Genomic DNA, 228,145 nt, shown 5'->3' with positions numbered 1-228,145 from the left:
AAGGCACTTTATCTGCAGCGGGCCAACGCCTGGGCGCGGTTCGTGTCGATGCAGGACAGCTACAGCCTCATCGGCCGCGAGGAAGAGCGCGAGATGCTGCCGCTGTGCGTCGACGAAGGCATCCAGACAGTGGTCTACAGTCCTCTTGCGCGTGGTCGTCTGGCTCGGCCGTGGGGCGAGAGCACCGCGCGTTCCGAGGCCGACGCGGCCGCTACCGCCATCCTCTACTCGGCCACTGCGGACAACGATCGGGAGATCGTCGACGCGGTAAGTTCCATTGCGGCAGAGCGTGGTGTCAGCCGCGCCCAGATCGCCCTGGCCTGGTTGCGGCGCAATCCTGTCGTCGCCGCGCCGATCGTGGGAGCGCTCGACACCCGTCACATCGACGACGCGATAGCGGCGCTGTCGATCACATTGACCGACGACGAAGCAGCCCGGTTGGAATCGCCCTACACCCCACGCCGCGACATCCAAGGCATATCCGATCCGATCGAGCTGGCTCGGATGGCGGCGGCCGTCGGAGCCGCAACGGCCCCCGCCTGAGTCACCACGGCGATACGGGTAACGGTGACCCCGCGTGCACTCGAACACCCACCACCGAGTGGGCCGACGGCGGCAACACCGACGCCGATCAACTGCCGACATCATCGCCGCGCTCTGGCCCGAGCGGGTCACGGCGTTGGTGTCGGTGACCGGCACCGAACAGCACCGATTCGGTTGACCATGCCGCTGCGGCACACTCCAAACTGTCGTCCGAGCATCGGATCTCGGGATCGCTCGACACGACCGGAGTGCTGGTCACACGCAAAGGAGACAGGGCATGTCGATGAATACCGGTGATATGAGCTGGGGCATCGAGTACGAAGCCGTCATTGTCGGAGCAGGGTTCGCCGGACTCTATGCGCTGCATCGTCTTCGGGATACGCTCGGTCTCACGGTCAAAGTCTTCGATATCGCCGGCGACGTCGGTGGTACCTGGTATTGGAATCGGTACCCCGGCGCCCGCTGTGATATCGAAAGCTGGCACTACTCTTACTCTTTCTCCGAGGAACTGCAGCAGGAGTGGACCTGGAGCGAGCGATTCGCGGGGCAATCGGAGATCCTGCGGTACCTACAGCACGTGGCCGACCGGTTCGATCTGCGCCGAGATATCCAGTTCGACACCGCGGTCACCGCCGCAACCTATGACGAGGCGACCGATCGGTGGGATATCGAGACCAATGACGGCGAGAGGACACGGGCGCGCTACCTCATCTCGGCCGTGGGTAACCTGTCAGCGATCAAGGAACCGGATTTCGCAGGCGTGGAACAGTTTTCGGGCCCGATATACTCCACCGCCCGATGGCCCCACGAGCAGATCGACTTCACCGGACTGCGAGTCGGCGTGATCGGGACGGGATCCAGTGGTATTCAGATCATTCCGGAGATGGCCGAACAGGCAGCACATCTCACGGTCTTCCAACGGACGGCGAACTACGCCACGCCGCTGCGCAATATTCCGTTGGCGCGGGCCAGAAGCGACCGCATCAAGGCCTCCTACCGGGAACTCAGAGCGCCTTCGCGGGACTCATTCGGCGGCCTCCCGTACGCCCGCGCACACGGCGCCGCGCTCGCGACCACCGCTGAACAGCGCCAACGCATCTACGAAGAATGTTGGAACGAAGGCGGATTCGCCTTTTTCATCGGCTCCTTCTCCGACATCCTGAGCGACCGCGAAGCGAACGAGACCGCCGCCGAGTTCATCCGAGCCAAGATTCGCGAGCGGGTCACCGACCCGAACACCGCCGAACTCCTCGTTCCGCGCGGATACGCCTATGGCACCAAACGCCCGCCCTTGGAGACGAACTACTACGAGACATTCAACCTCGACCACGTCGACCTCATCGACGTCGGTAAGGAGCCCATCGCCGAAATCACGGCGCGGGGCATCCAGATCGGGAACACCGAATACTCGCTGGACACAATGATTTTCGCGCTCGGTTTCGACGCGATGACCGGTCCGCTGCTCCGAATGGGCATCACCGGCCGCGCCGGACTCACCCTCAACGAGGCATGGTCGGCGGGCCCCCAGACCTACCTCGGTCTCATGACCCACGACTTCCCCAATCTGTTCATGATCACTGGGCCGCAGAGTCCGGCCGCGTTCTCGGTCACGCCGATCGCGATCGAGAACCATGTCGACTGGATCAGCGACTGCATCGCGTATCTGCGCGACCACGATGCCGTATCGATCGAGCCGACACGCCACGCGCAGGACCGATGGGTCGCCCACACAAACAAGCTGGCCGAACGCACACTCCTACCGAGCACCAACTCGTGGTACACCGGCGCCAATATTCCTGGTAAACCCCGGGTTTGCATGGTCTACACCGGATCGGGTTCCGGCTACCAGACGGCCTGTCGTGAGGCCGCCGACGAGGGATATACGGGGTTCCATCTCCGGCTACCTTCATCGGCGCCCGAATCGAGGCAGCAGCCGACGCCAGCTGCTGACACGGCTTGACCATGCCGTGGCGGCGTGGTTTGAACTTGTTCCCCGAGACGGTGAACGTGACCGACGCTCGGGTTATAGAAACGTGAAAAGACCAGGTGCGCTCAGACGCACCCGCATATGTGGAGGTACCGTGATTCGCATCGATATGCTTCCGAGCGCAGCGGCTTCGGACGACCAGCTGGTTGCCGAACTGACCGCGCTGATCAATCAGGTGTACGAGGTCGCCGAGGCGGGGATATGGGTGGACGGCGCCGCCCGCACCACGCACACGGAGGTGACGGATCTCGTCGCGGCGGGTGAGATCGCGGTGGCCCGCGATCCGGATGGGCAGCTCGTGGGCTCGGTGCGGATTCAGCGGCTCGGCGACGGGCTCGGTGAGTTCGGCATGCTGGTCGCCGCACCCGGTCGGCGTGGTACCGGTATCGGGCGCGAGCTGGTCCGGTTCGCGGAACGCCGCAGCGCCGAAAACGGTGCTCACACCATGCAATTGGAACTTCTCGTCCCGCGAGATTGGACCCATCCGGCGAAGAAGTTCCTTGCCGAGTGGTACACCCGCATCGGCTATCGCGTCGTCCGCCGCGGTGCTCTCGAAGACGACTATCCGCACCTTGCCCCGCTGTTGGCCACACCCTGCGACTTCATGATCTACAACAAACCGCTGCCATGAAATATGGGGCTCGTGCATGAAATGCCCGGCCTGGGAGAGGGTTTCGACGCGGGAGCCCGCGGCCAAGCCGACCGCCGATACGAATCCATCTCGTCACGGGCCTACTTCCCGCAGGCGGGTCATGCAGCGTGAAGGTGCTCCTCGGCGAAGGCGACGGCGGCGGCGATCGCCTTGTCCGCAGCCGGGAGATGGCCGGCGAGCAGATGCCACACGTGCCCCATCTGCGGTTCGATGTCCAAACGGGTGGGGACGGCGTCGGTCGCCAACCTAGTAGCCAGCCTGATGGCGTCGCTGAGCATGACCTCATGACCGCCGATCTGGATCAGGACCGGAGGCAATCCACGGGTGTCGGCGAATACCGGCGAGGCCAGCGGATTGTTCCGCGGAGTGCCGCCCAGAACGAGGTCTGCGGCGCTGTGCAGCCCCGCACGACTGACGGAAGGGTCGATGCCGTCCAGTGTGCGCATCGTGGCCCCGGTGTGTTCGAGGTTCGCCCAAGGAGAGATGGCAATCGACGCGGACGGCATCGCAAGCCCACGGTCACGGGCCGCGACCAGAACGCTGATCGCCATCGCGCCACCGGCGGAGTCACCGGCGAACACGACGTTCCCCGGCGCGACGCCCTGGTCCAGCAGCCAGCGGTAGGCCGCGACCGCGTCATCGACGGCGGCGGGGAACACGGCCTCGGGCGCGAGCCGGTAATCCGGCACCAGAACACGGGCATGCAGACGCTCGGCGAGAGTGCCGACCAAACCGCGGTAGCCCTGCGGGTCCCCCACCAGGTAGGCGCCACCATGCAGATAGACCATGTGACGGCTGGTGGCCGCATTCGCGGGGGTCGCATACTCGGCGGGCACCCCATCAGCGTCCACCGGGACGAAGCTGACCCCGTTCGGTGCAGGAAAGCTGTCCTGGAAGAACTTCCGGTACGCGAGCCGGATGTCGTCCAGAGTGTCGGGCCCCTGCCCGGCGGCTGCAGCGAAGACACCACCGCTGCGTGCCGCCCATTCCTGATAAAAGGTCGGGACATCGATCGAAACCATGGCAGGTTCTCCTTGATTCGCAGGTGCACGCGGCTGGGTTCGAGCCGCTTGGCGAAGTCTGCGACCTTCACATCAATGTGAAGGTCAAGTCGAACGGGCCGGACACGTCGTCGTAGGCTCGACCCCATGAGAATCGGAGAGCTGGCAGAACGCACCGGCATCTCCCGGCGGTTGCTTCGCTACTACGAGGAGCAGCAGCTGATCGCGCCCGGGCGTTCCTTCAACGGTTACCGCGAGTACGAGGAAGGCCACGTGGGCCGCGTGCTGCAGATCAAAGGACTGCTCGACGCCGGACTGCCGACCCGGATCATCCGCCAGATCCTGCCCTGTCTGGACAAGCCCCACAGCATCTACTTCGACGATCCGACACCGGAGATGCTCTCCATTCTGGACCGCGAGCACGACCACCTGACCCAGCGCATCGACTGCCTCACCCGCAATCGAGACGCGATCGCCGACTACCTGCGAACGGTCCGCAGCAGAGGGACCGCCACCGCTTCCCCCGAGCAGGTGGCTTGACCGCACACGCGAACCGGATGGCGGGACGGCCAGCTACATGCCGCGCGCGGTTACCACCACCAGGCCTGTCGCTCGACGGCTAGTGGGTCGGGCAGGTCGCGGAACAGCCGTGGCTACACCACGTACACAGCGACGCCTATGTCCACGAAGCGGCGGAGCAGATCTGCAGGTGCGCCACGGTCGGTGATGAGATCGTGGACTGCACTCGCCGGGCAGATCAACGATGCAGCTTCGGCGACAAGTTTGGGGCTTTCGGCGACGATGACGACTCGGCGAGCCCGAGTCGTCATCAGCCTGCCGATGCTGGATTCGGCTGCACAGCGCGTTCGCGCCCCGATATCGACGCCGAACGCATCGACTCCGAGTATCGCCAGGTCGAGGTCGACCTGGCGCAGGGTGTCGCCGGTGACCGATCCGGTCAACTCCATCGAGTCCGGCAGTGCCATCCCACCGGTCACCACAAGTTTCACTCCCCCGCAGACCGTCGGCTCTGCGGCCACGGCGATGGCGTTGGTGACGATGGTGACGCGACGACGGTCCTCGGGCATCCGCGACGCCCTGCTCGCGATCGCGCGGGCAACTTCGAGGGTCGTGGTACCGCCGTTGAGACCCACGGTGGCACCGGCCGCGACCATGTCCGCGGCGGCCTGAGCAATGCGCTGCTTACTCGAACTCTGGCCGCTGCCTGCATCCCGGAGTGCGCCCGAACGGTCGACCGCCCCACCGTGCGTGCGCCACACGAGTCCGCGTTCGTGCAGGCAATTGAGGTCCCGGCGGATCGTGACACTGGAGACACCCAGCCGTTTGGCGGTGTCGTCGACATCGGCATGCCCTTGCGAGGTGATGAGCTCGAGCAGTGTGATCAGGCGTGCGTGCCGGTTCATTTGTGGGACCGCCTTTCCGAAGCCCGCGGAATAGTCCGAGTTCAGGGCACCAATGTGCCGCGCAACGAGGGTTGCAGCAGACCGGAGTGAGCCTGGACCATGTCATCGCACAGGGCCCAGATCTGCTCCACCGTCAACGTCGCCGCGGTGGCTGGATCCATCATCGCCGCGTGCCGGATGTGGCGAGGTTCGTTGTCAACCGCGGCGGAAACGACCAGTCCCGTCACGCTCAGGTAGGCCCGGTTCAAGGCAGCCAATTGCGGCGGAAGTGCGCCTATCGGTTGGGGGTGAACGCCTGACCCGTCGACGACGCAGGGAACTTCGACGATGCCGTCGGGCAGGTTGGTGATCAAGCCGCAGTTCGGGACATTGCCGTACACGGTTCGAGGTGTGTCGCTGACGATACTGTGGATGATCTGGGGTGCGTACTCCATCGTGTTCTGCACCTCCAGCGGTTTTCCTTCGGCCAGCAAACGCCGGGTGAGTTCGTATACCGCGACGTTCTCGGCCACGATGCCGAGGTACTCACCGACAGGTATCCGCAGCCGCTGCACTTCACTGCCATGGCGCAGGTACCAGGGCACATATTCAGCCGAGTGCTCGCTGGTCTCGGTCGGGTAGTAACCCAGCCGCCGATACATGTCGACGCGCACGCGGCGACGCAGTTCTGGATCATTCTCGATCAATGCGTCGAGGCGGTCGTACAGGTCCTCCCCGGCACGGGTGAATTCCAGCACCCAAGCCTGATGGTTCACCCCGGCCGCGCGGTAGGACACCTCCTCGAACGGCACATCGACCAGCTCCGCGAGTCCGCGCATGGTCCAGTACACCGAATGGCACACCCCGACCACGCGGGTCAGGCCGGTGACCTCGCGCAGGTACTGCACGTTCATCACCATCGGATTGGTGTAGTTCAGCAACCACGCTTCCGGGCACACCTGCGCGATGTCCGCGCCGAGCGCCTTCAGGAAAGGAAACGTACGCAGGCCACGGAAGATGCCGCCGATCCCGAGGGTGTCGCCGATCGTCTGGCGCAAGTCGTAGCAGGCCGGGATGTCGAAGTCGATCTCGGTGGCCGCGCCCATGCCGATCTGGACGGTGTTGATGACGAAATCGGCGCCTTCCAGCGCGGCACGCCGGTTGATATGTGCGGTGATGTTCGGGGCGGCGCCGCGGGCCTCGGCGATGAATTTCGCGGCCGCCTCGGCAGTTTCGAGGCGTTCCTGGTCGATATCGTGCAACGCGATATGCGCTTGCTGTAGCTCGGGAAATGCCAGCAGATCCGTGAGCAATCCCTGAGTGAACTCGACGCTGCCCGCGCCGACGAATGCAATCTTAGTCATGGGTTCTTTCCATTCCGTGGCACGTCGCCATCGCTTCGTCCCAGGTCGGTTGGGCGGTCGTGCCGCCGATGCCGCGCGTGGACAGTGCCCCGCAGATCGCCGCGATCTCGAGCGCCCGCTGTGCCGTGCTGCCTGCGAGGGTTGCGGCGACGAAGCCCGCGTCGAAACTGTCGCCGGCGCCGACACTGTCCACTGCTATTACAGGTAATCCTTTGGTTCGCAACAGATTCCGGCCGTCGTAGGACAGCGCTCCGGCGGCACCGTCCTTCACCACCACTGTCGGGCCGTGCCCGGCAAGCGCGACAGCCGCGGCCTCGACGGTGTCCGCGCCGGCCAACCGCATAGCTTCCGCGGCATTGGGCAAAAGAAAATCGACCTCGGCGTACATTCCCGGCACCTGCCACCGCCCGGCCGGATCGTCGTTGGTGTCGAGGGACGTGGTGTGTCCCAGCGACCGGACTTCGGCGAACAGAGCCGGAAGCTGGGCAGCCAGTGCGGGCATCAGGAAGTACGACGCGGCATGGACGTGCCGGCAGCTCCGCAGCAGCGCGCGCGGCACATCGGCCGTGGTGGTCGCCGACAGCGTCCCGGGCGCGGTGACGATCGACCGGTCGTCGTCCCGGGTGACCACCACCGTGAGCGGGGTGGCCAGCTCCCGGTCGGTGATCAGGGCCGAGGTGTCCACTCCGTGCGCCTCGAGAGAATCTCGCACGAATCGCCCGCTCTCGTCGGCCCCTACGCGTCCGGCGAACGCGACGGTCAGGCCGAGGCGGGCGGCGCCGCAGGCCATGATCGCCCCGGAGCCGCCCAGTGTGAGCACCCCGGAGGACGCAAGCTGTTCTCGCTGACCGAATTCCAGCGGTCCGGCCAGCGGTCCGATGATCACGTCGGGGTTGGCATCCCCGATGACCAGCAGGTCGATCATGGTCATCCTTTCAGCCCACTACCGGCCACGGACTCGATGAACGCCTTCTGTGCACCGAGGAACGCCAGCAGCACGGGTGCCACGGTGATCACGTTGCCCGCCATCACCGCAGACCAGTGCGTCTGGTGCTGTCCGTGGAAGGTCGTCATGCCCAGCTGCAGGGTGTAGGTGCTGTCGTGGTTGAGGGCGATCAATGGCCAGGTCAGGTCGTTCCACGTGGTCAGGAAGGTCAGCACTGCGACGGTGCTCAGCGCCGGGCGCGACAGTGGCAGCACGATTTGCCACAACACGCGCCACGTCGAACAGCCATCGATCCACGCTGCCTCTTCCAGCTCGCGGGGCAGCGACAGGAAGAACTGTCGCATCAAGAACACCGCGAACGGCGTGACCAGGGCCGGCACGATCAGCGCGCCGAGGGTGTCGATGAGGCCGAGCCATTTCATCACGATGAAGGTCGGAATCATCGTGAGCTGGAACGGTACGACCAGCGTCGCCAGCATCAGCACCAGCATCGTTCGTGACCCGAGGAACCGCATCCGAGCGAACGCGTATCCGCCCAGCGTTCCGAAGGCGAGATTCGACACGACCGCGGTACCTGAGACGATCAGCGAGTTGAGGAACCAGGTCGGGAACTTGGCGTTCGACAACACGAACCGGTAGCCGTCGAGATGAACGCCCGAGGGCCACAGCGTGGGCGGGAACTTGTTGATCTCCGCGTCGGTCATCACCGAGCTGAGCGTCAACCAGATCAGCGGCACCGCGAAGAGCAAAGCCAACGGAGCCAACAGCAAGTGCCACGCACTGAACGGCAGCCGGAGCCGACGAGCGGCACCGTTGGACGAAAGTCGAACACGACTGTGCGCGAGGGCGATCACCGCACATTCCCTTCCGGAGAGCGGCGACGCGCCATGAGCCGTCGTGCCAGGCCTAGTCCCAACAGGACAACCGCAAGGACATAGGCCGCCGCGGCACCGTAGCCCGCGGTGAAGTTACGGAAAGCCTGCTGCCAGATAAAGAAGACGATCAAGGTCGTCGAGCCGAGCGGGCCTCCTTTGGTCGATACGTACACCAGGTCGAACACCTGCAGCGCGGTGATCGTCTGCCACACCAGCAGGAACATCGTCACCGGCATCACGGTGGGAAAAACAATGTGCCGCAGCAGGTTCCAGCGACCGGCGCCATCGAGGCGCGCGGCCTCGAGCAAGGTCTGCGGCACATCCTGCAGCGCGGCCAGATACACCACGACGCAAAACCCCGACCCGCTCCACAAGGTGATCGCGATCAGGACGAACAGTGCCTGTGCGGGGTCGGTGAGGAATCCCTGCGGAGACAGCCCCACGCGGTGCAGCAACGAATTCACCATACCGACCTGCGGGTCGAGCATGAAGGAGAACAACACGCCCTGAGCGGTCGCCGACACCACGAACGGCACGAAGAACAGCGTCCGATACAGGCTTACGAACCGCAGGCGTCGATTGAGCGCCAGCGCCAGCGCCAGCCCGAAGGCGATGCTCAGCGGCACGAACAACACCGTATATATCAGCGTATTCCGCACAGCCTGACCAAAATTCGGATCCTGGAACAAAGCGCTGTAGTTGTCCATCCCAACCCAGCGGCTTGGGGTGACCAAGTCGTTGGCTTGGAACGACAACAACAGCGACCAGATCACCGGAATCAAGCTCAAGCCGAGGATGATCAGAACAGACGGCGAGATGAACAGCCACGCGGTCCTCGACTCGCGCCGACGTCGGCGCATATCCCGCGGCCGCGGTGTCAAAGTAATAGGAACGGGAGACACGGGACTCCTCAACGGGGAATATGCAAAGCGGCATCGGCCTCGCGACGACAACGCCGCAACGCCTCCGCGGGACTACGTCGGCCGTACAGAACAGACACAATCGCCTGGCCCAAGGCCTGAGAGATCTGTGGATAAGCCGGATGCACCGGACGGGCTCGCGCATACGCCAAGGCGCGGGTGAACACATCGAGGCCCTTGATGTCTTCGACCTGGTGCTGCCATTCGGGCAGCGCCTGCGCCGGCCGACTGAGCGGCAGGCTGCCTGCCCCGATATCCCAGCGCACATCCTGCTGAGGATCGTTGAGCCAATTGACGAATGTCCGTGCCGCGTCGACCCGGGCCTTGCCGTTGTCGAACAGTGTCCAAGTGTCGGGACCCGAAATCGTTATCGGTTTCCCGCTGAAGCTGGGCATCGGCACAACGGTGTAGTCCACCTTCGCGTCGATGATCTCGGCCAGCTGCCACTGTCCGGTGATCACCATGCCCATCAGCCCGGACTTGAACACCTGATACATCTGGTCGGTACCCGGTTTGGCGTCGATGTAGGCGCTCTTGTCCCGGGCGAGATCGGCAACCACCCGTAGCGCCCGCTCGCCGACGTCGGCGAACCCGACGGTCTTACCGTCGGCAGCGACCACGTCGCCGCCCAGATCCCACACCATCGGCCAGAGCCGCCACGTAGTGTCCTCGTCGCCGACGCCGGGCCAGCCGGTCCCGAAGGTGCCGCGGTCGGCATCGGTCAGCTTGCGGGCGGTGTCGGTGAAATCTTTCCACGACCACCCCGCAACCGGCAGCGCGACACCAGCGTTGGCGAAAACCGCGTTGTTGCAGACCACCGCGAGGGAGTCCGTCAAAGCGGGCGCGGCACGCACCCGGCCATTGAGGGTCAGCGCGGTCTGCACCGGCCGCCAGAGGTCGTTCCATCCGGGCAATGCGTCGGTGAGGTCGACGACGTTCGGGCTGCGGGCGATGCTGGCCAGGTCCGAACCGAAGATGTAGGCGATGTCCGGGAAGGATCCGGAAGCCAAGGCCGCCAGCACCTTTTGCAGCATTTCGTCGGCGACCACGCCGCCGCCGCCCAGGTCGATCCGGATATTCGGATATGCCCGCTCGAAATCAGCGACCAGTTCTTCGACCACCACACGGTTTCGTTCGTTCTGCCCGTGCCAGAGCTGGATCGTCACCCGACCGTCCGGCCCGACACCGCCTTTGGATCCGCCACTACACGCCACCGAAACCATCCCCAGCGCAATCGCGGCGCCGCCGCGAAGTGCAGTGCGACGAGTCAGCGTGGTCACCGAATTCACTTACGGCAGGTTTCGCGGACATATTCGCCACTATTGGGCGCGGTCACCTTCTTGTCGCGCCGCACAATACTCAGCCGGTCCTTGAAATCCGCACACGCATCCGTCAGACCTTTGGCGGAGTATTCGATGACGACCACATGATCATTGAAAGCCGCCGCATATTTGTCGCATTCACCGAACTGCCCACATTCTTCGGCGACCGCGAAGTCGAGGCCGTTCTTTCGGGCGGCGCCGAGGAGATCGGAGGTGTTCTTCTGTGCGATCGCCAGACCCTTATCGTGTGCGTGCGCCGACAGCAGCTGAATGAACAGCTGCGCCTCGTTCGTGGAGAACAGGCCTTGCGACCGTTCATAGCTGTCGTAATTATCGGGTTCGACACCCTGGAAACCCTTCGCGGCGCAGATGTCGATCCAGCCGTTGACCTTCGCGGCGATGCGCTTACGCTTGCCGTCCTCGCGCAAATCCAGGATCGCCTCGCCCGGCCATCCCTCATCCTCGATGACCTCACCGTTCTCGTTGCGCAGCAGGAGATCTGGATCCCACTGCCCCTGGGCGCCCTGTTGGGTTTGGAATGCGTTCACATAGCAGATGTTGTAAACGCCGGGCACCGGCTCCTTGGTGTAGTCACGCGAAATCACGCTGACTCCGGCAGGCGGGGTGTACGGCGCGCCGATTTGGTAATCGAATTCCGCATGCGGCGTCGGAAGAACCACGGGCGGCGCAGCGGATGCCGGCCCGGCCGAAGCGAGGAGGACGATCGATACGCAAGCGATAGCCAAGGCAGTTGTGGCAGCCACCCGAACACGATTGATGCTCATCTTGATTCCCATTGACTACTGCGGGTGGCGACCCCGCCTCGGACGGAATCAGAATCCGTCCTGGCGACTGGGGCCGGGCTCAGGTTGTTCACCGATTACCGGCTGGGCGCACCTCGGGCGTCGAATACGGCTCGACGCCCATGGAGTCAAACAAAGATTTCCGCGTACGTCAAGAAGCTGCAGAATCGGATTCGAAGATCGATCGAAACCGATCATCCAACCACCCTGCACTATCAGAACTTAACGCCGTCCTCGTTGTCGATCAGGCCTGCTGCGCGGCGCACTCAGCAGTCGCAGGTGGTCGGCATCGGCTCGAGCGGGGAACAGGAAGCGGCGGCGCGGGAAGGCGTAGGACAGCTCGTGGCGTAGGTCGACCAACGCCTGTTGTCCCCCGGCGCCGCTGTGACCGAACGCGCCGGCGCCGAGAACCGGGTAGGTCTCCGACGACGACCGCCGCAGCGTGTGGTGATCAACTGCCCCAACGACACTGGCAGCTCGCCGTGGACCGGGAATGCTCGCTCATAGCCTCGGTGTCGACTCCGAGACATTGCCCCGTAGTAGTCGGACTTGGTGTCGATCCCCAGATCCCGAAGATATGGCGTTGTCGAACATGAGCGCTCATGCAGCGCACATGCCCTCAGCTGATCGCTGCTGTGACGTCGATTTGCGCAATTCTGTGCATCGTCCGCGTCGGAGTTTCGTCCTAGTGTCGCGGTCGTGACCGAGATCAAACCCTTTCCGATAAGCGTTCCCGAACGTGACCTGGAGGACCTGCGAGAGCGTCTCGACCGTGTTCGGCTTCCCGAAGTAGAGACGGTTCCCGACGGTACCCAGGGCATCGGCTTGGAACGTCTGCAGAGCCTGCTGGCCGCCTGGCGGCAGCACGAGTGGCGAGCTCTGGAGAAGCGATGGAATGCGTTGCCGCACTACCGAACTCGTCTGGATGGCCTGAACATCGCGTTCTGGCATGTGCGCTCGCGCGAGCCCGACGCGTTTCCTCTGGTGTTGACACACGGCTGGCCCGGCTCGGTGCTGGAGTTCGAAAGCGTCATCGGACCGCTGACCGACCCGGTCGCGCACGGCGGCTCCGCCGGCGACGCCTTCGACGTGGTCATACCCGCCCTGCCCGGTTTCGGGTTCAGCGAGCGGCCTCAGGAACCCGGCTGGAACCCTAGCCGTACCGCACGGGCCTGGGCAGATCTTATGACCAGGCTCGGGTACGAACGCTTCGGGGCGCACGGCGGCGACTGGGGCGCGCACGTAAGCACCGAGCTGGCTCGCCTGGCACCCGAACGTGTTGCCGCCCTGCATCTGACCATGCCGATCGCCGCTCCCCTGCCCGAGGATGTGGCGACAGCCGACGACGCGGAACAAGCCATGCTCGCCAAACGTGACAGATTCATGCGGACCGGCCCCACCCATGTGATTGTCCAAGGCATGCTCCCGCAGACGCTCGGCTACTCCCTGCTCGACTCGCCGGCCGGGCTCGCCGCGTGGCTGAGCGAGGCGCTGGTCGCGTTTTCGGATACCCGCCCCGAAGCGGGTGGTGGTGTCAGCGTGGCGCAACAGGTGGACGACATTGCCCTGTATTGGTTCACCGGCACTGGCGCCTCCACCGCTCGCTGGTACTGGGAGGCGGTGCGATGGACGCCGCGCAGCGCGGAGGCGCAGAACGCACAGACGGTGACGGTTCCTACGGCCTGCACATTGTTTCCGGCCGAACCGTTCCCAGTCGCCCGGAGCTGGGCGCAACGGCGCTATCGCAATCTCATCAGCTGGAACGAGATGGAGTTCGGCGGCCACTATCCAGGCTGGGAAAGTCCCGGTGTGCTGGTCGGTGAGCTCAGAAACGCCTTCCGCCAGGTCCGCGGTCGCTAGAGCCGTGCTGGCTTACCTGACGGTTGCCAGCGTGACGGGCGGACACCGGTCTCGCGGACGAAAACCGCGGAAAGGTGTGCAGCGCTGTAGAATCCGCACAGTTGCGCTGCCCGGACGACCGTGACGCCCCGTTCCAGCAGTCGTTTGACCTCAGCGATGCGGAGCAGGGTGAGATAGCGGTGCGGTGTGTGGCCAGTGGCTCGCTTGAACATTCGCAAGAAGTGGTAGGGACTGAAACGAGCCACACCGGCCAGGTCCGCGAGAGTCACGGTCCGCTCCATCTGATCCTGCATGTACACCACCGCCCGCAGCACAGGGCTTCCGGCTTCTCCGGGGACGAGTTCGCGGTCACGGGTAAGCAGCTCGACGAGTGCGCTGCCGTCTGATCCACCGCTCAGCGCGTGCTGCCTTGAATTACCTGACCTGCACATCCGATTCCTTCCTGCTTCTTCCTGTCTTGCGGCCGCCACTCCGTTTCCGCCGCTCCGACCGGTGACGATTACGGCGTGACCAGCACAATCCCTGTCCGGAAATACGTCGTCGATCCACCGAGCCCACGCATGCGGATGCGTCCGGGTGCGCCTGTCCATTTCACGTACCGACAACCGGGCATCAGCCACGCTCACCGACTCGCGTGACAGTCAAAACCATGCCGCCGCGACATGGTCAAATCGCGTCAGCAGCTGACAGCCACCAGAGATCCAAGATCAGAGCGCGCGTATGGCGGGTGAGCAAGTGCACGGTCAACAAGGCCGCAGCCGCCTCGGCATACAGGTCGTCACCCCCGCCCGTGCCGCCGAGCGCCAGGACGGTCTCCTCGATCATCGGGTCCCCTGCGGACAACGACGCGGCCATGGCGTCGAAATCCACCGCGCAGCCATCCAGTTGCGCCGCAACCGAATCCACGATGCCCCGCGGAATATGGACCACCACACTGCGCATCGCCCCTTCCCCCCGATAACGACCCGTCCATCTGCATCGGGGGTAACGGAGAACAGCGCACCCTCCGCACGGCGGCCCCCTTCGCTCAGCATTGCTTGACCATGCCGCTACGTCACGGCCGACACTGTTGGTCGAGTCGACGGAGACCGTGCTGAGTGCGGCAGCACAAGGCACCGATCTCGCCCCAGCTCGACCAGGCACTGGCTGCCGTCGCAAAATTCCTCTCCCGGTAACGGTCCTCAGGAGCACATCATGACCACCTCCCCAGCGTCACCCACTGCCGCCGGGTCCGGCGCGAACGCCACCGCTGCCTTCCGTGCCAGCGTCACCCGGAGCGGTCCTGCCGACGCCGACCGGCAGCGTGTCAGCACCGTCGTGCAAGCCCTCGTCGACGCCGTCCGCGGTGTGATCCGCGACCACGAGATCACCTACCCGGAGTTCCGGAGGGCCGAGCAATGGATGATGGACCTCGGCGAGGGCGGAGAATGGCCGCTGTTCCTGGATGTGTTCGTCGAGCACGAGGTCGAGAGTGTTGCCGAACGCACGCAGCACGGCACCAAGGGCACCATCGAGGGTCCCTACTACCTGCCCGGCCAGAAACGCCTGCCCGCGACGGCTACCCTCCCGCAGCGCGACGACGAGAAGGGCGACACCCTCGTCCTCACCGGCCAGGTCCGCGCCCTCGACGGAACCCCGCTCGGCGGCGCCGAAGTGGACATCTGGCAGGCCGACGCCGACGGGTACTACTCCGGCTTCGCCCCGCACATCCCCGACGGAAACCTCCGTGGCGTGATCACCACCGACGAGCAGGGCCGGTTCGAGATCACCACCGTCCGGCCCGCGCCGTACCAGATCCCCACGGACGGCCCCACCGGCGCACTCCTCACCGCCGCAGGCTGGCATCCCTGGCGCCCGGCCCACCTGCACCTGATCGTCTGCGCTACCGGATACCGGCAGATCACCACCCAGCTGTACTTCCAGGGTGGCGACTGGCTCGACTCCGATGTCGCGAGCGCCACCAAAGACGAGCTCATCCTCGCCACTGTTCGTCTAGGCGACGGCCTGTTGTGCGCCAGTTACGACTTCGACCTCGAACCCGTCTGACCAGTCAATGCGGCGTGCGGCCGGGCGCGACCTGGCCGTACCCGGGCCTTCTATGACCTGATCCGTGCCCGACAACCCTGTGGCGCATCTTCCAACTTGACTGTGCCGTGGCGGCATGAACTGGACTGTCGACTGTCCGGCGCGCAGATGTCGTGATCGTTTCCCACCCGGAGCACGAAAGGATTCCCATGATGCTGTATCTGACCGACACGCCGGAATCGGCGGCGGTGCACACCTCCACCACCTGGCCAGCAGGCACGCCATTCTTTCGTGAGACGTCCCGCGTCGGAAAACTCCAGGAATCACCCAACCGACGACCGCTCAGAGTCGACGGCCCCGCCGCATTGTCCATCCGCACCACTGATTAGGAACCGCTCATGGCCGCACAGTCGCCGAACCAGACAGATCTACCCCCTGACGCCCTGTCGAACGTACTCCCTGACTCCACACTGTCCACCTTCACCGCCGACGATCTCGCCGAACTCGTTGTCCTGCAACGATGCTGCTGGGTCCCAGAGGCAGCGCTCAACAACATGCTCGACCTCCCCCCACTGCACGAAACCCACGACGAGGTACTGGCGTGGGCGACCACATCGACGACTCTGGTCGTGCGACAACACGGACGTCTGGTCGCCGCGGTACGCGGCCAGGTCGAAGACAGCGACTGGCACGTCGGCCGACTCATGGTCGCCCCCGACCTCACCGGCCGGGGAATCGGTCGCCATCTGCTGCGCCTGATCGAAACTCTCGCACCCCCGCACATCGAACAATTCATCCTGTTCACCGGCGCCCGCAGCGAACGCAACATCCGCATGTACCAGAACGCGAGCTACCGACTCCTCCCCACACCGGACCCCCTCCCGCCCAACCACATCAGCGGCGCGGTCCACATGGTGAAACCCCGGCTATGAGACGCCGGGCCGGGCTTACGCGGCGGCGATCGACAACAAGCACGTGGCGACGGTGGCGGCGTTCCCGCGGAACATCCACGCCCCATCGGCCCACGGGCTGACCAACCACAGCCGAACCACTCTCGACGACCCTAGCTATACAGAGGCATACGGGATCGGCTGGCAGCTGGACCCGCCCGGCAGCCCTCCAGCTGGCGAGAGTGCTGGGGTCAGGACGCGCGCCGATGGGCCGCCGAGGAGGGCATACGAGACGGTCGCGTACCGCTCATGGCGGCGGTCAGGATGACTCCGAGCAGGGTTGTCGGCCTGCCGCGGCCAGCGGCACCGGGGGCGGACTGCGCGTCCGGCGGATCGGAAGGGTGGTTGTCGGTCACTGTTGTTCATTCCTTGTCACTGAGCCGATCAGGCTTCGGTAATAGCTGATTACTTAAGTTATAGACTATAACCAAACTTGGTTTGAGGCAATCATCGAAGTGATAGCCTCTAACCTCGGTGGTGGACAGCCAGGCAAAGGGGGCAGTCGTGACGGACACGCCGGTGAAGAGTCCACGCGAGCGCTATCGCGTGCAGATGCAGGCAGAGATCAAGCAGTGCGCCTGGGAACAGATGGCTACCGACGGTCCGTCCGCGCTGTCGCTCAAGGCGATCGCCAAGCGCATGGGCATGAGCGGACCCGCCCTGTACCGGTACTACGCCAGCCGCGACGAGTTGATCACCGCGCTCATTCGCGATTCCTATCGGAGCCTGGCCGACACCCTCCGCACGGCCCGAGACTCCGGCGCTGACGCGGTCGGGCTCGCCGACGCCGCGCGGGAATGGGCGCTGGCCGACCCTCAGCGATACTTTCTCATGTACGGCACGCCGATCCCCGGCTATCGCGCCCCCGACGACACCATTTCGATTGCCCAGGAGATCATGGCGGTGTTGATCGAGGCATTCGCCGCGCAGCCCATCGACGAGCAGGCGACACCGTTCGACGCCAACCTCGAACACCATCGCCATTGGGCCCCGGACGATTCCGTACCGACCACCACCGTGCACCGCGCCCTGTCGTTCTGGACTCGAACCCACGGCGTCCTGTCCCTCGAACTCGCCGGCCACTTCACCGGAATGGAGTTCGACCCCGCTCTCCTATACGCCGACGAATTGAACAGCCTTGCGCCACGCTGAATTCAGCACCCTTTGAAGCGGTTGTCGCCGGACCACCCCGTGTTGGCCCAGATCTTCGGTGACGCGGGGGTAGATCCCGGCGAGTTCGTGAAGCGGTGTGCGTGGCTTACCGGTTTATGAGCTGATCCGTTGAGCTGGCACTGTCATGTCGTCGACCCGTCCCATCCGGCGAACTCGGCCACATGCCGAGCCGACGACATCGCGGCAATGATTGCCTCGGTCCGAGCCGTGAGAGCTGGCACGACGGAATCGTCGGTGGGGATGTAGAGGCGCTCCTCGCGGATCGCGTCGAGGGCCAGCTGCCCGGCATCGTCGTTGGTTACATTGCTGTTGTTCAGGACCGCGTGGGCTTTTTCGAGTTTCTCGGCGTGCTGCTGTGACTGGGCGGGCGCGTGCTCCGGTCGCAGCCGATGGGCGTTGCGGAGAATGTCGGTGGCGACCGCGCCGGGGCACAGGAGGCTGACGCCGATGCCGAATCTGGCCAGTTCCGCGCGCATCGACTCGGTCAGGCCGACGATTCCGAATTTCGATGTTTCATACAGGAACCCGGTTCCGGCGGGTACCAATCCCGCTGCCGACGCGGAATTGACGATGTAGGAATCACCGCCCCGATTGATCATGCGTGGCACGAAGGTCTGCATGCCGTTGTAGACGCCGCCGAGGTTGACGCCGATCACCCAGTCCCAGAGGGTGTAGTTCATCTGGGTGGGCGAGATGAATTCGTGCACACCGGCGTTGTTGAACAGCAGCGACACGGGGCCGAGATCGGATTCGACTTGGTCGGCAACGCGTTCGTAGGCCTCGCGGTCGCGGACGTCGAGGAGATATGTCTCGGTTCTGGTCAGGTCCGACAGTTCGGTCCTTGCCTGAGCGAGTGCGTTCTCGTCGACGTCGACGAGGGCCAGGGTGATACCGGCCTTGGCGCAGGCACGTGCTATGCCGAGCCCGATGCCCCGCGCACCGCCGGTGATGAAGGCCGTCCGGCCTTTGAAGTTGTCCACTTTGTTCCTGCTTTCCGGTGTTGGTGCATCTGGTGAGTGAATGCTGACGATCAGAGAGAACGCGGGTCTCTTTCGTTGGTCACGTCGAATTTGCGCACCTCATTGCGCATATGGGGGATCCATTTGGTGAAGAGCGCCTTGACCTCTGGTGTGGCGAGGTGTCGGTCGAGGGCTTCCTGCGATGACCATTGCTCGAGCACCGTGACAGTCCCGGACGCCGCGTCGTGCAGGGTGAAAGAGATCAGTAAGTTTCCGGGATTCGCCGCGGCGATCGGGTAGGTCGACTGGGCTTCGGCGACGAACGTTTCGACGTCGCGCGTGGGCACGAAGACCCGGCCGGAGACAATGATGGTCGTCCGGGCGTGGTGCTCGTCTGCCTCGTCGTGGTGCGGATTCACTGTTGCGACTCATCCTTCGTATTCGGGCGCGGCGCGGTCCGTCTCCGCGCGAGCAGTGAACCGCCGGAGTTACACCCGCACTTCGCTGCGTCGTGCAGGAAGCTGACCGCAGCCCATCGAGGTGCCGGTACCGCGATCGGACCGAAGCGTAGCCAGGCCGGCAGGCGGCCAGACACCCGCTGAACGGCTGGAACAGTCAGCCTTTCGGTGGAGGCCAGCGTACGTTTGCAGGTTGTCGGCGCTCGTTGAATCCGGATGATCTGCCGCTCCGGTATTCGCGCGATGGCGAATGTGCCAGCCGTTCTCCAGGTGTACTGGTCCGCAGTTGTGTACCGAGAGAAGCCCGATGGTGCACTGACCCATGGGTTTTCGACGGACTCGTCAGAAACCCGGATAGTGCCGAGCATGTCAGGCAGCGTTCCCGACTTTCTCTACCGCAGCCCGGGTGCGAAAGCGTCGGTTGCGGAGGGGAGGACCGGCGGTGGTGCGAATCGACGCCCACACCCTCTGGTACCGCACCTCGAGTGTCGACGAACTGCTCCGCGCGATCATGGCCTGGTACTACCTCGCCGCCCTGGCCGCGCAGCAAACCGCCACGCTCGCGTTGCGGCCCTGATCGGTGTACTCGGTCCGGTCGGCCGAGAGACTCCGGTCCCCTCCGACGCTCGAACGACAGTTTCGGGTGCCCCACAGCGGAGCGGTCAGTTGACGCAAATGCGCACTAACACATGCGAAGTCGAGGTTGAGTGTGCCGCTGCGGCTGGGTGTGTTCTGAACTGTGACCGGGTTCGGTGAGCATCCGGTGTCGGCGGATATTTCCCGTGGAGAGGACGTGGCAGTGCACGAAAACGTTGGACAGACAGAAGATATGGACAGGATCCAGGCCGGACTGGCGGCAAAAGCCGCTATGAAGAGCTGGGCCGAGGGTATGGAACTGCTCGAGCTCGTTCGATCCGCCCACGAGGCGGGTTGGCTCGACCAGCTGCGCACAGCGACCACCTCTGCGGAACTAGCCGCCGCACAGGGCGTTGCGGTCGAGCAGGCTTTGAATGTCCTGACAGTGTTCACTGTCGCCGGAATAGTGGAAGCCGACGACGCCTCGTTTCGGCTGACCCCCACCTTCGATGCTCTTGTTACGGGCGTGTCCGGCATCGAGATGTCGGCCGTACTCGATGCGCTGGACCTGGCACGGCACCAGGTCGGGCGGGCGGTGCGGCCGAACGCCGACCCGCCCGGCCTCGCCGGGGAGCACGCGCTGGTCCTCGCCCGCGACTGGGGCGTGCGGCCCGACGGCGGGGCACAGCAGCTGTACCAGCTCCTGTTCCAGTCGCTACCGGAATTTCGGGACCGACTCGACCAGGGCGGTCCCGTGCTCGACGTCGGCAGTGGAGTAGGAGGTGGGCTCCTGACGACGCTGTCACTGTTCGACACACTGCGCGCCGTCGGAGTCGAAGTCGTCCCGGAGGTCGCTGCCGAGCTTCGCCGCCGCGCCGAAGACGCCGATGTCGCCGACCGCGTAGAGATCCGAACCGTCGACGCCCGTGTCCTGACCTACGAAGCCGCCTTCCCCGTGTGCTATTGGGCGCAAGCCTTTTTCACCACCGACGCCCGCACCGCCACCCTCGCGGTCATCCTGCGCGCACTGCGCCCGGGCGGTCTGCTGCTGATGCAGGAGGACTTCCCGCCGCTGCCGCCGGGCGAACCGACTCTCCGCTCTGTGCTCGATCAGCTCTTCTTCCGACAGCAGGACGCCGCCTTCGGGCTGTCCGCGCAAGCCCTCGCCGCCGAGGCAACTACAGCCGGGTTCGAACGCCCCGAGATCATCGACAATCCACTGGGACAACTCGTCCTCGTCCGCAAACCCGATCTCTGACTCTTCGAATGATCACGGGTGAAGCTGGAGTTTCACCGTCGGAGCCCCTTGACCTCTCTTGCGTACCGTCGAAATCTGTTGGAGGTAAAGAGAATTGAAGTGGCCCCTCGCCGTGGCGGCAGTCCTTGTGCTGGCCGTACCCGCCGCGATCGGTGCGTGCGCCGACGGCAGCATACCGAAATCCCCCACACGTCTGCAGGCACTGCTGGATCAGCTCGTGCGCGACGCCGGTGTTCCCGGAGCGCAGTTGGTGCTCACCCGCGACGGCCATGATGTCCAACTCACCAGCGGTGTGGCCGACACGACCACCGGAGCCGTCTTCCCCGACGCCGCCCGGGCGCGGATCGCGAGCAATACCAAGACATTCGTCGCCTCGGTCGTGCTGCAACTGGTCGCGGAGAACCGCGTGGAACTCGACGCTCCCGTGGAGCGCTATCTCCCCGGCATCGTCACCGGACCCGACGGCGCCGGCAATCGGGTGACCGTCCGAAATCTGTTGCAGCACACCAGCGGAATCCCAGATTATCTCTCCCGATTGGATCTCGACTCCGTCGAAGCACTCACGCAATCCCACTCGATCAGCGACCTGATCCGGCTCGGTCTGGATCAGCGCGCCCCGTTCTCCCCCTGCACCAGTTTCGAGTACTCCAACACCAACTACCTGCTGGCCGGACAACTGATCGAACGGGTGACCGGCGTGGCGGTCGATGTCGAAGTGGCCCAACGGATCATCGGCCCGTTGGGACTGCACGACACGTATTGGCCTCGGTACCCGATCGACAGTGTCATCCGCGGCCCTCACCCGCGGGCCTACCTCGAGTCCGACGTCGGGCGCGTCGACATCACCGATATCGACCCCAACGGCGGTCTGCCCGACGGCGCCATGCTTTCCACCGGCCACGACCTGAACCAGTTCTTCATCGCCCTGTTGTCGGGCACGGTGGTGCCACCGACACAACTCGCCGAGATGCAGCGCACCGTCCCCGACCCGTATTCATCGGATCGGATCGGATTAGGGCTGTTCGGCGGGACCACCGCGTCCGGTGTCGAAACCTGGGGCCATGGTGGGAGCATCCCCGGCTTCTACACCGCCGGCGGCGCTACCCGCGACCGTGCGGTGACGATCATCCTGAATCAGGTTCCCACCGAGTCAGGTCGGGGCATCGACGATGTCATCGGCGCCCTCGTCGACGAGGCCATCCGTCCGTAACTCGAAGAAGATCCAGTAGTCGTGAAGCAGCTGTGGTATTTCCGTCTGCGGGTAGGGCGACCGTTCGACGAATCCGCGTGAGCGATACAACCGTTGGGCATCGACCATGAACCGGGCGGTGTCGAGCCGCACGGTCGACACCGCTCGTTGTGCGGCCTCGCCGAGCAGGCAGTCGAGCAGACGCGAACCGACATGCAGGCCACGGACGTCGGGAACGACGTACATCCGCTTCACCTCGGCAACGCCGGGGCCGAGGGTCCGCAGCCCCGCCACCCCCACCAATCCACGACTCGAATCCTCCGCTACCAAGAGGACATTCGGCGAGTGGTCGTACTCCCGCAGCGACGCGCGCACGCCGGACACATCGGTCAGTGCATCCCGGATGCCGAACGTCGCCAGGAGCTGTCGCTGCGCCGTCGTCATGTAATCCACCAGCAGTGCGGTGATCTCGTCGGTCTCGACAGCAAGGTCGGCATGTCGAATAACGATGGACCCGTTGGTTGCCGTGCGGTCCACGGGTCAGCTCACAGTGCTGGTGGATGCGACCCGAGCATGGCGATCCGAGGCGTGAGGTTGGTGGGAAAGCCTGCCCCGTCGAGCACCTGGACGCGTTCGGGATCCAGTCGCAGCGACGAGAATTGCGGACTGTCCGGGCCCGGTGCGAACAGCCGCAGATCGTATCCGAGCGGCGGCGGCGTGGTCGTGAACAGATCCCAGACGCGGTGTTTCACCGCCGCGTCCTCCTCCCAGCTCGCGACGGATTCGCCCTGCACGACATGCTGGGTGGGGCTCCAATACGAGAACGCCACAACAGGATTCGCGGCCAAGTGGCGCAGCTTCACCGGCGTCTTACCGGTTGCGATGAACCCCACCGGTCGGTCGTCGTCCATCTCCCACAACGGATCGGTCCGGTCAGTGCTCCCCGCTGGAGCCCGCGGCCAGCAGCTCGGCGAGGCGGCGAAGCACATCGAGCTGAACGGGGGTGTATAGCTCGTTCAGAGCCAGGCCGATCGTTTCCGTGGCGACCCGTGCCCCACGTGGCGCCCCGACGGTGAGGTCCTTCAAGTCCGGATGACTACCGAACAGCTGACGCGCGAGCCGGGCCAGTCGCTCCGCGCATTCATGCCGGACGCACTCGTCGGCATCGGCGGGCAACCGGCCGAATTCGGTGACCGCAGGGTGTGTGAAGTACGACTGCAGCATGTCGGCGTAACCATCCAGCGTCGCGGGGCTCAGCACGCGGGTCAGCACAACAGCCAGTGCGCGATCGGCGTCGGACAGGTCCACTTCGACGGCGGCCGTAGCCAATGGGGTCGGCAGATCGGTCGGTGTGGCCTGGCTCAGGCTCAGGGCCAGTTCGGTGCGGATCCGTTGCAGTCGTTCGACAGTCGCCGCGAGCTCGGCATCCAAGGTGCGCAGCGCCTGTTCGGGATGGTGGGTCATATCGCCCATCTCCGCGATCCGGGCCAGCGAGAAACCCAGATCGACAAGGCGTTTTATCCGCAGCAGGCGCACCAGGTGCGGCACACCGTAGAGCTTGTAACCGTTGGACCGCCGCTCGGGCTCGGCCAGCAAGCCGATCTCGTGATAGTGCCGCACCGCCCGCACGCTGGTGCCGGCAAGATCGGCGATCTCACGCGTACTCCAAGCCATCACAATCCCTCCTTCGGAACCCGATCCGCCCGCCGCGAACACAGCACACCAGCAGACACTGTGTCGCAACGGCGCAGTCAAACCAGCAGCTCATAGCATGCGTCCTCCAACCAGCGGAACATCCCGACTGTGCTGACCGAGCCGCCCCGGCCGAGATCAGCCTGCCGCACCCGGATATCGGACCGTACCGGAAACACGGAACCACCGATCAAACTCATGAAACAGTCTCTAACTTCAGAAGATGGCGAGCGGATTGACCGGCACGCCGCTCGCGGCACCGAGCCTCGGAGGCGCGGCAACGAACAGGAAGGTCGACCGGCCCTCCTCGACACAAGCGACCACCAGCTCGGTGGGGTCGGCGACGTCGATCAAAGGCATCCCCAAGCGAGCCAGAGCCACTCGGTGCAACGGACCGGGAACGCGGGGATCGACCGGCGGACGCCCGTCGCCGATGTCACCGGCATAGACAGCCACGTCGTGCTGGTGCATCCAGGCGACCGCGTCGAGAGTCAGACCCGGAATACGTCGGTGCCGACTGGCCGCATAGTCCCAGCCGCCATGCACCACCAACGCGTCCCCACTACGCACCTGCACCCCGGCTCGCGCACATGCCTGCTCGAGCTCCGCGCCGGTCACCCCGTGGCCGTCGGGCAATGGGCCATCGGCGGCCAGATCGACCAGGACGCCGCGGGTTACCACACCGTGGGCGAATATCGCGGTGGACCCGTGCCGGTAGCCCTCCGCACCACCGGCCTGCTCCAACGCGACCCCCGGGTACACCTTGCCGTCCACGACCTGATGCACCAGGGAGTCGAAGTGTGTCACTTCGGGATGGTGCGTCATCATAATGACCAGTTCGGCCGTAGCCAGCGGGGCGGTACCGGTGAACAGCCCCGCCTGCATCACCCCGATCGAGTCCGCGCCCAGCGGCGCGCCGGGCCCGGCCACCAAGGGTGACGTCGGCATGGGCCGCGAGATCGACACGGTCCGCCCGCTGCGCGCCTCGGCGACTGCGGCGGCCCGCACCTCGGCGGTGATCAGGTTCAGGGTGCCCCGCTCGTCGTGCTCGCCCCATCTCCCCCAATTCGTCGGCAGGTCTTCACTCTCGGTCACCGGAGTCTCCATATCAATTCATTGCTCCCAGAAATGTTTCAGCGCGGTCCCGCTGTCGCACGAGAACGCTCGCTGGTGGGGAGTGCACACCCTGCCGCAACGGCAGAGTCAAGTCGACCTGACCGGACGAACTCGGTCACGGCGGTGAGCGCCCACCCGAATTGCCGATCGACTATGCCGTCGGATCACGGTGTCCCCTCGGATCCGAGGGGACACCGGCACGTTTGCGCCGATTTCTGACTTGACCGTGCCGCCGCAGCGCGGTCGAGACTGTCGAGCGCCCCGTGTCCATGTCGGCCGCCAACGCGGTAGCCAGCCCATTGCGTCGCTGAGCATGATTTCATGACGGCCTGGAACTGACACCGACGGTGCGCGGACCCATTATTGACGCGCCGTCGAATCCAGCTCGGCCGGGGTCATTCCGGGCGGGCCGAGTATGACGTCGCCGAATTCGTCGGTCACCGCTTGGAACAATGCCATATCCCATTCGGTCTCCGACGTCGCCAAGTGCGCAGGTGTTCCAGTCCGGCTGATGAGTTCAGCGAACTTACCAGGATTGGTCAGATTGAGCGCACGTGCACCATCAGGGCCGGCATTGATGGTGTGCGGAGTATTCTTCGCAATCGCGTAGAAGTCGCCCGCCCCCAGGGTGAACGTGTCCGGTCCCGACCACACGGTCAAAGCACCGGAGACCACCCAGAGCCGCTCCTCATAGCGAGTATGCAGATGCAACGGAGTCCACGCCCCGCCAGGCAACGTGACATCGCTCAGGTCGAATTGGCCACCGGTTTCATGGGCCGAGATGAGGATGGACAAACGAAGATGCTGACCGAGAACGAATTGCCGGTCCTGCGATACCGAGGGCGGAGCGGGATACTCATTCATGATGACTCCTGGTCGTCGTGGAAATGGTCGTCGTGAAACCTATTGCGGGAGTGCACAACTTGCTGCTACGGCGTGGTCAAGCAGCCAGAAGCGCCCGAGTGACCCCGGCCGGATGAGTAAGCATCGACTCATGACCGCCCGGGACGATCACTGACGTCAACCCCCCTCGGGCAGCGAACTCAGCCCAGGACGGGCCAGCACGCGGTCCTCCTCGCTGAGGATGTAAGCGGCCGGAATACCCACCGTGGTGACCGCCGGGACGTCGAGCGCTTCGAGGAAGTACGCTCCGGTAACGACATACCCGCCCCAACTGTGTGCCACCAGGGTGACCTGCTCCAAGCCCGCGCTTCTCGATCTCGCTCACCACATGGGCCACCGCGTCGGACAGGTGCAATCTGGTCGGTGGGTCTCCGTCGGCCGGGCAGGGCAGGGTCAATGTCAGCGCCTGCTGCCCGGCCGCACGCAGGCGTCGAGCCACCGGCTGCCACGCCCAGCCGCCCTGCCGAGCTCCGGGGATTAACACGAAAACCGACGAATTCCGAGTCATACAGTTTTGGGCCTTTCGTGATCGATGCGCCCCGGCCATGTCGAAGAAGCCCTCGAACTGTCCGGCGCTCGGACGACAGTTTCGACCGTGCCGCAACGGCAAGGTCAACAGGTCCGGCATTCAATCGGCGTGAAATATGCTCTGGCGCATGCGGAGTCAGAGTTTGAGCATGCCGCTACGGCACGGTGTTTCCTGGTCTGCGGCAGGGCCTCGGCAGGTGACTCCGGTGTTATCGGTGGATAGTTCGCTGCCAAGGAGCGGACAAGCCGGTGAAGCGGAACAACTGGAGCAAAGAATGAACGGCGCTGAAGCAATCATCGAAACGATGCTCGACAGCGATGTCCGAGTATGTTTCGGTAACCCGGGCACATCGGAGATGCACTTCGTCGCGGCGCTGGACCGATACCCGCAGATGCGCGGCATCCTCTGCCTGTTCGAGGGGGTCGCGACCGGCGCGGCAGACGGATACGGCCGCATGACGCGACGGCCCGCGGCGACGTTGCTGCACCTCGGCCCCGGCCTCGGAAACGGACTGGCCAATCTCCATAACGCCCGCCGCGCCGGCACTCCCGTGCTCAATATTGTCGGGGACCACTCGCGCGACCACAAACCCCTCGATTCCCCGCTCGACTCCGACATCGACGCGGTCGCCGGATCGGTCTCCGCCTGGCTGTACCGTCCGGCCGACAGCGCTGGACTCGGCCGCGACATCGCCGCCGCGATCGCCGCCACGAGCGGATTCGAGGATTCGGTCGCGCAGCGCACCGGTACCTCCGGATCGATAGCGACGGTGGTGGTACCCGCCGACCTGTCGTGGTCGACGGGTGGCGTGGCAGCGCCCGCACTGCCGAACCGGCCTGCCCGGGATGCCGTCGTCGCCTCCGACGCCGCGGAGAAGATCCTGCGTTCCGGCGAAAAGACCGTCCTGCTGCTCGACGGCGACGCACTCACCGAGGACGGGCTCAACGCGGCTGACCGCATCGCCCAGGCCACCGGAACACTCCTGTTCTGTCCGACCTGGCCCGCAGCGCTGCGTCGAGGAGCGGGAATACCGACGGTGACTCCGCTCGCCTACCGCAGTGAAGACGTGCGCGCCCAGATGGCGGGAGTGCGTCATCTGATACTGGCCGGAGCCCGTTCGCCCGTAGCGTCTTTCGGTTATCCCGACCAGGACGGAAACCTCGTTCCCGCGGGAATCGATCTGCACGTCCTCGCTGACGAGTTCACCCCGGTTCTCTCCGGCCTGACCAGTATCGCCGACCGGATCGCGCCGGAGCTGAAACCCCGCCCCGCACCCGCAACTCTCACCGCCCTACCCAAAGGTGTACTCACCCAAGCCAACTGGGCGTGGGTCATCGGCGGACTGCTGCCACAGGACGCGATCGTCTGCGACGAATCGATCACCGCGGGCATGCAGACGTTGACGGCGGCCACCGCGGGCGCACCTGCCCACGACGCACTCGGGCTGGCCGGATTGGCTGTCGGCCAAGGCCTTCCACTCTCGGTCGGTGCCGCGGTGGCCTGTCCCGATCGACCGGTCGTGTGCCTGGAGGCCGACGGCAGCGCCATGTACACCATTTCCGCCCTATGGACCCAAGCCCGGGAAAACCTGGACATCACCACCGTCGTGCTCAACAACAAGTCCTACGCTATCCTGCGCTCGGAACTCGATCGCGTCGGCGCACAAGGCAATGGCAGCGCTTCCACCCGAATGCTCGACCTCTCCCATCCGGATCTCGACTTCGTCGCCCTCAGCCACGGCATGGGAGTGCCCGCGACCCGCGCCACCACAGCCGAACAACTCGCCGACCAGTTCGCCGCCGCGACCCGGGAACCAGGACCGCACCTGATCGAAGCCGTGCTGTCCTGACCCGAAATTGCCGTTCCGCGTGAGGGTTTCGCCTGCCCACTGCTGCGTCGTGGCCACAGAGGCGTGCCCGAGGATCCATTGGGACGTCGGTGATGTTCATCTGTGGGTCGTCACAACGCGGCAGCCCACCGCAAGGTCAACTCCTGCGCTACCGCAACGGCAAACCCATCACCCGCCGACGCTACGACCACCTCTGGGACCGCCTCGGCCGCCATCTGCCCTGGGTCGCGGCCCAACACATCACCACCCACCGGCTCCGACACACCACCCTCACCTGGGTCGAACGCGCCTTCGGCTACGCCACCGCCCGCGCCGGCCACCACACCCGAACCCACGGCACCACCGCCACCTACGTCAAAGCCGACCTCTACGAAATCACCGCCGCACTAGCAACACTCACCCAACAACGCCATCCACTCCTCACCCACCAGCCCACCTGACAATCACACAACCACCGCACACACCTGGCCCGGTCGCCGCGGTTGAGCGACCGGGCCAGGCAACACCGCGCCACCCGCTCCAGCACTCGTCATCCCGAACCCCTACTCTGGCAATCCAATTCGCAGAAGTACCCCGCAACCAGACAGATCACACCCGGCCGGCAACCCAGATCCACCGACCCTGCACTGAGATCCACTGAAGCCACATCGATTACACATCCTCGCGCAGTGGCCGCGACCGACATACCCATCACGGCAACGACTCCCCTCGAACCACCACAAGCAGCCATACCAACCATCAACCCCCACAGAAGATTTCGGCCTATCCTGGGCACTGCCTGAACCACCCCGCAAACCAGCGGCCGCCGAAACACTTGAACACACCACAAGCCAGCTATTCAGAAGGGAGAGACGAAACCCACTACGACGCAACATGATAGCGATCGTGACAACAGCCAACAGAATACTGTGCTACATTCTAGCGACGTAACTGAACCCCGCTTGAACACACATTGCGCCCCGAGGCGTCGCGACCACGGGCTAAAGTCCCCTCTCGCGCACAACTTGTGTCATCAGTGTCGCCTTCAGGGGTTCAAGAGCCCCCGAACGCGACACATATGCCCCCACCTGGACTCTTTCCACACCTCACCGCTATCGAAGCCAGCTACCGTGTTCAAGACACCTAGAACACGCACGCGCGGCACACGCGAGAAGTTTGCCCGGCCCAGCCAGGAACCCGCCGAAAACCCGACCGTCTGGCCTCTTCGAGATAACAGGATGGTCGCTGGTCCAACACCGACGAAGACCGGACGTGTCGGCGTGTCTCATCGAGCACGTTTTCCCGAACGCATGCGAAGCCAGCAACCAAGGTGTAGTGACCCGACAACCGCTTCTACCGCGAAGCAAAAGCCGGTCGAACACCCCTGAAACGGACACCGCAACGCGACAGCTAGCCCTCGCGTAGCGTGCGGAGCGAAAGCCCGTCCGGAGACTCCGGATCCCGTAACGGAGCAAATGCGGCAACAGGGCTGCCTCAGCATCCACGGACCCCGAACCGCGACAAGCCCCTCCTCGGGCATCGCGACCAACAGCACGGGATCTCCCGGCTCGATCCCCACCCAACGCCGCTCTTCAGCGGCAGCAGCCTAAGGGGTACCCGAGGCGGTCGTCGCGATGCCGCCGTCGACCGGGACGATGGTGCCCGTGAGGTAGGACCCAGCCCGGCTGGCGAGAAACACGGCGATACCCGCCATGTCGTCGTCGCGGCCGAGTCGGCGCAGCGGAGCCGCCGCCGCGATCGTATCGCCGATGGCATCGAGCGTGGACGCCATCATCTGCGACGGGAACACTCCCGGTGCTACCGCGTTCACCGTGATGTGCTGTGGGCCAAGCTCTCTGGCAAGCACTCTGGTGAGTTGATGGAGTGCCGCCTTACTGCTGGCGTACGAGTAGTTGGGTGACTGGGCGACGTGGATGGCGGCGATGCTGCCGATGTTGATGATCCGCGCGGGATCATCGGCGGTGCCCGCCTTGCGAAGTGCGGGCAGCAGCGCCTGCACCAGCCAGAACGGCGACTTGAGGTTGAGGTCGAGCACTGCGTCCCAGGCCTCGTCCGGGAACGTCGCCAGCGGCTCGCGCCACATCGCTCCCGCGTTGTTGACAAGGATGTCCAGGCGTTCGGAGTCGACCTTGACAAGATCAGCGAGGCGCTGACAGTCGTCGTGCCTGGACAGGTCGGCGGGGATTGCTTGAACGTCGCCGAATTCGGACAGTAGCTGCTGTGCCTCCGCGCACCTGTCCGCCTTGCGTGAGCTGATGACGACGCGCGCACCCGCCTGGAGAAGGCCGCGCGCGATCATCATCCCAATCCCACCGGTGCCGCCAGTGACAAGGGCGTACTTCCCACTCAGATCGAAAAGTTCTGTGTGAGTGTTGAATTGGTTGCCCGCCATTGGTTTCCGTCCCTTCTGTCGTGGAAGAATGCGCCGACACGGTCGCGTATTCGGGGCAGCTGAATTGAACTGATGGCTGCAGTGCGTGTCGATGGAGTGTTGTCGGCGCTTTCGCGTTCAACCACGTTGACAGGCGTTTTGGACGTCCGGGAGACCCTGGTGATACAGGTACTGTGCGAGCCCCTTGCCCTGGTGCGCCGACTCAGCCTGGATCCACCGGCTTGATTCCCGGTTGATCGTTTCAGGGTCGCGCAGGCAGTGTTGGGGCTGAGTTGCGGATTCGGGCCTGGGGTGGCCGCTGGTCTGCCCAGCTCTTCCACTTTGTCCACAGGTCTTGCAGCAGATCCGCTTCGGTCGGAAATTGCCGGCTAACCAACCTCAGGCTCGCATGGTCCGAGTAGATCCCACCGGTTGCCTGAGATGTCGAGGAAGACGGCGACCTGCCCGTAAGGCTCGGTGCGCGGCTCGGTCACGAACGACACCCCAGCATCGACCATCCGCCGATATGCCTCTGAGAAGTCGGCCACCCGCAGAAAGAACCCGACCCGACCGGCGGTCTGCTCTCCTATAGTGCGATGTTGCCTGTCCCCGTCCGCCTGGGCGAGCAGGATTCCGGTGGTGGCGGCGGGCGGGCGAACGACTACCCATCGTTTGACGCGACCATCGTCTGTCAGTGATGGAGAGTCTTCGACGAGATCGAAACCTAGTGTCTCGACGAAGAACTCGATGGCCGAGTCGTAAGCCTCGACGATGATCGTAATGAGCTCCAGATGCACTCAGCGAGCCTAGGCGTGGCTGCCCCATGCCGCCGAGCGCGCGGTGTCAGCACGTCGAGGTCTGCTCCGGTCGGACGCTTCCGGCCGCCAGGAACGGCAGGAACCGTGAAAGAAAGTCGTCGACGCCGGGCAGCGCGAGGATGCGGGTCACCGCCGCGCACACGGTGACCAACTGCGCGACGGCGGGCACGGTATCGACACCGCCCGCGACCGCGACCACGGGAATGAGCGAGGCAAGTGCGACCAGCACGGCGAAGACCGTGCGAGCGGTTGCCTGCCAAGGGTGGGCGACCTGGGTCGGGATGGCGATCTCGGACATGGTGAATCTCCTTGTGTTCGTCGACCTTCCGATGTTGCGGATGGGCTTTGGCGGCGTTATGACTGCCTTCATCGCAGCCGCGGCCTGCCTGCGGCGTCCCCGTCGATCCAGGATGGCGGCTCCGGGCCCGGCCGGATACCGACTGTTCCGGGTCGTAGAACGGCCAGCCGCAGCCGTTTCTACCGGCTGGGGCACTGACGAATTGCGTCAACGGGGGTCTGCCGCCAGCCGCTTGCACAGGTCCGCATCGACAGCGACACCAGCGACGTCGCACCCCCGGCGGCGCTGTGCCCCGCCCCCTCGACCAATGCCCGCTCAGCAGGATCCAACAGGCCGACTCCGTCCTCCGCTGTCAGCTCAGAAGAATCAGCGGGACCCTGATTGCACACTCCGGTATGCAACCATTCATCCCTGCCGTCGGCCGTGGGTGAAGCCCCGAATTCCTGCGAATATCGACCACCACTCGACCGACACCGGCATCGGCCGAAGAAGCGGCCGACCCGATACCCTCCTCTTCTTTTTCGGTAGGAGTGCCTGACCGGCACCTATGCCGTCGACTGCCCGATAAGTTGGCAGCAATTATGGCAGTCCTGCTGGACCTACTGCGACATTATCGCTCTCTTGTTTTTCTATAATTCCTAGTCGCGCCAGCTGACCTTGTCGGATCACGACGAGACTGCTACCCTCCGATTAGCAGGTATATACTGTGAAAAGCATTGGGGGGAGGTGAATACTGTGCATACCACTACGATTGTCCAGGATCTGGGCGATGCGACCGAGCTGACCCTGGGTTGGAATGACGGCCTGATTCCTGATCCGGCACACGGCGACAGATTCCTCGGTTAATCAATCAGCACACGAGTACTCCGCTTCTGCAGAAAGCCGGCCGATGAGCGACGATGATGCCGTGCACAGAGCCTGGTCCAACGGGCATTGGCTCGAGCTCGACCTCCGAACCAATCGTTACGGCTTAGCCGAGGCGGAGCATCTCGAATTGGCGCAGCAGCGCAGGCTGCGCAGGCACAATTTACTGCTCGAAGACGTACGAACCGCACCACGGAATCTCATTCCCGCGCCATCGATGGTCGGCCGTTTCGTGCGAGCGCAATTCATTGCACACCGATCGCGTCATCTGAAGATAGCCGACCAGGTACGCGTACTACAGAGTCGGTCCCAGCCGCGACCGACAACCACACTCGACGTGGCCGAGACCGCTGCGGCCTATCAGTACTTACGAACATTCCGGCCGGACCGAGTCGCTTGCTTGGCGGACTCGGTGGCCGCCTACCTGTTCGCTTCGGCTTATCTGCAGGACATCGAATTCGTCGTGGCAGTACGTTACCCACCGTTTCATGCCCATGCATGGGTCGAATCTCAGGGATACATCTTGAACGACACAAAGAAGAACGCCGAGGGATTCAGCGACATGCTGAGGTTCGGGCGATGAATCTCGACACCGACCGGATCGAAATGGCCGCACGGTCGCTGTGTCGGCTGGAGCTGGCCGGATCGATCACGGTCGATGTCGTCGACACGCCGGTCGACGCGGTCTCCGGCAGCCCAGCCCAGGTCGAACCCGCGAAGCTGAACGGTCGTAGCGCTCGCGAAGTCGCTTCGATCCTGCTGCGGTGTTATGCCGGGGACACCGTCTTCATTGTTCGATCCCCTGATGAATCCTATCTCGTCCGTCCGCCGTTCTCGGAGGTGCTGGTCTTCTATCGGCAACGCCCATCCGGGGTTGTCGCATGGAGCGGAATCTATCTCCCCGACGAGATTGCCGCGGATACCGGAGAATGGGATCGGGAGTACCTCGGCGGGTCTTTGCTGAATCCCGGCTGGATCACCAACCGCACCGGGTTCCGGCAGATCAAAGAGCTACTCAGTGGCGGCATACTGAGTGTCACCGATACCACGGTGCATAATTATGATGCCATGCCAGAATTGGTTCGCGACGTGCGGCCCAATCGTTCGCTCTCATTCGACGAGGCCACCCGGCTCGTGCGCGATCAGATTTCGAACAGCGTCGCTCACAAGACCGTTTATGGCGAACTCGGATTCAGTATCGCATCGTCCGGCGGACTGGATTCATCGGTAGTCGCAGTCGCCGCGGCGAAAATATATCCGGAATCTCCGATACACCTGATGAATACCTGGCGAAACGACGACCCGCGGAGCGATGAGCGGATCTATTTCGCCGCGCTGGCCGACTCGATCGTGTCGATTTCCGATTATATCGAGACGGCACACGGCGCTTCCCGAACAGATCTGTCACCTGATCTATTTCTGCCGTCACCCAGACCGTCCAAAATGGTGGTGGCCGGCCCGCTGAACGCGAAGATCCACCGGACGGCCGAGGCGCATGGATCTCAGGTGATCCTCAGCGGCGACGGCGGTGACCAGTTGTTCCTCCGGGTTACTCGATCAATTCTGACCGAGCAGTTGATTCGTGAGGCGCGCAACCCGATAGACAAGGCGAAAGCGGTCATCGGCGTGGCGATTCAGCAACACGAATCGCTGTGGACTACCCTGCTGGATGCCTGGTCCGGCGCAGGCCGGAAACACTTTACCGAGAATGTACTCGGCGCCCACGCATTCAAACCCGTTCCGATTACCGGCAGGAGCCTCGGAAGTGTGCCGAGGCAGCCCGCGCCCGGCCTGCGGGAAATCGTGCGAGAAGACATATCCCGAGGCTTTCAGTACGCCGGCCTGCGGATCGCGGAATTCAACAGGATCCCACTCGCGGGTACCAGCGTGTACGAGCGGAAGCCATACGTGTTCTGGCCACTGATACGGCTGTCGCTGCAGATACCGCGATCGGTGCACTGCCATGCGGGCCGCGATCGGGCTGTGGAACGGGCCGTGTTCGCGGACACGCTGCCGCCGGAAATCGCTCGCCGGATGGGCAAGGGCGGCGGCGGTATCGCGACTCGGTTCGACTACCGGCAATTCGCGAGAAACCTGATCGGATCCGAGTTGTGCACCTTCGGACTGCTCGAGCAGGACAGCCTACTCGAGCTGTCGCAGTCCGATGCGATCGACGACGAAACGGTTTTCACACTGATCCGCGCACAAGCCACCAAGGAGTGGATGGACCGCTGCGCAGCTGGGCAGTAGGTTCGGACTGCGCGACCGGCGTCGGTAATCTGGTTCGAGGGCTGGCAGGCCGAATCGTGTGGGGGTAGCAATGAACGAGGAATCGGTCCGGCGGCCGAAGGGGCTCGGCAAGCGCGCATGGGTGACCACGAAACTGGTACGCCGCCTGCTGCGCGCACTCGCCTGGTCGAATGTCGTGCGGGTCACCGTGATCGGCCGCGAAGCCGTGCCGATCACCGGACCGGTGATCGTGGCCAGCAATCACATCTCCATGCTGGACGCGGTCTTCCTCTGGGGCGCGCTGCGACGCCGAGCCGTCGCCATCGCCATGGCGGAACTGTGGTCGTGGCCGGTGGTGGGCTGGCTGGTGCGCCGGCTCGGCCAGATCCCGGTGCTGCGCCGGGACAGCGAATCCGGCCAGACCGCGCTATCACAGGCCGAGCAGATTCTCCGGCACGACGGCGTCCTGCTCATCTATCCGGAGGGGCGGCTCGTCGCCCCCGACGAGTACGAACCCTACAGGCCCGGCGTCGCGAAACTCGCGCTGGCAACCGGGGTTCCGATCATCCCCGTGGGGACCACCGGAACCGACCGGGTCCTGCCCATGCGCCGCACCCGCGGCACCGGCCCCGTCTTCGACCGCAGCCAGCAGGTGACGATCCACTTCGGCGACCCCATCGACCCCGCCGACTTCGACGACCCCGAGAAGCTGCTCGATCACCTACGCCGGCAGATCGAAAACCTGCGCGTCGTGGATTGACCTATTCGTTGGCGCTGCCGATCGGGGTCGGCAGGAATCCCGACTTCATGAAGACGCCGATATAGGTGTCGAGCACGCTCGCATCGATCGGCAGGCAGGTGATCGCGCTCCCGGCGAGGGCTCGTCTGGTGTTCGCGCAATCCACCACGAGGTCGGCCGCGCCCGCCGCGTAGTTGCCGCCCAGGAGGGCGGCACGAACCAGGGAGTCGTCGCCGGCCAGGTAGCGGGCGTTGGCCTCGTCGGCGAGGCGGAGCCGGATGGTTTCGAGTGTTTCGGTCTCGATGGGTAGGCCGTGTTTGCGCAGGCCCTCGAAGATGTCGCGGATCGCTAGCGGGGTTCCGTTGACCAGGTGATATGCGGTGTCGGGAGTGGCGGCGAGGGATATCTCCACGATGGCCCGGGCCACGTAGGTCACCGGCGCCAGCGAGATCGTCGCGTCTGCGACGTCAGGGGCCATGCCGAGGACGGCTGCCGCGCGGATCATGTTCCAGAACGAGTCGTCGGCGCTGTTGACGCCGACCTGCAGGTCGCCGGAAACCAGCCCGGGGCGGTAGATCCGGGCGGGCACACCGCGCTCGGCCGCCTGCAGGACCAGTTGCTCCGCGGCCCACTTGCTCGCGATGTATCCCTGCGCAGGCAGTTCGTCGGCGCTGATCCGGGTGGTCTCGTCGACCGGTGCGCCGGGATGGACGGTGGAGACCACGGTGTTGATGGTGGAGACGAAATGGACCGGCTTGACTCGGTGAGTTGTCGCCAGGCGCAACACCTCTCGGGTTCCCTCGACGTTGGCGGCGCGCAGGCGGGAGTACGGCTCGAGGTGGTTGACGTGGGCGCCGTTGTGGTAGATGACGTCGATCCGTTCGGCGAGCCAGGCGTGGCCGGTCTCGGACAGCCCGAGCGACGGTTCGGCGAGATCACCTGGCACGGGGATGATCCGGGCCTCCGGTGCGTCGCCCCACAGCTGGTACCGCCGCAATGCGTCGTAGATCCGGTCGCGGGCCGCGTCGACGCTGTCGGCCCGGACCAGACACCAGACGACGGCGTCGGTGCGGTCGAGTAGTTCACGCAGCAGGTAGGCCCCCACGAAGCCGGTCGCGCCGGTCAGCAGCACGTCGCGTGCGGGCCCCTGGCGGCTCGGTTCGAGGCCAGCGCTCGAAACCTCCGGTCCGAGTACGGCATCGGCGGTGATCATGGCCGGGCTGTGCACCGAGACGTCCTGACCATCGATGCGTGCGGCAAGGCTGCGCACGGTGGACGCGCTGAAGAGCGTAGCGACGGGCAGCTCGAGGCCGAGTCGAGCCGACAGCGCGTGCTGCAGCGTGAGGGTGAGCAACGAGGTGCCGCCCCGTGCGAAGAAGTCGTCGTCGGCACCGACCTGCTCGACGCCGAGCACCTCCGCGAACGCCGCCGCGACTGTCTGCTCGGTCCGGGTGGCCGGCGCGCGGAAGGTCGCGGCGGCAAAGATAGGTTCCGGCAGCGCCTTTCGATCCAGCTTGCCGACCGGCGTCAGCGGAATCTCGTCGAGCGCCACGATCGCGGCGGGCACCATATGCCGTGGCAGACTGCGTTCGGCATATTCGATGAGCCGGTCCGGGTCGAGCTCACGGCCGGGCACCGCACGCACATACGACACCAGAATTGTTTCCCCGGTGCAGGTTTCGTGTCCGGTCGTGACCGCGAAGTCGGCGTCCTCGTGCCCGCTCAGCACCGCGTCGATCTCGCCGAGTTCGATGCGGAAGCCACGGATCTTCACCTGGAAGTCCGAACGCCCGACATACTTCAGATCCCAGGGAATTCGCGCGAAACCGGCGGCGTCGGCTCGCTGTGCCGGCGGCGCGTTCCAGCGCACCAGGTCGCCCGTGCGGAACATCCGCGTCCCCGGCTCGCCCCATGGATTCGCGACGAACCTCTCCGCCGTGAGCCCGGCGCGCGCGTGATAGCCGCGGGCCAAGTTCGCTCCGGCCAAATACAATTCGCCGGTGACGCCGGGCGGCACCGGATGCAACCGCGCGTCCAGCACCACAGCGGATACGCCGTGCACCGGCCCGCCGATGGTGATCTCGCGGCCCGCGGTCTGTGCGCCGAGGGTCACGGCGATGGTGGCTTCGGTCGGACCATAGGCGTTGATATAACGGCGGCCCGGCTGCCACTTGGCCAGCAACTCCGGTGTCGTGACATCGCCGCCGACCAGCAAGGTCTCGGTCGGCACGCCGGTCGGATCGACGGTGCTCAGCACCGCCGGGGTGGCGCTGCAGTGCGTCACTCGCTCGTCGCGTAGGACCGCCGCGAACTCGGGCCCGCCGATCACGGTGGGCGGCAGGACGACCAAGGTCGCACCGGCCGACAACGTACACAACCATTCGAACGCCGCCGGATCGAAACTCGGCGAAATCGAGTGCAGCAGACGGTGCGTCGGCTCGAGTGCCAAGACACCCACGGTATGTTCGATCAGCCCGGCGAGCCCGGCGTGGGTGACCATGACCCCCTTGGGCACACCGGTCGAACCAGAGGTGTAGATGAGGTACGCCGGATTGTGCAGGCGCAGTGGGGCAATCCGGTCGGCATCGGTGATCGGCGCGGCCGATCGGCGCGCGCACACCGCCTCGATGGCCGGATGATCGAGTATCAGCCAGGTCACGTCGTCGGGCAGGCGATCGACATGCTCGGTGTCGGTCAGGCCGATCACCGCCGCGGAATCGGTCACCATATGCCGTACCCGATCCACCGGATACGACGGATCTACCGGCACGTACGCGCCACCGGCCTTGGTGACCGCCAAGACCGCCGCAAGCATCTGGTAGGAGCGCGGGAAGGCCAGCGCGACAAGACGTTCCGGCCCCACTCCGAGACTGATGAGGAATCGCGCGAGTTTCGACGAATACTCGTCGAGTTCACCGTAGGTGATCGATCGCCCCTGGTCACGCACCGCGATACGGTCGCGTCCCCACCGCATACCGCGCAGCAGCAGGTCCGGCATCGCCGCGCCCGCCGTCGCGTCGGGGTGGACCCGGGTGAGCGCGGCGTACTCGTCGTCGGCCAGCAACGCGAGATCACCCACCGGCAGTTGCGGCCGGCCGACGATCGCCGCGAGCAACCGCGCGAACCGGTCCGCCATCACCCGAATCGTCGCTTCGTCGAACAGATCTCGCGCGAACGAGAACTGCGCGGCCATACCCGCGGCCGTCTCCCGGACCGCCAGCGACAGATCGAACTTCTCGATTCCGGGCTCGAAATCAACTGCGGCGACGCGTAATCCGGGCAACTCGAAGGTGGCATCCGGCAGATTCTGGAAGACGAACCCGACCTGGAACAACGGATTACGCGCCGTCGACCGATCCGGGTTCAGCGATTCCACCAGCCGCTCGAACGGGATATCGGCGTGTTCGAACGCCCGCAGGTCGACCTCGCGCACCTGCTCGAGCAGCGCACCGAAGTCATCCTGTCCGGCGACCCGAGTGCGCAGCACCAGCGTGTTGACGAACATGCCGATCACCGCGTCGAGTTCGGACTCGCCGCGGCCCGCCACCGCCGTGCCGACGGCGATGTCGTCGGTGCCCGACCACCGGGCCAGGAAGATCGCCAATGCGGTGTGCAGCACCATGAACACCGTCGCATTGTGCGCACGAGCGAGCTCGGCCAGTCCGTGCCGCACTCCGCTGTCGATCGAGAACCGCACGTGCCCACCGGCAAACGACCGCGTGGGCGGGCGCGGGCGGTCGAAGGGCAGTTCGAGCTCGTCGGGCAGGTCGGCCAGCGTAGTGCGCCAGTAGTCGACCTGACGCGAGATCAGACTGTCCGGATCCGCCTCGGTACCAAGCGATTCGCGTTGCCAGATGCTGAAATCGGCGTACTGCACCGGCAGCGGCGCCCAATCCGGTTCCGCACCAGCCGATCTGGCCGCGTACGCCATCATCACGTCGCGGGTCAGCGGCGCCATCGACCAACCGTCACTGCAGATGTGGTGCGCGACGAACACCAGCACGTGCTCGGTCTCGGCGGCCGTGTCGACCCGGAACAGACTGGCCCGCAACGGAATCTCCACCGCCACGTCGAACCCGGCGGAAGCTACTTCGATGATCCGTGGCAGCACGTCGGCCACCTCGACCAGTTCCGGTTCGAGGTCGATCACCGCTTGTTCGGCGGGCAGGATCGCTTGGTAGGCAACATCGTTGTGCTGCGGGTACACCGTGCGCAGGATCTCGTGCCGCGCGATCACGTCGCCGATGGCCCGGCGCAGCGCCGCGACATCCAGGTCGCCGGTCAACCGCACCGCGAGGGGGATGTTGTAGACCGCCGAGTCCCGATCGAACTGGTTGAGGAACCACATGCGCTGCTGTGCCATCGACAGCGGGATCCGCTCTGGCCGCGGCCCGGCCACCAAAGCCCGGCGCCCCCCGGCGCCCAGGTACCGCCCGACCTCGGCGGCCAAGGCGGCCACCGTCGGCGCGGTGAACAGCAGTCGCGCGGGCACCCGCGCGTCCAATGCCGCGCCGAGCCGGGCCGCGACCTGCGTGGCCAGCAGTGAGTTGCCGCCGAGTGCGAAGAAGTTGTCGTCCAAGCCGATTCGGCCGGCGCCGAGCACCGACGCGAACACGTCGGCCACCGCTGCTTCGGTGGCGTTCTCCGGCGCGCGGAACACCGCGGTCTCGACTACCGGCGCCGGTAGCGCCTTGCGATCCAACTTGCCGTGCGCGGTCAGCGGTATCGCGTCGACGACAACGAACGCCGACGGCACCATGTATTCGGGCAACACCCGCGCCGCCTCGGCGCGTAGCGTCGCAACCTCCGGTTGCCCGACCAGATACGCCACGATCCGCCGGTCACCAGGTACGTCCTCACGAACCACGACGGCGACCTGGCGAACCGACGCCGAAGCCATGATGGCGGCCTCGATCTCGCCGAGCTCGATGCGGAATCCGCGCACCTTCACCTGATCGTCGGCACGTCCCAGGTATACGAGATCACCGTCGGAGTTCCACGAGGCCAGATCGCCGGAGCGGTAGAGCGGCGATCCGTCCGCGACAAAGGGATTCGCAACGAACCGCCCCGCCGTCAATCCCGGATTGCCGAGATAGCCACGCGCCAACTGCACGCCGGAGACGTAGATCTCGCCCGACACTCCCGTCGGTACCGGATTCAACCGGTCGTCCAACACCCAGATGCGCAAACCCGTTATGGCAGTGCCGATTACGCTACGGTTGCTCGCCGAGACCTGGTGCATGGTCGTGTGGACGGTCGTTTCGGTGATGCCGTACATGTTCACCAGCTGCGTCTCGCTGTGGCGGGCGCGCCAGTCATCTAGCCGGCCGAACTCCAGCGCCTCGCCGCCGAACACGATGTACCGCAACGACAGTGCGGCGAGACCAGTGTCCGCCGACACTGCGCGGTCCGCGTCGGCCAGTTGGTAGAACGCCGAGGGGGTTTGGTTGAGCACGGTCACTCGCTCGTCGCGCAGCAACTCCAGGAATTGGTCGGCTGCTCGCGACGTTTCGTAGTCCACGACGACCAACGTGCCGCCGTGCAGGAGTGGTCCCCACAGCTCCCACACGGAGAAGTCGAACGCGTACGAATGGAACATCGTCCACACGTCACGATGGTCGAAGTTGAACTGCGAGCGCGTGTTTGCGAAGAGCGCCACGACATTGCGGTGCGGGATCTGCACGCCTTTGGGACGGCCGGTCGACCCGGATGTGTAGATCACATACGCGAGGTTGTCCGGGTGCAGCGTGCCTATCCGGTCCGCGTCGGTCACCGGCGAGTCATCCGGAAAGTCGCTGTCGTGCACCGTGATCGAGGGTGCCGTAGTGGGCAGCGTGCCGCCCGGCGCTGTCACCGCACACGCCGGAGCCGCGTCGGCGAGCAGGTACGTGATCCGGTCCGCCGGATACGCCGGATCGACCGGTAGATAGCCGCCGCCGGCCTTGACCGTCGCGAGCAGCGCGACCACCAGGTCCAGCGATCGGGGCAACGCCACCGCCACCAGACTTTCCGGACCGATACCGAGCGCGATCAGCTTGCGCGCCAGCCTGTTTGCCCGGACATCCAATTCGCGATAGGTCAGGGTCTCGGTGCCGAATTTGACCGCGGTCGCGTTCGGATACGCCGCCACCACGTTGTCGAACAGCCCGGCGAGCGTCATCTCCGGCCTGGGCGACGCGGAGCGCGGGAACAGGGTGGCGAAGAACTCGCGGAGTGGTTCCGGCCGGTGACGATCCGGCTGCGCGCCGATCGTGGCGACCTCCGCCTGGGTCACCGGCACGGCGTCGAAGATGCCCGTCGAGCCTGCGGTCACATAGGCGATGTCGTCCGCTTGGATGGGACGCAAGCGATCCTGGTACGTCACCGGATCGCCCGACAGCTGAGCGAGCTCGGCGAGCACACCGGCCTCATCGACCATCAGCCACTCGATCGAACCGGAATCGCGGCCCGAGCCGGACCACGGCGTACCCGCCGTCAGACCGAGCGCCGGTCGCGCGTCGGACAGCAGGTACTCGGCCTGCTCCGCCGGTGCGTTCGGGTCGACCACGACGAAACCCGCGCCGGTTTTCGCCACCGCCCACATGGCGGAAACCGCCCCGATCGAGGACGCGATGGCCACCGCGACGAGGTCCCCCGACCCGACGCCGCGCTCGATCAACAGCCGGGCCAACCGCGACGACACCTCGTCGAGCTCGCGATAACGCAGCACCGCTCCCGGCAGCAGCACGGCGACACCGTCGGGATCGGCCTCCGCCGCCACCGCCAACAGCCGCGGCAGGATCGCTGCCTTGAGCCGTCGCGTATGCACCGGCCGTGTGCGCACTGGTTCTCGCACCGGCCCGGACGCGTTATCGGTCACACCTATCTCCCCTACACATTTGCTTTACCCCAGCAGATTGCTCATAGCTCATCGCCGGTTATTGGTCAGTTGACCAGTTCGCGACACGGAGACTTTTTCGGGTCGGTGACGTCGCCGTCGCCCCCAACCGTCGGATTCCTATCACGAACCCGACCTACTACCGCACCCTGGGTCTTCCAATTGAAAGTAGCCACTCAATAGCTCTTTCCCCGGAATAGTATCCGGAATGGTTTGGATTCTGCACCGAAAGGCGCTCGAGCGCCACCCGGCTTCAGCGCGTCATGGCTCATCGCGGACAGGCGGGTCGGCCGCCGCCAGTTAACCAAACCCCGGCCCTGACCGCCAAACACCTTGATCATGCCGGACCGACTCCCCGCGGGCACCGAACAGGCTGACGTGCGCGATCACGTCGGGATCAGGTTAACGGCCTGCGTCCTATTTACTAACACTTCTACGCAAGCCACATTGCTTGCCATTTGCCACACCTAACATTACAGGCCAACTCGGTGACTCAACCCACATATACCATTTGGATATAATTAGGATTCTGTGATGATTTGATTACGTCGATCAATCCACTTGATTGCACACTGCTGCAAAACACAGTCAGGGCCTTTCAGCTCGAGTCGTGCGCACGCCGGGATACTGCGGGCACTCCGCGCGCGAGCGAGTCCGCCGCCGACTGTCCCGGTTCCGGCGCCGCGACCCGACGAGTCCACCGACGTGGGTACAGTCACTCAGCGGCGCTGTTGTGTAACAGTTTTGCCGCTGCGGAAGACGCACTGTGTGGGGATTGGGGCGGCCCGCGCCGGTCGAAGCACAGCCGATAGGGAGTACTAGATAGATGCAGGTTCGATGAAGCTCACCGCACTACGCAGCACCGCCACGCTGCGCACCACCGTTGTCGCGCTCGCCGCCATGTTGTCCGTGAGCCTGCACGGCGGGACCGCGTCGGCTGAGCCGCAGAAGCCGTCGGCCGTCTCGTCGATCACCAAGGACGGACGCACCTGGCACCTCAAGGTCTATTCCGCCGCGATGGGCACCGATGTCGCGATCGACGTGCAGCGTCCGGCCGACGAGTCGAAGCCCGCACCGAACCTCTACATGCTCAACGGCCTCGACGGCGGCGAGGGCACCGCCAGCTGGCAGGCCCAGACCAACGCGCTGCAGTGGCTGTCCGACAAGTCGGTCAATGTCATCCAGCCGATCGGCGGTCGCGGCAGCTATTACACCGACTGGCTCGAGCCCGATCCGGCGCTCGGCGTGAACAAGTGGAAGACCTTCTTCACCGAGGAGCTGCCGCCGCTGCTGGACAAGACGCTGCAGTCCACCGGCCGCAACGCGTTGACCGGCCTGTCGACGTCGGGCACCTCGGTGCTGCAGCTGGCCGAGGCCAAGCCCGGCCTGTTCAAGTCCGTCGCCGCGTACAGCGGCTGCGCGCAGATCGCCGACCCGGCGGGTAAGCAGTTCGTGAAGCTCGCCACCGAGACGTGGGCTGGTGGCAACACCGAGAACATGTACGGTCCCGACAACAGCCCGCTGTGGGCCGAGAACGACCCGGTGATCAACGCGGAGAAGCTGCGCGGCACCCTGCTCTACGTCTCCAGCGGCAGCGGCATCCCGATGCTGGACGACGTCAAGTACTACCTCGGTAGCTCGCCCGGCCCCTCCGGCGCGGTCAACCTCAGCCTCGGCGTGATCATCGAGGCCGCCGTCAACGGCTGCACGAACAACCTGAAGAACCGCCTCGACTCGCTGAACATCCCGGCGACCTACCAGTTCAACCCCGTCGGCACCCACTACTGGCCGTACTGGGAAGAGGCACTGCACAATTCGTGGCCGATGCTCGCCCAGGGCATGGAACTGCCACACTGATCACCGAAACGGGAGGAGCCCCTCGGACTCCTCCCGTTTCCATGTCACTCATCGATGATTATCGATCGACTTGAATCTCATTGCCCGTCAACGCCATCGGTAGACCCCTGGCCGCCGAACAGCGCGGCAGCCGCTCTGCCGTTGCTTTGGTTCTCGGCGACATACGGGCGCAGTTCCCGCTCGTAGGTCGCGAACGCGGTCGTGTAGTCGCCGTCCGCGTCGGCTAGCGCCCGAGCCAACGTACGGGCCCCGATCAATGCCTGCGAGGTGCCTGCGCCGCTGGTCGGCGCTGCGCAATAGCCGGCGTCGCCGATGAGCGCGACCCGGCCGCGCGACCACCGGTCGAGGCTGACCTGACAGGACGAGCTGAAGTAGAAGTCGTCGGCGGCGGTCATGGCATCCAGCAGATGTGTTGTCTGCCAACCATTCCCGGCGAACGCCGCACGCACTGCCCGCTCCTGCTCATCCCGGTCCCGCCGATCCAATTCGGGCGAGTCGGTGGCGAAGGAGAGGCTGACGGTCAGCCGGTCTCGGTCGGCCGCGCTGAAGAGGTAGATCGCCGTGTTCCCCGCAGACTGCAGTAGTCCGGAATGGTCGAGGCCCAGGTAGTTGTCGGAGGTGAATCCCGCACCGGAAAGCCCTAGGTGACAGACCATCTCGTCGTGCGGGCCGAAAACCAGCTGCCGAACCTTCGAGTACACGCCGTCAGCGCCGAACACCAGATCGAACTCGCGGGCAAGGCCGCGCTCGAACTCGACCGTGACACCCGACTCGTGCTCGGTCAGCGCCGAAATCGAGTCGCCGAACACGTATTCGACATCCGCACTGGTGATTTCGTGCAAGATCCGGGTCAGCACCTGCTTCGGCACTTCGAGCTCACCGGCGAACGCCTCGGCCGGGAGTTGCCCGATCTCGGAACCGGTCTCGTCGAGCAGAACGGTGCCATGCATCGCCGTCTCGTGCTCGCGAATCGCCGCGAGGATGCCCATCTCCGCCAGCACATCCAGCGCCGCACCGCGGAAGTCCACGGCGTATCCACTGGCTCGGGGAACCGCCGCACGCTCGACCACAGTCACGTCGTACCTGTCGCGCTGCAAGTAGTAGGCGAGCGCGGGCCCGGCCACGCTCGCCCCAGAGATCAGAACCTTCGACTTCGTCATGAGATCGACGGTAACCAACTTTTGCCCATTTGGTCAATCCATATGGATAAACCGCTTGGTCAACACTTCGGTATGCTGTGCCACATGGGTAACCGAGAGGACCTCTTGGCCGGGGCAAAGTCATGCTTGATCGAACGCGGCTGGGCGCGCACCACCGTCCGCGACATCGCCGCCGCCGCCGGCGTCAGCCACGCCGCGATCGGCTACCACTTCGGCTCGCGGGACGCCCTACTCACCCAGGCCCTGGTCCAGGCCGTAGACGAACTCAGCGACGAACTCGCCGAAGTCCCCACCGACGAGCCGGAACAACGCTGGCAAGCACTGATCGACAGTTTCACCACCCATCGATCCCTGTGGGTAGCCCAACTCGAGGCAATGGTCCAGGCCGAACGATCCCCCGAGGTACGCGAACACCTCGCCAAGGGCCAACGCGAGGGCCGCGAAGGAATGGGCGGCTCAGTCCCCCTAGCACTTCTGACCGGCCTGATGATGCAATGGCTACTCGACCCGGAACACGCCCCCTCCGGCACAGACGTCACCACCGAACTCCGCGCATTGATCTGACGACGCCCGAGATACGTTGCTGGACAAGCGCTCACGAGGAACTGGTGCTGTTGCCGTCTCGGCCGATACCAGCATCAGTTCCCTGTGATCAGTCGACCAACTGCTGCGGCATCGAAGGGCGTGCCGCGTCATGCCGAATTGACCACGGCCCACCATGCGACCAGGCGGTCGGCCAGCGGATCCACTCCATAATGTTCGCGATGATGATACGGGCTCATACCGAAGTGATCTTCCAGTTCGTGCCAAAGGAACTCACTGATCTCGGCCCTACCCGCCCCCGCGCCCAGCCTCGTCAGCAACGGCGCGATCAGACCGTCGTACTCGTCATCCACCAGCTCGGCCACTCCGATCGGATCCCACTGGTTGAGTAGGTATCTCAGATTCCCCGCAATGTCGACCGTTCCCACGGCTGCCTCATCACTCATGTTTCAGGCCTTCGACTCTTTCGCGATCGCTCGGAGTAGGTCGGCGAGCCAGACGAGGCCGTGGGACACGGTGGTGTCGGTGGCGAGCATGGATTCGATGTTGTCCCATGATTCGGAGTTGTCCGATGGTCAGGCGGGGTGGGGCTGCGTGGACGTCGTTCATGTCTGCTAAGGGGACCGACCAGAAGTAGTCGGCGTCTATCGAGATATCGTCGCTGCCGGATGTGTTGCGGACGTGAGCGATCAATGCGTTGAATGCGTCGGTCAGTTGCGTGTATGTCAGGGCCGCGGCGGGCTCGTCGTTCATTCGCATTGTCCATCGTGGAGGCTTCGCACGTCGCGAATTCTAGGTGGGCGCGCTGTGTCCCATCGAAGCCGGCGCCGCGGGCTCACGTTGTGCAACCTGCGCAAAGAGGGGCCGGGCAGGGCCTATCGTCACTGCGATGAGCGCACACTTCGAGGAACTCGGTTGGCAGCTGACCGATATGGGGGAGATCAGTTTGCGGCGGCGGTTCGATCCGACTGCGCGTATTGAGGTTTTCGAGGTGAAACTTGGGGATGAGTACCTCATGTCGAGTTTGTTCACGGTGGCGGAGCGTGAGCTTGCACGGTTGGGGTTGGCGCGCACTCGGGGTGGGGATTTGGAGGTGATTGTCGGCGGGTTGGGGTTGGGGTATACCGCGCAGGAAGCGTTGCGGGACAGCAGGATCAGGAGCCTTACTGTTGTCGAGTATTCGGATGCGGTCATCGATTGGCACAGCCGTGACTTGCTGCCTGACACAGTTGGATTGGCGGCGGACAGTCGAGTTGCCCTTGTTCGCGCCGACTTTTTCGCCGCTGCGGCGGGCACGGTGGGGTTCGATCCGGAGCGTCCGGGGCGAACCTACGATGCGATCCTGCTCGACATCGATCACTCACCGCGCCACGTGCTGCATCACCCACATACCGCCTTCTACACCCGGGACGGACTGCGGGCGCTGGCCAATTTTCTTGCCCCGCAAGGCACTTTCGCCCTGTGGTCCGACGACGCGCCAGACGAAGAATTCCTGTCGGTCCTCGAAACCGTCTTCACCGACGTCGCCGCCGAACAGGTGCCGTTCGACAACCCGCTCACCCGGGGCCGCTCGACCAACACGATCTACCTCGCCACCCGGTCCTGACCGTCATCGCTGAATCCGGAGGATATTGATCGGCCACCAGAACCACCGGCCGGCCAGCGCGGCGAGGGCGGGCACGACGAACGAGCGAACTATAAGGGTGTCGAGGAACAGTCCGATGCCGACGGTGGTGCCGATTTGGGCGATATTGTGCGCGTAGCTGACCAGCATGGCGAACATCGTCACGCCGAAGACGAGCCCCGCGGTGGTGACCACCCCGCCGGTATTGACCATCGAACGGATGATGCCGGTATTTACCCCGGCCGCGAGTTCCTCTTTGAATCGACTCACCAACAGCATGTTGTAGTCCGCGCCCACGGCGACCAGGAAGATGAACGACACCGGCGCCACCGACCAGTGCAACGGATTGCCGATGATGTGTTGCCAGATAAGGACAGTCAGCCCCAAGGCGGACAGGTAGGACAGCGCGACGGTGCTGATCACCGCGACCGCCGCGACCAGGCTGCGCAACAAAATCAAGACCACGCAGAACACGAACGCGAACGCGGCGACCACACTGGTGATGAAGTCCTCGCGGGCAAAGGCCTCGATATTGAGCAACGTGCCGCCCGGACCGCCGACGCTGACCGTGCTTCCGGCCAGCGACGTGCCCTTCATCGCCTGCAACGACGCCGGGATGATCTTGGCACTGAGATCCATCGCCTCCCGACTGAACCCCTCCATCTGGGGCGTCACCACCATCCGCGTCACCTTGCCGTCCGGCGAAAAGAAGAACGGCAGCGCACTTTTGAACAGCGGACTGTCGAACGCTTGACTCGGCAAGAAGAAGAAACCGTTGGGATCGCCCGCGGTGAAGCCCTTACCGACTTCGTCCAGGAACTGCGTCATCTCCGATATCTGCGGCAGCAGGATATTCAGCGTGCCCTGCAGCGGCGCGAGCACGCTGTTCACCTGACCGATGAAATCCTGCAGGCTCGCGATTTGCGCGCCGAGTTGCGGAAGTGCTTGCGAGGCGGCATGAACGCCGTTCACCAGCCCGTCGACAGTACTGTCGAGCTGCCCCACATCATCGAACAGCGAGAACCCGGTGACCGCCGCCTGACAGGGCCGCACATCTTGGCAGTTCGGGATGGAACTCACGAATTGCTTTGCAGGCTCGGCGGTATCGCGTAAGGAATTCAGTTTCTCGACCACCCCGCCGACCGCCGACCGCAACGCGACGGCGCTACTGTTCACCTGCGCGAACCCCTGCTCGCCGGTGTCGAGCGCGGTCTGCACCCCTTTGATCGTCAGATTCAACTGATCGATACGCCCGGCCAGACCGGTCAGATCATCGAGCCGCGGCATGAGCATGCTCTTCAGCTGAGTGAAGCGATTGCCGATGTAGCCCGCCTGGTTGGTCAGCGTGCCCTCCTCCAGCGGAGTGGTCAACGGACGCGTAATGCCTTGCACCGCACTGACTCCGGGCACCTGCAAGACCGCGTTGGTCAGTTTCGCGAGCGCGATCAGATCAGCCGGATTGCGCAGATCGTGATCGGATTCGACGAGAAACATGCTCGGCGCCATGACGTTCGGCGGCAAATGCCGGTCCGCCGCCGCAATCCCCTGGTTCGCAAGGGAATCGCTGGGTTGGGCGATGCGCTCGTTGAAGCTCGGCCGGAAGGTCGGCAGCACGAGTATCGCCAGCACCAGCACCGCGAGGCTGGCGGCGAGCACCGGACCAGGCCAGCGGACCACGGCCGTCGCGATCCGCCGCCACCGACGCTGCGACGACTGCGGGCGCGGCTCGAGGAAACCGAGGCGGCTGCCGAGCGCCAACAACGCGGGCCCCAACGTCAGTGCGGCGGCAAGGGTCACGCTCACCGCGATCGTGCACGGCAGTCCGGAGGTGCTGAAGATCGCGAGCCTGGTGATGGACATGCAGGCCGTGGCGCCCGCGACCGTCAAACCCGAGGCCACGATGATGTGCAGAACCCCGTGCAGCGCTGTGTAATACGCGGTTTCCGGATCCTCGCCCGCGCGCCGGGCCTCTTGATATCGACCGAGCAGAAAGATCCCGTAGTTCGTGCCCGCACCGAGCACGATCACCGCGAGCAACGCCGACGCGAAGATCGAGACACCGATCACCTGATGTTCGCCGAGGTAGGCGACCACCGGCCGGGCCACCGCCAAACCCATTCCGACCGTCAGCAGCGGCATGGCCACCGTGATCGGCGAGCGATAGACGCACAGCAGAACCGCACCGACCAACCCCGCGCATATCACGATGAGCAGCAGCATCGAATCGCTGATCGCGACGAGTTCGTCGTTGACGACCGCGGAGGGGCCCGTCAGGTGCACCGTGATCCCCGGCGGTGGCGGCGTATCGGCGATGATGTCCCTGGCCGCCTGGGTGGATTCCATGGCCAACGCGGTGCCCATATTCCCGGCCAGATTGAGCAGCACATAGGACGCTTTCCCATCCGAACTCTCACTGGCCGGCGAGAAATTCGGGTTCGACCACAGGTCCATCGCGGAGTTGACGTGCTTTTTGTCCTGAGTCAGCCGGTCCAGCAGCGTCGTGTAATAGCGGTGGGCGTCGTTGCCGAGCGGCATGTCCCCTTCCAGCAGCACGTAGACGAAATTGTTCGTCCCCGCCCCACCGAAAGAATTACCCATCTTGACGATGGCCTGCACCGACGAAGCCTGGTCCGGCAGAAAGGACTGAGCGTGTCCCTTGACCACCGTTTCCAGTTGCGGGACAAAAAGATTGAGCCCACCGGCGGCCAACAACCATACCGCGATGATCGGCAACGAAAACATGTACAGCAGGCGCGCCGGCAACGGCCTACCGGGCGCGCGCCGCGCAAGCGTCCTGTCGAACGGCACCGATATCTCCGCGCGCATCCTGACCAGCACGTCACGCACGCGCATCGAAGCCCGCGTCACCCACAGCGGCGTACTCATGACACCGGCACCGCGCAGTTGACGGCGGCGAACCGCCCGCTCGACACCTGCGAATCGCGAGCTTGTCCATCGACGACAATCCGGCACGAGACCCGGTCGGCCTCCGATTGCGCGACAACTCCCGTCGACAACGTCAGCCGGTGGGTACGCAACGAAGTCCGCCACGGCAGATCGGCCGAGACATCCTTGACGTTGCCTTGTTCGTCCAGATACGACAGCCGTACCGGCATTCCGCTCGGACCGTCGATCTCATAGTCGACGACCTTCTCACCCGGCCGCCCCAGCACCGGGGGCGCGCTCGAATGCCCGATCGCCAAGTCCGGAATCTCGCTCAGTCGCAACCGGCCGATGAATATCGCGGTCACACCCAGAACCAGGAATACCACGCCGTATACCCAGGCACTCTTCATGACGGTCTCCGCTATCTGTTCGACCCTTTGTCCTTTTGTTCCGCACAGTTCGCGGTACTCGGGTGCGGGCCCAGTCTCGCCAGCACATCGGCAGCCGATTCGACAGTCACGGATATCTGCCGAGGGCGGCATATTGCCGTGACGCACGGTAACAGACACTGCTGCGGGTAGGCAATATGGCATACGGCATATTGCTGTCGGCGTCGAGCCCTTGACCACGCTATTTGGTCAAACACCAGGTCAGGGACCGGCTAGCGGTGCACAATCATCCCGCCGGGCACCCGTCCGTCCGCAGCGGGAGCCAGCGCCGCGACAGACGGCCCGTCCCCCTCGGGCGTCCGCCGATCCTTTTCTCCCGCAATGATTTCCGCGGGCAGATGCAACCTCGCGACGATCCCGCTGACCGGCGACACGTTCAGTTCGACCTCGATACCGAGCCGCCGCGCCAATCGTCCGACCACATAGTGCCCGAGATACCGCGTCGGCGCGACGACGAAGTCCTGTTCGCCACGCAATCGGGCGTTGGCCTCGGCCAGCCGGTCCGAAGGCATGCCGATGCCGTGGTCGACCACGGCGAGCAGATAACCGGTCGGCAGCATCCGCCCGTAGATCTCCACCTCGAGATCCGGCGGCGAGAAGGCCAGTCCGTTCTCGATCAACTCGGCGAGCATGTGCGCGAGCGCGGTGACCGCCCCGCCGACGATCCCGACGTCGTCCACCCGGTGCACCACCACCGGGTGGTAGTCGTCCACCTCGGACAGTCCGGCCCGGATCACGTCGGTGAGCGCGATCGGTTCGGCCCAGCGCCGCGGGCTCGCCTCGCCGACGAGTACCAGCAGGTTCTCGGCGTTACGGCGCATGCGGGTGGCGAGATGGTCGAGCTCGAACAGGTTGGACAGGCCCTTCGGATCTAGTTCCTGCCGCTCGAATTCACTGATCAGGCCGAGCTGGCGGCGGACCAGATTCTGATTGCGACGCGCGAGATTGGCCAGCGACTCGACGGTATTGCGCCGGACCAGTGCCTGCTCCGAGGCCAAGGTGAACGCGGTGCTCTGCACACCGTCCAATGCCGCTGCCAGCGCGGCGATCTCGGTGCTCGCACCGGGTGCGGCGCGCACCGGCTCGGGCGGCGGCGGCTGGGATCGGTCGGAGGTGCGCCAGGCCGCGATGACGCCGGGCAGCCTGCGATCGGCCACGTCGTCGGCGTCGAACGCCAGCATGGCCAGCGGGCGCACGATCGCCCGTACGCCGACGAAAACCATTGTCACCTCGGCGATTACCGCGATCAGCGCGGCGAGCAGCACGCCGCCGAGGATCAACGCGGCCTCCTTGCGCAACACCACCGCGCGCTGACGCACGTCGTCACCGATCGCCTGCTGCACCCTGCGCTGCTCGTCGATGACCGCCGTCATCTGCGCCCACCAGGTCACCGGATCCACCGGGCGCAGCAGCGGCCCCGCGAAGGACGCGATCGCGACCTGCTCCGATTCCGCTGCCTTGGTGGCGTTTTCGCTGTGCAGCGCGGCATCGAGCAGTTGCTGCTGCCGACCGGTCGCGTCGCGGGCGAACGCGGCGAGACCGGCCGTCTCGGCGGCGCGGATCTCCTGGAATTGCCCGTACTCATCGGCCCGGAACTCGTCGGCGGCGAAGACACCGTTGAGGAAGCCGCGCTCCTTGGCCGTCTGTTCCTTCGTGTCGCCCAGCGCGTATAGCGCCCATAGTCCGTGCCTGACCTGCGAGTCGCGCGCCGAATCCAGCCCGAGCGTCAGGCGATTCAACACGGTGATGCCGTCGGTATAGAACTGGAAGGCCACCTGCCTGCTGATCTGGTGACCATCGATCTGCCGGCGAGTGTTGGCCAGTGCAGCGAATCTGTCCAGTGCCGAACGCAATTCGGCCGCACCCGGCGTATCACCGATGCCGCCTTCGAGCGCACTCAACGCCCGATCGGTGTTCACCCGCTGGTCGGCGACAGACCGCTCCAGCCGAGCGTCGCCGCCGAGTAGTCCATTGCTCAGCCCCCGCTCCCGCTGCACCTCCTGCACCAGGTCCTGCACGGCCAGCGCCAGCGAAACCCCCGCCACGGTGTCACCGCTCTGCCGATACGACTCGACTTCCCGGACCACGATCACGCCGAGCAGCACCGACACCAACACCAACGAAACAATCAGAATCCGACTCAATTGACCTCGGATAGTGCGGGGTCGCACGATTCTGCTGCCCGCAGGCGCACCGGCGACTCCGGCCACGACTTCCGTTCTGTCACCAAGAATTCCCGAACGCTGAGGCAAACGCACAACCTGCTCCTCTGATCGACACCGCGATCGCCCCACACAGAGCACACGGAAAGTCAGCAGCAGCCTCCGCCCACCCTCACCCCCTGTCAACGCCCGAAACGGACAAACATTCCACTCGTTACATTTCTAAACACGCTGGTAATCAACCCTTTTCGAGATGTCGACGACCTCACAGACCCGAACCACCCGCTGTGAGGTGATCGAAGGAGACGATGCTGTCCATGGGGACCGTTCACCGTCTAGCAGCAGTGCGGCCGACGAGCCCACAGCCGCTGAATTCACTCCGCTAGGGCATCCCCGCACACATATGTCGCCAACGACATATAGACTGTTGGAGTGAAGCCGCTGTACTCGATCGAGATCGAGCCAGAAGTGCGGGACTGGTTGGAGTTGCTGCCTGCTAAGCACTTCCTCAAAGTTGACGAATATGTCGGCCTGCTCGCTGAGCGCGCAACGACGCTGGGCGAGCCATTAGGGAGAGCTGTGATGACGCACAGTCGATGGACGAGGCGAAATGATTGCGAGGCTGCTGAAGCCGAGGCCGTCACCGAGACTCGACAGGGGATTCGACTGGCAATGGCGTTGGCCGAAGCTGTTTACCTTCGTCGCACCGAACTCGGGTTGACCCAGACCGAACTTGCCGCCCGCGCTGGACTCACCCAGGCGAAGATCTCCCGGATCGAGGGGTCTGACGCGGTCCCCACCCTTCCGTTGCTCGCCAAACTCGCACGGGCTCTGGATGCTTCGCTCAACATCGCGATCGACGAGGATGACGCGCAGGTCAGTTTTACTCCGCACACCAACGCGGCGTAGCCGGCGCTTCGCACGCCACTGCCGGATGAGGCGGTAGGCGCGAAACGCGTTGGAACCATGGGCATCCGAGCAACCACGGCGGCCTCGCGGCGCAATGCACGCATCCACCGGCGACCGGGCGGCGATCCGGCATAGGGTTTCAGTTATGACGAGCAACCCGTTCTTCGAGCGCAGCGCGCTGCCCTACCAGTTGCCCCCGTTCGCCGAGATCGGCGAGGAGCACTATGTGCCCGGGTTCGAGCGCGGCATGGCGGAGCAGCTGGCCGAGGTCGCGGCGATCACCACCGTGGACGACGCGCCGACCTTCGTGAACACCGTCGAGGCGCTCGAACGTTCGGGGGCCTTGCTCACCAGGGTGTCCAATGTCTTCTTCAATATCTCGTCGTCGGACTCCAGCGCGGGCACCGATGCGATCGAGGCGGAGATGTCCCCGAAGCTGGCCGCGCACCGGGACGCCATCTACCTCGATGCCGCGCTCTTCGCCAGGGTCGAATCGCTCTATCGACGCCGCGCCGAGCTGGGCCTGGGTGCCGAGGAACTGCGGCTGGTCGAGCAGTACCACCTCCGGTTCGTCCGTGCCGGCGCCGGACTGGACGACGCGGGTCAGGCCAGGTTACGCGAGCTCAACACCGAAATCGCCGCGGCGACAACCGAGTTCGGACAGAACAATGTGGCCGCCCGGAACGCCGCGACGGTGGTCCTGGACACCGCGGACGAACTGGCCGGACTCAGCCCGGCGGCGGTGACCGCAGCGGCCGAGAATGCCCGATCCATCGGCCGCGCGGACGCCTGGGCGCTGAGCCTGCAGAATGTCTCCAACCAGCCCGTCCTCGCCCAGCTTTCCGACCGGGACGTGCGCCGCCGCGTGATGACGGCCTCGCTGGAACGCGGGTTGACCCCCGACCTCGACAACGGCGCCCTCGCCGTCCGCATCGCCACCCTGCGCGCCGAACGCGCCGCATTGCTCGGCTACCCCGACCACGCGTCCTACGCCGTGGCCGACCAGACCGCAAAGACCCCCGAGGCAGTCGAAGAGATGCTCGGACGCCTGGTCCCGCCCGCGGTGGCCAACGCGGAACGAGAAGCCGCCGAACTGACGTCGGCGATGCAGGCCGACGACGAACTCCGCTCGTGGGACTGGCAATTCTGGTCCCAGCGGGTGCGCGCCGAACGGTTCTCGGTGGACGCCGAGGCCTTGCGTCCCTACTTCGAACTCGAGCGGGTCTTGCGCGACGGCGTGTTCTTCGCCGCCGAACAGGTCTACGGCATCACGCTGCGCGAGCGCGACGACCTGGTCGGCTACCACCCCGAGGTCCGCGTCTTCGAGGTCTTCGACGCCGACGGCAGCGCACTCGGCCTGTTCCTCGGGGACTTCTTCGCCCGGCCGTCGAAGCACGGCGGCGCCTGGATGAACGAACTGGTCAGCCAATCCCGGCTGCTGGACGAGCTGCCGGTGGTGGTGAACAACCTCAATATCGTGAAGCCGCCGGCCGGCGAACCGGCCCTGCTCACCTGGGACAACGTCCGGACGCTGTTCCACGAGTTCGGACACGCGCTGCACGGCCTGTTCTCGGATGTCCGGTACCCGTTCTTCTCCGGAACCGAGGTGCCCCGCGACTTCGTCGAGTTCCCCTCGCAGGTGAACGAGATGTGGATGGCCTGGCCGGAGGTGCTGGCGAACTATGCCAAGCACATCGACACCGGCGAGCAGATGCCCGCCGAACTGGTCGAGCGCATGTCGGCGGCCGAACGGTTCGGCGAAGGCTTCCGGACCGTCGAGTATCTCGGTGCGGCACTGTTGGATTGGGCGTGGCACCGCGTACCCGGGGCCGAGGCGCTGGCCGGGACGGACGCCGAGACGTTCGAGGAGGAAGCCCTGCGGAAGGCGGGCCTCGCGATCGAGGCGATCCCGCCGCGCTACCGGACCGGCTACTTCGCGCACATCTTCGCGGGCGGATACGCCGCGGGGTACTACTCCTACATCTGGAGCGAGGTGCTGGACGCGGACACGGTGGACTGGTTCGACGACGGTGCCGCGTCGATTCGCGAGAAGGGCACGGCATTCCGGCGCGAACTGCTCGCGCGCGGCGGATCGGTCGACCCGCTCGTCGCGTTCGAAGCCTTCCGTGGACGCGCGCCGCAGATCGAGCCGCTGCTGACCCGCCGGGGACTGATCAGCTGATGCGAGTGCAGCAATGGCGCGACGGCGGGCGTCAGTTGCGCACGCGGGCCGGCTCGGTGTTCGTCCGATCCGCGCCAGGTGACGGCCCGACCGTCGTGCTGCTGCACGGTTATCCGTCCAGCTCCTACGACTTCCGCGAGGTCGTCGAACGGCTCGGCGGCCGGGCGTGGCTGGCCATCGATTTCCTCGGCTTCGGTCTGTCGGAGAAGCCACGCCCGCACCACTACAGCCTGTTCGAGCAGGCCGACATCGTCGAGGAGGTGCTCACCGCCAGCACGACGGACCCGATTGTCCTGCTGGCGCACGACATGGGCACCTCCGTCGCCACCGAGCTGCTCGCCAGGGATCTCGACGGCGCGCTGACCTGCACTCTCGAACGCGCGGTGCTGAGCAACGGCAGCGTGATCCTGGAAAAGGCGTCGCTGCGCCCGATTCAGAAGATCCTGCGCGGCCCGCTCGGGCCGGTGGCGGCGCGGCTGGCGAACCGCCCGGTCTTCACTCGCGAGTTCGCACAACTGTTTTCGGCAGCACATCCGCTGGCCGCGAGCGAGGCTCGGGCGCAGTGGGAACTGCTCTCGCACGCCGGTGGTCATCGGATCGCGCACCTGCTCACGGCCTATCTAGACGAGCGGGTGACCTACGCCGACCGCTGGCACGGCGCGGTCCGCGACTGGACCAAACCGCTCGGCTTTCTGTGGGGCACTGCGGATCCGGTGGCCACCGTGGCGGTCCTCGACGGACTACGCGCGCTGCGCCCAACGGCCACCGTGCTCGAACTCACCGGCCTGGGGCACTATCCGCAGCTCGAAGACCCTGAGGCCTTTGCCGCAGGCGCACGAAAGCTGTTGGCTATCGATAACCCCTAGGCGAATTCGATTGTGGCGTAGCCTGTTTGGAAACGCGCAACGCGGGAATGACGCGAAGACCCGGCCAGCCGGTACCGGGGAGATCGACCAGAGGAGTCATGCTCGTGACACGAACCGCACTCGTCTTCGCCGCCGCCACCGCCGCCGTGGCGCTCGGGACCGCCTCCGCCGCAGCGCAAACCGACAACGTCCCGCCGAACGTCGGCGGTGGTTCCGGCATCCTGGTCGACTCCCACGTCGGATGCACGCTGACGACCATCGGCAGGGACAGCGCGCAACGGCTGGTCGGCCTGACGGCCGGACACTGTGGGCAGCCGGGCGCGACCGTGGTCGTCGAGGGCGATCCCGACGGTGCGGCAGTGGGCCGGTTCGTCTACTCCGATCGCACCTTGGACTACGCGGTCATCGAATTCGATTCGGCGCGAGTAACTCCGGTCAACCAGGTCGGCGGCACCACCATCACCGATCTCGGCGGACCCGCCTACTTCCCGAATGTCGTGTGCAAGCGAGGCGGCACCAGCGGGACGAGTTGCGGTGTCGTCTGGGGCGATGTACGCGCGACCGCCACCGAGACCTGGACCCAAATGTGTGTGATGAAGGGCGATTCCGGAGCGCCCGTAGTGATCGGCAGCACATTGGTCGGCATGGTGAACGCCTACCTCGGCGTCGGCTGCTTCGGGCCGGAGGTCGGCACCAACATCAGCGCCATCATGAACGATCTGAACGCGCGCGGCGGTATCGGCGCTGGGTACCAGCCACTCTGATGTTTTCGGACTACGGCAGGAATCGCGCCATCTGCGGGACGGCCTCGGCCACGTGATGGGCGTAGATGCCTTCACCGATCCCGACGAAGTACCAACACTGCGGTGTCCGAACGAGTTTGCCCATTGCCAGGCCGGTATGCGGGCCACCGCTCAGCACGTATCGGGTGATCTCGGCGCCGGCGGTGGTGTCGAGGAGACGGAAGTACGCATTCTCGATCTGCGCGAAACTCTGTTCGGAGTAGGAGGTTACGAGGAAGATCACCGACGTCACCTCCGGCGCCAGTCGGGTCAGGTCGACGGTGATCACCTCGTTGTCGCCCGCACCGTCGCCCGTCGGGCTGTCGCCGCTGTGCGCGACCGAGCCGTCTCGGGACACCAGTTGCTCGTGGTAGACGGCGTCGAACAGGACCTCGCCCGCGAAAAGCAAAGCCGCCGAATTCAAGTCGATCCTGCTGCCGGTGGTGACCGTACCGTCGACGTCCACCCACAGACTTTCGTCGGACGGATCCCAGCCCAACGAGACCGCGACATGCTCGGGCAACGTGCCATCGGGATGCTGCAACGGAAAGGACAACCGTGTCCCCTTTCTCAGGGGCGACCACGGTATCCAGCTACCGCAACGCCTGACTATCTCGAAACTTGCCCGGGCTCAGCCGCGCTCGGTCGACGATAGCTCCCGTCGCGCCTGCTCGCCGTCGAGTAGCTCGTCACCATTGACGTTGCCGGGGGCATCTTTTCGACCGCCGCCGCCGCGGACTCGGCCCGCATCCCTGCCGACCGAGTCCGAAACAGCCCGTTACCCGCCGCATACCCCGCAAGCATCGAATCCAATCGCCGACTTTCGGTTACATCCGGCGAATCACAACCGGCGCGCGCCCGCGTACGGCATCGACGAGATCGGCGCGAGTTCGACCCCGGTGCTCTCGGTGCCGGCATGGATCACCGTGCCGTTGCCCGCGTAGAGACCGGAGTGGCCGCCGCCGTAGAACGAGACGAGGTCGCCGACGCGCAGTTCGCGCTGCGAGACCGGGGTGCCTGCGGCGAGTTGCGCGCCGCTGGTGCGCGGCACCTCACGGCCCGCTCGGCGATAGGCCCATTGCACGAGGCCCGAGCAATCGAAGGCATCGGGGCCCGCAGCGCCGCTCCCGTACGGGGCGCCGAGTTTAGAGCGTGCGGCGTCGAAGGCGCGTTCGGCAACCGAGTTCAGCGGCTCCTGAATATCGGGAATTGTGACCTCGTTCGGCAATTCGAGGTTTCCGATATCGGGCAATCCGATCGGCCGGGCATGCGCCGGGGTCTGGGCCAGCAGCAGGGAACTCGTCGCGGCGGTCGCGACGACCGATATCGTCAGGGCGCGGTACCATTTACCCTGCTCAGAGCCTTCATCGATGGATGCCATGGTGCGCTACTCCGATCTCCGTCGACGCTCGGTGCGAAAAGATCACCGAGCCTTGAATGGATTTCGAGAACACCGGGTGTTTGTGATTCCATCGGATCCGGATGCCACTCTCCGGCACATTCGAGCCAACAGCAAGCGCGACACGCGGACTATAACGAACTAATCACCGAACTAATTTCTATGCAATCACGCGCAGATATCTGGGCAATCTCCAGCCACCTGACGCGAATACTGTCGTAGCCATGGCAACTCCCGACTTCATCCGAACCATCCGAGCCGACGCCGGTCGGCAGCTGCTGTGGCTGCCCGGCGTCAGCGCCGTGGTCTTCGACGACGACGGCCGATTGCTGCTCGGCCGCCGTGCCGACACCGGCAACTGGGCGATCCTCGCCGGGATGCCGGAGCCCGGGGAGCAGCCGGCAGCCTGCGCGGTTCGAGAGGTGTACGAGGAGACCGCCGTTCACAGTGTCGCCGAACGCATCGTCCTCGTCCGGGCCATGCCGGCGCACACCTATCCGAACGGTGATATCTGCCAGTTCATGGACGTCACCTTCCGGTGCCGGGCGGTCGGCGGCACGGCGCGGGTCAATGACGACGAATCGTTGGAGGTCGCCTGGTTCGACATCGCCGCGCTGCCGCACCTGCCGGAGCACGACCTGCTGCGCATCGAGCACGCGCTGTCCGAGGAGCCGACCTGGTTCGAACCCGCGCCCTGACGGACTCGGTTCGCCCTGTTCTCGCTGGCACAGACCCCGTGCCGGCGTTAGTTCTGTTCGCAGGCGGTGACGGAACCCCTCGATCCCTGACCTTTGATGGTGCAGGTGTTCTTGCCCGCATTGCCGTCGACGAGGTTGTTGTTGACGTCGATGGTGACGGTGTCGTCGTCGTTGCCGCCGAAGATGCTGCCGTTGTTGGCGATTGCGGTGATGGTGTCCTTGCCGGTGCCGCTGTTGGGGTCGGCGCCGCTGGCGAAGTCGCTGCCGTCGCCGAGGACGACGGAGTCGGTGGTGCCAACGGTGCCGACGTCGATCTTGTCGTCGCCGTTGCCGCCGATCACGGTGGCGGCGCGGGAGTTTCCGTCCTTGTTGAGCGAGGTCGCCGACAGTATGTCGTTCCCGTCACCACCGAAAACGCTGGCGCCGAGGTACATGTCGCCGGCCTTGATGGTGTCGTTGCCGTCGTCGCCCCACAGCGCGGAGCCCGAGCCGCCGAGCGTGCCGCCGGTGATGGTGTCGTCGCCGGGGCCGCCGTGGATCCAGCCGCCGGTCATCTCGTCCACCGTGATGGTGTCGTTGCCCGCGTCCGGGATGGGTGCGAAGGCATCGCCGTAGACGTCGGCCGCGCCGACGGTCCGGTGGATCGTGATGGTGTCCTTGCCCGCGCCGCCGAACACCGCGTCCGGCGCGTCCGGCGCGGTGGCGCTCGGCGGACGCTCGCCGAGACTGACGGTGTCGATGATGATGGTGTCGTCGCCCTGGTCGCCGGACACCCGGCCGCCGTGGGCGCCCGCGCTGGTCTCCGGCTTGGCGGGGTCGGGCTGGAAGACATACCCGAGGCTGCCGACCTTGATCACGTCGTTGCCCGGGCCACCCACCACGGCACCGTGGCGCCCGACATTGCCACCCGCACCCTTCTGCATGGCCGCGTCGCAGGCGGCGGGACGGTCTTGCCCGCCGACCGTGATCTCGTCATCGCCCGGACCGCCGTCGAGGACACCGCCGTTCACGTCGTTGGCGCCGAGACCGTCTGCCGGACAAAGGAACCGACCGACATTGCGCGCCGAGATCTTGTCCTTGCCCGCGCCACCCAACACGACCGCTCCCTCGAGCACGTCGCCCTCGATCACGATCGTGTCGTCGCCCTCCCCGGCGTCGAGCACCGCCCCGGCCGGCAGATTATCGGTACAGGTAATGGTGTCGTTGCCCGGCGTCACGGCCCCCGTGCACCCGGCGGGCAAACCTTCAGCCTGCGCCGGACCGGCCAACACCATCCCCGCAAGCAACGCGGAAACTCCCACGATCGACCGCGCCCGCATGACCACAGTTCATCCCTCCGTCTCACCGAAAACCTGCCCGGCCAAGATCACCGCCATTCCGTATTCGAACCTGTGGGGCATTCGGATCGGCGGCACTTGTCACGGCGTTCGGTAAGGGAGGATGGAAAATGGGCAATCCTGCGGCAACCACACTGGTCGAAAGCACCGCCGACGCGGAAACGTCGAGTCAGAGAGTCAGTTCGTGCGGTTTCTCCGCGATGGAAACCGGGTGCAGTGGGTCGGTGTCCATCGCAACGCTCAGAGCGGGATGCGGCAGTGTCGCAACGGATTCCAGCACGGAGACATCGGCACGACTATCGGGTCGAGCGCTAATCCACCGGATCGGTCTCGTAGACCGGGATCCCCCTGGCGTCCAGCATCTGGATGATGCCGACGAACTGATCGCGATCTCCGACGGCCTCCGGAACGTATTCGTTGATCTCGGCGTGGGTGATGTACTTCTGCTCGTGACCGAGGGTGATCAGTTCCTTGATTCCAGCATGGGGCATACGGTGATCTCCAGGTCTCGGGTAGCCGTACTGCTGTCGGCCCAGGGAAGCCAACGCTATCAGCGCCGCGCAGGTGATCGCTGAAATATCGGCGGAATCCAAGGTTTCCACGGCTGCGCGACGGCGGCTCGGCCGTTGGCCCGGTGAGATAGCCCGCTACGTGCGTCAGCCTGCCCCGCTGGGCGGGCGTCAGATATTTATAGCCGGGAATCGTGCGGCGGCAAGTCGCTGTACCGCAACGACATTCAGGCACGGCGATGCTGCGGTATTCGGAAGTCGCAACAGATTACGCGTGCCTCGAATCGCCGAATACGCCGAACACCTTGCGCGCGTTGGCATCAGCTTCGATGCGACACGCGGCTCCGGCATCGACGATCCGGTCACCGAATACGAAACCCGACCGAAGGCCCCCTCCAGCCCGACTGAGGCACCGAAGTGCCCCTTCGGTCAGTTGACCTTCAGCGTCTACCTCGACCGAGGGTGCCCTTTGGTTGGCTGGACGTGCTGAAGGGCGCCTTCGGTCGATATCGGGGCGACCATTTTGGACACGGCGCACGAGTTCGGGTCAGCTGGGGCTGGCCTGCGATTCGGTAAGGTTTTGACTGATCTCCGCTCGCCCGCATCAAGAACGTCGAGTTTCCAGCGTGAATTTCGCCAGGGCCATCGTTGTTTTGAAGTCGAGGGAGTGTCAGTGCGACGAGTCGGTGTGCTGCTGATCGTTATCGGTGTCGGCCTGGGCTGGTCATCGGCCGGGGCTGAGCCGGCGAAACCGGCCGACGCGTCGGCCCGCCAAGCGCTGTATCCCGAGAGCAGCTTCTATCCGCGGTTGATTCGCCTCGAACACAGTGGCACGGCCAACGGCACCATTGTGGCGAGCGTCAATACGTTGCAACAAACCGGCGCGATCATGGCAAGTATCGACGGCGGCAAGACCTTTCGGCAGCGCGGCGCCATTATCGATTCCGTTTCCAGGAAGGGCAGCCAGCTGTGCTGTTCCGCGCTGTTCGAACTGCCGACAGCGGTGGGCGATATGCCGGCGGGCACGCTGCTGTGGGCCGACACGGTGTTCTCCGACGTGCTCGATGTCGTGCTGCGCCACGTCGAACAACGACTATGGGCCAGCCGGGATCATGGCGCACAGTGGGAATTCGTGTCCAGCATCGCGACGTCGAACAGCCTGTTCAGCTTCACCGACTGGGGGCCGCTGCTACCGAGCGCGTGGGAGCCGAGCCTGTCGATGTCGGCGGACGGGCAACTCGTCGCCTTCTACTCCGACGAGACCGACAGCCGCGACCACAGCCAGAAATTGGTGCAGGTCCGCTCCCCCGACGGCGTGCACTGGGTGAACCAAACGGACACCGTGGTCAGCGACGTCAAATATGTGCGGCCCGGCATGGCCAACGCCATCCGATTGCCGGACGGCTCCTACTTCCTGAGCTACGAAATCTGCAACACCGACAAGGTGCACCAGTGCCTGGCCTATTTCCGGAGATCAACGGACGGCTGGAATTACGGCGATCCGCGGTTCCTCGGCACGATGGTGCGCACCGGCATCGACGGCAGCTATACCCAGCACGCGCCCTACCCGGCCTGGAGCCCAGGGCCAGGCCCCAATGGCACCATCCTGCTGTCCGGTCAGATGGTGTCGAGCGTGGACGGCACGGTGACGCCGAAAACCGGGCGGACCATCGTGGCCAACGACGCCATGGGCGAAGGCAATTGGTACGAGATGGCCGCACCGATCGTCATCGACGGCGTCACCGACGCGCCCTGCAAGAACTACAGTTCGGCGCTGTTGCCCGCGCCGGACGGAAAATCGGTCATCGAAGCCGCGACCGATCTGGACAGCAACGGAGTTTGCCGCGCCTATTACGCCTCGGGCCCACTGACCGGCCCGCCTCCGCCGCCCGCCGCCGCGGGCAAGTAGCGGTCTATTTGGCGATGGTGAAGCTGGTGCCGTCCTTGGTGATCGGCCCGGGGTGCAACTCACCGTTCGTGGCGCCGATCGAGTAACTCACCGGTTTGAAGGACGACAACGGCTTTCCGTCGACCTTCACATTGGTGAACACCACCGGGCTGAATCCCGGCAGCGCACTGTTGAGCTGACCTTCGACGATGACCTCCGCGGTCTGCGCGGGCGCGTCGGAATGCGCGACCGTGGTCCGCGTCCAATTCTGGGTCACGTTCGCGACCGTCATCGTGTATGTCCGGCCGTCGAAGTCGACCGAGGCCTGCATCTTGTCGCCGGGCGCCGACGTCACATCCGGGTAGATCACCGGGTTCGCCGGATACGCCTCCCACAACGCCATCCGATACGTCTGCTGCGCGCACATCGCCGCGCCGGGCGCCGAGCCGGTGCCGGTGCTGGCACACGCTCCGGCCGCGGCCTGACCCATTTGCGTGTTCACGCCCTCGGCGGCCCTGATCGCGTTACGGAACCACGCGGGATTATTGGCCACCGTCGCGCTCGCCAGGTTCACGATCGCCAGCCCGGGCAGCGACGCCAATGCGCCCGCGGCGCTCACGCAAATGGCCTCGGAGCCGGTCTGCATCAACGGCAAGGCCTGCTTTCCGTTGACCAGCGTCCCGTTCAAACCGACCCACGGCACCACGCGCTGAATCACGCCGGTGTCGGAGCATTGCACTTCCGGTTCGATCCATTCCGCGGAAATACTCTTGAAGTTCCCGGTGGCCACATACCCGGACCAGTTCGTGCCGCGAATGCGCGGCGGCGTCTGCTCCGTCTTCGCGCTCGGCGGCGCCGCATTCGGTGTCGCGCTCGACTCCGGCGCGCCATCCGCGTTCGCCAACGACGGCGAAGCCAGCACTGCCACGATCGCCCCCACCACCGACGCGGCGAGACGGTTTCGAATTCGCGTCCGACCCGGGGTAGTCATCATGAACAGGGACAATAGCTGAAAAGCATCACTGCCGCGCGCCGCCGCGCGGCAGTGTTTTCGCAGGTAGTCAACGGTTTCCGCGAACGCTGGAACTAGCTGACCTGCACCACTTGAAGATCGACAACTCCGGCGTGTCGTCCCCACCCCACCCGCATTTCGCGCCGCGACACGCCGTAAGCGCCGACCCGGCCGGATCCGCCCTCGGCGCGGCAAGCGCAGGAGAAGTCAGGGCTTGCTCGGCAATCACAATTCCACTTCGCGCAAGTCGATTGCACGCGGGTGGATTTCATACCCGAGCCGAACCAACGACTATACCCGCATGCGGGAATTCTATTCATTTGGCGGACACTCCGGAGCGGCTGCGCGGCAACGACCGTTACTAGTGATTTGCTGAATTAGCACTACCGGCTTCGAGATTCACCCGTGGATACGAAAGGACCGAATCGACGATGCGGTACTTCATTCCTACCCTCGCAGCAGCCGTCTGTGCCCTTTTCTTCTGTGCCGCTCCGGCCAACGCGGTCGCTACCGACTGCGCGGCGCCCGATGCGCCGCCGATTTGCGCGACGCCGTCGAGTACCTGGAAAACCCAGCCGGCCGGCTCGGTCCTCTCGATGCCGCGGGCCGCCGTCAGGGCGTTGGCGATGACACTTGTGCCGCCGCATCATTTCTGGGCGTTCGACAACATCATCACTCGGGAAAGCGGTTGGAATGTCTTCGCCGTCAATCCGGAAAGCGGCGCCTACGGCCTCGGCCAGGCGCTACCGCCGGAAAAAATGGGCACGCACGGGGCCGACTGGCCGTTCAACCCGGTGACGCAGATCCGCTGGACCTACGACTACATGAACAAGCGCTACGGCAGCCCCATCGGCGCCTGGGAATTCTGGCAAATACATCACTGGTACTGACGGTCAATCGCGTAAAGCCTTTTCGCGCAGCGCGTCCAGGGTCTTGGACAGGATGCGGGAGACATGCATCTGGGAGATGCCGAGGTGCTCGGCGATCTGGGTTTGTCGCTTGGCCTCGAAGAACCGCATGAACAGCACTTCCCGCTCACGCTCGGGCAGCGCGGCGATCAAGGGTTTCACCGCCAGGATGTCCTCGATGGTCCGGTAGTCCGGCATCTCGACACCTAGCGCGTCCAGCAATGACGCACCGACCCCCTCCCCCTCTGACGGTGCGTCGATCGACGAGGTCTGATAACCGTTGTGCGCGATCATCGCCTGTGTGACGTCCACGATGTCGACCCCGAGTTCCGCCGCGATCTCGCCCGCTTTCGGCATCCGGCCGAGTCGCTGGAACAGCACGTCGATCGCGGGACCGATGCTCAGCTGAATGTCCTTGAGCCGCCGCGGCACCCGCACCGCCCAGGTGTAGTCGCGGAAATGGCGGCGCACCTCGCCCATGATGGTCGGCACCGCGAAGGCGACGAAGGACGCGCCGTAGTCGGGGTCGTACCGGTCCACCGCGGCCACCATGCCCACCCGCGCCGTCTGCAGTAGGTCGTCGAAGTTCTCGCCACGTCCCGCGTACTTGCGGGCGATGTGCTCAGCCAGCGGCAGGCATTGGGTGATCAGGTCGGCCCGCAAGGTTATTCGGTGCGGGTCGTTCGGTGCCAGCGTGGCGAGCTGGGCGAACAGCGGCTCCAGCTGAATGTAGTCGTCGGAACTGCGATAGGTGCGGGGCGCTCGCGCGCGGGCCAGTGTCGACGTTTCGGTCACGGTGCTGCCTCGGATCCAGCTGAAGTCGACGATGGCCGGATCCGGACGGCAGCGGTGCCGAACGGATATGGCCGTGGTGGCCGGAACCAGCGCTCGAATCGGCCGTTCCTCGAGTACACGCCGTCCGGAGCGTTGTGTCAACAGTGTAGGTCTACACTATCTATCTACACGGTTAGCCGGGTGATCGCCGGCCGAGGTCAACTCACACGCGCGCGACCAAATCCACGATCGGACCGGGTAGCACCCGCATCACCTGATAGGCGAGCCGCACCTCGAAGCCCGAGGACACGAGCCCGCGATTGTGCGCGACGGCGGCGACCACCGACTTGGCGACTACGTCGGCATCGTGGCTGTATCCGAACGCCTTGGCGATCCAGTCCTGTTCGGCAATCGCACTACCGCGCAACCGACTTCGGGTATGAATGCCGGTGTTGATCACGCCGGGACAGATCACGCTCACGCCGACACCGCGCGCCGCCCAATCGGCCCGCAGGCACCGCGACAGCATGATCACCGCGGACTTCGAGGCACAGTAGGTCGCCATCCGCCGGTTCGGCAGATAGCCCGCGCCGGAGGCGATATTGACCACGTGTCCATGCCTGCGCGCCACCATCCCCGCGCCGAAGAGGTGACAGCAGTTGACGACACCGTCGAGATTGATCGAACGCAGCCAGGCCCAGTCGTCGAGCGTGGTCTCCAGGAACGGACCGCCGACGCCGACTCCCGCGTTGTTGACCAGGATGTCGACCGGGCCGATCTGTTCGGCAAGGTCGGCCACCGCGGCGGCATCGGCGACATCGCAGCTGTAGGCCGAGCCGTGGCAGACCGCCGCGGTCTCCTTCGCGGCGGACTCGTCGTTATCGACGGCGACGACGCTGGCGCCGAGGGAGGCATATCGGCGCGCGGTAGCCGCGCCGATCCCCCGGCCCGCGCCGGTGATCACGACCACCGCCCCACGCGGGTCGACGCGCGTCATGACTGCGCCGCGGCAGCGGTTTGTTCGGCCACCGGGCGTATTGCCCTGCGCCGAGCGATCATTCGCAGTCCGTCACGCGGCCGCAGCGTCAGCGTCGCCTCCGGTGCGACGGGATGACCTGGCACGAGGTCGAAGACGAACTTCTGACTCAGCATCGCCGTGATCAACACCGACTCCATCACCGCGAAACTCGAACCGATGCAGATCCGCTTGCCGCCGCCGAACGGCAGATACGCCGAGCGCGCGCGGTCGCGGCCCGCGCCGGGGAGGAACCGCGCGGGATCGAATTCCTCAGGGTTGGGCCACCATCGCGCGTCGTGGTGGATGTGGTGCGTCGGGATGACCACGGTGGTGCCCTTGCGAATGTGGTGTCCGTCGATCACATCGTCTTCGATCGCCACCCGCGGAATCGCCCACGCCGGTGAGAAATAGCGCATCGACTCCTGGAAACATGCTGCGGTCCAAGGCAATCGGGGCAGATCCGCCGCCGTCGGACGGCGACCCTGCAGCACGGTGTCGACCTCCGTCAGCAATCGCGTTCTGGCCTCAGGGTTCAGCGCGAGCAGATACCACATCCACGACAGGGCGTTCGCCGTGGTCTCATGTCCGGCCAGCATGAAGGTCAGCGCCTCGTTGCGGACGCGGCGCACCGGCAGCCCGCCTGCTTCGTCGGACGCGTTCAGCAGATGGTTGAGCAGATCAGGGCTGTCGGTCGGGTGCGCGCGCCGCTCGTTGACGACGTCCCACACCTCCTTGTCGAGGATCTGCGCGACCCGTTGAATGCGGCGAAACGGCGGCGGCAGCGGGATCGGCGTCAGCGCCACCGCGGCGGCCGCGCGCCAGACCCGCTTCGGCGGCGCGGCCACGATGAACAGCCGCTCCAGTCGCTCGGCGAACCGCAGTCCGTCGGTGACCAGGTGCGACATGCCCACCGCGATGCGCCCGAACTGCTGCCCGAACAGGGCATTGCCGACGACATTCAGGGTGAGCTCGACCATCTCGCCGACCATGTCGACCTCGACCCGCCCCTGCTGCGCGTCGATCCTGGCGACGCTGGCCTCGATCGGCTCGATCATCAGATCGATCAGCCCGTGCAGGTGCCGCTTCGCGAACATCGGCGTGATCATCGCCCGGTGGCGTTGCCAGGACTCGTCCTCGTCGGTGAACAGGCTGACCCCGAGTAGTGCGCGCAGCAGCTCGTACTCGAACGACTTGTGATACTTCAGCCGACCGGCGTGCAGCACGTGATCCACGTAGTCGGGGTTGGTGAAGGCGACGAAACGTCTTGTCCCGGCGCGGAATCGAAGGATGTCGTGGCCCTTCGTCCGGCCGATCATCCCGCCCTCGTAGTCCAGGCCGATGGTCAGGGCTTCGATGGTCGCGACGAGCGTGCTGGTGTGCCCGGCGGGTTTCGGCTGCGGCGCGGCGGCGCGGTCGGACGTGGTGGTAGCCATCGAGTCTCCTGTTCAGGCAGACGGCGGATCCGCGATGACCCGCGTCTCCGAGTCGAGCGGACCGAGGCCCCCCACCAGTTTGGTGTCACATGACACCACTGTCCGCGCGTGCCACCAGTTTGTAGTCGGCCGCCACGCTTGTCAATATGGAAACGTGGCACGAGCAGGCACCTGGGGCGGGCGCACCGCCGAGCAACGCCGCGCCGAGCGGCGCGAGCGCATGGTCGGCGCGGCCATCGACCTCTGGCGCGAACAGGGCTGGACCGCGGTGACGATGCGGGCCGTCTGCGCGGGCGCCTCGCTCAACGACCGCTACTTCTACGAGGAGTTCGCCGACCGCGACGGCTTGCTGGTCGCGGCCTGGGAGCAGGTGCGCGACGACATGCTGTCCCGGCTCACGGTCGCCTTCGCCGAGAACATCGATCGAACACCGCAGGAGATCGCGCGGATCGCGGCCGAGGTGGTGGTCAATCGAATGACCGAAGACCCCGACTACGCACGCATCCTGCTGATGCACCACGGCGGCAGCACCGCGCTCGAGCAGTGCCGAAGTTCGGCGCTGCAGCTGACCGCAGGACTGGTTGTCGCTGCGGCACAACCGTTTCTGCGGCCCGACGCCGACCAGATGGGCCTGCGCATGGACGCCATCGTCGGCGTCGGCGGCTTCGTCGAACTGATCAGCGCGTGGCAGGCGGGCGCCATCGACTGCGACGGGCAGGAGATCGTCGACCAAACCGTCCGGATTGCAACCACTTTCGGTGCACGGTATCTCACCGCAAGCTGAAAGTACCTGCGCTGGAGTCGACTCCGCTCAGCGTGCGGCGCTTGCCGTCCATTCAAGGATGGTGTTAGCGACCAGCGCCGGATCGTCGTACATGGGTACGTGCCCCACATCAGGCAGGGTCCGCCAGGTTGCCGACGGCGCCCACCGGCGCCACCCCTCGGCGTAGCGGTCGGCGGGGATCATCCGATCCCGGCCGCTCCAGGCGATGAGCACCGGGGTGTCGAGCGTGCCGTACGGCTCGTACTCGGTGGCGATGACCTGCGGCAGATAGTCCCTGATCGCCGTGCAGCGCAACGCGTTCCGGCTCGCGCGGACGGCCTGCCGCGCGCTGACCCGGTCGCCGTGCTCGCAGATGGTCCGCATCGCGGCGCGGCGCAGCGCGGGCGACCGCATGACCAGTGGCACGAGCGGATAGGCCAGGCGCATCTGCTTGCGCATCGACTGGAACAGCGCCGGAACTCGCGTCTCGTCGGTCCGCCAGGCGCCGGCCGGCGAGAGCGCGACCACGCTGCGGGCCCGGCCGCGGCGCGCCAGCTCCATCGCCAGCCAGCCACCCAGCGAGTTGCCCGCGATGTGCGCGGTGTCGAATCCCGCGTTGTCCATGGACTTTTCGACCGCGTCGGTGACGGCGCTGATCGTGTAGGGGCCCGCGAGGTCGGGCCTGCCGCCGTGGCCGGGCAGGTTCGGCGCGAAGACGTCGTGCTGCCCGCTGAGCAACGGAATGACCGATTCCCAGCAGTGCCACGAGCTGGTGCCGCCGTGCAGCAGCACCAGCGGCTCGCCGGTACCCACCCGATAGAACGGGTGCGCGGCGCGATCGGTTTTCGTCCTCATCGACGAGTCCTTTCTACGTCGGATCAGCGAGCGCGAGCCGCGCGAGTTGTCCGAGCGATCGAGCCGTCAGTTCCGGCGGCTCGACGGGTTGGATCATGTGACTGAACAGCAGCCGGACCAGGCTGTTGGTGAAGAACCGCAGGTCGATGTCGGTCCGGAGCAGGTGCGACCAGTGCTGATCGGCGTACGCGAGGCCGAGCAGCGTCGCCGCCTCGACGAACGGGCCGGACTGGGTGGTCACCATCAACAACATCTCGTCCGGGGTATCCGGGGCCGCGTTGAGAATGACCGTGGCCAGCGGGTCCTCGGCAATGGTGCGCAACACGAAGTCGGCGACGGCGGTGACCGCCGCGACCGGGTCGTCGTTGTGCTGCTCCAGCAGCGCCGTGGTGCCGGACAGGTACCGCTCGGTGTTGTGCCATGACATCGCCTCGAGCACACCGGCTTTCGAGCCGAACTCGTTGAAGACGGTCCGACGGCTCACGCCGGCCCGGTTCGCGATGTCGATCATCCGGACTGCGTTCCAGCCGGTGCTGCCCGCCAGTTCCAGCGCGGCGTCCAGCACGCGCTGCCGGGCGAGGGCGCGACTGGCCGCGCGCAGGGAGGTGGTCTCGGCGCTGTTCACGGTTGACATCCTCCCTTCCCGGCTTGGTTGACACCCAACCAGCCAACCTGGATAGTTGCACTCTGATGCTATCAGAGTGCACTTTGCGCACTATGGAGTCTTGAAGATGCAAATCGTGGAGGAACAGTGCCGTTACCCGCGGATTTGGCCGCTCGGCTGTCGCTACCGCTGATCGCCGCCCCGATGACCGGCGTGTCCGGCCCCGAGCTGGCCGCGGTGGCCTGCCGCAATGGCGTGATCGGCTCGTTTCCGACGCACAATGCGGCGACCGTCGAGGTGCTCGACGAGTGGCTGGCTCAGCTCGGCGCCGCCCTGTCCGGACACCCCGATGCCGCACCCCTCGCACCCAACCTTGTGGTGCACCGCACCAACCACCGCCTTGCGGGCGACGTGGACCGGCTCATCGCGCATGGTGTCGAGCTCGTGATCACCAGCGTCGGCTCGCCCGAGCCGGTCGTCGAACGGCTACACGCGGCAGGCTGCCTGGTGTTCGCCGATGTCGCGAGCCTCCGGCATGCCGAGCGTGCCCTGGCGGCGGGTGCCGACGGGCTGGTGCTGCTCACAGCAGGCGCGGGCGGACAGACCGGATCGGCGAATCCGTTCGCCTTCGTGCGCGCGGTCCGCGAACACTTCACCGGCCCGCTGGTGCTGGCAGGCGGGATCAGCGACGGGCACGCCCTGCTCGCCGCCGAAGCGCTCGGCGCGGACCTGGCCTACATGGGCACCGGCTTCATCGCCACCACCGAAAGCCTTGCGCCCGAGGACTATCAGGCCGCCGTGGTGGCCGCGTCCCTCGACGATGTCCGCCAGACCGAGCAGGTCGGCGGACTACCCGCCAACCTGCTCGCCGAATGGCTGGAAGCGCAACTCGCGCCGACGGTTTCGGCGGGCGACTTCCAGGCGGACCGGCTGATGAACGGCCGCACGGTGTGGAGCGCCGGACACAGCGTCTCGGGCGTGCACTACGTGTGCTCCGCCGCCGAAGTGATCGACCGGGTGCGCCTGCAATACCGCGCCGCCCGCAACCAAATGCTCGAAATCTCGTGCCGATGAAGGGAATACCAGCGATGACAGGACAGGACTCGATGTGGGGTCCGGTCACCCGGGTGCTCGATCGCGCGTGCACCTATTACGCCGACCGTGTCGCCGTGATAGCGGGCGACCGGTGGTTGACCTACGCGCAGCTGCGGTCGCTGTCGAACCGGGTCGGCAACGGGCTGCTCCGGCTCGGCGTCACCAAGGGTGAGCGGGTCGGGCTGTTGATGCCGAACACGTTGGAATACATCCCGACTCAGCACGGGATCTGGAAGTCGGGCGCGGTGCCCGTGCAGATGGCGGCGCGTGCCTCGACCGAGGACCACTGCTACTTCCTCACCGAGTCCGCGGCGACCACGCTGATCTACCACGAAGCGTTCGATGGCACCGTCGCCGAGCTCAGGGATCGGGTGCCCACGCTGCGCAGGCTGATCCGGCTGGGCGAGCAGCCGAATGCCGCTGCGGCGGACTATTACGAAACATTCTACACCGCAACAGATTCCGATCCGGAGATCGAGGTCTCCGAAGACGACGCCGCGCACGTGATGTTCACGTCGGGCTCGACCGGCACCCCGAAGGGCGTGCTGTTCACCCATGGCCAGATGAGCCACTACCTGATCACCGCGGGCCTGGAAATCGGCGATGCCCGGCCGGGCGAGGTGTTCGCGCACGGTGCGCCGCTGACCCACTTCACCCAGGTCTTCGTGCTGCCGACCTTCATGCGCGGCGGCACCAACGTGATCCTGCCCGGCTTGGACGTCGACACCTTGCTCGATGCCGTTGTGCGCCACCGGGTCACCGCGACGGCGGTCGTGCCCACCGTGATCTACCTGCTGCTCAATCACCCGAAACTCGCTGCGGCAGATCTGTCTTCGCTGCAGACGGTCGTCTACGCCGGTTCGCCGATGGCGCCGGACAAACTGCGGGCCGCGATCGAGGCACTCGGCGAGGTCTTCATTCAGACCTACGCGGGCACCGAACCGGGCTTCCTCACCTGCCTACGCAAGGAGGACCACCGGCTCGACACCCCAGCGGCACTGGCGCGGCTCAGCTCCGCGGGCCGACCGCTGTTCCACGTCGACATCTCCATCCAGGACGACGACGACAAGCACCTGCCCGTCGGTGAGGTCGGTGAAATCTGTGCCCGCCAGCCCGGCCGGATGTCCGGCTACCTCGATTCCGGCAAGGACACCGAGGCGCTGCGCGATCATTGGGTCCACTCCGGCGACGTCGGTTACGTCGACGCGGAGGGCTACGTGTTCCTCATCGACCGCAAGAAGGACCTCGTGGTGACCGGCGGGTTCAATGTCTTCCCACGCCAGATCGAAGACGTACTGGCCACCCACGCCGCCGTCGCGCATTCCGCCGTCATCGGCGTACCGCATGACAAATGGGGCGAAGCCGTACACGCCGTCGTGGTGCCCAAGCCTGGCCAGTCGGTCACCGCCGAGGAATTGATCGCGCTGGTCAAGGAACACAAGGGCAGCGTCTGGGCCCCGAAAACCCTCGACTTCGTCGAAGCCCTCCCGCTCAATCCGTCCGGCAAGGTCGACAAGAAGGCGCTGCGCGCGCCGTACTGGGCGGGTCAGGCTCGACAAGTCAACTGACACTGACGAATTGGATGTCCCTGATATGCCGTACAGCAGGGACATTCCACTTCTACTCTTGATCTCGTGCGCCGGCTTCTCCCGCTCTTGCTGTTATCCCTCGCCGCCTGCGGCGCCGAACCGGCCACGACCGCACCACCGCCGACGACCACCACGGCCGCCCCGTACGTCCGCACACCGCTGGACTGCAGCAAGCTGACGGTCACCGCGCTGACCGTCGAACCCGGCATCGGCTACATCTTCGGCACCCACGCCGAATGGCTGCCCAAGGGCCAGTACATCCGCATCCGGGTGGCAATCACCAACACCGACAACACCTTCCACACCACCCGGCCCACCGACTACCAACTCGACGACGCCGCCGACCACCCGCATCAAACCAGCGTCGACGCGATGGAGATCAAGCGCCAGCCGAACGAGATCACTATCGGCGCGGGCAACCGACTGGAAATGGACCTCTGGTACGACATCCCGCTCGACACCACCGCAAAGCTGCTGCGCGACAACACCTGCACCACCACCATCCCGCTCCCCGGCTGACGAGCGGGACCTCAGACCGTCAGGGGGTGGGGATGCCGGACCAGAGTTCGCAGTGGTGGTTCCGGGCGGCGTCGGTGGTGGTGATCTTCTCCGGATTGAGGACCAGGTCCTGGTCACCGGTGTGCCGTGGCCAGTCGGGCAGGCCGCGGGAGTTCGGGTCGCCGGTGCGGACGAAGGCGGACCAGTAGCGGATCATCTTGTCGGACAGGATCTTCTGGGCCGGTGTTGCCGGGGATGGGGTATTCGGGAGGTCGAACAGGTAGGGCAGTTCGAATGCGTGCGACGCACCGAGCGGGAACGGTGACGGCGAAGGTAAGCCGGGCAGCGGTGCCGCATTCTGGTCGGCGAATTCGTAGGCATAAACGGGCCCGGTGCGGACGAGGGATTTGCTCGCGTCGGCAATGGGGCACGCGAAGACGTGGTCCGTCATCACCGCCGACCAGGCGAGCACCGGTTCCGGGTAGGCGTTCAGCGGATACCGCGTGGCCACGGCGTCGGCATGCGGGCCGAACATCTGCAGCAGCGTCGGATACTCCTCGGCGGTGATCGTCCGGCCTGCCGCGAAGCTGGTGTACTCGTCGTGGTTCGCACCGATCAACACCGGCACTTTCGCGGCTTTACCCGACCGGAACGCGGTCAGCGGGTCTTCGGGCAGTAAGGGTTGGCCGAAGACCGGGCCGGGCAGACCGGTCCCGTCCGCTCCGGTGTACTGCAACGGCGTCGCGGCGAGTTTGTCGCCGGGGACGGCACGCAGGCACTGAGCGGTGGCGGCATCGGTGCCGGGGCAGCCGAGCGTCGTCGCGTACTGCTCGCTCTTGTCGACCGCGGTCTGCCGGTCTATCTGCAATTCGCAGGGCCCACTTTCCAGAATCGCGCCCTGGAACAGCCGTTCCGACCGGGGCGATGCCAGATGATCGCAGACCGATATCGCGCCTGCCGACTCACCGGCAATGGTCACCTTGGCCGGATCTCCGCCGAACGCGGCGATATTGTCATGCACCCACTGCAGCGCCGCCTGCTGATCCATCAGCCCGAAATTGCCGACCTGACCGTCCTTGTGCGCCAGCCCCGGATGTCCGAGGAAACCCAGCGCGCCCAGCCGGTAGTTGATCGTGACGACCACCATGTCACCGGTGCGCACCAGCCGCGACGGGTCGTACTCGGCGCCGTTGCCGAAGACAAAGGCGCCGCCGTGGATCCACACCAGTACCGGCCGCTGCCGCGCGGGTGTGTCACGTGGCGTCGACACATTCAGGAACAAGCAGTCCTCGCTGCCCGCGAGCACGCCGGTCAGTTGGGTCTGCAGGCATGGGGAGCCCGGCTTGGTCGCATCCCGTTCCTGGGACCAGATGGCCGGTGCCGCAGGCGGTTCCCACCGCAACTCCCCGGTCGGTGGTGCCGCGTACGGAATTCCGGAAAACGACCGCATGTCCCCCGTGAGCTGCCCGCGCACCGGACCGGACCGGGTCTGCACCACCAACGGATCGGTCGACGGCTGCTGATCATCGCCGCACGCGGTGACGACGCTGAACACCGCCGCCATCGCGGCGACCAGCACCGCGACCCGCAATCCGCGCCGTCGCACACGCCACCGAAGCTTGTCGGAGCGGTAAGCGTTCATCGCGGAACCTCTCTGTCGGGGCACGGTCAGCGCTCACCGGGCGGGATCGGCAACCGGTTTCGCACCGATGAGCTCAGTGAAAGTCTGCACGACTTGGTCGTGGTATTCGCGAACCAACGTATCGATCATGCCGATTTCGGAGAGATCCATGTCAACGTTCGACTCCCAGACCTCCAGGAGTTTGCGGCAGAGCACGACGTGGCCCGCGGGCTCCACCGGATCATAAAAGGCCTGTCCCGCTTCGGGAATGGAGATCAGCATCTCGCCGACGGTGTTGAACAGGCTCAGGAATCCCGGCTTGCCGAGCGCGGCGAACATGCAGCGCAGCATGTGCAGCTCGGCGGCCATGATGTCGGTCAGCTCGGTTTTGTCGTCACCGACCAGCAATTCGAGGCGGTCGAGCGCCTGCACCGCCCGCGACATGTCGTAGCGGCGCGGCTCGGCGGCGACCGCCCGGATGGCGTGCATGACCAGCATGTGGTCGACGTCGATGACGTCGGCGAAGATCGTGGCGGCCCGGTCGGGCACCCGATGGGCGAACCGGAACAGAAACCGCCACGTATCGATGCCGCCGTAGAGCTGGATGTCGCGCACGAGATAGCCGAGACCGCGGCGCGCCTCGACGAAGCCGAGCGCGGCGAGCCTGCCGAGGGCGCTGTTCGCGGTCGGCGTGCTGACGCTGAACTCGGCGGCGACCTGGCGCACCGACGGCAGCAGTTCACCGGGCTGGTAGCTGCCTGCCGCGATGCGATAGGCGAGCTGCTCGGTGATGTCGTCGACGACCGTTGGTGTTGCCACGCCGGGATTCTTCCAGGCTTCCGGTCGAGGCTGCGCCACCTCGGCGGCCGCGGCAGAGCGGCCGGGCAGCGGCGCGCCGCCCGCCCAGCTCGTCGTGGTCACCGGCGCAACTCCTATGCCCCCGAAGCGAGTTCGCCGGCAACCCGGTCGGTGGCGACCTGCGGCGTCTCGAAGCGATAGTCGTCGAGCGGGAACTTGCGATTGCCCCGACTGGCCTCGAAGAAGCCAGACGGACGCAGATAGGTGCTGTCCCCCTGGGAGTTCCGGTAGTAGGTCGGCACGTGCCCGTTGAGTTCGTTGAAGTAGAACCGCACCGCCTCGGCGCGCTGCAGGGTCCTGCGGTGGTAGGCGTCGTGCGCGTCTTGGCGCACCTCCACCGTGGTCGCGCCGCGGCGGATACCTTCCTTGATGGCGCGCACGGCGTGGTCGGCGGTCATCTCGACGAAGGCATGCCAGCCACTGCCCGTCCACGAGTACGGCCCGACCAACGTCCACCGGTTGGGCAGGCTCGGCACCGAAACACTCTGGTAGGCCTGCATGCCGTGCTCGGTGTAGAACTTGCCGAGATCGAATCCGTTGCGCCCCACGATGGTTCCCGGCCGGTAGGTCTCCGGATCGGAGAACACCTCGTAACCCGTTGCGAGCACGATCATGTCGAACTCGTGCTCGACGCCGTCGCGGGTCTTGATGCCGCGCGGGGTGATCTTCTCGATCGGGTCGGTGGTCAGCGTGACGTTGTCGCGGTTGAACGCCTGGAGGTAACCGTTGGACATGGTCGGGCGCTTGGCGACGACACCGAAGTTCGGCGCGAGCTGCGCCTGGGTGGCCGGGTCGTCGATGATCATCTTCAGGTATCGGCGGTAGGCGGCGATGGTCCACCGGTCGAAGGCGGTGACAGTCGGGCGCACCACCCGCATCGGCGCCGCGACGGCGGCCCGCAGCACGAGGTCGGCTAGGACGAGAACACCGCCGTGCACCGCTGCCTGCAACCCTGGCACGCCCAGAATGCGCTTGCCCACGGTGGGCATCGCGAAGTCCGGCTTGGGCAGCGACCACACCGGAGTGCGCTGGAAGACACCGAGTTCGGCGACCTCGGGCGCGATGGACGGAATGATCTGCACGGCACTCGCGCCGGTGCCGATGATGCCGACCTTCTTACCGGCGTGGTCGTAGTCGTGGTCCCAGTTGGACGGGCGTTGGATCTTGCCCTTGAACGACTTCCAGCCCGCGATGCCCGGATCTTCCTTGGGCCGAACGAAGGCGCCGACCGCACTGATCAAAAACCGCGCGGTAATGGTCTTTCCGTCGTCGGTGTGCAGTGTCCAGTAGTGGTTCGTGTCGTCCCACTCTTCGCGCAGGACGTTCGTGTTGAAACGCACATGTGGATACAGCCCGAACTTGCGGGCCACGTCCATGTGGTACCGCTTGACCTCGGCACCGTACGGAAACACCCGGCTCCACCCGGAGTTGCGGGCAAACGAGTACTGATAGGCGATGGCCGGAATGTCCACGCCGAGACCGGGATAGGTGTTTTCCTGCCAGCTGCCGCCGACCTCATCGGCTCGCTCGATGATGACGAAGTCGCCGACCCCGGCCTGCTTCAGTTTCACGCCGGCTGCGAGTCCGCCCGGCCCGGCGCCGATTACCGCGACCTGATGATCGGGCGTGCTCGTCTCGTTGGACAGAGGAGTCGAAAAGCTCACGGTCGTTGTCTTTCTCGTGACGGGTTGCTGGAAGAAATCGCGCCCGGGATATTCATCATCCCCGGTCCGCCGGATTGTCGACACCGTGGTCAGCGCGGAACGGCACCCGATCGGCGAGGCGGTCGAGCCGATCGAGCAGGCCGTTGTCCTCGACGGCGGCGTGGATGTCGGGTTTGGCCGCCGCGGTCATCAGTGCCCGGACCGGTCCGGGGAACCAGCGCGCGAGCGGGTAGGAGATCCGGGCCTCCAGGCGGATGGGCTCGACGGCGACATTGCGCCGGATGGCCCGCACGATGATGCGGCCCGCCTTGTCCGGGTGCATGCCGAGCAGTGCTTGCCCTTTGAGCATCGTCTTGCGGGTGGTCGAGGAGCGCGCCTCGTCCAGCACCGACGACATGCGGGCCGTCGCCGAGAGATTGGTGGCGATCAGGCCGGGACAGACTGCGGTGACACCGATCTGATGGGTCGCCAGTTCGGCCCGCAGGCATTCGCTGAAGTGCTTCACCGCGTACTTGCTGATGCTGTACGGCGCGGTGTACGGGGCGGCGGCGAAGGCCGCCATGGAGGCGATGTTCACCAGGTGTCCGCCGCGGCCGCGTTCGACCATCTGCGCGCCGAAGATGCGGCAGCCGTGGATCATTGCCATCAGGTTGATGTCGATGATGCGCCGCAGGTCCGCCATCGGGACATCCAGGAACGGCCCGCCGACGAGGATGCCCGCGTTGTTGACCACCACGTCGGGCACCCCGTAGGTGCTGCGGATCTCCTTGCCGAAATCCTCGAGTGCGGCGGTGTCGGCGACGTCGAGCCGATACGCCACGGCAAGACCACCGAGTCGGCGGATCTCCGCGACGGCTTCCTGCGCGGAGTCCAGATTGATATCGGCGACAACGACTTCCGCGCCGACGTCGGCCAGTGCCTTGGCGGTGCCGCGGCCGATACCGCTGCCCGCGCCGGTGACCACCGCGATGCTCGGATAGAAGGGTTTCATGTTCGTCCTCGATTCGACGTGGTGTCGTGTGACGCGGGTGCGGCGGGTCGGCAAGCACGTCTCCTGCTGCCCGGCCGCTTTGCCGTTGTCCGCACTGTGTAACACAGTGTAGATTGTCTGGGACACTAGCACGAGGGCGTGCTGATCGGAACCGAGGTATGAGATGACCGAGTTCGACGACAAGCTGGTGATCGTGACCGGCGCGGGCAGCGGCATCGGCCGGGCCACCGCCATTCGATTCGCGAAATACGGTGCCCGAGTGGTGGTCAGCGATCTGAACAAAGACACCGCACAGGACACGGTCGCCACCATCGAAGCGGCAGGCGGGCACGCCCACCCCTACCCGGTCGACGTCTCAGACGATTCGGCGATGACCGACTTCGCCGCCGCGGTCTACGACGAACACGGTGCGCCGAACGTGGTAGTCAACAACGCGGGCTACACCACGGCCGGACCGTTTCTCGGGCACAGCGTCGCGGACTGGGACCGGATCATGGGCGTGAACTTCTGGGGAGTTGTGCACGGCAGCAAGCTGTTCGGGCGTCAGATGATCGACGCGGGGCGCGGCGGGCGGATCCTGAACGTGACCTCACCCGCGGCGGTACTGCCGATTCCACTCAGCACCGCCTATTGCACCAGCAAGGCCGCCGCGCAGATGCTCACCGAGTGCCTGCGGCTCGAGTTCGCCGGCACCGGTGTCGGCGTCACCGCGGTGCTGCCCGCGTTCATCAACACCGGGTTCTATCCCAACGCGCAACTCGTCGGCCTCGACGAGAAGCAGGGCATTCGCGGCAGGAACATCTCGGTGCTCGCCGCCGGACTGGTGGCGCGCAGCCCGGAAACGGTGGCGCGCAATATTGTTCGGATCGCCGAGCGCAATCCCGCGATCGCACCGACCCCGTTCGAGGCGCGACTCGCATGCACGGCGGGCCGGGTGTCACCCGGCGGCGCGCGCCTGGCCGCCCGGTTCATGGACATCGAGGGACTGCTCGGCACCGCCGAACGTTTTGTCCCCGATGCGATTCTGCGACGACTCGATGCCGCGGCCGCCCGCGCGGTAGCCGCGCACGACTGAATTCGACTGACCCTGATCCTCAGGAGCCACTGCCGGTGGACGGGCGCGAGCGACGCCACTCGCAGGCGGCGTGGTCGGCGTCGGGGCGGTCCGCGCCGTTTCGGGCACAGCCCTGCGCCGTGTAGCCGTTCCGATCGTAGCCGAACCTGTCATAGCCGGATCGGTTGTAACCGAAGCGGTTGTAGCCGAACCTGTCGTAACCGAACACGTCGAAGCCATCCGGTCCGTATTGCGAGTCGTTGAGACCGCCCGGTTGGTGGCCAGAGTGCGGGCCGGTGTTGAGGGTGCCATCCGGGTTGGTGCAGCCGATGTCGGTGGGCAGGCGACACGGCACCGCGGATGCCGTCGGGATGAGCACCGCGGCGGGCGCCAGTGCCAGGGTCGCGGCGACCACGGTCCGCACCATCACCCGCCGGGCCCTGCCGGTACTCACGCTGTTCAATGACACCATCGACCTCTTGTTCACCGGGAACGCGCACACCGCGTTCGGATTCGAGACAAACCCTTCCCGCCGGAAGCTTTTCCGGTCGCGGCAAGGTGTCTAATGCATTGGCTTGCAGCGGTTTTCAGCCAGCAACCGCCATAAACCCAATTTATCCGAAACGAATCTGTTTCCGCCTCAGGGGAATCCCCCATTTCGCCGTCCATCGTGGGACGTACCCTTCCGGTGGATCGCACGGCCGGGCAACCCGTCGGCCACGTTCCACAACTCGACTCGCACGCCGTTTCGCCTCCACCTCGGTTATTACGTCCGATCGGTCGGACTTATTGCGATAGGATGTCGATATGACGAACAGGCACCCCGCCGACGGGCGCCGAGCACGCGGCGACCGATCCAGAACCGCCGTACTGGACGCGGTGGTCTCGATGGCCTCCGTCGCCGGGCTCGGCGCGCTGAGCATGGGACAGGTCGCCGCCGAGGCAGGTGTGAGCAAGTCCGGCCTGTTCTCGCTGTGGCGCGACAAGGAAGAGCTGCAATTAGCGGCCATCGAACGCGCCCGAGCACAGTGGGCGGAACTGGTCGTCGCGCCCGCCCTCAAAGCCCCGGCGGGCGTGCGCCAACTCTGGGCGCTGCACGAATCACGCCTGACGTTCTACACCGATCTGGTGCTGCCCGGCGGCTGCTTCTTCGTGGCCATCCAGCACGAATTCGATGACCGGCCAGGGCCGGTGCACGACCTCCTCGTCACGCAGGCCCAGGAATGGGATGCGTTCGTGCACTCCATCATTCGCACCGCACTCGACAGCGGGGAGCTGCGGCCGGACACCGACCCCGGCGTCCTCTCCTTCGAACTCGACGCACTGGGCTACGCCGCGGTCACCCGCGCCCGGCTGCTGGATCGCGACGCCGCGTTCGCCCAGGCCCGCGCCGCCATGCTGGGGCGACTGCGGGCGTACTGCACCGATCCGTCGATCCTGCCCGAGTCATAAACTTTACGACCGATCGTTCTTATTGTAGGCTGACGTTCGTGCACAGCGGATATCGGTCGGCGGCAGCGTCGGCGGGGGCAACTCAAGGGAGACCCACTGTCATCGCGTAGCCGGCGAGCGGCGCGGTGACCATCGAAAGGAACCGCACATGCCCACCATGCAGCCCGCATATCACATCGGAATCGTCGTGGCCGACCTCGACAAGGCCATGGCCGAGCTGGGCAAGATCGGCCTGGAGTGGCACGCACCCACCAGGAACGACAGCGACGTGTTCAGTAACGGCGAAACCACCCACGTCCAGCCCTGGATGACCTACTCCAAGCAGGGACCGCCCTACCTGGAACTGCTCGAACAAATGCCGGGCACCATCTGGTCCGAGCCAGGCTTGCACCACCTCGGCATCTGGGCCGACGACGTACCCGCGGAGTCGAAGCGGCTCACCGCCGAGGGCCTGCCGCTGCTGATCTCGTCCCACGACAACACCACCGACTCCCCCTCCTGCTACCACCAGACCTCCGACGGCGTCCGGCTGGAACTGATGGACATCGGTCGCGTCGGCCCCGGCCTGGCGCTCTATCTGAGCGGCGCCGCCGACGACTATCTCAACAGTCTGCGGACACCCGGATAGCCGCCTGATCGATCCGGCTCGGTGAGAGCGTATCTTGCATAGGTAGTTTCCCTGCCGCGACGGGCAGAAGGGGTGGTGCGAGGGTGCAGGCCGAGCCAGCGAGACCCGCCGATCGGGTTCCCGCTATTTCGCCGGATTCGACCAGGCTGCGGACGTTTTCGACCAGCAGACCGCCTGGCCTACGCTGCGTCGGTCAGATCGATCTCTCGACGCATGACGCGTGGGAGACCGCCCTGGCCGAGCTACCCGGCACCCCCGACATCCACTTGGAATTGTCCGAGCTGACCTTCATCGACACGCACGGCACGCTGATACTGGTGGAAGCCACACATCAAGCGGCGCAGGGCCGCCGAGTCGTGCTGCACAACCCGCCCGAGACGCTGGTCCGCATACTGGAGCTGTTCTGGCCGTCGCTCCCGACAATCGAGGTAGACCGCCCATGACCGCCACCGCCGCCGGACCACTCGAAGCCGATCCCTTCGTGCATCCGGCACTGTTCTACCGCGACACCGAGGAGTACCTGGCGGGCACCGTCGGGTTCATCCGGGAAGGATTGGCCAACAACGAACCTGTGGCGGTGTCGGTCCCCGGACCGAACCTGGAATTGATTCGCGCCGAACTCGGCCCCGACGCCGACGCGGTCAAGCTGATGGACATGACCGTCGAAGGGCGCAACCCCGGCCGGATCATTCCCGGTGTGCTGCGTGCGTTCGCCGACACCTATCCGACCGGTCGGGTGCGGATCATCGGCGAACCCATCTGGGCCGGGCGCTCCGCGACGGAATATCCGGCGTGCGTCCAGCACGAGGCGCTGATCAATGCCGCGTTCACCGGTCGCGAAGTCACCATCCTGTGCCCCTACGACACCGAACGCCTGGACCCGACCGTGCTGGTCGACGCGCACGCGACGCACCCGACCCTGATCGACCGCAGCGGCGAACGCCCCAGTGGCGCATACGATCCCGACCGCATCGTCGCCTCGTACAACAAACCGCTGTCCCCGCCGCCCGCGATCGCTTCCGTCTTCGCCTTCGATGCCACCTCGCTCACCGAAACCCGGCACCGGGCGGGCGAATACGCCCGCCAGGCGGGCATGGTCGAGGACCGCATCATCGATCTGGAACTGGTCATCGCCGAAACCATCACCAACTCGGTGGTACACGGCGGCGGCAGCGGCACCCTGGCCCTCTGGATCGACGGTAGGCAACTGCGCGCCCAGGTCCGCGACGCAGGCCACATCACCAACCCACTGGCCGGCCGGGTACCACCACAACCATTCCAATTCGGTGGCCGCGGCCTGCTTCTCGTCAACCACCTCACCGACCTGGTCCGCATCCACACCGGCGTACACGGCACCACCATCCAGATGGATATGCGCCTGTCCTGAGCGGCAGAATTCCGTGTGGCAGCCGAAAAGCCTTACGGTGCGTCACTTTCCGGTGAAGTTCGCCTTCCGGCGCTCAATGAACGACTGGATGCCCTCCGCGCCGTCGGCCGTTGCGAACAGCTTGGTGACGTCGTCGACCAGGTGTTCGGCGGCGGCGGCGTTGCCTTCGTCGCGGGCCCGGTGGGCGGAGGCGAGGATGGTGCGGACGCCCAATGGGGCTGAGTCCTCGGCGATTTCGGTGGCGAGGGTGCGTGCGGCGGCGAGGGCCGATGCGGCGTCGGGGGCGATCTGCTGGATCAGGCCGATGCGGTGGGCCTCGGCGGCGTCGAATTCGGCGCCGGTGAGGACCCAGCGCATGGCGTTGCCCCAGCCCGCTTCACGCCAAAACCGCAGTGTCGCACCGCCGAACGGGTAGATGCCGCGCCGAACCTCCAGCTGACTGAACCGGGTGCCCTCGGCGGCGATCCGGATGTCGGCGGCCAGCAGCAGTTCGATGCCGAGCGTCATGCACCAACCCTGCGCCACCGCGATCACCGGCTTGGTCCAGTTGTAGTTCAGCCGCCACGGATCCAGACCGTCCTCGGGCAGGCTGATCGCGCCCGTCGCCAGCGCTGGCGCGACGTCGACCAGATCGAGGCCCGCGGTGAAATGGTCGCCGTGCCCGTACAGGACACCGGCACGAAGCTCGTCGTCGTGCTCGAGCAGGGCGTACGCGCGGGACAGGTCGGCGAGCATGTCGAGGGTGAAGGCGTTGCGCTTGTCCGGGCGGTTGAGTCCGATGAGCAGGACATGTCCGTCGCGTTCGACGGTAACGGTGTCGGCCATGAGCTCAGTCAACAACAGGAGTATTGATTATGCAATAGTCCATAATCAATGTCCGGTCGGCCGCTCAGGTGCCCGATTCGACGCGGATCTCCCCCGCCAACCGCTGAAAAGTGCTCGCCACGTACTCGATTCGCGCGTCCTCCAGCTCGGGCCGCGGATAGGTGGAGCGGAAGATGGCCTCGCCGTCGAACATGTGCACAATCGAGGTGGCCAGCAGGCGGGCGACGTCGGGCGGGACAGCGGGCGACAGCGCCGCGATCGCGACCCGCTCGACATCGTCGAGCAGCGCCTCGGCGACCGGGGCGAGCCTGGCCCGCAGCTCCGGCTCGGTGCGCGCGGCGACGAGCAGCTCGAACCAGACCGTGTTGGTTTCCTGGCGGATCTGATTGCGGGCGCGGTGCAGGATGTCCGTCAAATCCAGTGACTGGTCGGTGCTTTCGCGCGGGTGGATGTTGTCGAACGCGCGCATGTGCCTGCGGCCGACCTCTTCGGCGGCGGCCACCACCAGGTCGGTGCGCGAGTCGAAGTGCCGGAAGATGCCGCCCTTGGACACGCCCGCCCGGCGGGCGATCTCGCCGAGCGAGGCATTGTGGTAGCCGACCTCGGCGATCGCCTCGATGGTGGCCTCGACGAGTTTGCCGATCGTGGCGGCGCGGCGCTGGGCTTGGGTGCGGCGCGGCTCGGTCACCGCACCTGGGACCTGAGGAAGCGTCCGGTACGGTCGCTGCCGAGGATCGGTGCGGGCGTGCCGTCGCCGAAGACGTACTTGCCGCCGATGAAGACGGCCGAGACCGCCCCGTCATTGCGATTCACCATGCGAGACAGATTGTCATACTGCGCGACCGTGCTTTCGGCATAGGCGTCCAGCGCGGCGTCCAAATGCGCGGGATCGATGATCACCAGGTCCGCCCGATCGCCCTCGCGCAGGTGGCCCGCGTCGATGCCGTACCAATCGGCGAGCTCACCGGTCAGCCGGTGCACCGCGCGCTCCAGCGAGATGAACGGCGCGCCGGACTGCTCGGCGTCGCGCACACGGCGCAGGAAACGGAGCCCGAAGTTGTAGAACGCCATGTTCCGCAGGTGCGCGCCCGCATCGGAAAAGCCCAGCTGCACACCGGGATCCGCGCCGAGCTTGGTCAGGAACTTCGGCCGATGGTTGGAAATCGTGGTGCGCCAACGCAGTTTGGTGCCATGCGCGACCACCAGGTCGAGGAACGCGTCCACCGGGTGCACTCCGCCACGATCGAGACCGACCTGCCCGAATGTCTGGCCGACCACGGAATCGTCTGGGCAGGCGACGATCTCGGCGTCGAAGAAGTCGCGGTGCCAGACCCGCAGCCCGAACTTCGAGTCGTAGTCCTTGCGGAACCGTCGCCGATACGACTCGTCCTGCATCAGCGCGTTGCGCTCGACCTGGTCGGCCAGATGCAGCGCCGCGGCGCCCGAGCCGAACTCCTCGAAGATCACCAGGTCGATGCCGTCGGCGTACACCTCGAACGGCACCGGTAGGTGCTGCCAGCGGAAGTCGCCGCCCAGCGCGTTCAGTGCGCGCGCGATCGGTCCCATGATGTAGACCAGGGTCGGATTCGCCTTGATGTCCGCGGCCGACAGCAGCGTGGTCTTCAGGCGTTTACGGAAGATGCCCAAGCTGCTCAGCGTCATCGCGGCGATGCTGCGCACCGAGGCGATGTCGGGGCCGGCCTGCAGTACCCGCCGACGACGACGCAGAATCGCGTTGAGGCGACGCCGTTCTCGCGCCTTGGCGTAGGTGGACGGCAGCGTGCGTGAGCGGCAGGTGTCACCGTCGAGCTTGTCGAAAAGCAGCTGCTGGGCCGACATTCCGACGAATCCGGCGTCGAGCGCCTCGTTCAGCGCCGATTCCATGGCCGCCTGTTCGGCCGCCGTGGGACGGACCTCCTTGCGGGTAGCGCGATCGAGTCCCATCTGCGCCGTCCGGATATCCGAATGACCCAGCATGGCAGCGATATTCGGGCCGAGCGGCAGCTCCTCCAGCGCCGCGATGTACTCCCGCGCCGAGTGCCAGGTCTTGGTCTCCTCGATGGCCTCGATGACGTGCCGCCGCGGGATCGCCTCCACCCGGCCGAACAGATCACCCGCCTCGACCGCCCCGACGTGCACGGTCGACAGCGAACACGACCCGAGCAGCACCGTCGTCATGCCGTGCCGCACCGACTCGGCGAGCTCGGGCGTCTTCAGCACCTCGATGTCGTAGTGCGTGTGGATGTCGATCATCCCGGGGACCACCCACTTGTCCGCGGCGTCGATGACATTCGGACAGCCCGTCTCGTCGAGCGGCTCCACCGACACCGTGACGACACGATCGCCGCGAAGTCCGAGGTGGCGCGTGCCGGAGGGCGAACCGGCGCCGTCGAACCAGCGCCCGGCCTTGATGATCGTGTCGTAGCTCACTCCTACATTGCAACCGATCGGTTGCTAACCGTCAAGGATCAGTTCTCACACCTCACCGGGACGACCGGCGAGAAATGATTTGCTGCTCCGTAACTTCTGACTCGCTACGCCGCAACTAATGCCCGCCATTCTCAACCATCAAATGTAGGAACAGGGATGTAGCATTTTCGACCCAATTGTCCGAATAGTTGCTGGATATGATGAGCGGACGCAACTTCTCGGCGAACAACCCCCGTGTTTCCCACATTCACCGCATTGAGATGGAGGGGCCATGCCCGCGCTCACACCGGGACGTGCCGATCATCCGCTCGCCCTGCCCACCGAGGCGGAGATCGCCGCGGTGCGCGCCGTCGTCGCGAACGCCGGGCTGATCGGGCCGACAACACGTTTCGTCTACGTCGGACTGGACGAGCCGGACAAATACGAGGTCTACCACTGGTCCGGCGCATTGGATCGCCGCTTCCGGGTGCTGCTGCACGACATCGACCGCCCCAACGCCATCGATCTGCTCGTGTCGCTCGGCAGCGGGGCGGTGCTCGCGCAGCGCACCCTGGACGCGGTCGTCGACGGCCAGCTGCCCGTGCTCGACGAGGAGTTCGAGCTGGTCGAGGCGGTACTGGCGGACGATCCCGAGTGGTTGGCCGCACTGGCCGCCCGCGGGCTCGACGTCACACAGGTGCGGGTCGCCCCGCTGTCGGCGGGAGTGTTCGACTACGCGGGTGAGCAGGGCCGCCGCATTCTGCGCGGCTTGGCGTTCCACCAACAGCACGAGCAGGACCATCCCTGGGCGCATCCGATCGACGGGCTGGTGGCCTTCGTCGACGTAATGGCCCGCACAGTATTGCGGGTGCTCGACACCGGGCCGGTCGACATTCCACAGGAATCCGGGAACTTCGACGACCCCGCCGTCACCGGTCCGCTGCGCACCACGCAAAAGCCGATCGAGATCACCCAGCCGCACGGACCGAGTTTCACCGTGCACGGCAATCTCGTCGAATGGGAAAAGTGGTCGGTGCGAGTGGGTTTCGACGCCCGCGAGGGACTTGTCCTGCACCAGCTCGGTTTTCACGATAACGGCCGGGTCCGGCCGATCATCCACCGCGCGTCCATCGCGGAAATGGTGGTGCCCTATGCCGATCCGTCGCCGATCCGCTCCTGGCAGAACTACTTCGACACCGGCGAGTACCTCGTCGGACGCTACGCCAACGCGCTCGAGCTCGGCTGCGACTGCCTCGGCGACATCACCTATTTCGACGCGGTCATCGCCGACGAGACCGGCAATCCCCGCGTGCTGCACAACGCGATCTGCATGCACGAGGAGGACTTCGGCGTGCTGTGGAAGCACACGGACTTGTGGACCGGGTCGCGCGAGGTGCGCAGGCAGCGCAGGCTGGTGATCTCGTTCTTCACCACGGTGGGCAACTACGACTACGGCTTCTTCTGGTACCTGTACCTCGACGGCACCATCGGGTTCGAGGTGAAGGCGACCGGAATCGTCTTCACCGCAGCCTATCCCGGCCCCGATCACCCGTTCTCCACTCAAGTGGCCCCCGGCCTCGGCGCGCCACATCACCAACATCTGTTCAGCGCCCGACTCGACATGATGGTCGACGGGCATCGCAATCGCGTCGAAGAGGTGGACAGCGTCCGCGTCCCGATCGGCCCGGACAACCCGCACGGCAACGCTTTCACGCTGCAGCGCAGCACGCTCGCGCGCGAATCCGCGGCGCAGCGGCTCGCGGACAACCGCGTCGGCCGCACCTGGCGGATCAGCAATCCCGACATACTCAACCGCCTCGGCCTTCCCGTCTCTTATGTGCTGTACCCGGAGGGCAAGGAAACGCTGCTCGCCGACGACGCAGCACCGATCGCCAAGCGGGCCGCCTTCGCGACGAAGAGCCTCTGGGTCACCCGCTACGATCCCGCACAGCGTTATGCCGCAGGCGATTTCGTGAATCAGCACCCGGGCGGCGCCGGTCTTCCGGAGTACGTCGCCGCCGATCGACCGCTCGACAACGAAGACCTGGTCGTGTGGCACACGTTCGGCCTCACGCATTTTCCGCGACCGGAGGACTGGCCGATCATGCCGGTCGACTACACCGGATTCGTGCTCAAGCCGGTCGGCTTCTTCGACCGCAATCCCACCCTCGATGTGCCGCGCACCAGCCACGGTGCGGCGTCGACCAGTTGCTGCCATGGAGCTCCCGATGACTGAATCACCCACTGCCGGTACACGATTACGCGGTTCGATCGGGGTGACGGGGATCGTGTTCCTGGTCATCGCGGCCGCCGCGCCGCTGACCGCCGTCGGCGGCGCGCTGCCGCTGATGATCGGACTCGGCAACGGGGCGGGCGCGCCGACCGCCTATCTTGTCGCGGCGGCCGTCCTACTCGTGTTCAGCGTCGGATACGCGGCGATGAGTGGTCATCTGGACGAGGCGGGCGCGTTCTACGCCTACGTCCGCAGCGGTCTCGGCAGCAGCGCCGGAATCGGCGCGGCCGGGCTGGCATTGCTCACCTACACCGCCATCCAGGCCGGGATCTACGGTCTGGCGGCATCGACGGTCGAGGAGCTCGTCGCGCACTACGGTGGTCCCGATTTACCTTGGTACCTCTACGCTTTCGCGCTGATGGCGGTCGTCGCGGTGCTCGGCTATCGCAACATCGAGCTCGGCGCAAAGGTTCTCGGCGTGCTGCTCGTGGTCGAGATCGGCATCATCGTCGCGTTGTCCGCCGCCGTGCTGGTTCGAGGTGGCGCGCACGGCCTCGACACCGTCTCCTTCACTCCGTCAGCGTTCTTCGACGGATCCCCCGGCGTGGCATTGATGTTCGCCATCGCGTCGTTCATCGGCTTCGAGGCCACCGCGATCTACGGCGAGGAGACCCGCACTCCGCGCCGCACCATCCCGCGGGCCACCTACCTCGCGGTGCTCACGATCGGCGCGCTGTACGCGGTGGCCAGCTGGGCGGTGGTGCTCGCGTTCGGCAGCGACGACGTCGCGGCGGCCGCGGGCGAGGACCCCGAAGGATTGACCTTCACCGCCGCGCGGCTGTTCCTCGGCGAATCCGCCGCCGACCTCATGTCGATCCTGCTGGTGACCAGCCTGTTCGCCGCCCTGCTCGCATTCCACAACGCGATCTCCCGCTACGGCTACGCACTCGCCCGCGACAGCGTCGGCCACCCGGCCCTCGGCCACATCCATCCGCGCCACGGCTCCCCGCACAAGGCTTCGCTCGCCCAAACCCTGTCGGCGGCAATGGTCGTCGGCACGTTCGCCCTCGCGGGCGCGGACCCGGTGCGACACCTGTTCACCTGGATGTCCGGCCTGGCCACGGTTGCCATCCTGCTGCTGATGCTGCTCACCAGCGTCGCCGTCATCGCCTTCTTCCGCCGCACCGGACTGGACCGCCGTCGCTGGCACACCGTGTTCGCACCGACCCTCGGCACCGCCGGGTTGCTGGTGGTGACAGCCCTGGTCATCGACAATTTCACCACCTTGGTCGGCGGCTCGACGATCGTCGCGACCACCCTGCTGGCCATCGTCGCGGCGACCTTCGCGGTCGGCGTCGCCATCGCCCGGAAACGACCGGCGACAACCTCCGTCAGCTAACGATTCGGCGTGGCGTGCGGCCGACTCGGTAGCGCGCGGCCCCGACTCGGGACACACTTGACGGCGTGAATCGCATGCCATTCGGGCCGATCGCCGACGACCGGGCCGGTCCGCGGTGACCGCCCTCGCCCGCGGCGAGAACCGGCCCGCGCCCGCCGACCGGATGACGGTGACCGTCACCTGCTCGGCCGGCGTCGACGTCTCCGCGCTGCTGCTCAACGCGGACGGACGGGTCCGCACCGATGCCGACTTCGTGTTCTTCAATCAGCCGGTCGGTCCCGGCGTCACCTATCGACACGGCAGCGGTCGTGGCGACATGGTCGACGTGCAGACCAGCGCGCTGCCACCGGATGTCGACAAGGTGGTGGTCACCGCCAGCCTCGACGGCAGCGGACCGCCCACCTTCGCCGCCGCGGGCACGCTGCTCGCCACGATCGGATCCGATTCGGGGGCACTGACTTTCCCGATGGACGGGCTCACCACCGAAACCGCCGTGGTGTGCGTGGAGATCTATCGCCGCGGTGGCGCTTGGAAGGTGCGCGCGGTCGGCCAGGGGTACGACAACGGGCTGGCCGGCATCGCGACAGCGTTCGGCGTGCACATCGACGACGAGCCCGAAGCCCCCGCCGCACCGAATCCACCTGCCGCCGCATCGGTTTCGGCGCCGAACTACCCACCGCAGGCCGCGCCGAACTACCCGCCGCCCGCGCCCCCGACGTCGTACCCGTCGGCCCCCGCCTACGCACCACCCGCGCCGTCATCACCTCAGCAAGGAGCACTGCCGATGCAGAGCGATCTGTTCAACCCGAACCACGCCGAAGTCACCGGCGTCGGCATCCAGAAGCAGGGCGGCAAGATGATCAAGGTCGCCGTCAACGGTGAGGTGCTGGCTCGGGCCGGTTCCATGGTCGCCTACCAGGGCGACATGCAGTTCAAGGCGCTCGGCTCCGGCGGCATCGGCCGCGCCATCACCCAGCGGCTCACCGGTGAGGGTGTGCCGCTGATGAACGTCTCCGGCCGCGGCGACCTGTTCCTCGCCGACAGCGCCGCCGACGTGCACATCATCGACCTCGACGGCAGCGACGGCCTCACCATCAACGGCTCCAACGTGCTCGCCTTCGACACCAGCCTGTCCTACCGGATCGCCCGGGTGCAGGGCGCGGCCGGCATCGCCAGCAACGCCGGGCTTTTCAACTGCGTGTTCACCGGGCGCGGCCGGATCGCCATCACCACGCACGGCTCGCCGGTGGTGCTCCAGGTCGATCAGCCGACCTACGCCGATCCGCAGGCCGCGGTGGCCTGGTCGTCGAGCCTGCAGACCGGAATCAAGCGCAACGATTCGTTCGGCCTCGGCCGGTTGATCGGCCGCAGCACCGGGGAGGGGCTCACGCTGGCCTTCTCCGGACGCGGCTTCGTCATCGTGCAGCCCTCGGAGCTGCCGCCCGGCGGTCTCATCGGCGGCACCGGCGGCGGCCAGCAGGCCGGACAGAGCGGCGGCGCGCTCGGCGGATTGTTCGGATAGTGAAACGTCTGCGCGCCGCGATTGACCCGGCGCGCAACGTCCGCCATGATCCCTATCACCTCGCATTCACCAGTTTCTTGCGACGAGGTACTCCTATCACCCTGGCATTCGGCACGAGCGTGGCGGCAAGGCGAAGAGAGGCCTGAATTTGATGAGCAGCAAGCGTTTCAGAGATTGGTCGGCAAGATTCGCGGTACTCACCGGAGTCGCGATTGCCGGATTCGCAATGACAGCAACCGCGCAGGCCGAACCGCTATGGCCGGGCGGACCGGATATTCCCGGCGTTCCTGCCATCATTCAGCCGCCACCACCCGCACCGGTCTACGCGCCGTGCACCGCGGCGAAGACGCGCGCGTGCATGCGCCTGTCGACCAAGGAAATGTGGCTGATGGAGGACGGCAAGACCATCTATGGTCCGCAGCCGATCGAGATCGGCAGGCCGGGATACGAATCGCACGTCGGCGTCTTCAACGTCTCTTTCAAGCGCGAGCATTTCTGGAGCACAATGCACAACGCGCCGATGGAGTGGGCCGTCTTCTTCGACGGTGATATCGCCACCCACATCGGACCGCTCGATTCCAACTCGCACGGATGTATCCGGATGAACCCGGATGCCGCGGAGGCCACCTACCGCCACCTCGAGCCCGGTGATGTCGTGCAGGTCGTGGAGTGAGCTGGTAATTCCATTCATCGCATAAACGGGATGTCCATGCCGGGCATCCCGTTTTTGTTTGCTGACCGCGCTCGCGCACCGTCCCGGATCAGTGTCCGCACTACGGGCGAATGGTGCTGGCGCCCAACGGGATCCACGCTTGGTACCCGCATCGGGGTGGTGTCTCCATCTACAATGCGGTGTCCGAGGTGCCATATCCGCGTTGATCGGCCGGCACCGCGCGCCTGCCTCGGTATCGGCCGCCGGGCGGTCATCCTGAAGTCGGCCATCCGGGCAGGTCCCGGCCTGTACACGAGGAAGCGAGTCGATCGTGCGAGTAGTAGCCGAGGTACTGGTCGGATTGGTGGCGGCGCTGCACGTCTACGTCGTGGTGATGGAGATGTTCCTGTGGACGACGCCGCGGGTGCGCGCGGCGTTCGGCAGCACGGTCGAGTTCGCCGAGCAGACAAAGGTGCTCGCCGCGAATCAGGGCCTGTACAACGGGTTCCTCGCGGCCGGGTTGATCTGGGGCATCATCGCGTCGGACCCGGTCGGACACGCCGCGATGATCTTCTTCACCGCCTGCGTCGTGGTCGCGGGCTGCTACGGGGCCGCCACCGCCAGCCGCCGCATCCTGGTGGTGCAGGCGCTGCCCGGCGCGATCGCGCTGATCGCGGTGCTGGTGGCGGGCAGCCGGTAACCCGACGTCAGGGTGCGGTCGTCGCACCACGAGGAAGTCGGTGAGCGCGGGTAGGGCCGCGCTCAGGGCACCGCGAGGTCGACGCAGCCGGGGGTCGGGTCGACGACGGCGCAACCGGACGGCGGCCGGGTGGGCCGATAGTCGGCCGGGACGCCGCCCGCCGCGATGGTCTCGGTGTAGGTGGCGACCGCCTTGGTCGGATGGCGCTCCAGCTTGGGATCGTCGCGCACATTCACCGTGTAGAGGCCGAATCGTGGGCTGTAGCTGCCCCATTCGTAGTTGTCGGTGATGCTCCAGTAGTTGTAACCGATGAGATTCACGCCATCGGCCTTGGCGCGTTGCAGCCAGTAGACGGTGTCGCGCAAATGGTCGCTGCGGTTGTAGTTTCCGGTGCCGGGGAGGTTGCCGTCGTCGGAATTGGCGTTCTCCGTCGGCATCCCGTTCTCGACCACGTAGATCGGCATGCGCGGCTTGCCCGGCTCCTGCGGGAACATGTCCGAATAGCGTTTCACCGCATAGTAAATGCCCTCGGTCCGGATCGGCAGGTTCCACATGCCGGGCGCCCCGACGGCCGCGATGGACCGGACGGTGGCGGGCGGGCTCGACATCGGCGGTTCGAAGGCGAAGTAGTAGTCGACGCCGATGTAGTCGAGCCGGTCCCGGATCTTCGCGAACAACGGGCCGTTGACCTGATCATCGATGCCTGCGACGTAGCCGATATTGCTGGTCACCTGGGCATCGGGTCGCTGCCGGTGGATGTAGTCGTAGATCTGGTTGTGCGCGTCCGCGACCTTGTCCTCCATCCGCTGCTGGTTGGTCGCGTTGTTGCGGACCTCGTGCATGATGTAGGCGACCGGCTCGTTGATGGTGACCCACAGCGGATTTCGCGGGGCGTATCGGTCTACCACCTTGCGCATGTTGGTCAGCCAGGCGTCCAGCATCTCCGGGTTGTCCCAACCGGTGTCGGGGGTATCGGAATGCAGCCCATGGAACGCTCCGTCGTAGGCCCAGCCCGGGTACACCCAATGATCGAGGGTGAGCATCGGGCGCATACCCGAATTGATGATCTTGGCGATCACCTTGTCGTAGAAGCGGAATCCGTCGGCGTCCCACTCCAGCCGACTCGTCGGCTGCAGCCGCGCCCACTCGATCCCGATCCGGAATACCTTCACGCCCAGCGCTTTCGCCAGATCGATATCGGCGGCGTACCGGTTGTAGAAGTCGATCGAGCTCTGGTATCTGTCGTACTCCGGGTGATTCTCGATGTAGCGCACCCAATTGCTGTCGGGCGCATCGTTGCCGGGTGAATCTCGATGTGGCACAACGGGATCGAGTGAACCCGAGTTGAGTGAGCCCGAACCGGGCACAGCGCCGCCGGGCGCGTGCCCCTCCGACTGGAAGCCGGACTCCGCGACACCCCACAGGAACCCGGGTCCCAGCGCGGAATCCCCCGCTACAGGTCCCGGCGGAGCAGCAACACCCACGCCGGGCACCAGCAGCGCGGCCATCGAGGCCGCGAGCGCTACCGCGGCACGTCGAGTCCATGTGCGCATAAACCGAGAACTTAACCGAAAAATTGCTGAACCCCCGTCAACTTCGGTCCCTGCGGCGAGTATCGACCGAGGAACGCACCTTCGGCGGCTAGTTCACGGACAGGCGGTGGCCGATCCGCGCGATCGTCGCGACAAGCGGGGCGCCGTATGCCCCGTTGCTGGCACCCGCGGCGATCTCCTCGGCCGCCGCGGCGGCATCGGCGACCGTGACGTCGTCGGGGGCGAAGGCGGCGGCCTTCGCGGCATCGAGCGCGGCGGCGGCCGCGTCCTGGACGGTGACCGCCGCATCGGCGGTGACGACCGCGTAGAAGGTCGCCTTGATCGCGTGGTTGGCGGCGACATAGGCGTGCCACGCGGCATCGCGGGTGGTATCCGCGGCGGCGACGGCCCGCGCGGCACTGTGCGCACGCGCGACGTGGTCGACGGCCTTCTCCCGGTTCACCGCTCGCTTGACCGCGGCGCTGGCGCGGCCCGCCGCGCTGCTTGCCCTGGCATGGGCTTGAGCGAGCAGTTCACGGGTGGCGTCGGCCTCCAGCACCGCGATCCCACGGGCGCCGCCGGGTAGCAGCGGAATAACCTTGCCTACCAACGGAACCCGCCGATGTGCTCGAGCTGCTCCGCGTCGTCTTCGGCGTCGAACCAGTCCGAACCGGCGGTCTTCGGTCCGCCGTCGGACTTCCAGAAGGCCAGGGAATCCGTTCCGGCGCAGTAGATGACGACTGCCAGCACCGCCAACGCCGCCAGCTCCTTCGACAGACGCGCCACAGCGAACCTCCTCGATCGACGATTGTGTGCCGGCGAACCCCGGCGGGTGTGGTAGCGCGGAATGCGGAGTGCGCGCATCGCCGGATTGTCCGAATTCACTCCGGAGCCAACGGAAATGCGCGCGTGCCGCCTAGCCCAAAATGCCGAAGGTAAGAATCCCCACCAGGTTCTCCGTTACCGCGAGCACGCTGTTCACTAGACCGAAGAGACCACTCAACATGACTTGCTCCTGTGATACGCCATTGACGGATCGGTGTCATTTGTCGAACGAGAGCACGAGCTGGATCGCCGAGGAAGGCTAACGCACCAGTCCCCAAAAGGACAAAACACCTGCGTCGGCGCGTTCCTCGCCGACACGAACCGCGACCGCAGGTATTCCCCCTGCTCACAGCCTGTCCGAAACTGGTTCGAAATTTCTTCCATCCGAACGCACTTGGGCAACGAAGACACTATCGACGCCTGCCACTGACGGTTCCCGACATGGTCAGCGTTGGACACCCACCCGGGTTGTTCCTGCCGTCTGGAGTTTTCGCAGCGGAGCACCACCGGCATTTCAGACTTGGTGCCGGATTCAACCGCACGAAGACTGACCGGGCGGCTCGTAACCACATGAAAACGAAAGGGAGAACATGCTTGCACCGCTCCTCACCGCCGTCGTCACCGCCCTCACCTCGGGACTCACCAGCGTCGTAACCGCGCTGCTCGGCGGCTGATTCGACACGGTCCGGGGTGGCGGCGAAGCCCACCCCGGACCGGCGGACGCCGGAGACTCTCCTGACCAGAACCAGCCTCAGGCCGAGCGGATCAATGTGAAGGTGGGGACGTTGCGTCGAATGCTGTTCTCCAGAACAGGTATTCGGAGACTTGGAACACTCGTCGCTGGTACGGCCTTCGCCATGAACGCGGGAGTCGGCATCGTCGCGGCAGAGCCGGCGGCCGGCCAATCGTTGCGTTGTCCAGCCCTTTACGCCATCGGGGTACCCGGTACGGGCGAATCCTCCCCCGATGCGAACCCCTCCGACGACCACGGCATGCTGTCATCGATCTTCCTGCCGATGCTGGCCGCCGAGCCCGACCGTACCGATCGGGCCTATGTTCCCTATGAAGCCGGTTTCGGCGGTGCCGTGCCCGGTGGCCCGGTCCCGTACTCGCAATCGGTGACGGGCGGGTTGACGGAGCTGCGGTCGATGGCGCAATCGGTCGCCGACCGATGCCAGAACACCCGCCTCGCCTTTGTCGGCTACTCCCAGGGCGCACACGTCGCCTCCTTGTTCGCCCAGGAGATCGGCCGCGGGCAATCCACCATTCCGGCCGACCGAATCGCCGGCGTCGCCCTGCTCGCCGACCCCACCCGCTACCCCGGCGCCTCGCTGTTCCCCGGTGCCGCAGGCAAACTCGCCCCCGATCCCGCACCGGGCACGGTGGCCGCGGATCTGTCCGCGCTGCAGGCCCAGCCCGCGCCCGCCCCCGGTGGCGGGATCGGACCGCTGCGCGACCTCGCCCCGGACTTCGGCGCGCTCACCGGTCGCGTCGCGTCGTTCTGCATCGACGGCGACCTGGCCTGCGACTCCCCCTCGAACGCGCCGATCCTGCACATGATCACCAACATCGCGGGCCAGGCCCTGCTGCCACTGGACGACCCGCTCACCGCGCTGTCCTCGATCTCCGACGCACTGGCCGCCACCGTCGCCAAGACCACGACCGATGTGGTCGACAAGGACCTGCACGGCCTGGCCCCCGGCAGTCTCGTGCTGTCGCGCGACAAGTCGCTCAGCGAGCGGCTCGCCGAAGCCTCCGACCCGCGCTCGGTGATCGACGACCCGACCGCACAGTCGGCCGCATTGCGCCTGGCGACCATCACGCTGAACACCCTGACCAGCATCGTCGGTGTCGTCCTCAGCCCCGAGGACGTCTGCCAGATCGGCACCATCGGCGCGCGGGATCCGTTGGCCGGGTTGGCCGCGTTGGCCGCCAAGATGTTCGCCGCGATGCCCAAACGCTCCGCCGCGCCGCGCTTCACCCAGGTCGTCACCCAGGCGTTCAATGCCATCGGGCGGCTGGTCAGCGACAACCTCGAACTCGTCGACACCCAGGTCTGGTCCAAATACCAGGACGCGGTGGCCCGGCACGGCGCCTACGCGTTGACCACGGTCGCCGCGGGCCGCCCTTCGGTGCAATTCGTCGCCGACTGGTTCATCGCGCTCTCCCGCGCGCTACCCGCGCCGACCCAACCCAAACCGGTTGTCGCCCAACCGGACAGCGTGCTCGCCTCGATTCCGGACCAGAACACCCAAGCCCCGAACGCCGACAATGTCGTCGAACCGCCGCCCCCGCACCGCAATTCGCCGAAGCCGAAGGGCCCCACCGCCGGGGCGGGCACGGCGGTGCGAGCGGACGCGACCGATCCGACCCACGGTCGCCTCCGACCGGAATCCGCCAAGGCAAAAGCCAAGCGCCTCGCGGCAAGTCGGCACATCGTCTGGGCGCTGCTGCTCGCGGAGAGCGCGTGCCTGCTCTATACGGGTCGTCGACGCATCATCCGAATGGGTTGGGACACCGACTTTCTCGGCTGAATCGACAACAGGCAGGTCCGATCGCTCATCGGAGCGAGGTGGACCTGCCTGCCGCCGGTTGAATCAGTAACGCGGGCAGCTCAACTCATCACCTGACCGTTTTGGCCTTGGGTGTGCCGCCGCCGGGGCTCGGCTTGGGCCCGAGGAAAAGATCGAGCCACTCGTCCGAGGTCTTGCCGAGCGGTCCCATCTCGGCGCCGCCGTTCGGGGGGCGCAGGAAGTCCCGCAGGGCGGAATCGAGCGTGGCAGCGACTTCCGGATCGACGGTCTTTCCCTCATCCGCCTTGCCACCCTTCCCACCCTTGCCCTTCTCCTTCCCGTTGCCGCCCTTGCCCTTACCTTCCGTGCTTACGCCGGCGTCCATTCCGTCGGCGGGATCGGCGGGCGCCACTGCGCTCCCGCTGGGCGATGGCTGCGCCGGGACGGCATTGGCCGCGCCGGTAGCGACGGCGAGCGTCGCAGCGACGGCGAGCAGACCGGTCACCGCGGCGGTCGCGGATTTGTGAAACATAGGTAAACCCCTTGTCGTATCGAATGCGGTACATGCGGCCGATGGCAAGTCAGACACTTGTCGGCACTACGGCATATTCGGATACACGGCGTGTATGGATCGGAGAATTCGGCACAAAGATTCGCTGGGGCCGTTGAATTGCCCGACTACATCGGGCCGCGCCGTAAATATCCGCCGCCGATTACACGACCAATGAGGCCCGGGGGTCTCCCGGACCTCATTGGACTGTGTACAGCGATAGTGAGCCGCAGGGGCGACCACGACTCACTCTGCGGAGCTGTCCCGAAGTTCGTGGGACCCCATCAGATTACATAGCCGACCGCTCCCTCGTGGCGATTCCGGATGGAATGATCTACTGACCGCACGACCGCAGATAGACGCAATCTTGCATTCCGCAAAAAGTGACACGCCGACGCGCACAACGCTTGACGGGAATCGGTAACAAGAACCGCGCCGATCCCGAATCACGGTTACTTCGCCTATTTTCCGCGAAGCAGTACGAATGAGGACGGTCCGATGACAACATGCGGTTCTGGTTCGAAGTCGATGCGGCGATATCGCCGTGCCACCTGGGCAGTCGCGGTAGCGCTTGCGGTGGTCGCGCCACTGGTCTCGACGCCGCCCCGGGCGAGCGCGCAGGCCGTGGTCGATCACATCACCAAGCGCACCGATCGCTGGGAAGAGGTGTACGTCCAATCACCGGCGATGGGTCGCATCGTCCAGCTCGACGTGCTACTCCCCGCAAACCAGACGGCACCCCGCCCCACCCTCTACCTGCTCGACGGAAACGGGTCGACCGAAACCCAGACGCTGAGCACCTGGACCATGCGCACCGACATCGTGAACTTCTTCTCCGACAAGGAAACCAACGTCGTGATGCCCGTCGGCGGCGGCGGCACCTTCTACACCGACTGGCTCAACGACGACCGCAAGCTCGGCCACAACAAGTGGGAAACCTTTCTGACCCAGGAACTTCCGCCGCTGGTCGATAGTCTGTTGCACGGCAACGGCGTCAACGCCATGGCGGGCGTCTCGATGGGCGCCCAGGCCGCGACGACGCTGACCTTCCGTCACCCGACGCTCTATCGGGCCCTCGCCGCCTACAGCGGCTGCCTGTACTCGAGCAACCTCGGGCAGGCCACCGTCCGCACGACCGTCGCCGACAAGGGCGGCAATGCCGACAACATGTGGGGCGGCGTCGCCAACCCCGCATGGCCCGCGCACGACCCGACCCAGCACACCGACGCACTGCGCGGCAAACCCATCTACCTGTCCACCGGCAGCGGAGTCCCCGGTCCTTACGACCTCGAGTTCGATCCCAGCTACTCCTACCCCACCGACCTCACCGCGGCCATCGCCATCGAACAGGTCGTGCACGACTGCACGCTGGTCTTCGACACCGACCTGCGCCTGCACAATGTCGCGGCCACCATCCGCTACAACACCCTCGGCACCCATTCCTGGCCGTATTGGCAAGACGCCCTGCATGATTCGTGGCCGACACTCAAGACTGGCCTCGGCATCTGAGAGCTCCCGGCAGCGCTACGGCTCGTGCGGAACATGCCCGGCAAGGTCGTTGTAGGCGTCACAGGCGGCGATCAGGGCCTTCCGGGTATCCGCCTGACGGGGCGGGTCGTCGTCGCCGGTCACACTGCGCCAGTCGACCCAGGCGGCGGCCAGCTGGTCCACCGCCTTACCGACGCCGTCGACGCCGGGGGCCGCGTCGGCGATGCCTTCGAGCAGATATCGGCGCAGGGTGCGGGCCGCGCGCTCGATCCCGGGGCCGTTCACCCGGCGCGAGGCGGGTGCGGTGCGCTCGATCGCGACGCGGTGGCGGAGGATCCACTCGTCCACTGCGGCGAGCAGACAGGCGGCGCGCAGGATCGACGCGGACGGATGTCGTTCGGGGACAACGTCGTGCATCGCGTCCAGGAGTTCGCGGGCGGTCGGCAGCGCCGGTGAGGGGCGCTCCGCCAGGGGCGGTCGGTCTGCGGGCTCGGGCATGGTTCCGACTCCATACAGTGGGCATTCGGCGAACGAGCGAGGCACTTGTGAGCGTCGCAGGTCCGACGGCACGCTGTCTTGGGCAGGATGCCAAGATTGGCCGCGTAACTTGTTCTCCGACACAGCCATTCGATCTGCCAGCGGTATCACGGCCGATCGGGAGCGCCAGGCCGGTCCACTCGGTGCTACGCCATCTGCGGCGTGTCGCCGGGTCGATAGCAATATGCTCTGGATAATCCGGGAGGTGGCAATGGTGACGGTGAGTCGCAGGTCCGCGCTGGCGTTGGCGGCAGGTTTGCCCTCGAGCCTGCTGGCGCTGAAGCACGCCGCGGCCGCCGGGCCGGTGGTGCGGTACACGATGACCGCGTTCACGAACGACAGCGAATCCGATTTGTATGTCTACGAATCCACCGACGCGACCAACTTCCAGCTACTGCGCGGCCCTGCGTACCGCCCACCCGCCGGGCTGCTGCGCGACCCGAGCCTCTTCCGGCACGTCGACGGCGTCTACTACCTGACCTACACCACCGGGTGGGAGGGCCAGACGATCGGCTTCGCGCGCAGCACCAACCGCGTCGACTGGCAGCACATGTACGACTATCCGACTCAGGTGGGCAGCTTCGACGTCACCTCGAGCTGGGCACCCGAATGGCTGGTCGACGCGCAGGGCCGGGTCAATGTCATCGTGTCCCTGTCCGACGGCTGCCGCTTCACGCCGCACCTGATGACCGCGACCGATCCGGCGCTGCGGTCGTGGACGCCACTGGCCCCGCTGGCCGGGCTCGGCCCTGCCCCCGGCTACGTGACCCCGACTGACCACAAGATCTGCGAAACCTCCGGCTACGGCTTCGGCTACATCGACACCACCATCGTGCACAACAACGGCTTCTACTTCGCCTTCACCAAGAACGAAACCAGCAAACTCATCGAACTCGCCGTCGCTCGCGACCCGCTCGGCCCGTATGTCTTTGTCGCAACCGGAGATTGGGCCAACTGGGGCGCGCCCCGAGAGGGCCAGTGCGTCATCCCCATGCCCAACGGTGGCTGGCGAATCTACTTCGACGACTACGACGAGAACAACCCCAGGTACTTCTACAGCGACAGCCCCGACCTGCGCACCTGGACGGCCCCCACCGAACTGCCCAACCTCTCCGGCACCGTCCGCCACTTCACCGTCCTCCCCGAAACCGCTCCCTGAGTCGGGCAGCAGCACACCGGTATCGCGAATGCGCTGCTGCCAGGCTGACGCTGTCGACTAGCGAGTCTTCTCCAGCAGTTCGAGGATCTCGGCGGTGGTGCCGGTCTCGGCGAAGCGCGGGAGGATCCGGTCGATGCTGTGCTGATGGATGGTTTCGTCCATGTCGGTGCTGGCGTCGGTGGCCAGGGTGACGTGATAACCGTGGTCGTGCGCGGCGCGGGCGGTGGATTCGACGCCCATGCTGGTGGCGACCCCGGCCAGCACGATCTGGGTGATGCCGCGGCGGCGCAGGTGCAGTTCGAGGTCGGTGCCGTAGAACGCGCCGACGTTGCGTTTGGTCACGACGAGATCCTCGGCGTGCCCGGCCAATTCGTCGACGATGACGTCCCAGCCGTCGGGGCGGGTGCCGCCGGTGCGGCGCGGGGCGTCGGTGCGGCCCTGCGCGAAGTCGGAGCCATCGGGCGCTCCGCTGACCCGTACCAGGATGACGGGCAGCTGATGGGCACGGAAGGCGTCGGCGAGTTCGGTGGCGCGGGCGATGACCTCGGGCATCGAGTGCGGCGCGCCCGGTATCGCGGTGATGCCTTGCTGCAGGTCGATGAGGACGAGCGCGGTGCGTGCGTCGAGGGTACTGAGTGCCATGGGTGTTTCTCCTAGAGGTTGTCAGACAATCGTGGGATCCGGGTCGGCGGCCGAGTCGCGCTCCGGCGGTTCGGCTTTGCGTCGGCCGCCGCGCAGTACCGCGATCGCGGCGAGTGCGGCGAGCACCGCGCCGAAGGCGAACACGATGACCAGACCGGTGTGGAACGGACCGGAGATCAACTGCGGGAAGAACTCTCGCCCGGTCAAGGTCTGCTGCTGCGCGCTGGTGAGGGTCGGCAGCACCCCGCTCGGCTCGAGCGTGTGCTGGATCGGATTGACGCCGAGCTGGGCGGCGAACAGGGTGGCCACCGGCGGCAAGGTGGCGGCCTGGGCGGCCACGGCGGCCGGAACACCTTGCTGTTCAAGGCCATTGGTGAGCGTACTGGGCAGGCTGTTCGCCAGTCCGGCGATCATGAGGGCGAAGAACACCGCGATCGACACGGCGGTGCCGGTGTTCTGGAAGGTCGAGCGGACCCCCGAGGCGACGCCGCGCCGATCCGGGCGCACGCTGCCCATGATCGCCGAGGAGTTGGGTGCGGCGAACATGCCACTGGCGATCCCGTTGATCGCGATCAGCACCGCGAAGATCCAGTAGCTGAAGTTGATCGGCAGCAGCAGCAACCCGACGAAGCTGGCGCCGAACAACCACGCACCGCTGCCGGCCAGGCCGCGCGAACCGAACCGATCCGACAGATAGCCCGAAACAGGTCCGGCCGCAAGGAATCCCGCGGTCAGCGGCAACAGGAAGATGCCTGCCCACAGTGGGGTGTCGGCGTAGTCGTAGCCGTGCAGCGGCAGCCAGATGCCCTGCAGCCAGATGATCAGGATGAATTGCAGCCCGCCGCGACCGATCGCGATGGCCAGGCCGGCCAGGTTGCCCGCGGTGAAGGCGCGCACCCGGAACAGGCTCAGATCGATCATCGGCATGCGCACCCGCTGCTCGATGACGACGAACGCCGCGAGCAGCCCGAGTCCGGCCGCGCCGAGACCGAGCACCGCCGGACTGGTCCAGCCCATGGTGTGTCCGCCGTGCGGCTGCAAACCGAAGGTGGCCGCCACCAGGATCGCGCTCAACCCGACCGCGAAGGTGACGTTGCCCCACCAGTCGATGCGCCCGCCGCCGGCCCCGCTGGTCTCGCGCAGCGTGCGGTAGGCCCAGACCGTGAAGAACAGCCCGATGGGCACGTTCACCCAGAACACCGCCCGCCAGTCCCACGCGACCAGCAGTCCGCCCGCGACCAGGCCGATGAACATCCCGGCCAGCGCGGCGACCTGGTTGATGCCCAGCGCGAAACCGCGCTGCCGCTCCGGAAACGCGTCGGTGAGGATGGCGGCCGAGTTGGCCGTGAGCATCGACCCGCCGATGGCCTGCGCCACTCGCCAGCCGATCAGCCACATGGCCGCGTGCCCGCCGTCGAACGGATCGACCGACAGCAGCATCGACGCGACGGTGAACACCGCGAACCCGGCGTTGTAGATCCGCACCCGGCCGTACATGTCGCCGAGCCTGCCGACGGTCACCGTCAGCACCGCTTGCACCAGCCGGTACCCCATGATCATCCACAGCAGATAGGCAATGTTGCCCGGCGCCAACGGATCCAGATGAATGCCGCGGAAGATCGCGGGCAGCGCGATCAACACGATCGAACCGTCCAGCGCCGACATGAACACTGCCGCAGTGGTATTGGTCAGCGCCGCCCACTTGTATCCGTCGGTCGTGTGAGCGTCGGTGCGCTGCTGTTGCAGATCGATCATCGTCACATGCGCCTATCGAACGTCGGGGATCAGATGTTGTGCGCGAGCCGCTCGATCAGCGGGGCGGCTACGGCCAGCTGCTTCAACTGCGCCGGTGTGAACTCCTGGGCGAGCACTCGGGCCATCAATTCGGTTTTCGCACTGCGCTTTTCAGTCAATACCTGGGCGCCGACGGGTGTCACCGCGAGGACGACCCGCCTGCGATCCGCCGGGTCCGAGTTGCGCTCGATCAGGCCGCGAGCTTGCAACGCGCTCAACGTCGCCCCCATGGCCTGCGGCGTGATCTGCTCCTTGCGCGCAAGTTCCGCCGAGGTGGCCGGCCCCTCGCGATCCAGCCGTGACAACGCGGTGCGCTCGGGCATCGTGAGCGCATCCTCCAGCTGCAGATGACGCAGCCGGCGCAACAGTGCGCCGAGGCCGGTCAGCAGGGCGGAGGCAACATCAGCGGCGTCCAGATCGTCGGTCACATGCTAAGGCTACCTGATCAATCAGATTTATCAATCTAACTTAGTAACTCGACGCGGATTGCCCAGGCATAACCAAAGAGGCCAAACCGAGCGCGAAATGACCTGAATTCGGCTTACGCACGGCCCCCCGGGGGACGAAACTTGAAGGTGCATCCGGCGCCGGGCGTTTGCTCCCTTATCTCGGGTACGCGCAGAGCGGCCGGTCTGCCCAGAGGAATATGGCTGGTCGCCGACGCCGGATGCACCTCGACCGTCGCTAGGGAAGGCCAACCTTGCCCACGCAGCTGGACTACCGAGAGATGGCGGACGCGCGGCAGCGCGCGCGAACCATGACGCAAAGTCTCCGCAGTGAGGCACGAGCTGGTCGCGTTTGCCAGGTGCCCGCGCCGGGTCGCGCCGACTCCGTCACGTGACCGTGCAGACCGCCGAGGGACCGCGAGCGATGCCCATCGAAGACGGCGGCATCCGGCCGCTGCTGCCGGACTGGCACGAACTGTCCGCCGCGCTGCGCATGCACACCGGCGACCGACCCGGCGACCACCTCGTCATCCAATTGGCGCGAGCGTTGGCGCAACTGCACCATACCCGCCGCGCACAGCCCGAGCGCCTGGTGGAAATCGACTGTCGCCGTAGCGAAGTCGTCACGGTGATCGATGAATGGGTGGCCAAGCAGGTGACGCCGCGGCGCGCGAAGGGCCGGCCCGCCGAGTCACTCGGCAGCACGGTCGACCGGATGGCCGCCGCCCAGATCCTCGCCGATCACCTGCTGATGACCGCCGACAACGTGCCGGAACAACGGGTACACGCCGCGTGGTCCCGGCTCGCCGCGCTCGCGATCCAATGGACCGATCTCGTGCACGACATCGAGTCGCGCCGACCGCGATCCATCGGAGGCCGATAGTTCCGTCGAAGCCTGGTGCTACGTCGGAATGGTCCAGAGATAAGCCGATATCGGAGGGAGTTCCGTGGTGTCGACCAGGGGGTCGACACGTAGTAGGCCGATGAATTCTTCCACCGACGTATAGCGCACCAAAATGTCCGCCAGCAAACGGCGCGCGGCCTCCTCCGGTTTCATGGCGGGGTTATGCCCACGAATCCGCTTGACAAACCGACCAATACGTTTCGGCGGTGCTGGGTAGTTCGCTGATCGACGATCCGTTCATTACGGCCCTCCGCGTGTTGGGTCAGCGCTGAATGGAACGTGCTCAGATTACCTATCCGCCGCGCGACGAGCCGCATTCCGCAGTGTGCGTCGCGAACTTTTCAGACAGGAAAATCAGCCATGGATGCCGACCAGTCGGTAATCGCCGTCGACAGTTCGGTCGAAGCCCGAAGTAGGCAGCACTCCTTGACATCTCGTCGCACCGATAGGACGAATGCGCCGCGCCCGAGCAGACAGCGCAGCAGAATGTGGGCTATGACTGCCTTGGATCAGGAAGCCCTCGACTGGCTCGTCCAGTTCGGGGCACAGGCTCGCAACGACGAGCAGACCCAACAGCTGGTCGACCTGGTCGACGGCAGGATCAACGAGGTCAACGCACAACTGCCCGGCGATGCCGAACTCGCCGAAATGCTGCACGCCGCGACGCGCGCGCACTGGCGCAGCTTCCTCGCCATGGTGAGCCGGGAAGTCTTCGAGGTGCACCCGCCGGCGGAGGTGCTCGCGCTGTCGCGGACCGTCGCCCGGCGCGGCTTCGGGATCGACGTGGTGATGCGGACCTACCGGGTCGGGCAGGCCATGCTCTGGCAGTTCATCACCGACTTCCTGAACAAGGCGATCGAGGACGACCAGCTGCGCAGCGCGGTCCTGCTGCTGTTCTGGGATCGGGTGCTCGAATGGACCGACACCTGCGTCGAGGCATCCGTCGCGGTCTATACCGACGAGCGTGAGCAGTGGCAGCGCGGCGCGCTGGCCCGCCGGTTCGGGCTGGCCGGTTCGCTGCTGCGCGGCGACGCGGTCGACATCGATCACGCCGAAACGCAGCTCGGCCATTCGCTGCGCAGGTACCAGACCGCGATCGTGCTGTGGGCCGACGAGTCGGTGACCACCGCGGATCCGGTGCGCACGCTGGAGAAGTTCGGCAACGACATCGCCGCGGTGCTCGACGCGCCGCGACCACTGATGCTCTCGTCCGGTGTGCGCGGCATGTGGGCCTGGGTCGCCACGACGGGCGTGCCGGACCTCTCCGCCCTGCCCACGGTCGGGCAGCCGGGCCTGCACGCCGCCATCGGCTCGTCGGCGCCGGACATCGCCGGGTTCCGGCAGAGTCACCGCGAGGCGCTCGCCGCACAGCGGGTGGCGATCGCGACCGATTACACACCGACGGTGATCCGTTACGCCGACGTCGAATTGGTCTGCCTCACCACCGGTGACGGCAGCGTCGAGGCGATGCGGGTCATGGCGACAAGGGAATTGGGCGCATTGACGAGCCCCGACGAGACCACCGCCCGATTGCGCGAAACGCTGCTCGCCTACCTGGCCAGTGGCCGCAACGCACCGGCCACCGCACAACAATTGAACGTGCACCCCAACACTGTTCGCTATCGCATCAACCAATCCGAAGAATTGCTCGGCCATTCCATCGAGGAACGCGCGACCTATATCGAATTGGCGCTGCGCTGTGCGCAGACCTACGGCGACAAAATCCTTACCCCACAGCCGGATCGAGCAATTGCCTGAGCGCGGAAAACGCGGCACGGTGGTCCTTATCCGTCGATATCGGCCAGAAAGCTCTGCACCAGTGCGGTAACGACGCCGGGTTGCTCCAAAACGCAGCAGTGCCCGGCATTCTCGATCACCTCGAACCGCGCCTTGGGAATCAGCTCGGTGAGCCGCCACGCGTCGGCGATCGGGGTCACCGCGTCGTCGGCGCCGACGGCGACCAGGGTCGGCGCGGTGATGCCGGAGATCTCCCGATCGGCGGGCGCGCGTCCGATCGCGCCGCGGATCGCCCGGCGGGTGCCGACGGGGTCGACGCGATCGAGCCGCTCGGCCCATTCGTCGATGGTGGCCGCGGCGGCAGGATCGGCCAGGAACGCGGGACCGAACAGCAGCCGCGCGACCTTGCCGCGGACCGCGTCGACGCCGAAAAGGCGCACCGCCCAGGTGAGCCGGGTGTACTTGCCGACCTTGCTGCGGTCCTGGGAGCCCGCGCTGGTGGACAGCAGAGTGAGTGAGCGCAGCAGTTCACCGTGCCGGGCGGCGACCCGTTGCCCGACGAAACCGCCCATGCCGATGCCGACCCAGTGCACCGGCGGGAGGCCGAGTGCCCGGATCAGCCCGACCGCGTCGGCGGTGAGCGTGTCCATGTCGTAGCCGTCCTTGGTGGGCTGGGTGCCGCCCTGTCCGCGCCAGTCGATGGCGACGCAGCGGTAGTGCTCACGCAGCGCGGCGATCTGTGCGCGGAACATCCAGCCGCCGAACAGGAGGCTGTGCCCGAAAACGATGACGGGAGTGTCGGATCGGCCGTTCGGATCGCCGGTGTCGGTGTAGCCGATCGGCACGCCGTTCACCTCGATCGTCCGGATGATCGTGGAGAGCATCACCGGTCGACCCGCGGCCGGGCCGCAGCTTCGGAACGAGCGAGCTGGTCATAGGTGCGATCGAGCGTGGACAAGAGGGGCTCCTCGGGGATGGCCGCAACCGAAATCCGGGATAGCGCACCTATGAGCGTGCCAGAGACGGGGCCAGCGGCTCTTGGCTCAGCCACCAACGCTGTCGCGGTGGATTGTTATCGAGCACAACTCCGCGCGGACCGCGCCTCGCTTCGGCCGCAGGCCGGATGATCGGCGGGTCGAGAGCGAAAGACCCATGGGTATGCCGATTTTCGGAACGAGTTGGCTGAGGAATATCCCGTACCGCGCGAATCGGGCAGGCGCGGTATCGACTACTGACAAACCGGTCTGATCGTCATAGATATGTGCAATGTGCACAGTCGAAAGGTCGATAAATTAGTACGTTGCCTCTGGACCCGTGATCAGTTCTAGCATTTGCTGTTACTTAGCCTTACAGACATTCTGGTGGGTTACGCGCGGCGCGCCGAATACCGGCACGCGGTCGTGGCCGGAATAATTTCTGTGCCCGACAGATCCGCTTCTGGATCTCATCAGCACAGGTCACCAGCGAAAGTAGCTCAATGAATATTGACTTATCCGGAGGAATCGGGCGAATCCGCACTGCGTCCTACATCATCCTGATCGCGACTTCCCTGCAAGTAGCTGTCGGAATACCGGCAATTGCGGCACCGGCCGAGCAAAACCCTGTCCTGCAGCAGGTTCCGGTGCAACCGCCGCTGCCGTTCCCGATTCCGCCCGCGCCGCCGGAACTCGATCCGGGATTCTACGCACCGCCTGCGGATGTCGTCGCCGCGAAGAAGCCGGGCGAAATCATCGCGGCCCGCGAGGTGCATCTGGCGTTCTATTCGGTCATTCCGTTCAATATCGACGCCTGGCAGCTGTCGTACCGGTCCACCAACACCAGGGACGAACCGATTGCCGCCGTCACCACGCTGATGAAGCCGCGCGGCGACAATGGCGGCGCGCCGCGCCCGCTGCTGTCGTATCAGTTCCCGCAGGATTCGAACGCGCAGTACTGCGCGGCATCCTATGTGCTGCAACAGGCTTCGATACCGGGCAATATCACCGGGCAGTTCGACATCCCGTTCGAGTTCGTGCTGCCGCTGACCGCGCTCGGCGCGGGCTGGGCGGTGGCGATGCCGGATCATGAGGGACCGGACTCCGCGTTCGCAGCCGGTCCACTCGGCGCACGCATCACCCTGGACGGTGTCCGGGCGGCGGAGAACTTCCAGCCGATGGGTCTCGAACCGCAGACCAAGGTGGGCCTGGCCGGGTACTCCGGCGGCGCGATCACCACCGGCCACACCGCCGAGCTGGCCGCGTCGTACGCGCCGGAGCTCAATATTGTCGGCGTGTCCGAGGGCGGCGTGCCCGCCGACATCAAGGCGATGTATCAGATGGCCAGCGGCAATCTGGGTGCCGGGCTGATCTTTTCGGGACTGCTCGGTGTCGCGCGGGAGTATCCGGAATTGGCCGCCTACAACGACCAGCACATGAAACCGATCGGCAAGGCGCTTACTCCGGTCAAGAACTCGTTGTGTCTCTATTCTGCGGCGCTGCTCCCGTTCATGAACCTGACCGACGGCTTGTACGACGTGCCCAACGCGCTCGACGATCCCGTCCCCACCAAGGTGTTCGACGCACTCCGGATGGGTCATTCGGTGCCGAAGATGCCCATGTTCATCTTCAACTCGAACCCCGACTGGATCGCCCCGGTCGGCCCGGTCAACACACTGGTCGGCGAATACTGCCGCGACCCCCAGGCGCAGGTTCACTACACCCGTGACCATTTCAGCGAACACATCACGCTCGAAATCGACAGCATCGCGCGAGTACTGCTGTGGATGAAGGACCGGTTCGACGGCGTCCCCGCCGAGCCCGGCTGCTCCATCCACGACGAGGGCTCGATGGCGCTGGATCCGGCTAGCTGGCCAATCTGGCTGCAAGGCGCGGGTACGATACTCGCCGGGCTGCTGCAGCAGCCCATCGGTAGCCGGTAAGCCGCTCGATAATCCGTCGCGATCCCGGGTGGACCGTGTCACAGTCATCGGATGACCGGGCAGCGGACGGACGCACCCGTCCACCAGATCGTCGCGGCGGGAACCACCGGCGCGACGATCGGCATTGCTGTTGGCGCGCTGGCGGTTTCGACGTCGGGGGTGCTCATCGCGTTGGCGAACGCGCCGACCGAGGTGTCGACGTTCTATCGCTGTGCGTTGGCCTTGCCTGCGCTTGCGGTCTTCGCGTGGTTGGAGAGTCGGCGTAACGGTGTGCTCGACCCACGTGAGTGGGGCCTCGCGCTGCTCTGCGGAGCGTTCTTCGCCGCCGACATGTTCTGGTGGGGCGCGGCGATTTTGGAGGCCGGTGCCGGACTCACCACTGTGCTGGTGAACGTGCAGGTAGTGGTCGTGCCGCTGCTCGCTTTGCTGATCGATCGCGAAAGGCCCAGTAGGCGTGTGATTTTCGCGCTGCCGATCATGATCTTCGGCCTGACCGCGGCCAGCGGGTTGCTCCAGCAGGGCAGTACCGGCCCTGCACCGGTGGCGGGTGCCGTGCATGCCATCCTGGCGGGTATCTGCTATTCCGGTTTCCTTTTTCTGTTGCGGCGCAGCGGAAGACAGGGGCGCAACCTGCAGACCTATGCCGTATCGATCGCCGTCCCCGCTGTTGCCGCGCTAGCTTGGGCGCTGCTGCGCGGGTTCCCGTCGACGCTGCATATCGGCGGTGCGGCACTCGGCTGGATCGCGCTCACCGCGCTCACCAACGGGGTGATCGGCTGGCTGCTCGTCGCGCGGTATTCGCCGCACGTGCCCAGTTCGGTCGGCGCGGCGCTGCTGCTGTTGACGCCGGTCGGCTCGCTGCTGCTCGGCGCGCTGATCCTCGGCGAGCGGCCCGCGCCGGTCCAAATCATCGGCTGCGCATTGATTCTCGCCGTCGCCTACGGTGCCTCGGCGGTCAGAAAAGGGTCATCGGCTCGATAGGCGCTGGTTCGGGCAGCGGCGTCAACTCCGGGACCGCTGCCGCCACCTCCGCGTGAAAACGGCGAGCGAGCGTCACGCCCTGGGCGTTGTCCGGGGTGTGGATGAAGACGGTGGGCGAACGGCCTTCGCGCAGCCAGTCCGCGACCGTGCCGATCCACGGCTGCCAGCCCTCGACGGTGTGGTCGGTCGAGTCGCGGCCGTGGTATCTGACGATCGGGAACTCGGTGAGCGCGCGGGTCCGGCGCGGCAGGCGCGGCTTCTTCGAATACGCCTCCTGCTCGGCGGCGGTGACCGGGAGCCCGTCGAAAAGGGTTGTGGTGTCGAAGGGAATCCATTCCGCGCCGACGCGACCGAGCACGCTCTCTAATTGCCTGGCGACCTGCTCGTTCTCGAAGAACGCTGGATGGCGCACCTCGACCGCCGAGCGGTAGTACTCCGGCAGCCGCCGCAAGAAGAGCGCGAGCGCGCCGAGATCGTTCGGACCGAACGAGCCGGGCAGCTGCACCCACAGGGCGTGTGTCCGCGGGCCGAGCGGTTCGATCGCCGACAGGAACGCGCGCATCTCCTCGTCGACGCCGGTGAGCCTGCGCTCGTGCGTGATCGACTTGTGCAGCTTGATCACGAACCGGAAGTCGGTCGCGGTCTGCGCGGCCCACGACTCGACCGTGCGCCGGGCCGGTATCGCATAAAAGGTGGTGTTGCCCTCGACCGCGTTGCACCGTTCGGCATAGGCGGCCAGCCGCTCTCCCGAGGCCGGTTGCCAGTCCTGCCATGCCGCGTGCGTCCACATCGCACAGCCCACGTGAAGCCGCATGGCAGCGACGTTAGTACAGCGGCCCGACACGATCCTCGGCCGTGTTGGCAGGGAATGAATACGCCGACCCGGTGGTAGAACACATCATGCAACTCGACGACTCTGCTCGCGCACTCATCGGGGCCGGTGCCGACGCAACGCTGGTCACGATCAACCCGGACGGCAGCCCGCAGGTGAGCGTGGTGTGGGTGGCCCTGCAATCGACGCCGGACGGCGACGAACTCGTCACCGCCCACCTCGGCGAATACCGGAAGGTCCGCAACGTCCGCCGCGACGGCCGGGTCGCGGTGACCATCCTCGCCGCCGAGCGCGGCGAGGTCATGCGGCCCTACCTCTCGATCACCGGAACCGCCCGCATCGTCGAGGGCGGCGCCCCCGAACTCCTCGCCGAACTGGCCAAGACGCTGGCCAGCCCGGGTGCCGCCTTCCCGCCCGCCGACGCACCCCCCGGGCTGCTGACCCGCATCCGCATCGAAAAGGTCGGCGGCGTCGGCCCGTGGGCCGCCTGATCGACGGCTGACCAGCGAGCCGCACGCCGCACTGGCCGGGCCGAGCGGCCCGGCCAGTTCTGTTCGGCACCCATCCGGGTCTCGCCCGCCGAGCATTCCGCCGGTGACAACTTGTCCGTCGATCGATCGACAGCGTCGCTCGTACGGCAAGCATAAAATTGCTGATCGGCGATCTGGCCAGTCGCCGATGCGCAACCACCGGAAACTCGACCAGCTGACGGCTGTCGGGCGCGTCGTGAGAAGAGATAACCGATGAGCCCCAGAACTCGTGCAGATCGCGGCCGACCGGGCCACAAGTCACCCGCGAAAACGGCTGCGGGCGAATGGGGTTGTCCAACCTGTGGGGAGCGTCATCCGTCCTCCTTCGACACCTGTTGGAAGTGTGGAACCGGTCGAAACGGCGACCCGGCCGGCCCGGACTGGGCTGAGCGCGTCTCCTCGAACCACCTCGACGAACCCCCATCGACGCTCGCACCGATCGGATTCACCGCCGACGGCGAACCGGTATTCGCCGTCGCCGGGTACACCCAAGACGGTAAGGCAGTGCTGGCCGACAAAATTCTCCGCGTCGCGCCATCATCAACTCGCACCAACTCTTGGGCGGTGGCGGCGTTTGTCTGTGCCTTCCTGATCGCCCCGCTCGCGATCCCGTTGGGGCACATCGCTCGCTCCGAAATACAGGCCACGGGCGAGCAGGGTGACGGACTCGCGATCACCGCGCTGATTCTCGGTTACCTGTGGACCGGGTTTCTGATCGTCTTCGTCGTCGCGATACTGCGCGGCTGAGGCTTGGAACTGCGCGTTCACCGAAGCGATCGGGCCGGTGCAGCGAACCGTCGTGCCGGTCGGGCGGTCGCCGGGTCGTCGACGGAATGTGACGTAGTACCGATCGGCTATGAACCGACGGCGAAAACCCGTTCGGCTGCTTACAGTTTCGGTAACGCCGTTGCGGGCATCCGGCTACCGCGGGGTGCCCGCGCAACGTACCGATTCTGAGGAGATCCTCCGTCGTGGTCCGTCCAGACAACTTCACAAGTACCAGCAAAGTCCCCACCAGCAACGCTGTCCGAACCGGTCCCACCGTCGTGTGGCCCGACCCGAGCCCGCTCGCGTCCTGGTGGCAACAGGTGATGCAGCCCGGTTCCAGCGAGTGCGCCGCCGCATACGAGGCGGTGTGACGACCGAGGGCGAGACCTGGGTGCGTGGCACGGTGCTCTGGTTCGACACCGGGAAGGGCTTCGGCTTTCTCGAAGCCGCGGAGTATCCGGGTGGTGTCTTCGTGGAGTACTCCAGCATCGACTCCCCCGGCTTCAAGACGCTCACCGCGGGGCAGCCGGTCGTGTTCACCTGTGCGGTGCGACCGCGCGGGGTAGAAGCCGTCGCCGTGCGGCCGGTGGCGCTGTTATCCAGCAGCGCCGCATAGTCAGGACAGACCGAGCACCTCGGCGCCCAGCGCCGCCGCCGCGGACACGAGGTCGGGAAACGCGCGCAGGCGCGGGATCAGGGCGAGATCGTTCAGCATCGATTGCGCGGCTTGGACTCGCATCCTCGCGGGAATCGGGTCCCAGTCGGGGTGCAGTCTGCGCAGTAGATGCACCCATTCGGCGATGTAGGCCCGCTGTGCCGCCTTGGTGCGCTGCCGGTCCGCCTCGGGGAGGTGCCTGGCCTCCGAGACGAGAGTCTGCATGAGATAGGGATTCTCGAAGACGAACGCGCCGTAGCCCGCGAGCAGGCGTTCGAGTCCGTCGCGCGGGTCAGCGGCCTGCGCGAGGGCGCGGTTCATGTCGATGCGCAGCCATTCGTCGCCACGGACGATGGCGGCCATCAGGATGTCCACTTTTCCAGAGAAGTGGTTGTAGACACTCGGGCCGGCAATGCCTACGGCGGCGCCGATTTCGTCCATGCTGACGCTCATGAAGCCGCGTTCGGCGAAGAGCGTGGTCGCCTCGGTCAGGATGGCTTCACGGCGCGAGCGCGCGGCCAGCGGCGGCGGCACGACGTGACGGTCCTGTCGTTCTCCCAGGGCCGGTCGGGGCGCGGAGATCACTGCGGCGATGAATTCGCCGAGCAGCGTGCTGAATTCAGGCTCGGGCAGCGAAAGTCCGTGGAAAGACACGCTATTGGCGACCGCCAGCGTCGCCCAGGAGAGCAGGTCGGCCGCCGCGGGATCCAGTTCGGGACGGCGCGCGGCGATGATCTCGGCGAGGCGGGCGCCGATCTTCCTCGCCTGGATGCGAAATGCGACCCGATCGTCTTCGGACAGGTGCCGGGCTTCGCGCCGCCACAGCACCCCGACGTCGCGGCGGGCCAGCACGGTCGTGGCCAGTGTGCGCGCGATGTCGTCGGGTTCGCGCGCTGCCGTGTCGACCGCGGCGGCGAACGCGGTCAACGCCTCGTCCACCACCGTCGCCAGCAGGTTCTGCTTGCCGCGGAAATGCCGGTACAGCGCGGACGGCCCGATCGCCACCGCCTCGGCGACCTCGCCCATCCCCACATTCGCGTATCCGTTGCGGCAGAACAGCTCCGCGGCCGCCGCGACGATCAGGGCGCGCCGATTCGCCGGCCTGGTGCCACGGGCCGGACGGACCACGCCCGGCCCGTTCACCATTCGCTATCGCTCCCTCAGGAAACTTGACTGTCGCTGGGATCCCAGTACTTCTTGCGAAGTTCGCGCTTGAGGATCTTACCGGCGCCCGACATCGGCAACGCGTCGGTGAACTCCACCGTGCGCGGCGACTTGTAGCCGGCGATCAGCGTTTTGCAATGCGCGCGCAGTTCCTCCTCGGTGGCCTGCGCGCCGGGCAGCAACACCACGACGGCGTGCACCCGCTCGCCCCATTCCTCGTCCGGCACGCCGATCACCGCGCATGCGGCCACCGCCGCATGGGCCGCGAGGGCGTTCTCCACCTCCGCGGAGTACACGTTCTCGCCGCCGGTGATGATCATGTCCTTGATCCGGTCGACGATGAACACGTAACCGTTCTCGTCCATCCGGCCGCCGTCGCCGGTGTGCATCCAGCCGCCGCGCACGGCAACGGCGGTGTCCTGCGGCCGATTCCAGTAGCCGAGCATGACGCTGTCGCCGCGCACGACGACCTCACCGACCGCACCGCGCGGCACCTCGTTGTCGTCGGGATCGACGATGCGCACCTCGACGTGCGGGGTGGCGCGGCCCGCCGAGCGCCGCAGTGCCGGATTGTCGTGGTCGGCGGGCGAGAGCAGCGTGGCGACCGGCGCCAGCTCGGTCATGCCGTACGCCTGGGTGAATCCCGCTGTGGGAAAGACCTTTCGGGCCCGGCTGAGGACGGCCTCGGAGATCGGCGACGCACCGTAGGTGACCGTCTGGACCGCACTGAGATCGAAATCCGCAACGGCCGGATCGTCGACGAGCAGCTGAATCATGGTGGGCACCAACAACAGATTGGTGACCTCGTGCTCAGTGATCGCCCGCATGACACTCACCGGGGTGAACATCGGCACGATCACGTGCGTCCCGTTGACCAGGTTGCCGGCCGTCAGCATCGCGATATCCGCGAGATGGAACATCGGCGCCGCATGCAGCACAGTGCCGCCCCGCGTGACGAATTCGCCGCCCGCGATGCCGCCGAGCGCGGACAGGATCAGGTTGTCGTGGCTGAGCATCACGCCTTTGGGATGCCCGGTGGTGCCGCCGGTGTAGAAGACACCGGCCAGACTGTCGCCGCCGGTTCTGGTGTCCTCGACCGGATCGTGCTCAGCGATGAGCGTCTCGTAGTGCAGTACGTCGGCGGGCGGTTCGCCGTCGCCGCAGAAGATCACCGCCGTCAGCTCCGGAAACTCTTGCCGCAGTGTGGGAATCACGGCGACGAAAGCGTCGTCCACCAGCAGCACCTTGGTATCGGATTCGCGCAGCGAATAGACGATCTCCGCCGGACTCCACCGAATGTTCACCGGGTTGACCGCGGCCCCGATCCACGGCACCGCATACAAATATTCGTAATAGCGATCGGAATTCAACGCCAGCATGCCGACCCGATCACCCGGCCGTACACCGAGCGCGGCGAGCGCACCGGCGAATCGCGCTATGCGAGCGGCCGATTCGGCCACCGTGCGCACCCGATCGCCATAGATCGTCAGCCGGCGATCCGGATTCTGCTGCAGATTGCGGTGCAGGGATTGGGTCACATACATTGCGGTCCCTGGTTTCTAGATGTTGAAGCCGCCGCCACAGACCAGGGTCTGCGCGCTGACATAGTCGGACTCGGGCAGGCAGAGCAGATACACCGCACCGGCGGCCTCGGCCGGCGTGCCGCCGCGGCCGAGCGGGATCATCTGCTCCATCGCGGCGAGCAGGTTCGGATTCACGCCGACCTTGATCTCCTTGCCCTGCACGTCGATGGTGCCGCCGGTGCCCGCGGGCGCCTCGGTGAGCCGGGTCTTGATCAGGCCGAACGCGACCGCGTTCACGGTGACGTTGTAACGGCCCCACTCCTTGGCGAGTGCCTTGGTGAGGCCGAGCACGCCCGCCTTGCCCGACGAGTAATTCGCCTGTCCCGCATTGCCTCCGGTGCCCGCCATCGAAGAGATGTTGACAACCTTGCGGCACGGCACCGGTTCGCCGGCCGCCTTGGCCTGCTTCACCGCCGCCGCGATCACCGGCTGCGCGGCCCGCAGGATCCGGAACGGCGCCTTGAGGTGTACGTCGAGGATGGCGTCCCACTGTTCGTCGGTCATCTTCTGGATGACCGAGTCCCAGGTGTAGCCGGCGTTGTTGATGATGATGTCCAGCCCGCCGAACTCGTCGACGGCGGTCTGCACGAACCGTTCCGCGAAGCCGTCTTCGGTGACGCTGCCGACGCACGAAACAGCTTGCCCGCCAGCGGCTGCAACGGCGGCGACGGTCTCCTTGGCCGGTTCGGCGTCGAGATCGTTCACCACGACCTTCGCACCTTCACTGGCCAGTTTGAGCGCGATCTCGCGGCCGATGCCACGGCCGGAGCCGGAGACGATAGCGACCTTGCCATCCAGAGTTCCCATGTGCTGCAAGTCCTTTCAGAGTGCGACGACGGCGTCGCCGGTGAGTGTGACGGTGCCGTCGGCGAGGGTGACGGCGAGGTTCAGGGTGGCGCGGCGTTCGCCGTCCACGGTATCGATCGCTACGACGGTGCCGGTCGCGGTCGGCTGCGCGTGCACCGGCGTGATCGCTGCGAAACGCACCTGATAGCTCCGAATCGACTGCGGGGCAACCCAGTCGGTGAGCAGGCGGCCGAGGTATGCCATCGACAGCATGCCGTGCGCGAAGACGTCATCGAGCCCGGCGGACTTCGCCACATCGATGTCGATGTGCATCGGGTTGTGGTCGCCGGACGCACCGGCGAACAGCGCCAATGTGGTTCGCGAGATCGGTGGCACCCGCAGCGGCGGCAGCTCGGCGCCGATCTCGATCGAGGCGATGTCGGTCATTTCGCGGCCTCCGGGTTGCGCACGACGATCACGGATTTCAGCTCGGCGACGAGGGTGCCGTCGGCGCGGGTGACGGTGGAGGTCTTCTCGATGAAGTCCAGCGCGCCGCCCTTCTTGCTGTAGACGTTGCCGATGGTCGGCGTGGCGGTCAGCACGTCGCCCGCCACCGCGGTGGCGTGATAGGTGAACGACTGCTCGCCGTGCAGGATTCGGCGCAGATCGACACCGAGGTCGGTGAGCCAGCTGAACGAGCCGGGATTGTCCAGTTCGATGCCGAACAAGAAGGTCGGCGGCACCGGCAGATTCGAATAGCCCGCCGCCTTCGCGGCGTCGAGGTCGGTGAAGATCGGGTTCCGTTCACCGATCGCCGCGGCGAAGAACCGCAGCCGCCCGGCGTCCACCGTCAGGGTGCTCGGCGCCAACTGCTTACCGATTACGCTCTGGTCCAAGGGCATTCGATCAACTCACCTTCTCGTACAGGGTCACCACGGCCGCGCCGCCGAGCCCGATGTTGTGCTGCAGGGCGACTTTCAAGTCGTCGGCCACCTGACGGCCCTCGGCCTGTCCGCGCAGCTGCCATACCAATTCGGCGCACTGGGCCAGCCCGGTCGCGCCGAGCGGATGTCCCTTGGACAGCAGCCCGCCGGACGGATTCGTCACCACCCGACCGCCGTAGGTGTTGTCGCCGTCGTTGACGAACTGTTCCGCCGTGCCTTCCGGGGTGAGCCCGAGTGCCTCGTAGGTGAGCAGTTCGTTGGCGGTGAAGCAGTCGTGCAGTTCGACCACCCGGATGTCCTCGGGCGAGACGCCCGACGCCTCGTAAACCTGTTGTGCCGCAGCCTTGGACATGTCGTAGCCGACGATCTTCGTCATGTCCTTCTCGGTGAAGGTCGACGGGAAGTCGGTGGTCATCGCCTGCGCCCTGATCACGATCGAGGGATCGATGCCGTTGGCCCTGGCGAAATCCTCGCTGACGATGACCGCGGCGGCCGCCCCGCAGGTGGGCGGGCAGCACTGCAGCCGGGTCAGCGGGCCGTAGATATGCGGCGAGGCAAGCACTTCCGCCACCGTCACCGGGTCCTTGAACACCGCGTACGGATTGTTGGCGGCGTGCCTGCGCGACTTCACCGAGATCTTCGCGAAGGTTTCGGCTGCGGTGCCGTACTTTTCCGCGTACTGCCGCCCGGCCCCGCCGAACATCTGTGCCGCGAAGGGCGATTCGTCGCGCTCCTGGATCTCGTCCATCACCTCGTCGAACCGCGCGAACGGGCTGGGCCGGTCGGCGTAGCCGCGGGCCAGCGCCCCGCGCTGCATCTGCTCGAAGCCGACGGCGAGAACCGCCTCGGCGGCACCGGATTCCACCGCCTGGCGCGCGAGGAACAACGCCGACGATCCGGTCGAGCAGTTGTTGTTGACGTTGATCACCGGGATACCGGTCTGCCCGAGGCCGTAGAGCACGGCCTGCCCGCAGGTCGAATCGCCGTAGACATATCCGGCGTAGGCCTGCTGGATCTCGGCGTACTCGACCCCGGCATCGAGCAGCGCGGCCCGCGCCGCACCGGTACCCATGATGTCGTAGGTCTGGCTCCGGCTCGGCGTGGTGAACGGAATCATTCCCACACCGGCGACGACGGCGCGTCTGCTCATGTCGTTCCCATCAACGATGACTAGTGAATATTCACTTATTGAACATCAAGTCGCCGATAGCTGGTGAGGAATTCGATAAAGTCGCTGGTCAGTGACTTTCATTACACTATGGGTGATTCACTTACTGTAGGTTTCGGTGCCAGAAACGACGCGAGCCCCCGCATCTCCGAGGAGATGCGGGGGCTCGCGTCGTGTCCGGCGTCAGGCGTGCGGCGGAGTGACCTCCCCGACAGCCCCGGAGCCGTCTTCGGCTCTACTGAATACCGGCTGATGATGTACGTCACTGCTCTCGGCAGGCGTGTACACCTGAATGGGAATGGTGTCATGGCTGAACAGCCCGGACCCTTGCCCGCTTTCCTGACTCATCCGTCGAGCCTCCTCCGATCGGCCGCGAATAGCCAATCCCCCCTATTCAACCCCGTCCGCCCGTGGAACCGCGCACGATCCCGCTCCAATGGGATGTTGTCGTGTCCCGACTCGGGTATCCGGTGCCGCCATGTCCCGTTGTACTGACGTCTGCCTGCTGTTGCCGTTGCGGTGTCCGAGGCGCTGGTACCGTCGAGGCAAGAATCATTGTCGGCCATTTCTTCGGCCGACCATCGAGCTCGGTTCAGCCGAGCAACGCCGATCACGACACGCGTCGGCGGCCCGACTCGGGCTTCTGCGCCCGCGCAGCCGATCCATCCGAAGAGGACCAATGGCCATCACCGATATTGCCGTGTACACGCACCTGAGCAAGGAAGACATCGAGGCCCTCGGCACCGAACTCGACGCGATCCATCGTGATGTCAGCGACTCGCTCGGCGGCCGCGACGCCGCCTACATCCGGCGCACCATTCGATTCCAGCGGGCGCTCGACATCGCGGCCCGGCTGCTGATCGCGGTGAATCGGAACAAGGCGACCTGGCTGCTCGGCACGGCTGCGCTGGCCGCCGCCAAGTGCATCGAGAACATGGAGATCGGGCACAACGTCTCGCACGGCCAGTGGGATTGGATGAACGACCCGGAGATCCACTCCAGCACCTGGGAATGGGACATGGTCGGGCTGTCTTCCCAGTGGCGGTACTCGCACAACTTCCGCCACCACGTCTACACCAACGTCATCGACATGGACGACGACATCGGCTTCGGCGTAATGCGGGTGACCAGGGACCAGGAGTGGACCCCCAGCCATCTGCTGCAGCCGCTGCAAAACCTGTTGCTGGCCACCACCTTCGAGTGGGGCATCGGCCTGCACGGCCTCTACGCGGACCGCGACCGTTTCGAGACGAAGGCCGAAAAGGCCACCGTGACAAAGGCGTTCCTGAAGAAAATCTCCCGGCAGGCGCTCAAGGACTACGTGCTGTTCCCCGCGCTGAGCGGTAAGCGCTGGCGCCGCGCCCTGGCGGCGAACGTCACCGCCAACGTCGTGCGCAATGCCTGGACGTACGTGGTCATCTTCTGCGGCCACTTCCCCGACGGCGCGGAGAAGTTCACGCCCGCGGCGCTCGAGGACGAGACGAAATCCGAGTGGTACCTGCGCCAGATGCTCGGCACCGCGAACTTCGATGCCGGGCCGACCCTCGCCTTCGCCAGCGGAAACCTGTGCTATCAGATCGAACACCACCTGTTCCCGGACCTGCCGAGCAATCGCTACGCCGAGATCGCGGTACGGGTTCGCGCACTGTGCGACAAGTACGACCTGCCGTACACCAGCGGGCCACTGCTGCGGCAGTACCTGCTCACCATGCGAACCATCCACAAGCTGGCGGTGCCCGACCGCTTCCTGATCGCCACCTCCGACGACGCGCCGGAGACCGCCTCGGAGCGCAAGTTCCAGACCGGAGCCGCGCACGCCGTCGCCGAACTCTCCGACGCGACAACGGGTTTGCGCACCGCGCTGCACAACGGGCGCTTGCGGCTGGAACTGGAAGCGGGGCTCAAGGGTGGCCGGTTGCGCCGGTCCGCTCAGCGGCTGCGTTCGAATATCGCAGGTTCACTGCGTAGGCCGGTCGCCGCCACCGGATAGCCGTCAGCGCGCTTCGGCCTCGTCTCGGCGTCGCTTGGAGCGCAACCAGCCGAACGTCAATTGCACTGCGCGCTGCCAGTTCTCGTACTCGTCCGCGCGAAGCACCGGGTCCATCTGCGGCATCCATTGCGCGGCCAGGCGCCAGTTGTTGCGCAGGCCCTCCAGGTCCGGCCAGTAGCCGACGGCGAGCCCGGCGGCGTAAGCCGCACCGAGCGAGACGGTTTCGGCATTGAACGGGCGCATGACCGGGACGTCGAGCACGTCGGAGACGATCTGCATGAGCAGGTTGTCGGAGGTCATGCCGCCGTCCACGCGTAGCGCGCGGGCCTGTAATCCGGAGTCGGCGTTCATCGCGTCGACGACCTCACGGGTCTGCCACGCGGTGGCCTCCAGGACAGCACGGGCGATGTGGCCCTTGGTGATATAGGACGTCAGACCGGCGATCAGGCCGCGCGCGTCACTGCGCCAATGCGGTGCGTACAGCCCGGAGAACGCGGGCACGATGTAGCATCCGCCGTTGTCCTGCACTGTGCGAGCGAGGGTTTCGATCTCGGGCGCGCTGGCGACCAAGCCGATGTTGTCCCGCACCCACTGCACCAGCGAGCCGGTCACCGCGATCGGCCCCTCCAGCGCGTACACCGGTTTCTCGTCGCCGATCTGATAGCCGATGGTGGTGAGCAGGCCGTGCGAGGACTGCACCAGCTCGCGGCCGGTGTTCATCATGAGGAAGCCGCCGGTGCCGTAGGTGCACTTGGTTTCCCCACGCGCGAAACAGGTTTGGCCGAACAGCGCGGCATGCTGATCGCCGAGCGCGGCGGCGATCGGGATGCCGGGCACGACGCGGCGGGTCGTGCCGTAGGACGCGGTCGAGGGCTGGATGCGCGGCAGCATCGCCGCGGGGATGCCGAAGAAGTTCAGCAGCTCCTCGTCCCACTCCAGGGTCGCGATGTTCATCAGCAGCGTTCGACTGGCATTGGTGACGTCGGTGCAGTGCAGCCCACCGTCGACCCCGCCGGTCAGATTCCAGATCAGCCAGGTTTCCATGGTGCCGAACAGCACCTCGCCGCGTTCGGCCCGATCACGCAGTCCCGCAATGTTGTCGAGCAGCCAGCGCAGCCGCGGTGCGGCGAAGTAGGTGGCCAGCGGCAACCCACTCAGCTCCCGAATGCGGTGCGCGCCAGGCCTTTCCTCGTACTCGCGGACCAGTTCCTCGGTGCGCACGTCCTGCCAGACGATGGCCCGCCGGATCGGCGCACCGGTCCGGCGATCCCACACCACGGTGGTCTCGCGCTGATTGGCAATGCCAAGGGCCGCAACCTGATCGGCGGTGATACCGGAGTCGCGCAGCGCCTGCGGCACGATCCGGTCGACATTGCGCCAGATCTCCATCGCGTCCTGCTCGATCCAGCCCGGTCGCGGATAGTGCTGCTTGTGCTCGCGTTGCGCGACGCCGACCAGGCGAGCACGCTGATCGAACAGAATGCACCTGGTCGAGGTGGTGCCCTGATCGATCGCCAGCACGAAACGTTGCGTCATCCGCGTCCTCTCCTGCCATCAGTCAGTGGGTCAGTGTCCGGCGCCCAGATCTCGCGAGACCGCATGGGCGGCGTCGCGCACGTGCCCGACCAGGGCGGGTCGATGTCGTAATTGCGCATCACAGAGCCGGTCGACCGGCCCGCTGATACCGATGGCGCCCACCACGAGTCCGCCGTGCGCGCGGATCGGCGCGGCGATGCCCGCCTCCCCCGGCCGGTACTCCTCGGTATCGCCCGCCCAACCCACCTGCCGGACTGCGGCGAGGGCCCGGGTGAGCACGGTGCGGTCGACGATGGTGCGCCTGGTGAGCGAGGGCAGCGGTGCGCCGCGCACGGTGGCCATGAGGTCGGCGTCGTAGGCCAGCAGCACCTTGCCGAGCGCGGTCGCGTGTGGTGGAAGCAGTTCCCCGAGCTCGAGGGCCTGTTCGGTGTTGTCGGGGCGGAACACGTGGTGGACCACCACGACGCTGCCGTCGACCGGGGCGCCGATGCGGACGGATTCGCCTGTGCGCGCGGCCAATGCGTCGGCCCAGTTGATGGCGCGCGAGCGGAGCTCGTTGGCATCGAGGTAACTGGTGCCGAGGTGGACCAGGGCCGCGCCGAGCTGGTACTTGCCGGTCGCCGGATCCTGCTCGACGAAGCCGACGCCCTGCAGGGTGCGCAGGATGCCGTGCGCGGTCGGTTTGGCGAGACCGAGCGCGCCCGCGATTTCGCCGACGCCGAGTCGGCCTGCGCCGCGGGCCAGCAGCCGCAGGATGGCCGCCGCTCGCTCGATCGACTGGATCGGACCGGGCATGCCCCGAAACTAGCCGCCGGATTCGACAATGTCGAACATGCGGTGAACAAAGAGCAACACCCCCGGGGTCCAGTGTGACGTGCGTCATGCCCGCTTGCTCGGCCGCCCGACAGTAGCGGCAGCAGCTCGGGGCGGCCAGGCCCACCGTTCAGCATTGTCGAACGCGCGCTATGTCCGGGTTCGCGGCGCCGTCGTAACGTCGGATTCCGCAGGGTCGCGTCCGCGACCGCGGGCGAACGGAGACTCAACGATGAACTTCGGCTCGATCTTCCTGAGTGAAGCACTCGGCACAGGGATGCTGGTCTTACTCGGTGTCGGCGTAGTCGCGAATGTATTGCTGACCAAATCCAAGGGGTTCGACGGCGGCTGGCTGTTGATCAACTTCGGGTGGGGTCTCGGCGTCCTCGCCGGCGTGTACGTCGCATATAAGACGGGCGGGCATCTGAATCCCGCATACACGATCGGCGTGCTGTTCAGCGGCGCGGACGAGTACACACCCGGCGTTTCGATCACCGTCGCGACCACCCTCGCCTACATTCTCGGCCAGCTGGTCGGCGCGTTCGTCGGCGCGAACCTCGCCTATGTCGCCTACAAGCGGCACTTCGACGAGGAAACCGACGAGGAGAAGAAGCTCGGCGTGTTCGCCACCGGTCCCGCGATCCGCCGGCTGCCGTGGAACTTCGCCACCGAGGTGGTCGCCACCTTCGCCCTCGTGCTCGTGCTGCTGGCCATGGGCCACACCGCGACCGGGCTCGGCCCGCTGGCCGCGGCGCTGCTGGTGGTCGGTATCGGTGCTTCGCTCGGTGGGCCGACCGGCTACGCCATCAACCCCGCGCGCGATCTCGGGCCCCGGCTGGCGCACGCGCTGCTGCCGGTGAACAAGGGTGCGGCGGTTCGGGAGCCCGCGACCGTCGGTGGCGGTTCGGCCGCGCCGCTGGCCGATCCGGGCCCGACCGATCTACCGGGTCGCAAGAACTCCGACTGGAGTTATGCCTGGGTGCCGATCGCCGGTCCGCTGCTGGGCGGCGTGCTCGCCGGGCTGGCCGCACAGGTCCTTTTCTGAATCTTCCTCTCTATCAGTCGTTTTCTTTTTGAAAGGACCACGATGAGCCAGTACGTCGGCGCCATCGACCAGGGCACCACCAGCACACGCTTCATGGTGTTCGATCACAGCGGCAACGAAGTCGCCCGCCACCAGCTCGAGCACCAGCAGATCCTGCCGCAGCCGGGCTGGGTGGAGCACGACCCGACCGAGATCTGGGAGCGCACCCGCGCGGTCATCCAGAGCACGCTCACCAAGGCCGATCTGCAGGCGAGCGACCTCGCCGCGGTCGGCGTCACCAACCAGCGCGAAACCACCGTGGTGTGGAACCGCAAGACCGGACGTCCGTACTGCAACGCCATCGTCTGGCAGGACACCCGCACCGACCGCATCGCCGCCGAACTCGAGCGCGCCGGGCACGGCGACACCATTCGGCACAAGGCCGGATTGCCCCCGGCCACTTACTTTTCCGGCGGCAAGCTGCGCTGGATCCTGGACAACATCGCCGGTGTCGCGGAGGCGGCCGAGCGCGGCGAGGCCATCTTCGGCAACACCGACAGCTGGCTGCTGTGGAACCTGACCGGCGGGGTGGACGGTGGCGTGCACGTCACCGATCCGACCAACGCCAGCCGCACCATGCTGATGAACCTGGAGACCCTGGACTGGGACGACGAACTGTTGTCCATCTTCGGGATCCCGCGGTCGATGCTGCCGACCATCGCGCCGTCGTCGAACCCGGAACTGTTCGGAAAGACCAGGGCCGATGGGCCGTTCGGCGGCGAGGTGCCGCTGTCCGGTGTGCTCGGCGATCAGCAGGCGGCCACGGTCGGCCAGGTGTGTTTCCGGCCCGGCGAGGCGAAGAACACCTACGGCACCGGAAACTTCTTGCTGCTCAACACCGGTGAAGACATCGTGCGATCGCAGCACGGGCTGCTCACCACGGTCGCCTATCAGTTCGGCGACCAGAAGCCGGTGTACGCGCTGGAAGGCTCGATCGCGGTGACCGGCTCGGCGGTGCAGTGGCTGCGCGATCAGCTGGGCATCATTTCCGGTGCGTCGCAAAGTGAATCGCTGGCCAGGCAGGTCGAGGACAACGGGGGCGTGTACTTCGTGCCCGCGTTCTCCGGCTTGTTCGCGCCCTACTGGCGTTCGGACGCGCGCGGCGCGATCGTCGGGCTGTCCCGGTTCAGCACGAACGCCCATTTGGCGCGGGCGACGCTGGAATCCATTTGCTACCAAACCCGCGACGTCGTCGAGGCGATGCAGGCCGACTCCGGCGTGCAGCTCGACGTGCTGCGGGTGGACGGCGGTGTCACCGCCAACGAGCTGTGCATGCAGATCCAGGCCGACTTCCTCGGCGTGCCGGTGTCGCGGCCGGTGGTCGCGGAGACCACCGCGCTCGGTGCCGCCTACGCGGCCGGTCTGGCGGTCGGATTCTGGAGCAGCACAGACGAACTCGTCCAGAACTGGCACGAAGACAAGCGCTGGAACCCCACCTGGTCCGAGGAGCAACGCGCACGCGGCTACGCCCGCTGGCAGAAGGCCGTGTCGCGCACCCTCGACTGGATAGACGTAGACGACTGAGTCGCCGACGCGAATATCACTGGAACAAGGAGAGATTCATGTCAGCACGATTAGACCCCAACTACCGCGCAGAGGCGGTCGACGCACTAGGCGACGACGAGATCGACGTGCTGGTGATCGGCGGCGGCGTGGTCGGCGCCGGCGCCGCACTGGATGCCGCCGCGCGCGGCCTGAGCGTCACCCTGGTCGAAGCCAGGGACTTCGCGGCGGGCACGTCCAGCCGCTCCAGCAAGCTCATCCACGGTGGGCTGCGCTACCTCGAGCAGCTCGACTTCTGGCTGGTGCGTGAGGCTTTGAAGGAACGCGGCCTGCTGTTGAACAAGCTGGCTCCGCACCTGGTGCGCCCGGTGTCGTTCCTGCTGCCACTGCAGCACCGGGTGTGGGAGCGCGCGTACATCGGTGCGGGCGTTGCCCTGTACGACACGATCGGCGGCGCCCGGGCCCTGCCCATGCACCGGCACCTGTCCCGCACGCGCGCACTGGAATTGGCGCCCGCGCTGCGCGAAGACTCGATGACCGGTGCCATCCGCTACTTCGATGCACAGGTCGATGACGCGCGGCACACCATGACAATCGCCCGCACCGCCGCGCAGCACGGCGCGACCGTGCTCACCCGCACCAAGGTCACCGGCCTGCTGCGCGACGGCGAGCGGGTCGTCGGCGCGCACGTCACCGATCTGGAGACCGGCTGCGAATACACCGTGCGGGCCCGCCGGGTGATCAGCGCGACCGGCGTGTGGACCGACGAGATGAACCGGATGACCGGCGTCGAATTCCCGTTCCACGTGCGCACTTCCAAGGGCGTGCACATCCTGGTGCCGCGCGAGCGGCTGGACCTGGACACCGGGCTGATCATGCGCACCGAGAAGAGCGTGCTGTTCGTGATCCCGTGGCACCAGCACTGGATCATCGGCACCACCGACACCGATTGGTCGCTGGACAAGGATCATCCGGCCGCCAGCAACGCCGACGTGCAGTACATCCTCGATCACGTCAACGCGGTGCTGCGCGACCCGCTGACCCGCGACGACATCGTCGGCACCTACGCCGGGCTGCGGCCGCTGGTGTCCGGCGCGTCCAGTGACACTGCGAAGCTCTCGCGCGAACACGCGGTGGCAGAACCGGTTCCGGGTCTGTTCGTGATCGCGGGCGGCAAGTACACCACCTACCGGGTGATGGCGGCCGACGTGGTCGACGCCGCGGTGGCCGGCCTCGGTCGCGCCGTCGCACCGTCGGTGACCGACAAGCTGCCGCTACTGGGTGCGGTCGGCTACCAGGAGATGGCCGCCGATCTCGACAGCCTCGCGCAGCGTTCCGGGCTGCCGAAGGCCACCGTCGAGCACCTGCTCGGCCGCTACGGTTCCGCCGTGCACGACCTGTTCGAGCTGATCGCGGAGGATCCGGCCCTGGGCCAGCCGCTGACGGGCGCCGAGGAGTACCTCGCCGCCGAGGTCGTCTACGCCGTAACCCACGAGGGCGCACTGCATCTCGACGACGTGCTCACCCGCCGCACCCGCATCTCCATCGAGGCGTCGGACCGCGGCCTGATCGCCGCGCCCGAGGTGGCGTTCCTGATCGGCGCCCGCCTCGGCTGGGATGCCGACACCGCCGAGCGCGAGCTCAGCCGCTACCGGGATCGCGTCGAGGCCGAACTGGCCGCCAACCAGGCCGCCGACGACGAGACGGCGAACGCCGCCCGTCTGGTCGCCGTCGCCTGACCCGCGCGCCGCCCGGCGAGCTCGATCCTGGTTCAGGCCTGCGGTTTCGGCCGACCATCGAGCTCGCCGGGCGCGCGGAGCGTCAAATATCCTTGCCGCGCAACCGGTTGTCGATGCCCATGCTGCCGTCCAGTTCGAAGTCCCAGATGAGCATGGCGGGTACGCCTGCGCTCGCGGCCTGAGCGGCCTCCGGCACCATGCGGGCGAGGGACCATGGCCAAAGGTCCCAGGGGCCTGCGTCTTTCGTCGGGGCGGGTGCGGGCGCGGGTGGGAGGACTGGTTCTTCGCAGCGCCGTAGCTGGAACCCCGAGGACAGGGCGGCACGCAGGTAGTCGCCGACCAAGTAGCGATAGACCGGGATGCGGCCGGGTTGTCCCTCGGGGCTTCGGACGGTCGGAATCGACCCGCGCGCAACGGCTTCGGGATGGGTGTCGGTGATCACCAGGTGGCCGCCGGGGCGGAGGACCCTGGCGAACTCGGCCAGTATCGGGTCGAGCGACGAATTGTGGTTGAGCGCAAGGGCGCACACGACGAGATCCACCGTTGCGTCGTCTACCGGTAGCCGATGGAGGTCGCCGAGTAGGAATTCGGCTTCCGGAACTCGCGTGCGCGCCAGGGCGAGCATGTCAGGTGAGCTGTCCACGCCGATCACTTTGTGGCCGCGTTCGGCCAGCCACCGTGCGTACCTGCCGGTGCCGCATGCCGCGTCCAAGGCGACGCCGGTCGGGAGCGTGCCGACGATCTCCTGCACGATGGGTGTGTCGATCTGGAAGGCGACGTTGCCTGGGTCGTCGTATCGCGCCGACCAGTCCCGATACCCGGTGACGGTGTCGAATCGGTCGGCATGCACGGCGGCATCGACCAGCGACTCGTCCGCGAGTAGGGCGCGGACCTCGGCAAGGCGCGCGTCGACGAAGGCGCGGTCGTGCTCGCCGGTGAACGCGCGCAGTAGGGCGATGCCTTCCAGCCCGAGCAGGTAGGCCAGCGGATGTTCGTAGACCATGTGCGGTGAGGTTACGGAGCGGTCTTTTTGTGAGCCAGCGATTTTCGGAGCCGCGCGTTGACCTCAACCCTTGTTCAGGGTGAACCATGATGTCATGACTCGATCCGCCGATTTCTGGAATTCCGCTTACGACAACAACACCGCGCCGTGGGTGATCGGAGAACCACAGCCCGCGATCGTCGCGCTGGAGCGCGACGGCTGGATTCGCGGCCGGGTGCTCGACCCCGGTTCCGGCGCGGGTGAGCACACGATCCTGCTGACGAAGCTCGGCTATGACGTGCTCGGTATCGACCTGTCCGCCCGCGCGGTCGAGTTCGCTCGCGGAAACGCTGCCGCGCAAGGGGTTCCGGGCGCGCGGTTCGAGGTGGCCGATGCCATCGCGTTCGGCGCGGCCGCGGACGCGGCGACCTTCGACACGATCGTGGACAGCGCGCTGTTCCACGTCTTCGGCACCGAACCCGAGCCACGCGCCGCGTACGTGCGCAGCCTGCACGCCCTCTGCAAGCCCGGCGGGGTGGTCAATATCCTCGCGCTGTCCGATGCCGGACCCGGGTTCGGGCCGCAGATCAGCGACTCGGTGATCCGCGAATCGTTTGTCGACGGTTGGGAATTGGAGGATCTGCAGGCCACCCAGTATCGCGGCCGGGTCACCGCGTCCGCGCTCGAGCAGAAGCCGGACCTCGGCTTACCCGAGGGCAGTTCCATCGACGTGGTGGCGCGGCTGGCCCGGATTCGCCGCGTCTAGATGTCCATCCCGCCGTGACCGTCGGGGGTCGACTCATCGGTCTCGAGCTCAGCCCCTTTCGGATGCTCATCGGCGTGTGTCGGCTTGGTGTGCTCCTGCGCGAAATCCGGCTCCTGTTGCTGCACTTCGGCCGTCGTCCGGTCCTTATCTGGTCCGCTCATGCCCGCCGGATACCCGTCCGCGATGCGAGCATGCAGATGCATGTCGTGCCAGCCGTCGGCATGCAGTCCAGCGCTGCGCATGGTCCCTTCCAGGACGTAGCCGAGCTTGGCGGCGACTCGGCACGACGGTAGGTTCGCGACCGAATGGCTCAATTGCAGCCGATGGAACCCGACACCGAAGGCCCAGGTCGTCAGCGTGGCGATCGCGCGCGGCGTGACGGCCTGCCCGCGTGCGGCAGGTGCGGTCCAGTAGGCGACCTCTGCCTGGCCGCCGGCTAGCTGCAAGTCCTTCAGCGCGGCTCGGGCGACCAGTCGCCCGCTGGCGATATCGATGACCGCCCAATGGGCGCCGACGCCGACGCGCCACGTCCCCGCCCACCGTTCGATCCAGTCGCACACCTCGTCGATCGAATCCGCGCTGCGGACATGCCAGCGCTGGATCGAGGGATCGGCGAAGACCTCGAAGACCTCCGGTGCGTCAGCGACCGTCCACGGCCGGAGCACCAACCCATCGCCGGTCGCGAGCACCGGTTGCGCTGACTGCGTGAACATTTCGGCGGCGACCAAGTCGTCCGTCAATACTGGCATGGCGTCGATTCTTCCCGTCCGCAGCACGCTCGACGCAAGAAACGTGCTCCCGGCCGGGCGGGTCCGCAGGGTTGTCGCGCGTGCCGAATCACGGACGGACCAAGCGGTCTGAATGATCTAGGGTCGAATCATGGAGACGCTGGATGTGGTCGAGGCCGAGCGGGTTTCCGCCCTGCTGTCGGCGGAAGCCAATGCTGTTGCATTGTTCGATGAGGTCGTCGCTCGCGGGATCATCGCACCGGGCGTACGCGAATCGGTGGTCAGCGACGCGGTGCGCGATCTGGCCGACGAGATGTTCGGCACGCGACGGTTTTGGCACAAGCGGATCGTGCGGTCCGGCATCAATACGCTCGAGCCGTACAGCGCGAACCCGCCGGACCGGCTCATCGGCGCGGACGACATCTGCTTCCTCGACTTCGGGCCGATCTTCGCCGAATGGGAAGCCGACTTCGGCCGCACCTATGTGCTCGGCGACGATCCGGCCAAACTTGCCCTGCGGGACGCGCTCGAGCCGTTCTGGGAGCAGGGCCGGGCCTACTTCGACGCGCATCCCGATATCACCGGTGACCAGCTCTACACCTGGGTCGCCGAGCAGGCGGCCGAGCAAGGGTGGGAGCTGACCGCGGAGATCGCCGGACACCTGGTCGGCGAATTCCCGCACAAGCAGATCTCCGGCACCGAGGTCGCCTCGTATGTCGCGGCCGGTTCGACCCCGCCGATGCGGCGCCTCGATCCCAAAGGCCGGATCTGCCATTGGATTCTGGAAATCCATCTGGTGGATCGCGCGAACAACATCGGCGGATTCTTCGAGCAACTCCTCGATATCCGGCCTGCGGTGTAGTCGCTCAGCGCTCGGCGGCGGCCGCGATGTCGTCGAGGTCGCGGCGGAGCATGCGGCGGGTGGGGCCCTCGAAGAGTTTGCCGATGAAGGCGGCTGTGCGGCCGACCGTGCCGTGCGGGCGCCCCTCGAACCCCATGGCCAGCAGGGTGTTCGAGCCCTGCGCCGTGAGGGTGAAGATGGAGCGATAGTGGGTGCCGTGCGAATCGGCTTCGATGGTGTAGGACTGGCCGGGCACGATGGCCGTCACGGTCATGGTCTCGGTGGATTCCTTACCGAACGCGACCCGCGTTTCCTTCCACGAGGTGCCGATCTCGAAGCCGGTTCCGCCATCGAGACGCTCCAGCCGGGAGATACCCCTGATCACCTCGGCGGTCCGATCGAGATCGGTGATCACCGCCCAGACCCGCTCCGGCGGCACGGCGATCTCGCGCGTAACCGTGATCATCGCCAAAACGTGCCTCCTCCGGCCATCGACACCCGGCCGCCGTCGACCGCACTACGGCAATTTCTATCAGAGCCCCACCGGTTCGGGCGAGGTGCCGCCCGATTCGCCCGCCGCCGCGACAACTGGACCTGCTCTTGGTCGCGCATTTGGACGGAATCGCTCAGTAGGATCGGTCGAGGGTGCTGCCCGAAACCGCGTTCGATCCGAAGGATGGCCGATGCTGCGTTTCTTCCTGTTCGGCGCGCTGGTGCCCGCCGTGCTGATCGTCGGCTTCGCCGCCGTGATCGGCGGTTGGGCCTGGACGGTGGTGCTCGTCCTGCTCGGGGCACTGCTGCTGCTCGGTATCTACGATCTGCTGCAGCGCAAGCACTCGCTGCTGCGGAACTATCCGCTGCTCGGGCATCTGCGCTATCTGCTCGAGGAGATCCGGCCCGAGATCCAGCAGTATTTCGTGGAGCGCAATTTCGACGGACGCCCCTACGATCGCGAGGTCCGATCGACGATCTACGAGCGCGCCAAGGGAATTCACGGCGAGCAGTCGTTCGGCACCGAGCGCGACCTCAGCGCGATCGGCAGCGAGTACCTGGTGCACTCGATCGCGCCGGTACCCGAACCCGACGAACCGCCCCGGGTGCTGGTGGGCGGGCCGGATTGCACCAAACCGTACGCGATGTCGCTGATGAACGTCTCGGCGATGAGCTTCGGCGCGCTGTCGGCCAATGCCATCCGCGCGTTGAATCGCGGTGCGGCCCTTGGCGGTTTCGCACACGACACGGGCGAGGGCGGGCTCACCACCTACCACCTCGAAGGCGGCGGCGACCTGATCTGGGAACTGGGGTCGGGCTACTTCGGCGCGCGCACCGCGGCAGGCGATTTCGATCCGGCCCAGTTCGCCGACAAGGCGGCCGACGACCGGATCAAGGCAATCTCGTTGAAGCTCAGTCAAGGTGCGAAGCCGGGCATCGGCGGCGTGCTGCCCGCCGCGAAGGTGACCGCGGAGATCGCGGGCTTCCGCGGCGTGCCCGCGCACGTGAAATGCGTGAGCCCGCCGATGCATTCGGCCTTCTCCACGCCGCGCGAGATGATCGAGTTCATCGCGCGTCTGCGCGAGCTTTCCGGCGGGAAGCCGGTGGGCTTCAAACTCTGCGTCGGCTCCCGGATCGACGTCATCGCGTTCTGCAAAGCGATGGTGGCCGAAGGCATCACCCCGGACTTCATCACCGTCGACGGCGCCGAGGGCGGAACCGCCGCCGCGCCACTGGAATACGAGGACAACGTCGGCCTGCCGCTCACCGACGGGCTGATGACCGTGCACAACGCGCTGGTCGGCACCGGGCTGCGCGACCGGATCAAGTTGGGCGCCAGCGGAAAGGTCGCCACCGCAAGCGATATCGTCATCCGCCTCATCCAGGGCGCCGACTTCACCAACTCCGCACGGGCCATGATGATGGCGGTCGGCTGCATCCAGGCCATGATGTGCCACACCAACAAATGCCCGGTCGGCGTGGCCACCCAGGACCCCAAGCGCGCCCGCGCACTCGACGTGGCGGACAAGAGCATTCGCGTCCAGCGCTACCACGAGGCGGTCGTCGCGCAGGCCGTCGGCCTGATGGCCACCCTCGGCGTCCAGCACCCGGCCGACCTGACCCCGCACATGCTCCGGAAACGGGTGTCCACCACCATCGTTCGCTCCTATGCCGAACTGTACGAATGGCTCTCCCCCGGCGAGCTGCTCGCCGACACCCCGGCGGCCTGGCGCGACGACTGGAACTACGCCTCGGCCGACTCGTTCCGGATCAACGCGCCGCATCCCGCCGCGCGATGAGCGTCAGGCGACTTCGCTCTGCTCAGTCACGCAGCCGCGGTGCGCGGCGACGCCATATCCCGGCACATTGATGCCCGGTACGTCCGCGCCCAACGCGATGATCTGGTTCAACGTATTGTGATGCTGCTGCACTTCGGCGATCTGGCCGTCCTGGAAGCGGATCTCACTGAGAAACGTTGCGTGGTAAGGGCGTTGGCTCTCCAGCGCGGTGAAGTCACCCTCGATGTTGGCGAACCAGGAGTGCGGCGCGGCGAACGGGCGCACCGCAATACGGCACAGGCTGCCGGGCTGCCACAGTTCGGCGCTCCACCACAGCATGCTCTCGCCCAGCTCGTCGCGGCCCTCGATGGTGTCCGGCAGGCCGGGTAGCTGCCACGGCGCGTGGAATCGCACGTCGGCGGTGACCAGGTCCAGGATCTGCTCGTGGTCCTGCAGGAACAGCAGCTCGTAGAAGCGTTCGATCGCGGCGCGTTCGAGGGCCGCGTCCGGTAGCCCGGTGGCGCCGTTGCTCCGGGTGCCGATACGTCTCCGGTCCTGCGGAGCGGTTGTCATGCTGATCATCACAAGCCTTCCCATCGTGCCGGTCGATCACTCGAAGATGAGTCAGCAAATCATGAGCAAACATCGGCCGTCAATGAGTATTCGGCGAATCCGCTGTGGTGCTCACCACTGGTCAGCACCGGTTCGGGTGACCCGCCGGGTCGGGCGTCCGTTTGCTGATCCGTGACGGCGGTCATAGCCTTGAATTGTTCGCATGGAGGTCGAGCCGCGTCACCGGAGCCGGGGTTCGGCGAACACCTCGGGGGGCGAAGCAATACCGCTATACCTTGATCGGGGCTATTCGATGTCGACGATTCTCTACGTCCTTCTCCAGCCGTTCCTCGGCGAACAGGCCGCCCAGCAGTTGGCCACCGACTTCATGTTCGGCCCGAGCAACTGACGACGGTCCCGCGCGGGCAAGGCAGCGCCGTCGGGCCGCTAAACTGCTGAGCGGGACAGTAAGTCGAGGGTGCGCAGCGGGAAGCGCACGGCGAACACAGGAGAAATCATGTCGAGTCGCCGCTTCCGATCCAGTGTTGCCGGGATAGTCATCCTGGTCACCGCATTGGTGGTTGCCGGTTGTTCAGCGTCGGAGTCGAAGAAGCCTGGAGCGGCCGACCCCGCGCCGCCCGCTATCTCCATCACCCCGGCGTCGGGCGCGAAAAATGTCGATCCGAAGACTCCGGTCCAGGTGACCGCGGGTGACGGCGTGCTGACCTCGGTCACCATGACCAACGAGAAGGGCAAGCCCATCGAGGGCATCTTCACGCCGGACAAGACGGCGTGGAAGCCCACCGAACCGGTCGGCTACGGCCACTCCTACACGATCACCGCCGAGGGACTCACGATCACCGGCCGCAGTGGCCCGCTGACCTCGACCTTCTCCACATTGACACCGAACAACCAGACCAAGGTCTACTTCGAGACCACCGGCGGCGGGCTGCTCGACGGCGGCACCTTCGGCGTCGGCGCGGTGATCGCCGCGCACTTCGACGAGGACGTGCCGGATCGGGCGCTCGCCGAGAAGCGGCTGCAGGTCACCACGACCCCGCCGCTGGAGGGCTCCTGGTATTGGCTCGACAATCAGCACGTGCACTGGCGGCCGAAGGAGTACTACCCGTCCGGCACGAAGGTGACGGTCGCGGCAAACATCTACGCGGTCGACCTCGGCGGCGGCCTGTACGGCCAGGAGGACACCAAGGCGTCGTTCACCATCGGCGCCTCGCACGTGTCCATCGCCGACGACAACACCAAGCAGGTCCAGGTGTTCGAGGACGGCAAGATGATCCGTTCCATGCCCACCTCGATGGGCATGGGCGGCAGTGAGAACGTCGGCGGCAAGACCATCACCTTCTGGACCCAGCCCGGCGTCTACACGGTGATGAGCAAGGCCAACCCGGTGGTCATGGACTCGTCCACCTTCGGGCTGCCGGTCAACTCCCGGCTCGGCTACAAGGAATCCATCAACTGGGCGACCCGGATCAGCACCGACGGCATCTACCTGCACGAGCTGGCGTCCACGGTGTGGGCGCAGGGCAATACCGACACCTCGCACGGCTGCCTGAACCTCAGCCCGGACAACGCGCGATGGTTCTACGACTTCGCGGTTCCCGGCGACGTGGTGGAGGTGCGCAATACCGGTGGCGCGCCGCTCGACGTCTGGCAGAACGGCGACTGGGGCCTGCCGTGGGATCAGTGGCAGGCGGGCAGCGCGCTCAAGTAACAAGGCCAGCACCTGCCGACTGGCTCCCGACAACCCGGGAGTGCGGCTCGTAGCGTCGGGGTGTGGATGAAAACCTTGCCGCCGACCTCGCCGAGTTGCCCGCACTGCTGGATGCGGTGCGTGAGTCGGCGACGGACCTGTTGACCGGTATCGAGACACGGCCGGTTGCGCGGGCCCCGAAAGAGGTAGGGCCCGCACAACTTCCGGAACACGGCATCGGCCTGGGCCGGGCACTCGCACTGTTCCGCGAGCGCTGGGAGCCGCAGTTCTCGGGTAGCGCGGGCCCGCGCTATTTCGGTTTCGTCACCGGCGGCGCCACCCCGGCGGCAGTCGCGGGCGATTGGCTCACCGGGGTGCTCGATCAGAACGCGATGTCGGGTGAGGATTCCGCGGCGATCGAGTTGGAACACCAGACGGTGGACTGGATCGGGCGGCTGTTCGGGCTGGAGCAGCACACCGGGGCGTTCGTCAGCGGGGCGACGATGTCGAATTTCGTCGGCCTGGCTATCGCGCGGGAGTGGCTGGGCGAACAGCTGGGAATTTCGGTGGCGCAGGCCGGAGTCGGCGCGCTGGGGCCGGTGCACGTGCTGTCGGGGACGCCGCATTCCAGCATCGTCAAGTCGTTGTCCATGCTCGGAATCGGCCGTGACAGTGTGCAGTTGGTACCGACCATGCCCGGCCGGGAGGCCGTCGACGTGGACCGGCTGGTCGAGGCCCTCGCGGCGCTGGACGGCCGGCCCGCCATTGTGGTCGCCAATGCGGGCACGGTGAACACCGTCGACTTCGACGACCTGCGCGCGATTGCCGCACTGCGCCAACGGTATCCGTTCTGGCTGCATGTCGACGGCGCGTTCGGCGCGTTCGCGGCGCTGGCATCGGAGCACGCCGCGCTGGTCGACGGGCTCGACGAGGCGGATTCGGTCTGCGTCGATCTGCACAAGTGGCTCAACGTGCCCTACGACGCGGCGGTCCAGTTCACCCGGCACCGGGATCTGCAGCTGCGCGTCTTCCTGAATTCCGCCGCGTATCTGACCCCGCCCACCGGCACACCGGATTTCGGGCATCTGGTGCCGGAGAACTCGCGGCGGCTGCGTGCGCTCGCCGCCTGGTTCTCGCTCACCGCGTATGGTCGCGATGGTCACCGGGATATCGTGCAGCGCAACATCTCCGGTGCTGATAACCTCGCTGAGCAGCTCACCGCGACCGGGCTACTGCGGCTGGTCGCGCCGGTCCGGCTCAACGTCGTGTGTTTCACGCTGGCCGACCGGCCCACTACCGAGCGGGTGCACGCGCTGGTCGATGCGATCGCCGAGTCCGGCGAAACCTTTGTGACACCAACGGTTTACGAGGGACTACCGGCGATTCGCGCCGCGTTCAGCAACTGGCGAACGACCGACACCGACGTGGATCGAGCGGCCAAGGCGATCGCCGCGGCAGCACTCGCCCTCGGTTGATCGTCAGCTCGCCACTTCGGTGGCGGGCGGCGGATGAAAGCCGGGACCGGGCTGCGGTTCGACGTCGCGGGGATCGAGTTCGGTGCGGCAGTGGTCGCACACCAGCAGCGGCGTGATCGGGTGGCCGCAGGTGCGGTGTTCGAGGATCAGCGGCGGACCGTCCGGCTCGGCCAGGTGCCGGTCACCCCACGCCGACATGGCGATGATGATCGGGTACAGCTCGCGCCCCGCGGCGGTGAGGTGGTAGTCGACGCGGCCGCCGCCCTCGTCGGTGCGGGCGAAGATGCCCGCGTCGATCAGCATGCGCAGGCGGCTGGTGAGCAGGTTGCGATTGGTGATGCCGATATTGCGGGCGAAATCGCTGAACCGGCGCACACCGAAGAACGCCTCGGCGATGACCAGCATGGTCCACCGGTCGCCGAGCAGCTCGACGACGCGGGTCACCGAATCGTCGGCCGGGCGTCGAATGGTCATCCGGATATCTTCGCATTCACTGTTGGTATTGCATTCCTACTGTCGGTATCGGAATAATACTACTCAACCGCGCAGCCGGTTGCCGGTCTTCGAGGTGGGAGTTTCATGACGTCAGCAGAAGAGTCGAGCGCCGACTACGTCCGTTTGCTCGATCCCGCGGTGCGGCCGAATCCCTACCCCCTGTTCGCACGGTTGCGGGAGCGCGGGCCGTTCCGGATCGGCACCGCGCCGGTGGTCATCGTGCCCGGGCACGCCGACTGCGCGGCGGTGCTGCGCGACCCAGGGGTGAGCGTCGACCGCTCGCTGGCGAAGCTGCAACTGGGCTCGATGCCGATCTACGACGCGACGAAAACCACTGCAGACCAGGTGAAGCCGTCGTTCCTGTTCCTCGATCCGCCGGACCACACCCGGCTGCGGCGGCTGGTGTCGAAGGCCTTCACCCCGCGGGTGGTGCAGCAGCTCGAACCCCGGATCGCCGAGATCGTCGACGACATCCTCGACAAGCACTCGGCGGCAGGGACATTCGACGCCGTCACCGAGTTCGCCTATCCGCTGCCGGTGACCGTCATCTGCGAACTGCTCGGCGTGCCGCTGGAAGACGAAGCGCAGCTGAGTCATTGGTCCTCGCTGCTGTCTCGCACGCTGGATCCGACGTCGCGGCAGGCCGCCGAGTACCAGGCCGATCCCGCCGAATTACAGCGCGCCGGAACCGAACTCAGCATCTATTTCGAGCGGCTGACCGAACGCCGCCGCGCCACACCGGGACCCGACCTGCTGTCGCAGCTGCTCGCGGCAGAGGACGCCGGAGACATGCTCAGCCACGAGGAGCTGATCTCCACCTGTGCGCTGCTGCTCGTCGCGGGACACGAGACCACGGTCAACCTCATCGCCAACGCGACCCTCGCGCTGCTGCGCCGCCCCGGCGAACTCGCCGCCCTGCGCGCGAATCCCGAACGCGCACAGGGCGTTGTCGAGGAGACGCTGCGCTTCGATCCGCCGGTGCAGCTGATCCCGCGCATCGCCGCCGACGACCTGACGGTGGGCGAGCTCGCCGTCCGGCGCGGCGATCTGGTGGTGATGCTGGTCGCGGCCGCGCAGCGCGACCCCGCCGCGTTCCCCGATCCGGACCGCTTCGACCCGGTCCGCGACAACCGGCACCTGGCGTTCGGACTCGGCGCCCACTTCTGTCTGGGCGCTCCGCTGGCCCGGCTGGAAGCGCGGGTGGCGCTCACCCGGTTCGCGCAACGCGTCGAATCGCCGCGCCTGCCCACGGATCCGCCGGTGTATCGCGAACACGTGAACCTGCGCGGTCCGGCGCACATGCCGATCGAGTTCGCAGCGATCCTGCCGCGCTAGTCAGCCGTCGTAGGAGACATGCGGCGTCCAGTCGTCCAGGGGCCGGACGGCGGCGGCGTGCAGCGCCACTGCGACCCGCTCCCTGGTGAACCCGCCCTCGCCGAGCACACCGTTGATCTGCACGGCAACGGCCCGAAAACCCTTGGGCGCCAAGGTGGTATCCAAGCTGGTGACCAGATTGCGGACCGCCGCCTTCTGCACGCCAAGCGACGCGGCCTGATTCCACGGCTTGTCCGCCGCCGCGCTCCCGGTGACCAGCACCCGCGCGCCCTCGGCGAAGAACGGCAGCGCCGACTGCACGGCGGGCAGCAGCGCGGCGGCGCCGATGGTGAAGTCCTCGATCAACTCCGGCACCGACAGCTGCAACGGATCCGCCTGGCGGAACATGCTCGGGTTGAAATGCAGCACGTCGATCCGGCCATGCTGCTCCCCCACCGCGGTCACCACGCGGGCAATATCGGCCGGATCGGACAGATCGACGCCGACTCCCTCCGCATCGAAACCCTCGCCGCGTAACTGTGCGGCCAGCGGCTCGGCCTCCTCCGGCAGCCGAGCGGCCAGGAACACCGCATAACCGTCATCGGCGAAGAGTCGGGCAACAGCCAATCCGACACCGGGACCGGCGCCGAGCACGAGAAGCACGGGAGCAGACATGATCTCGAGCCTAGAGGCGACGCGGTGATCCCGGCCAGAAGTTGCTGGACAGTCGCCGTGCCGGGGGTGCGGCGCACCGGGTGACTGTCGCGAACGGCGCTACCTAACCGCCGATGATCTGGGTATTACGCGCGCGTGCGTACTCTCGAACGGGTCGGACAAGGAACAAGACGGCGAGGAACGATCCGTGGCGCGAGTGCCGAGAAGAGCGCAGGGCACAGAGTCTGCGGCGTTGAACGATGACGACACAGTCGAGTTTGCCCGGGTCACCGACCCGCCCGCGCGGCCAGCGCGGCATCGACGTGCCGCACCGAAACAGCGCCGGGCCTCGGCAAAACCGCGTGTCGCGGCAAAACCGCACCGGGCCCGGCAGGCGGCGAAGGTCGCGGTGCGGGTGGTCGTCTCGGTCACCGCGCTCGCCGTGCTGTCCGGTACCGGGTTCGCCTGGTCGGCCAAGGTCGACTTCAACAACGGGTTCAATCGCTCGGACGCGATCGGCGCCGACGCACCGCACTCGCTCGGCGGCGATCTCAACATCCTGCTGATCGGCCTGGACACCCGCAAGGATCAGAACGGCAACAACCTACCGAAGGAGATCCTCGACCAGCTGCACGCGGGCGACGGCGACGAGGGCGGCTACAACGCCAACTCGCTCATCCTGCTGCACATTCCGGCGAACATGCAGCACATCGTCGCGTTCTCCATCCCGCGTGACGACTACGTCGCGGTGTCGAACATCCCCGGCTACGACCACGTCAAGATCAAAGAGGCGTACGGCCTGAAGAAGGCGGCGGCGGAGGCCAAGCTGATCGCCAACGGCGAGAAGGATCAGGTCACCCTGGAACGCGCGGGCCGCGAGGCGGGGCGGGCCTCCATCGTGTCCGCCGTGCGCAATCTGACCGGCGTGCCGATCGACCGGTTCGCCGAGGTAGCCCTCGCCGGTTTCTACCACCTGGCCGAGGCGCTGGGCGGCGTCGACGTGTGCCTGAACCACGCCGTGGACGACAGCTACTACTCCGGCGCCAAGTTCCCCGCCGGGCCACAGCACCTCAACGGATCCGACGCGCTCGCGTTCGTCCGGCAGCGCCACGAATTGGAGAACGGCGACCTCGACCGGACGCATCGGCAGCAGGCGTATCTCACCTCGGTCGCCAAGTCGCTCAAGGATTCCGGGACGCTGACCGATATCGGCAAGCTGACCGCGCTGATGCGGGTGGCGCACCAGGATGTGGTGCTGTCCGACGGCTGGGACCTGCTCGATTTCGCGCAGAACCTCGGGGGTGCCGGATCGATGGCGGTCGAGTTCCGGACGCTGCCCGTCTTGCGCTACGACAACATCAACGGTCAGGACGTCAACATCATCGATCCGGCCGCCATCAAGAAGGAAGTACGGGCCGGGTTCGGGATCGAAACGCCGACCAGCACACCGGCGCACCCGCCGACCAGCACGGTCGATGTGAAGAACGCGGGCAGCGTGGCCGGCATGGCCGGAAAGCTGTCGGCAGCGCTGACGAACCGCGGTTATCGCGAGGGCGAAGTCGGGAACCTGGGTAGCAGCACCACGACGACCACGGTGACCTATGGCACGGGTGCCGAGGCGGACGCCACGCAATTGGCCGAAACGCTGGGCGGACTCACGGCGACCGCCTCGTCGAACGTCCAGGCCGGACACATTCAGGTCGTCATCGGGAGCGACTTCACGATGCCCACCGAATTGACCACGAGCTCGAACTCGACCAGTGCGACAACGACGTCGACCACGCAGACGACCACCGCCGATCCCGCCCCTGACTCAGGTAAGCCCGTCACGACGACGATCGGCGGCACGATTCCCTGCGTGAACTGACCGCTACTCGACGAACGCCTTGATCCGGTTCAGCGTCTCGCGCATCCCGTCGACGTTCGTCTTGTTGCGCGCCCGACCGGCCACCAGCCAGTACACCCGCAACACCGGGTTGTTGTGCAGGTGGAACGATTCGGTGACGTCGGTGCCACCCTCGACCGGCTCGAATCGATAAGACCAGGTATTGACCGATACCCCGCCGGGCCCGAGCACCGTGAACGCGAACTCACGCCCTGGCTCGCACGCGATGATCCGGCACACGGTCCAGTACTTCAGCCCCCAGCCGTTGCGGTTGACGTGTCCACGGAACTTCGCGCCGACGGCGGGTTCGGTAGCGCCGCCGAGCCATTCGGCCGCGAACGTCTCCGGACTGAACCGTCCCGTATTCCTGATATCGCTGACCAGCGGCCAGATCTTGTCGGCGGGCGCGGCCATTCGCACTGTCACACTGTCCTGCATGCTCGAACGCTAGCAGCCGTAAACATTCACTACCGGGTGTCGGAAAGCGGCGTCAGTGCGTCGAAGGCGGCGTCCCAGCGGTCCGGATCGGCCAGCAGTGCGCCGGGCGGCAGTTCCCAGTAGGCGGCGAGCAGGTCGTAGCCGAGGTGGGCGGTGGCGGCGTGGGTGGGCCAGTGCGCGGTGGTCCACTGCAGATCCTCGGTGGCCGAGTCGATTCCGGTGCGCGCGACGCCGACCAGTTCGAATTGCAGCTGCTGGATCAGCGCGACCGCGGGGGCGCCGGCGGGCTCGGTGCGTGACAGTTTCAGCAAGGCCCGAGCGACGGCGCAGACTCGAATTTCGATCCAGCGGAAGGTGCGTCGATGTGCGCGCGGCACGACGACGTGTGGGACGAGTACCGCGACGCCGACGCCGATCACGGTCTCGATGAATCGATCTCGGATCAGCGGCGCGACGGCACCGTCGGGGGTCGAACCGACCGCGAGCAGCGCGATCGGGGTGATGAAGATAGCGGCGAGCGCGTAGTTGCGCGGGACGAACAGCTCCATGCAGAACAGCAGCGCGGCCACCAGCGCGATGAGGGCGTAGCCGGTGAACGCGAGCTGGTGCATCAGGCCGAAGAGCACCAACCCGATGACCGTACCGACGAAGCGGTGGATGCCGCGCACCTTGCCGCGGACTCGATCTGGGCCGATCTGCAACACCATCAGCGCGGTGAACACGGCCCAGTGCGGCCGGTCCTGACCGAGCAGCGCGCTGAGTCCGCCGGCGACCAGGCAGGCGATGCCGACGCGGAACGCGCTGATGGTGGCGTGCGAATCGAAGGAGAGGGAGCGGCGCAGCCGAAACCAGACGCCGGGGCGGACGAACGAGATCAGCGGGTCGACGACCAGGTCGTTGGTGTCGTCGTAGGCCGGGCCGGCGAGCCGTCGGCGGGCCGCGACCAGGGTGGCCAACAGTTCCGAATCAGGTGCTCGGCTCGGCAGTCCCGCGTCGTAGACCGCGGCCCAGGCCTCCGCGACAGCGCTGCCCGCCTGATGCCGCAGGTCGATCGCGGGTTGACCGGATGACCGCGCCGACAGGTAAGAGTCGACCGCGCGGATCGCGGCTTCGACGGCGACCCGTTCGGGCTTGCGCCGATCACGCAGCACTCCGGCCATCGACGCGAGTACCGACGCGCCGACGCCGAATGCCGTGCAGGACAACAGCGCCGCAGTCGATATGCCTGCCTCGGCGGCCATCATGGCGCCGCCGCAGGCGATCACGAAAAGCAGGGCACCTGGCGGGCCGAGTCGCAGCGCATCGATCGCGTAGACGGCAGCGACCGCGACGACCGTCAGGAGGGCCACCGTGAGCAGCGAAGCGCCGAGCCCACCGGAGAGCCCGTGCCCGAGCAGTGCACCGACGCCGCAGGACGCGAGCAGCGCGAGACCCGCGGCGAGCACCACTCCCGCACGCATGCGATACGCCCTGCGCTCCCCGTACATCACCGCGAAGGCACCGAACAGCACGAACAACGCCTGCTGCGGGTGCCCGGTCGCGACGACCACCGCGGCAGGCAGCGCGAAGGCCAGCGCGGACCGCAGACCGGGACTCCAGCGCCGTCCCGCAGGCGGAAGCGCGAACAGCAGCGCGCCGATTCGCCCCTGCGGCGGCAGCGGGTCGGAGACCGACTGGACCATGTCCTTCCTTCCTGATCGTCAAGCGGGGTTGCCGTTCCACCGTATGCGCGTGACGGCCGCCACTGGACAGACGGTCCGCCGCGTGGCGCGCGGCTAGATTCGAAGAGTGACCGCTGACGCGCAACCCACCCGCATCCATTCCTTCGCCGACGACGCGCTCGGCGAGCACGATGCGGTCGCATTGGCCGAGCTGGTGCGCAGCGGGGAACGCAGTCCGCGCGAGCTCGCCGCGGCGGCGGTGGCACGCGCGCGGAAGGTCGAGGAGTTGGCGGCGGTCGCGTACGAGAGTTACGAGAAGCCGCTGCTGCCCGCCGAACGGACCGGGCGGTTGTACGGGGTCCCGACGTTCGTGAAGGACAATGCCGACATCGCCGGAATGCCGACCAACCAGGGCGCCCAGGCGTTCCAGGCCAAACCCGCGCGGGCGCACGGCGCGTACCCGCGCCAATTCCTCAGTGCCGGAATGACAGTGCTCGGCAAGAGCACGCTGCCCGAGTTCGGCTTCAACGCGACCACCGAGCCGCCGTTCGCCCGGCCGACCCGAAACCCTTGGCACACCGGCTATTCGGTGGGTGGGTCGTCCGGCGGATCGGCGGCATTGGTCGCGTCCGGGGTGGTGCCGATCGCGCACGGCAACGACGGTGGCGGATCGATCCGTATTCCGGCGGCCTGCGCCGGGCTGGTCGGACTGAAGCCGAGCCGGGGCCGGCACATCGATTCGGCGATGGCGCGCAAGCTGCCGGTCAATATCGTCAGCGAAGGCGTGCTGACCAGGACGGTGCGCGATACCGCCGCGTATACCGCTGCGGCGGAACAGTATTGGCGCAATCCCGCGCTGCCGCCGATCGGGTACGTCGAGGGCCCGGGCACCAAGCGGCTACGCATCGCACTGCTGCTGGAGAACATCGGCGGCCCAGTGCCCGCCGGACCGATCCGGGACGCCGTCGAAAAGGTCGCTGTCACACTGGAATCCCACGGACACCACGTCGAGCCCGTGCCGATGCCGTTCGATAACACGCTCGAAACAGCATTCCTCCAGTACTGGGGCCTACTCGCCACCTTGATCGCCTCCACCGGCAAGCTCGCCGACCGCCACTTCGACACCGCCCGCCTCGACGACCTAACCCTCGGCCTACGCCGCTACTTCCTACGCAGCGCCTGGCGCACCCCCATCATGCTGCACCGACTACGCGCCGCAGCCGCCACATACCAACGCGCCCTAGGCCCTTACGACGCCGTACTCCTCCCCACCCTCGGCCGCCAAACCCCCGAACTCGGCTACCTCAGCCCCACCGTCCCCTTCGACGACCTACTAGACCGCCTACGCACCTACGTGTCATTCACCCCGATCAACAACATCACCGGCACCCCCGCCATCACCATCCCAGCAGACCGCACCCCCACCGACCTACCCATCGGCGTCCAATTCGCCAGCACCCACGGCAACGAACGCACCCTCCTAGAACTCGCCTACCTCCTCGAAGCCGAACACCCTTTCCCCCACCTAAACCGCTAGCCAATCCCCAATCCTCCAAACCAGTTCGGGCTTCGCACACCACTTTCATCCGTCACACACCCGCCAACATCTCGACAGCTGCGCGAAGGGTGAAGCATGTGCGCGAGGAACACCACCCTCCGCCAAAGATCTGCACTCTCTCTCGGGATCAGCACCGACTCTAGGGCCCTATTCCGAGTGCAGATCCCGAGTGAGAGTGCAGATCTCGGGGAATACCGACTCGGAGCGCCCGGCGGGCGACACCGCGCACCTGACGTGCGCCCAAAGCCGGGCACGGCACACGAGGCGAGCATCGAGGCGAGTCATAGGGGCGCTATACGATCTTGAACGGCAACCATTTGACTCTGTTGATCTTGAAAATGCTCGAGACGCCACCACAGCCAGATGACCACCTCGGGGACGCGACATCGCGCACCTGACGTGCACCTAAAGCCGGGTACGGCACACGACGCGCCCACACTACTTCAGGGAAAACCGGGAACTGTCTTCAGCTTTCATGAACAGCTCACCTTGGGAAGTCCTTAGGTGCACTTGCCCGGATAGGTGTACTTATCCAAGGGAATGACCGAATAGTGCTGGGCACGTCGCCTGCCGTCCCCGGCCTTAGTTACCGGTCAGGCGCACGATGTCACGTCCCCGAAGTGGTCATCTGGCTGTGGTGGCGTTTCGAGAACTTCGATAATCAGCCAATCCCGGCCCCCCGAGGTGGTGAAGACAGCTCCGGCACCCACTGTGTGAGCCCGACACCCAGTACAGCCGGTGTCGGGCTCACACAATGGGTGCCCGGATAGGTTCCCGAGGTGGTCATCTGGCCGCGGTTGCGTCACAAGGGGCTGCGATGTGGTCAAACCTGGTGGTGAGCAGAGGCTTTCATACAGTGTCCACACCATTCACAGCGGCGTAACCGGCCCTGCGAGCCGTACGCCCACTGCGCGCGCTGCTGACCCAGCACACAGAAGGTGTGAGGCGAACACAGTGGGTGCCCGGATAGGTTCCCGAGGTGGTCATCTGGCCGCGGTTGCGCCACAAGGGGCTGCGGTGTGTCAAACCTGGTGGTGAGCACAGGCTTTCATACACTGTCCACACCATTCACAGCGGCGTAACCGGCTGTGCGAGCCGTACAGCCACTGCGTGCGCTGCTCACCCAGCACACAGAAGGTGTGCGGCTGACACAGTGGGTGTACGGAAGGGGTTTCGCCGGGTGACCTGGCCGCGGCCGCGCCCCGAGAGCTCCGCCGTAGTGAAACCCATTGGTGTGCAGTGGGTTACACAGACCGTGCCTACCTCTCACAAAGACTCAACACTCTGCGGAAGTGTGGACGGTCTGCGGGTTCGGCGTCTACAGAACGGGGAGGCGTCCACCGGCACCACCCCTGCGGGTTCGGGCCGCATCACCTCGGATCTGCACCCTCTCTCGGGATCTGCACTCGGAACAGGGCCCTAGAGTCGGTGCAAATCCCGAGTGAGGGTGCAGATTTGGTGGTGCGGGGGGGTGGCTAGCCGTGGGGGTGGGTTACGCCGGGGCGTTCGCGGTGGACGATTCCGTGGGAGTCGTCGCAGTGTTCTTCCAGGACGGGGAGTAGGCGGTTGGCGGTGGGGGTGGCGGCGGTGGAGACGAGTTGGGAGTGGTCTACCTGGAGGGTGGTGTGGGTGATTTCGTAGTCGTGGTCGAGGAGGCGTTCGATCTGCTGGCGCAGGCCGTGGCAGTCGGCGCCGGGCTGGACGAGGACGTGGGCGGAGAGGGCTACGTTGCCGGAGGTGATCTGCCAGACGTGCAGGTCGTGTACCTCGTCGATGCCGGGCATCTCGACCAGGCGGCGGCCGAGGGCATCCGGGTCGACGCCGGCCGGTGCGGCCTCCAAGAAGATGCGGCCGGACTCGCGGACCAGGCCTAGGCCTGCCTTCACCATCAGTGCGACGACGACCAGGGTGGCGATCGCGTCGGCGCGGGCGAAGCCGGTGACCAGGACAACGATGCCTGCGACCGCGGTCGCGATGAAGCCGTACAGATCGTTGAGCACGTGCTGGAACGCGCCCTCCACGTTCAAGCTGGTGCGGTTCGCCTTGCTGATCGCCCACGCCGCAGCCACATTCACCACGATGCCGACCAGCGCGGTGAGGACCACCAGGCCACCGGTCACCTCCGGCGGGTCGAGCAGCCGGCGAATGGCCTCGTAGGTCAGCCACCCCGCGAGCACCAGCAGGGTGATGCCGTTGGCCTGCGCCGACAGGATCTCGGCGCGCTTGAAGCCGTAGGTGTATTTGCCGCGCGCGGGGCGAGCGGCGAGCCGAATCGCGGTGAGCGCCAGCACGATCGACGCCGCGTCGGTCAACATGTGCGCCGCGTCGGAGAGCAGGGCCAGCGAATTCGCCAGCAGGCCGATCACGACCTCGACCATCATGAACCCGGCGATCAGCGCCAGCGCGACCGTCAGCCAACGGCGATCGGCATCGCTCGACACACCGTGCGAGTGTGCTCCGTGGCCGCCGCCATGGCCGTGTCCGTGCTCGTGTTCATGTCCCATTAGCCGCCCGCTTTCGTCACCGCCATGTATGCGCATATCTGCATCTGTTCGACAACCTTAGCTCACCCTATGCCGACCGCAACCTACTACGTGGGATGACCTGGATCACAGAGTTGCGGTCGGCGAGCGCGTCAGCTGTAGAGCCCCTTGGCGAGCACCGGCCAGGATGCCACGAACGCGTCCTGCCAGTAGCCCCAAGAGTGCGTGCCGGTCGGGGTGAAGTCGAAAGTGGCGGGGATACCGAGCTGGCCGAGCCGGTATTGCAGGTTCGCCGAGCACAACCGGATACCGGCCTCGATCGCGCCACCGACCACCAGCTGATCGGCCCACTGCGAAACGCCGGGCTTGATCTGGAACGGCCCGTCGAGGGTGTCGTGCGCGCCGGGCAGACCGCTGCCGCTGGACACGAACAGGTTCACGCCGCGCAATTTGTCCGCGTGCACGAGCGGGTCGTTGGCCGCCCAGTGCGGATCGTCGGGCGGGCCCCACATGTTGGCCACGGTGCCGCCACCACGCTCCACCGTCATCTGCACGAAGGCCTGACCGATCGGATCGCTGGTCTGGGCGCACCCGCTGTAGGAGGCGACGCTGCGATACAGCTCCGGCTTCGCGATCGACAGCGCCAGCACCGAGGTGCCCGCCATCGACAGCCCGGCGATCGCGTTCACCTTGTTGGTGCCGAGCGCGGCATCGATCAGCGGCGGCAATTCCTCGGTGAGGTAGGTCTTCCACTTGTTGGGCCCGAGTACCGGATCATCCTTGATCCAGTCCGTGTAATAGCTGAACTGACCGCCGACCGGCTGGACCACGTTGATGTTCTTGTCCGACAGGAAGTCGAGCACGTTGGTGCGCAACTGCCAGCTGGCGTCGTCGACGCCGCCGCCCGCGCCGTTCAGCAGATACAACGTCGGCCGGGCTTGCGAGGTATCGGCGGGCCGCTGAATATCGACCGGGAAGGTGGCCCCCTCCATCGCCGTCGATCGCACCCAGATCCGAATGTTGCGACCGTCGGGCTCCTCCACCCGCGCGATCACCGACCCGTCCGGCGCCGCAGGCGTATCGACCCACTGCGCGCTCGATGCCGTCGCCTGCGCCGGAGCCCCGGCCGCGATGCCGGCGCCGAGACACAGCGATGCCGCAAGCACTACTGCCCGAGCCCGAACCACCCACATCGATCTGCGATCCACGAACACACTCCAAAAACCCCGACCCTCACGGCCCCGAACTCATGCACAACTCCCCCACCGTGTCGGTCATCCGCCCAGGTCCGTTACTGGATGTTCGCTGAGACACACCTCGGCGGCGGCAGTCCGCAGTCGCAATGGGCCGCCGCAAGTACTGTTTCCGGACCGACTGGACGGGAGACAATCCTGCCGCGCCCAGGCGCCCTCCGACGAGCGATGGTGAGACGGCCCTGATCTCAGCGCGCTCCCTCAGCACCTGGACTCGGTTCGAGACCGTCAGCCCGAAGGGGTCCCACTGCCTGCCGCAACGCCTGCAATCTCGCCCCGACCGGAACCCACACACCCTCCGCTGTGGCAGGCGAAACCCGCCGGACCGCCTGGACGCGGGACAACCCTGCCGCGCCCAGGCGCCCTCCGACGGGCGATCGTGAAATCGCCCCCAGCTCAGCGCGCTCCCTCGGCGCCGCGTCGCGCGACCGAGTCGATGGCGACCGAGATCGCGAGCACGGCGCCGGTGACCATGAAGCGCACCGAGGAGTCCACGTTGAGCAGCAGCATGCCGTTCGTAATCGATTGGATGACAAGGATTCCCAGCAGCGCGGCGTATGCGCGGCCGCGGCCGCCGAACAGGCTGGTTCCGCCGATGACAGCGGCGGCGATCGCGTTGAGCAGGATGTCGCTGCCACCGGAACTCTGGTTGACCGCGACCAGCCGGGAGGCGGCGAGGATGCCGCCGAGGGTGGCCAGCGCGGAGCAGCCGACGAAGGCGTAGATGCGGATCGCGGTGACGTTGATGCCCGCCCGGCGGGCCGCCTCGGCATTGCCGCCGACCGCGTACATCCGGCGGCCGAAGACGGTGCGCCGCAGGATCAGATCGAGGCCGAGGACGAGTCCGCCGAAGATCACCAGGGTCAACGGCACGCCGCGATCGGAATTCAGCACGACGACGGTGAGGCCGAGCAGCAGGGCGAGGCCGCCGGAGCGCACCACGATCCAGGCCGGCGCGGAGGCGTCGAGACCCGCGTGCACCCGTTGATGCCGAGTGATCAGACTCGCGACGAGGTGTCCGCCCGCCAGCAACACCACGAGCAGCCAGCCGAGCACGGCGGGCAGCCAGGTATCGCTGATGGTGGCGATGCCGCGGTCGAACGGCAGGTTGACGGTGCCTTCCTTGCCGAGCAGATACAGCATCATGCCCTGCCAGCCGATCAGCCCGGCCAGCGTCACGACGAACGACGGCATGCTGAGCATCGTCCGCATCAACCCGTGCAACAGACCGATCGCGGCGCCGACGGCAACGGCGGCGAGCACCGCGAGCACGACGTTCCAGCCGTGCCGCACATAGAGCAGCGTCATCACCACGGCCGTCAAGCCGCTGACCGAGCCGGCCGAAAGGTCGATCTCGCCGAGCAGCAGCACCAGCACGATGCCGAGCGCAATGGTTCCGGTCGCGGCCATCTGCAGGGCCAGGTTGGTGAGGTTCTCCGCGGACAGGAAGTGGGCGTTGAGCCGGTAGAACACGATGCCGATGATGACCAGACCGATCGCCACCGGTACCGATCCGACCTCGCCGCGACGTAGCCGATCCATTGCCGCGTCGGCTAGTCCACGCCCCTGGTTTCCCTGCCAGACAGGTCTTTTCATTACTGCGTCACTCATGACTGCACCTCGCTGGCGCTCGGTTCCGTCATGTGCGACGCACGCTGTGACATGATTCGTTCGCTTCGCTCTCTCATGCAGCTGCTCCCGTGATCGCTGCCACGATATCTTCTTGAGTCGCTTTAGCGGTCTCGAACTCTCCTGCATTCCGGCCGAGCCGCAATACCACCACGCGGTCGCTGACCGAGCGCACATCGACCAGGTTGTGCGAAATCAACAACACCCCGAGGCCGCGCTCGCGCAATCGGCCGATCAGCGCCAGTACCTGCGCGGTCTGTTCGACGCCGAGCGCCGCGGTCGGCTCGTCCAGAATCACCATCCGCGGCCGCCCGAGCAGCGCCCGCGCGATAGCGACCGACTGTCGCTGCCCGCCGGACAGCGAGGACACCGGCGAGCGGACGTCTTTGATCTTCACATCGAGCGAGGCGAGCAGATCGCGGGCGCTGCGCTCCATCTCGATCTCGTCGAGCACGCTGCAAATGCTGGTCTCCGCACCGAGATGCAGATTGGCGACGACATCGAGGTTGTCGCACAGCGCGAGATCCTGGAACACGGTCGTGATGCCGAGGGCCTGCGCGTCTTGCGGGCGGGTGATCCGCACCGACGCACCGGCGAAGACGATCTCGCCCTCGTCGGCCACGGTCACGCCCGAAATCGCCTTCACCAGAGTCGATTTGCCCGCGCCGTTGTCACCGACCAGCGCGACCACCTCACCGGCGTGCACCTCGAGATCCGCACCGTCGAGCGCCTGCACCGCACCGTAGCGCTTGGTCAGCCCACGCGCCGAGAGAACCGTTGTGGGAGCTGTCATTTGATACCCGCGGCCTGGCATGCCGCCGCCACATCGGGCGTGCAGATATCGGCGACGGTGTATAGGCCGTCCTTGATGATGGTGTCCTTGATGTTGTCCTTGCCCACCGCGATCGCGTCGAGTAGATAGGACGGGATGTCGGTCGCGCCGTTGTTGGTTTTCGCAGGCGCCGTGGGCTTTTCGCCCTTCGCGAGGGCCACCGCGAGTTCGGCCGCCTTCTCCGCCTGGGCACGGTAGTCCAGGTAGATGGTCATGGTCTGCTCGCCGGTCAGAATCCGTTGCACGCCTGCCAGTTCCGCGTCCTGCCCGGTCAGCGGCGGTAGTGTCGCGTAACCGGCCCGCTTCAGCGCCGCGATCGCGCCGCCCGCCATGCCGTCGTTGGCCGAGTACACGCCGACGATCGCGTCCTTGCCGAGCGCGGTGATGGCCTGTTCCATCTGCTGCTGCGCCTTGTCGGGAGACCAATCGGGAGTGTCGAATTCGCGCCCGATCTTCACCTTGCCGTCCAGCGCCTCGTGCGCGCCCTTCTTGTAGTCGCCCGCGCTGGGATCGGTCGGCGATCCGTTGATCACCACGAGCTGACCCTTGTCCGTGGTGCCGCGCTTGTTCAGCTCGGCGAGCAGCGCCTCGCCCTGCACCCTGCCGACCTTCACATTGTCGAACGACACGTAGTACTCGTAGCTGATGCCGGAGATCAACCGGTCGTAGGCGACCACCGGGATCTTCTTCTGTCGCGCCGTGTTCACCTGTGGGGCAACGGCATCGGCATTGACCGCGTCGAAGACGATGACGTCGGCGCCCTGGGTGAGCGCGGATTCGAACTGGCCCTGCTGTTTTGCCGCGTCTTGATCGGCGTTGAAGTAGAGCACCTTGCAGTTGCCGCAGAGCTGCTTGACCTTCGCCTCGAACAGCGGGCGATCGAAGGCTTCGTAGCGGGTGGTCTTGGATTCCGGGAGCAGCAGCGCGATCGTCGGGGTGTCGCTGCCCGACTTCGCGTCTTTGGTGCTGTCGCCGGAGCTACAGCCTGCCGCCAGGACGAGTGCGGCCGCCGCCGCGGTGAGGAGCTGAATTCGACGCATGAGGTCACCGTGCCGAGAGGAGAGTGAGAGCGCCCGGTTGAGCGTTGGTAAGAAAGGTAGTTTACTAACACCGAGGTGTCCAGTGGTACGAGCAGGAGGATTGATGAGTAGGGTCGGCAATCCCCAGCTCCTTCGGACGATGAACGAGCGGCTGCTGCTCGACTACCTGCGGCTCAGCGGGCCTGCCTCGCGCGGTGACCTGGCCAAGGCCAGCGGATTGTCGAAACCGACAGTGTCGGCGGCGCTTTCGGGGCTGGAGCAGGCCGGGCTGGTGCAGTTGGTCGGGTCGCTCAGCGGCAGGCCGGGGCCGACCACCGCACTCTACGACGTGAACGTGCGCGCCGGGGTGGTTGCGGGCATAGACATCGGCCGCAACTGGATTCGCCTCGCCATCGCCGACCTGCGCGGCGATTTCATCGGGCGGCGCGATGTGCGCAACTCGGCCCGTTCGGCCGCCGATCTGGTGCGGCGGGTGCGCGCGCTGGCCGACGAGGTCGCCGACGAGTCCGGCGTCGAATGGTCGGATGTGCACTACGCGGTCATCGGCAGTCCCGGCGTGCTCAACCCGCGCACCGGCCGCCTCGACTACGCCCAGAACCTGCCCGGCTGGGGCCGCGCCGGGTTGGTCGGCCAGCTGCGGGACGCGCTCGAGGTGGAATCGACCATCGAGAACGACATCAACCTCGCCGCGGTCGGCGAGCTCACCTTCGGTGCGGGCGCGGGCGTGCGCAACTTCGTGCTCATCTCGGTCGGCACCGGTGTCGGCATGGGCATCGTGATCAACGGCGAGCTCTATGTCGGCAATACCGGTGCGGCGGGCGAGGTTTCGTTCCTGCCCGCCACCGAGGTCGACGCTCCCCCGCTCGATGCCCGCGAGCGCGGGATGACCGAAACCGTCGCCGCCGCAGGCGGAGTCGCGCGTGCGGCCGAGCAGGCCGGTCTGGCCGGAGCCTCGGCCAAGGAGATCTTCAGCGCGGCGGCCGCGGGCGACCCACGCGCCCTGGCGGTGGTCGAGTCCGAGGGACGTCGGATCGGCGCGCTCATCACCGCCGTCGCCTCGATCCTCGACCCGGAACTCGTGGTGCTCAGCGGCGGTATCGGCAACAACCTCGAGCTGCTCGGCGAGGCGATCGCGCGCCGGATGGCCGAGCTGGGCCCGCTGCACCCGCGCATCGTCGCCAGCACGCTCGGCGACGATGGCGTCCTCACCGGCGCCGTCTCCCGCGCGCTCTCCGTCGCCAGGGATCGGCTCTTCGAAAGGCGTTCGACCGGAATCTGATTCGGCTCAGCGGGCGCTGAGCGGTGGGCCGTATTGCGGGCCCTTCGGTTCGGCGAAGACGGTGGGGCAGGTGCGGCGCATCCGGTCCATGGAGCCGTTGAGGGAGGTCAGGGCGGCGGTCACCGAGTCGGCGACCGGTTGCGCCGGGCTCCCGTTGTCGAGGACTGCGGCGAAGTCGGACAGCGAGTTGTGCAGTTGACCACCCGCGTTGGCGACGTCGCGGTAGGCGCTGCCGATGAGCGGGGATCCCATTCGATCGACCGCCGGGTTGAGGGTGTTCGACACCTGGTTCGAGAGCCACATGCCTTGGGTTACCCGGGTTTTCACCTCGGCGAGGTCGCCGCGGGACGCGGCCGGGCCGAGGCCGTCGAGTTGTTCGGACAGTTGGCGGAAGGTGTCGCGCAGCCCCGCGACGGCCGTGCCGCCGAGCGCACAGTCCGCCGTGTCCGCGTCGGCGACGCGGTTGCGGAGCGCATCGTTCGAGCCGCCGCTCGAACACGCGCTGAGCAGCGCGGCGGCGACGAGGAACAGCACGGCCATGGCCGGCACGCCGAGGGAGGCTTTCCCTCGGCGTGCCGGCCGTCTGCGTGCGTTATCCGACATGGGTCAGCACCGTGAGGATCGCGTTCTGCACAGCGGGCACTAAGCCGAGCGTCAAGACGATCGCCATGCCGAACCCGGCTTGCACGTGCCGGTGCCTGTTCCACCACCCGATCGGCTCGGTCCGAGGCCGGCCGTTCCACTCGACGCCGGTGGCCGTCGCGACCTCGTTCTGTTCGTAGTAGCCGAACGCGATGGGCGACGACTCGACATCGAGCAGACCACCGAGCGGGTCGGTGGCAATCCCACCGGGACCGATGTTTCGCGAATCGAACATGGTGCCAACCTCTTTCGTGCTGGTCGCGGACTACCCGTCGATGTTGCTGCTCCACGGCAGCATCAGCTCGTCGTAGACGGCCTGGGTGAATTCACCCTGGCCGACCAGGTCACTCAGGACTGCCGCGGTGACGGCCTGGCCGACCACGGCTACCGCACCGATCGAGCCGAACGACTCGAGCAACCCGCTCAGGTCGCTCGTGCTGGTGGCCGCCGTCGGGGACACGGCCTGACCGGCGATCATGCCCGCGAGCTGCACGTTGCGGGATCGCCCGAACGCCTTGGCCGTCGCGGTCGCGATGTTCAGCGGATGCGACGCCACCGATTGGGCATTCGCGCCCATGCCGAGCCCCGCCAGCAGGCCGCTGAGCCCACCCTCCAGGCCCGCGCCGTTGGACAGGGCCGAAACCTTGTCCTGCATCAGCTTTTTCGCCGACGCATTCAGCTTCTCCCGCTCGTCCGCGGTCAGCTGGCCGGAGCGTTCGATGATGCGGATCGCGTCCTGCCACTGCGGGCCGTAGAGGTACTCCAGGTGCAGGGTTTCCGTGGTGTTCGTCATGTCTGATCTCCTTGGCTAGAACTGGATGTCTTGACACAGAGCAGGATTCGTCACATCGAAACGCTGACAAGGCGCGAGGCGCGATCGTGCGCCACCGCTTCGGCGGCCCCCTTTCCGGTGTAGGGCAGCTCGGCGAACGCGACCGGTGCGGCCGCAGGCTTGCTCGGCAGCGGGGCAAGCAGCTGCTGCAGCGAGGCCGCCAGCTGCTCCAGGCTCGGGTCGTCGGGAATGTCGTCGAGGAACTGCGTGCCGGTCGCGGCCGCCCCGCCACCCGAAGCACCGAGCGGCCCATTGCGATCCAGCGCCGCCCGAATGCCGGAGATGATGCCGACCCGCGCACCCGGGGTGAGCAGCACGGCGATCGCGAGAGCGAGCGCCACCGCAGCGGCGGCCCCCAGTGCAGCCAGCGGCGCACCGATCAACGCGGCGAGCCCGACCAGCGGCGCGGCAATCAGCGCCGCCGCACCCACCGCGGCAAGCGGCGCCAGCACCGCCGCCGCAGCAGCCGCCAACGCACCACCGATCAGCAACTTCGGGATCTCGATCAGCGCGAACAGCCCGAGCCCCGCCAGCGGCAGACCGACCAGCGCCGCGAACGCACCGCCGACCAGTAACACCGGAAGCGCAAGCAGCGCAAGCGCACCCACCACAGCAAGCGGCACACCGATCAGAGCAACGAGCGCACCACCGGCCAGCAAGACAGGGAGTGCAAGCAGCGCAAGCGCACCCACCGCAGCAAGCGGCACACCGATCAGAGCGGCCAATCCGGCCAACGCGCCACCGGCCAAGAGCACCGGAAGAGCCAGTACCGCAAGCGCACCGAGTGCCGCCAACGGAACGCCGACCAGCGCGGCCAGTCCGGCGAGCGCGCCACCGGCGAGCAACACCGGAAGGGCAAGCAGCGCAAGCGCTCCGACCGCGGCCAGCGGAATACCGATGATCGCGGCCAGCCCGCCACCGATCAGCAGCACCGGCAGCGCGAGCACGGCCAGCGCACCCACCGCAGCCAGCGGGACACCGATCAGAGCGGCAAGCCCGGCCAACGCGCCACCGGCGAGCAACACCGGAAGGGCAAGCAGCGCAAGCGCTCCGACCACTGCGAGCGGCACGCCGACAAGCGCGACCAGTCCGGCCAACACACCGCCGACCAGGAGCACCGGCAGCGCGAGCAGCGCCAGCGCGCCGAGGGCCAGTGGCAGGCAGATCAGCAGCTTCACCGCGACGAACGCGGCCGCCAGGGCAGCGAGTGCACCGCCGACCAGCAGCACCGGTATGCCGACAATCGCGGCGAGCGCCGCACCGACCAGCAGGACCGGGACGGCAACCGCGGCGAGCGCGACACCGACCACCGCGGCCAACGCACCGGCCGCCAACAACACCGGAATCGCCAGCAGCGCAACCGCACCCACCGCGGCCAGCGGCACGCCGATCAGTGCGGCCAGTCCAACGAGCGCACCACCGATCAGCACGACCGGCAGCGCCAGCAGCGCCAGCGCGCCGAGCGCGGCGAGCGGCACCCCGACCACCGCGGCCAAGGCCCCGCCGATCAGCAGCACCGGCAGCGCGAGGACCGCGAGCGCACCGACTGCGGCCAGGGCCAACAGCGGCACGATCGCCAGCAGCGCCAGCGGAGCGCCGATCGCGAGAACGCCCAGCACCGCTACCGCCACTGCCGTTGCCCCGGCGACGGCGCCGGCCACCAGGGTCACCGCCAGCGCGGCCAGGCCCGCCAGCGCGAGCAGCGGCACTGCCACCAGGGCGAGCAGTGCGAGGACCGGCAGAGCGAGGACCGCCAGCACCGGAATGGCCACTACGGCAAGCGCACCGAGCGCGGCCAGCCCGAGCACCGGCAGCGCGACCAAGGCCAACGCACCGAGCGCGGCCAAGCCGAGCACCGGCACGGCGAGCAGCGCGAGCACCGGAAGGGCGAGCAACGCGAGCGCGCCGAGCCCGGCCAACGCGATCAGCGGCACGAGCACCGCCGCGACGAGGCCGAGCGTGGCGAAGTCGAGCAGCAGGCTGGCGACGAACAGCGTGACCGCGAGCGCGGTCGTCACCGCCACCACCGAGACGCCGATGATCGCCGCCAGCACCGGCAGCCCGACCAGCCCGAACAGGCCGATGCCGATGCCGAGTGCCGCGACGACCAGGCCGGCCACCAGCACCGGCGACCAGACCGCGAGCAGCGCGAGCGCAATGATCGGCGACAGCGCCGTCGAGACCACGACCGCGAACGGCCCGAAGATCAAGAACGGCACCGTGAGCACGGCGGCGAGCGCGAACCCGACCACCGCGACCGCAGCGGTGGCGATCACCGCCGCCACCCCGAGCACGGCCGCAATCAGCCAGCCCGCCAACAGGATTGCGCCGAGGCCGACGCCGCCGACCGCGAGTGCCGCGATGGCCAGCACCGCCATGACCGCGAACGCCGCGGCCGCGACCGGAATGGTGACCAGCAGCAGCGGCGGGAACAGCGCGGACGCGGCCACGAACACACCGAGCGCCAGCACGCCGAAGAACACCCAGGCGGCCACCAGGCCGAGCCCGAGCGCCGCGACGAATCCGCCGAGCAGCGTGCTGACCACGGCCACCGTGCCGATGGTCGCCAGCGTGCCGAGCAGCACCGCGCCGAACAGCAGCGGAATCGCGATCAGCGCGAGCGGCGGGTTGATCACGATCGCCGCGAACGCCGCGAGGGTCAACATGACGAACGACAGCACCGAAACCACCAGCCCGCCCGCGAATACCGTTGCGACAACGGCAAGTGCGAACGCCAGCAGGCCGAGCACGATGGCGCCACCACCGATCCAGGTGGCCACCACGAACGCCGCGGCGACCGCGCCGATACCGACCCCGGCGATGATCGAGAAGGCCAGTGCGGCAACCAGAATCAGCGGAATCGCGTACGGCATGGTGACCATGAATGCCAGCGTCGCCAGCAGCGCCGCGCCGGCCAGTGTCGCGATCGCCAACAGCACCGTCCCGGTCAAGGCGAACACCGAGAACGCGATCAAGCCGAACCCGCCGAACAACACCGCGAGCCCCAGCGCCGCCGGAATCGCGACGAGCCCGATGAACAGCAGAGGCGCCAACAGCGGCCCGAGCACCGGAACGGCGAAGACCAGTGCGATGGTGGCGATCAGACCGCCGACCACCGCGAGCGCGACGCCCGCCGCACCGAGCGCGGCGAACACGATGCCCGCTGCGGCCAGCCCGGCCCAGAACACCGCGGCCGCGACGAGCTGAATCGCGGTCGCCACCACGGCAAGCGCGAACAACACCGTCACCGCGGCACCGGCGACTACCGAGAGCACCAGCAACCCGGCGAGCGCCACCACAGCCAGAATCACGCCGCCCGCGAGCCCGACCGCACCGAACGCCACCAGCGCGACTACCGCGAGCGCGACCAGGATCGGAATGGCGATGAGCCCGAACGGAGTCAGCAGCGACAGCAGGCCGACGCCGACAATCAGTGCGGCGGTGGCGAGTCCGGCGACACCGAGCACGCCGAAGAAGGCCACGGCCGTGGCGATGAGGCTGACGACCAGGAAGGCCAGCACGCCGCCGAACAACAGCGGCGCGAGCACCAAGCCGAGGACCGGAACGAAGACAGTGGTCAGCAGCGCGGCCACGGCGAGCACGACGAAACCGACGACACTCAGCGCGAGGCCGATCGCCAATGCCGCTACGGCAAGGGCGATTCCGCCGACGATAGCCACCGCGATCGCGGCGATACCACCGACCAGAATGACCGGCGCCAGCACCGAGAACGCGACGATGGCGACCGGAATCGCGATGAGCAGCACCGGAATCGCGATCACCGCGAGCACGATCAGCACCGGGATGGCCAGCACCGCGAGGATCAGCCCGCCGATGATCAGCGCACCGATCACCAACGGCGCCAACAGGATCGCACCGAACACCACCGCGCCGAGCGCGAGTACGGCTGCCACCCCGATCCCGCCGGCGAACAGCAGCGGCACGATCGCGAGTACCGCGATCACCGGAATAGCGAGCAGCGGTAGCGCGGCGGGATGCCTGGCATCGGACACCAGCCCGCGCACCGCCTCGCGGATCTCGGTGAACACCGCGCCGATCGCGGCGGCCGGGTTCGACGCCAGGGCGAGTAGCGGTGCGAGGAACGCGAGCACCGGCGCCATGCCCGCCAGTTGCGGCGCGAACAGGCCGATCACCGGCGCGGCGATCGCGAGCAGTCCGGGCGGTAGCTGTTGCGCGACGGGATCCTGTTGTCCCACAGCGGGAGTGAGCATGTCACGCAGGCCCTTGACCGGATCGGGTCCGTCCTTGGGGAAGCCGAAGAGCGTCCGGGCCTGGTCGATCAGGTCGTCGATGGCCGGCGTCGTTCCGGTACGACGCGTGCCTGCCAACTCGGTGGCCTGCTCGACGAACGCCAGCAGGTCGTTCACCGGGCCACGCATCGGGCCGTCAGGAAACGTCGTGTTTGCCCAGGTCGCCAGCTGATCGAGCTGCATGCCCGAACCGGCGATTTGCGCGACGGTTGCGGCCAGGTCTGCGACGGGCGCGGGGACGCGGCCTGCCACCTCGGTGGCGACCGCGGCGGGAGCACTCTGACCGCCCGGGGCACCGCCGCCACCGCCGAACCAGTCCGGTCCGGGTGGCTGCGCACCGCCCGAGCGGTAGTTGTCGATCGCCGAGTTCACCTGGTCACCGAAGGGCGTGTTCGCACTTGCCGCGCTCGCGGCGCCGAGTGCGTCGTCCAGCGCACCTTGCTGGCCGGGATCGAGCACCTGCCCCGCGACGTCACCCGCACCGGACAGCAGGCCGTTCAGATCGGCAGGGGGTGCGGGAAGGTCGATATCGGCGCAGGCGTGACCGGCACCGATCATGGCCGTCGCCATGGAGGCGAAAGTGGCTGCGGCGTACATGCCGCGCCGGGACTTCTCGACGCTCTTGCGGTGCTTTGCCGATGCTTTGGTTTCTCGCTGACGTTCCTTGGTGACTACACGCATTTCGAGCCTCTCCGTGAACCCGTCTCGAGGACGTGCCGGTTGGATGCGCGCATGGCCCTGTAGTCGAGAAATTCGCGGGCGCCGGCGCGGAAGGCGATATCGGGGTCAGAGCCCCGCCCGGGTCAGACCGGACCGGTTTCGGCCGGGGCGCAGTTCGCCCTGGACCAGCCGCCATCGGTACCGATGGTTGCGCCGATATGGGTGTGCGGCATGCCGAGGAGATCGCGGCAGCGGATGTAGGCGTGCTCGCCGACGCCGGCGCCGGGGGCACACGTGACCGTCAGTTCATTGGGCACCGACGAGTCCGTGGTGCAACCGGACACGTCCGGGTCCGCGGCGGCCGCGCCGGGTTCGGCGAACCAGCCGCCGACCAGCACTGTGCACAACACCAGCAGCGCGGCCGGGAAGGTGCGGCTCGGCCACACCAGGCTTTGCTGAACATTTGCTGAATGTGCCATGCGGTCCATGGTTCGCGCACCGCAGAATCTCAGTCAACATAACGGAGATCACTATCCGTCATTCGCCCAGGTCAACCACGCCTTTTTGCTCCGGAAATCGCGGAGCGCGTCAGGAAAGCGTTAACAGATATGTACAGGCATTCTCAACAAGCCTATGATTCAAATCTCAACTGGACGAGTGACCATCTATTGCGGTGGCAACATCATCCGACGTCCGGAAACCACAGTCCGACACCGAAATCGGCGCGTCAACCCACGGCGGCACGACGATAAGCCGAGAGCACCTCGGCAGCCGCGCGCTCGCCGGAACGGACCGCCCCCTCGATATAACCGGCCCATTCCGTGGCGGTTTCGCTGCCCGCCCAATGAATCGCGCCGATCGGCTGGCGCAACGCCGAACCGATACTGGTCAGCACGCCGGGTGGGAAGAACGCACCGTAACCGCCGCGGGTATACGGGTCGTCGGCCCACACCTTCTCCCGCCATGCGATCGGATCACGCGCCTTGTGACCGAAGGCACGCACGAGTGAGCCGACGATCATGGTCCGGCGTTCGTCGGCTGACAGCGCGGCGAGGCGATGGGCCGCCCGACCAGGGATGAGTGCGCCGAGGACGCCGGGTCCGCCGGGGCGGGTGGCGTCGAAGGTGACCGGGACCGGGTCGTGCAGATTCAAAGCCTGACCGGTGAGTCGATCGTCGCGCCAGAAGGGCCGCTCGTACCCGGCGAACGCCTTCAGCACCGAACCCATCGGCATCCGCTGGGTGAGGTGATCGCGAGCGGCGGGCAGTGGCGGGTCGTAGGTGATCCGTCCGGCCAGTACAGGCGGCAGCGCGACGATCACCTGCGCGGCACGCACCTCGCCGAACTCGCCGCGTACCGAAAGACCTTCCGCCGCTTGCTGAATCGCGGTGACCGGAGCGTGCAGTCGCAGCACGTCACCCAACTCGGCAGCGATCGAGCGGGCGGGCCCGTCCGCACCATCGACGAACAGCCGGGTGACCGTCTCGGCCGTCACACCGCTGTCGACACCACCCGCAGCACGAATGGTGGTCAGCAGAGCCAGCATCGAGACGCTGCCGACGTCGACGCATAGTTCCTCACCGATCATCACCTCGGCGAGGTGCCTGGCCCGGCGCTCGGGCAGGTTGCGGCGCAGCCAGGTGGCCGCGGTCATCGAGTCGAGCCGGTCGGCACCCGGGGTGGTCCACGGACGCGCGAGGTCGATGCGCGCGGCCAACCGTTCGATCCGCCACATGGCCTGCCCGAGAACGACGAGCACCAGCGGCGGCAGCGGCGGGCGGGCACCGGCGAACGGATGCCGAACAGCGCCCTCTACCAGCAGATTCGCGCCGTCGGACGGTGCGGCGTATGTTTCGGCGCCGTACTCCTCCGCCAGCGCGGCGAACCGGGTGTGGCCACCGGAGATCCATTGGGCGCCGAGATCCACGGCCCAATCGTCCGCGATCCGGTCGGTCTGGGCCCGGCCGCCGACGCGACCACCGGCCTCCAGCACGGCGATCTCGCGTCCGGCCGCGCGCAGCGCCCGTGCCGCGGCCAGCCCCGCATATCCGGCACCGACGACAACCACGTCAGCGTGGTCCATGCCGGCCTCCCGTCACTACACCGTTGAACACCCACTGTTGATCACAGTCCGCCGATGCGCAACCGCTCGCCCCGGATTGCCGAACCCGATGTCGCGGTGCCGGATCCGGTTCGCGTGGGAGCGGCCGGAACACCGCCTCGGCCGAGAGGTCGCATCACCGGCGGAAATCGGCGAAGGAATTACCGCATCGGCTCAGCCATGGCGCAGGCGCCGAACGCGTCGGATCCTGCTGCGGCCGTTGACCATTACCGCCGTGCAGCTACGACGGTCAGCATATGACGCTTCGTGCCGCGCCTAGCCATTGTGTTGGTCACGCGAAATTCCATGAATTCTGTTTTTCGAGAAACATGCACAGTGATGCAGAATTCCTATGCTAATTTCCGATTATCCATACATCTCCATCGCCAAGAAAGGCGCGATGACTTCCCAATCCGTCGACATTCCGACCACCGACAAATCGTGGGCGGTCAAAGCCTGGATTCTGCAAGTCATCGCCTTCGTACTTACCTTCGGCGCACCCACCGTGGTAGCCGTCGTCTTGCTGGTGAACCGAACCGACCCACAGTGGACCGGATTTCCCGCCAACGCCTACCGCATCGCGGGCTGGGCCGCCTTCCCCTTCGCCGCGCTGGCACTCTGGGTCGCCCGCCGCTGGCTGGGCCTGACCGGCACCGAACTCGGCCTGCGCGCAGGCCGACCGGCCCGCGCGGGCTTCCTCGGCGCGATGGGCGCGGGCTACCTCACCATGTGGCTCGGCCTGCTCGGCCTCGGCACCTTTCCCGAATGGGTCACCGGCGAAGACGGCAATCCCATCGGCGCCATGTCCGCTTGGGACGGCGTGACCTGGAGTCTGCGCGCCGGATTGGTCGAGGAGACCATGCTGCTGGCATTGCCGATGGCCATCATGCTCCGCCTGCGCTGGTCCTGGCCCGCACAGCTGGCGGTGCTCATGACGCTACGACTGCCTTTCCATCTCTACTACGGCCCAGCCGCGATACTGATGGCCCTGGTCTGGTGCGCCTTACTGCGCTACGCATACCTCCGCGTCCAGCTGATCTGGCCGTTCATCGCCGCGCACATTCTTTACGATCTGAACGTCACGGTGGTTCCGATCGGCCCGCTGCGCGCCGCGATCACCCTCGCGATGCTGATAGTCGGCGGCATCGTCTTCCTGTCCTGGTGGCGCGAACGAGGCCGACACTCGTAGCGAATTTGCTCACCGGTTGCCGAGCGGATGACACACTGGCACGATGGCGGACACCTTGGCGATTGTGGAACCAGGCGCGGCCGAGCAGGGCCGACGGGCGCGCAAGCGGGTCGGTCGACGGCCCCTGGGAGTGTGGGAACCACCCGCCGATCGCGCGGACCCGATCGCCGTGCTCGAACGCCAGGCCAAGACGCGGGTACCCGAGCTGGTGCCGATCCGATACGCCCGGATGGCCGCAGGCGAGTTCCCGTTCCTGCGCGGCGCGCCCGCGATCATGGCCGCCGACCTGGCCGCCTCCCCCAACACGGGCCTGACCGTCCAGCTGTGCGGTGACGCACACCTGTCCAACTTCGGCCTCTTCGCGTCGCCGGAACGCGCACTCGTCTTCGACCTGAACGATTTCGACGAGACCCTGCCCGGCCCGTTCGAATGGGACGTCAAGCGCCTGGCGGCCAGCATCGCGGTCGCCGCACGCGGCAACGGATTCGCCGACACCGATGCCGAAACCGCGGTCGGCGCCGCGGCGTCGGCCTATCGGGAGGCGATGATCCGGCTGTCCGGACTCGGTGAATTGGCCGTCTGGTACGAGAAGGTCGACGCCGACCAATTGGCGACGCTGGTCCAGAAACCCAAGCGCCGCAAGGGCGTCGAGCAAACGCTCGCCGAGGCGCGGGCCAGCACCAACCTGCAGGCCCTGGAAAAGCTGACCGAGCCGGATGCCGACGGCGTCCCGCGCATCCGGCACCGCCCGCCCTTGCTCATCCCGATCGGCGAGATCGACGCCGCGACGATCCAAAAGGTGTTCAGCGACTATCGCCGCACCCTCGCCGAGGAACGCCAGGTGCTGCTCGACCGGCACGAGATGCTGGATCTGGCCGTCAAGGTGGTCGGCGTCGGCAGCGTCGGCACCCGCTGTTTCATCGCGCTGCTGGCCGGGCGACTGAACGGCAGCCCGCTGTTCCTGCAGGTGAAAGAGGCCCAGCAGTCGGTGCTGGCCCCGCACACCGCGGCGAGCAAGTTCCGCAATCAGGGACATCGAGTCGTGCACGGGCAGCGGCTCACGCAGGCCGCGAGCGATATCTTCCTCGGCTGGGCGACCGGCACGGACGACCGGCACTACTACTGGCGCCAGCTGCGCGACATGAAGGGTTCCCCGGACATCGAGGAAATGTCACGGTCCTACCTGCGCGACTACGCGGCCCTGTGCGGCCACACCCTGGCCCGTGCGCACGCGCGCTCCGGCGACCGGGTCGCTATCGCGTCGTATCTCGGGTCGAGTGACGCCTTCGATCGCGCGATGATCGATTTCGCCGTCGCCTATGCCGATCAGACCACCGTCGATCACCAAACCCTGCTCGCCGCAATCGAATCCGGCCGAATCGTGGCGGCGAAGAAGGCGTACTGAGCCTCAACCCGCGCGCCGGGACCGATGCTCGGCCACATGCACCCGGTTCGAGCACTGCGATGAGCAGAACCGGCGCCTGCCGTTGCGGGAGGTGTCGATGAAGACGGTGTCGCACCCGTCGCGGGCGCACCGGCCGATGCGGTTCGGGTCGTCGCAGAACAATGTGGCCAGGCCGACCGCGGTGTAGGCCTTGACTCGTTCGTCGACGGGCGCGGTCTCCTGCGCGAAGTGCAGGTGCGGCATCCGGTCGTCGTGGGTCGAGATATACGGCTGGCTGGTTGTTTTCGCGAGCAACGCGTTGAGCCGCTGCACCGTGGGGTCGTCGAACACCGCGCCGAGCTCATCGATCCACCGACGCAGCTCCGTGTCCTGCGCCGCATTGAACATACCGATCGGTTTGTAATCCGCTGTGGCCAACAACTTCCGCAAATCCTCGTCCTGGCCCGCGTTCACCAGCCGAGCGGCAAGTTCGGCCGCCGCGCCACCGTAAGGGTTGAAATGCACTAGGTCATTACATCAGGCTGGGCCTATGGACCTGACCTGCCCCTCCTGTTCCTGGCCGACACCGACGGTCGTATCCGCGCACGGCGCCGTCCGCTACCTGCGCTGTGTGTGCGGTCAGTGGCTGATCGCCGAGCATGGTCTCGTTGTGGCAACGACCGGAAACAGCTCGTTCGGTATGCGCGATATACCACTCAGAGGCGATGATCCCGAAAGGCCGTGCAGGGCCCGGTATTCGAGCTAGCCTCGATGGGCAGTCTCATGTGGAGGGTATTTCGACATGACCACGGCTACCGTCATCCGGCCGTTGGCACCGAGCGAAGAAATCTTTGCCGGTAGTGAAGTTCTCGTCGGCTACTCGATGCGACTGTCCGGTCGGTTGAACCTGGCGGCGCTGTCCGCTGCGTTCGACGCGGTGGTGCGCGCGTATCCGGCGCTCGGCGCGCATCTCGAGCCCGACGGGCGCGGCCACATCCTCGTCGAATCACCGGGCAGCACACCGGAAATCACCGTCGTCGACGGCGATCCCGAACAGTTGCTGAGCGGCGCGCGGTTGGACCAGCGCGCGGCACTCGCCGCGCTGTGCGTGGTCCGCGACGGCGACAGCACCGGGGTGACGCTGGTGACCCACCACAGCGTCGCGGACGCGTGCCACTCACTCGCGGTGCTCGCCGAGCTGTGGTCCTGCTACACCGAGATCAGCGGCGGCCGCGCGCCGACGCTCACCTCGCATCGCTTTCCGGACGCGGTCGAGGACCTGCTGCTCGAGCGGTGCGTCGAGAAGATGTCCGGTCTACCGGTGTCCAGTCGGCCGTTGCTGGTCACCGAACCACCGAGCATCGCCGCACCTGTCGCCGACGACGAATCGTACCTACTACCGCTGACGGCACGCTGCCGTCTCACCAAGCGGGAGACCGCCGCGCTGGCCGACCTCGCGCACCGTGAAGGCACGACGATCAACGGGCTGGCCTCGGCCGCGATCCTGCTCACCGAGGCCGAACTGCGCGAGCTGCCGCTGACCGAGCTGAGTTACACCTACTCGGTCGACCTGCGCAACCGGGTCTCCCCCGCGATCGGCCACACCGAGGGCACGAATGTCCTCGGCTTCGCCGACTTCGTGCCGACCCGCGACGCGGGCAACACGCTGATCGGCCTGGCCCGCGGCATCAGCGACGCCCTGCGCACCGGCCTGGCGAGCGGCGTCGTGCAGCAGACGCCGCTACACATCCCCGACATCGCGTCCGGTCCGCCGCCGCGGGCGCCCGGCATCGTGCTTGCCACCAACTGGGGCCGGATCGATCGACCGCGACTGCCGGAAGGGCTGTCCATCAACGACTTTCGCACGGTGATGATCGCGAAGCCGGACAAGACCGGGCATCGGCTGCAGCAGCCGAGCGGCACCATCATCATCAGCACCTTCGACGACCGGCTCAGTATCGAGATCCATCATCCGGTGGAGACCACCGCGCAGCAGCGGCGCCGGGTGCGTCTGCTGGCGTCGCATCTGGATGCGGTCCGCGAGGTCGGCGCCGCTTAGCCGCTTACGCGCCGCTGTCGCGATACCGCGAGCGTCACGCTGCTGACGCATCACTGCGTAGCAGACGCCAACCACTCGTTGGCCGTGCCGGCCGAGTTGTGGTCGTGCTACACCGATGTCATTGCCGGACGTTCGCCTGAACGGCCGTATCCGGTGTCGATCGAAGCGTTGCTGGCCGAGCGCGGTATCGAGAAAACGGCCGGTCCGGGCGGCGGCACCTGCATTCTCAGCACCTACGGCGGGCGGCTGAGCATCGAGATCCATCACTTGGGATCGACTGCCGCGCAACAGCAGCGGCGCGCGGACAGCTACGCGGCCGAGCTGCGCGGCGTCATCTCATAACGGCGGCAACAGTTCTGGCGCGAGCAAGAGCTGGGCCAGGCTTTCGGCGATCCAGTTCTCCGCGTCCGCGCCGGACCAGCCGCGGTCCTCGATGAGCGAGCGGTACACGTCATAGGTCGTCACCGCGTACAGGATGTCGGCCGCACGCTCGGCTGTGAGGCCAGGGCGCAGCGCGTGCTTGGCCGCCAGTTCCGGGGTGATGTGCCGAGGTCCGTCGTAGCGGCCGCGTTCGGCCTCGGCGAGAAAGTTGCCGACATCGGGATCCGCCGACGCGGTCATCCGCATGACGTCGAGCAGTCCCATGTAACGCTCGGACACCTGCCGCATGTGCTTGGCGTACAGCGCTAGTTGCCGCACCGGATCGGGTTCGGCGAAAAGTTCGCGCACCCATTCACGCTCCGGCGGCGGGGTGGCGGCCTCCTCGTCCGGGCCGGCCACGAGCACCGCGGCCGCTTCGGCGAGCACCGCGACCTTGGTGCCGAACGCCTGGTAGATCGTCTGCACGTGCACACCGGCCGCGTCGGCTATCGCCTGCAGCGTGGTCGCGGCGTAGCCGTGCTCGGCGAACAGGGTCGCGGCCGCCTCGGCCACCTTGCGTCGGGTTGCCCGGCGACGGCCACCGCGCGGCTGGATCGGTCTTGACATGGTCGCCATCTTATCTATAGTTCACTATATAGTCAGCTATAGGTAAGGGGTTCCCGTGCGTGTTCTCTGTTCGACGACACCGATGGAGGGCGTGTTCGCGCCCGCCCTGCCGCTGCTCACCGAGTTGGCGCGCGCCAGTCACGAGGTGCTGGTCGTTACCGCGCCCGATCTGGCCGATCGGGTACGGGCGACCGGATTGCCGACCGCGGTCGCCGGTCCGCCCGCGCCGGTCGCGGCCGGGCAGGCGCTCGCCGATCCGGTGTTCGCGGGCGGTGGGCAGCCGTGGCGGATCGGCGCGGTGATGTTCGCGCGGATCATGGCGCCGGAGAAGCTGCCCGAGCTCAGGAGGATCGCGGCCGAGTTCCGGCCGGATCTGATGCTGCAACCGCCGGTGGATCTCGCCGCGCCGATTGTCGCCGCCACATTGGGGATTCCGTCGATTACCTATGGCACCGGGTTGCTGTTGGAGTCGGAGTTGATGGCGGCGATGGCGGAATGGGTTGCCCCACTGTGGGATTCGGCTGGCCTCGAGCCCGATCCACACGCCGGGATGTATCGGAGCGGTTACTTGGATCCGGTTCCCGAAGCGCTGCAACCGGATCGGGGGCCCGCAGCCGGGTGCGCACGATCGATTCGGCCGCATCTGCCAGGTTCTCGGACTGAAGCACTGCCCGACTGGGCGGAGAAGCTCGGTGATCGGCCGGTCGTCTATTTCTCCCTCGGCACGGTGCCGATCTTCAATCAGCCCAGCATGTTCGAGCCGGTGCTGCGGGCGTTGGCCGAGCTGGAGGTCGAGGCGATCGTCACGGTCGGCCGCACGAACGATCCCGAGGCGTTCGGTCCGTTGCCCGACAACATCCATCTCGAACAGTGGTTGCCGCTCGCGGCGGTGCTGCCGCGGTGTGCTGCGGTGGTCTGTCACGGCGGTGCGGGGACCACGTTGGCCGCACTGTCCCACGGACTTCCACTGTTGCTGCTGCCGCGCGGCGCTGATCAGTTTCCGACGGCTGCGGCGTGCCGGGCAGTGGGGGCGGCTCAGATCGTGTCGCCGGACGCAGCCACGGCGGACACCGTCCGGGCTGGGCTCGAGGCGATTCTCACCGATGCGTCGTACACCGCGGCCGCAGCACGCTTGCGGTCCGACATCGAGGACATGCCAACGCCCGCAGCAGTGGCCGGTGAGTTATTCGAAGTCCCCTTTTATCCATCCTGAATATAACTGACCCAGGGCCGAAAAACATCGGCATTCAGGACGATGTTTCCGCAGGTGGTCGCTCCTAATCTGGTGACCGCTACCCCGGACAAACGCTGTGCGGAGGAATCATGGAAATGATCATGTGCCGGGTCCTCGGACCGATCGAGGTCGAGATCGACAGCGTGCCGATCGATCTGCGTGGCGCGCGCCCACGGCAGCTGCTCGCCGCGCTGTCGTTCGCGGCGGGCGCGTCGGTCTCGAACGAGGCTCTTGCCGAATACCTTTGGGGCCGTTCGGCGCTCGATCAGCCGAGCGCCAAGGTACGGGTCGTCGTGCACCGATTGCGCGCAGCGCTCGGGCCGCACGCCGACCGGATTCTCGAGCTCGACCGATGCGGCTATCGGTTGGTGCTGCCACCCGAGCACACCGATCATGGGCAGTTCGCCGACCTGATCGGCGCGGGAATTCGGGCGTCGCTCGACGGTCGGGCGGCCGAGGCGGTGGCCATGCTGCGCGCGGGCCTGCCCCTGTGGCGCGGGCAACCGTGGGTCGAGCTCGGGGATTCGCCGGAGGTGCTCGGCGCGCGGGCCAAATTGGTGGAGCTGCGCGAGTTGGCGATCGAGGAGCTGCAGGCCGCCCGGTTGGCGTGCGGGGATACCGCCGAGGCCGTTGCGGCGTTGAGCGAGGCCGTGATTCAGGCGCCGTACCGTGAGCGTCGGTGGGAACTATTGGCTGTCGGCCTGTTTCGCAGCGGTCGGCAGGCGGACGCGCTGGCGGAGCTGCGCAAGGTCCGGCAGGTGCTGCGCGAGGAGGTCGGCGTCGAACCGGGGCCCGCCCTGCGCGAGCTGGAGCGGCGGCTGCTCGACCATGATCCCGGGCTGCTGCTGCGGGACGCGTCGATTCAGGCCGGCAGCCGAGCCGCCGGAAATCTCGTACGCGGGTTCCGAACCTATCCCGCCACACGACAGGCCAGTTGATCAGGACGATCCGGCGGTGGCGCCGGAGACGAGCATCGACATCACCCAGGCGAAGGCCTGGCCGAGGACGGTCATCCAGTCGCCTACATTGAACGAACCCATCGCGAATTTCCTTCTGGTTGTGGCGGTTTCAGCGTGCGCCCGCGTCGGGACGGACCTCGTCGCCCGCGGCGGTGAGGTCGCAGGAGTGGTCATTGCTGAGGTTGGCGCCGGTGGAGAGGATGATCGCAAACACCTTCTTGCAGTTCTGCTCGCCGAGGCCCGCGGTGTTCTGCGCGATGGTCGAACCGCGCAGGATCAGGTGGCCCATACCGGGATTGACGGCATCGGTGAGCTGATACGGCAAGGTGTCGAGGTACCCGGGTGCGATGTTGATGCCGCCACCGCCGTCATCGGCGCTGTTGCCGATGACGAGGGTGTCGATGAGCACCACCTCGCCGACACCGCGGACGTCGAGTCCGCCACCGCGGCCCGCGAATCCGCCGAAGCGGTACCACTTGGCATGCGGGTTCACCACACGGTTGTCGGTGATTTCGGTGCGGGTGAAGGTGCAGGTGTTGTCGCAGCGCACGCCCCCGGCCTCGCCCGCCGCATTGGCGGTGATGATGCTGTCGGTGGCCTTCATGTCGGCGACCGGGATGTTGAAGATGCCGCCGCCGTAGTCGGCCGCGTTCCCGGTGACCGTCACATGATCGAGAATCAGCTTGCCGGAGTTCGCGATTCCGCCGCCACCGGTCTCGAACAACGGGATCTCGTGCTCGGTCGCATTACCGCCGGTGATGGTCAGGCCGGAGATCGAGACGTGCGCGGTGGTCAGCACGACGCGGTCCCGGTGTCCGGCATCGAGAATCGTGCGATCCTGTCCCGCACCTTCGATGATCGTGTCGGCGTTGACATCGAGGTCACCGGTGGCCGGATCGATCAAGGGGCCGTTGGTGTTCCAGAAATTCGGCGGAATGGTCAGCACATATCGTCCTTCCGGAACCCGAATAGTGCTGCCCGGCCGGACATTCGCCGCCTGTACCGCGGCCCGCAGCGTGCACTCGCCGGAGTCGGTGCGGCACTGACCGTCGAATGGATTCGCCGCCGCCCCGTCGGCAGTGGTTGTCACAGTGAACACTTCGGGCGACATCCCCGCCGACCCGGTATCGGCCGTCGCGGGCGCCCCGCACAGCACACCGAGGAATACGACACCGATCATCGACATAGACGAGACCTTCATCTGACCAACCACTCTCGGCACGACAACTCCGGATCGAGACGACGCCTATCCGGCGCACTGTCTCAGCCGTTTCGGTTCTAACAGAACCAAAACCCGTGCCGCAGGGTGTCGACCGGTTCCTTCGCTATTGCACAATTCCGCTGGGCGTGTCGACAGCAGCGCGCATTTCAGCGCAACGGATACGGCGGGGTGCTCTTGCCCATGATGCGGTAGCGGTTCCACAGGTCGCGGTCGCCGACCACGGCGGGGCGGGCGTCGTCGCCGGTGCGGACCACGCAGGCGGTGCGTTGTTCGTCGCCGAGTACCGCGGTGAGGACGTCGTTGGCGTCGACTCGGCCGACCCAGCGATAGACGCCGTCGGTGGGCTCGGGATAACCCCGAATCTCCAGGTGGACTGGCACTTCCACGCCGCGGACGACCAGCGTTCCCGCGCCGTAGTAGTCGGCGCCGTCGTGCGGGCTGCGTTCGGCTGCGCTGCGTTGCGCCATGGCGTGCACCTTTTCGAAGCGGCGGAAATCCGTGTCTCAGACAATCTTGACAATACCGACCAGTGGTTCCAGACTCAAGGGTGTCGGTACCAGCGGTACCGGGTACACATTTCACGATCGTGCGCCGTTGCGGGTCGAGGCCGGTGACGCACGCGCGTGCACCGGAGGAGAGCCGAGCACGATGGGAACGCCGAGCCCCGAGCCGATCGAATTCCATTCGCCCACTACCACTTCGGGCACTCCGGTGCGCCGTCGGCGCACCGTCACCGATCGCAAGCTCAGCGCCAGGCGGCTCCTGCTCGATGCCGCGGCGGAGACCTACGACGGCGACCTCGACATCGATTGGTCGGCGCCGATCGATCCCGAAAAGCGCTGGCTGCCCGACCAACTCAGCACCATTCACGGCACCTGGCTGTGGCGCCGGATGGGTACCGAACAGCGCGCCACCCTCGCCAAATACGAGCTCGCCAACCTGTTGACGCTCGCCATCTACGCCGACGCCGCTCGGTCCATGCTGCTGTTCCGCGAGATCATCGAGGCCTGCGGCCCGGCCGACGACGAGACCCGCGCGGCGCTCGCCGGCATCCACGCCGACAGCCGCACCATGGCCATGTTCAGCAGGATGGTGCACAAGAGCGGCCTGGCGCCCTACCGACGGCCCGTACTCGCCCAGGTGGTGTCCCGGCTGGTGCTGTTGACGCCGAAGAACACCGCGACCTCGGCGGTGACGTTGCTGTTCCAGCAGGCCATGTACGACGTGGCCACAACCATCGCCGACGACCCCGACATCCAGCCGCATCTGCGCCAGCTGATGAAGATCCATCAGGTCGCGGCGCAACACAACCTGGCCTATGCCCGAGACGAGCTGATCGCCGAAATCGATGAGCACGGACCAATTTCCAACGCGGTGGCCGCGCTGTGGGCAGCGGCGGCGACCAGCGTGCTCTATCCGGCACTCATCGCGGCGCGCCCCTATCGCGCGGCGGGCGTGCGCACCAGGCACGCACTGCCCACTGCCCTGCTCAGCCCGCACTATGCCGACTCGGCCCGCACCTTCACCGAATCCTTTGTGCGCCAAGGTGTTCAGGTCGGCCTGTTCGGCGGCCCGCTGACCACCACCATGCTCCGGCTCGGCCGCGTCTGGCCCGGCTCCACCTCGAGGAGACAGCGATGACCACCCACGACACCACGCCCAGCCGGCACGCGGTCAGCACCGCGGGCATGTCGACCACCCGCGGCAAGAACGTCGGTGACCGACAGAAGACCGCCCAGCGCCTGCTGCGCTCGGCGGCCGACCGCGCCTACGACGGCGAGGTCGACATCAACTGGGACGCCCCGCTCGACCCGGACAAGAAGTGGATACTCGATCATCGGCAGACGCTGTATGGAACGTACCTGTGGGACAGGCTGACCGAGGAGCAGCGCCGCACCCTCGGCATGCACGAGGCGGTCAGCGCGCTGAGCTTCGGGATCATCGTCGAGTCCGGCCTGTCCGCGTTCCTGCTGCGCCAGTTCCTCGAGCACGGGGATCCGGGTGACGACCACAGCCGGTACGCGCTGGCCGAAGTCGGCGAGGAGACAAGACATTCCACGATGTTCAGCAGGCTCATCAACAAGTCGGGCCTGCCCGCCTATCAGCCGTTCGTGCCCAAGGCGCTGTTCAAGGCGGTGCGGCTGATCGGCCTCGTTCCGATGGGCCCGGCCACCATGGGCGGGCTGCTGCTGGTCGAGGAGACGCTGGACCGGTTGCAGCGGGAGAACATGGACGATCCGCGCATTCAGCCACATATGTGCCAGCTCAACAAGATTCACGTCCTCGAAGAGGCGCGCCACATCACCTATGCCCGCGAGGAACTGGTGCGCCAGATCGCCAAGCACGGCAAGGTGGTCAATGCCGCCCACCGGCTGGTGTTCTCGGTGCTGGTGTTCGGGATTCAGCCCGCCATCGTGACGCCGCGGGTCTATCGCGCGGTCGGCATCCACCCGCTGCACGGGTTGGTCGTCGCCCTGCTGAATCCGAACTACCGGGACAACGCCAAGTTCGCCGGGGAAATGCTGCTGCGCTACGGCTACGAGGTCGGGTTGGTGCGCGGTGCGGTCAGCACCCGGATCCTGCGGCTGGCCAGGGCGCTGCCCGACGACATCGTGGCCGAGCTGTCGCGGACGGCGTGACGATGGCCGAACCGGATACCGCCGCGCCGCTACCGGCGGCGACCGCGAATACCCATGTGCACGAGCTGGAGATCGTCGAGGTGATCCGCGAGACCGCCGACGCCGTCTCGCTGGTCTTCGAGGTGCCCGACCTGCTGGCGCCACGATTCCGCCATCGCCCAGGGCAATTCCTCACCCTGCGCATCCCGAGCGAACAGACCGGCTCGGTCGCCCGCTGCTATTCGCTGTCCAGCTCACCGCATCTCGACGACGACCTGATCATCACCGTGAAACGCACCGAAGGCGGCTATGCGTCGAACTGGCTGTGCGACAACGCCGTTCCCGGTCTGCGCGTGACCACCCTGTCCCCGTCCGGCGTCTTCACACCGAAGTCGCTGGACGCCGACCTACTGATGATCGCGGCGGGCAGCGGTATCACCCCGGTCGTCTCGATCATCAAGTCCGCCTTGATCGCAGGCACCGGCACGATCTACCTCTTCTACGCCAATCGCGATGCGCCCTCGGTCATCTTCGGCACCGAGCTCGCGGACATGATGGCCGAGTACCCGGATCGACTCATCGTCGACCACTGGCTGGCCTCGGCCATGGGCCTGCCCACCGCCGAGGCGCTGACCGAGCGCCTCTGGCCGTACACCGGATTCGACGCTTTCCTCTGTGGTCCAACGGCATTCATGAATACAGCGCGTTCCGCGATGATCGCCGCGGGGATGAGCGACCGGCACGTGCATACCGAGATCTACCAGTCACTGACCGGTGATCCCTTCGCGGAGATCGTGATCACCCGCGACGATGCCGAAACACCGGCCACCGCAACGGTGGAACTCGACGGTCGCCGCCTGGAGCTGGCCTGGCCGCGCCACACCCCGCTCCTGGACGTCCTGCTCGCCAGCGGATACGACGCGCCCTACTCCTGTCGCGAAGGCGCGTGCAGTGCGTGCGCCTGCACCGTCCGTTCCGGCGAGGTCCGAATGCTCCGCAACGACACCCTGGTGGACGCCGACCTCGCCGTCGGTCTCACCCTCGCCTGCCAATCCGTCCCGCTCACCGACCACGTCGACCTCGCCTTCGACCAATAGGACCGATCATGGCGGACCCCGCCGACGACTACGACTATCAGGGCCCGGCGACCGTCACCATCGACGGTGCCGACATCACCGTCGAGCTCACCCTGCGCGGCCACTTCCAGGGTCTCGACGGAATCTACCGCTGGTACGGGCGAATTCGGCCGAATCCGGAACTCGCCGCCGCCGTCGGTGACCTGGCGGACGCGCAGGTCACCACGGCCTTCGGCACAGTGCCCGCCGTCATCGGCGACCTCGACTTCTGGGGCCGCTACCGTATTTCCGGTCGCAGCACACCACCGTTCTTCGTGCCGAAGAGCCTGGCCGAGATCGAGGGCCCGCGATCAGTACACTGAACCGCCCGGCAGCACAACGACTTCCGCGGCCGTGTCCGCCGCCAGCTCGGTCCAGTTGCGCGCGATGAACGCCCGGAACGATCCGGCCTCGCGGCCGGTCACGTCCGGCACCACCGATGTGACACGATCTTCGGCACCACGCCGGATCTCGTCATCGAGTCCGGCGAGGAATGCCGCGTAGTCGGCGGGCACGCCGGATTCGCGGACCAACTCGGCGAATTCGGCGACGCCGACCGGCTCATGGCGCACCAGCCGCCCGGTCTCCTCGGCGATGATCGCGGCGGCCTGCGCGTAATTCAACGCCTCCGGTCCGGTGATCACGTGATCGGTGTTGTGCGGCAACGGATCCAGCAGCGCGCGCACCGCCACGGCGGCGATGTCCGCCGCGTCGACGAAGGCCACCCGGCCGTCGCCGGTCGCGGTGACGATCTCACCCGTTGCGCGAATGCCGGCCGCCACCGGATGCCCACCGACGAAGTTCTGCATGAACCACGACGGCCGCAGCACCGCCCATTCCGGCACCGCGCCGCGCACCAGGCCGTACAGCCTGCCGAGCCCCGGCGTCCGGTCGGTAATCGCCGACGAGCCGAGCAGCACCACTCGCCGTACCCCGGCCCGCACCGCCTGGGCCAGAAAGGGTTCCACGATCAGCGCCGGATCGGTCGCGCCGATCGGCGGGACCAGGTAGATGCCCTCCACTCCGGCCAATGCGGGCCCATACGTCTCGGGATCGTGCCAGTCGAATCGAATCTGCTTATCACCCAGCGGGTTTCGACTGGCGATCCGCACCTCGGCTCGCTCCGCGTCCAGTCCCGCGGCGACTCTGCTTCCGGTGGTCCCGGTGCCACCGGTGACCAGGATGGTCGGCTCGCTCATAGCTTTCCCTCCGTAGCGCCGAACGACGCGAGCTCACCGGCGCCACCGAGCGCTTCGGCGGCGGCGAGTGGATTCCAGTAGTCGCGGTAATGCACGATCTCGCCCGCGCGCACGGTGATCACCGCGATATAGCGCATGCGGTACGGCCGCCCGGTTCGGACGGCGACTCCGTCCGCCGCGAACTCGACGATCACGATCTCGGGATCGCCGGTCACGTGCACGGTCGGCGCATCGATCGCACGAATATCGAGCTGCTCGGGATAGTCGCGCAGGTAGTCCTCGATCGCCGCGCGCCCGGTCACCTCCGTCGGGTACCCGGCCGGTGCGAACGGGAATTCGATGCTGCCCCGTTCCGCCCAGAGTCCCGCGAACCCGACCATGTCCTTGGCCAGAAGCAGCCGCAACGCCGCCGCGACGACCTCGGCCGGAGTAAGTGCCGATTGGGGCATGAGACCCTCCCGTTCATTTGGACGATACGGTACCGTCCTGTCCTAATATAGTCGGGACGGCACCGTCTCGTCCATTCCGTATACTGCGGCCATGTCCGAGAAACCCCGACGCGCCCCCACCGGTGCCGCCGTCCTGCAACCGCAGATCACCGCCGCCGTCACCGCGGCAGTGATGGCGGAGCTGGCCACAAACGGCTACGCCAGGCTGTCGATGGAGGCGGTGGCCAAGCGCGCGGGCGTCGGCAAGAGCGCTCTCTACCGGCGCTGGCCGTCCAAGCAGGACATGGTTGTCGCGGTGCTCGGCGAGTTCAGCGTCGAGCTGGCCGAATTCGCCGACACCGGAGCGCTGCGCACCGACCTCATGGCAGCGTTGGACGTACTGCACACCTGGCTCACGCACCCGGAAATGGCGGCGATCCTGCCCGACCTCACCGCCGAGGCAGGGCGCAATCCCGTACTGGCGCAGGCGGTTCGGACCACCATCGGGCAACCGCGGCGGGCACTGGCCCTGCGGCTGTTGCAGCGCGCCATCGAACGCGGCGAGCTGCCCGCCGATACCGACATCGAGATGGCGCTGGATCTCATTGCCGGACCGATGTTTTGGCGCTTGAACGTCCGACACGCCGAAGCCGAGCCGGATTACCCCGACCGGCTGGCCGACCATTTACTCCGCGCGCTGAACGCCCGGTGACGATTGCCGCTGCCGGAACCGCGACTCGCGCATGCCCTGCGCGGCCTTGTTGCGGTACATGGCGGTATCGGCCGCATGCATGAGTTGATCCGGGGCAGTGGGCACATCGTCGAGAAAGACGGTGCCGATGCTGGCGGCCACGGTCACCAGGTGACCCTCCACCTCCATCGGTTCGATGAGCGCCTGCGACAACCAGCCGGAAACCTCGGTCAATTTCGCTGCACCCGAACACTTTTCGATCAGCACGATGAATTCGTCGCCGCCGAGCCGCGCGACCAGACCGTCGACCGGCTCGACGGCCGCGCGTAGTCGCTGCCCGACGACCCGAAGTACCTTGTCCCCCACCGTGTGTCCCCACACATCGTTGATCTCCTTGAACCCGTCGAGGTCGAGGTAACAGACGCCGATCGGGGGGCTGGCGTTCGCCAGCCGGTCGAAGAACAGGGTGCGGTTGGGCAGGCCGGTGAGGCTGTCGTGGTTGGCGTCGTGCCACAGCCGGTCGGCCAGCTGCTTGCGTTCGGTGATGTCGACCGCCACCCCGATCAGGAACCGCACCTGCCCGGCCCGGTCGCGCACGGCCGACATCGAGAGGTCGATGGTGGTGATGGTGCCGTCCGGGCGCAGGTGATCGGTCTCCAGCCGGAAGCGGTCGGACGCGCCGCTCAGCAACCCCTGCAACTCGGCGAAGGCATTCCCGATATTGGCCGGGCCGAGCAGTTCGGCGACCGACCGGCCGGGCATGAGTTCCACTGGCAGACCGAGCATTTCGGCCATCGCGACGTTCGAGTCGAGCACCCGCCCGGCCACATCGATGGTGCCGATGCCGACCGAGGCGCCCGCGAAGACGGCGGCGAACCTGGCCTCCGACAGCTGCCGCTTGGCCTCGGCCTCCTGCGCGGCCGCCAGCGTCGCGACCAGGGTGGCTTCCTGTTCGGCCAGCGCCGCCGTCCGCAGCGCCGCGGTGAAGCCGGCCGCGAATTCGGCGGCGGCGACCACCGCGCGGTCGCGGATGCGCTCATAGTTCGGTTCGGTCCTGGTCGGGCAGAGGTCGGCCACCAGGTCGTGGCAGATCACCACCACCGAACGACTGACCGCCACCGCGTCCCGATAATTCGCCGCGACCAGCACCGAGGCGGCATCACGAGCGACGCTGAGATCGGCCAGGCCGAGCACAACCGCTTCGAGCGCCTCACCGAGCCCGGCGAGCATGGCCTCGATCTGGGTCCGCGTGAGGGTGGGGGCCACCGCGCCATCGAGCGCCTCGGCCCACCGCATCGCTAGCTCATGCGACCCCACTCAGGGACCCCCTGCTGGCTCGTGTTCGCGCTTCAGACCTTTCGACCGACGCCGGCCAGCCCGAGCGACCGACCCGGTGCCTCGTGCAGATCTCGCTCGGACTCCGGGCGCCAGACCGGCAGCTCGACCACGCCGGGCTCGATCAGGTCCCATCCATCGAACATAGCGACGATTCCGTCGCGATTGCGGAAATGGATGCCAACTCGACTCTCATCCGTTGCGTGGGCGCCTAACTTGCCCGCGTCCTCGGGGCGCATCTCGGAGGTGAGGTGCGAAATGGCGACGTAGCTGCCCGGTTCGACGGCGGCGCGCAGGTCGGCCACCTTTTTGATGGGCTCGTCGCCGTCCGAGAGCAGGTGCAGCACCGCGACCAAGAGAAGACCAACCGGTTGGTCGAAATTGATCAGTCCGGTGTCACTCGCCCGGTCGAGCAGCTCGGCGGGCTTGCGCAGGTCGGCCTCGATGGCCGCGGCCCGGCTGTTGCCCTGCAGGATCGCGCGCGAATGCGCGGCGGCCACCGGGTCGATGTCCACGTACAGCACCCGAATTTCGGGGTCGATGCCCTGCACCACCTCGTGCACGTTGCCTGCGGTCGGGATCCCCGACCCGATGTCCAGGAATTGGCGGATGCCGGAATCGGCCAGGAAGCGCACCGCCCGGCGCAGGAACGCCCGATTGCTCAGCGCCAGCCGGGGCAGGTCGGGCACCAGCTTCTTGGCCATCTCGGCGGCCCTGCGGTCGATGTCGAAATTATGCGAGCCACCGAGCAATGCGTCGTACATCCGTGCCGGGCTCGCCTGCTGCATATCCACGCCCTCGGGTGCCCACGCCGGCCTGTCCATCGAAACCCCTTTGATTGCTCGCGCTCGAAACACCGTCATCACGATCGGCCGACCCACTCGAGTGTCGTGTGCTTGATCACCCGAACGGTGGTCTGAGCATAGTAGTCGGCTTTGGTGACCAGCGGGAAGATCACGTCTGACCGTGGTTGGCCCGCACCCGGTTTCAGCTGCGGATCCGGGCCAGCGTCTGCACGGGGTCGGTCAGCACATCGGTGAAGGCGAGCTCCGCGGCGCCGAGCAAGGTCGCATCGCCGCCGAGCGCCGAGGTGCGCAACCGCACCCGTTCGCGGACCGCGAGCAGGCCGTCGACCGCCACCCGGCTGCGCACCTGGGCCGCCGAGGCGAGGTAAATCTCGCGCAGCACGCCGCCGAAGACGACCATCGACGGGTTGAAGATGTTGACCAGGTTGGCGACGCCGTAGCCCAGCCAGTCCCCCACCTGGTGCAGCGCGTCCCTGGCCGTCGAGTCGCCGCGAGCCGCGGCCTCCACGATGGCCTCGACCGCGGCCCGGCCCGCCGGGTCGGTGCGCCCGGCGGCGGCGATCAGACCGAGCTCGCCCGCCTCGACCTCGAGACAGCCGCGCGATCCGCACGCGCAGGCCCGCCCGTCCCGGTTGACGATCATGTGGCCGACCTCGCCCGCGTAGCCGCCCTCGCCGCCGAGCAGCTGACCGCCCATGATGATGCCCGCGCCGATGCCGACGTCGCCGTGCAGGTAGATCAGGTCGGACAGGCCGGCGGCGACGCCGCGTTCGCGTTCGGCGAGCGCGCCGAGGTTGGCGTTGTTGCCGACCGCGACGCGCAGGCCGAGGTCGAGTTCCCGAGTCAAGCTCGCGCCGAACGGCACATCGACCCAGCCGATGTTCGGTCCGTAACGGACGACGCCGTCCTCCTCCCGCACCATTCCGCAGAACGCCACGCCGACACCGACGCACACGGCATCGCGGGTGGCCTTGCCGATCATCTCGCGCGCCATGGTCGCCAGCGTGGCGATCACGTCGTCCGGGTCGAAAGTGCCACGCGGGCGGGCGGTTTCGACCTGGTCGAGGACCGATCCCCCCAGCCCGACCCTGGCCGCGGCGAGCCGATCGGCGCCGACGTCGAGCGCGACGACGTAGACGCGATCCGATTCCGGCCGTACCACCAGCGAGGGACGACCCGCCTTGCCGGTCTGGCCCGGCAGCTCCTCACGCACCAGACCGACCGCGGCTAGATCGGCGGTCAACGCCAGAATGGTGCTGCGGTTCAGCCCCATTCGCTCCGCGAGCGTGGCCCGCGAGACCGGGCCGCCGCGATGGACGTGCCGGAGCAACCCAGCCAGATTGCTCTTACGGATCTCATCAGGAGAAGGGGCTGCTCGCATTCACCGTCCTTCGCTGCCGGGTGGGGTTACCTACGGAGTAGCGTGCGCTTGCGCGACAAGGCGTCTACGCCGGCCGCCAAGAGCAGCACGAATCCTGTCACAACGAATTTCGTGCCCGCGCTGTAGCCCATCAGGCCCATGCCGTTGTCGATCACCGCGACCACGGCGGCGCCGAGGACCGCGTCCAGCATCCGGCCGCGACCGCCGAACAGACTGGTGCCGCCGATGACCGCCGCGCCGACCGCGAGGAGCAGGACGCTGCTGCCGCCGGTGTTCGGATCGACGGAGTTGGCGCGGGAGGCCGCGACCAGGCCGCCGACCGCGGCCATCGTCGAACACAGCACGAAGGCAGTGATTTTCACACGGTCCACCGTGATGCCCGCCCGCCGCGCGGCCTCGGCGTTGCCGCCGACCGCGTAGATGTGCCTGCCGAAGGACGTGCGGTTGAGCACAAAGGTCCACAGCAGCAACAGGATCGCGATCAGCGGGACCACAATCGGCATGCCCTTGAGCGAGTGCAGTTCCGGGTTGCGGCTGCGTTCGCCGTTGAGCACCAGCACCGCGATGCCGAGCACCACCGCGACGGCGACGATCCGCGCCACGATCACCGGCGCGGTCTCGCCGGTGAGCCCGAGTTTGGTGCGGGCCCGCAGTTTTCGGTATTGCAGGAACGCGAACCCGACCACCAGCACGAGGTACATCAGCCAGCCGATCAGCGGCGGGACGTTCTTGTTCGCGATGGCGAGAATGGTGTCGTCGCGGATGGAGATGTTGCGACCGTTGTCCATGATCTTCAGCGCGACCCCTTGCAGCGCAAGGAAAGCCGCGAGCGTCACCACGAACGACGGTATGCCGATCTTCACCACGATGGTGCCGATGATCAGCCCGATCACCACGCCGGTGAGTAGCGACGCCAATACCGCCAGATACCAGGGCCAGCCGCGGTCGGTGAGCAACACCGCGAGCACCGCCGCGCAGACGCCGCTGGTGAATCCGGCCGACAGGTCGATCTCGCCGAGCAGTAGCACGAAGATCAGGCCCATCGCGATCACCGCGATCGCCGCGCCCTGGGTGAACAGGTTCGCGAAGTTGGCCTCGGACATGAAGACCGGGCGCGCGACCCAGAAGACGCAGGACAGGATGACCAGGGCGATCACGGAAGGTAGCGCGCCCATGTCACCACTGCGCACTCGTCCGACGTAAGTGTTCACTAACTCGGAAACTGGTGCAGTAGAAGGCTTTTCAGTAAGTATGGCGCTCATCCTTTGACTCCATTCGCGTCCAGGCCCAGTGCGCCGCTGCGGCCCGCCGTAATCAGTTCGACGACCTGCCCGTGGGTCACATCGGAGGTCCGGACCTGGGCGGCCATCCGCCCCAGGTACAGCGCCGCGATCCGATCCGAGACCGCGAAGACGTCGTTCATATTGTGCGAGATCAGCACTACCGCAAGACCTCGGTCGGCCAGCCGGCGCACCAGCTCCAGCACCTGCTGGGTCTGCTGTACGCCGAGCGCGGCGGTCGGCTCGTCGAGGATCACCACCTTGCTGTTCCACAGCACGGCTTTCGCGATCGCGACGGTCTGCCGCTGACCGCCGGACAGGCTCGACACCTGCTGCCGGACGCTCTTGACGGTCCGAACGGACAAGCTCGCCAAGGTTTTTCCGGCCAGCTCCTCCATCGCGTACTCGTCGAGCACGATGCCGTTCTTGCGCTCGCGGCCGAGGAACATGTTCTGGACGATGTCGAGGTTGTCGCAGAGCGCGAGATCCTGGTACACGATCTCGATGCCGAGCGCGCCCGCGTCGCGCGGGCTGTGCACATGAACGGGCTTGCCCTCGAACAGGAATTCCCCCGCGTCCATCGGGTGGGTGCCACCTATGCACTTGATGAGCGTGGACTTTCCGGCCCCGTTGTCGCCGACCAGTGCCGTCACCTCACCCGCGTAGGCGCTGAAGGCGACGTCGTGCAGGACGTGAACCGGCCCGAAACTCTTTTCTAGGCCACGTAATTCGATTACCGGCGTATCAGTCATGGGTGCTGCTCCTGAGAAGGGCGCCCCGTCCGCCGTCCCCTCATCGAAACGGCGGAAGGGGCTGGGTCGATCAGATGCCGTTGTCCGCGCAGAGTTTCGCGATCTCGCCGGTGCACAGCTCGGCCTTGGTGACGTAGCCGTCCGCGACAACGTCTTTCACCTGCTGGAGGTAGATCGGCTTGGGCTCCAACAGCACCGACGGCACATCGGTCTTGGCCTCAGGATCCTGTACCTTGCCGTTCGCCTGACCCGGCTGGCCCTTGGTCAGCCCGATGGCCAGCTCGGCCGCCGCCTCGGCTTCCTTCTTGATCGCCTTGTACACGGTCAGGCACTGATCGCCCTTCAGGACGTTCTGCAGGCCCTGCACCGTGGCGTCCTGGCCGCTCACCGGGACCTGGCCGTTGAGCTTCTGCTTCTTCAGCACCGCGATCGCGGCGTTGGCGAGTCCGTCGTTGGCGGCGACCACGCCACCGATGTTCGGCGTGCCGGTGAGCATCTGCTCGAAGATGGTGCCCGCCTGGGTGTTATCCCATTCCGGCACGGCCTGGTCCGGGCCCTTCGCGAACTGGCCCGCGTCGAACTTCGGCTTCAGCACGCCGTCGTAGCCGGTCTTCAGCAGCGTGGCGTTGTTGTCGGTCGGGCCGCCGTTGAGGTAGGCGATCACCGGCTTGACCGCGTTCTTGTCGGTCAGGCATTTCGCGACGCCCTCGCCGAGCAGGCTGCCGACCTTCACATTGTCGAACGACACGTAGAACTGGGCGCCGCCGCCGAGGGTGAGCCGGTCGTAGTCGATGACCGTGACGCCCTGCGCCTTGGCCTTCTGGATCACGGCCTTGCCGGTGCCGCTGTCCAGGTTCGTCATCAGCAGCACCGACGCGCCGTTGGTCATCATCTGATCGGCGATCGTCTGGAAGGCGGTCTTGTCGCCCTGCGCGTTCTGGATGTCGGCCTTGACGCCTGCCGCGTCGAACGCCTGCTGCAGGTACTTGCGGTCCGCGGTCTCCCAGCGGGCCGAGGTCTTGCTGTCCGGCAGGATCACCCCGATCTTGGCGCCGCCACCTCCCGAGCTTTTCGAGTCGTCACCACAAGCAGTCAAAGTCAACGAGGTAAGCACGGCGACCGAGACGGCCGCAACGCCGAGAATGCCCTTACGCATGAGGGGGCCTTTCGTGGAACCACCGGCCCGGGAATGCCAGGACGGTCGAGGTCGAGCGAATGTTGTTCGCTGCAACATATTCGACTGTGACCCACAGCACAACCTGTTCTAGCGACCAATTTGTTGTTCGAGATAACAATCAGGACACGTGAGCATGTGCTCACATCCATCCCGGGTCTGGCGGCATGGCATCGGCTCGACTGCCGGAGATCGACTGCCTAACTGTCCGCGGCGAGGGCGGCGGCCAAGGTGCGGGCCTCACGCAGCCAGGTGGTGCGCTGCTGTTCGGTTGAGTCGGTCACCATGCGGAATACCTTGCGCCGCACGTCCTCCACACCGATGTAAGGCAGTACGCAGGACGCCCAGATCTGCTGCAGCGGGTCACCGAAGACGTCGCGCTCGCGGTCCTCGGCGGTGTCGGAGGTGTTGAGTATCAAGGCGCGCTTGGCATGCAGTAGTCCGATCGGTTCTCCGGCCGCGTCGGCCAGCTTGTATGCCACGGCAGGGGTGAGGACCCGCTGCACCCAGCCCGTCAGGATCGCGGGCGGCATGCCCCACCAGTTCGGATGCACGAATATCAGGGCATCGAGCTCGGCGAGTTCGTCCTGGTACCGCCGAACCTGCTCGTCGCCCGACGGCGTGCCGTCGACGGTCTCGGTCTCCTGCGCGGCCAGCATCGGGTCGAAGCCCTCCGCGTACAGGTCATGCGGCACGACCTCGACCGCTTGTCCCCGCAACTCGTCGACCACCGCGTCGAAGAGCGCTTTGTTGAAACTGTCGGACTGAGGATGGGCCAGGTACACCGCGATACGCATGCCGACCACTGTGCCCGCGAGAAGCCGCGCTGGACAATCCTATTCAGCACGGCCCAGTGGTTACGCGGACTCTCGACGTAATACCGCCTGATATTCCCACGCGTCCCAGAGCGGATGAGTGGTCGAATACCGTTGGTCCGTCCGGAGTTCCGCGCCGTCGAGTTCCATTCGCTCTACGACAAGACCGGTGCCTTCGGCCAACAGCAACAGGTCGGCGGGCGTGTAGCAGCGGCCGAACTGATCGAGTGCTTCGGACTCTTTGTCGACCGGCCACCACCGGTCGCTGAAGTGGCTGGATATCGGGTCGTAGTCATTGAAGTTCGCGAGGTCGACGATGTATTCCTCCTGGTCGACCTCGCCCGCGACACGAGCCCACTTCCACGGGCTGAACACATCGACGATCATCGCGCCGCCCGGCCGCAACCATTCGCCGCTGACCCGGCGCAGCAGCGTGCGCTGGTCGGCGTCGCTACCGACACCGAAGCCGTTCCAATAGACCACACAGTCGAACTGCCCATCGAATTCGACCTGATAGAAATCACCTTCGACGATCCGCAGATCGCGCCCGGCGACCTCGGCCGCCCGTTCTCGCGCCTGCCGCGCCCGCACCGAACTGAGCTCCACCGCGACCACGGAGTAGCCGAGATCCGCCATCACCACCGCGGTTGTCCCACTGCCCGCACCCAATTCGAGGACGCGTTCGACCCCATCGCCCGCCAGCCGGGCGATAGACGCCGCGCGCTGCCGATCCGACTCCTGCACGGTCTGCGGACCCCACCACATCGGCGCGGTCTCGAAGAACTGCTTTACCCAATCCATGAAGAGTCCCCCCTCGGCCAGACGGTCACCGACCCGCTTACCCCCAGGCCGATTCGTTATCACTCGGATCCTGCCCGATCTTCCGCCGCACGGAAAGGGGGATACCCAAGGGACACTTCGCGATCTCACCGATCTGGCACCATGTGTACCGTGACCGCGCAGATCGACACGAGCAAATGGGTGCGTGCGGCCGCGCTCGACAATGCCGCGTGGTGCGATGCGATATGCCGGTCGCACAGGCTGACCGGCGAATTCGATGCCGCCGCATGGACGAGTGCCCAGCGGACCCCACTCCTGTATCCAGACGCGGTGACTCTCAGCCCAGATACGGCCGCCGATCAGCTGCTGAGGCGAATCGACTGTGCCGCACCCGGCGCGTCGATCAAGGACAGCTTCGCGTGTCTAGACCTGAGCGCGGCAGGCTTCCATATCCGCTTCGAGGCACAGTGGATCTATCGACCAGCCGACCTTCGGCCAACCGCCTCGCCACCCCGATGGACGCGGATCATCGATCCCGAATCGCTGTCCGCATGGACGACCGAATGGAGTCGAGATTCGTTAGTCCGCAAGGTATTTCGACCGGAGCTGCTGGTCGATGATTCGGTAGCGGTACTCGGTCGCTGGGATGGCGACCAGCTCACCGCCGGCGCGATCGCTCACCGAAGTAGGAACGTGGTGGGCGTATCCAATCTGTTCCACTCAGGCATCGAGGCCACCGAGGCTTGGGCTGATTGCTCGAGCACGATCTACCAATTGTGGCCTGGCCGAGCCATCGTCGGCTACGAGCAGGACGAGGACTTGGCCGCGGCTATCCATTATGGCTTCACTCCTGTTGGCCCGCTGCGGGTTTGGATCGCCTCGGACTAGGGCGAGCTCAGGCGACGTGCGGCAGGACCTCGGCGGTGATCCGTTCCATCTGCGCGGCCGAGTCGAAAAGTGGGTTGATCAGGATCATTTCGGCGCCGGCCGCGGCCACCGCGCGCAGTTCCTGGATGCAGGTATCCGGTGGGCCGCAGACGGCGACCGGCAGCAAAGTCTTGCCGAAGTCACCGTATTGGGAGACCAGCGCCTCGGTCATGCGGCGCTGTGCGCGGTCGACATCGTCATCCAGCGCGATGTAGACGCGCTTCGCGACGGGGAAATCCGTTGCCTGCCTGCCGTTCTCGGCGAGCGCCGCACGAACGATCGGAACCTGCTCGGCGAACTCGGCCGTCGTCGTGGACCCGGCCCCGAAAAACCCGTCTCCCTGCCGAACCGCTCGCCGCAACGCAGCAGGCTTACTACCACCGAACCACAAAGGGGGATAAGGCTTCTGAAACGGCTTAGGCTCCATCGTGGCCCCCGCCAACTGCCAGAACTCCCCGTCGATATCCACCTCCGGCTGAGTCCACAGCGCCTTCATCACCCGCAGCCCCTCATTGAACCGCCGCACCAGATTGTCCGCGGGATCGACATCGAATGCCGAAAACATCCGGCCCCGCCCGCCGATCCCCACTCCGACCTCGAGCCGCCCCCGACTCAACTGATCCAACGTCGAGATCCGCTTCGCCAGATGCACCGGATTATGCAACGGCGTCACAAACACCGCGCACCCCAACCGCAACCGCCCATTACTCGCCGCCGCGAACGCCAACGTCTCCAACGGACTCAAAGCAGGCGCCTTCCCCAACACCTGCTCCGTCATCCACGCACTCTCGTACCCGAGCTCCTCCGCCCGCCCCAAATACTCCCGAAGTTCCTCCGGCTGAAAGGTGCCATCGGGAGCATGCTGCGGAATCGAGATCGCGTATCGCATGGTTTCGACCCTAACGCGGCAACCCGGGGGCGTCTGCGACCCGAGGTCAGCGGCGGTGTGGCGGGCCGGTTCGCTAGTTCTCGAGGGTGAGGGTTACCACGGGGATTACTCGGTCGGTTTTTTCTTCGTATTCGGCGAAGCCGGGCATGACCTCGACCATGGCGGCGTAGAGGCGGTCGCGTTCTGGGCCGGAGGTGATGGGAGTGGCGGTGGCTTTGTGGGTTTCGGTGCCTACCTCGATGGTGACTTCGGGGTTGGCGCGGAGGTTGTGGTACCAGTCGGGGCTGGTGGGGGCGCCTGCTTTGGAGGCGATGATGACGAGGTTGGCGCCGTCACGGACGTAGGCGACGGGGGTGGTGCGGGAGAGGCCGGATTTCGCGCCGGTGGTGGTGAGCAGGAGGAGGTCGGCGCCTTCGAAGGGGCCGCCTACTTTGCCTGCGTTGTTGCGGAATTCCTCGATGATCTGCGAGTTCCAGTCGGACATGCGGGCTCCTCGGAATGGGAAAGCGGATATATGCCGTTACCCGAGCTTATCGACTAGATCAGCTGACCGGCGCTATCCGAGGACCCCTCGGCCCGTCGAGCGGGACAGCGCTGCGGCTCAGGCCGTCGCGCTGTCCCGCTCGACCGGATCGGTCAGTGGGGCACCGACAAAATAGGTTCTCGCACTGCCGATTTGGGGGTTGCGGCGAGGGTTTTGGTGAGGTCGGTGCGGAGTGTTCTTGCCGAGTCGAGCAGGTAGTTCTGGCGGATTTTCCAGGGGTGGCGGTCGCCCTGGTGGGGGAAGTCGGCGATCGAGCGCTGGATGTAGCCTGCGTCGAGGTCGAGCAGGGGTTGTTCGTTGAGGTTGCCGTTGGGCTTGGGGACGACGGCGGCGTAACCGTGGCGGTCCATGTGGTTGAGGACCTTGCAGACCAGGCGGGAGCTGAGGTCGGCACGCAGGGTCCAGGAGGCGTTGGTGTAGCCGATGCAGACGGCGAAGTTGGGCAGGCCGGTGAGCATGGCGCCCTGCCAGATGAACTGGTCGGACAGCACGATCGGTGCGCCGTCGACGCGCGGGGTGATGCCGCCGAAGGGCAGCATCTGCAGACCGGTGGCGGTGATGACGATGTCGGCCTGCAGGATTCGGCCGGACTTCAGTCGAATGCCTTCCGGCACAAAGGTATCGATGTGGTCGGTGACGACCTCGGCCTTGCCTTTCTTCATCGCCTTGAAGAAGTCGGCGTCGGGGACGGCGCACAGGCGCTGGTCCCACGGGTTGTAGCTGGGCGTGAAGTGTTCGGCTACCACCTTCTCGTCCTTGAGGATTCGAGTGGTGAGGGCGGTGAGCAGTTTGCGCGCGGCGGCGGGGCGGCGACGGCAGTACTGGTAGAAGCCGAGGGTGAACAGGATGTTCTTGGTGCGGATCACCCGGTGCGCCAGGTTCGGCGGCAACAGCTCGCGGATCTTGTCGGCGTACTTGTCGCGGCCGGGGACGGCGCTGATCCAGGTCGGACTGCGCTGCAACATGGTCACCCGTTCGGCCTGCTTCGCCATCGAGGGCACGAGGGTGACCGCGGTGGCGCCGCTGCCGATCACGACGACGCGCTTACCGGCGTAGTCGAGGTCTTCCGGCCAGAACTGCGGATGCACCACCCGACCGGAAAACGAAGCGAGGCCGGGGAATTCGGGCGTGTAGCCGTGGTCGTAGTTGTAGTAGCCCGCGCACGCGTAGAGGAAGCCACAGGTCAGCGAGCGCCACGAAATGTTGCCCTCGTCGCCACGCTCTTCGAGGGTCAGTGTCCAGCGGGCGGTTTCGCTCGACCAGTCGGCGGCGACCACCTTGGTCTGATACCGGATGCGCCGGTCGATGCCGAACTCGGCGGCGGTGTCGTTGATGTAGCGCCGAATCGACGACCCGTCGGCGATCGATTTGGCCTCGCGCCACGGTTTGAACGGGTAACCGAGGGTGAACATGTCCGAGTCCGAGCGGATGCCGGGATAGCGGAACAGATCCCAGGTGCCGCCCATCGCGGCCCGCGCCTCGAGGATGGCGTAGGTCTTGCCGGGGCACTCGGTCTGCAGCCGGTAGGCGGCGCCGATGCCGGACAGGCCGGCGCCCACTATGACGACGTCGAGGTGTTCGTGGGCTACGGCGGTCTCGTTCATGGTTCCAGTGTGAGACCGCATGGACCGGTGTTCTTGACTTTGCACGACAAGTATTTGACTCTGGACGACATGACGGTGATCCGATCGGCCGGGCTACGCGGCTTCCGCGCGACGGTGGCCGAACTCGGCGGCGATGCCGAGCAGTACGCCACCGCCTGCGGACTGCCGATCGCCGCGCTCGACACCGACGACCTGCTGATCCCCGATCAAGCGCTGGCCGCGGTCCTGGAGCTGGCCGCGCAGCGACTGGACCGCCCCGATCTCGGCCTGCTCATTTCCCGCCGCCAAGACCTCGACATGCTCGGCCCGCTGGCCTTGGCCATCCGCAACTCGCCGTCGCTCACGCATGTCCTGGAATGCACGGCCCGCTACCTGTTCCTCCATGCCCGCGCACTCACCCTGACCCCGGAGCCGGACCCATACGGCGACCGCGGCGTGATCGCACTGCACTACGGCGTCCAGCCCGGCATGCTGTCGCCGATCCAGGCAACAGATCTCGGACTTGCCTTCGTACACCACACAATTCAGCGTCTGGCCGAAGACCACTACCGCTTGCTCTCGGTCGAATTGCCGTACCGGCCAACGGCATCGATCGAACGCTACGAGGAATTCTTCGGCGCACCGGTGCACACGAACCGGCCGTACGCGGCGCTGCGGGTGCCGCGAAATCTGCCGACGCTGCCGCTGAGCGGCGGTGACGAGAACCTGCACCGATTGGCGATGGCGTTCCTGGCCGAGCAGGCGGGCGGCATCGACGCGTCGGTGGTGCCGAAGGTGCGCGCCACCGTGCAACAGCTACTCGGCACCATCGCGCCTGAGATCGGCAACGTCGCAAGACTATTGACCGTTCACCCGCGCACCCTGCAACGCCGCCTCGCCGCGGAGGGCACCTCGTTCGCCACCATCCTCGACGATGTCCGCCGCGACGAAGCCCGCCGCTACCTCACCACCACCGACATGCCGATGAGCCAGGTGGCGTCCGTGATCGGACTCGCTGAGCAGTCGACCTTCACCCGCTGCTGCCGAAGATGGTGGGGCACAACGCCGACCGCCGTGCGCCGCGCGGGCGCGAACACTCGAACCTGACGACTACCGGGAAACGCGCAACCCGTCGAGTGTGACACCGAGCAGCCGTTCGGCCGCCTCCGGCGTCTTCTCGCAGGCGACCCCGATGCCGTGCCCCAGCCGCAGCATGTCGCGCGGCTCGATGTCGGAGCGGATCACACCGGCACTCTGCGCCGATTTCAGCAGCGCGGCGGACGCGTCGTTGATCAATGTCCGGCACAGGGTGAAGACCTCGGAGTCGTGATCGATCAACGCCTTCAATGTGACTGCGAGACTGCGTTTGTCCATGACGAACGCCACCTGCTCGCGCATCCACTGCTCGAACGCGTCTGCGGGCGAATGGGTTTCGATCAGTTCATACGCGCGCCGACACAGCCGTTCGATGCTGTCGCGATACACCGCCTCCATGAGCGCCTCGCGATTCGGGAAGTGCCGGTACAGCGTTCCCGGCCCGACGGCGGCGCGGCGCGCGATGTCGTCCAGCGGCGCCTCGGGTCCGTCTTCGGCGAACACCTCGCGCGCACACTCGACGATCCGCGCATAGTTTCGCCGCGCGTCGGCCCGCATCGGCCGCGCCGTCGACGGTTCGTCCACGATCCCTCCACTGGAAACGGATGAAGTCTCCGGTTAGTCTTGCGTAAACGGAGAACCTCTCCATATGATAGCTCTATCGGAAACGGAGACTCTCTCCGTTTAGCTCACGAATCGATGGAGCGCTTCTTGTCCACGACCACAATCTCGGCGGACACCCCCACGTCCGCACTCGGAAGCCGGCCGTTCCGCTCCGGCCTCGTGCTGGTCACCCTGCTGACCTGCCAATTGATGATCATCCTCGACATCACCGTGATGAATGTGGCACTGCCACGTATCCGCACCGACCTGGAGTTCAGCGCCACCGGCCTGTCCTGGGTGATGAACGCCTACACCCTGGTTTTCGGCGGCCTGCTGCTGCTCGGCGGCCGCGCCGGTGACCTGTTCGGCAGGCGCAACCTGTTCATCGCGGGCACAACTCTTTTCACCCTGGCCTCGCTGGCGGGCGGACTGGCACCGTCGGCGACCTGGCTGCTCGTCGCCCGCGTCGTCCAGGGCATCGGCGCGGCCATGGCGGGCCCGAGCACGCTCGCGCTGCTGACCACCACGTTCACCGAACCCAAGGCCCGCATCCGGGTACTCGCGCTGTTCTCCGGCATGTCCAGTGCGGGCTTCGCCATCGGCCTGATCCTCGGCGGCCTGCTGACCCAGTGGCTGAGCTGGCGATCGGTGCTGTTCATCAACGTCCCCTTCGGACTGGTGGTCGTCGTGCTCGCCCTGCGCTACCTACCCGACGCGGTGCGCAAGCCCGCCCACCTCGACCTGCCCGGCGCGGTCACCGCGACCGGTGGCGTCGCCGCGCTGGTCTACGGCTTCATCAGCGCCGCATCGAACGGCTGGGGCAACGACATCACCGAGCTCTCGCTGGCCGCGGGCGTGCTCCTGCTCGCCGCGTTCCTGACCATCGAACTGCGCACGGCCGAACCCCTGCTGCCGCTGCGCCTGTTCACCGACCGCAACCGCGCCGCCGCCTACGCGAACATGTTCCTCGGGCCGATGGCGGGCATGTCGATGTTCTTCTTCCTGACCCAGTACCTGCAGGAGGTGCGCGGAATGAGCGCGCTGGCAACGGGTTTCGCGTTCCTGCCGACCGCCTTGCTGATGTTCACGATGATCCGGCTGATCCCCCGGTTGCTGCCGCGCTTCGGGCCGAAGCCGGTGACCCTGATCGGCACCGCGTTGATGGGGTCCGGGTTGGCGTTGCTGACCCAGCTGACGACCGCCAGCGGCTACTTCCCGCTGCTGTTCGTGGCGATGCTGTTGATGGGGCTCGGTATCGGGCTGGCGTTCTCGCCGCTGAACGTGATCATCATGTCGAGCGTGCCGCCGAGCGACGCGGGTGCGGCGGGCGGTGCGCTGCAGACGCTGCAGCAGACCGGTTCCGCGCTCGGCCTGGCCATCCTGGTCACGGTGTTCGGCACGGCGGCGCGGGGCGCCTCGGGATCGGCGCAGCAGGTCCTGGTCAGTGGCACCACGACGGCGTTCGCCGCGGCGGTCGGCGTCGCGGTGCTGACCTTCCTGGTCGCGCTCACCTTCCGCAGTAACCGATCGACCACCTGATCTCTTGGCCGCCCAGCCGGCGGTCCAGCGCCCACACGTGGCACTGGACCGCCGGCTTTCCGGCATCTCCACGCGCTGGTCGCGGCGCCACGTACACTCCCAGCGTTCGGGAGGTGTCGTTGCAGTTCGTGGTGTTAGGCGAGGTCAGGGCGTGGCGCGGGGAGCAACCGCTGCCGCTCGGACCGCCACAGCGTCGGGCCGTGCTCGCGGCCCTGCTGCTGCGTGCCGGTAGCGCGGTAACCGCGGCCGAATTGGTCGAGGGGATCTGGGGTGCCCGGCCGGTGCCGCGGGCGATCGCCGCGCTGCGCACCCATGTCGCGCAGTTGCGCCGGACGCTGGAGCCCGATCGGGTGGCGCGCGGTCCGGCGACGATGCTGGTGTCCATCGGGGACGGCTACGCGCTGCGGATACCGCCGGGATCGACCGACGTGGCGGAGGTGGAGCGGCTCGTCGCGGCGGCCGGACACCTGCGCGACCGTCAGCCCGCCGCTGCGCGCGCGAATCTTGTTGCCGCACTTGGTAAATGGCAGGGCACCGCGCTGAGCGGGCTGCCGGGCCCGTTCGCGGAGCGGCAACGCTCCCGGCTGGAGCAGTGGCGGCTGGCCATCCTGGAGGATCGGCTCGCCCTCGACATCGAGACCGGCCACAGCTCCGATGCCGTCGCCGAACTCGGCGCGTTGATCGAGGAATATCCACTGCGCGAACGGTTTCGGGCGCTGCTGATGACCGCGCTGTACCACTGCGGCCGCCAGTCCGACGCCCTCGACGCCTATGGGCAGGCACGCCGGGCCCTGGTGGACGGCGTCGGCGTCGAGCCGGGGCCGGAGCTGACCGTGCTGCACGAGCGGATCCTGCGCGGCGCGGTGCCCGCGATCGGCGAATCCCGCACGCCGGTCGAACACGGCACCGAACCGGCGCCCGCCCAATTGCCGCCCGACATCGCGGATTTCACCGGTCGCGAACGGCTGGTCGACGACTTGGCCGCGCAGCTGACCGACGCGGGCAGTGCGGTGGCGATCTCCGCGGTCGGCGGCATGGGCGGTGTCGGCAAGACGACCCTTGCCCTGCACGTCGCGCACCGCGTGCGAGATCGCTTCCCGGACGGGCAGTTGTACGCGAACCTGCACGGCGTCGACCCGGTACCCGCTCCCTCCGGCACCGTACTCGGCAGCTTCTTACGCGCGCTCGGCATCGCCGAGGGCGACCTACCGTCCACCGTCGACGAACGCGCCGCCGAACTGCGAACCCGATTGTCCGGCAAGCGAATACTGATGGTGCTCGATAACGCTCGGGACTACGCACAGGTGGCGCCGCTGCTCGCCGGGTCGGCGGTGCTGATCACCAGTAGGTCGGCGCTGACCGAGCTGCCCGCGGTGACCCGTACCCGGCTCGACGTGCTGGAGACGGCGGAGGCGATGGCGCTGCTCGTTCGCATCCTCGGCGCGGAACGCGTTGCCGCCGAGGCATCCTCGGCGCGGGAGGTGGTCGCGCACTGTGGCCTGCTGCCGCTGGCGGTGCGCATTGCCGGTGCCCGGCTCGCGGTCCGGCCGCAGTGGACGATCGCCTCGTTCGCCGACCGGCTCGCCGACGAGAAGCGCAGGCTGACCGTGCTGAAGACCGGCGAGCTCGCGGTCGAGGCGGTCTTCCGGCTCGGCTACGGGCAACTGTCCGACGCGCAGGCCAAGGCCTTTCGCACGCTGGCGCTCGTCCAGGTGCCCGATCTGTCCATCGACGGCATCGCGGCGATCCTCGGCATCTCCCCGCTCGACGCGGAGGAGGTGTGTGAGTCATTGGTCGACCTCAGCCTGTTGGAGACCACCGCGCCCGGCCGCTATCGATTCCACGATCTGCTGCGGCTTTTCGCGCGCGAGGTGGCCGACGAGGACGAAGCCGCCGTGCTGGTCCGGGTGCTCGACTACCACCTGGCCAGCGCGAAGAACCTGCTCAGCGCGATCGACTACAGCAACACGACCCGGCTGCTCGTCGCGACCACCGTCCCCGGCCGCGCGTTCGACAGCGGCTCGGAGGGCCAGGCGTGGAACGACATCGAACGGCCGGTCGTCATCGCGTTGCATCAGCAGGCGGCGCGAGTTGGCGGCCGCGCGCTCGACGTGGCGGCCGATCTGGCCTGGGTGATGGCCGAGTTGATGGACGCGGGCACCGGCGCGCGCGAGCTCTCCCGCGCGCTGGAGTCGTTGCTGGACACCGCCATTGCCCAAGACAACCTGGCCGCCGAGCGGCGGATCAGGACCGCGCTCGGCGCGCTGCTGCAGGTGGGGCTCGGCGAGGTCGAGGCGAGTCTGCCGCACCTGCGTGCCGTCTCGGGCCCGCCGGCCAACGATGCCGACCGCAGGTTGTCGGTGCTCGCCTCGGTGCTGCTCGGCGTCGCGGCGCGGCGGCTCGGCGATGCGGACGCCTCGCATCGGCATTTCGAGCACGCGACGCAGCTCACCCGCACCCTCGGCGATCGGTCGATGGAGGCGTGGTGCCTGGCCCTGGTGACCCGAACCTATTGCGAGGCAGGACAATACGACGAGGCGGTGGCGATGGCGGAGCGGGCCATCGCGCTCGCGCGGGAGTCGTCCAATCCGGTGGCGCTCGGCTGGGCCACTCATGAACTGGCCGCCACGCTATCGATGCGCGGCGAGCATCGACGCGCGATCGAGCTCGGTACCGAGGCGGTACGCGCGGCGCAGCGCAACGGGGTACGACTGTGGGAGGGCTGGGCGCGCACCAGGCTGGCGCAGATCCACCTGCAGGCGAGCAATGTGGCCGAGGCGGAGACGAACGCCGCCGCCGCGCTGCACCTGCTGACCAAGGCCGCCGACCCGATCGACCGGGCGCGGGCGATGGCGTTGCACGCCGCCGCGCTGGCGGCGCGGGGGCGGCCGGTACGCGCCGAGCAGGAGTTCCGGGAGTCCGCCGAGATCTTCAGTCGCGCAGGACTTTCGCCGCCGACCGTCGACCGGCTGTTCGGCCCCGGCGCGGAGGGACCCGGCGGCGCCGAATAACGAACGTTTATTCGATATTTATCGGCCGCTGAACGGCGGCTGGCACCCTGCTTTGTCGATGCGACCACCATCGCCAATGGTGCGCAGGAGATGGGTCGTGCGGACTCGCGACCGCCGGAACTGGGACCGAGCGGTCGGTCGGGTCCGCGCCGACTCGCGCTCGAGGGGTGCGTGAGGCGTTGCGCGGACCCGTTCCGGCCCCCATCGCCGGTGCGACAGATCAGATTCCCTTGTACAGGTGATGATATCGACATCACCGAGCGACCGCTGGTGAATCGTCAGCGCCGAAATCCTTTGGGCAGCGCGGCGATCCGGCCGCGATGGCGTTCCTGCAGCTCGCGGGAGCGACGCAGGAAATCCAGCACGATTCCCAGTTCGTCGGCGGTGTAGCGCGCAACGTCGGCCGCGCCCTCCTCGGCGATGGGGCCGTAGATCTCCCATGCCTTCGCGGCGGCCGCCGGGGTGATCCGGACCAGAACCTTGCGCCGATCCCCCGGTTCGGGATGCCGGACGACGTAGTCGAGCTTGGCGAGGCGATCCAGCATCGTGGTCACGCTGCCGCTGGTCAGGCCGAGCGCGGTCGCGAGCGCACTCGGCGTCGAGTCACCCGCCAAGAGAATCTCCAGGCAGCTCAGGTCGGTCCGATTGACACCGAGGACGGTGGCGGCGGCCGAGTCGACCGCATCGACTGCGGCCTGCAGCGTCTGCGATTCGCGTCCTACCTGCTCACGCAGGGTTTCCAAGTTTTCTCTTGACATTCAAGCCTCTTGACGGTCAAATTACTTATGTCTTGATTATCAAGATACATCAGGGGCGTAGCAGAACTTCGGAGGCACACCATGAAGAAGGCGTTGATCATCGGCGGCGGGATCGCCGGGCCGGTCACGGCGATGGCGCTGCGGCAGGCGGGGCTGGAGCCGATCGTCTGCGAGGCCTACCAGGAGGCGGCGGCCGAGCAGATCGGCGCGTACCTGACGGTCGCGGTGAACGGGCTGTCGGCGCTGTCGCTACTGGATGCCGAGCGCGTCGTGACGGAGACGGGACATCCGACCGGCACGCTGTCGTTCTCGACCAGCGGCGGCAAGCACATCGTGGACATGCCGATCGGCGGCACCCTGCCGGACGGCACCACCACGCACAGCGTCAAGCGGCGCGACCTGTATCGCGCGCTCAATGCCGAGGCGGCGCGGCGCGGCGTGCGCTACGAGTACGGCAAGCGCCTGGTCGACGCGACGCCGACCGCCGATGGCGGGGTCAGCGCCCGGTTCGCCGACGGCAGCACGATCGACGCCGACGTGCTGATCGGCGCCGACGGAATCCGCTCCCGCACCAGGGAAATCATCGATCCGACCGCACCGGAGACGCACTACCTCGGCATCTACGGGCTCGGCGGATTCGTCACGAACCGGGCCCTGTACGCCGAACTCGGACTCCGGCCGGGCATCTACAGCATGATCTTCGGCAAGAAGGTGTTCTTCGGCTACCTGGTCGCGCCGGACGGTGAAATCTGGTGGTTCGCCAATGTGCCACGGGCGGAAGAACTTTCGCGCGCGGAGTCCGCCGGCACGTCCGTGTCGCAGTGGCGTGATCAGCTCGTCGAGCTACTGCTGGTCGACAACACCCCGGCCGCCCGGATCGTCGGCGCGACGCCGGATCACACCTTCGTCCCCGGCTTCAACCAGTACGACATGCCCTCGGTGCACACCTGGCACAACGACAACATGGTCATCGTCGGCGACGCCGCGCACGCCGTGGCCTCCTCGTCCGGTCAGGGAGTCGCCATCGCGGTGGAAGACGCGGTGACACTGGCGATCTGCCTGCGCGACGTCCCCGATACCGCCGCCGCTTTGGCGGAGTACGAGGCCCGTCGCCGCGACCGGGTCGAACGTGTCGTCCGGCACGGCGCGGAGACCAGCGGCGACAAGGCGTCCAACGGGTTCGGCCGGTTGCTCGTCCGCCTGCTCACCCCGTACTTCCTGAAGAAGGCTGCCAAAACCGGTGTCGCGCCGTTGAGTTGGATGTTCGACTACCGCATCAGCTGGGATACCGACGCTCAGAGCGCGACGACGAGTTTGCCGGTGGCAGCGCCGGATTCCATGTAGCCGTGGGCTTCCTGGATCTGGTCGAGGGTGAAGACGCGGTCGATGGGGATGGTGATCCGCCCGTCGGCGGCCGCGTCGATGAAGTCTTGCAGCACCTCGGCGGGCAGGTCGCTCGCGTCGCCGCCGTAGGCGGTGAGACGGACGCCCTGCGGGAGATAGCCGAGGGGATAGAAGTTCTCGACGATCCACTCGTTGGACAGCATGCCGGTGAAGCAGACCACGCCCTGGATCCTGGTGGCGCGCAGGGTATCCGGCAGGGTTGGGGTGCCGACGAGTTCGAGGGCGGTATCGACACCGCCGGGGCTGATGTCGCGGACCTGGTCGGCGACCGTACCCGTGTCGATCAGCACGTGGTCGACGCCGAGTTGTTTCAGCGCGTCGGCCTTCGCCGGATTCCGCGTGGTCGCGAAGACGACCATGTCGCGCTGTTTGGCGAGGATCGCGGTGGCCGCGCCGACCGAGGAGGTGCCGCCGCGGATCAGGATCGATTGGCCCGGTCGGCCATCGAGCCCGATGGTCAGCGAGCCGTAGGCGGTCTGCAGCATCTCGGGGACCGCGCCGAGGGTGGACCAGTCCAGTGTGCTGGTGAACGGAATGACCTGGGCCGCAGGGACGCAGGTGTACTCGGCGTAGCCGCCGTCGAAGGTCCGGCCCATGCCACCCATCATCGCGACGACCTGGTGGCCGACCTCGAATTCGCCAGTGGGACAGGCGACTACGACACCGGCCGCCTCGATGCCGGGCACCCGGGGGAAGGTGACACCTTCCGCCAGACCGAGTCTGGTGTGTAGTTCGGATCTGTTGAGGCCGAACGCCTTCACCTGGATGAGCACCTCCCCCTGCCGTGGCTGCGGGACAGGTAGCTCTCTTATCTGCAAGGCCGCCAATGGGCCTGGGCCGTCCAGTACGACAGCCCGCATAGTGGTGGGAAGCGCGGACATTCGATCACTCCTTCTCGAGCTCCGCCGTCGGTGCGGCAGACAGGTTGGCGGTGCGGAGCAGCCGCAGGGTGGCGTCGAGCCGGTCCACGGAATCGGTGCCGAGCACCGCGCCGATCCGCTCGGCGAGTTCGGCCTCGACTGTCGCCGTTGCCGCACGCAGCAGGCGTTCACCACTGCGCGTCAAGGTGATTCGCGACGAGCGACCGTCGGCGGGGTCGCGCTGCCGTTCCGCGTGGCCCGCGGCCTGCACCCGGTCGACGACCTTGCTGGCCCCGCCCTCGGTGATGGTCATCGCCTCGGCGATATCCCGCACCCGCGCCCCGCCGGGCCGGTCGGCGACCCGCATCATTTCGAACCAGGGCAGCGGCATCGCATGGTCGTCACGTAGCCGGCGCTCGACGGCGTTCCACAGCAGGATCTCCACCCGCACCAGTTGGTCGAACAGCTCGACCAGGGGCGCTTCCACCACGAGTTGCTCCATTCCACGTCATGCTTCTGATCCGTTTGACGCCGATGTTCCGCCTACAATCGTCAGAAACTCCATTCTATGGAATGAAACTTACCTAAGCGCGTCAGTATTCCGCCAGGATTTCGGTATCGTCGGGCTGGTGACCGGGCTGCGACGAGCTGGAATCTTCTTCGGAGCCCTGCTCGGCCTGGTCGTGCTGATCGGGCTCGCGGGTCTGCCGGTGTACGTCTATCCGCAAACCGATCCACTGCGTAAGGCCGACGCCATCGTGGTGCTCGGCGGCACCGCCTACGAACGCTTCGACGTCGGGCTCGACCTCGCCGAGCGGGGATACGCTCCCACGCTGCTGATTTCGCGGTCCACCGGCCTCGACGACCATGAGATGGACAAGTACTGCGCGGGGAAGTTCGACTTCACCGTCAGCTGTTTCGTCCCCGATCCGTGGACCACCGAGGGCGAGGCGCACGAGATCCGGCGGCGGGCGCAGCTCTACGGCTGGCATCACATCATCGTGGTGACCTACACCCCGCATGTGTCGCGGGCGCGCTACATCGTGTCGAAATGCTTCGACGGCGAGCTCACCATGGTGGCGAGCCCGAGCGATTCGGGGCTGCGGTTCTGGGCGTGGATGTACCTCAGGCAGTCGGCGGGCTACCTGCGGGCGTTTTTGTCGCCGGGATGTTGAGCGGGCTCACAGCTCGACGGCCGAACTTCGCCTAGTCTTTCGCCTCATGGACGAAACGACCAGCGAACCCGCAGGCGCGCACCCGCACGAGCCCCACGCCGAGGGGCTGGCGTCCAAGCTGAACTGGTTGCGCGCCGGGGTGCTCGGCGCTAACGACGGCATCGTGTCCACGGCCGGGCTGGTGGTCGGTGTCGCCGCGGCGACGACGAGTACCAGCGCCATCTTCACCGCGGGCATCGCGGGACTGTCGGCGGGCGCGATCTCGATGGCGGTCGGCGAGTATGTGTCGGTGAGCACGCAGCGCGATTCCGAGCGGGCCCTGCTCGCGAAGGAGCGGCGCGAGCTGCGCGACGAGCCGGAGTTCGAGCTGGCCGAGTTGGCGGGTATCTACGAGCGCAAGGGACTGTCCACGGCCACGGCACGCATGGTCGCCGAGGAGCTCACCGCGCACGACGCGTTCACCGCGCACGCCGAGGCCGAGCTGGGGCTCAATCCCAACGAGCTGACCAACCCGTGGCAGGCGGCGGTCTCCTCGGCGGTGTCGTTCACGCTCGGCGCACTGCTGCCGTTGCTCGCCATCCTGCTGCCGCCGGTTTCGGTGCGGATTCCGATCACCTTCGCCGCGGTGCTCGTCGCGCTCGCGGCCACCGGTTCGGTGAGTGCCCGCCTCGGCGGCAGCGGGCACGGCCGGGCGGTGCTGCGCGTGGTGATCGGCGGGGCGCTGGCCATGGCGGTCACCTACGGCATCGGGCAACTGGCGGGCGTCGCCGGGATCTGATGCACTGGAGGGGATTTCCAGCACATCAGATCCCGAGCGAATCGACGGTCAGGCAACGGCACCGACCGGCTGCGCCTCGAAAGTGGCGTCGAGCCAATCGAATACCCGCTGGTTGGTCAGCAGCATCGCGCCCATGTGGCAGTGTGCGCCCGCCCCTTCGGCGTTCGTACCGACGATCAGCTCCTTCTGACAGGTGAGCGCCGCGTAGACGCGCTGCGCCTCACCGCGGAAGAAAAGATCGTTCTCGGCGTCCAAAACCAGTGTCGGGCAGTTGATCTGGTGTGCGACGCCGTCCAACGTGTACGGCTTGGTCTTGCGGACATAGTCGGCAGGCGAGTCGGCGCCGAAGGTCCAGGTGCCATTGCGCAGTGCCCACCGAGCGGTGGTGCTGAATGCCATGACCATTCCGATGACCGGGAGCGCTTCGGCGTCACGTCCGGCTTCGACCCACTTGGCGAGGAACTCGGGCAGCGAGTTCATGTTGCCCGCGTGGTAGTCGAAGAGACCGTCATTGAGCACCAGCGCGGCGAGCCGGTGCTCGAAGGCGGCGGCGCGGGCGACCAGGTAGCCGCCGAGACTGTAGCCGTACAACGCGATTCGCGCCGGATCCACCTCCGGCAGGCTGAGCGCGTAGTCGACCACCGGGGTGATGACGGCCTCCCAGTCGGGCCGGAAGGTGAGGCCCTGCTCGCGGATCGCCGCGCCCTGGCCGGGGCCGTCGAAGGCGAGCACCTGATAGCCGCGCTCGACCGCTGCGGCGGCCAGCACGAACCAGGCCTCCTCCAGGGTGGAGTCGAAGCCGCTGTTGAAGATCACCGTCGGGCGCGGCGCGCCGGAATCGTCGACGAGAAAGAGGTAGCCGGGAAGGGCGGTGTCCTGGAACGGAATCGACACCGAGCGCACCGGGGTGTCGAACAATTCCGCTGCCTGCGCGAATGTTTCGCGCGATCGGTTGGACAGGTCGCGGGCCTCGGCGTCCTCGGCCGGGTTGTCGCGGCGGTAGAACTCGGCGGTGCGGTAGTAGTTCGAGGCGCGCAGTAGGGCCTGGCGGGCGCTGACCCTGCGGCCCTTCGCCAGGCAGTCGGCGCCGATCGCGTGCACCCGCTCGGCGGTGGCGCGCCACTCGCGCAGCCAGGCCGCCTCGTCGCCGTCGGTGATCCGGCTCGCGGTGGCCAGCACCTCGCCCAGCTCGGCGCCGCCGTAGCTGGCGAAGCCGGCCGCGCGCAGCGCCTCGAAGTCGAAGGACTCGTCGTCGAAGAGGAATTTCATGGTTCTGCCTCGCTATTAACGTCGATACGGTTGCGTTTCGTCGTACGAGAAGAACGGTACGACGATCAACGACGAAACGCAACCGTGTCGACGTTGTTAGGATGCAGACATGACAGACACCCGCCCCGACCGCAAGCGCGTCCCCGCCGGGGCCGCGGTGCTGCAGCCACAGGTCACCACCGCGATCACCAGCGCGGCGTTCACCGAGTTGGCCGAGGTCGGCTACGGCAAGCTGACGATGGAGGGGATCGCGCGGCGCGCGGGCGTCAGCAAGCCGACGCTGTATCGGCGGTGGGCGACCAAGGAGCAGATGGTGCTCGCGCTCGTCGAGCAGGTCGCGGTGGCGGCCGCCGAGGTGCCCGACACCGGGTCGCTACACGGCGATCTGCGGGCGTTTCTCGAGGTGACCGCAGGTGGCTTCAGCCATCCGCTGGCCGCGCGGATCATCCCCGACCTGCTGGCCGAGGGCATCCGCACGGCTGCGGTCGCCGACGCATTGCAGGCCGTCGGGCACAGCCGGCGCGAGAAGGTCGGGCAGCTGCTGCGGCGCGGGATCGATCGGGGCGAACTCCCGGCGGACCTCGATACCGAGCTCGCCTTGGACCTGTGCATCGCCCCGCTGTTCTGGCGGCAGCTGATGGGCGGCCAGCCGACCAGGCCCGATTACCTGGATACCCTGACGAACACACTGATCGCGGCGTTCCGCGGCTGAGGCTGCCGCGCGGCCAGTGCGGCACTCGTGGGCTACTGGCAGGACGCGTGGAAAGCGTCAGGGCCGGTGTTGACCGAGGGGCTTGCCCCCGGTCAACACCGGCCATCAGGTCAGCGCTTGAACGCGGCCCGTAGTTTGTCCGCGGCGCGTTTCACGTTGCCGCCGGCTTGTTCTCGACGCCCTTCGGATTCCAGGCGGCGATTTCCCATCGCCCGGCCGAGGTATTTCTTCGCATTGCCCCTGGCGGCCTGCACCTGGTGCGCGATTCTGTCTTCGAACTTGGTCATGATCGGCACCTAGTAATACCAGCGCCGACCACCGACCGGGCGGCCCACCGATCCGGCGACCATCAGCACGAGGCCGATGACGAGGATGATGACGCCTGCGGTGGTGAGCAATCCGATTCCGAGCAGCCACCCCGCGATGAGGAGGACAAGTCCGAGAACAATCATGGTCGTATTTCCTTTTCTCGATGACTATTTCGACGCCGGCGCCTGCACGCGAGGCGTGCTCGCGGCGCGCGGTGTGTCTCCGGCGGGAGTCGTGGCCGGACGGCGCACGAACCGACTCCAGACGGGTTCGCGGTGCGGCTGCGGTACGGGCTCCTTGCGGACCGGCGGTGTGCCGCCCGCTAGATCGCGCCGGACCGCCGCCATTTCGCGGCGGGATTGCCTGAGCTCGCGACGTGCCGCCATGCTGCGGCGCGACACCCGCCAGACACCGGTCAGCAGGAGAGCAAGACCCGCCGTGCCGATGGCGCCGAGGACGATGCCGTAGCCGAACAGCAAACCGCTGGAGCCGTGGAAGTGGTAGTCGAAAACGGCGAAATCACTTGGTAGGAAGTTGGCTTCGCCGTTGTTGGCCACCACGCCGGCGACTCCGACGATCACTGCTGCGATCAAGACGACGAGCCCGATGATGATGATCATGACAATCCTGTTGTGTCGAGTTGTATGACATCCCGGCTATTCCCGGGGACACGACGACCAAACGTAGGGAATCGAACTCGACTGTTCGCCGGCGTTTACCGCCGTCGAATCGGTCTATTCGATGGTCATGAGTTCGTACACTTTCTCCTTGCCCAACGTCACCCACGAGTCCGCCTCCGCCATCGAGTCCACGTTGCGCGGCGTCAACGGCGTCGATTACGTCGACATCAACGTGCCGTCCGAGTCCGCCACGGTCAACTCCGACCTCACCTATAACGAGGTGCTCGAGGCGATCCGCAATACCGGCGTGGCCGCCAGCTGATCTTGTTGTCCGCCTGGCCAACTCGCTGACGGCGGATTCAGCGCCTACCCAGATCGAGACGCCTGGTTACCCGGTCCACGAGATCCGGTGGCATGCCGGGTTCGCGGCGGGCGTTGAGGGCTTCGCGGCGACCCGCTTCGACAACGTCCTCGCGGATGCCGCGTAACCTCTTGGCCAGCTTCACGTTTCGTGCGACTTCCGACTTGGCATCGGCGTCGGCGGCCTGCGGGTCGGCGCGCGTCATGCGTTGGCGGAAGCCGTCGCGGAGTCGCTCGTAGACGTCCTCGGGTAGATCTTGTTCGGCGGCAATCTCTTTCAGCCGGGCCATCTCCGCCTTGATCACCCGCTCCCACAGCTGGCGTTCGAGTTCGCGCTCCTTCTGCGTGTCCGCGTGCACACCGGTCAGTCGAACGACGAGCGGCAGCGTCGGTCCCTGCAGCAGCAGGGTGAACAGGACGACGACGAACGCCGTGAACAGTATTTCGGTGCGACCGGGGAAGTCCTTGCCGTCGTCGGTGACGAACGGAATAGCCAGCGCCAGCGCGACAGTCGCGACGCCGCGCATCCCGGCCCACCAGGTGACGACCGTCTCCCGCCAGGTGTAGGGCTCATCCGCGTTGGGCCACCAGGCTCGGCCGATCGCCCAGGTGGTGAGGAGCCAGACCAGGCGGAGGGCGACCACGACGGCGACCACCGCGGCCGCACCGCCGAGCAGTTTCGGCCAATCATGGCCCGTCGCATCGAGTACCGCGCCGAGCTCCAGGCCGATGAGGCCGAACGCGAAGCCGCTCAACAACATTTCGATGATGTCCCAGAACGAGGCACCGACCAGCCGGTAGTCCGAGTCGGCGAACTCGGTGACGGCGTCGGTCAGATACAACGCGCAGACCAGCACGGCGAGCACACCGGATCCGTGCCACGCCTCGGCGAGGCCATAGGCGGCGAATGGCAGCAGCAGGCTCAGCGCCACCTGCCAGGTCGCCTCCGCGAGATAGTTGGTCAACCGGCTGCCCGCCCAGCCGAGCACCAGCCCGACGGCGATCGCGACCACCGCCGAGATGACGAATTCCGCGGCGGCGTGCGGCGCGGAGAACTTGCCGGTGACCACGGCTTGGACCGCAACGCCATAGATGACGATGGCGGTGACGTCGTTGAACAGCCCCTCCCCGCCCAGCACCACCACCAGGCGGCGCGGCAAGCCGAGACTGCCCGCCAATGCGGTCGCCGCGACCGGATCGGGTGGTGCGACCAACGCACCCAACGCGACGGCGGCCGCGATCGGCAACGCCGGGTACCAGGCATGGAACACGGCGGCCACCGCGGCGGCCGTCGCAATCACCAGGCCGAAGGCACGCAAGGCGATCAAGCCCCAGTTCTCCGCGAACTGCCGCCACGAGGTCCGCCGCGACGCCGCGTACAACAGCGGCGGCAACACCAACGGCAGAATCAAATCCGGCGGGATGTCGATCCGCGGAGCGAACGGAACCAGCGCCACCACACACCCGAACACCGTCATCAGCACCGCCGACGCCACCCCGAGCCGCTTACCCAGCGGCTCGGCGAAGATCGCGGCAAACAAGATGACGAACATCAGCACCAACTGGTCCATGACCGTCCAGTCTGCGATGCCGGTCCGGAGTTGCCCGCCCGGCGCGCCGTACCGAGGCCGCCGCGATTGCCAGTCGATAGCGAACTACCTGTCGGCGGCCGGTATCGGACCATCGAGAAGTCTTGGCGCGCATGCGAGATGATGATCGGGTGACGGACGTATTCGCTGCCGGATTCGCGGCAGATCCGTGGCCGACGCTCGAGCGGCTGCGAGCCGACGGTGGGGTGCACCGGATTCGGACGCCGGATGGGCCGCCCGCGTGGCTGGTGACCAGGTATCGCGATGTACGCGCGGGGCTGCTGGACGACCGGCTGCCGGTCGACATTCGCCGGGCAGTCGGCGAGGACTATCGCGGTTTCGCACTTCCGAAACCATTGGACACGCTCGTCCTGGCCGAGCCTGCCGACCATGCGCGCATGCGCCGGATCGTGACGGGCGAACTCTCGCCGCGACGGCTGACAGAGTGGACACAGCTAGCTCCCGGATTGATCGATTCCTTTCTGCAAGAACTGGATTCGGGCACCGAAGTCGACCTCGTCGAGCAACTGGCCGTCCCGCTCCCCGCCGCCGTACTCGGCGAACTCCTCGGCTTGGCCGAGGCCGAACGCGAAAGCTTGCTCGGCTGGGCCAATTCGACGCTGCTCGCCTCGGCCACTCCCCCGCGCGCCAGAGACACCCTGACCACCATGCTCGAGATCATCACCGCGACAACGGAACAGGCGCGGGCAACGCGTGCCGACACGCTGCTCGGCAGACTCGTCGCCACGCACGACGATACCGGCGCACCGTCCGCCGACGAGCTCGCCGGTCTGCTGTTCTATCTACTCTTCGTCTGGTACGAGGTCCTCGTAGACCTGGTCGCCGGATCGGTGCTGACCCTGCTCGACCGCCCAGACCAGCTGCGGATCCTGCGCACCTCGACGGAAAAGCATTCCGCGGTAGACGAATTGCTGCGCTACCTGTCGCCCCAGGTCCTGGCCGGCCCACGCTTCGCCACCACCGACCTGACCATCGGCGGCCAAAACATCCGCACCGGCCAAACAGTCCTCCTGTGCCTCGCCTCGGCCAACCACGACCCCGAAATCTTCGACCGCCCAGACGAATTGGACCTCACCCGCGCCCCGCACGCGCAACTCGGCCTGGGCTACGGCCTCCACGCCTGCCTAGGCAACGCCTTGGTCCACACCCTCACCGCCACAGCCCTCGACCGCATCTTCACCCGCTGGCCAAGCACCGCACTAACCGTCGACGAACGAGACATCGACTGGCGCTCGGGCTTCCGACATCGAGGACCGCTCACACTGCCGGTGAAGCTCGGCTGACCCGTGGTAGGTCAGCGGTATCGGACGGGTTCTGGTGTGCGGCGGGCGGGGACTAGTTCCCACCAGGTGATGCAGCGCCAGAGCCATTCGAGCGGGCCGTAGTAGAAGAGTTTCAGCCATGCCCAGCTGGTGATTGCCTGGATGGTGATGATGGCGGCGGCCAGGCACAGGAGGATGCCGTATTTGTCAGAGCCGGATAGGTGTAGGTGGGGTTCGGCCAGGAGGATCAGGGCGGTTGCGGAGATGTAGTTGGTGAGGGCCATTCGGCCCATTGGTTCGAGTACCTCGGAGAGGACTGCGCCGGTTTCAGTGCGGAGGATGAGTAGTAGGCCGGTCAGGTAGGTGAGGGCGCCTAGTAGGCCTGCTATCGGGGGTGCAGTGCTGACCAGGAGGTCCAGGTAGGGGGTGCGGTATTCCCACATCGCTGTCAGTACTGCGGCGGGAAGGGCTAGGGCGAAGACTGCGGTGAGTTGCCAGGTGCGTTCGTCGAGGGTGTCGGCGAGGCCGTAGCGGTCGGCGGCCAGGCCGAGGAGGAAAAGGCCTGGTACGAGAGCGAGGCCGCCGCCGAGGGTTAGGGCGACGCCGATGGTGGCGGCGAGGCCGGCGACCAGGATTGCCAAGCGCGGCAGGCTCGTTGCGGGGAGCAGGATCACCAAGCCGACCAGTGCGTAGGGCAGTAGTGCTTCGCCGGGTTGGAATTGGTGGTGGACGAGGCCGAGAACGCCGAGGGCGACCAGGCGGCGGATCAGGATGAGGCGGGGGCGATCGGTGCGTTGCGCCGCGCGGTTGAGGAACAGCGCGAAGCTCAGGCCGAACAGGAACGAGAAGATCGGGAAGAAACGGCCCTCGAACAGGACCGAGAGCAAGTGTCGCAGTGGGACCATCTCGCCGGGTGCGCGCACCTCGGCCATGTCGGTGAGCTGCCAGATGTTGACCACCAGAATTCCGCACAGGGCGAATCCGCGCACGGCGTCGAGCTCGTGGATGCGGCCGGTGTCGTGGTGCATGGGTCTCAAACTAATAATCACCGGCGCCGGAACCACGCTTCTTCGGCGTGATGTCGCGCATATACTTCATGCGCTAACTGTTTGTGCGTTAATCTTGATGGCAGTTCGACAGGAGGCCCAGATGGACGATCCGCTGCAGCTCGACCGGCAGGTGTGCTTCGCGTTGGCCGTGGCCAATCGCGCGGTACTCGGCGTCTACCGGCCGCTGCTGGAGCCGCTCGGGCTCACCCACCCGCAGTATCTGGTGATGCTCGCGCTGTGGGGCGAGGCGCCGATGTCGGTGAAGGCGATCGCCGAGGCGATCCAGCTGGACTCGCCGACGCTGTCGCCGCTGCTCAAGCGGTTGGAGAGCGCCGGGCTGATCACTCGCGAGCGGGACAGCCGCGACGAACGGAACCTGGTGGTGAACCTGACCCAGGCCGGTGTCGCGATGCGCAAGCAGGCAGAGCGGATCCCGCCCGCGGTGGTCGAGCGACTCGGCGTCACCCTCGCCGATCTCGAGGAACTGCGCGAGGTGCTCACTCGCGTCAACGAGGCCGCGCGCAGGTCCCTGTCGGTCTAGCCCAATTCGCAACACCCGTTAGGAGATTGGCGCATGACCCGAAAAACGCGGCGGCCCAACCCGATCCAGTGGATCGGCTACGCATTCGGGCGCCGCCTGCCCGATTCGATGAGCGACTGGGTGCGCAACGACCTCGCAGGCAAGCACGCGACCAGCCGGCACATCGTGCGCGGCATGATCCCGTTCACCCCGCTGTTCGTCGTCTTCCTGCTCTTCCCCGGCGAACTGTGGTTACGCGGTTCGATGGTGCTGCTCGCCATGCTCCTCGCACTGTTCTACACGGCGGCCTTCATGCCGATGAACCGCGCCCACCGCCTGGCCGAGCACGGACTCCCCACCGATCTGGAGAGCCCCGAACGCACGCGGCGGCGCGCGCTCGAACGCGCGAGATACGCCGCCCAGCACCCGCACTGACCGCCGCGCACGGGTTATTCCGCAGCGCACCGAATTGCCAGCAATTCAGTGCGCGAGTTGATGATTCGTGCGCGGCGTCAGGTGGCGAGTCAAGGTGCGCCCTCAGCGGAATCGCCAGCGCCGACCCCGCCGCAGGGCAGTGGATCGTCCGGGTGGTGCTGTCACTGTTGTTTTGGCCCGCATCCGATCCCGCCACGGAGCGTGCGCGGGTCGAACGGTTCGTCGTGCCCAATTTCGCCGCATAGCAAGCAGACTCAGCGCAATGCCCACGGCGCGATGTCCTGCACCGCGAAGTAGCCGTCGTCGTCGAGATCGTCGTCGTCCACGAAGTCCAGCCAATTGCGCAGCGCGCGAACGAGTGTCCACGCTCTGGCGCGATCGGCGTCGAGGCCGGCGCCGTCGACGATCGCAGCGAACCGATCGTCGATCGACGACTCGGTTCGGCGATTCCAGATCAGTGACAGGGTGGTGAATTCGGGATCGCCGATGAGCGGTTGCGGATCGATCACCAACCAGGGCTCGCGGGTCCCGCCGAGCACGTTCTCGTAGTGCAGATCCTCGTTGGCCAGCAGTCGGGCTGCGCTGGGGCCCAACTGATTACACGCATCGACCGCCGCGTCCAGCAGCTTGCGCGGGAACGGCTCACCGAGGCGCGCCCAGTCCTCGGGAAGTTCGGCGGCGTATCGCTCGGCCTCGTGCCGCAGGTCGCGACTGAGACCGGACGCGGCGGGAATCGCGAGGCGGCGCAGCAGGCCGGTGGCGATCCGCACGGCCTCGTCGATCGGTTCGGTCAGCAGCGACCGGGTCGGATCGAGGCGCTCGAGCAGCAGGACGCCGCGTTCGGGCTCGCTGTCCAGCAATCGCACCGCGCCCACGCCGTCCCAGGCGGCGAGCGCGCGCGGCTCGTCGCGGGTCTCCGGCGTCATGAGGCTCAGTTTCAGCACGACCGCACTGCCGTCCGCCCTGGTGGCAGGCAGCACCAACCCGGCATAGCCATGCATAGCGGGACCATCGAGGCTCAGGTGCCACCGCCGCAGGTACTCCTCGGCCAGCCCGGGCAGCCGGTCCAGGAAGTCCCGCGCCTCCTGCCCCTCATTCCTGGCAAGGCGCTCAGCGAAAAACTCAGGAACAATGTTCACCCATCGAGCCTCTCAGCCGTGTCCAGCCAATTTCACCTCATCGACGGTGCGTCCCCCTGGTCGGCTGGTCGGGTGGCGAACAACGCGGGCACGACAGTCACGACAACGAGCATCTCAGCTGTGTCGATCGATTTTCGATCGTCCTAATTGGGGCCGGGAACGCCGGGCAACGGTGCCGGCGCGGCAGGCGGCGGGACCTGGTTCGCAGGCGGCGCTCCCGGATTTGCCGGCGGCGGTGCCGGATTCACGGGCGGCGGTCCGGGGTTCGCAGGCGGCGGCCCCTGATTCGCGGGCGGCCCGGGATTCGTCGGCGGCTCCGGATAGACAGGCAGCGGAGCGGGCAACGGACCCGCACCCTGGTCTTGCGCGATACAGACCCATTGACCATCCGAGGTCAACGACCACTGCGCGACGATCCCGTCGTGCGAGCAATCATCACCGACCGCGTGCTCGTCGCGCCCCTGCCCCTGCGGCAGGCAGACCGAGCGACCGTCGGGTCCCCGCCCCCACTGGGCCACGATCCCGTCGTGTGAGCAGTCGTCACCGATCCGGTGCACGTCCCCGACCTGTGCCTGCGGGACACAGGCCCACTGACCGCGGCGCAGATCCCACTGCGCGGCGATGCCGCCCGCCGAGCAGTTGTCACCGATCTTGCGCACGGGTTGCGGCACCGGAGCAACCGGCGTCGCCGGTCCCGGACTCACCCGGTTCGGCAGCTGGACGGGCGCAGGGTCGCGGTTGGTCGACAGGCTCGCGGAGGGCGTCGAGGACAACGCCTTGTCGTCCTTCGAGTCTTCACCCGACCGCAACAGCAGCCCGACCGCGACCACCAGCACCAGCCCCGAGGCGAGTACCGCCGCGATGACCAGGCCGCGATTGTCGGGGCTGTCCTCGGGTTCGTGACTGCCGCCGGGTGTCACCATCGAAACCGCCTTCACTGTCGGACAGGGAAATGTCGGTACGAATGTTGATCTTCACGGCACGCTACCCGAAGGTTGCTGTATCGATGCTCGAATTATGGGAATTTCATTTATGCAGGTAGAGGCCATTTACGAGAATTAGCTACCGGTAAAACTCGTTTGCTGGCTACCTCCGTCGTCCGGATTTGCCGATGCGGGTCACTGCTTGGGCAGCGCGCCCGCCACCCCGCCGACGTCGGCGACTTTCCAGCCGTTGTTCGGATCCACATTCACCGTGTAGGTGACGGTGGTCTGCGCACCCTCGGGCGTCTGGGCGCTGGTCGAGGTGACGTTGAGGAAGACGTTCACCTTGTAGATCCCGTTGTCGGTGTTCATCACCTTGGCGGTGATCGGAGTCGAGGTCGAGGTCCATTTCAGCGGGACCAGGATGTCCTGCAGCTTGGGCGCGGTGGCGTCGAACTTGCCCGCCAGCTGCGGGGTGGTGTTGGTCTTGAGCTTGGCGACCCAGGCGTTGACGTCCTGGAAGTTGATGTTGGAGGCGCCGACCGCGTAGTCGGTGGCGACCTGCTCGGCGTGCTTGTCGGCGGCGGCCGCGGCGTCGCGATCGCTGACGTCACCGCGCGCCGATACCCACAGCGCGGCGAACACCGCGGTCGCGGCGCCCAGCGCCACCAGCGCGGCACCGACCGCGACGGTCGAGACGCGGATCGACACGGTCCGCGCGGCCTTGGCGGGCGGGGCCGCGGTGGGGTCCTCGTCGGCTGTCGGCTTCGGTTCGGTCACAACGTCGTTCGACATCGCGGCCTCCTTTCCTACTTGATAGCGACCCGCACCTTGACGGCGCCGTCGGCGTCGACGTCGGCGAGGGCCTGGGCGATCAGGGCTGAGATATCGATCCGCGGCGCGGCCGAGACGGTCGCGTCGACCAGGGGCCGCAGGATCGGCGCCAGCGAACTCAGCTCCGGTTGGAGCTCGCGCAACGCGGCGATGGTCTTCTCGGTGAACGGAGCGACCCCGTTGCCGGTGGTGTACTGATCGATCGGCTCGCCGTCGACCATCGTGCCCACATGGGTGACCAAATTGCTCAGGGCCTCAGCGAATTTGGTCCACTCGGGCGCCGCGGCGCTGAACGACGGGCCGACCCAGTCCATATTGGTTGCCGTGTTCTGCAGGCTGTTGAGCAGCGAGACGATCTGTGGGTTGCGGCTCATGATGGCCGCGGCGAGCAGGTCGCCCGAGCGCGCCAGGTTGGGGATCGCGGCGTCGGTGCCGACCAGGGACTGCTCGGCCGTGCTCACCAGCGAGCCGACCACCTTCGGATCGAGCTGGTTCAATGTCGCGGTGGCCAGCCTGGCGACCTCCGGAATCGACAGCGGCGTACGCACATTCGCGGTCTTCAGCTGCTGACCGTCCCGAATGTACGGTCCGCCATCGGAATTCGGCCGGAACTCGACATACGGCTCGCCGAGCGCCGACAGATGTTCGATGGTGACCACGCTGTCGGTGGGCACCCGGCGGTCGGCGACCAGCTTCATGCCGACCTCGACTCCGCCGACGCTGTTGGTCACCGAGTTGACCCGGCCCACCTCGATGCCGGTGAGCAGCACCGGCGAACCGACGGCCAGCCCACCGGAGTTGGCGAGCACCATGCTGGCGTGGGTGTAGTCGGCCAGCGGATCGACCCGTACCACCCCGAAGGTCAGATAACCCGCGCCGAGCACGATGATGGCGGCGATGCCGCCCAGCGAGGCGAGGTGCCCGAGCTTCATCGGACGACTCCGATCATGCGTAGCGTCTGGATGATTCGATCGGTCTGGTCCTGCACGGGCACCGCGGCCGCGCCGTCGGTCTTGACCCCGACGACGTTCACCTTCGGGCCGCGCTCGGCGAACGGAATGATCTTGTCGCGGATCAGCGAAACCAAAGTCTGCAGATTCGACGGCTGGCTCAGATCCAGCGGCCGGGCCGAGGCCAGCAAGGGCAGGAAGGCCTGCACCGTACCGTCGGCGCTCTTCAGCAACGGGCCGAGCCAGCTGAGCTCGGTGCCGATCGGACCGAGCTGGTTGAAGATCTTGGTCACCCCGATCATGGACGGCGCGATGCCGTTCATCTGATCCACCGACTCCTGGGTCAGCAACTGAGCCAGCTGCGGCCGAATCTCGTGCAGGACATTGGAATTGTTGTCGATGCCGTCGAGCAGCGAATCGAGCTTGTCCAGGTGATTGCCCAGATCGACGGCGTCGTCGGACATGGTCTTGCCGATCTGCGCGGTCCGGCCGACATCTTTGGGCAGTACGTCGTTGAGCTGCTCGATGGTGTCCTGCACCTGCTGCACCGCGCCGCCCTGGGTGAAGGTGGCCAGCGCGGCCATCGTATCTTCCAGCTGCACTGGTGGTTTCGTCTGCGACAGCGGGATGGTGCCGTTCTCCGGCAGCAGCTTGTCGAAGCCGTTCGGCGGCGTGAGCAGCGCGAGATGAATATCGCCGAGCACGGTGTTCTGCCGCAGTTCGGCGCGGGTGGCCGCCGGGAGCCGGACCGATTTCGAGATGCGGGCGTCGACAACCACATAGCCGCCACGACCACCGGCCTTGGCCGAATCCACCACCGACACATCGGAAACCGTGCCGACCTGCGCGCCATTGGCCATGATCTTGGCGCGGGCGGGCAGATTCAGCACGTTCTCGAACTGGATCCGAATGTTGTAGGTGGCACCGGAGACCTCGGCGCCGGGCACGGGAACCGACGAGGGATCGAAGGCACAGCCCGCGGCGGGCAGCACGGCCGCCATGACCACTGCCAGACCGGCAACGAAACGCGCACCGCCCTTGGGGCTTTCGTAGCTGCGCTGAAATACGATGTGCAACCGACCCGTTTCGTCTCGATGGAACTTCATCGCACACCTGCCGATCCGAACACCAGGGCCGCCATATCGACCTTCACCAGACCGCCATCAGCGGTGCAGTGCCCCGGCGCAATGGCATTCGCCGCCGCGCAGACAAGGTCGGCATTCGGCTGTGGAATCGCGACCTTCGGTGGGGCGTAAGCGATTCCGGAGTTGCCGACCGAGCGGAACGCGTCGGTCAGCACCGGCATCATCGACACGACCTGGGCCAGCGAGCCGACCCTGGCGCGCAGGAACTTCACCAGCGGCACGGTGAAATCGAGGGCCTTGCCGAGCGGGCCGCCGAAGGCCGTGGTGAGGTCGTTGAGCACCGGAAGTAGCTGCGCGAGACCATCGATCACATCCGCACCCGGCAGCAGCAGGTCTTCGCGTGCCGTGACGAGCACCGGCGCCAACCGGGTGAACATGGATTCGATGTCGCCCCAATGCTCTTCGACCTTCTTACCGACCGAGGAGAAGGCGTCGAAGACACCGACCAGGTGCGCGATGTCGGCGTCGGGCGAGGCCATGGCGCCGCTCAGCTGGTTGATGATCGCGTTGATCTGCGGGCCGGTGCCCGCGGTGGCGGCGTTCAACTGGGACAAGCCGTTGGCCAGTGCGTTGGGCGTCTTGGAGTCCGGGCCGGAGATCTCCGCCGACAGCTGCGCGACGGCGTTCAATGTCTCGGTGACGCTCTTGGGCGTCATCGTCTTGGTGATGCATTGCGACGAGTTCCAGCGCGCGGTGTTCTTGCCACTCGACACCACGGCCAACTGCCGTGCCGCAACGATGCTGTCGGCCAGCGTGGTGGCGCCCGCGTCGGCGTACACCGGCTTGTCGGCCTCGACGGCGAACTCCACTTTCACCGATTTGCCCTGCGCAGCAATGGAAGTCACCTTGCCCACCGGAATGCCGCGCATGGTCACCTGATTACCGACGTACAGGCCGACGGTGTCCGGCATGATCGCGCAGTAACTCTCGGTTTTCTTCAGCGGATCGAAGGCGATGAAATAACCGACCACGACCAGCACCACCGCGACGGCGGCGCCCGAGACCGACATGAACGCCCGTGAGCCGAGGACCTTGTGCAACATCAGCAATCCCTCCCCGGTAGCGGCACGCACACCCGCGCGATCGCGTCGGGCGGCGCGGTGATGGTCTGACCGGACTGATCGACCGTCACGCCACCGTCCGGTATGACCATCGCCGACACCTTCTGCTGGATGTCCTGCACGGAGCCGATCACCGGATCCAGCCGATTCAGCAGCTCCTCCATCCGCGGCAGCGCGTCGAAGAGCGGCTGCAGCTTCGGCTTGGCCTGCGCGTAGGTCGGCGCGATCGCCGCGGCCTTGCTGATGACCTGCTTCAACAGCCGAATGCCCTCGGCCAGCTCGGCGCGCTTGCTGAGCACCAGGTCCTCCAGCAGGTTGGTGGCCTGCACCAGCTTGCCGAGCGAGCCCTTGGCGCCGTCGTACATCGTGGTGTACTCGTCGGCGTTGGCGATCGCCTTGGAGATCATCACGTGCTGACGATTGAGGTCGTCGACGAAGCTGTTGAGGCTGTCGAGGGTGGTGCGCAACGTGTCGGGCGCCTGCGCCACGGAGGTGCCGAGCGCGGCGAGGTTGCGCCGCAAGGTATCTCCGTCGATCTTGCGCAGCGGCTCGGCCGCGTCCTGGAAGGTCTGCACCAGGCTGTACGGCAGCCGGACCCGGTCGGTCGGAATGTGCTTGCTGCCCAACGGATTCGTCCCCGACGGGAACAGCGCGACATAGTTGCCGCCGACGATGGTGAGCATGCGCACGTCGAGGGTGGACTGGTCGCCGACGAACACGTTGGAGTCGACAGTGAAGCGCATGAGCACCCGATCCGGTTTCAGCTCCAGCGATTTCACCGTGCCGACGCTGATCCCCGCGACGCGGATATCGTCACCGGACTTCACCGACTGCGCCTCGGACAGCTCGGCCGTGTAGGTCTTCTTGCCGAACGGGACGACGAACAGCACGCCTACCCCGATGGCCAGAATCGCCACCAGCGCAACGCCGATCAGCCCCAGCCGGATCTCGCGCCGCTTCTTTTCCGACTCACCGACTACCCGGCGATCGCCGAAGATCTTGCTCAACCAGCGCATACCGCCACCTGCTGTCCTGCGATCAGCACGCCGAATACCTGCGGCACATCGGCTTGTCCCTTGGTGCACTGCGGCTTCCAGCCGGTCGCGCCCGACTTAGGGATGGCCGCGTCGAACCCGGCCAGCAGCCCTGGCAGCTTGTCGAATACCTCGAGGGCCTGCGCGGGATCGGGAAAGATCTTGTGGATCAACGCGTCCACGTCGTCCGGGCTTTGCAGGCCGAGCGCGTCGAACAGGTTGTTCAGCGGCCCGAGCACCGAGGGCGCGGCCGCCGCGAACTGGGCCAGCCCGGTCATATTGGATTGCAGGCCGGAAATGACATCGGCCAAACGGGCCAGGATCGGCACCATGTAGTGGATCTTGCCGCCTGCCGTCTCGTGCAGATCGGACAGATTCTGCAGCACCTTGTCGATCACCGTCTGGCGGTCCTTGACGTGCGCGGCGAGCTTGTCGATGGCCGCCAGCGCGGGCCCGATCCCGTTGCCGTCGCCCTCGATCAGCGCGACCATGCTCGCGCTGAACTGGTTGATCTCTTCGGGCGAGATGGTCGCCAGCACCGGCTTCAGGCCGTTGAACATGCTGGTCACGTCGAACGAGGGCACCGTGTGGTCGGCGCCGACGGTCGCGCCGCCGGGGATGCGCTTGCCCGGCTGCGGCTGTTGCTGCAGGTCGACATAGCGCTGTCCGGTCAGGTTCTGATAGCGGATGGCCAGTTTCGAATTGTCGTAGATCGGCGCATCGGTCTTCAGCGACAACTGGACTCGCGCCTGCGTGCCGTCGAGGGAGAGTCCGTCGACCTTGCCGACCTGCACGCCGTACATGCGCACGTCGTCGCCGACCTTGAGGCCGTTGGCATCGGTGAACAGCGCGGCGTGCTGTTCGGTCGGGCCGGCGACCGGCCGCTTGATCGCCGTGCAGACAATGAACAGCACCCCGATCATCACCGCCGCGAACAGGGCGAGCCGCCATGCGGCGGAACGTACGTTCATCGAGCACCACCCAACAGCGGTGCCAGTACGGGCACCCCGCTCACATCGATCTCGGCGTTCAACACCGGACCGTTCGCAGTGTCCGGCATCGACGCGCGCAGGCGGCGCAGCAGTTCGGTGAGGTCGGCGCCCGACTGACGCGGCTGCGGCACCATCTGTGCGAGCAACTGCAGTACCGGGGCGAGCATGTCGGTGACGCCGGACAGATCGCCGCCGAGCGCGCCGCCGAGGTTCGCGATGCCGGGCAGCAGCCGGTCGGTGTGCATCCGCACGCCCGCGTCGAACGCGTCCCGATTGCCTTGCAGCCGTGGAATATTGCGCAGGATGTACACCATCAGCTCGTTGGCGCCCGCGAAATCACCGGCGCCGTAGAACGCGGGTCCGAGCCGGCCCGCCAGCTCCGAGGGCGGCATCCGCTGGTTGTCGGTCACGATCTGGGCCACCTGGATGATCGACTGGGCGAGCGGGGTGAACGCCTTCATGTTGTGCGAGACCTGGCTGATCACCGTGGCCATCTGCGGGGTGAGCACCGAGTCGCCGGTCTGCGACAGGCTGCGCAGCATGCTGCCCATGGTGGCGTCGAACACCGCGTCGGTGTGGCTGCCGGTCAGGTCGATCACGCTGTCGTCGCGCAGCGCGGACCCGCCGGAGCCGCGGCGCAGGCCGATCTCGCTGATGCCGAAGAGGTTGGCCGGCGCGTAGTCGACCCGCATGCTGTCGTCGAGGCCGTGCAGTTGAGCAGGGTTCAGCCGCAGGGTGATTCGCTGCGTGCCCTGCTCGTCCGGTGCGATCGCGGCGACCGTGCCCACCTGCACGCCGTCCATCCGCACCGGCGTGCCGGCCAGCACGCCGTCGCCGATCTGCTCGGTGTGCAGGGTGATCTGTAAACCGTTGTCGGAGCGCAACTCCCGATACAGCACGGTGACCGCCAAGACAGCGATGATCACGCCGACCGCGATCACGCCGACCAGCCGGGTCTGGTGCTTGTCGATGGCCACTCCGGGCATTCCGTACTTCGGCATCGCCGTTACCCCGTAAAGCTGATCGTCGCGTTGAAGCCCCACAGCACGATGGTGAGGACCATGTCGATGGCCACGATCGCCACCGATGAGGCGCGCACCGCGCGGCCGGAGGCAATGCCGACGCCCTCCGGTCCGCCGGTGGCGAAGAAGCCGTAGTAGCTGTGGATGAGGATGACGACGGTGGCGAAGATGGCCACCTTGATCACTGCGGCGACCACGTCGAACCCGGACACGAATTGGAAGAAGTAATGGTCGTACACGCCACCGGATTGACCGTGCACCAGCGTGATCAGCCCACGGCAGGACAGGTACGCCAGGATCAGCCCGATCAGGAAGGTCGGCACGATCGAGATCGCGCCGGCGATCACCCGGGTGGTCACCACGAACGGCACCGAGCGCAGGCCCATCGCCTCGAGCGCGTCGATCTCCTCGGAGATGCGCATGGAGCCGATCTCGGCGGTGATCCGGCAGCCGGCCTGCGCGGCGAAGCCGATGGCCGCGGCGATGGGCGCGAGCTCGCGCGTAGTGGCGTAGGCGGAGACGATGCCGGTGACCGGGCCCATGCCGAGCATGTTCAGCATGGTGAACGATTCGACGGCGACCGACGCGCCCATCACCAGGCCGAGCACGATCATCATCGGCACCGTGCCGCCGCCGACGATGACCGAGCCGCGGCCCCAGGTCATATCGGAGATGATGCGCAGCATCTCGTCGCGATAGTGCTGGAGCGTCGAGGGGATCGACGAAAGTACCTGCCAGACAAAGGCGAGCACGAAACCGAGCGACTCGAACCGCCGCAAGACCAGGCTGCGGCGACGGTAGATCCAGCCCAATCCTTTGGGCACATAGGTCGATGCCATGTCAGACCAGCCTGGTCGGCAGGAACATCTCGACCACCTGGGTGACGCCGAGGTTGACGATGGCGATCGACACGACCGAGAGCACCACGGCGGCGTTCACCGCGTCGGCGACCCCGCGCGGTCCGCCCTTGGCCTCCAGCCCGCGCTGGCAGGCGATGACCACCACCAGGAAGCCGAACAGTGCGGCCTTGAGCAGCGACACCCACACGTCGGCGACGGTGGTGAAGGAGCCGAAGGTGGCCCAGTAGCTGCCGGGCGTGACGTTCTGGCCGCCGACCGCGACCGCGTAACCCGCGACGATGCCGACGAAGATGATGAGGATGTTCAGCAGCGGCGCCACCACGATCATCGCGACCAGTCGCGGAATCACCAGGCGCGGAATCGGACTGATGCCCATGGTGTTGAGCGCGTCGATCTCCTCGCGGATGGTGCGCGCGCCGAGATCGGCGGCGATGGCGGCGGCGCCCGCGCCGCCGAGCAGGAATCCGGTGGCCAGCGGGGCGCCCTGTTTGATCACGCCGAGGCCGCCGGTCGCGCCGAGCAGCGAGTCGGCGCCGAGTGTGTGGATGAGGTTGCCGACCTGAATCGAGACGATGACGCCGAACGGGATCGCGATGAGGATCGCGGGGATCGCCGTGACGGTCACCAGGCGCCAGGCCTGGGTGGTCGCCTCGCGCCACTGGAACTGGCCGCGGGCGATCCCGGTGACCGTGCCGGTCACCGATTCACGCGCGATGTCGACGGCACGACCGAACGTCCGCAACGACGAGACGACCGTGTCGGAGAAGTTCCTGCGGACGATACGAACGGCAGCGGCGCTCGAGCGAGCCCGGGTCACAGGCGCCACGCGTGGCCCCGGCCGAGCCGGTGTGTCTCAGGTTTCACAATTGCTCTCTCCATGATGGGCGTCACTGCCACCAAGAAGCTATCGGTGACAATCGGTAACAGTAAAGCTGATCACGGTGTGATCATCACCTCCCCTGCGATCGCTACCGACTAGCCATAACCGCTGGTAGAAGCATCCAGATGGAAGCAGTTCGGTGTTTTGCAACAAGTTATCAGCGCATTTTGCTAAGCAATATGATGCGCATCACGTAATCCGGTTAACTCTGAGCAAGATCTCGGTGCGATTACGGCGCGGATCGCGTCGGCAAAAAGGACAAGGTAGACGCAATATCGCAACGAGCCGGTGCACAACAGGACAACAGTCAGCACACCGAATACGAGTGACCCCGGTCACTCGATGGCGAATTCGGTTTCTTATCCGTGAGCTGAGTCACGCTCCGCTATGGACTGGCCGCGAGGAACACAAATGCGGAGAACAGTGCCAAATGCACTCCACCCTGTAAAAGAGTCGCCCGGCCGGGCACAACCGTCAGCACGCCGACCACGATCGTGAGTGCGAGCAACACCATTTGGGTGGCGCCGAGCCCGAGTTCCAGCGGACCGTCCAGCCAAATGGTGGCGACGGCGATCGCCGGGATGGTCAGGCCGATGCTCGCCATGGCCGAGCCGAGCGCGAGATTGAGGCTGATCTGCACCTGATCGCGACGCGCGGCACGTACCGCGGCGAGGGTCTCCGGCAGCAGCACGAGCAACGCGATCACCACGCCGACCGCCGACGGCGGCAGTCCCGCATCGGCGACGGCCGACTCGATGGACGGCGAGACCACCTTGGCCAGCCCGACCACGCAGACCAGCGCGACGAACAGCATCGCGAGGCTGAGCAGCGCCGCTTTCGCGGTGGGCGACGTACTGTGCTCGTCGTCGTCGGCGACCACGCCGTCGCCCTCGACGGGCAGGAAGTCGTCCGGATGACGCACCGTCTGGACCATCACGAACAGCCCGTACAGCGCGAGCGAGGCGACCGCGGCGAAGGCCAGCTGCCCGGCGGAGAACTCCGGGCCCGACTGGCTGGTGGTGAAGGTCGGCAGCACCAGGCTGAGCGTGGCCAGCGTGGCGACCGTGGCCAGCGCCGCGCCGGTGCCCTCCGCGTTGAACACCGCCACCCGCCTGCGCAGCGCGCCGACCAGCAGGGAGAGGCCGAAGATGCCGTTGCAGGTGATCATCACCGCGGCGAAGACGGTGTCGCGGGCCAGCGACGCCGCCTTGTCGCCGCCGGAGATCATCAGCGTGACGATCAGCGCCACCTCGATGACGGTCACCGCGACCGCGAGCACCAGCGACCCGAACGGCTCGCCGACCCGGTGCGCGACCACCTCCGCGTGATAGACCGCCGCGAGCACCGCGCCGATCAAGGCCGCGGCCACCACGACGACCGCCACCCCGGACAGACTTCGCCCCCAGGTGGCGGCCAGCGCGAGGGCGGCGAGGATAGGAACGAACACGGTCCAGCGGTCGGTCAACACACGGATCATGAGATCCATCGTTGCAGCTAACCCTCCGCATACTGGTCAGAGCGGTGCCGCAGGGCGATTTGCCCGGTTTCGCGGGTCAGTCGCGGTGCAGCGCGTAACCGGTGAGGCCGGTGGGCCGGATCGCGATCGCCACCCGGTCCTTCGCGTCCGGCGGCACCTTCGGGCCGTTGCCGTAGCGCTCGGACAGGCTGGAGTAGAGCTCGCCCTCCTGATCGTCGTCGATGTGGTCGACCACACCGCGGACCTCGAGGTAGCGGTAGGGATTGTCCGGGTCGTAGATCGAGATCGAGACGCGCGGCTCGTGCGCGAGATTCTTGAACTTCTGCCGGAAGTTGGTGTGGGTGAACCAGATGAACTCGCCGTCCCACACGAACCACATCGGGTTCACCTGCGGCGCCCCGTCCGGCCTGGTCGTGCCGAGGCTCGCATAGATGGGTCGCACCAGCAGGTCCCGCACCTTCTCGGGAATCTCGATCGTCATATATACCCTCCAGTCGATATGTGCGCTGTCCGCAGGAACGAAACTACGCGTCGCCCGGCGACTTCCGATGTACCAGCGCCGTCGGCCCCCATTGACAGGGGCAGATAACCGGCTACCGAGCCGATACCCTGGTTCGGCCTTGATCGAGACGAACAACAGCGGGGGCGCATGTCATACCCACCCGGCCAGTACCCCGGGCAGCCTTACGACCCGAACGCGCACGACGCACGGAATGCGCAGCAGGCACCCGGCCGGCAACGCTCGGATCCCACGATGCTCAACCCGATGGGCCAGGCCGGGTATCAACCGCCCCCGGACCCGACCCAGCTGAACCCGTTGAGTCAGCCCGATCCGGCCTACCGACCGGTGCCACCGTCGGATCCGACCGTATTCAATCCGCTGAGTCAGCCGGATCCGGCGTATCAACCGGTGCCGCCGTCGGATCCGACCATGTTCAATCCGCTGAGCCACCCGGATCCGGCGTATCAGCAGGGGCAGCCCAACGATCCGTACGCGCAGCAGCAGGCTCCGCAGTATCCGTCGGTCCCGCAATATCAGCAGGCCCCGATGTATCAGCAAGCGCCGCAGCAGTTTCCGCCGCACCAGGGCGGTTTCCCGCCGGGGCCGCCCGGCCAGGGATTTCCACCGCCGCACGGACCCAACGGATCCGGCTCGGGTGGCGGCGGCGGAAAGGTGCTCGCCGTCATCGGTTCGATCCTGCTCACCGTGGTCGTGATCGCGGCGATCATCGGGCTGAAGGTGTGGAAGAACACGGTCAAGCACAACCGGATCGACGCAGGCGAGACCACCACCAGCTTCACCTTCTCCCCCAGCACATCCGACGCGCCGACCACCCGGCCGAGCGCCAAGCTCCCCCCGCCGACCACCGCACCGCCGACCACGGCGCCGACGACGAAAGCCGCCGCGTCCGTGTGGATCGCGGCCGCCTACAACGACAAGACCAACGAAGTGCATTGGGCCACAAGCTCGCTCAGCCAGGATGCCGCCGTCGGCAAGGCGCAGTCCGCCTGCGGCGCCTCCTGTCAGGAACCCATCTGGTCGAAGGACGCCTGCGTCGCGTTCGCCTTCGGCCGGGGCGGCGGCTGGGCCTCCGCCTGGGGTACCACCATCAACGAAGCACAGGACAAGGCGGTGGCCAGGGCGCAGGGCGAGTGGAATGTCCCCGGCCCCTTCGAATTCTGGTCCAAGTGCGCCAAGGACTGACGCGTCGTCAGCTGTCCAGGTCGATCCGGACGGTCAGCAGGTCGGTGCCGACCAGCTGAACCACCGCGCTGTTGCCGCGCGGCAGGGCACGCAGCCGGGCGCGCGCGTCGTCCTCGGGCAACAGCTGCGCGGTGCCGGTGTACCAGTGACCGTGCAGGCGCACACGAACGCGATTGTTCGCCTTGATGTTTCGGATGTACTGGGAGCGCTCACCGAACTCGGAGACCAGCCAGAACGCGTTGTCGACCTTGCGACCGCCGATCGGGGTGATGCGCGGTTGCCCGCTCACCCGGCCGACGGTTTCCAGCAGTTGCTGGGCGGGCAGCTTGCGCTGCAACGGATTCACGACGCGACGCTGCAACGTCGTCACCACTCGATGTTGGAGGTCGCGCTTGCTCGGCATGCCGCGACCGTAGCACCGGGGCGCACTATGGGCACACTGCCACGCGGCGTGCCCGAATGTGCGACACAGTGACGAAAGCGCCTTTGGCGCAATGCCACAGCGGATTACCGGCCCGGTGGGCAATCCGACGAATTGGCGGGATTATCGCCGCCTCGATGTGATGTAGGTCATAAAGTCCGTGCTCTGTAATAACTCTCCGCACACCAGGACAATTCATGGACACTTCATCCTCGCATTCGCGCGGCCTAGTTCTCGCCGCGGCCACCGCGGCACTGTCCCTGATCGGCACCGGCCTGATCGCTCCCGCCCCCGCGCACGCCGCGGGGGCGGTCAATTTCGCGCCGAAGGTGGATTCGCCGTCGGGCGGCCAGTTTCCGTCCTGGGGGCCGGGGCCGTCCCCGATCGGCACCGTCACCGCCGACTTCGACGGCGACGGTAAGGCCGATGTCGTGGCGGCCGATTTCCAAGGGGCGGGACCGATTCTGATGACCGGCAAGGGCGATGGCCGATTCAACACCGGCACCAGGGTGGGCGATGTGGGCATCGGCTTCGGCGCGATCGGCGTCGGCGACCTGAACGGCGACGGCAAGCCCGATGTCGTCGCGCAGGCGTGGACGACGATCGCGACGTTCGTGAACAACGGCGACGGCACCTTCCGCCCGGCCACGAAGTACACGACTCTCGAAGGCGCGCAACAGGAAGTGATCGTCGCCGACGCCAACGGCGACGGCAAGGCCGACGTGCTCAGCCTGGCGCCCGCCGGCGTGCAGACCTGGCTCGGCAAGGGTGACGGCACCCTGGAGGCCGGGCCGACCAGCCTGATCCCCGGTGTCGCCGCCGCGTTCACCGTCGGAAAGTTCAACTCGGACAACAAGATCGACATAGCGGTGAACAACGACGCACTGCAGCAGGTGCACGTGTTCACCGGCAACGGGGACGGCAGCTTCACCCGGCGCGGCGCGAGCACGTCCGGACTGATCACCGAGGACGTGCGCGCGGGCGACTTCGACGGCGACGGCATCGACGATGTGATCACCGCCGACTCGTTCTCCTTCAGCACCACGCTGCTGCTGTCCGATGGGAACGGCGGCTTCAAGAAGACCGACCGGGTGAACGTGTCCGGCCTCGGCCCGACCAGCATCGCGGTGGCCGACTTCAACAAGGACGGCAAGCTGGACGCCGCGATGTCGGCGGTGCTGAACTCCAAGATCGTGATCTTCACCGGCAACGGCGCAACCGTCGGCAAGACCGGCGATTTCGGCGTCACCTCGCAGCCGCAGACGCCCGCCATCGCCGACTTCGACGGTGACGGCAAGCTCGACGTGGTGGTGGCGGGCAGCGCGAATGCGGTGTCGTTCTTGAAGAACATCTCCTGACGGTGGTCAGCGGATCGACGTCGGGGTGACGTTGTCGTCGAACGGCAGGTAGCCCTCGACCAGGGCGGTGACCTGCAGACTGTTCACGATGATCTCGCCGCCGTGGTTGTCCAGGAACGCGACGTCCGAGGCGTCGCGGCCGGTGGCGATCCGGACCAGCGTCGAACGCGGCGCCAGTCCGGTGGCGTCGAGGGCCCGCCAGGCGCCGTCGACGTGGGCCTCGGCGACCGCGTGGAAGTCCATCGGCGAACAGCCCGGCGCGTACACCGACACCACCCGCGCGGGCACCTTCACCGCGCGCAGCAGGGCCACGACCAGATGTGCGAAGTCGCGGCACACCCCGGCGCCGGACAGCAGCGTCTCCACCGCACCGTCGATGGGGTCGCTGCTGCCCGCGACGTAGCGGATCCGGCGTCCGACCCACTGCGACACCTCGACCGCAAGCTGGGCATCCGTTGTGCCGGAACCGAATTCGGTGGCCGCGAAGCCGAGCAGCTTGTCCGACTCGGCGAAGCGGCTGGGCCGCAGATACAGCGCACGGTCGTAGTCGGAGCTCGGCTCCGGTAACGCGGTGCCGAGCACGGTCGCGGTGTAGTGCGCGCGCAAAGTGCCCGGGCCGACGGAGAATTTGTGGATACGGGTGCCGTGCGGGCCGAGGATCTCCCATGGCGCGATGGCCCAGCCGTCGAGCTCGAACACCAGCGATTCGTTCAGGTCCAGATTTGTCTGCCGCGCGACCGCGATCTGGAATTCGAGCGTGGTCGGCGCGGTGATCGCCACCTCCAGATGGGCTGAGACATCGCGCTTCACACCACAATCCTGTCAGCCGCGGTCAAGTGCCCTTCCTATTTTCGACCACATAGTGCCGCGTTGGCATCATCTGCACTGTCAATTCAGGTCCAAGCGGGGATTAATGTGCCCGGCCGCGCGGATATGGGCGAGAATTTGCGCGTGCGCACCCAGTTCACTCGCGAGCTCGTCGCGTTGACCAATGATTTGACGCTGATGTGCCGGCTCACCCACGACGCGGCCGAGCGGGTGACCGACGCACTCGTCGGCGCCGATCTCACCGCCACCTATGAGGTGTTCGCCCTCGACGAGCAACTACAGCAGATGTACGGCGCATGCGAGGCACGCACGGTGGTGCTGCTCGCGTTGCAGGCGCCGGTCGCCCGCGATCTACGGCACGTGGTGACCGCCGTCCAGATCGCGACCGAGTTGTCGCGAATCGGCGGGCTGGTCAGTCAGGTCGCCGATCAGGTGTATCAAAGCCATCCGGGACATGTTGCGCCGCAAGCGATTCTCCAGATTCTCGCCGATATGGGCAGGCTCGCCGCAACCAGGACCGCGCTCAGCGGCGAGGCCGTTGCCACCGGCCATCAGGAGCCGCCCGCCGAACACGATCCCGGCCTGCACGCGATGGAACTCCTGCACAAGCAACTGCATTCGGCCCTCGCCGCCCCCGCGTCGCCGCAGCCGACCGCCGCCGCCATCACGATCGCACTGCTCGCCAACCACCTGGAACGCTGCGTCGACCACACCGCGCGCATCGATCGCCTGATCCGCTTCCTGGACACCGGCGTTCCGCCCACCGCGCAGCCCGCCGACAGTGCGTGAGTCCTATCGGTCGGTGGCGCGGGCGATCGCGTAGAGGTCGCGAGCGGGGCCGGTCAGTCGCTGGCCCGTCGGCCACACGGCGCGCAGGGTGCGGTTCATTTCGAGGTCGGTGAGCTTCGGGGATACCAGGGTGCCCGCGGCGATTTCGGCCGCTACCGCAAGGGAACTCAGTACCGCAGGACCGGCGTCGGATGCGGCGGCCGTCTTGATGGCGGTGGTGGAGGACAGCTCGAGTGCCACCTCCGGCTTCCAGCCGGGCAGCTGGCGAGACACCGCGTGCTCGAACCAGTTTCGGGTGCCAGAGCCGGTTTCCCGTTGAATCAGCGCGGTTTCGGCGAGCTCGGCCAGGGTGACCGCGCCGCGGCGCGCCCAGCGGTGCGTCGGCGCCACGACGACAACGAGGCGGTCGTGCGCGACGACGTGCGACTCGAGACCGGGGAAGTTCTGCGGGCTCTCGATGAAACCGATATCCGCCTTGTTGTCGAGGACCTCCTTGGCGACCTCGACGGAGTTGCCGGATTCCAGGGCGATGGCGGTGCCCGGCGCGGTGGCCCGCAGCTTCATCAGCCAGGCCGGGAAGAGGTATTCGGCGATCGTCTGGCTGGCCGCGACGCGCAGATGTGAGGCGCGCTCGGCGCGCAAGGTGTCGATTCCGGCGTCGAGCTGTTCGGCCGCGCGGACCACGCCGCGGGCCCACTCCGCGATCAGCGAACCGGCGGGCGTCGGCCGGGAGCCCAGGGTGGTGCGCTCCAGCACCGGCATGCCGACCAGCTTCTCCAGATAGCGCATGC

At 66.6% G+C, this 228,145-nt stretch carries 218 protein-coding genes (2 of these 218 cut by a window edge); 89 read left to right on the top strand and 129 right to left on the bottom strand.

The annotated features are described in order from the left end of the window. The 3 genes from ABZ942_RS38455 to ABZ942_RS38445 all read left to right on the top strand — a co-directional run. Positions 1-543 carry the 3' portion of an aldo/keto reductase gene (locus ABZ942_RS38455; RefSeq protein WP_357391063.1) on the top strand. Its footprint begins 501 nt before the window's first position, so the window shows 543 of its 1,044 coding nt (coding positions 502-1,044); the start codon falls outside the window, past its left edge; the stop codon is at positions 541-543. Positions 544-820: 277 nt separating this feature from the next. Further along, positions 821-2,503 carry an NAD(P)/FAD-dependent oxidoreductase gene (locus tag ABZ942_RS38450; protein ID WP_357391062.1) on the top strand — a complete coding sequence of 561 codons (1,683 nt, stop codon included), beginning with the start codon at positions 821-823 and terminating at the stop codon, positions 2,501-2,503. Positions 2,504-2,624: 121 nt separating this feature from the next. Next, positions 2,625-3,161, top strand: a complete 537-nt coding sequence (locus ABZ942_RS38445) for a GNAT family N-acetyltransferase (RefSeq protein WP_357391060.1) — start codon at positions 2,625-2,627, stop codon at positions 3,159-3,161. Between the two features lie 119 nt (positions 3,162-3,280). Here ABZ942_RS38445 and ABZ942_RS38440 read toward each other — a convergent pair whose 3' ends face one another. Continuing rightward, positions 3,281-4,204 carry an alpha/beta hydrolase gene (locus ABZ942_RS38440; protein WP_357391058.1) on the bottom strand — a complete coding sequence of 308 codons (924 nt, stop codon included), beginning with the start codon at positions 4,202-4,204 and terminating at the stop codon, positions 3,281-3,283. Between the two features lie 126 nt (positions 4,205-4,330). On the opposite strand from ABZ942_RS38440, the gene ABZ942_RS38435 reads away from it, so the two are divergent. After that, positions 4,331-4,723, top strand: a complete 393-nt coding sequence (locus tag ABZ942_RS38435; protein WP_357391056.1) for a MerR family transcriptional regulator — start codon at positions 4,331-4,333, stop codon at positions 4,721-4,723. 113 nt (positions 4,724-4,836) lie between these two features. Here ABZ942_RS38435 and ABZ942_RS38430 read toward each other — a convergent pair whose 3' ends face one another. The 7 genes from ABZ942_RS38430 to ABZ942_RS38400 form a co-directional block, all read right to left on the bottom strand. After that, positions 4,837-5,607 carry a DeoR/GlpR family DNA-binding transcription regulator gene (locus ABZ942_RS38430; protein ID WP_357391054.1) on the bottom strand — a complete coding sequence of 257 codons (771 nt, stop codon included), beginning with the start codon at positions 5,605-5,607 and terminating at the stop codon, positions 4,837-4,839. Positions 5,608-5,648: 41 nt separating this feature from the next. Continuing rightward, entirely contained in the window at positions 5,649-6,950 is a 1,302-nt protein-coding gene (locus ABZ942_RS38425) for an alpha-glucosidase/alpha-galactosidase (protein WP_357391052.1), read from the bottom strand. Then, the gene (locus ABZ942_RS38420) at positions 6,943-7,875 is read right to left on the bottom strand and encodes a carbohydrate kinase family protein (RefSeq protein ID WP_357391050.1); all 933 of its coding nucleotides are present in this window, start codon (positions 7,873-7,875) and stop codon (positions 6,943-6,945) included. The genes ABZ942_RS38425 and ABZ942_RS38420 overlap by 8 nt, the downstream gene beginning before the upstream one ends. 2 nt (positions 7,876-7,877) lie before the next feature. Then, entirely contained in the window at positions 7,878-8,750 is an 873-nt protein-coding gene (locus ABZ942_RS38415) for a carbohydrate ABC transporter permease (protein WP_357391048.1), read from the bottom strand. After that, positions 8,747-9,544, bottom strand: a complete 798-nt coding sequence (locus tag ABZ942_RS38410) for a sugar ABC transporter permease (RefSeq protein WP_357391046.1) — start codon at positions 9,542-9,544, stop codon at positions 8,747-8,749. The genes ABZ942_RS38415 and ABZ942_RS38410 overlap by 4 nt, the downstream gene beginning before the upstream one ends. Before the next feature lie 137 nt (positions 9,545-9,681). Continuing rightward, positions 9,682-10,980, bottom strand: a complete 1,299-nt coding sequence (locus ABZ942_RS38405) for an extracellular solute-binding protein (protein ID WP_357391044.1) — start codon at positions 10,978-10,980, stop codon at positions 9,682-9,684. Further along, the gene (locus ABZ942_RS38400) at positions 10,977-11,798 is read right to left on the bottom strand and encodes an endo alpha-1,4 polygalactosaminidase (RefSeq protein WP_357391042.1); all 822 of its coding nucleotides are present in this window, start codon (positions 11,796-11,798) and stop codon (positions 10,977-10,979) included. Before ABZ942_RS38400 ends, ABZ942_RS38405 begins: the two co-directional genes overlap by 4 nt. 717 nt (positions 11,799-12,515) lie before the next feature. Between ABZ942_RS38400 and ABZ942_RS38395 the strand changes: the two genes are divergently transcribed. Beyond that, entirely contained in the window at positions 12,516-13,676 is a 1,161-nt protein-coding gene (locus ABZ942_RS38395; protein ID WP_357391040.1) for an epoxide hydrolase, read from the top strand. On the opposite strand, the gene ABZ942_RS38390 is transcribed toward ABZ942_RS38395, so the two are convergent. Both ABZ942_RS38390 and ABZ942_RS38385 read right to left on the bottom strand, forming a co-directional pair. After that, positions 13,673-13,957 carry a helix-turn-helix transcriptional regulator gene (locus tag ABZ942_RS38390; protein WP_357391186.1) on the bottom strand — a complete coding sequence of 95 codons (285 nt, stop codon included), beginning with the start codon at positions 13,955-13,957 and terminating at the stop codon, positions 13,673-13,675. The two genes, ABZ942_RS38395 and ABZ942_RS38390, sit on opposite strands and share 4 nt — an antisense overlap. Before the next feature lie 385 nt (positions 13,958-14,342). After that, positions 14,343-14,618 carry a hypothetical protein gene (locus ABZ942_RS38385; RefSeq protein WP_357391038.1) on the bottom strand — a complete coding sequence of 92 codons (276 nt, stop codon included), beginning with the start codon at positions 14,616-14,618 and terminating at the stop codon, positions 14,343-14,345. A gap of 252 nt (positions 14,619-14,870) precedes the next feature. Here ABZ942_RS38385 and ABZ942_RS38380 point away from each other — a divergent pair, with 252 nt between their 5' ends. Next, positions 14,871-15,722, top strand: coding sequence for a dioxygenase (locus ABZ942_RS38380; RefSeq protein WP_357391036.1), 852 nt, complete (start codon positions 14,871-14,873; stop codon positions 15,720-15,722). A gap of 377 nt (positions 15,723-16,099) precedes the next feature. Further along, positions 16,100-16,633, top strand: a complete 534-nt coding sequence (locus tag ABZ942_RS38375) for a GNAT family N-acetyltransferase (RefSeq protein WP_357391034.1) — start codon at positions 16,100-16,102, stop codon at positions 16,631-16,633. A gap of 209 nt (positions 16,634-16,842) precedes the next feature. On the opposite strand, the gene ABZ942_RS38370 is transcribed toward ABZ942_RS38375, so the two are convergent. Next, positions 16,843-17,007 (bottom strand): hypothetical protein, encoded by a 165-nt coding sequence (locus ABZ942_RS38370; protein WP_357391032.1) that lies wholly within the window; start codon positions 17,005-17,007, stop codon positions 16,843-16,845. Positions 17,008-17,155: 148 nt separating this feature from the next. On the opposite strand from ABZ942_RS38370, the gene ABZ942_RS38365 reads away from it, so the two are divergent. Beyond that, positions 17,156-17,803 carry a TetR/AcrR family transcriptional regulator gene (locus tag ABZ942_RS38365; protein ID WP_357391030.1) on the top strand — a complete coding sequence of 216 codons (648 nt, stop codon included), beginning with the start codon at positions 17,156-17,158 and terminating at the stop codon, positions 17,801-17,803. A gap of 143 nt (positions 17,804-17,946) precedes the next feature. Here the strand turns inward: ABZ942_RS38365 and ABZ942_RS38360 are convergent, their stop codons facing one another. Together ABZ942_RS38360 and ABZ942_RS38355 are read right to left on the bottom strand one after the other, a co-directional pair. Then, entirely contained in the window at positions 17,947-18,804 is an 858-nt protein-coding gene (locus tag ABZ942_RS38360) for an SDR family NAD(P)-dependent oxidoreductase (protein WP_357391028.1), read from the bottom strand. Between the two features lie 50 nt (positions 18,805-18,854). Further along, entirely contained in the window at positions 18,855-19,202 is a 348-nt protein-coding gene (locus ABZ942_RS38355; RefSeq protein ID WP_357391026.1) for an antibiotic biosynthesis monooxygenase, read from the bottom strand. 484 nt (positions 19,203-19,686) lie between these two features. Between ABZ942_RS38355 and ABZ942_RS38350 the strand changes: the two genes are divergently transcribed. The 3 genes from ABZ942_RS38350 (at position 19,687) to ABZ942_RS38340 (ending at position 22,285) form a co-directional block, all read left to right on the top strand. Next, positions 19,687-19,818 (top strand): hypothetical protein, encoded by a 132-nt coding sequence (locus ABZ942_RS38350; RefSeq protein ID WP_357391024.1) that lies wholly within the window; start codon positions 19,687-19,689, stop codon positions 19,816-19,818. Positions 19,819-20,070: 252 nt separating this feature from the next. Beyond that, complete coding sequence (locus ABZ942_RS38345) at positions 20,071-21,075, top strand: class I SAM-dependent methyltransferase (RefSeq protein WP_357391022.1); 1,005 nt, start codon at positions 20,071-20,073, stop codon at positions 21,073-21,075. 94 nt (positions 21,076-21,169) lie between these two features. Continuing rightward, entirely contained in the window at positions 21,170-22,285 is a 1,116-nt protein-coding gene (locus ABZ942_RS38340) for a serine hydrolase domain-containing protein (protein ID WP_357391020.1), read from the top strand. Here ABZ942_RS38340 and ABZ942_RS38335 read toward each other — a convergent pair. The 7 genes from ABZ942_RS38335 to ABZ942_RS38305 form a co-directional block, all read right to left on the bottom strand. Further along, entirely contained in the window at positions 22,226-22,801 is a 576-nt protein-coding gene (locus ABZ942_RS38335) for a GNAT family N-acetyltransferase (protein WP_357391018.1), read from the bottom strand. The two genes, ABZ942_RS38340 and ABZ942_RS38335, sit on opposite strands and share 60 nt — an antisense overlap. Positions 22,802-22,809: 8 nt before the next feature. Continuing rightward, the gene (locus ABZ942_RS38330) at positions 22,810-23,175 is read right to left on the bottom strand and encodes a pyridoxamine 5'-phosphate oxidase family protein (protein ID WP_357391016.1); all 366 of its coding nucleotides are present in this window, start codon (positions 23,173-23,175) and stop codon (positions 22,810-22,812) included. A gap of 22 nt (positions 23,176-23,197) precedes the next feature. After that, on the bottom strand, positions 23,198-23,938 hold the full coding sequence (locus tag ABZ942_RS38325; protein ID WP_357391014.1) for a MerR family transcriptional regulator: 741 nt from the start codon (positions 23,936-23,938) through the stop codon (positions 23,198-23,200). Positions 23,939-24,015: 77 nt separating this feature from the next. Next, entirely contained in the window at positions 24,016-24,156 is a 141-nt protein-coding gene (locus tag ABZ942_RS38320) for a hypothetical protein (RefSeq protein ID WP_357391012.1), read from the bottom strand. A 16-nt stretch (positions 24,157-24,172) separates the two neighbouring features. Then, on the bottom strand, positions 24,173-25,051 hold the full coding sequence (locus ABZ942_RS38315; RefSeq protein WP_357391010.1) for a cyclase family protein: 879 nt from the start codon (positions 25,049-25,051) through the stop codon (positions 24,173-24,175). A 381-nt stretch (positions 25,052-25,432) separates the two neighbouring features. Continuing rightward, entirely contained in the window at positions 25,433-25,867 is a 435-nt protein-coding gene (locus ABZ942_RS38310; RefSeq protein ID WP_357391008.1) for a cupin domain-containing protein, read from the bottom strand. 225 nt (positions 25,868-26,092) lie between these two features. Further along, positions 26,093-26,275, bottom strand: coding sequence for a hypothetical protein (locus ABZ942_RS38305; protein WP_357391006.1), 183 nt, complete (start codon positions 26,273-26,275; stop codon positions 26,093-26,095). Positions 26,276-26,778: 503 nt separating this feature from the next. On the opposite strand from ABZ942_RS38305, the gene ABZ942_RS38300 reads away from it, so the two are divergent. Next, entirely contained in the window at positions 26,779-28,353 is a 1,575-nt protein-coding gene (locus ABZ942_RS38300; protein ID WP_357391004.1) for an acetolactate synthase large subunit, read from the top strand. 89 nt (positions 28,354-28,442) lie between these two features. Further along, entirely contained in the window at positions 28,443-28,793 is a 351-nt protein-coding gene (locus tag ABZ942_RS38295) for a hypothetical protein (protein WP_357391002.1), read from the top strand. Positions 28,794-29,938: 1,145 nt separating this feature from the next. Here ABZ942_RS38295 and ABZ942_RS38290 read toward each other — a convergent pair. The 3 genes from ABZ942_RS38290 to ABZ942_RS38280 form a co-directional block, all read right to left on the bottom strand. Continuing rightward, a complete protein-coding gene (locus tag ABZ942_RS38290) occupies positions 29,939-30,745 on the bottom strand; it encodes an SDR family oxidoreductase (protein WP_357391000.1) in 807 nt (268 codons plus the stop codon). A gap of 368 nt (positions 30,746-31,113) precedes the next feature. After that, positions 31,114-31,521 (bottom strand): VOC family protein, encoded by a 408-nt coding sequence (locus ABZ942_RS38285; protein WP_357390998.1) that lies wholly within the window; start codon positions 31,519-31,521, stop codon positions 31,114-31,116. A gap of 46 nt (positions 31,522-31,567) precedes the next feature. Further along, positions 31,568-31,840: a hypothetical protein gene (locus tag ABZ942_RS38280; RefSeq protein ID WP_357390996.1), complete on the bottom strand. Its 273-nt coding sequence runs from the start codon at positions 31,838-31,840 to the stop codon at positions 31,568-31,570. 889 nt (positions 31,841-32,729) lie between these two features. Between ABZ942_RS38280 and ABZ942_RS38275 the strand changes: the two genes are divergently transcribed. The 3 genes from ABZ942_RS38275 to ABZ942_RS38265 all read left to right on the top strand — a co-directional run bounded on the left by ABZ942_RS38275 (position 32,730) and on the right by ABZ942_RS38265 (position 35,693). Further along, positions 32,730-33,287: a lasso peptide biosynthesis B2 protein gene (locus ABZ942_RS38275; RefSeq protein ID WP_357390994.1), complete on the top strand. Its 558-nt coding sequence runs from the start codon at positions 32,730-32,732 to the stop codon at positions 33,285-33,287. After that, a complete protein-coding gene (locus ABZ942_RS38270; RefSeq protein WP_357391184.1) occupies positions 33,203-34,954 on the top strand; it encodes an asparagine synthase-related protein in 1,752 nt (583 codons plus the stop codon). Before ABZ942_RS38275 ends, ABZ942_RS38270 begins: the two co-directional genes overlap by 85 nt. A 70-nt stretch (positions 34,955-35,024) precedes the next feature. Next, positions 35,025-35,693 (top strand): lysophospholipid acyltransferase family protein, encoded by a 669-nt coding sequence (locus tag ABZ942_RS38265; RefSeq protein WP_357390992.1) that lies wholly within the window; start codon positions 35,025-35,027, stop codon positions 35,691-35,693. A 1-nt stretch (position 35,694) separates the two neighbouring features. Here ABZ942_RS38265 and ABZ942_RS38260 read toward each other — a convergent pair whose 3' ends face one another. Next, positions 35,695-42,531: an amino acid adenylation domain-containing protein gene (locus ABZ942_RS38260; protein WP_357390990.1), complete on the bottom strand. Its 6,837-nt coding sequence runs from the start codon at positions 42,529-42,531 to the stop codon at positions 35,695-35,697. An 855-nt stretch (positions 42,532-43,386) separates the two neighbouring features. Here ABZ942_RS38260 and ABZ942_RS38255 point away from each other — a divergent pair. After that, the gene (locus ABZ942_RS38255) at positions 43,387-44,406 is read left to right on the top strand and encodes an alpha/beta hydrolase family protein (protein WP_357390988.1); all 1,020 of its coding nucleotides are present in this window, start codon (positions 43,387-43,389) and stop codon (positions 44,404-44,406) included. A 77-nt stretch (positions 44,407-44,483) separates the two neighbouring features. On the opposite strand, the gene ABZ942_RS38250 is transcribed toward ABZ942_RS38255, so the two are convergent. Further along, a complete protein-coding gene (locus ABZ942_RS38250) occupies positions 44,484-45,566 on the bottom strand; it encodes an FAD-dependent monooxygenase (RefSeq protein ID WP_357390986.1) in 1,083 nt (360 codons plus the stop codon). A gap of 84 nt (positions 45,567-45,650) precedes the next feature. Between ABZ942_RS38250 and ABZ942_RS38245 the strand changes: the two genes are divergently transcribed. Continuing rightward, positions 45,651-46,130, top strand: coding sequence for a TetR family transcriptional regulator (locus tag ABZ942_RS38245; protein WP_357390984.1), 480 nt, complete (start codon positions 45,651-45,653; stop codon positions 46,128-46,130). Between the two features lie 128 nt (positions 46,131-46,258). Here ABZ942_RS38245 and ABZ942_RS38240 read toward each other — a convergent pair whose 3' ends face one another. Continuing rightward, the gene (locus ABZ942_RS38240) at positions 46,259-46,537 is read right to left on the bottom strand and encodes a hypothetical protein (protein ID WP_357390982.1); all 279 of its coding nucleotides are present in this window, start codon (positions 46,535-46,537) and stop codon (positions 46,259-46,261) included. 368 nt (positions 46,538-46,905) lie between these two features. Between ABZ942_RS38240 and ABZ942_RS38235 the strand changes: the two genes are divergently transcribed. After that, a complete protein-coding gene (locus ABZ942_RS38235; protein ID WP_357390980.1) occupies positions 46,906-47,715 on the top strand; it encodes a spermidine synthase in 810 nt (269 codons plus the stop codon). Positions 47,716-47,718: 3 nt separating this feature from the next. On the opposite strand, the gene ABZ942_RS38230 is transcribed toward ABZ942_RS38235, so the two are convergent. The 3 genes from ABZ942_RS38230 to ABZ942_RS38220 form a co-directional block, all read right to left on the bottom strand. Further along, positions 47,719-50,559 carry an RND family transporter gene (locus tag ABZ942_RS38230; protein WP_357391182.1) on the bottom strand — a complete coding sequence of 947 codons (2,841 nt, stop codon included), beginning with the start codon at positions 50,557-50,559 and terminating at the stop codon, positions 47,719-47,721. Positions 50,560-50,615: 56 nt separating this feature from the next. Next, positions 50,616-51,029: an MmpS family transport accessory protein gene (locus ABZ942_RS38225; RefSeq protein WP_357390978.1), complete on the bottom strand. Its 414-nt coding sequence runs from the start codon at positions 51,027-51,029 to the stop codon at positions 50,616-50,618. A 251-nt stretch (positions 51,030-51,280) separates the two neighbouring features. Beyond that, entirely contained in the window at positions 51,281-53,212 is a 1,932-nt protein-coding gene (locus ABZ942_RS38220; RefSeq protein WP_357390976.1) for a nitrate- and nitrite sensing domain-containing protein, read from the bottom strand. Between the two features lie 450 nt (positions 53,213-53,662). On the opposite strand from ABZ942_RS38220, the gene ABZ942_RS38215 reads away from it, so the two are divergent. The 4 genes from ABZ942_RS38215 to ABZ942_RS38200 all read left to right on the top strand — a co-directional run bounded on the left by ABZ942_RS38215 (position 53,663) and on the right by ABZ942_RS38200 (position 57,951). Further along, positions 53,663-54,139 (top strand): helix-turn-helix transcriptional regulator, encoded by a 477-nt coding sequence (locus tag ABZ942_RS38215; protein ID WP_357390975.1) that lies wholly within the window; start codon positions 53,663-53,665, stop codon positions 54,137-54,139. 145 nt (positions 54,140-54,284) lie between these two features. After that, positions 54,285-56,321: a M3 family metallopeptidase gene (locus ABZ942_RS38210; protein WP_357390973.1), complete on the top strand. Its 2,037-nt coding sequence runs from the start codon at positions 54,285-54,287 to the stop codon at positions 56,319-56,321. Then, a complete protein-coding gene (locus ABZ942_RS38205) occupies positions 56,321-57,187 on the top strand; it encodes an alpha/beta hydrolase (RefSeq protein WP_357390970.1) in 867 nt (288 codons plus the stop codon). The genes ABZ942_RS38210 and ABZ942_RS38205 overlap by 1 nt, the downstream gene beginning before the upstream one ends. Before the next feature lie 98 nt (positions 57,188-57,285). Then, entirely contained in the window at positions 57,286-57,951 is a 666-nt protein-coding gene (locus ABZ942_RS38200) for a serine protease (RefSeq protein WP_357390969.1), read from the top strand. A gap of 10 nt (positions 57,952-57,961) precedes the next feature. Here the strand turns inward: ABZ942_RS38200 and ABZ942_RS38195 are convergent, their stop codons facing one another. Then, a complete protein-coding gene (locus ABZ942_RS38195) occupies positions 57,962-58,543 on the bottom strand; it encodes a TerD family protein (protein ID WP_357391180.1) in 582 nt (193 codons plus the stop codon). 267 nt (positions 58,544-58,810) lie between these two features. Next, positions 58,811-59,350, bottom strand: a complete 540-nt coding sequence (locus tag ABZ942_RS38190; protein WP_357390967.1) for a C40 family peptidase — start codon at positions 59,348-59,350, stop codon at positions 58,811-58,813. A gap of 242 nt (positions 59,351-59,592) precedes the next feature. Between ABZ942_RS38190 and ABZ942_RS38185 the strand changes: the two genes are divergently transcribed. Continuing rightward, on the top strand, positions 59,593-60,066 hold the full coding sequence (locus ABZ942_RS38185; protein WP_357390964.1) for an NUDIX domain-containing protein: 474 nt from the start codon (positions 59,593-59,595) through the stop codon (positions 60,064-60,066). A 47-nt stretch (positions 60,067-60,113) separates the two neighbouring features. On the opposite strand, the gene ABZ942_RS38180 is transcribed toward ABZ942_RS38185, so the two are convergent. Continuing rightward, positions 60,114-61,385 (bottom strand): hypothetical protein, encoded by a 1,272-nt coding sequence (locus ABZ942_RS38180; protein ID WP_357390962.1) that lies wholly within the window; start codon positions 61,383-61,385, stop codon positions 60,114-60,116. A 329-nt stretch (positions 61,386-61,714) separates the two neighbouring features. Beyond that, on the bottom strand, positions 61,715-61,894 hold the full coding sequence (locus ABZ942_RS38175; RefSeq protein ID WP_150403419.1) for an RNA polymerase sigma factor region1.1 domain-containing protein: 180 nt from the start codon (positions 61,892-61,894) through the stop codon (positions 61,715-61,717). Between the two features lie 691 nt (positions 61,895-62,585). Between ABZ942_RS38175 and ABZ942_RS38170 the strand changes: the two genes are divergently transcribed. Then, positions 62,586-63,821: an exo-alpha-sialidase gene (locus tag ABZ942_RS38170; RefSeq protein ID WP_357390960.1), complete on the top strand. Its 1,236-nt coding sequence runs from the start codon at positions 62,586-62,588 to the stop codon at positions 63,819-63,821. 4 nt (positions 63,822-63,825) lie between these two features. On the opposite strand, the gene ABZ942_RS38165 is transcribed toward ABZ942_RS38170, so the two are convergent. Beyond that, positions 63,826-64,794: a G1 family glutamic endopeptidase gene (locus ABZ942_RS38165; RefSeq protein ID WP_357390958.1), complete on the bottom strand. Its 969-nt coding sequence runs from the start codon at positions 64,792-64,794 to the stop codon at positions 63,826-63,828. Between the two features lie 449 nt (positions 64,795-65,243). On the opposite strand from ABZ942_RS38165, the gene ABZ942_RS38160 reads away from it, so the two are divergent. Beyond that, complete coding sequence (locus ABZ942_RS38160) at positions 65,244-65,702, top strand: lytic transglycosylase domain-containing protein (RefSeq protein WP_357390956.1); 459 nt, start codon at positions 65,244-65,246, stop codon at positions 65,700-65,702. Positions 65,703-65,705: 3 nt separating this feature from the next. On the opposite strand, the gene ABZ942_RS38155 is transcribed toward ABZ942_RS38160, so the two are convergent. The 3 genes from ABZ942_RS38155 to ABZ942_RS38145 all read right to left on the bottom strand — a co-directional run bounded on the left by ABZ942_RS38155 (position 65,706) and on the right by ABZ942_RS38145 (position 68,945). Next, positions 65,706-66,443, bottom strand: coding sequence for an RNA polymerase sigma factor SigF (locus ABZ942_RS38155; RefSeq protein WP_357391178.1), 738 nt, complete (start codon positions 66,441-66,443; stop codon positions 65,706-65,708). A gap of 274 nt (positions 66,444-66,717) precedes the next feature. After that, positions 66,718-67,491: an SDR family NAD(P)-dependent oxidoreductase gene (locus ABZ942_RS38150; RefSeq protein WP_357390954.1), complete on the bottom strand. Its 774-nt coding sequence runs from the start codon at positions 67,489-67,491 to the stop codon at positions 66,718-66,720. Then, a complete protein-coding gene (locus ABZ942_RS38145) occupies positions 67,488-68,945 on the bottom strand; it encodes a cytochrome P450 (protein ID WP_357390952.1) in 1,458 nt (485 codons plus the stop codon). The genes ABZ942_RS38150 and ABZ942_RS38145 overlap by 4 nt, the downstream gene beginning before the upstream one ends. Positions 68,946-69,099: 154 nt before the next feature. Between ABZ942_RS38145 and ABZ942_RS38140 the strand changes: the two genes are divergently transcribed. After that, positions 69,100-69,729 carry a TetR/AcrR family transcriptional regulator gene (locus ABZ942_RS38140; protein WP_357390950.1) on the top strand — a complete coding sequence of 210 codons (630 nt, stop codon included), beginning with the start codon at positions 69,100-69,102 and terminating at the stop codon, positions 69,727-69,729. Positions 69,730-69,756: 27 nt separating this feature from the next. Here the strand turns inward: ABZ942_RS38140 and ABZ942_RS38135 are convergent, their stop codons facing one another. Beyond that, positions 69,757-70,563, bottom strand: coding sequence for an alpha/beta hydrolase (locus ABZ942_RS38135; protein WP_357390948.1), 807 nt, complete (start codon positions 70,561-70,563; stop codon positions 69,757-69,759). Between the two features lie 13 nt (positions 70,564-70,576). Continuing rightward, entirely contained in the window at positions 70,577-71,188 is a 612-nt protein-coding gene (locus tag ABZ942_RS38130) for a TetR family transcriptional regulator (protein WP_357390946.1), read from the bottom strand. A gap of 183 nt (positions 71,189-71,371) precedes the next feature. Here ABZ942_RS38130 and ABZ942_RS38125 point away from each other — a divergent pair, with 183 nt between their 5' ends. The 3 genes from ABZ942_RS38125 (at position 71,372) to ABZ942_RS38115 (ending at position 74,370) form a co-directional block, all read left to right on the top strand. Further along, entirely contained in the window at positions 71,372-72,241 is an 870-nt protein-coding gene (locus ABZ942_RS38125; RefSeq protein WP_357391176.1) for a nitronate monooxygenase, read from the top strand. A gap of 14 nt (positions 72,242-72,255) precedes the next feature. Then, on the top strand, positions 72,256-73,830 hold the full coding sequence (locus ABZ942_RS38120) for an AMP-binding protein (protein WP_357390944.1): 1,575 nt from the start codon (positions 72,256-72,258) through the stop codon (positions 73,828-73,830). A 66-nt stretch (positions 73,831-73,896) separates the two neighbouring features. Next, positions 73,897-74,370, top strand: coding sequence for a hypothetical protein (locus ABZ942_RS38115; RefSeq protein WP_357390942.1), 474 nt, complete (start codon positions 73,897-73,899; stop codon positions 74,368-74,370). A gap of 19 nt (positions 74,371-74,389) precedes the next feature. On the opposite strand, the gene ABZ942_RS38110 is transcribed toward ABZ942_RS38115, so the two are convergent. The 4 genes from ABZ942_RS38110 to ABZ942_RS38095 all read right to left on the bottom strand — a co-directional run bounded on the left by ABZ942_RS38110 (position 74,390) and on the right by ABZ942_RS38095 (position 79,483). Further along, a complete protein-coding gene (locus ABZ942_RS38110) occupies positions 74,390-75,991 on the bottom strand; it encodes a carboxylesterase/lipase family protein (protein WP_357390940.1) in 1,602 nt (533 codons plus the stop codon). A gap of 33 nt (positions 75,992-76,024) precedes the next feature. After that, on the bottom strand, positions 76,025-76,891 hold the full coding sequence (locus tag ABZ942_RS38105; protein WP_357390938.1) for a GntR family transcriptional regulator: 867 nt from the start codon (positions 76,889-76,891) through the stop codon (positions 76,025-76,027). An 11-nt stretch (positions 76,892-76,902) separates the two neighbouring features. Continuing rightward, the gene (locus tag ABZ942_RS38100) at positions 76,903-78,474 is read right to left on the bottom strand and encodes an NAD(P)/FAD-dependent oxidoreductase (RefSeq protein WP_357391174.1); all 1,572 of its coding nucleotides are present in this window, start codon (positions 78,472-78,474) and stop codon (positions 76,903-76,905) included. A gap of 73 nt (positions 78,475-78,547) precedes the next feature. Continuing rightward, positions 78,548-79,483 (bottom strand): SDR family NAD(P)-dependent oxidoreductase, encoded by a 936-nt coding sequence (locus tag ABZ942_RS38095; protein ID WP_357390936.1) that lies wholly within the window; start codon positions 79,481-79,483, stop codon positions 78,548-78,550. Positions 79,484-79,646: 163 nt separating this feature from the next. Between ABZ942_RS38095 and ABZ942_RS38090 the strand changes: the two genes are divergently transcribed. Further along, positions 79,647-80,558: an SDR family NAD(P)-dependent oxidoreductase gene (locus ABZ942_RS38090; protein ID WP_357390935.1), complete on the top strand. Its 912-nt coding sequence runs from the start codon at positions 79,647-79,649 to the stop codon at positions 80,556-80,558. A 19-nt stretch (positions 80,559-80,577) separates the two neighbouring features. Here the strand turns inward: ABZ942_RS38090 and ABZ942_RS38085 are convergent, their stop codons facing one another. Next, positions 80,578-80,991: a hypothetical protein gene (locus tag ABZ942_RS38085; protein ID WP_357390933.1), complete on the bottom strand. Its 414-nt coding sequence runs from the start codon at positions 80,989-80,991 to the stop codon at positions 80,578-80,580. Positions 80,992-81,344: 353 nt separating this feature from the next. Here ABZ942_RS38085 and ABZ942_RS38080 point away from each other — a divergent pair, with 353 nt between their 5' ends. The 4 genes from ABZ942_RS38080 to ABZ942_RS38065 all read left to right on the top strand — a co-directional run bounded on the left by ABZ942_RS38080 (position 81,345) and on the right by ABZ942_RS38065 (position 84,004). Next, on the top strand, positions 81,345-81,989 hold the full coding sequence (locus ABZ942_RS38080; protein ID WP_357390931.1) for a TetR/AcrR family transcriptional regulator: 645 nt from the start codon (positions 81,345-81,347) through the stop codon (positions 81,987-81,989). 148 nt (positions 81,990-82,137) lie between these two features. Beyond that, positions 82,138-82,617 carry a VOC family protein gene (locus ABZ942_RS38075; protein WP_357390929.1) on the top strand — a complete coding sequence of 160 codons (480 nt, stop codon included), beginning with the start codon at positions 82,138-82,140 and terminating at the stop codon, positions 82,615-82,617. 83 nt (positions 82,618-82,700) lie between these two features. Beyond that, positions 82,701-83,060, top strand: a complete 360-nt coding sequence (locus ABZ942_RS38070; RefSeq protein ID WP_357390927.1) for an STAS domain-containing protein — start codon at positions 82,701-82,703, stop codon at positions 83,058-83,060. After that, positions 83,057-84,004 carry a sensor histidine kinase gene (locus ABZ942_RS38065; protein WP_357390925.1) on the top strand — a complete coding sequence of 316 codons (948 nt, stop codon included), beginning with the start codon at positions 83,057-83,059 and terminating at the stop codon, positions 84,002-84,004. The genes ABZ942_RS38070 and ABZ942_RS38065 overlap by 4 nt, the downstream gene beginning before the upstream one ends. 42 nt (positions 84,005-84,046) lie before the next feature. On the opposite strand, the gene ABZ942_RS38060 is transcribed toward ABZ942_RS38065, so the two are convergent. From ABZ942_RS38060 to ABZ942_RS38050, 3 genes are all read right to left on the bottom strand, one after another. Then, the gene (locus ABZ942_RS38060; RefSeq protein ID WP_357391172.1) at positions 84,047-84,829 is read right to left on the bottom strand and encodes a crotonase/enoyl-CoA hydratase family protein; all 783 of its coding nucleotides are present in this window, start codon (positions 84,827-84,829) and stop codon (positions 84,047-84,049) included. Between the two features lie 64 nt (positions 84,830-84,893). Further along, positions 84,894-85,517 carry a TetR/AcrR family transcriptional regulator gene (locus ABZ942_RS38055; protein ID WP_357390923.1) on the bottom strand — a complete coding sequence of 208 codons (624 nt, stop codon included), beginning with the start codon at positions 85,515-85,517 and terminating at the stop codon, positions 84,894-84,896. Next, positions 85,514-87,259 (bottom strand): amidohydrolase family protein, encoded by a 1,746-nt coding sequence (locus tag ABZ942_RS38050; protein ID WP_357390921.1) that lies wholly within the window; start codon positions 87,257-87,259, stop codon positions 85,514-85,516. Before ABZ942_RS38050 ends, ABZ942_RS38055 begins: the two co-directional genes overlap by 4 nt. Positions 87,260-87,530: 271 nt before the next feature. Here ABZ942_RS38050 and ABZ942_RS38045 point away from each other — a divergent pair, with 271 nt between their 5' ends. The 5 genes from ABZ942_RS38045 to ABZ942_RS38025 all read left to right on the top strand — a co-directional run bounded on the left by ABZ942_RS38045 (position 87,531) and on the right by ABZ942_RS38025 (position 93,744). Further along, positions 87,531-89,474, top strand: a complete 1,944-nt coding sequence (locus ABZ942_RS38045) for a primary-amine oxidase (protein WP_357390919.1) — start codon at positions 87,531-87,533, stop codon at positions 89,472-89,474. Further along, a complete protein-coding gene (locus ABZ942_RS38040; protein ID WP_357390917.1) occupies positions 89,467-90,870 on the top strand; it encodes an APC family permease in 1,404 nt (467 codons plus the stop codon). The genes ABZ942_RS38045 and ABZ942_RS38040 overlap by 8 nt, the downstream gene beginning before the upstream one ends. 115 nt (positions 90,871-90,985) lie before the next feature. Next, positions 90,986-92,392: an AIM24 family protein gene (locus ABZ942_RS38035; RefSeq protein ID WP_357390915.1), complete on the top strand. Its 1,407-nt coding sequence runs from the start codon at positions 90,986-90,988 to the stop codon at positions 92,390-92,392. 226 nt (positions 92,393-92,618) lie between these two features. Further along, positions 92,619-93,065, top strand: coding sequence for a L,D-transpeptidase (locus ABZ942_RS38030; protein WP_357390913.1), 447 nt, complete (start codon positions 92,619-92,621; stop codon positions 93,063-93,065). A gap of 310 nt (positions 93,066-93,375) precedes the next feature. Beyond that, positions 93,376-93,744 (top strand): DUF1304 domain-containing protein, encoded by a 369-nt coding sequence (locus ABZ942_RS38025; RefSeq protein WP_357390911.1) that lies wholly within the window; start codon positions 93,376-93,378, stop codon positions 93,742-93,744. A gap of 62 nt (positions 93,745-93,806) precedes the next feature. Here ABZ942_RS38025 and ABZ942_RS38020 read toward each other — a convergent pair whose 3' ends face one another. The 3 genes from ABZ942_RS38020 to ABZ942_RS38010 form a co-directional block, all read right to left on the bottom strand. Continuing rightward, positions 93,807-95,297 (bottom strand): family 1 glycosylhydrolase, encoded by a 1,491-nt coding sequence (locus ABZ942_RS38020; protein WP_357390909.1) that lies wholly within the window; start codon positions 95,295-95,297, stop codon positions 93,807-93,809. Between the two features lie 88 nt (positions 95,298-95,385). Next, positions 95,386-95,886 carry a hypothetical protein gene (locus ABZ942_RS38015; RefSeq protein ID WP_357390907.1) on the bottom strand — a complete coding sequence of 167 codons (501 nt, stop codon included), beginning with the start codon at positions 95,884-95,886 and terminating at the stop codon, positions 95,386-95,388. Continuing rightward, entirely contained in the window at positions 95,880-96,062 is a 183-nt protein-coding gene (locus tag ABZ942_RS38010) for a hypothetical protein (protein ID WP_357390906.1), read from the bottom strand. The genes ABZ942_RS38015 and ABZ942_RS38010 overlap by 7 nt, the downstream gene beginning before the upstream one ends. Positions 96,063-96,958: 896 nt before the next feature. Here ABZ942_RS38010 and ABZ942_RS38005 point away from each other — a divergent pair. Next, positions 96,959-98,635 carry a cutinase family protein gene (locus tag ABZ942_RS38005; protein ID WP_357390904.1) on the top strand — a complete coding sequence of 559 codons (1,677 nt, stop codon included), beginning with the start codon at positions 96,959-96,961 and terminating at the stop codon, positions 98,633-98,635. Positions 98,636-98,723: 88 nt separating this feature from the next. On the opposite strand, the gene ABZ942_RS38000 is transcribed toward ABZ942_RS38005, so the two are convergent. Then, positions 98,724-99,146 carry a hypothetical protein gene (locus ABZ942_RS38000; protein ID WP_357390902.1) on the bottom strand — a complete coding sequence of 141 codons (423 nt, stop codon included), beginning with the start codon at positions 99,144-99,146 and terminating at the stop codon, positions 98,724-98,726. Between the two features lie 546 nt (positions 99,147-99,692). Between ABZ942_RS38000 and ABZ942_RS37995 the strand changes: the two genes are divergently transcribed. Continuing rightward, positions 99,693-100,673 carry an alpha/beta hydrolase family protein gene (locus ABZ942_RS37995; RefSeq protein WP_357390900.1) on the top strand — a complete coding sequence of 327 codons (981 nt, stop codon included), beginning with the start codon at positions 99,693-99,695 and terminating at the stop codon, positions 100,671-100,673. A 15-nt stretch (positions 100,674-100,688) separates the two neighbouring features. Here the strand turns inward: ABZ942_RS37995 and ABZ942_RS37990 are convergent, their stop codons facing one another. Further along, a complete protein-coding gene (locus ABZ942_RS37990; protein WP_357390899.1) occupies positions 100,689-101,150 on the bottom strand; it encodes a hypothetical protein in 462 nt (153 codons plus the stop codon). A 250-nt stretch (positions 101,151-101,400) separates the two neighbouring features. Here ABZ942_RS37990 and ABZ942_RS37985 point away from each other — a divergent pair, with 250 nt between their 5' ends. After that, positions 101,401-102,348, top strand: a complete 948-nt coding sequence (locus tag ABZ942_RS37985; protein ID WP_357390897.1) for a glycoside hydrolase — start codon at positions 101,401-101,403, stop codon at positions 102,346-102,348. Between the two features lie 57 nt (positions 102,349-102,405). On the opposite strand, the gene ABZ942_RS37980 is transcribed toward ABZ942_RS37985, so the two are convergent. The 3 genes from ABZ942_RS37980 to ABZ942_RS37970 are packed head-to-tail and all read right to left on the bottom strand — an operon-like array spanning position 102,406 to position 105,212. Further along, positions 102,406-102,990 (bottom strand): isochorismatase family protein, encoded by a 585-nt coding sequence (locus tag ABZ942_RS37980; RefSeq protein WP_357390895.1) that lies wholly within the window; start codon positions 102,988-102,990, stop codon positions 102,406-102,408. Positions 102,991-103,011: 21 nt separating this feature from the next. Beyond that, a complete protein-coding gene (locus ABZ942_RS37975) occupies positions 103,012-104,745 on the bottom strand; it encodes an MFS transporter (RefSeq protein WP_357390893.1) in 1,734 nt (577 codons plus the stop codon). A 29-nt stretch (positions 104,746-104,774) separates the two neighbouring features. Continuing rightward, positions 104,775-105,212: a MarR family transcriptional regulator gene (locus ABZ942_RS37970; protein WP_357390891.1), complete on the bottom strand. Its 438-nt coding sequence runs from the start codon at positions 105,210-105,212 to the stop codon at positions 104,775-104,777. A 409-nt stretch (positions 105,213-105,621) separates the two neighbouring features. Between ABZ942_RS37970 and ABZ942_RS37965 the strand changes: the two genes are divergently transcribed. Next, positions 105,622-106,113 (top strand): DUF4254 domain-containing protein, encoded by a 492-nt coding sequence (locus tag ABZ942_RS37965; protein WP_357390889.1) that lies wholly within the window; start codon positions 105,622-105,624, stop codon positions 106,111-106,113. 18 nt (positions 106,114-106,131) lie between these two features. Here the strand turns inward: ABZ942_RS37965 and ABZ942_RS37960 are convergent, their stop codons facing one another. Continuing rightward, positions 106,132-106,287: a hypothetical protein gene (locus tag ABZ942_RS37960; RefSeq protein ID WP_357390887.1), complete on the bottom strand. Its 156-nt coding sequence runs from the start codon at positions 106,285-106,287 to the stop codon at positions 106,132-106,134. 342 nt (positions 106,288-106,629) lie between these two features. Here ABZ942_RS37960 and ABZ942_RS37955 point away from each other — a divergent pair, with 342 nt between their 5' ends. Then, on the top strand, positions 106,630-107,892 hold the full coding sequence (locus tag ABZ942_RS37955; RefSeq protein WP_357390885.1) for a helix-turn-helix domain-containing protein: 1,263 nt from the start codon (positions 106,630-106,632) through the stop codon (positions 107,890-107,892). 26 nt (positions 107,893-107,918) lie between these two features. Here the strand turns inward: ABZ942_RS37955 and ABZ942_RS37950 are convergent, their stop codons facing one another. After that, the gene (locus tag ABZ942_RS37950; RefSeq protein ID WP_357391170.1) at positions 107,919-108,755 is read right to left on the bottom strand and encodes an alpha/beta fold hydrolase; all 837 of its coding nucleotides are present in this window, start codon (positions 108,753-108,755) and stop codon (positions 107,919-107,921) included. 593 nt (positions 108,756-109,348) lie between these two features. On the opposite strand from ABZ942_RS37950, the gene ABZ942_RS37945 reads away from it, so the two are divergent. Both ABZ942_RS37945 and ABZ942_RS37940 read left to right on the top strand, forming a co-directional pair. Continuing rightward, positions 109,349-110,788, top strand: a complete 1,440-nt coding sequence (locus ABZ942_RS37945; RefSeq protein ID WP_357390883.1) for a lipase family protein — start codon at positions 109,349-109,351, stop codon at positions 110,786-110,788. Positions 110,789-110,839: 51 nt separating this feature from the next. Beyond that, positions 110,840-111,769, top strand: coding sequence for a DMT family transporter (locus ABZ942_RS37940; RefSeq protein ID WP_357390881.1), 930 nt, complete (start codon positions 110,840-110,842; stop codon positions 111,767-111,769). On the opposite strand, the gene ABZ942_RS37935 is transcribed toward ABZ942_RS37940, so the two are convergent. Further along, the gene (locus ABZ942_RS37935; protein WP_357390879.1) at positions 111,744-112,583 is read right to left on the bottom strand and encodes a DUF72 domain-containing protein; all 840 of its coding nucleotides are present in this window, start codon (positions 112,581-112,583) and stop codon (positions 111,744-111,746) included. The genes ABZ942_RS37940 and ABZ942_RS37935 overlap by 26 nt on opposite strands. Before the next feature lie 86 nt (positions 112,584-112,669). Between ABZ942_RS37935 and ABZ942_RS37930 the strand changes: the two genes are divergently transcribed. From ABZ942_RS37930 to ABZ942_RS37920, 3 genes are all read left to right on the top strand, one after another. After that, positions 112,670-113,092, top strand: a complete 423-nt coding sequence (locus ABZ942_RS37930; RefSeq protein ID WP_357391168.1) for a TIGR03618 family F420-dependent PPOX class oxidoreductase — start codon at positions 112,670-112,672, stop codon at positions 113,090-113,092. Between the two features lie 252 nt (positions 113,093-113,344). Beyond that, a complete protein-coding gene (locus tag ABZ942_RS37925) occupies positions 113,345-113,878 on the top strand; it encodes a DUF4190 domain-containing protein (protein WP_357390877.1) in 534 nt (177 codons plus the stop codon). Between the two features lie 388 nt (positions 113,879-114,266). Further along, positions 114,267-114,515, top strand: coding sequence for a cold shock domain-containing protein (locus tag ABZ942_RS37920; RefSeq protein ID WP_357390875.1), 249 nt, complete (start codon positions 114,267-114,269; stop codon positions 114,513-114,515). Here ABZ942_RS37920 and ABZ942_RS37915 read toward each other — a convergent pair whose 3' ends face one another. The 7 genes from ABZ942_RS37915 to ABZ942_RS37885 all read right to left on the bottom strand — a co-directional run bounded on the left by ABZ942_RS37915 (position 114,516) and on the right by ABZ942_RS37885 (position 120,547). Continuing rightward, complete coding sequence (locus tag ABZ942_RS37915) at positions 114,516-115,700, bottom strand: TetR/AcrR family transcriptional regulator (protein ID WP_357390873.1); 1,185 nt, start codon at positions 115,698-115,700, stop codon at positions 114,516-114,518. A 14-nt stretch (positions 115,701-115,714) separates the two neighbouring features. Further along, positions 115,715-117,262, bottom strand: a complete 1,548-nt coding sequence (locus tag ABZ942_RS37910) for a long-chain fatty acid--CoA ligase (protein ID WP_357390871.1) — start codon at positions 117,260-117,262, stop codon at positions 115,715-115,717. 15 nt (positions 117,263-117,277) lie between these two features. Next, a complete protein-coding gene (locus ABZ942_RS37905; RefSeq protein WP_357390869.1) occupies positions 117,278-118,108 on the bottom strand; it encodes an SDR family oxidoreductase in 831 nt (276 codons plus the stop codon). A 15-nt stretch (positions 118,109-118,123) separates the two neighbouring features. Further along, on the bottom strand, positions 118,124-118,534 hold the full coding sequence (locus ABZ942_RS37900) for a MaoC/PaaZ C-terminal domain-containing protein (RefSeq protein WP_357390867.1): 411 nt from the start codon (positions 118,532-118,534) through the stop codon (positions 118,124-118,126). Beyond that, complete coding sequence (locus ABZ942_RS37895; RefSeq protein ID WP_357390865.1) at positions 118,531-118,989, bottom strand: MaoC family dehydratase N-terminal domain-containing protein; 459 nt, start codon at positions 118,987-118,989, stop codon at positions 118,531-118,533. The genes ABZ942_RS37900 and ABZ942_RS37895 overlap by 4 nt, the downstream gene beginning before the upstream one ends. Positions 118,990-118,993: 4 nt before the next feature. Next, positions 118,994-120,181, bottom strand: a complete 1,188-nt coding sequence (locus tag ABZ942_RS37890; RefSeq protein WP_357390863.1) for a lipid-transfer protein — start codon at positions 120,179-120,181, stop codon at positions 118,994-118,996. A 201-nt stretch (positions 120,182-120,382) separates the two neighbouring features. After that, a complete protein-coding gene (locus tag ABZ942_RS37885; RefSeq protein ID WP_357390862.1) occupies positions 120,383-120,547 on the bottom strand; it encodes a hypothetical protein in 165 nt (54 codons plus the stop codon). 331 nt (positions 120,548-120,878) lie between these two features. Between ABZ942_RS37885 and ABZ942_RS37880 the strand changes: the two genes are divergently transcribed. Continuing rightward, positions 120,879-122,189, top strand: coding sequence for an acyl-CoA desaturase (locus tag ABZ942_RS37880; RefSeq protein WP_357390859.1), 1,311 nt, complete (start codon positions 120,879-120,881; stop codon positions 122,187-122,189). 3 nt (positions 122,190-122,192) lie between these two features. On the opposite strand, the gene glpK (ABZ942_RS37875) is transcribed toward ABZ942_RS37880, so the two are convergent. Further along, complete coding sequence (glpK, locus tag ABZ942_RS37875) at positions 122,193-123,725, bottom strand: glycerol kinase GlpK (protein WP_357390857.1); 1,533 nt, start codon at positions 123,723-123,725, stop codon at positions 122,193-122,195. A 30-nt stretch (positions 123,726-123,755) separates the two neighbouring features. Further along, on the bottom strand, positions 123,756-124,520 hold the full coding sequence (locus ABZ942_RS37870; RefSeq protein WP_357390855.1) for an IclR family transcriptional regulator: 765 nt from the start codon (positions 124,518-124,520) through the stop codon (positions 123,756-123,758). 250 nt (positions 124,521-124,770) lie between these two features. Here ABZ942_RS37870 and ABZ942_RS37865 point away from each other — a divergent pair, with 250 nt between their 5' ends. From ABZ942_RS37865 to glpD, 3 genes are read left to right on the top strand one after another with little or no spacing between them, the layout of a single operon-like run. Continuing rightward, entirely contained in the window at positions 124,771-125,583 is an 813-nt protein-coding gene (locus ABZ942_RS37865; protein WP_357390853.1) for an MIP/aquaporin family protein, read from the top strand. Positions 125,584-125,625: 42 nt separating this feature from the next. Continuing rightward, positions 125,626-127,146, top strand: coding sequence for a glycerol kinase GlpK (glpK, locus tag ABZ942_RS37860; RefSeq protein ID WP_357390851.1), 1,521 nt, complete (start codon positions 125,626-125,628; stop codon positions 127,144-127,146). Positions 127,147-127,184: 38 nt separating this feature from the next. Next, the gene (gene glpD, locus ABZ942_RS37855; RefSeq protein ID WP_357390849.1) at positions 127,185-128,864 is read left to right on the top strand and encodes a glycerol-3-phosphate dehydrogenase; all 1,680 of its coding nucleotides are present in this window, start codon (positions 127,185-127,187) and stop codon (positions 128,862-128,864) included. Between the two features lie 82 nt (positions 128,865-128,946). Here the strand turns inward: glpD and ABZ942_RS37850 are convergent, their stop codons facing one another. After that, positions 128,947-129,867 (bottom strand): methyltransferase domain-containing protein, encoded by a 921-nt coding sequence (locus ABZ942_RS37850; RefSeq protein WP_357390847.1) that lies wholly within the window; start codon positions 129,865-129,867, stop codon positions 128,947-128,949. Between the two features lie 94 nt (positions 129,868-129,961). Between ABZ942_RS37850 and ABZ942_RS37845 the strand changes: the two genes are divergently transcribed. Continuing rightward, positions 129,962-130,612 carry a class I SAM-dependent methyltransferase gene (locus tag ABZ942_RS37845; RefSeq protein WP_357390845.1) on the top strand — a complete coding sequence of 217 codons (651 nt, stop codon included), beginning with the start codon at positions 129,962-129,964 and terminating at the stop codon, positions 130,610-130,612. Here the strand turns inward: ABZ942_RS37845 and ABZ942_RS37840 are convergent. Next, the gene (locus tag ABZ942_RS37840) at positions 130,609-131,361 is read right to left on the bottom strand and encodes a GNAT family N-acetyltransferase (RefSeq protein WP_357390843.1); all 753 of its coding nucleotides are present in this window, start codon (positions 131,359-131,361) and stop codon (positions 130,609-130,611) included. The two genes, ABZ942_RS37845 and ABZ942_RS37840, sit on opposite strands and share 4 nt — an antisense overlap. Before the next feature lie 130 nt (positions 131,362-131,491). On the opposite strand from ABZ942_RS37840, the gene ABZ942_RS37835 reads away from it, so the two are divergent. Beyond that, entirely contained in the window at positions 131,492-132,202 is a 711-nt protein-coding gene (locus tag ABZ942_RS37835; protein WP_357390841.1) for a M24 family metallopeptidase, read from the top strand. 4 nt (positions 132,203-132,206) lie between these two features. Here the strand turns inward: ABZ942_RS37835 and ABZ942_RS37830 are convergent, their stop codons facing one another. Then, the gene (locus tag ABZ942_RS37830) at positions 132,207-132,647 is read right to left on the bottom strand and encodes an SRPBCC family protein (protein WP_357390839.1); all 441 of its coding nucleotides are present in this window, start codon (positions 132,645-132,647) and stop codon (positions 132,207-132,209) included. Between the two features lie 217 nt (positions 132,648-132,864). Here ABZ942_RS37830 and ABZ942_RS37825 point away from each other — a divergent pair, with 217 nt between their 5' ends. After that, entirely contained in the window at positions 132,865-134,472 is a 1,608-nt protein-coding gene (locus ABZ942_RS37825) for an FMN-binding glutamate synthase family protein (protein ID WP_357390837.1), read from the top strand. Between the two features lie 3 nt (positions 134,473-134,475). Here ABZ942_RS37825 and ABZ942_RS37820 read toward each other — a convergent pair whose 3' ends face one another. Then, a complete protein-coding gene (locus ABZ942_RS37820) occupies positions 134,476-135,024 on the bottom strand; it encodes a nuclear transport factor 2 family protein (protein WP_357390835.1) in 549 nt (182 codons plus the stop codon). A 496-nt stretch (positions 135,025-135,520) separates the two neighbouring features. Between ABZ942_RS37820 and ABZ942_RS37815 the strand changes: the two genes are divergently transcribed. Then, the gene (locus ABZ942_RS37815; protein ID WP_357390833.1) at positions 135,521-136,735 is read left to right on the top strand and encodes an Ig-like domain-containing protein; all 1,215 of its coding nucleotides are present in this window, start codon (positions 135,521-135,523) and stop codon (positions 136,733-136,735) included. Between the two features lie 62 nt (positions 136,736-136,797). Then, positions 136,798-138,189 carry a pyridoxal-dependent decarboxylase gene (locus tag ABZ942_RS37810; RefSeq protein WP_357390831.1) on the top strand — a complete coding sequence of 464 codons (1,392 nt, stop codon included), beginning with the start codon at positions 136,798-136,800 and terminating at the stop codon, positions 138,187-138,189. A 3-nt stretch (positions 138,190-138,192) separates the two neighbouring features. Here ABZ942_RS37810 and ABZ942_RS37805 read toward each other — a convergent pair whose 3' ends face one another. After that, entirely contained in the window at positions 138,193-138,663 is a 471-nt protein-coding gene (locus ABZ942_RS37805; protein WP_357390829.1) for a helix-turn-helix domain-containing protein, read from the bottom strand. 105 nt (positions 138,664-138,768) lie between these two features. On the opposite strand from ABZ942_RS37805, the gene ABZ942_RS37800 reads away from it, so the two are divergent. After that, entirely contained in the window at positions 138,769-140,019 is a 1,251-nt protein-coding gene (locus tag ABZ942_RS37800; RefSeq protein WP_357390827.1) for a cytochrome P450, read from the top strand. On the opposite strand, the gene ABZ942_RS37795 is transcribed toward ABZ942_RS37800, so the two are convergent. Beyond that, positions 140,020-140,673, bottom strand: a complete 654-nt coding sequence (locus ABZ942_RS37795; RefSeq protein ID WP_357390825.1) for an SDR family NAD(P)-dependent oxidoreductase — start codon at positions 140,671-140,673, stop codon at positions 140,020-140,022. It lies immediately after the preceding gene. Between the two features lie 232 nt (positions 140,674-140,905). On the opposite strand from ABZ942_RS37795, the gene ABZ942_RS37790 reads away from it, so the two are divergent. Further along, positions 140,906-142,519 carry an LCP family protein gene (locus ABZ942_RS37790; protein WP_357390823.1) on the top strand — a complete coding sequence of 538 codons (1,614 nt, stop codon included), beginning with the start codon at positions 140,906-140,908 and terminating at the stop codon, positions 142,517-142,519. Positions 142,520-142,522: 3 nt separating this feature from the next. On the opposite strand, the gene ABZ942_RS37785 is transcribed toward ABZ942_RS37790, so the two are convergent. Continuing rightward, on the bottom strand, positions 142,523-142,975 hold the full coding sequence (locus ABZ942_RS37785; protein WP_357390821.1) for an SRPBCC family protein: 453 nt from the start codon (positions 142,973-142,975) through the stop codon (positions 142,523-142,525). Positions 142,976-143,004: 29 nt separating this feature from the next. Next, positions 143,005-144,657 carry an FUSC family protein gene (locus tag ABZ942_RS37780; RefSeq protein WP_357390819.1) on the bottom strand — a complete coding sequence of 551 codons (1,653 nt, stop codon included), beginning with the start codon at positions 144,655-144,657 and terminating at the stop codon, positions 143,005-143,007. 106 nt (positions 144,658-144,763) lie between these two features. On the opposite strand from ABZ942_RS37780, the gene ABZ942_RS37775 reads away from it, so the two are divergent. Continuing rightward, positions 144,764-146,173: an amidase gene (locus ABZ942_RS37775; protein ID WP_357390817.1), complete on the top strand. Its 1,410-nt coding sequence runs from the start codon at positions 144,764-144,766 to the stop codon at positions 146,171-146,173. A gap of 1,496 nt (positions 146,174-147,669) precedes the next feature. Here ABZ942_RS37775 and ABZ942_RS37770 read toward each other — a convergent pair. The 5 genes from ABZ942_RS37770 to ABZ942_RS37750 all read right to left on the bottom strand — a co-directional run bounded on the left by ABZ942_RS37770 (position 147,670) and on the right by ABZ942_RS37750 (position 153,431). Beyond that, positions 147,670-148,698: a cation diffusion facilitator family transporter gene (locus ABZ942_RS37770; RefSeq protein ID WP_357390815.1), complete on the bottom strand. Its 1,029-nt coding sequence runs from the start codon at positions 148,696-148,698 to the stop codon at positions 147,670-147,672. 131 nt (positions 148,699-148,829) lie between these two features. Then, on the bottom strand, positions 148,830-149,885 hold the full coding sequence (locus ABZ942_RS37765; protein WP_357390813.1) for an alpha/beta hydrolase family protein: 1,056 nt from the start codon (positions 149,883-149,885) through the stop codon (positions 148,830-148,832). 441 nt (positions 149,886-150,326) lie between these two features. Beyond that, positions 150,327-151,541 carry a sugar ABC transporter permease gene (locus ABZ942_RS37760; protein WP_357390811.1) on the bottom strand — a complete coding sequence of 405 codons (1,215 nt, stop codon included), beginning with the start codon at positions 151,539-151,541 and terminating at the stop codon, positions 150,327-150,329. A 73-nt stretch (positions 151,542-151,614) separates the two neighbouring features. Further along, positions 151,615-152,352 carry an ATP-binding cassette domain-containing protein gene (locus ABZ942_RS37755; protein ID WP_357390809.1) on the bottom strand — a complete coding sequence of 246 codons (738 nt, stop codon included), beginning with the start codon at positions 152,350-152,352 and terminating at the stop codon, positions 151,615-151,617. Beyond that, on the bottom strand, positions 152,349-153,431 hold the full coding sequence (locus ABZ942_RS37750; protein WP_357390807.1) for a sugar ABC transporter substrate-binding protein: 1,083 nt from the start codon (positions 153,429-153,431) through the stop codon (positions 152,349-152,351). Before ABZ942_RS37750 ends, ABZ942_RS37755 begins: the two co-directional genes overlap by 4 nt. 103 nt (positions 153,432-153,534) lie before the next feature. Between ABZ942_RS37750 and ABZ942_RS37745 the strand changes: the two genes are divergently transcribed. Then, positions 153,535-154,710 (top strand): ROK family transcriptional regulator, encoded by a 1,176-nt coding sequence (locus tag ABZ942_RS37745; RefSeq protein ID WP_357390805.1) that lies wholly within the window; start codon positions 153,535-153,537, stop codon positions 154,708-154,710. 6 nt (positions 154,711-154,716) lie between these two features. On the opposite strand, the gene ABZ942_RS37740 is transcribed toward ABZ942_RS37745, so the two are convergent. The 6 genes from ABZ942_RS37740 to ABZ942_RS37715 all read right to left on the bottom strand — a co-directional run bounded on the left by ABZ942_RS37740 (position 154,717) and on the right by ABZ942_RS37715 (position 163,198). Further along, the gene (locus ABZ942_RS37740) at positions 154,717-155,313 is read right to left on the bottom strand and encodes a hypothetical protein (protein WP_357390803.1); all 597 of its coding nucleotides are present in this window, start codon (positions 155,311-155,313) and stop codon (positions 154,717-154,719) included. Continuing rightward, positions 155,303-155,587, bottom strand: a complete 285-nt coding sequence (locus ABZ942_RS37735) for a hypothetical protein (protein WP_357390801.1) — start codon at positions 155,585-155,587, stop codon at positions 155,303-155,305. The genes ABZ942_RS37740 and ABZ942_RS37735 overlap by 11 nt, the downstream gene beginning before the upstream one ends. 30 nt (positions 155,588-155,617) lie before the next feature. Then, on the bottom strand, positions 155,618-156,145 hold the full coding sequence (locus ABZ942_RS37730) for a hypothetical protein (RefSeq protein ID WP_357390799.1): 528 nt from the start codon (positions 156,143-156,145) through the stop codon (positions 155,618-155,620). A gap of 50 nt (positions 156,146-156,195) precedes the next feature. After that, positions 156,196-161,136, bottom strand: a complete 4,941-nt coding sequence (locus ABZ942_RS37725; protein WP_357390797.1) for a hypothetical protein — start codon at positions 161,134-161,136, stop codon at positions 156,196-156,198. A 122-nt stretch (positions 161,137-161,258) separates the two neighbouring features. After that, the gene (locus ABZ942_RS37720; RefSeq protein ID WP_357390796.1) at positions 161,259-161,594 is read right to left on the bottom strand and encodes a hypothetical protein; all 336 of its coding nucleotides are present in this window, start codon (positions 161,592-161,594) and stop codon (positions 161,259-161,261) included. A gap of 248 nt (positions 161,595-161,842) precedes the next feature. Continuing rightward, on the bottom strand, positions 161,843-163,198 hold the full coding sequence (locus ABZ942_RS37715; protein ID WP_357390794.1) for an FAD-dependent oxidoreductase: 1,356 nt from the start codon (positions 163,196-163,198) through the stop codon (positions 161,843-161,845). Between the two features lie 418 nt (positions 163,199-163,616). Here ABZ942_RS37715 and ABZ942_RS37710 point away from each other — a divergent pair, with 418 nt between their 5' ends. Beyond that, positions 163,617-164,405 carry a CPBP family intramembrane glutamic endopeptidase gene (locus tag ABZ942_RS37710; protein ID WP_357390792.1) on the top strand — a complete coding sequence of 263 codons (789 nt, stop codon included), beginning with the start codon at positions 163,617-163,619 and terminating at the stop codon, positions 164,403-164,405. Between the two features lie 43 nt (positions 164,406-164,448). Beyond that, positions 164,449-165,810, top strand: a complete 1,362-nt coding sequence (locus ABZ942_RS37705) for a DUF2252 domain-containing protein (protein WP_357390790.1) — start codon at positions 164,449-164,451, stop codon at positions 165,808-165,810. A 3-nt stretch (positions 165,811-165,813) separates the two neighbouring features. On the opposite strand, the gene ABZ942_RS37700 is transcribed toward ABZ942_RS37705, so the two are convergent. After that, positions 165,814-166,314, bottom strand: a complete 501-nt coding sequence (locus ABZ942_RS37700; protein WP_357390789.1) for a CGNR zinc finger domain-containing protein — start codon at positions 166,312-166,314, stop codon at positions 165,814-165,816. A gap of 277 nt (positions 166,315-166,591) precedes the next feature. Here ABZ942_RS37700 and ABZ942_RS37695 point away from each other — a divergent pair, with 277 nt between their 5' ends. Beyond that, a complete protein-coding gene (locus ABZ942_RS37695; RefSeq protein WP_357390787.1) occupies positions 166,592-167,848 on the top strand; it encodes a hypothetical protein in 1,257 nt (418 codons plus the stop codon). A 78-nt stretch (positions 167,849-167,926) separates the two neighbouring features. Then, on the top strand, positions 167,927-168,190 hold the full coding sequence (locus ABZ942_RS37690) for a hypothetical protein (RefSeq protein ID WP_357390785.1): 264 nt from the start codon (positions 167,927-167,929) through the stop codon (positions 168,188-168,190). On the opposite strand, the gene ABZ942_RS37685 is transcribed toward ABZ942_RS37690, so the two are convergent. Next, positions 168,185-168,835, bottom strand: a complete 651-nt coding sequence (locus ABZ942_RS37685) for a helix-turn-helix domain-containing protein (RefSeq protein WP_357390783.1) — start codon at positions 168,833-168,835, stop codon at positions 168,185-168,187. The genes ABZ942_RS37690 and ABZ942_RS37685 overlap by 6 nt on opposite strands. Positions 168,836-168,890: 55 nt before the next feature. On the opposite strand from ABZ942_RS37685, the gene ABZ942_RS37680 reads away from it, so the two are divergent. Further along, positions 168,891-170,048 carry a nucleotide disphospho-sugar-binding domain-containing protein gene (locus ABZ942_RS37680; protein WP_357390781.1) on the top strand — a complete coding sequence of 386 codons (1,158 nt, stop codon included), beginning with the start codon at positions 168,891-168,893 and terminating at the stop codon, positions 170,046-170,048. Positions 170,049-170,158: 110 nt separating this feature from the next. Next, on the top strand, positions 170,159-171,007 hold the full coding sequence (locus tag ABZ942_RS37675) for an AfsR/SARP family transcriptional regulator (protein WP_357390779.1): 849 nt from the start codon (positions 170,159-170,161) through the stop codon (positions 171,005-171,007). Positions 171,008-171,137: 130 nt separating this feature from the next. Here the strand turns inward: ABZ942_RS37675 and ABZ942_RS37670 are convergent, their stop codons facing one another. After that, positions 171,138-172,229 carry a CSLREA domain-containing protein gene (locus tag ABZ942_RS37670; RefSeq protein WP_357390777.1) on the bottom strand — a complete coding sequence of 364 codons (1,092 nt, stop codon included), beginning with the start codon at positions 172,227-172,229 and terminating at the stop codon, positions 171,138-171,140. 167 nt (positions 172,230-172,396) lie between these two features. Beyond that, positions 172,397-172,717, bottom strand: coding sequence for a DUF4873 domain-containing protein (locus tag ABZ942_RS37665; protein WP_357390775.1), 321 nt, complete (start codon positions 172,715-172,717; stop codon positions 172,397-172,399). A 181-nt stretch (positions 172,718-172,898) separates the two neighbouring features. On the opposite strand from ABZ942_RS37665, the gene ABZ942_RS37660 reads away from it, so the two are divergent. Genes ABZ942_RS37660 through ABZ942_RS37645 form a run of 4 tightly spaced genes read left to right on the top strand, consistent with a single transcriptional unit; the run spans position 172,899 to position 176,306 of the window. Next, positions 172,899-173,891, top strand: coding sequence for a diiron oxygenase (locus ABZ942_RS37660; protein WP_357390773.1), 993 nt, complete (start codon positions 172,899-172,901; stop codon positions 173,889-173,891). Further along, positions 173,888-174,889, top strand: a complete 1,002-nt coding sequence (locus ABZ942_RS37655; protein ID WP_357390771.1) for a diiron oxygenase — start codon at positions 173,888-173,890, stop codon at positions 174,887-174,889. Before ABZ942_RS37660 ends, ABZ942_RS37655 begins: the two co-directional genes overlap by 4 nt. A 2-nt stretch (positions 174,890-174,891) precedes the next feature. Then, on the top strand, positions 174,892-175,965 hold the full coding sequence (locus ABZ942_RS37650; protein ID WP_357390769.1) for a ferredoxin--NADP reductase: 1,074 nt from the start codon (positions 174,892-174,894) through the stop codon (positions 175,963-175,965). Positions 175,966-175,973: 8 nt separating this feature from the next. Next, on the top strand, positions 175,974-176,306 hold the full coding sequence (locus tag ABZ942_RS37645; RefSeq protein WP_357390767.1) for a DUF4873 domain-containing protein: 333 nt from the start codon (positions 175,974-175,976) through the stop codon (positions 176,304-176,306). Here the strand turns inward: ABZ942_RS37645 and ABZ942_RS37640 are convergent. Together ABZ942_RS37640 and ABZ942_RS37635 are read right to left on the bottom strand one after the other, a co-directional pair. Further along, positions 176,295-177,182: an ergot alkaloid biosynthesis protein gene (locus ABZ942_RS37640; RefSeq protein WP_357390765.1), complete on the bottom strand. Its 888-nt coding sequence runs from the start codon at positions 177,180-177,182 to the stop codon at positions 176,295-176,297. The two genes, ABZ942_RS37645 and ABZ942_RS37640, sit on opposite strands and share 12 nt — an antisense overlap. Continuing rightward, positions 177,179-177,631: a nuclear transport factor 2 family protein gene (locus tag ABZ942_RS37635; protein WP_357390763.1), complete on the bottom strand. Its 453-nt coding sequence runs from the start codon at positions 177,629-177,631 to the stop codon at positions 177,179-177,181. The genes ABZ942_RS37640 and ABZ942_RS37635 overlap by 4 nt, the downstream gene beginning before the upstream one ends. Positions 177,632-177,722: 91 nt before the next feature. On the opposite strand from ABZ942_RS37635, the gene ABZ942_RS37630 reads away from it, so the two are divergent. Next, positions 177,723-178,322, top strand: a complete 600-nt coding sequence (locus ABZ942_RS37630; protein ID WP_357390761.1) for a TetR/AcrR family transcriptional regulator — start codon at positions 177,723-177,725, stop codon at positions 178,320-178,322. Here ABZ942_RS37630 and ABZ942_RS37625 read toward each other — a convergent pair. The 8 genes from ABZ942_RS37625 to ABZ942_RS37590 form a co-directional block, all read right to left on the bottom strand. Next, positions 178,296-179,597: a diguanylate cyclase gene (locus ABZ942_RS37625; protein ID WP_357390759.1), complete on the bottom strand. Its 1,302-nt coding sequence runs from the start codon at positions 179,595-179,597 to the stop codon at positions 178,296-178,298. The genes ABZ942_RS37630 and ABZ942_RS37625 overlap by 27 nt on opposite strands. 53 nt (positions 179,598-179,650) lie before the next feature. Beyond that, positions 179,651-180,460: an SAM-dependent methyltransferase gene (locus ABZ942_RS37620; protein ID WP_357390757.1), complete on the bottom strand. Its 810-nt coding sequence runs from the start codon at positions 180,458-180,460 to the stop codon at positions 179,651-179,653. A 163-nt stretch (positions 180,461-180,623) separates the two neighbouring features. Further along, complete coding sequence (locus ABZ942_RS37615) at positions 180,624-181,823, bottom strand: ROK family protein (protein ID WP_357390755.1); 1,200 nt, start codon at positions 181,821-181,823, stop codon at positions 180,624-180,626. A gap of 26 nt (positions 181,824-181,849) precedes the next feature. After that, positions 181,850-183,034, bottom strand: a complete 1,185-nt coding sequence (locus ABZ942_RS37610) for an ABC transporter permease (protein ID WP_357390753.1) — start codon at positions 183,032-183,034, stop codon at positions 181,850-181,852. A gap of 47 nt (positions 183,035-183,081) precedes the next feature. Next, on the bottom strand, positions 183,082-183,855 hold the full coding sequence (locus tag ABZ942_RS37605) for an ATP-binding cassette domain-containing protein (RefSeq protein ID WP_357390751.1): 774 nt from the start codon (positions 183,853-183,855) through the stop codon (positions 183,082-183,084). A 70-nt stretch (positions 183,856-183,925) separates the two neighbouring features. Continuing rightward, positions 183,926-185,011: a substrate-binding domain-containing protein gene (locus ABZ942_RS37600; protein ID WP_357390749.1), complete on the bottom strand. Its 1,086-nt coding sequence runs from the start codon at positions 185,009-185,011 to the stop codon at positions 183,926-183,928. Positions 185,012-185,229: 218 nt separating this feature from the next. Further along, positions 185,230-185,826, bottom strand: a complete 597-nt coding sequence (locus ABZ942_RS37595; RefSeq protein ID WP_357390747.1) for an NAD(P)H-dependent oxidoreductase — start codon at positions 185,824-185,826, stop codon at positions 185,230-185,232. Between the two features lie 60 nt (positions 185,827-185,886). After that, positions 185,887-186,645, bottom strand: coding sequence for a methyltransferase domain-containing protein (locus ABZ942_RS37590; protein WP_357390745.1), 759 nt, complete (start codon positions 186,643-186,645; stop codon positions 185,887-185,889). Positions 186,646-186,795: 150 nt separating this feature from the next. Here ABZ942_RS37590 and ABZ942_RS37585 point away from each other — a divergent pair, with 150 nt between their 5' ends. Continuing rightward, positions 186,796-187,512 (top strand): hypothetical protein, encoded by a 717-nt coding sequence (locus tag ABZ942_RS37585; RefSeq protein ID WP_357390743.1) that lies wholly within the window; start codon positions 186,796-186,798, stop codon positions 187,510-187,512. Between the two features lie 7 nt (positions 187,513-187,519). On the opposite strand, the gene ABZ942_RS37580 is transcribed toward ABZ942_RS37585, so the two are convergent. The 3 genes from ABZ942_RS37580 to ABZ942_RS37570 form a co-directional block, all read right to left on the bottom strand. Continuing rightward, positions 187,520-188,440 (bottom strand): LLM class flavin-dependent oxidoreductase, encoded by a 921-nt coding sequence (locus ABZ942_RS37580; protein WP_357390741.1) that lies wholly within the window; start codon positions 188,438-188,440, stop codon positions 187,520-187,522. Between the two features lie 73 nt (positions 188,441-188,513). Next, on the bottom strand, positions 188,514-188,924 hold the full coding sequence (locus ABZ942_RS37575) for a nitroreductase family deazaflavin-dependent oxidoreductase (RefSeq protein ID WP_357390739.1): 411 nt from the start codon (positions 188,922-188,924) through the stop codon (positions 188,514-188,516). Positions 188,925-189,076: 152 nt separating this feature from the next. Continuing rightward, complete coding sequence (locus tag ABZ942_RS37570; RefSeq protein ID WP_357390737.1) at positions 189,077-190,588, bottom strand: NAD(P)/FAD-dependent oxidoreductase; 1,512 nt, start codon at positions 190,586-190,588, stop codon at positions 189,077-189,079. Positions 190,589-190,597: 9 nt separating this feature from the next. On the opposite strand from ABZ942_RS37570, the gene ABZ942_RS37565 reads away from it, so the two are divergent. Continuing rightward, positions 190,598-191,674 (top strand): AraC family transcriptional regulator ligand-binding domain-containing protein, encoded by a 1,077-nt coding sequence (locus ABZ942_RS37565; protein ID WP_357390735.1) that lies wholly within the window; start codon positions 190,598-190,600, stop codon positions 191,672-191,674. Positions 191,675-191,677: 3 nt separating this feature from the next. Here the strand turns inward: ABZ942_RS37565 and ABZ942_RS37560 are convergent, their stop codons facing one another. Continuing rightward, a complete protein-coding gene (locus ABZ942_RS37560) occupies positions 191,678-192,247 on the bottom strand; it encodes a helix-turn-helix domain-containing protein (RefSeq protein WP_357390733.1) in 570 nt (189 codons plus the stop codon). 126 nt (positions 192,248-192,373) lie between these two features. Between ABZ942_RS37560 and ABZ942_RS37555 the strand changes: the two genes are divergently transcribed. Next, positions 192,374-193,804: an MFS transporter gene (locus ABZ942_RS37555; RefSeq protein ID WP_357390731.1), complete on the top strand. Its 1,431-nt coding sequence runs from the start codon at positions 192,374-192,376 to the stop codon at positions 193,802-193,804. Positions 193,805-193,917: 113 nt separating this feature from the next. Continuing rightward, entirely contained in the window at positions 193,918-196,815 is a 2,898-nt protein-coding gene (locus ABZ942_RS37550) for a BTAD domain-containing putative transcriptional regulator (protein ID WP_357390729.1), read from the top strand. A 278-nt stretch (positions 196,816-197,093) separates the two neighbouring features. Here the strand turns inward: ABZ942_RS37550 and ABZ942_RS37545 are convergent, their stop codons facing one another. Beyond that, positions 197,094-197,573, bottom strand: a complete 480-nt coding sequence (locus ABZ942_RS37545; RefSeq protein WP_357390727.1) for a MarR family transcriptional regulator — start codon at positions 197,571-197,573, stop codon at positions 197,094-197,096. Between the two features lie 81 nt (positions 197,574-197,654). Between ABZ942_RS37545 and ABZ942_RS37540 the strand changes: the two genes are divergently transcribed. Beyond that, positions 197,655-198,917 carry an NAD(P)/FAD-dependent oxidoreductase gene (locus ABZ942_RS37540; RefSeq protein WP_357390725.1) on the top strand — a complete coding sequence of 421 codons (1,263 nt, stop codon included), beginning with the start codon at positions 197,655-197,657 and terminating at the stop codon, positions 198,915-198,917. Here ABZ942_RS37540 and ABZ942_RS37535 read toward each other — a convergent pair. Then, positions 198,869-199,858, bottom strand: a complete 990-nt coding sequence (locus ABZ942_RS37535) for a zinc-binding alcohol dehydrogenase family protein (protein WP_357390723.1) — start codon at positions 199,856-199,858, stop codon at positions 198,869-198,871. The two genes, ABZ942_RS37540 and ABZ942_RS37535, sit on opposite strands and share 49 nt — an antisense overlap. Before the next feature lie 4 nt (positions 199,859-199,862). Further along, on the bottom strand, positions 199,863-200,327 hold the full coding sequence (locus ABZ942_RS37530) for a MarR family transcriptional regulator (protein ID WP_357390721.1): 465 nt from the start codon (positions 200,325-200,327) through the stop codon (positions 199,863-199,865). 139 nt (positions 200,328-200,466) lie between these two features. Between ABZ942_RS37530 and ABZ942_RS37525 the strand changes: the two genes are divergently transcribed. After that, a complete protein-coding gene (locus ABZ942_RS37525; protein WP_357390719.1) occupies positions 200,467-201,012 on the top strand; it encodes a YdcF family protein in 546 nt (181 codons plus the stop codon). A gap of 46 nt (positions 201,013-201,058) precedes the next feature. Next, a complete protein-coding gene (locus ABZ942_RS37520) occupies positions 201,059-201,790 on the top strand; it encodes a VIT family protein (RefSeq protein WP_357390717.1) in 732 nt (243 codons plus the stop codon). Positions 201,791-201,838: 48 nt separating this feature from the next. Here ABZ942_RS37520 and ABZ942_RS37515 read toward each other — a convergent pair whose 3' ends face one another. Further along, positions 201,839-203,059, bottom strand: coding sequence for an alpha/beta fold hydrolase (locus ABZ942_RS37515; RefSeq protein ID WP_357390715.1), 1,221 nt, complete (start codon positions 203,057-203,059; stop codon positions 201,839-201,841). Positions 203,060-203,168: 109 nt separating this feature from the next. Here ABZ942_RS37515 and ABZ942_RS37510 point away from each other — a divergent pair, with 109 nt between their 5' ends. Next, on the top strand, positions 203,169-203,771 hold the full coding sequence (locus ABZ942_RS37510) for a TetR/AcrR family transcriptional regulator (protein ID WP_357390713.1): 603 nt from the start codon (positions 203,169-203,171) through the stop codon (positions 203,769-203,771). 110 nt (positions 203,772-203,881) lie between these two features. Here the strand turns inward: ABZ942_RS37510 and ABZ942_RS37505 are convergent, their stop codons facing one another. From ABZ942_RS37505 to ABZ942_RS37495, 3 genes are read right to left on the bottom strand one after another with little or no spacing between them, the layout of a single operon-like run. After that, positions 203,882-204,058, bottom strand: a complete 177-nt coding sequence (locus ABZ942_RS37505; protein WP_357390711.1) for a CsbD family protein — start codon at positions 204,056-204,058, stop codon at positions 203,882-203,884. A 9-nt stretch (positions 204,059-204,067) separates the two neighbouring features. Continuing rightward, positions 204,068-204,223, bottom strand: a complete 156-nt coding sequence (locus tag ABZ942_RS37500; protein WP_357390709.1) for a DUF6131 family protein — start codon at positions 204,221-204,223, stop codon at positions 204,068-204,070. 24 nt (positions 204,224-204,247) lie between these two features. Further along, entirely contained in the window at positions 204,248-204,700 is a 453-nt protein-coding gene (locus tag ABZ942_RS37495) for a hypothetical protein (protein ID WP_357390707.1), read from the bottom strand. A gap of 127 nt (positions 204,701-204,827) precedes the next feature. Here ABZ942_RS37495 and ABZ942_RS37490 point away from each other — a divergent pair, with 127 nt between their 5' ends. Beyond that, positions 204,828-205,022: a heavy metal-associated domain-containing protein gene (locus ABZ942_RS37490; RefSeq protein WP_357390705.1), complete on the top strand. Its 195-nt coding sequence runs from the start codon at positions 204,828-204,830 to the stop codon at positions 205,020-205,022. Between the two features lie 37 nt (positions 205,023-205,059). Here the strand turns inward: ABZ942_RS37490 and ABZ942_RS37485 are convergent, their stop codons facing one another. Next, a complete protein-coding gene (locus tag ABZ942_RS37485) occupies positions 205,060-206,631 on the bottom strand; it encodes a Na+/H+ antiporter (RefSeq protein ID WP_357390703.1) in 1,572 nt (523 codons plus the stop codon). 149 nt (positions 206,632-206,780) lie between these two features. Between ABZ942_RS37485 and ABZ942_RS37480 the strand changes: the two genes are divergently transcribed. Beyond that, positions 206,781-207,953, top strand: coding sequence for a cytochrome P450 (locus tag ABZ942_RS37480; RefSeq protein ID WP_357390701.1), 1,173 nt, complete (start codon positions 206,781-206,783; stop codon positions 207,951-207,953). An 11-nt stretch (positions 207,954-207,964) separates the two neighbouring features. Here ABZ942_RS37480 and ABZ942_RS37475 read toward each other — a convergent pair whose 3' ends face one another. Further along, complete coding sequence (locus ABZ942_RS37475) at positions 207,965-208,960, bottom strand: DUF418 domain-containing protein (protein WP_357390699.1); 996 nt, start codon at positions 208,958-208,960, stop codon at positions 207,965-207,967. 121 nt (positions 208,961-209,081) lie between these two features. Here ABZ942_RS37475 and ABZ942_RS37470 point away from each other — a divergent pair, with 121 nt between their 5' ends. Both ABZ942_RS37470 and ABZ942_RS37465 read left to right on the top strand, forming a co-directional pair. Further along, entirely contained in the window at positions 209,082-209,522 is a 441-nt protein-coding gene (locus ABZ942_RS37470) for a MarR family transcriptional regulator (protein WP_357390697.1), read from the top strand. Between the two features lie 33 nt (positions 209,523-209,555). After that, on the top strand, positions 209,556-209,936 hold the full coding sequence (locus tag ABZ942_RS37465; RefSeq protein ID WP_357390695.1) for a DUF5313 family protein: 381 nt from the start codon (positions 209,556-209,558) through the stop codon (positions 209,934-209,936). Between the two features lie 254 nt (positions 209,937-210,190). On the opposite strand, the gene ABZ942_RS37460 is transcribed toward ABZ942_RS37465, so the two are convergent. The 13 genes from ABZ942_RS37460 to ABZ942_RS37400 form a co-directional block, all read right to left on the bottom strand. Further along, positions 210,191-211,075, bottom strand: a complete 885-nt coding sequence (locus tag ABZ942_RS37460; protein ID WP_357390693.1) for an aminoglycoside phosphotransferase family protein — start codon at positions 211,073-211,075, stop codon at positions 210,191-210,193. Between the two features lie 143 nt (positions 211,076-211,218). After that, positions 211,219-211,998 (bottom strand): hypothetical protein, encoded by a 780-nt coding sequence (locus ABZ942_RS37455; RefSeq protein ID WP_357390691.1) that lies wholly within the window; start codon positions 211,996-211,998, stop codon positions 211,219-211,221. Between the two features lie 195 nt (positions 211,999-212,193). Further along, positions 212,194-212,793, bottom strand: a complete 600-nt coding sequence (locus ABZ942_RS37450) for a hypothetical protein (protein WP_357390690.1) — start codon at positions 212,791-212,793, stop codon at positions 212,194-212,196. A gap of 14 nt (positions 212,794-212,807) precedes the next feature. Further along, a complete protein-coding gene (locus ABZ942_RS37445; RefSeq protein ID WP_357390688.1) occupies positions 212,808-213,764 on the bottom strand; it encodes an MlaD family protein in 957 nt (318 codons plus the stop codon). After that, positions 213,761-214,888, bottom strand: a complete 1,128-nt coding sequence (locus tag ABZ942_RS37440; protein ID WP_357390686.1) for an MlaD family protein — start codon at positions 214,886-214,888, stop codon at positions 213,761-213,763. The genes ABZ942_RS37445 and ABZ942_RS37440 overlap by 4 nt, the downstream gene beginning before the upstream one ends. Then, positions 214,885-215,970, bottom strand: a complete 1,086-nt coding sequence (locus ABZ942_RS37435) for an MlaD family protein (RefSeq protein WP_357390684.1) — start codon at positions 215,968-215,970, stop codon at positions 214,885-214,887. The genes ABZ942_RS37440 and ABZ942_RS37435 overlap by 4 nt, the downstream gene beginning before the upstream one ends. After that, the gene (locus ABZ942_RS37430) at positions 215,970-217,004 is read right to left on the bottom strand and encodes an MlaD family protein (RefSeq protein WP_357390682.1); all 1,035 of its coding nucleotides are present in this window, start codon (positions 217,002-217,004) and stop codon (positions 215,970-215,972) included. The genes ABZ942_RS37435 and ABZ942_RS37430 overlap by 1 nt, the downstream gene beginning before the upstream one ends. Continuing rightward, a complete protein-coding gene (locus ABZ942_RS37425; protein WP_357390681.1) occupies positions 216,992-217,993 on the bottom strand; it encodes an MlaD family protein in 1,002 nt (333 codons plus the stop codon). The genes ABZ942_RS37430 and ABZ942_RS37425 overlap by 13 nt, the downstream gene beginning before the upstream one ends. Continuing rightward, positions 217,990-219,057, bottom strand: a complete 1,068-nt coding sequence (locus tag ABZ942_RS37420; RefSeq protein ID WP_357390679.1) for an MlaD family protein — start codon at positions 219,055-219,057, stop codon at positions 217,990-217,992. Before ABZ942_RS37420 ends, ABZ942_RS37425 begins: the two co-directional genes overlap by 4 nt. Beyond that, entirely contained in the window at positions 219,021-219,875 is an 855-nt protein-coding gene (locus tag ABZ942_RS37415) for an ABC transporter permease (RefSeq protein WP_357390677.1), read from the bottom strand. Before ABZ942_RS37415 ends, ABZ942_RS37420 begins: the two co-directional genes overlap by 37 nt. A 1-nt stretch (position 219,876) precedes the next feature. Continuing rightward, positions 219,877-220,722, bottom strand: a complete 846-nt coding sequence (locus tag ABZ942_RS37410) for an ABC transporter permease (RefSeq protein ID WP_357390675.1) — start codon at positions 220,720-220,722, stop codon at positions 219,877-219,879. Positions 220,723-221,161: 439 nt separating this feature from the next. Continuing rightward, a complete protein-coding gene (locus tag ABZ942_RS37405) occupies positions 221,162-222,253 on the bottom strand; it encodes an ionic transporter y4hA (protein WP_357390673.1) in 1,092 nt (363 codons plus the stop codon). A gap of 76 nt (positions 222,254-222,329) precedes the next feature. Further along, the gene (locus ABZ942_RS37400; RefSeq protein WP_357390671.1) at positions 222,330-222,734 is read right to left on the bottom strand and encodes a PPOX class F420-dependent oxidoreductase; all 405 of its coding nucleotides are present in this window, start codon (positions 222,732-222,734) and stop codon (positions 222,330-222,332) included. Between the two features lie 168 nt (positions 222,735-222,902). Between ABZ942_RS37400 and ABZ942_RS37395 the strand changes: the two genes are divergently transcribed. Beyond that, complete coding sequence (locus tag ABZ942_RS37395) at positions 222,903-223,958, top strand: DUF4189 domain-containing protein (RefSeq protein WP_357390669.1); 1,056 nt, start codon at positions 222,903-222,905, stop codon at positions 223,956-223,958. A gap of 7 nt (positions 223,959-223,965) precedes the next feature. Here the strand turns inward: ABZ942_RS37395 and ABZ942_RS37390 are convergent, their stop codons facing one another. Continuing rightward, positions 223,966-224,361 carry a nitroreductase/quinone reductase family protein gene (locus tag ABZ942_RS37390; RefSeq protein WP_357390667.1) on the bottom strand — a complete coding sequence of 132 codons (396 nt, stop codon included), beginning with the start codon at positions 224,359-224,361 and terminating at the stop codon, positions 223,966-223,968. Between the two features lie 215 nt (positions 224,362-224,576). Here ABZ942_RS37390 and ABZ942_RS37385 point away from each other — a divergent pair, with 215 nt between their 5' ends. Next, positions 224,577-225,737, top strand: a complete 1,161-nt coding sequence (locus ABZ942_RS37385; protein ID WP_357390665.1) for a VCBS repeat-containing protein — start codon at positions 224,577-224,579, stop codon at positions 225,735-225,737. Positions 225,738-225,743: 6 nt separating this feature from the next. On the opposite strand, the gene ABZ942_RS37380 is transcribed toward ABZ942_RS37385, so the two are convergent. After that, entirely contained in the window at positions 225,744-226,547 is an 804-nt protein-coding gene (locus ABZ942_RS37380; protein WP_357390663.1) for a transglutaminase family protein, read from the bottom strand. A gap of 141 nt (positions 226,548-226,688) precedes the next feature. Here ABZ942_RS37380 and ABZ942_RS37375 point away from each other — a divergent pair, with 141 nt between their 5' ends. Further along, positions 226,689-227,354, top strand: a complete 666-nt coding sequence (locus ABZ942_RS37375) for a PhoU domain-containing protein (protein WP_357390661.1) — start codon at positions 226,689-226,691, stop codon at positions 227,352-227,354. Positions 227,355-227,357: 3 nt separating this feature from the next. Here ABZ942_RS37375 and ABZ942_RS37370 read toward each other — a convergent pair whose 3' ends face one another. Further along, positions 227,358-228,145: the 3' portion of a LysR family transcriptional regulator gene (locus tag ABZ942_RS37370; protein ID WP_357390659.1), read on the bottom strand. The gene runs 124 nt beyond the window's last position; 788 of the gene's 912 nt are visible here — the last part of the coding sequence; its start codon lies beyond the right edge, outside the window; the stop codon is at positions 227,358-227,360.

This window comes from Nocardia sp. NPDC046473 (assembly GCF_040645995.1).
Taxonomy (GTDB): Bacteria; Actinomycetota; Actinomycetes; order Mycobacteriales; family Mycobacteriaceae; genus Nocardia.
The sequence above is the reverse complement of the archived record's forward strand: the minus strand, read 5'-3'. Positions and strand labels throughout refer to the sequence as shown.

Coding starts and splice junctions, on each gene's coding strand:
- ABZ942_RS38450 (WP_357391062.1), top strand. CDS start 821: ATGTCGATGAATACCGGTGATATGAGCTGGGGCATCGAGTACGAAGCC.
- ABZ942_RS38440 (WP_357391058.1), bottom strand. CDS start 4,204: ATGGTTTCGATCGATGTCCCGACCTTTTATCAGGAATGGGCGGCACGC.
- ABZ942_RS38435 (WP_357391056.1), top strand. CDS start 4,331: ATGAGAATCGGAGAGCTGGCAGAACGCACCGGCATCTCCCGGCGGTTG.
- ABZ942_RS38430 (WP_357391054.1), bottom strand. CDS start 5,607: ATGAACCGGCACGCACGCCTGATCACACTGCTCGAGCTCATCACCTCG.
- ABZ942_RS38425 (WP_357391052.1), bottom strand. CDS start 6,950: ATGACTAAGATTGCATTCGTCGGCGCGGGCAGCGTCGAGTTCACTCAG.
- ABZ942_RS38420 (WP_357391050.1), bottom strand. CDS start 7,875: ATGATCGACCTGCTGGTCATCGGGGATGCCAACCCCGACGTGATCATC.
- ABZ942_RS38400 (WP_357391042.1), bottom strand. CDS start 11,798: ATGAGCATCAATCGTGTTCGGGTGGCTGCCACAACTGCCTTGGCTATC.
- ABZ942_RS38390 (WP_357391186.1), bottom strand. CDS start 13,957: ATGGAGCGGACCGTGACTCTCGCGGACCTGGCCGGTGTGGCTCGTTTC.
- ABZ942_RS38385 (WP_357391038.1), bottom strand. CDS start 14,618: ATGCGCAGTGTGGTGGTCCATATTCCGCGGGGCATCGTGGATTCGGTT.
- ABZ942_RS38380 (WP_357391036.1), top strand. CDS start 14,871: ATGACCACCTCCCCAGCGTCACCCACTGCCGCCGGGTCCGGCGCGAAC.
- ABZ942_RS38375 (WP_357391034.1), top strand. CDS start 16,100: ATGGCCGCACAGTCGCCGAACCAGACAGATCTACCCCCTGACGCCCTG.
- ABZ942_RS38345 (WP_357391022.1), top strand. CDS start 20,071: ATGGACAGGATCCAGGCCGGACTGGCGGCAAAAGCCGCTATGAAGAGC.
- ABZ942_RS38330 (WP_357391016.1), bottom strand. CDS start 23,175: ATGGACGACGACCGACCGGTGGGGTTCATCGCAACCGGTAAGACGCCG.
- ABZ942_RS38325 (WP_357391014.1), bottom strand. CDS start 23,938: ATGGCTTGGAGTACGCGTGAGATCGCCGATCTTGCCGGCACCAGCGTG.
- ABZ942_RS38320 (WP_357391012.1), bottom strand. CDS start 24,156: ATGAGTTTGATCGGTGGTTCCGTGTTTCCGGTACGGTCCGATATCCGG.
- ABZ942_RS38300 (WP_357391004.1), top strand. CDS start 26,779: ATGAACGGCGCTGAAGCAATCATCGAAACGATGCTCGACAGCGATGTC.
- ABZ942_RS38290 (WP_357391000.1), bottom strand. CDS start 30,745: ATGGCGGGCAACCAATTCAACACTCACACAGAACTTTTCGATCTGAGT.
- ABZ942_RS38280 (WP_357390996.1), bottom strand. CDS start 31,840: ATGTCCGAGATCGCCATCCCGACCCAGGTCGCCCACCCTTGGCAGGCA.
- ABZ942_RS38275 (WP_357390994.1), top strand. CDS start 32,730: ATGAGCGACGATGATGCCGTGCACAGAGCCTGGTCCAACGGGCATTGG.
- ABZ942_RS38270 (WP_357391184.1), top strand. CDS start 33,203: ATGGGTCGAATCTCAGGGATACATCTTGAACGACACAAAGAAGAACGC.
- ABZ942_RS38265 (WP_357390992.1), top strand. CDS start 35,025: ATGAACGAGGAATCGGTCCGGCGGCCGAAGGGGCTCGGCAAGCGCGCA.
- ABZ942_RS38255 (WP_357390988.1), top strand. CDS start 43,387: ATGAAGCTCACCGCACTACGCAGCACCGCCACGCTGCGCACCACCGTT.
- ABZ942_RS38250 (WP_357390986.1), bottom strand. CDS start 45,566: ATGACGAAGTCGAAGGTTCTGATCTCTGGGGCGAGCGTGGCCGGGCCC.
- ABZ942_RS38245 (WP_357390984.1), top strand. CDS start 45,651: ATGGGTAACCGAGAGGACCTCTTGGCCGGGGCAAAGTCATGCTTGATC.
- ABZ942_RS38230 (WP_357391182.1), bottom strand. CDS start 50,559: ATGCGCGCGGAGATATCGGTGCCGTTCGACAGGACGCTTGCGCGGCGC.
- ABZ942_RS38225 (WP_357390978.1), bottom strand. CDS start 51,029: ATGAAGAGTGCCTGGGTATACGGCGTGGTATTCCTGGTTCTGGGTGTG.
- ABZ942_RS38210 (WP_357390973.1), top strand. CDS start 54,285: ATGACGAGCAACCCGTTCTTCGAGCGCAGCGCGCTGCCCTACCAGTTG.
- ABZ942_RS38205 (WP_357390970.1), top strand. CDS start 56,321: ATGCGAGTGCAGCAATGGCGCGACGGCGGGCGTCAGTTGCGCACGCGG.
- ABZ942_RS38200 (WP_357390969.1), top strand. CDS start 57,286: ATGCTCGTGACACGAACCGCACTCGTCTTCGCCGCCGCCACCGCCGCC.
- ABZ942_RS38190 (WP_357390967.1), bottom strand. CDS start 59,350: ATGGCATCCATCGATGAAGGCTCTGAGCAGGGTAAATGGTACCGCGCC.
- ABZ942_RS38185 (WP_357390964.1), top strand. CDS start 59,593: ATGGCAACTCCCGACTTCATCCGAACCATCCGAGCCGACGCCGGTCGG.
- ABZ942_RS38180 (WP_357390962.1), bottom strand. CDS start 61,385: ATGCGGGCGCGGTCGATCGTGGGAGTTTCCGCGTTGCTTGCGGGGATG.
- ABZ942_RS38175 (WP_150403419.1), bottom strand. CDS start 61,894: ATGCCCCATGCTGGAATCAAGGAACTGATCACCCTCGGTCACGAGCAG.
- ABZ942_RS38165 (WP_357390958.1), bottom strand. CDS start 64,794: ATGATGACTACCCCGGGTCGGACGCGAATTCGAAACCGTCTCGCCGCG.
- ABZ942_RS38160 (WP_357390956.1), top strand. CDS start 65,244: ATGCGGTACTTCATTCCTACCCTCGCAGCAGCCGTCTGTGCCCTTTTC.
- ABZ942_RS38150 (WP_357390954.1), bottom strand. CDS start 67,491: ATGACGCGCGTCGACCCGCGTGGGGCGGTGGTCGTGATCACCGGCGCG.
- ABZ942_RS38145 (WP_357390952.1), bottom strand. CDS start 68,945: ATGGCTACCACCACGTCCGACCGCGCCGCCGCGCCGCAGCCGAAACCC.
- ABZ942_RS38135 (WP_357390948.1), bottom strand. CDS start 70,563: ATGAGGACGAAAACCGATCGCGCCGCGCACCCGTTCTATCGGGTGGGT.
- ABZ942_RS38125 (WP_357391176.1), top strand. CDS start 71,372: ATGACCGGCGTGTCCGGCCCCGAGCTGGCCGCGGTGGCCTGCCGCAAT.
- ABZ942_RS38120 (WP_357390944.1), top strand. CDS start 72,256: ATGACAGGACAGGACTCGATGTGGGGTCCGGTCACCCGGGTGCTCGAT.
- ABZ942_RS38110 (WP_357390940.1), bottom strand. CDS start 75,991: ATGAACGCTTACCGCTCCGACAAGCTTCGGTGGCGTGTGCGACGGCGC.
- ABZ942_RS38095 (WP_357390936.1), bottom strand. CDS start 79,483: ATGAAACCCTTCTATCCGAGCATCGCGGTGGTCACCGGCGCGGGCAGC.
- ABZ942_RS38090 (WP_357390935.1), top strand. CDS start 79,647: ATGACCGAGTTCGACGACAAGCTGGTGATCGTGACCGGCGCGGGCAGC.
- ABZ942_RS38080 (WP_357390931.1), top strand. CDS start 81,345: ATGACGAACAGGCACCCCGCCGACGGGCGCCGAGCACGCGGCGACCGA.
- ABZ942_RS38075 (WP_357390929.1), top strand. CDS start 82,138: ATGCCCACCATGCAGCCCGCATATCACATCGGAATCGTCGTGGCCGAC.
- ABZ942_RS38065 (WP_357390925.1), top strand. CDS start 83,057: ATGACCGCCACCGCCGCCGGACCACTCGAAGCCGATCCCTTCGTGCAT.
- ABZ942_RS38060 (WP_357391172.1), bottom strand. CDS start 84,829: ATGGCCGACACCGTTACCGTCGAACGCGACGGACATGTCCTGCTCATC.
- ABZ942_RS38045 (WP_357390919.1), top strand. CDS start 87,531: ATGCCCGCGCTCACACCGGGACGTGCCGATCATCCGCTCGCCCTGCCC.
- ABZ942_RS38040 (WP_357390917.1), top strand. CDS start 89,467: ATGACTGAATCACCCACTGCCGGTACACGATTACGCGGTTCGATCGGG.
- ABZ942_RS38030 (WP_357390913.1), top strand. CDS start 92,619: ATGACAGCAACCGCGCAGGCCGAACCGCTATGGCCGGGCGGACCGGAT.
- ABZ942_RS38020 (WP_357390909.1), bottom strand. CDS start 95,297: ATGCGCACATGGACTCGACGTGCCGCGGTAGCGCTCGCGGCCTCGATG.
- ABZ942_RS38005 (WP_357390904.1), top strand. CDS start 96,959: ATGAACGCGGGAGTCGGCATCGTCGCGGCAGAGCCGGCGGCCGGCCAA.
- ABZ942_RS38000 (WP_357390902.1), bottom strand. CDS start 99,146: ATGTTTCACAAATCCGCGACCGCCGCGGTGACCGGTCTGCTCGCCGTC.
- ABZ942_RS37995 (WP_357390900.1), top strand. CDS start 99,693: ATGCGGCGATATCGCCGTGCCACCTGGGCAGTCGCGGTAGCGCTTGCG.
- ABZ942_RS37990 (WP_357390899.1), bottom strand. CDS start 101,150: ATGCCCGAGCCCGCAGACCGACCGCCCCTGGCGGAGCGCCCCTCACCG.
- ABZ942_RS37985 (WP_357390897.1), top strand. CDS start 101,401: ATGGTGACGGTGAGTCGCAGGTCCGCGCTGGCGTTGGCGGCAGGTTTG.
- ABZ942_RS37980 (WP_357390895.1), bottom strand. CDS start 102,990: ATGGCACTCAGTACCCTCGACGCACGCACCGCGCTCGTCCTCATCGAC.
- ABZ942_RS37975 (WP_357390893.1), bottom strand. CDS start 104,745: ATGATCGATCTGCAACAGCAGCGCACCGACGCTCACACGACCGACGGA.
- ABZ942_RS37960 (WP_357390887.1), bottom strand. CDS start 106,287: ATGAAACCGGAGGAGGCCGCGCGCCGTTTGCTGGCGGACATTTTGGTG.
- ABZ942_RS37955 (WP_357390885.1), top strand. CDS start 106,630: ATGACTGCCTTGGATCAGGAAGCCCTCGACTGGCTCGTCCAGTTCGGG.
- ABZ942_RS37950 (WP_357391170.1), bottom strand. CDS start 108,755: ATGCTCTCCACGATCATCCGGACGATCGAGGTGAACGGCGTGCCGATC.
- ABZ942_RS37945 (WP_357390883.1), top strand. CDS start 109,349: ATGAATATTGACTTATCCGGAGGAATCGGGCGAATCCGCACTGCGTCC.
- ABZ942_RS37940 (WP_357390881.1), top strand. CDS start 110,840: ATGACCGGGCAGCGGACGGACGCACCCGTCCACCAGATCGTCGCGGCG.
- ABZ942_RS37935 (WP_357390879.1), bottom strand. CDS start 112,583: ATGCGGCTTCACGTGGGCTGTGCGATGTGGACGCACGCGGCATGGCAG.
- ABZ942_RS37930 (WP_357391168.1), top strand. CDS start 112,670: ATGCAACTCGACGACTCTGCTCGCGCACTCATCGGGGCCGGTGCCGAC.
- ABZ942_RS37925 (WP_357390877.1), top strand. CDS start 113,345: ATGAGCCCCAGAACTCGTGCAGATCGCGGCCGACCGGGCCACAAGTCA.
- ABZ942_RS37915 (WP_357390873.1), bottom strand. CDS start 115,700: ATGGTGAACGGGCCGGGCGTGGTCCGTCCGGCCCGTGGCACCAGGCCG.
- ABZ942_RS37910 (WP_357390871.1), bottom strand. CDS start 117,262: ATGTATGTGACCCAATCCCTGCACCGCAATCTGCAGCAGAATCCGGAT.
- ABZ942_RS37905 (WP_357390869.1), bottom strand. CDS start 118,108: ATGGGAACTCTGGATGGCAAGGTCGCTATCGTCTCCGGCTCCGGCCGT.
- ABZ942_RS37900 (WP_357390867.1), bottom strand. CDS start 118,534: ATGACCGACATCGCCTCGATCGAGATCGGCGCCGAGCTGCCGCCGCTG.
- ABZ942_RS37895 (WP_357390865.1), bottom strand. CDS start 118,989: ATGCCCTTGGACCAGAGCGTAATCGGTAAGCAGTTGGCGCCGAGCACC.
- ABZ942_RS37890 (WP_357390863.1), bottom strand. CDS start 120,181: ATGAGCAGACGCGCCGTCGTCGCCGGTGTGGGAATGATTCCGTTCACC.
- ABZ942_RS37885 (WP_357390862.1), bottom strand. CDS start 120,547: ATGAGTCAGGAAAGCGGGCAAGGGTCCGGGCTGTTCAGCCATGACACC.
- ABZ942_RS37880 (WP_357390859.1), top strand. CDS start 120,879: ATGGCCATCACCGATATTGCCGTGTACACGCACCTGAGCAAGGAAGAC.
- glpK (WP_357390857.1), bottom strand. CDS start 123,725: ATGACGCAACGTTTCGTGCTGGCGATCGATCAGGGCACCACCTCGACC.
- ABZ942_RS37870 (WP_357390855.1), bottom strand. CDS start 124,520: ATGCCCGGTCCGATCCAGTCGATCGAGCGAGCGGCGGCCATCCTGCGG.
- ABZ942_RS37865 (WP_357390853.1), top strand. CDS start 124,771: ATGAACTTCGGCTCGATCTTCCTGAGTGAAGCACTCGGCACAGGGATG.
- glpK (WP_357390851.1), top strand. CDS start 125,626: ATGAGCCAGTACGTCGGCGCCATCGACCAGGGCACCACCAGCACACGC.
- glpD (WP_357390849.1), top strand. CDS start 127,185: ATGTCAGCACGATTAGACCCCAACTACCGCGCAGAGGCGGTCGACGCA.
- ABZ942_RS37850 (WP_357390847.1), bottom strand. CDS start 129,867: ATGGTCTACGAACATCCGCTGGCCTACCTGCTCGGGCTGGAAGGCATC.
- ABZ942_RS37845 (WP_357390845.1), top strand. CDS start 129,962: ATGACTCGATCCGCCGATTTCTGGAATTCCGCTTACGACAACAACACC.
- ABZ942_RS37840 (WP_357390843.1), bottom strand. CDS start 131,361: ATGCCAGTATTGACGGACGACTTGGTCGCCGCCGAAATGTTCACGCAG.
- ABZ942_RS37835 (WP_357390841.1), top strand. CDS start 131,492: ATGGAGACGCTGGATGTGGTCGAGGCCGAGCGGGTTTCCGCCCTGCTG.
- ABZ942_RS37830 (WP_357390839.1), bottom strand. CDS start 132,647: ATGATCACGGTTACGCGCGAGATCGCCGTGCCGCCGGAGCGGGTCTGG.
- ABZ942_RS37825 (WP_357390837.1), top strand. CDS start 132,865: ATGCTGCGTTTCTTCCTGTTCGGCGCGCTGGTGCCCGCCGTGCTGATC.
- ABZ942_RS37820 (WP_357390835.1), bottom strand. CDS start 135,024: ATGACAACCGCTCCGCAGGACCGGAGACGTATCGGCACCCGGAGCAAC.
- ABZ942_RS37815 (WP_357390833.1), top strand. CDS start 135,521: ATGTCGAGTCGCCGCTTCCGATCCAGTGTTGCCGGGATAGTCATCCTG.
- ABZ942_RS37805 (WP_357390829.1), bottom strand. CDS start 138,663: ATGACCATTCGACGCCCGGCCGACGATTCGGTGACCCGCGTCGTCGAG.
- ABZ942_RS37800 (WP_357390827.1), top strand. CDS start 138,769: ATGACGTCAGCAGAAGAGTCGAGCGCCGACTACGTCCGTTTGCTCGAT.
- ABZ942_RS37795 (WP_357390825.1), bottom strand. CDS start 140,673: ATGTCTGCTCCCGTGCTTCTCGTGCTCGGCGCCGGTCCCGGTGTCGGA.
- ABZ942_RS37785 (WP_357390821.1), bottom strand. CDS start 142,975: ATGCAGGACAGTGTGACAGTGCGAATGGCCGCGCCCGCCGACAAGATC.
- ABZ942_RS37780 (WP_357390819.1), bottom strand. CDS start 144,657: ATGGTCCAGTCGGTCTCCGACCCGCTGCCGCCGCAGGGGCGAATCGGC.
- ABZ942_RS37770 (WP_357390815.1), bottom strand. CDS start 148,698: ATGGGACATGAACACGAGCACGGACACGGCCATGGCGGCGGCCACGGA.
- ABZ942_RS37760 (WP_357390811.1), bottom strand. CDS start 151,541: ATGAGTGACGCAGTAATGAAAAGACCTGTCTGGCAGGGAAACCAGGGG.
- ABZ942_RS37755 (WP_357390809.1), bottom strand. CDS start 152,352: ATGACAGCTCCCACAACGGTTCTCTCGGCGCGTGGGCTGACCAAGCGC.
- ABZ942_RS37750 (WP_357390807.1), bottom strand. CDS start 153,431: ATGCGTCGAATTCAGCTCCTCACCGCGGCGGCGGCCGCACTCGTCCTG.
- ABZ942_RS37745 (WP_357390805.1), top strand. CDS start 153,535: ATGAGTAGGGTCGGCAATCCCCAGCTCCTTCGGACGATGAACGAGCGG.
- ABZ942_RS37740 (WP_357390803.1), bottom strand. CDS start 155,313: ATGTCGGATAACGCACGCAGACGGCCGGCACGCCGAGGGAAAGCCTCC.
- ABZ942_RS37735 (WP_357390801.1), bottom strand. CDS start 155,587: ATGTTCGATTCGCGAAACATCGGTCCCGGTGGGATTGCCACCGACCCG.
- ABZ942_RS37730 (WP_357390799.1), bottom strand. CDS start 156,145: ATGACGAACACCACGGAAACCCTGCACCTGGAGTACCTCTACGGCCCG.
- ABZ942_RS37725 (WP_357390797.1), bottom strand. CDS start 161,136: ATGCGTGTAGTCACCAAGGAACGTCAGCGAGAAACCAAAGCATCGGCA.
- ABZ942_RS37720 (WP_357390796.1), bottom strand. CDS start 161,594: ATGGCACATTCAGCAAATGTTCAGCAAAGCCTGGTGTGGCCGAGCCGC.
- ABZ942_RS37715 (WP_357390794.1), bottom strand. CDS start 163,198: ATGGACCACGCTGACGTGGTTGTCGTCGGTGCCGGATATGCGGGGCTG.
- ABZ942_RS37710 (WP_357390792.1), top strand. CDS start 163,617: ATGACTTCCCAATCCGTCGACATTCCGACCACCGACAAATCGTGGGCG.
- ABZ942_RS37705 (WP_357390790.1), top strand. CDS start 164,449: ATGGCGGACACCTTGGCGATTGTGGAACCAGGCGCGGCCGAGCAGGGC.
- ABZ942_RS37695 (WP_357390787.1), top strand. CDS start 166,592: ATGACCACGGCTACCGTCATCCGGCCGTTGGCACCGAGCGAAGAAATC.
- ABZ942_RS37685 (WP_357390783.1), bottom strand. CDS start 168,835: ATGTCAAGACCGATCCAGCCGCGCGGTGGCCGTCGCCGGGCAACCCGA.
- ABZ942_RS37675 (WP_357390779.1), top strand. CDS start 170,159: ATGGAAATGATCATGTGCCGGGTCCTCGGACCGATCGAGGTCGAGATC.
- ABZ942_RS37670 (WP_357390777.1), bottom strand. CDS start 172,229: ATGAAGGTCTCGTCTATGTCGATGATCGGTGTCGTATTCCTCGGTGTG.
- ABZ942_RS37665 (WP_357390775.1), bottom strand. CDS start 172,717: ATGGCGCAACGCAGCGCAGCCGAACGCAGCCCGCACGACGGCGCCGAC.
- ABZ942_RS37660 (WP_357390773.1), top strand. CDS start 172,899: ATGGGAACGCCGAGCCCCGAGCCGATCGAATTCCATTCGCCCACTACC.
- ABZ942_RS37655 (WP_357390771.1), top strand. CDS start 173,888: ATGACCACCCACGACACCACGCCCAGCCGGCACGCGGTCAGCACCGCG.
- ABZ942_RS37650 (WP_357390769.1), top strand. CDS start 174,892: ATGGCCGAACCGGATACCGCCGCGCCGCTACCGGCGGCGACCGCGAAT.
- ABZ942_RS37645 (WP_357390767.1), top strand. CDS start 175,974: ATGGCGGACCCCGCCGACGACTACGACTATCAGGGCCCGGCGACCGTC.
- ABZ942_RS37640 (WP_357390765.1), bottom strand. CDS start 177,182: ATGAGCGAGCCGACCATCCTGGTCACCGGTGGCACCGGGACCACCGGA.
- ABZ942_RS37635 (WP_357390763.1), bottom strand. CDS start 177,631: ATGCCCCAATCGGCACTTACTCCGGCCGAGGTCGTCGCGGCGGCGTTG.
- ABZ942_RS37630 (WP_357390761.1), top strand. CDS start 177,723: ATGTCCGAGAAACCCCGACGCGCCCCCACCGGTGCCGCCGTCCTGCAA.
- ABZ942_RS37625 (WP_357390759.1), bottom strand. CDS start 179,597: ATGCGGTGGGCCGAGGCGCTCGATGGCGCGGTGGCCCCCACCCTCACG.
- ABZ942_RS37620 (WP_357390757.1), bottom strand. CDS start 180,460: ATGGACAGGCCGGCGTGGGCACCCGAGGGCGTGGATATGCAGCAGGCG.
- ABZ942_RS37615 (WP_357390755.1), bottom strand. CDS start 181,823: ATGCGAGCAGCCCCTTCTCCTGATGAGATCCGTAAGAGCAATCTGGCT.
- ABZ942_RS37605 (WP_357390751.1), bottom strand. CDS start 183,855: ATGACTGATACGCCGGTAATCGAATTACGTGGCCTAGAAAAGAGTTTC.
- ABZ942_RS37600 (WP_357390749.1), bottom strand. CDS start 185,011: ATGCGTAAGGGCATTCTCGGCGTTGCGGCCGTCTCGGTCGCCGTGCTT.
- ABZ942_RS37595 (WP_357390747.1), bottom strand. CDS start 185,826: ATGCGTATCGCGGTGTACCTGGCCCATCCTCAGTCCGACAGTTTCAAC.
- ABZ942_RS37590 (WP_357390745.1), bottom strand. CDS start 186,645: ATGGATTGGGTAAAGCAGTTCTTCGAGACCGCGCCGATGTGGTGGGGT.
- ABZ942_RS37580 (WP_357390741.1), bottom strand. CDS start 188,440: ATGCGATACGCGATCTCGATTCCGCAGCATGCTCCCGATGGCACCTTT.
- ABZ942_RS37575 (WP_357390739.1), bottom strand. CDS start 188,924: ATGTCCGACTGGAACTCGCAGATCATCGAGGAATTCCGCAACAACGCA.
- ABZ942_RS37570 (WP_357390737.1), bottom strand. CDS start 190,588: ATGAACGAGACCGCCGTAGCCCACGAACACCTCGACGTCGTCATAGTG.
- ABZ942_RS37545 (WP_357390727.1), bottom strand. CDS start 197,573: ATGTCAAGAGAAAACTTGGAAACCCTGCGTGAGCAGGTAGGACGCGAA.
- ABZ942_RS37540 (WP_357390725.1), top strand. CDS start 197,655: ATGAAGAAGGCGTTGATCATCGGCGGCGGGATCGCCGGGCCGGTCACG.
- ABZ942_RS37535 (WP_357390723.1), bottom strand. CDS start 199,858: ATGTCCGCGCTTCCCACCACTATGCGGGCTGTCGTACTGGACGGCCCA.
- ABZ942_RS37520 (WP_357390717.1), top strand. CDS start 201,059: ATGGACGAAACGACCAGCGAACCCGCAGGCGCGCACCCGCACGAGCCC.
- ABZ942_RS37515 (WP_357390715.1), bottom strand. CDS start 203,059: ATGAAATTCCTCTTCGACGACGAGTCCTTCGACTTCGAGGCGCTGCGC.
- ABZ942_RS37510 (WP_357390713.1), top strand. CDS start 203,169: ATGACAGACACCCGCCCCGACCGCAAGCGCGTCCCCGCCGGGGCCGCG.
- ABZ942_RS37505 (WP_357390711.1), bottom strand. CDS start 204,058: ATGACCAAGTTCGAAGACAGAATCGCGCACCAGGTGCAGGCCGCCAGG.
- ABZ942_RS37500 (WP_357390709.1), bottom strand. CDS start 204,223: ATGATTGTTCTCGGACTTGTCCTCCTCATCGCGGGGTGGCTGCTCGGA.
- ABZ942_RS37495 (WP_357390707.1), bottom strand. CDS start 204,700: ATGATCATCATCATCGGGCTCGTCGTCTTGATCGCAGCAGTGATCGTC.
- ABZ942_RS37490 (WP_357390705.1), top strand. CDS start 204,828: ATGAGTTCGTACACTTTCTCCTTGCCCAACGTCACCCACGAGTCCGCC.
- ABZ942_RS37485 (WP_357390703.1), bottom strand. CDS start 206,631: ATGGACCAGTTGGTGCTGATGTTCGTCATCTTGTTTGCCGCGATCTTC.
- ABZ942_RS37475 (WP_357390699.1), bottom strand. CDS start 208,960: ATGCACCACGACACCGGCCGCATCCACGAGCTCGACGCCGTGCGCGGA.
- ABZ942_RS37470 (WP_357390697.1), top strand. CDS start 209,082: ATGGACGATCCGCTGCAGCTCGACCGGCAGGTGTGCTTCGCGTTGGCC.
- ABZ942_RS37465 (WP_357390695.1), top strand. CDS start 209,556: ATGACCCGAAAAACGCGGCGGCCCAACCCGATCCAGTGGATCGGCTAC.
- ABZ942_RS37455 (WP_357390691.1), bottom strand. CDS start 211,998: ATGGTGACACCCGGCGGCAGTCACGAACCCGAGGACAGCCCCGACAAT.
- ABZ942_RS37450 (WP_357390690.1), bottom strand. CDS start 212,793: ATGTCGAACGACGTTGTGACCGAACCGAAGCCGACAGCCGACGAGGAC.
- ABZ942_RS37445 (WP_357390688.1), bottom strand. CDS start 213,764: ATGAAGCTCGGGCACCTCGCCTCGCTGGGCGGCATCGCCGCCATCATC.
- ABZ942_RS37440 (WP_357390686.1), bottom strand. CDS start 214,888: ATGAAGTTCCATCGAGACGAAACGGGTCGGTTGCACATCGTATTTCAG.
- ABZ942_RS37435 (WP_357390684.1), bottom strand. CDS start 215,970: ATGTTGCACAAGGTCCTCGGCTCACGGGCGTTCATGTCGGTCTCGGGC.
- ABZ942_RS37430 (WP_357390682.1), bottom strand. CDS start 217,004: ATGCGCTGGTTGAGCAAGATCTTCGGCGATCGCCGGGTAGTCGGTGAG.
- ABZ942_RS37425 (WP_357390681.1), bottom strand. CDS start 217,993: ATGAACGTACGTTCCGCCGCATGGCGGCTCGCCCTGTTCGCGGCGGTG.
- ABZ942_RS37415 (WP_357390677.1), bottom strand. CDS start 219,875: ATGGCATCGACCTATGTGCCCAAAGGATTGGGCTGGATCTACCGTCGC.
- ABZ942_RS37405 (WP_357390673.1), bottom strand. CDS start 222,253: ATGATCCGTGTGTTGACCGACCGCTGGACCGTGTTCGTTCCTATCCTC.
- ABZ942_RS37400 (WP_357390671.1), bottom strand. CDS start 222,734: ATGACGATCGAGATTCCCGAGAAGGTGCGGGACCTGCTGGTGCGACCC.
- ABZ942_RS37395 (WP_357390669.1), top strand. CDS start 222,903: ATGTCATACCCACCCGGCCAGTACCCCGGGCAGCCTTACGACCCGAAC.
- ABZ942_RS37390 (WP_357390667.1), bottom strand. CDS start 224,361: ATGCCGAGCAAGCGCGACCTCCAACATCGAGTGGTGACGACGTTGCAG.
- ABZ942_RS37385 (WP_357390665.1), top strand. CDS start 224,577: ATGGACACTTCATCCTCGCATTCGCGCGGCCTAGTTCTCGCCGCGGCC.